We start from the raw sequence: 226,410 nt of genomic DNA, 5'->3' as shown, positions 1-226,410 counted from the left end.
TCACCGGCCAGAATCGCATCCCGTATCTCACCGAAAAGCGCGTCGATATGCTGGTCAGCGTCGGCTTCAGCAAGGAACGCGCTGAAGTGATCGATTTCGCCGCAGCCTATGCGCCGTACTATATTGCGGTGATCGGCCCAGCCGCCATGGAAGTGAAGGGTAAGGAAGACCTTGCCGGCAAGAGCATCGCCGTTAATCGCGGCACGCTGGAAGACACCTCGCTGACGGAAGCAGCCCCCAAGGATGCCGACATCAAGCGTTTCGACAACTATAACTCGGTGATCCAGGCGTTCATCTCCGGCCAGACCGAACTGATGGTTGTCGGCAACGATGTCGGTGCCCAGGTTCTCGCCCGTCAGGAAGCCTTGAAGCCGGAACAGAAGTTCCAGCTCCTGACCTCGCCGTCGCATCTGGCGCTCAACAAGGGCGAAGACCGCCTGAAGACGGCGATCAACGATGCCGTTGCCAAGATGCTGGCCGATGGCAAGCTGAATGCAAGCTCGGAAGCGTGGCTGAAGGTGCCGCTCAATCCTGAAAACCTGAAGGATTGATCCTTTGGGCTATGTGCTCGATTTCGGCTGGCTGAGCGACGCGGTCTCGCTGATCGCCAGCGGTGCAGCCATGACGGTATTCCTGATCGCGGTGTCGGCTGTTGCCGGCATCGTGCTCAGCGTTTTGGGCGCCGCCGGGCGGCGTAGCCGCCATGCGTGGCTGCGCCGTGCCATCGCCGGCTATGTCGAGCTCATCCGCAACACGCCGTTTCTGGTGCAGTTGTTCTTCATCTATTTCGGATTGCCAAGCCTTGGCATCCGTCTCGACCCGGTCGTCGCCGCCATCCTGGCAATGACCCTGAACATGACCGCCTATACGACGGAAATCGTCGGTGCCGGTCTCGATGCAGTGCCGAAGGGACAGAAGGAAGCAGCCCTTGCGCTTGGGTTGAGACCTCGCCAGGTGTTCATCAAGATCGTGCTGCCGCAGGCGTTGAAGGTGATTTTCCCGGCGCTGACCAGCCAGATCGTCATCATGATGCTGGAATCGGCCGTCGTCTCGCAGATCGCCGTGCGCGAACTGACCTATGAGGCCGATCTTCTGCAGGCCCGGACATTCCGCGCCTTCGAGACTTATTTCATCGTGACGCTGGTCTATCTCGCCTTGAGCATCGGCCTGCGCCGCCTGCTCGTCGCCAGCGGCAACCGCTTCCTCTCCGGAGGCGTGTTGTGATCGAATTCACCCTCTGGGACATCATCCGCAATCTGCTTCTGGCCGCGCGCTGGACCATCCTGCTGTCTGCCGTCGCGTTTGTTGGCGGCACCATTGTCGGCTTGCTCATCCTGTTCATGCGCATTTCGAAACGGCGCTGGGTGCAGCGGTTTGCCGAATATTACATCGGCCTGTTTCAGGGCACGCCGCTTCTGATGCAGCTGTTCCTTTTGTTCTTCGGCCTGCCGCTGCTTGGCCTGCGCATCGAACCCTGGACGGCTGCGGTGCTGGGCTTGACGCTGTGCGCCAGCGCGTTTCTGGCGGAAATCTGGCGCGGTGGTGTGCAGGCCGTGCCGGTTGGGCAATGGGATGCCGGTAGCAGTCTGGGGCTTCATTATCTCAAGCAGTTGCGGTTGATCATCCTGCCGCAGGCCTTTGCGATGACACGGGCGCCGACGGTCGGTTTTCTGGTGCAGCTGATCAAAAGCACAGCCTTGACATCGATCATCGGATTTGAGGAACTGGTGCGGACCTCGAATGCGATCAACAATGCAACCTTCGAACCGTTCAAGGTCTATGGCTTCGTTGCGCTGATCTATTTCGCCTTGTGTTTTCCGCTGACGCGATACGCAAAAATGCTGGAGCTTCGGGCTCTAAAACACTGATCAAACCGGGATCCGGGCTTGCCAGCCGGGTCAAAAATTGGGAACAGACCGGAAGCTAAAAAGCGGCCGGCATAAAACAGGAGAACCACGATGACAGATTTTCTCAAACAGACGATCGGCCGCCGCGCCGTGCTCGGCGCTGGCCTTGCCGGCGTATCGATGCTGGCCATGCCGTCGATCCTGCGTGCGCAGGAAAAGTCGCTGAAGGTCGGCGTCTATGGCGGTTACTTCAAGGATTCGTTCGACAAGAACATCTTTCCTGATTTCACCAAGGCGACCGGTATCGCTGTTGAAGCGATTGCCGAGCCGACTGGCGAAGCCTGGCTGGTTCAGCTCGATCAGGCCGCCAAGGCAGGCCAGGCTCCGGCCGATGTCTCGATGATGTCGCAGGTGGCGATGCTGAAGGGCCAGGCGACCGATCTCTGGGCGCCGCTCGACATGTCCAAGATCCCCAATGGTTCGAACCTCATCGACCGTTTCGTCAATAAGTATCCGGACGGCCGCGTTGCCGGTATCGGTGCCGTTTCCTGGTACATCACGCTGGTCACCAACACCGACGTCTATAAGGAAGCCCCGACCTCCTGGCAGGCATTCTGGGATCCGGCAAATGCCGACAAGCTCGGTCTGCTGGCGCTGGTCTCCAACTCCTTCCTGCTCGAAGTGACGGCAAAGACCTTCTTTGGCGGCACCAATGCGCTGGATACGGAAGAAGGCGTCCAGAAGGCGTTCGACAAGCTGGCCGAGGTCAAGCCGAACGTGCGCCTGTGGTATCGCGACGAAGCCCAGTTCGAGCAGTCGCTGAAGTCGGGCGAAATCCCGATGGGCCAGTACTACCACGACGTCACCGGCCTTGCCGCTGCCGACGGCAATCCCGTCCGCTCAACCTTCCCGAAGGAAGGCGGCATTCAGGATAGCGGTTGCTGGGCGCTGTCGCGTGCTTCGACCAAGGTCGATGAAGCCCATCAGTTCATCAATTACATGAGCCAGCCGTCGATCCAGGCGATCCTGTCGCGCAAGGTCGGCACCTCGCCGACGGTCAAGCGCGAGCTGACCGACCTGACGGATGCGGAATTCGCGGCCGTTTCGTCGGACATCGAGCCGATCATTCCGCGCTACGATCTCTATCAGACGAAGTCGGATCGGCTGAACCAGAAATGGACCGAACTGATCGTCGGTTGATTTTCACCCTCCCCTTGAGGGGGAGGGGCGGCACGTAGTGCCGGGGTGGGGTGACTTTTGCGCCAAACAATGGATCACCCCCACCCGCAACTGCGCTGCGACCTCCCCACTCAAGGGGGAGGTAAAGGCCGCCAGGACCGTCTTGTGTCCGGCTGGTAACTGAAGACGCGATTTCCGCATGATGCGAAAAGACAGGAACAACATGTCAGGCCTGGCCCTCAACAATGTCACGAAGGAATTCGGGACTTTCACCGCGGTTAACAATGTCGAGCTGACGGTGCCGCATGGTACGTTCGTCTGCATGCTCGGACCGTCCGGGTGCGGCAAGACCACGCTTTTACGGATGATCGCCGGCCTCGATCTGCCGACCGGTGGCACGATCCAGCTTGACGGTGAAGACATTACCCATGTTCCGACCCACAAGCGTAATCTCGGCATGGTGTTCCAGTCATTGGCGCTGTTCCCGCATCTGACCGTCGGCGAGAATATCGCCTATCCCTTGCGCATTCGTGGCGCGCCGAAGGAAGACCAGAAGAAGCGCGTCGACGAATTGCTGTCGATGATCCATCTTGGCGGTTATGCCGATCGGCCGGTGTCAAAACTCTCCGGCGGCCAGCGCCAGCGCGTGGCGATTGCCCGGGCATTGGCGATCTCGCCAAAGCTGTTCCTGCTCGACGAGCCGCTATCGGCGCTCGACGCCAAGCTGCGCGAAGCGATGCAAGTGGAGCTGCGCCAGCTGCAGCAGCAGCTCGGCATCACCACCATCGTCGTCACCCATGACCAGCGCGAGGCGATGACCATGGCCGATACCGTCGTGGTCATGAAGGGCGGCGAAATCCGCCAGGCAGCGTCACCGATCGAGATTTACCGCCGCCCGGCCGATACGTTCGTTGCCGACTTCATCGGTTCGACCAATCTGCTCGAAGCCGAAGCCGACAGCACCGGTGGCGTTGCAGTGCTTGGCCAGCCCGTGTCCGGTGTTTCTCTCGGGGCAGGCATCCGCAAGGCAACGCTGTCGATCCGGCCGGAAGACGTGCATCTGACGGCACCCGGCAATGGCGCGCTGTCCGGCACGGTCACTTTCGTGCGCGATCTCGGCGGCACGATTGAAACCTTCGTCGATATCGCCGGCCGCCAGATCGTTGCGGTCTCGACGCCGCGCGCCCGGCCGGACGTCACTGTCGGCCAGCCGGTCGGCGTTGTGCTTTTGCCAGACGTTTGCGTGGTGCTGGCCAAATGAGACGCGAAGCCCCGCAAAAATTGAGCGATTACGGCCCGCTGTTCTTCCCGGCGATGATGCTGATCGTCTTCTTTGTCGTGCCGTTTGCGACGATGATTGCCGTCTCGTTCTTCCAGCGCCAGCAAGGCGGCTTTTATGTGCCCGCGTTCGAATTCGCCAACTATGAGCGGTTCCTCAGTCTGTTCTTCGCCAATGTGCTCGGCTTTTCGCTGATGCTCGCGGTCACGGTTGCGATCTGCTGCATCGTGCTCGCTGTTCCCTTCACCTATCTGCTGACGCGGATGAAGCGGAAAGTGCAGATCGTCTGGCTGGTGGCGCTGCTGTCGGTTCTGTCGCTGTCGGAAGTGATCATCGGATTTGCCTGGTCGACACTGTTTTCACGCACCGCCGGGATTACCAACCTGCTGGTGATGGCGGGCATCATGAGCGAAGCCAAGGCCCTGTTGCCCAGTTTCGGCGCGGTGCTGACCGGCATGGTCTACCAGGCCTTCCCCTATACGGTTCTGGTGCTGTATCCCGCGTTGGTCCGGCTTGACCCGACGCTGACGGAGGCGGCCCGCACGCTTGGTGCATCGCCGATCAAGGCGTTCTTTACGGTCGTCATTCCCGCGCTTCGCAACACCATCACCGCAACGCTGATCATGGTCTTCATCTTCGCGCTCGGTTCCTATCTGCTACCGCAACTGCTCGGGCGGCCGCAGCACTGGACGCTGTCGGTGCTGATCACCGACCAGGCGATTTACCAGTCGAACATGCCGTTCGCGGCAGCGATGGCGGTGTTCCTGGTGCTGGTGACGCTCGGGCTGGTGGCGTTGACCGTTCTTGCCGGACGCAAGGGAGAGGCGGCATGACCAGTACGCTCAGCAAAGTCTATTTCTTCCTGATAGGCCTGTTCCTGGCCGCACCGATGATTGTCGTTGCCGGCGTGTCGGTGAATGCCAAGCAGACGCTGGCCTTTCCGCCGAAGGGGTTTTCGCTCGCCTGGTACGGCGAAATCTTCCTCAATCCGGAATGGCGCAACGCGCTGTTTGCCTCGCTGACGCTGGCCATCCTGTCGGCCGCACTGGCCGTTGCCATCGCCTTGCCGCTCGCCTGGTTCCTCTGGCGGCGGATTGCGCCTTGGGCCAATATCTTCCAGCTTCTCGGCATCGCGCCGTTCACGCTTCCGCCGGTGATCACAGCCCTTGGTTTGCTGACCTTCTGGGCCACGACCGGTTTCTACGGCCAGCCCTGGACCGCCGTCGTCAGCCACGCGATCTTCTTCGTGACGCTGCCGCTGGTGACCCTATCGCTCGGCTTTACCGCGATCGACCGTTCGCTGGTCGAGGCGGCGGCAACGATGGGCGCTGATGACCGGACGATCTTCCACACTGTCGTCCTGCCGCTGATCCTGCCCTATATCGTCTCGGGTTATGCGTTTGCCTTCGTCCTGTCGCTCAACGAATATATCGTGGCCTATATGACCGTCGGCTTCACCGTGGAAACGTTGCCGATCAAGATCTTCAACGCATTGCGCTACGGTTACACACCGACCATGGCCTCCGTGACGATCCTGTTCGTCGCTACCGCGGCCATCATCTTCTCCCTTGTCGCGCGGTTCGGCGATTTGCCGAAACTGCTCGGCGCCATGTCATCGGACGACACATGATCAAGCTCGCCGCCCTGCAGATGAAATCGGAAAGCGGCGATACCGCCGCCAATCTCGCCCGCATCGAACAGGCGGCGCGGGAAGCGGCGGCCAAGGGCGCAAGCCTTTTGATCACGCCGGAACTCGGGCTGACCGGCTATGGTGCCGGTGATATCATCCGCGAACTGGCGGAACCTGCGGATGGTCCGCTGGTCAAGCAGCTGCAGCGTATTTCAACCGAGGCCGGCGTTGCGATCATTGCTGGTTTTGCCGAAAAGGCTAATGGCGCGATCTTTAATAGCGCGGTCTATGTCGATGGCGCGGCTGTCCCAGTCATCTATCGCAAATCTAATCTCTATGGCGATTACGAGCGGGGGCTGTTTTCGGCTCCCGAACCGGCCACCGTTTTGTTTGACCATCGCGGTGTCAAATGCGGCGTGCTGATCTGCTACGATGTCGAGTTCCCGGAAAATGTACGGCGGCTTGCGCTTGCCGGTGCGGATGCTGTTCTGGTGCCGACGGCATTGCCGGCCGGCTATTCCGGGACGTTCATTGCCGATCACATGATCCAGACCCGCGCCTTCGAAAACCAGGTTTTCGTAGCCTATATCAATCATTGCGGCGCAGACGAGCGGTTTACCTTTGCCGGGTCGTCGCGCATTGCCGCGCCTGACGGCAGTCTTCTGGCCAATGCGCCTCCCCATGGCGAAACATTGATGGTCGTTACCATCGATCCGATCGACTTCAAGGTTTCCAGAAGCGAGAACACCTATCTCACGGACATGCACGTTCCGGCGTAAGCGCCATCACAATACGGTGAACCCTTTGCTTTGATGCTGGCTGAAGAAACCATCCGGCCTGCCAAACCGTATCTCTCCAAACACAAGGAGAGAATGATGAAACGGTTTCTGGCAGCGCTTGTTGTTCCGGTTGCCCTGCTTTCGGCCCTGCCGGCATTCGGGCAGGATACGATGATGGAGCGGTTCTTTCGCGGCAAGACCACGGCGACGGGATCGTTTTCCGCTGTTAACGGTGTCAAGCGGCAGTTCGACGTGGTGCTGACCGGCCGGGTGCGCGGCGACAGGCTGACGGTACGCGAGGATTTCGTCTATTCCGACGGCGAGCGCGACCGCAAGACCTGGCGTTTCGTGCGCACCGGTCCTGCCACATATTCGGGAACGCGCGAAGATGTCGTCGGCACGACGACGCTGCGGGTCGACGGCAATACGGCGCGCTTCACTTATCTGGTTGATCTCGATGCCGGCCCAGGTACGAATATCGTCCGTTTCTATGACAAGATGGTCTTGGCGGCAGATGGGCGTAGTATCACCAATACGGCGACCGTCTGGAAATACATCTTTCCGGTGGCGCGCGTGACGGTCGATTTCAAACGCTAAACCCCGTCAGGATCATCGTTCACATATTGTGAACAATCTGTCCGTGCCGGGCATCTTTCTAAAACGCGCCACGCAGCCGATATTCGCTTCATATCTTCACGAATGGAGGCAGCCATGAGCTTGCAACTGACAGGAATTCACCACCTCACTGCGATTACTGCCAATGCCAAGGAAAACCTGCGCTTCTACACCCAGATCCTCGGCATGCGGCTGGTCAAGAAGACCGTGAACCAGGACGATACCACTGCCTATCACCTGTTCTATGCCGACGGCGAGGCAACGCCGGGCACCGACCTGACGTTTTTCGACTGGCCGGTCAACCGCGAAACCCGTGGTACCCATAGTGTTTCGCGGACCGGCCTTCGCGTCGGTAGCCCGGAAAGCATCGAATGGTGGAAGGCCCGGTTTGGCGAATTGAGCATCGTGTCCGGCGATGTCATCGAGATCGACGGCCGAATGTCGCTTGATTTCGAGGACGGCGAAGGCCAACGGTTCCGGCTGATCGACGATGGCGGGCTTGCGCCGTCGCATACGTGGGATCGCAGCCCGGTTCCAGCCGAACACCAGATCAAGGGTCTCGGGGCCATCACCATGAGCGTCCCGGATATCACCAATACGCAACTGGTGCTGGAGCAGGTGATGAACATGACGAAGCAGCGGCAGTACCCATCGCCGGATAGCAATGGCGAGGTGCATGTGTTCTCGATGGGTGCAGGTGGTCCGGCGGCAGAACTGCATGTCGTCGTTCAGCCCGGCCTGCCCACTGCCCGGCAGGGTGCAGGTGCTGTCCATCACGTCGCGTTCCGCGCACCGGACGAGGCTGCGCTGCACGTATGGACCGAACGGCTGGAGGAATTCCGCCTGCCATCGAGCGGCGAGGTCGAGCGGTTCTATTTCCGCTCGCTCTATTTCCGCGAGCCGAACGGCATCCTGTTCGAGATCGCCACCGACGGTCCCGGCTTTGCCGTGGACGAGCCGATGGAAACCTTGGGCGAAGGCCTGTCGCTGCCGCCGTTCCTGGAGCATAAGCGGGTCCAGATCGAGGCCCGGCTGAAGCCGCTGGTCTAAACGCCAAAACCAAGCCGGGAGCACAACTCCCGGCTTTTTTGTCTGTACTTTTCCACATTTCGCCGCATGCTTCCGGCAACGCAAAAGGGACACTTACGCATGACAAATTTGATCGGCATATCCGGAAGCCTGCGAAAGGCATCGTTCAACACGGCTCTTTTGAAGACGGCGATGACGCTTGCGCCGGATGGCGTGACCTTCACCTCCGGCACCATCGAGGGCATTCCGCTCTACAACGCGGATGTCGAGCGCGAAGGCGTGCCGGAAGCGGTGCAGGTGCTGAAGGACCAGATCGCCGCCGCCGATGGCGTCATCCTGTTTACGCCGGAATACAACAATTCAATTCCGGGTGTGTTCAAGAACGCCATCGACTGGGTGAGCTCGTCGATGACCGGTGCGCCGAACGTGTTTGCCGGACGCGCCTGCGCCCTTGCCGGGACGTCGCCTGGCCCATTCGGGACGCTGCTCAGCCAGAACGCGTGGCTGTCCGTGCTGCGTACGCTCGGTGCTGATCTCTGGTCCGGCAAGCGGTTGATGCTGCCGAAAGCGGGATCGCTGTTCGACAAGGAAGGGCGGTTGATCGACGAAGAGGCCAAGGCGCGGCTGAAGAGCTTTGTCGAGAGTTTTGCCGGCTATGTTGCCGGAAAAACGGCTTAGGGCTTTACGGGGAGGTCAGTCCCCGCTTCGAGGGCCGACCAAATTTGAGTTGTCCGCTTTGGCAGAATGACGACCTCACATTCCGTCATCCTCGCCCTTGTGGCGGGGATCCAGCCAGTTCAAGTCCTTGAACTGAAGTGGTCTTTTGACCCGACGGACGTCGGGTCGCTGGATCCCCGCCACAGGGGCGAGGATGACGGAGAGTAGGGTTGCGCTCTCGTCAGATAAACGTTTCAGGTGATCGACACCGGTGCTTACGGGGACATCAATCACCGATCGTTTTCAACCAATCGCGAACTGCATCTGCGTCCATCGGGCCGATCTCGTGGCCGGCATTCAGGGTGACGGTTGCGAGTGTCGCGCCGGCCTTGCGCAACACTCCTTCCAGCGGTGTGGCATAGCGGGAATAGCCGTCCGTCTTTCCCGTCACCAACAGGATTTCGGTGCCGGAAAGATCCGCGTCCGGTATTGTGTCCAACGGGTTCATCATGCGTAACAGCGCTGCCTTGCGGATCACTCCGGGGTGCAGCAGCATGGTGGCGATTAGCATGTTGGCACCGTTGGAGTAGCCGACGAAAACCATCTTGTCGCGGTCAAGGCCATAGGCCGAAACAGCCCCGTCGATCATCGCGACAAAGGCTTCCGCTTCCGAGGCAATGTCCTTCTGGTCGAAGGTGAAGGGCGTAAGCCTGCGGAAGAACCGCGGGTGACCTTCCTCGGTGCTGCGGCCTCTGAGGCTGAGCAGCAGCGCGTTCGGGGCGATCTGGCGGCCGAGCGGCAAGAGGCTGGTTTCGTTGGCGCCGCTGCCGTGCAGCAGCACCAGCGTGGTGCCGTCGGGATTATCCGCTTGGTGCAGGCGGTGGATGAACGGCAGGTCGCGCTCGGTGAAGCGTTCCTCGCCGGGCAGTCCGAATTGCGGCAGCATGACGAGATTGTCCTGCAGGTTGCCGCCGAAATGCTCGGGCACGAACAGTTTTGTTCCGAGCGTCTCCAGGCTCTCGTCCACAGTCATGCCGGGCGCATCGGTGGCGAATTCGAACAGGGTTCCACCCGGCTCGCGGACATAGAGCGAATAGAAGTATTTGCGGTCATGAGCGTTGATCTCGCCTGCATCTTCCGCCTCAAGCTGCGTGCGCAGATCCTTGACCGCTGCCTCGCTCACCGCGCGAAAGGCGATATGATCGATGGTGCCGGTGCCGGGCGCCGCCGTCCAGAAACCACCGGCATCGCGGACGTCGATGATATCACCGGAATCGGAGACAAGCCGCCGGATGGCATCCGTCTTGTCTGCCTCGGTATAGCCGAAATGCCGGGTGACGAAAGCGGCGGTGCCATCGGGTGTGGCAGTCAGGATCGTGGCACCACGCAGCCGCCGGATTGCGTCACTTGGCGGAATGTCAGCAGTGGCATGCAGGGCAGGGCTGGTTGCAGCGTCGCTGCCGACAAGCTTGACGATGACGCCGTCCGGATCCTTCAGCCGGATGACAGGCTCACCGAATTCGTGCGTCGGGCCGGTCGCCGTCACATTGTACCGAAGCGCCCGGGTGAGCCAGAAGCCAAGACTTTCCGGCGCGATGGCGAAGGCGATCTCGCTCGGCTGGCCGTGGCCGACGCGGCCGGGGGCGCCGTCCTCCCAGACGAGAAATGTGACCAGCGATCCCGGCGATCCGGCCTCGTCGCCGTAGAGCAGATGCAACTGTGCCGCATCCTCGAAGCCGGCCGTGCGCTTGACAAGGCGAAGGCCGAGGAAGCCCGCGTAAAAATCGACGTTCGGCTGTACTTTACGGGTGATCAGAGTAATGTGGTGGATGCCGCTTGTCATGTCTTCAAATCCGTTGCTTTGACTGCACAAAAGCAGCAAAAAGAGCGCCGCGCCAGCGCTTCTGCGTGAACACATTGTCCACCGTATAACCGCCCAAACGGACACCCGTCGCAGCCGTGCTTAGCGGATTCCCGGTCGATCCTTTGCCAGGAATGCCTTGAAGGCATCGGCGTAGTCCGGATGCCAGCGCGACAATGGCGGGCGGTTTTCGATGATGTCGCCGGCGGCCCAGAGGATGCGTTTTTCGTCAGTAGTACGCGCGACGTCATTGTCCGGGCAGAGAATGTAGAAATCGCCGCCTTCAAGGCTCTGCATCATGAAATCGACAGTCTCCTGGGAAGTCCAGGCAGCGTCCGGCTTTTCGGTGCGGCCGTTTGCGGTCAGGCCGGTATAGACGAAGCCGGGGATCAGCAGATGGGCGGTGATGTTGCCGTCGGGTGTGTTGCGCAGATCGTGCTGGAGTGCTTCGGTGAAGGCTTTGACGCCGGCTTTGGCGATATTGTAGGCGGGATCGCCGGGCGGGGTGGTGATGCCCTGCTTGGAGCCGGTGTTGATGATCAGGCCCGTCTGACCATGGGCGATCATGGCAGGCGCAAAAACGCGCGAACCGTTGATGACGCCCCAGAGATTGACGGCAAGCACCTTTTCCCACGCATCCTGCGCGCCAAAAATCGCGCTGCCGGGTTGGATGCCAGCATTGTTCATCAGCACGTGCACCCGGCCGAAGCGCGCGATTGCCCCGGCTTGCAGAGCCTCGAGAGAACCGATGCTTGAGACGTCCGTCGCGACCGCAATGACGCTATCGGGGCCATGCGGGGAGATGGCTGCCGTATCCCGGGCAGCCTTGTCCAGCCGCTCGCCGGGCAGGTCGGCGAGGACGACGTTCATGCCCAGTCCGGCAAAGCGTCTGGCGGCGGCAAGTCCGATCCCGGATGCTGCTCCGGTCACGACGGCGACGTGGTTGCTGGCAAAGGCTGGATGATTCATGGCTTCTGTCTCATTTTCGAGGGCATGGTCTTGGACGGAAAACTAGGCAAGCCGGGTGGATAAGTCCACCATTGCCGCCGACAGTCCCCTTGCCGGACTGACAACCGGCTCTAATTTCAAGACAATTCAAGCTCCTGCTTTCCAATCCAGACATTGCCGCAAGGGAACCCAATGGCCGCGCCTAAAACCCGGAACAACAGACAGACCCCATGCGAACAATGTCCCCTGCGTGCCCTCCCGCATTTCCGCGAATTCAAGCCGGATGAACTGGAGTTCGTTTCCAACTTCAAGACCGGCGAACTGGCCGTCGATGCCGGGACCACGATCTTGGTGGAGGGATCACACAGCGCCCATCTGTTCACGGTGCTCTCCGGCTGGGGCTTTCGCTACAAGATGCTCGATGATGGCCGCCGGCAGATACTGAACTACATGATGCCGGGGGATTTGATCGGCCTGCAGGGCAGCCTGATGGGCGAGATGCAGCATTCGGTCGAGGCGCTTTCACCGGTGACACTCTGCGTTTTCGAGCGAGACAAGCTCGGGACGCTCTATCGTAATTATCCCGACCTTGCCTATGACCTCACCTGGATTGCCGCGCAGGAAGAACGTATCCTGGACGAAAATCTGCTCAGCATCGGGCGGCGATCGGCACTTGAGCGCGCGGCCTATCTGCTGGCCTTCCTCTATCAGCGCGCCAAGGCAAGCAATCTGTTCGTCGGCGAACGTGTCTCCATTCCGATCACCCAGCAGCATGTCGCCGATACGCTCGGGCTGTCCATCGTTCACACCAACAAGACGCTGAAAAAGCTCGGCGAACGCAAGCTGATCCGTTGGGCCGATCGCGGTTGTGACATTCTGGACGATGTCGGGCTGATGAAAATATCGGGCTGGGACGGATATCGCGAAACGCTCCGGCCGTTCATCTGAGGTGCCGGAGGTGCAGATTAAATCGCGCCAGGACGTGTCTTATTTAAATGCCGTTCTCCCCGTCTTGTCATAGGTGTCGGTTTCAATATCCGCTCTCAAACGGAGCAGGCTGATTCTCAGACGGGATCCATCGGTGACGCTCACGGAAATTCCAGTGTCGATCAAGCGCGTGCTGGTGTTGGAAGACAATTTCATCATCGCCATGGAAGCCGAGGATATTCTGAAGTCGATCGGCATCGGCCATGTCGAGATTGCCGGCAATGTTGCCGAGGCGCAGGCTTTGATTGAGGAGCACGCCTTCGATTTTGCCCTTCTCGATGTCAATTTGGGTGCATACACGAGCTTCGATTTCGCCGGTCTGCTGATCGAGCGCGGCATAGCCTTCGGTTTTGTCAGCGGTTATGGCGACGATTTCGACTTTCCTCCCGCGCTGCGCGACATATCCCGCATCAGTAAGCCTTTCAACGAAAGCTCTGTGGCTGGCCTTCTGGGTGCGGCATTGGTTAGCCGGCCTTAGCCCTCATTCTGCTCCATCGCCTCAGGCATTCCGGCTCCGCGTAAGCTGGCGCTGCGCAACCAGCGGTTTTTGCTATGCTTCTGGAAAAAATCCGCATAGCTTCCTTTTACCGTCAACGCGGTGAGGGGCACGGTTGCTCATCTTGTAACGAATGATTTCCGTCAATCCTACCCGCTTGTCATGGGTGTGGGGCGCGTATATTGAGGGGCCACAATAAATGGTTCAGCTTGAATATCGGAAAGAGCGGGCGCAGATGAGTGAAAAACCGAAACTCGGTCAATCCGGATGGTGGTTGGCATCGTTGGCGGTCTTGGCCCTGACATCCTGCGAGGGCGAAACGAAGCCTGCGGAAACGGCAAAAACGCCTGTCCGGACGCAGATTGCCGAATTTGTCGATCATCGGCAGACCGTAACGCTGACCGGCGAGGTCGTCGCCCATGTCCAGACCAATCTCTCCTTTCGCGTCAGCGGTCAGATAACGGAATGGCTGGCGGACGTCGGTTCGCATGTCATGGCCGGCGAGGTTCTGGCACGGATCGATCCCAGCGAACAGAAGGCCGATGTCGAGGCTGCCGAAGCTGCGGTGCGGGCGGCAGAAGCGCAGGTCACCCAGGCTTCCGCCTCATTCGAGCGGCAGAAATCGCTGCTGGCGAAGAATTCCACGACGCAGGAAACCTTCGACCAGGCGCAGACGGCTCTGCAAACGGCCCAGGGATCTCTGGATGCGTCAAAGGCCATGCTCGGCACCGCCCGCGATGCGCTGTCCTATACGGAACTGAAGGCCGATGCCGATGGTATTGTTACTGTGCGTAACGCCGAAACGGGCCAGGTGGTTCAGGCTGCGCAAACCATGTTTTCCGTCGCGCGGGATGGTCCCCGCGACGTGATCTTCGACGTTTACGAATCGCTGTTGTTCGAAAAGCCCTCCGAGCCGAAAATCCAGCTGGCGCTCGTCAGCGATCCATCGGTCAAGACAGAGGGAACGATCAGCGAAATCTCACCGACGATCGATACGGCAACGGGAACCGTGCGCGTCAAGATCGCCATGGATACGACGCCCGATCGTATGACGCTTGGCGCGCCGGTCACCGGTTTTGCCAGTTCGACGCCGGCAAAGATGATCATTCTGCCTTGGACGTCGCTCTCTTCCCTCGACGGGCAGCCCGCGGTCTGGGTGGTGGACGGCAAGGACAGCATGGTCACTCGAAAGCCGGTAAAGGTGGCGTCCTACGAGACGGGCCGGGTGCTTATTTCCGAAGGGATTGCGAAGGGCGAGACCGTGGTGGTCGAGGGTGCAAAGATGTTGCGCTCCGGCCAGTCGGTCGATGTCATCAAGGAGCTGGCGCAATGAACCGGATCTTGCTGGGACTGCTTGTTGCGCCAATCCTGCTGTTGATCCTGACTGGCTGCCAGAAAGAGGAAAAAAAGGGCGAGCCGGTGATCCGCCCGGTGCTGTCGCAAATCGTGGTTTCCCAGCAACTGCCCGCTCCCAGTTTCGCCGGCACGGTGCAGCCGAAGGTTCAGACCAATTTTGGGCCTCGGGTGACGGGACTGCTGGTGGCGCGCGATGTCGATACCGGCGATACGGTGACGCAGGGCCAGCTGTTGGCGGCACTTGATCCGACAGCGCTGGAACTGGCCGTCGGATCGGCACGGGCTGATCTGGCCAATGCGGAAGCGACACTCGCCAATACCGTCTCGGTCGAACGGCGCACGAAGGCGCTGCTCAGGATCGGCACGGAAACGCAGGCGTCGGTGGAAAGTGCCGAACAGGCGAGCGCTGCGGCAGAGGCATCAGTCGTCCAGTCGCGTGCGGCTTTGTCGAAGGCCGAAGAACAGCTTTCGTATGCGCAGGTCAAGGCCGCCTTTGATGGTGTGGTCACCCAGACCGGAGCGGAGGTGGGCCAAGTGGTCGCCGCCGGTGCCGCTGTCGTTACCGTCGCCCGTCCGGATGCCCGCGATGCCGTGGTGGACGTTCCGGATGGCACTGCGCTTTTGCCGCTCGGTACGCCATTTCTGATTTCCCTGCAGATCGATCCGGCGATCACGGTCGGCGGTGTTGTCCGTGAAGTCGCACCGGCCGCAGATCCGGCAACGCGAACGCGCCGCGTCAAGATCGCGCTGGAAAATCCACCGGCAGCCTTCCGGCTCGGTACCACGATCACCGCCACGCTCAAGGAAGCCATAGTCGAGCAGCTGGTGCTGCCAGCGACCGCAATCCTTATGCGTGACGGCAAGTCCTATGTCTGGGTGGTCGATGAGGACGGCAAGACGGTCAAGACCCGGGAAGTGGTGACCGGTCCGCAGGTTGGCAACGGGATTGTCATCACGTCGGGCATTGATGCCGGCATGCGTGTCGTGACGGCCGGTGTCCATAGCCTTGAGGATGGTCAGAAGATCAAGATTGAAGACGAGGCGCAGTCATGAAGAAATTCAATCTGTCCGACTGGGCGCTCGATCACGCATCGATGGTCTGGTATTTCATGATCGTCTTCGGCCTGCTCGGTTTCTTTTCCTATCTGAGCCTTGGCCGCGAAGAAGATCCGTCCTTTACCATCAAGACCATGACGATCTCCGCTCAATGGCCGGGCGCCTCTGTCGAGGAAACCACCCGCCAGGTGACGGAACGGATCGAGCGCAAGATGGAGGAGCTGGAATCGCTCGACTTCACGCGCAGCATCACCACGCCGGGCCAGACACTCGTCTTCGTCAACCTGAAGGATACGACGAAGGCGCGGGACGTCGCCTCGATCTGGGTGACCGTGCGCAACATGATCGGCGATATTCAGGGCCAGTTTCCGTCCGGTGTCGTCGGGCCATCCTTCAACGATCGCTTTGGTGATGTGTTCGGCAATATCTATGCGTTTACCTCGGATGGACTGACCCAGCGGCAATTGCGCGACTATGTCGAGACTGCGCGCCGCGAAATCCTGACAGTTCCGAATATCGGCAAGGTCGATATCGTCGGGGCGCAGGACGAGGTGATCTATCTCGAATTCTCGACACGCCAGCTGGCGGCTCTCGGCATCAACCAGAACGACGTGATTGCCACGCTGCAGGCCCAGAACGCGATTGCGCCTTCGGGCGTCGTGCAGGCGCAGGGCGAGCGTGTCAGCATACGGGTCAACGGCCAGTTCTCGTCCGAAGACAGTTTGCGGGCCGTCAATCTGCAGGTCAACAATCGGTTCTTCCGCCTCACCGACATTGCCACCATCACCCGTGGTTATACCGATCCGCCGACAGCGTTGTTTCGCTACAATGGTCAGTCGGCGATTGGTCTTGCCATCGGCATGAAGCAGGGCGCCAATCTTCTGGAATTTGGCGACCATGTCGAGGCCAAGATCAGCCAGGTAGAAGCAGAGCTGCCGGTTGGCGTTGGCGTCCATCTGGTCTCCGATCAGCCGCTGATCGTCGAGGAAGCCGTGTCCGGCTTTACCCGTGGGCTGGCAGAGGCCGTCATCATCGTTCTTCTCGTCAGTTTCGTCAGTCTGGGTGTTCGGGCGGGCCTTGTGGTTGCCCTGTCGATCCCGCTGACGCTGGCCATCACCTTCGTCGTCATGTCTTATTTCGGCATATCGCTGCAGCGGATTTCACTCGGCGCGCTGATCATTGCACTCGGGCTGCTCGTCGATGACGCGATGATCGCGGTGGAAATGATGGTGGCGCGGCTGGAGGCGGGCGATTCGCTGCGCAAGGCGGCGACCTATGTCTATACGTCCACGGCGTTTCCGATGCTGACGGGCACGCTGGTCACCGTCGCCAGCTTCATTCCCGTCGGCCTCAACAACAGCGCCGCCGGCGAGTTTACCTTCACGCTCTTTGTCGTCATCGCCGTTTCGCTGGTGGTGTCCTGGATCGTCGCGGTGGTGTTTGCGCCATTGCTCGGCGTCACCATCCTGCCCAAGACCATGAAGCAGCACCATGACCAGAAAGGCGGGGTCGCGCGTGTGTTTTCCCGTGTGCTCGGCTGGTGCATGCGCTGGAAATGGACGACGATCGCTTTGACTGTGGTGGTCTTTGCCATCTCGCTGTTTGGCATGACCCGCGTCCAGCAGCAGTTCTTCCCGTCGTCGGACCGCTTGGAGCTGATCGTCGACTGGTCGTTGCCGCAGAACGCGTCGATCACCGATACCGACGCGCAGATGGCGAAGTTTGAGCAGGACAAGCTTGTCGGCAATCCCGATGTCGAGCGCTGGTCGACCTATGTCGGACAGGGGGCCGTGCGCTTCGTTCTCTCCTTCGACGTCCAGCCGCCGGATACCTCGTTCGGCCAGACGATCATCGTCACCAAGAGCCTCGAGGTCCGCGACAGACTGCGGGCCGACCTGCAAAAGTATCTGAAGGAAACCTTCGTCGGCACCGATGCCTATGTGAAGCTGCTCGATATCGGTCCGCCGGTCGGACGGCCGGTGCAGTACCGCGTGAGCGGACCGGATATCGGCAAGGTGCGCGAGCATGCGCTTGAGTTCGGCAGCGTTCTCGGCCGCAATCCGCTACTGGGCGATGTCGTCTACGACTGGAACGAACCGGCCCGCGTCATCAAGGTGGACGTCTTGCAGGACAAGGCCCGCCAACTGGGCGTCACCTCGCAGGATATCGCCTCGGCGCTGAACGGCATCGTCGGTGGAACGACCGTGACCCAGGTTCGCGATGACATCTACCTGATCAACGTCGTTGCCCGCGCCAAGGCGTCAGAGCGGCAGTCGATTGAGCTGTTGCGGGACTTACAGCTGCCGGGGACGAACGGCAATTCCGTGCCGCTGGCAGCCGTCGCAAGCTTCCGCTACGAGATGGAACAGCCGGTCGTCTGGCGCCGGTCGCGCTTGCCGACACTGACCGTCAAGGCCGGCATTCGCGATGCGACACAGCCGGCGACGATCGTTACGCAACTGTCCAAGGACGTGAACGCCTTTGCGGAAAAACTGCCGCCCGGATACAAGATCGAGGTGGGCGGCAGCGTCGAGGAAAGCGGCAAGAGCCAGGCGCCGATCGCCGCCGTCGTACCACTGATGCTGTTTGTGATGGCAACGATCCTGATGATCCAGCTGCAGAGTTTCTCGCGGTTGTTCCTGGTCTTTGCCGTGGCGCCGCTGGCGTTGATCGGGGTGGTGGCAGCGTTGCTGTTCAGCAATTCGCCAATGGGCTTCGTTGCCATTCTCGGCATTCTGGCGCTGATCGGTATCCTCATTCGAAACTCGGTCATCCTTGTGGTTCAGATCGAACATCTGCGCACCGAGGGTATAGCGCCGTGGCAGGCGGTGCAGGAGGCGACCGAGCACCGGATGCGGCCGATCATGCTGACGGCTGCGGCCGCCAGCCTGGCGCTGATCCCGATCGCCCGGGAAATCTTCTGGGGACCGATGGCCTATGCGATGATGGGCGGCATCATTGTCGGTACGGTGCTGACGCTGCTTTTCCTGCCGGCGCTCTACCTTGCCTGGTTCCGCATCAAGCCGCCGGAAAAGACCGAGGAGGTCACGCTCGAAGGATCGGCAGTCGCGACCACGGATGACGCCGTGCCGGTCTGACACGGCGTTTCGGCGTCCCCTACAGCATCACCACCGTCAATTCCGTCTTGTCATAGGCGAAATCGAGCGGCGTGGTTCCGGTGTGTTCGAGCACCAGCCAGTCATTGGCGTTGAGGATCGCCATGCCGATGGCGCAATTGCCGTAGGAGGCGGAGGCAGCATCGTTGTCGTTGATGCTGGCAACGACCGTCGTGCCGTTGACCTTGACGGTGACGGAGAAGGCGCCTGCCGGATTGGCCTCGACGCCAAGGCAGATCAGATAGGGGCCTGCGACTGGCACGATCAGGCGGCTGCCACCGCCCGCGACCGCAACGCCCAGCGTAAAGCCACCCTGGTTGACGCTCAAGGTGGAAAAGCCGGTCTGCGAGCCGGAAACGGGTGTCAGCACGCCGCCGCCGCGCGTGGCGCGCACCAATGGCCGCTGAGGCATACGAACCTGTCCCTGTCCGGTGATGCTCAGCGCCGATTTCCACGTGGTACCATCGGCACTGACCTTGACGGCAAATTCGTTTGAGCCGGTCAGTCCAATTTCTGCGCGGCCGGACCAGCCTGTCTGGAACAGGAGGCTTGCCGTATCGGTTGCTGCTGCCTTGTTGACCTTGATCTGATGGCCGTTGCCATTATGGGTCAGCAGCGTGGTGGCGGCGGCGACAGCGAGCCGGTTGGTGCTGTCGGCCGTGGTGTTGATGCCGAGAAACGCCGGCGTGCCGATCGCGTCGAAATCTGTCCAATCGGTGCCGTTGTGGACTTTCAGCCGGTCTTCGGCCGCAAACCAGCCGCGCCAACCGTTCTTGGGCGTGATGAAGACCCAGTCGCCGTCCTGGCGGAAGGCAAGCTTGCCGCTCTTTCCCACCCAGGCTGCGGCGGGGGACGCCGTGACATGGAAACACGTTCCCTCCTGCGGGTCGGATGGCGGGGTCGAGAGCGAAGCTGTGATCGTCAACTGGGTGAGGGCATCGAGGCGCTGCAGAGCTTCATTGTGCGTCACGTGTTTCTGCGCCTGCGACGGCAGGATATAGGGCAGTTCCAGGTTGACGGTTGTTTCGCTCATCGGGTTCGTTCTCCTTTGCGGGTGAGGAGAAGGGTAGCCGCTGATGGAGCAGAGGGGACGGCGGGTTCGCTCTGCCGTTGTTTTTCAAGGGCGATTGACGCTGCTCTTGCCCGTCAATCCCCGGCTGCCATCGAAATTTTCATCCGCAGCGGCCGCTGATCACCGTCAGTCCTTGCCGCGCGAGACGAAAAAGGGATTGGCGAAATCGACGTCGGATGTCTGGTTACGCTTGCCGTAGATCAGCGGATTGCCGTCCATCGTCAGGGTCTCGCCGCCGGCTGCGCGCAAGACGGCATCGCCGGCTGCAGTATCCCATTCCATCGTGCGGCTCAGGCGCGGATAGATATCGGCCAGCCCTTCGGCGAGAAGACAGAATTTCAGCGACGAGCCGATCGATTCGTAATCGGTGATGCCGTGCTCGGCGAGATAGGTCATGGTTTCCCGGCTGTTGTGCGAGCGGCTTGCCAGCGCCACCAGCCTGTCGCCGCGGCTGCGGCAGCCGATGATGGTCGGTGGGCCGATATCGCGCTGGCCGGAAACGACGGATTTCTTCGCCTTGTTACGGGTGGCGGCATAGAGAATGCCGATTGCCGGTGCGTAGACGACGCCGACGATCGGCTCGCCCTTTTCGATCAAAGCGATATTGACGGTGAAATCGTCATTGCGGCCGACAAATTCCTTGGTGCCATCGAGCGGGTCGACAAGGAAGAACGACTTGCCCTCGATATCGGGGATATGGCCGGCGGCGACGGCTTCTTCAGCAACCACGGGGATATCGGGAAATGCGGAGGCCAGAATGTCGAGGATGATCTTTTCGGCGTTCTCGTCGGCATCGGTAACGGGGGAGCAGTCGGCCTTGTAGCTGACTTCCGGTCCGGCATGGTAGACATCGAGGATTGCTTTCCCCGCAGCCACCGCCGCTGCTTCCAGAATGTCGAGCATCTGTGCTTCCTGTGCCTTCCTGCCGTCCACGGCCATAATCTCCAATATCCCGCAGACGTTGAATTCCAACATCCGGAACGCGCATTATACATCCGCATTCCTTACCGGTCTTTTCAAGATTCGCGCGTGAAATTTTCCCGACTGTGCTGCATTTGGCACTGCGTCCTGTGTCCTGTTCGGATAGAGGTGCGACAGCGCGGCGCAGCGTATCTGGCCGGTCTTTGCCGGGCTAGCCTTTGCGCTCGCTCCGGCATATGCAAATGTGCGTTGCAACATGGTTAGGATGAGTTGGGACTGGCATGCGCTATTCGGCATTTTCCATTGTTAAAAACGCACTGACGGGCAACGTCAACTGGAAGCCGGCCTGGCGTCAGCCGGAACCGAAACCGTTTTACGATATCATTATCGTCGGTGGCGGCGGACATGGGCTGGCGACGGCCTATTATCTTGCCAAGGAATTCGGCCTGAAGAACATTGCGGTGCTGGAAAAGGGTTATCTTGGCTCCGGCAATGTCGGCCGCAACACCACCATCGTCCGCTCCAATTACATGCTGCCCGGCAATGAGCCATTCTACGAGTTTTCGATGAAGCTCTGGGAAGGCATGGAGCGGGAGCTCAACTACAACGCCATGCTGTCCCAGCGCGGCCTCATCAGCCTGTTCCACAATGACGGCCAGCGCGATGCCTATATCCGCCGCGGCAATGCCATGTGGATGGAAGGTGTTCCAGCCGAACTGCTCGACCGCGCCGCCTTGATGAAGATGCTGCCTTTCCTCAATTTCGACCACGCCCGGTTTCCGATTATCGGCGGCCTTTTGCAGAAACGCGCGGGCACGGCACGTCACGATGCCGTCGCATGGGGCTATGCCCGTGCTGCGGACCGCTTTGGTGTCGATCTCATCCAGAACTGCGAAGTCACCGGCATTCGCCGCGAAAACGGCGTGGTGACCGGCGTCGAGACATCCAGAGGCTTTATCGGCTGCGGCAAGCTCGGGCTGGCGGCGGCAGGCAATACGTCGCGCGTCGGGCAGATGGCCGACCTGAAACTGCCGATCGAAAGCCATGTGCTTCAGGCCTTCGTTACCGAGGGACTGAAGCCCGCCATCGATCATGTCATCACCTATGGCGCCGGGCATTTCTATATTTCCCAGTCGGACAAGGGCGGGCTGGTTTTCGGTGCCGAGATCGACGGTTACAACTCCTACGCTCAGCGCGGCAATTTGGCGACGGTCGAGCATGTCATGGAAGAGGGCGTCACGATGATCCCCGGCCTGTCGCGTGTCCGCGTGCTGCGCTCCTGGGGTGGCGTCATGGACATGAGCATGGACGGCTCGCCGATCATCAGCCACACACCGATCGACAATCTCTACCTGAACTGCGGCTGGTGCTACGGCGGCTTCAAGGCAACGCCCGCATCCGGCTTTTGTTTTGCGCATCTGATCGCCAAGAACGAAACCCACCCGGTCGCCCGTTTCCTGCGTCTCGATCGTTTTGAGCGCGGCTATCCCATCGATGAACAAGGCGCTGGCCCCCAGCCCAACCTGCATTGAGACCTTAAAAGAATGGCAAGCCTCATTCACTGCCCGCATTGCGGCATCCGGCCGAAGGAAGAGTTTTCGATCCGGGGCGACGCGTCGCTGGTCCGTCCCGATCCGGAAGCGTCGGACGAAGCCTGGAACGGCTATGTTCATATCCGCAGCAACCCGCGCGGGCGCTACCGCGAACACTGGCAGCACGTTGCCGGTTGCCGCCGCTGGCTGGTGGTCGAGCGTGATACGTTCACCCACGAGGTGTTTTCCGTCACGGATGCGGCGTCTGTCGCGCGGGAGGATGGCCGATGACAGCCTATCGCCTTGCCTCCGGCGGTCTGGTCGATCGCAACGCGCCGCTTGATTTCCGGTTCGATGGCCGCAATCTGGCGGGGTTCTCTGGTGATACGCTCGCCTCTGCGGTGCTCGCCAGTGATCAGCTTCTGGTCGGCCGTAGCTTCAAATATCACCGGCCGCGCGGCATTGTCACGGCCGGGCCTTCAGAGCCGAATGCCCTGGTCACCATCGGCAAGGGCGCCGATAGCGACCCTAACACCAAGGCGACGGTCGCCGAACTTTATTCCGGCCTCGACGCTCGCAGCCAGAACCGTTTTCCATCGCTGAAATATGATTTTGGCGCGGTAAACGGCCTGCTATCGCCGTTCCTCGGTGCCGGTTTCTACTACAAGACGTTCATGTGGCCGGCGGCGTTCTGGGAGAAGGTTTACGAGCCGATCATCCGCAAGGCGGCCGGGCTTGGACGCGCGGTTCTGGAGCGTGATCCGCAATCCTATGAAAAATGCTGGGCGCATTGCGATCTGCTGGTTGTCGGCTCCGGACCGACGGGACTGATGGCGGCATTGACGGGCGGCCGTGCAGGCTTGCGGGTTATACTTGCGGACGAGGATTTCAGGCTGGGCGGCTCGCTGCTGGCTGAAACGGCGCGTATCGATGATGTCGCCGCACCGGATTTCCCCGAAACGGCGCTTGCGGAACTGCGATCCCTGCCGAACGTGACGATGATGGCGCGCACCACCATTTTCGGCTGGTACGACGACAACGTGTTTGGGGCGGTCGAGCGGGTACAGAAGCATGTGGCCTTGCCGCAGGCGAAACTGCCGGTCGAGCGGCTCTGGCGCATCGTCGCCAAGCGGGCGCTGCTGGCGACCGGTGCCGAGGAACGGCCGCTGGTTTTTGGTGGCAATGACAAGCCGGGCGTGATGATGGCGGGTGCCATGCGCACCTATGCCAATCGTTTCGGCGTAGCCGCCGGCAAATCGGTGGCGATCTTCACCAATGGCAGCGCCGGTTACCGGACGGCCGCCGATCTCATTGCGCATGGTGTGGACATTGCTGCCATCATCGACAGCCGCGCGGATGTGTCCGATGTTGCGCCGGATGGGGTTCGCGTCATTCAATCGGCCTGCGTGATCGATACAAAGGGACGCCAGCGGGTCTCCGGTGTCGTTGTTGAGCGTTCGGGCTTCGAGCAGACGATTGCCTGCGATGCGATCGGCATGTCCGGTGGCTGGAACCCCGTTATTCATCTTGCCTGCCAGCGCGGTGCCAAGGCTGTCTGGTCCGAGGACTTGAAGACCTTTCTTGCGCCGGATGTGGGCAACGGGCTTGTTGTCGCTGGTGCAGCTGCCGGACGCTACAGCCTGGCCGGCTGTCTGCAGGACGGCGCGGATAAGGCGGCCATGATCGTTGCCGATCTCGGGTTCGCGGCTTCCGCCCACACGGCCCCTGTCGTGGATGGAGAGATCGATCCCTCGTTCACGGCGCTATGGTATTCGCCGGGCGCCAAGGCCAAGGCCTTTGTCGATTTCCAGAACGACGTGCATGTCAAGGATATCGGGCTAGCGCTCCGCGAGGGCTTTGGCCATGTCGAACATGCCAAGCGCTATACGACGAACGGCATGGCGACTGATCAGGGCAAACTTTCCGGCATCAATGCCACGGGTCTTCTGGCTGCCATGCAGGGCATCAGTCCGGCCGATGTCGGCACCACGACCTTCCGGCCGTTCTATACGCCGGTTGCCTTCGGTGCGATGGCGGGAACATCCCGCGACGAACACGCCGCGCCGGTGCGCAAGTCGCCGCTGCACGAATGGGCGCGAAAGAACGGCGCTGTTTTCGTCGATTCTGGCCTCTGGCATCGCCCGGCTTATTTTACCCAGCGGGGAGAAAAGACCTGGCGTGAAAGCGCAGACCGGGAGGTTCTCAACATTCGTGAGAATGTCGGACTTTGCGATGTTTCGACGCTTGGCAAGATCGAGATTTTCGGGCCGGACGCTGCCGAGTTCCTCAATCGTCTCTATTGCAATCCGTTCCTCAAGCTGCCGGTCGGCAAGGCGCGTTACGGGCTGATGCTGCGCGAGGACGGCGTGGTCTATGACGATGGCACCACCAGCCGTTTGTCGCTTGAGCATTTCGTCATGACCACCACCACGGCACTCGCCGGTGGGGTGATGTCCCATATGGAATATTGTGCTCAGTTGCATTGGCCTGATCTCAAGGTCCGCTTCTGCTCATCGACCGATCAATGGGCGCAGATGGCGATTGCCGGACCCAAAGCGCGGTTGGTGATGCAGGCGCTGGTCGAGGACGATATCTCCGATGCGGCCTTCCCGTTTCTTGCTGCCGGGATCGTCACGCTGAAAGGTGGCATTAAGGCGCGGCTGTTCCGGATCTCGTTTTCCGGCGAACTGGCCTATGAGCTGGCCGTGCCTGCGGGCCTTGGTGATGCCGTTGCCGATGCCATCATGGAAGAGGGCAGGGCGCATGGCATTTGTGCCTATGGGCTGGAAGCGCTGAATGTGATGCGTATCGAAAAGGGCCATGTCACCCATGCCGAATTCGACGGGCGTGTAACGCCTGACGACGCAGGCTTCGGCCGCATGGTCTCGGCGCAAAAACCGGACTTCATCGGCAAGCGGCTGTCGACCCGCTACGGGTTGACCGCCGCCGATCGCATGCAGATGGTCGGACTGAAACCGGTGGAAGCCGATCAGCATATCCGCGCCGGTGCACATTTGCTGCGCGAGGGTGCAAAACCCTCGACCTTGAACGATCAGGGCTATGTCAGTTCCGCCTGCTTTTCGCCGACGCTCGGACAAGCTATCGCGCTGGCCTTCCTGAAGTCGGGCCGCGAGCGTTATGGCGAGCGTATCGTCGTCTGGGACAAGCTGGCAGGGGCTGAGGTTGTGGCGGAGGTCTGCAATCCTGTGTTCGTCGATCCCGGCAATGCCAAGCTGAACTCCTGATGTGGATGCGGACATGACCAGAACCTACATTTCTCACCATCCGCTGGACGGCCTGCTGCCGCTGGAACCAAGCATCCGTGCGGTCGATCATGTGGATGTTCCGCGTGCCTTTGCAATTGCCTCTGTCATGGCGATGGACGGAGAAGAGGCGTCGGTGACGGCCGGATTGGCCGCACCCGGCGAGGTATCCGTCCGGTTTGCCGGGCCGGGCGAATGGCTGGTCCTGTCGCAATTGGAAACGCCGGAGGGCTTGCACCGCAAATTGGCACTGCTGCTGGCCGAGACGGCCTACGTCTTCGACCAGAGCGACGGCCGCGTCGTTTTCAGGCTGTCCGGCCCCAATGTCCGGCGCATTCTTGCCAAGGGTGTTGCCACGGATCTGCACCCTAATGCGTTTGAGATCGGTACATCATCCAATGCTCTTTGCGGCCATATCGGTGTCAATCTGGCCCGCACTGGCGAAAATGAATTCGAATTGATCGTCATGCGCAGCTTTGCCGTGGCACTTTTTGACGATCTGCGCGTGATGGGGCGGGAGTTCGATCTGTCCGCCGGTTTCTCCTCGCTAGGATAAATGCGGCATTGCGTGACGTTTTTACGGCGCGGTTGAAGTAGCCGATGGCGGTAATGGGCAAGACCTGTTCGCAGGGATATCTTTAACCGGCGCCACTTTGCCGGTACGGTTTCGTAAGCCAGAAGTCGCTTCATTGAACGGGACGTTTTTTGTAAGCCGTCCCGAAACCGGAGAATATTCATGAAAAGCCATGCCAGGGTCGTCGTTATCGGCGGCGGCGTCGTCGGTTGTTCGATCCTTTATCACCTGACGAAATTCGGCTGGACCGATGTGGTTCTTCTGGAACGTTCGGAGCTGACCTCCGGCTCGACCTGGCACGCGGCCGGCGGCATGCACACCATCAATGGCGATCCGAACGTTGCCAAGCTGCAGAAATATACGGTCGAACTCTACAAGGAAATCCAGGAGTATTCGGGCCTGGATATCGGCCTGCACATGACCTCCGGCATGATGCTGGCGGCGACCAAGGAACGGTTCGACTGGATGAAGTCGATCCTCGCCAAGGGCCGCTACATGGGCCTGGATGCCGAGCTTCTGTCGCCGAAGGAAGCGCACGAGCTGATGCCGCTGTTGGATCCGACCCAGTTCGTCGGTGCCGTGTTCGATCCGGTCGAAGGTCATCTTGACCCCTACGGCACTACCCATGCCTATGCCAAATCCGCCAAGAAGAACGGCGCAGATATCTATCTGCACACCAAGGTGGAAGACCTCGTCCAGCGGGAAGACGGCACTTGGCGGGTCATCACCAACAAGGGTGAGATTATTGCCGAGCATGTCGTCAATGCCGCCGGTCTCTGGGCGCGCGAAGTTGGCCGGATGACCGGGCTTGAGCTCCCGGTGCTCGCCATGGAGCACATGTATCTGATCACCGAGGATATGCCGGAAGTCATCGAATTCAACCAGACGCGCGGAAAGGAGCTGATGCACTGCGTCGATTTCGACGGCGAAATCTATCTGCGCCAGGAACGCAACGGCATGCTGATGGGCACCTATGAAAAGGCCTGCCGCCCGTGGTCGCCGATCACCACGCCCTGGGATTTCGGCCATGAGCTTTTGGCCGAGGATATCGAGCGCATCACGCCCGAACTCGAAGTCGGCTTCCGCCATTTTCCGGCCTTCAACAATGCCGGCATCAAGAAGATCATCAATGGTCCCTTCACCTTCTCGCCGGATGGTAATCCGCTGGTCGGACCGGTGCGTGGCCTGACCAACTACTGGTCCGCCTGCGCCGTCATGGCCGGCTTCAGCCAGGGGGGCGGTGTTGGATTGGCGCTGGCCAACTGGATCATCTATGGCGATCCGGGCTTCGACGTCTTTGCCATGGACGTGTCGCGTTACGGCGATTTCGCCACGCTCGGCTTCACCAATGCCAAGGTACGCGAAAACTATTCCCGCCGCTTCTCGATCCGTTATCCGAACGAGGAACTGCCGGGCGCCCGTCCGTTCCTGACCACGCCGATCTATGACAAGCTGAAGGACGCCGGTGCCGTGTTCGGCGCCTCCTATGGGCTGGAAGCACCGCTGTGGTTTGCGCCGAAGGGCGAGGAAGACAAATTCTCCTGGCGCCGTTCCAACGATTTCGATGTTGTCGGTGCCGAAGCCCGGGCCGTGCGCGACAGTGTCGGTGTGATGGAAACATCCGGCTTTGCCAAATACACGATCACCGGCAGTGGTGCCGAAGCTTGGCTCGACCGGATGCTGACCTGCCGCATGCCAGTCAAGGGCCGCATGTCGCTGGCGCCGATGCTGAAGGATGATGGCAAGCTGATCGGCGATTTCACGCTCGCCAAGCTCGGTGAGGGGGATTTCCTGCTCATCGGCTCAGGCATTGCCGAAGACTATCACATGCGCTGGTTCGAAAGCCATTTGCCAAAGGATGGCTCGGTGACGCTGAAGGCGCTGAACCTGCAACTGGTCGGCCTGTCGATCGCCGGCCCCAACTCGCGTGCGCTGATCTCCAAGCTGACGCATCTCGAGATGTCCGACGAAGCGTTCGCGTTCATGGATATCCGCCGCATGGACCTTGGCATGGCGCCGGCGATCGTCGGTCGTGTCAGTTATACCGGCGATCTCGGTTATGAAATCTGGATGAAGCCGGAATATCAGCGCTACCTCTATGACCTGATCATGGAGGCCGGTGCCGAATTTTCCATCAAGCCGTTCGGCCTGCGCGCGCTCAACGCGCTGCGCGTCGAAAAATCGTTCGGCAGCTGGTCGCGCGAATATCGTCCGCTCTATGGTCCGTTTGAGGCAGGGCTCGGGCGATTCGTTGCGCTGAAGAAGGATGCTGACTTCATCGGTAAGCAGGCGGCTGCGAAGGAAAAGGCCGAAGGCGGCACCTTGCGGCTGCGAACCTTCATCATCGAAGCCAAGGATGCCGACGTTATCGGTGACGAACCGATCTCACTGAACGGCACGGTCTGTGGCTGGGTGACATCAGGCGGTTATGCCCATGCGTCCGGCGTTTCGGTGGCCATCGGCTATGTGCCGAAGGAGGTTGCGGATCAAGCGGAGGGATGGCAAGTTGAATTGCTGGGCGAAATGCTGCCCGCCCGCCTGCAGGCGCAGCCGCTTTTCGACGCCAACGGCGCGCGTATGCGCTCCTGACGAGTAAGGTGCAGATTACCAGGCTGGCCGGCGTTATCTGCGCCGGCTCGCGTGTTTGTACTGATGACCGTAGGATTCACGGTTTGATGCTTAAAAATATGCTTCCAACTGCACTATTTTTGATTTTTCGACTGTTTAAGCGTCAATATCACTGAAATGGGAAAGAAAATCAGGAAAGCATCATTTTACGCTTCACTTTTGGTCTGAAAGCATTATGGAATCTCCCATCGAAAAGGCTCAAAAAGAGCCACGAAAAGAAGAGGTCTGACCTACTAGGATCAGACCCGGGGGATATTGATGGAGTATTTCGTCCAGCAGCTCGTCAATGGGCTGACTCTTGGCTCTATTTACGGTTTGATTGCCATTGGTTATACAATGGTTTACGGCATTATCGGCATGGTCAACTTCGCCCATGGCGATATTTTCATGCTCGGCGGTTTCGCAGCGCTGATTGTCTACCTTGTTCTTGTGGGGTTGTTCGGCGGTATTCCGATCGCACTTGCCCTCTTCATCATGATCATTGTGGCGATGGTGATGACCGGGTTGTGGAACTGGGTCATCGAAAAGATGGCTTATCGCCCTTTGCGCGGTTCGTTTCGCCTCGCGCCGCTGATCACCGCGATCGGCATGTCCATCGCGCTGTCAAATTTCATTCAAGTAACGCAAGGCCCGCGTAACAAGCCGATCCCGTCGATGGTATCGTCGGTTTACGATGTGTTCGGCATCTCGATATCGCTGAAGCAGATCATCATTGTGGTCGTAACGGCGGTTCTGCTGACGATCTTCTGGTATATCGTCAATCATACGCCGCTTGGCCGCGCCCAGCGGGCAACCGAGCAGGACCGCAAGATGGCGGCATTGCTGGGTGTTGACGTCGACAAGACCATTTCGATCACCTTCATCATGGGCGCTGCACTGGCTGCAGTCGCCGGTACCATGTACCTGATGTATTATGGCGTCATCGTCTTTACCGACGGCTTCACGCCGGGGGTCAAAGCCTTCACGGCTGCGGTTCTCGGAGGCATCGGCTCTCTGCCAGGTGCTGTGCTGGGCGGCCTGATGATCGGTCTCATCGAGTCTCTCTGGTCCGCGTATTTCACCATCGACTACAAGGATGTTGCGACATTCTCGATCCTCGCCATCGTGCTGATTTTCAAGCCGTCTGGTATTCTGGGTCGGCCGGAAGTCGAGAAGGTATAATTCCATGGCAAACATTACCAACACACCTGAGAGCGCCGGCAGCAATCTGATGGCGCGGGCTCTGCGCGAGGGCTTTTATGCTGGCCTCGTGGCACTCGGTCTCTTCGTACTCTTCGTCGGGTTGAAGACTGACCAGAATATTTTGAACGAGCTGATCCTCGTGCAGCGCTGGGGATTACTCGCAATCTTCGTCGTCATTGCCGCAGTCGGCCGTTTCCTGTCGGTTGCCTTCATCCGTCCCTATCTTGCCGAGCGCAAGGCTGAAAAAGCCGCTGCACCCGTCAAGGATGCCAACTTCTTCGTGCGCAATTTCAGCATGATCGCGATCGCGGTTCTGATCGTCTATCCGCCGGTTATGGTGGGGCTGTTTGGCTTCCAGGGCTCGTTGAAATGGGTCGATAATTTTGGTGTCCAGATCCTCATCTATGTGATGCTGGCCTGGGGCTTGAATATTGTTGTCGGTCTCGCCGGCCTTCTCGACCTTGGCTACGTCGCCTTCTATGCGGTCGGTGCCTATTCCTACGCATTGCTGTCGTCTTACTTCGGCCTGTCGTTCTGGATTCTATTGCCGATGGCCGGTATCTTCGCCGCCCTCTGGGGCATTATTCTGGGTTTCCCGGTCCTGCGCCTCAAGGGCGACTACCTGGCGATCGTGACGCTTGCCTTCGGGGAAATCATCCGGCTGGTGCTGATCAACTGGACCGCAGTGACCAAGGGTACCTTTGGTATATCCGGCATCGCCAAGGCATCCGTCTTCGGCATCTGGTCGTTCGATGTCAGTGCGCCGAACAATTTTGCCAAGGTCTTCGGACTGCCGATGTCGTCGGCCTATTACAAGATCTTCCTGTTCTATCTGATCCTGGCGCTTTGCCTGCTGACGGCCTTCGTCACCATCCGTCTGCGCCGCATGCCGATCGGCCGGGCGTGGGAAGCGCTGCGCGAAGATGAGATTGCCTGCCGTTCGCTCGGCATCAATACGGTGACGACCAAGCTCACGGCATTTGCCACGGGCGCCATGTTCGGTGGCTTTGCCGGCTCCTTCTTCGCCGTCCGCCAGGGTTTCGTCTCGCCGGAATCCTTCGTCTTCCTGGAATCGGCAATTATCCTTGCCATTGTGGTTCTCGGTGGCATGGGTTCGCTCGTCGGTATCGCTGTTGCGGCGACGTTGATGATCGGTGGCACCGAATTGCTACGTGAAATGGAGTTCCTAAAGCACATCTTCGGTCCCGACTTTACCCCGGAACTGTACCGCATGCTGATCTTCGGTCTGGCCATGATCATTGTCATGGTGTGGAAACCACGCGGCTTTGTCGGCTCGCGCGAACCCACGGCATTCCTGCGCGAACGCAAGAGTGTCTCCGGCAGCTTTACCAAGGAAGGTCACGGTTGATCATGGCCGGAACGAATACGATGACGAAAGATCCAATTCTCAAAGTCGACCATCTATCGATGCGCTTCGGCGGCCTGATGGCCATCAACGACCTGTCGTTCGAAGCTTATCGCGGCGACATCACTGCACTGATCGGCCCGAACGGGGCCGGCAAGACCACGGTGTTCAACTGCATCACCGGCTTCTACAAGCCGACGATGGGCATGATCACGATGCGGCAGAAGGCGGGCAAGGAATATCTGCTCGAACGTATGTCGGACTTCGAGGTCAATCGCGACGCCAAGGTTGCCCGTACCTTCCAGAACATCCGGCTTTTTTCGGGCCTGACGGTGCTGGAAAACCTTCTGGTCGCGCAGCACAACAAGTTGATGCTAGCCTCGGGTTACACCATTCTCGGCCTTCTGGGTTTCCCGGCCTATAAGAAGGCTGCGGCGCAGTCGATCGAGCAGGCCAAATACTGGCTCGACAAGGCAAATCTGACCGACCGTGCCGACGATCCGGCCGGCGATCTGCCCTACGGCGCCCAGCGCCGTCTGGAAATCGCCCGCGCCATGTGCACCGGGCCGGAGTTTCTCTGCCTCGACGAACCGGCGGCCGGTCTCAATCCGCGCGAATCGCTGGTGCTCAACGAATTGTTGCGCAGCATTCGCAAGGACACCGGGACCTCGATCCTTTTGATCGAGCACGACATGTCGGTGGTCATGGAAATCTCCGACCATGTCGTGGTGCTGGAATACGGCCAGAAGATTTCGGATGGCAATCCGGACCATGTGAAGAACGATCCGAAGGTTATTGCGGCCTATCTCGGTGTTGAAGATGATGAGGTCGAAGAGGTGTTCGAACAGATCGAGGAAATCGCCGTCGCTGCGCCGGGAGAAACGCCCAAATGAGCGATAACCTTCTGCACGTCAAAGACGTCGAGACATACTACGGCAATATCCGGGCGCTTGGCGGCGTCGAAGTTGAAGTCAAGCGCGGCGAAATCGTCTGCATGATCGGTGCCAATGGCGCCGGAAAATCGACGCTGATGATGACGATCTGCGGTAGCCCGCAGGCAAGGACAGGTTCGGTAACCTTCGAGGGGCAGGATATCACCCGCATGCCGACGCACGAGATCGCCCGTTTGCGGATCGCGCAGTCGCCGGAAGGCCGCCGGATCTTTCCGCGCATGACGGTCTATGAAAATCTTCAGATGGGCGCGAGCCTCGATAATCTGAAATATTTCAACGAGGACGTCGAAAAGATCTTCACGCTGTTCCCGCGTCTCAAGGAGCGTCAGTCGCAGCGCGGCGGAACGCTTTCGGGCGGCGAGCAGCAGATGCTGTCGATCGGCCGTGCGCTGATGGCGCGTCCGAAGCTTTTGCTTCTCGACGAGCCGTCGCTCGGTCTGGCACCGCTGATCGTCAAGGGCATCTTTGCGGCGATCAAGAAGCTCAATGAAGAGGAAGGGCTTACGGTTTTCCTCGTCGAGCAGAACGCTTTTGCGGCCCTGAAGCTGTCTCACCGTGGTTACGTCATGGTCAACGGCAAGGTGACGATGAGCGGCAGCGGCAGGGAATTGCTGGCTAATCCGGAAGTGCGCGCTGCCTATCTCGAAGGCGGTCATCATTGATGGCATTCCGGCTCATGTCAGAGGTTTCCTTCGACGCGGGCCGGCTTGCACATCCGATATATTGGGGCGTTCGCAGGCGGTCTGAAAACCGCCCGGCGCTTTGAAGGGGAGAAACGGGATGCAAGGCATTCTCTACGAAGAACCGTCGGTTCTGTACTTTCTGCTGATCACGGTGGTGATGGGCGGATGGACGGCGTGGCGCACAGGCAAGAGTGCAGCAGAAGGCTGGAGCAGCTACGGCGCTTTGGTGTTCTATACGCTACTTCTAGGTGTGGCCATCCGGTTCATTCATCATGCACTTTTCAACGGCAGCATGTTGACTTTACAGTACTATGCCGTGGACACGATCATTCTTTTGCTGTTTGCTACAGCCGGTTACCGTTACTACCGTACGCAGCAGATGACCAACAATTACTACTGGCTTTATGAGAAGGTGTCGCCCTTTTCGTGGAAGTCAAAATAACAGAGGGAACCCCGCGTCAGAGCCTTTGATGCTGACACGGAGATAAGAATACCGGCGCGATTATGGTGGGTATCGTGACTGGTTTAAAAAGGCACCCGCTCAATTTTTTTGGGAGTAACAAGATGAAAAAGTCACTTTTGTCAGCTGTTGCGCTGACTGCAATGGTCGCTTTCAGCGGCAATGCATGGGCTGATCTGCTGGTTGGTGTTGCTGGCCCGTTGACCGGTCCGAATGCAGCTTTCGGCGCCCAGCTCCAGAAGGGTGCTGAGCAGGCCGCAGCTGACATCAATGCTGCTGGCGGTATCAATGGCGAACAGATCAAGATCGTGCTCGGCGACGACGTTTCCGATCCGAAGCAGGGCGTTTCCGTTGCCAACAAGTTCGTTGCTGACGGCGTCAAGTTCGTTATCGGCCACTTCAACTCCGGTGTTTCGATCCCGGCTTCGGAAGTTTATGCTGAAAACGGCATCTTGCAGATCACTCCTGCGTCCACCAACCCGGTATTCACCGAACGCGGCCTGTGGAACACCTTCCGCACCTGCGGCCGTGATGACCAGCAGGGCGCCGTTGCCGGTGCCTACATCGCTGCAAACTTCAAGGACGCCAAGGTTGCCGTCGTTCACGACAAGACACCTTACGGCCAGGGCCTCGCTGACCTGACCAAGGCTGCCATGAACGAAGCCGGCGTCAAGGAAGCCGTCTACGAAGGTATCACTGCTGGTGACAAGGACTTCTCGGCTCTGATCGCCAAGATGAAGGAAGCCGGCGTATCGCTGGTTTACTACGGCGGCCTGCACACTGAAGCCGGCCTCATCATGCGCCAGATGGCTGACCAGGGCCTGAAGGCTACCCTGATGTCCGGCGACGGTATCGTCTCGAACGAACTTGCTTCGATCGCTGGCGACGCTGTGAACGGCACTCTGATGACCTTCGCTCCGGATCCACGCAAGAACCCGGCTGCAAAGGAACTGGTCGAAAAGTTCCGTGCAAACGGCTTTGAGCCGGAAGCCTACACGCTCTACTCCTACTCCGCTCTGCAGGTCATCGCTGAAGCTGCCAAGACAACCGGCGGCAACGACCCGCAGGCTGTTGCCGAGAACATCAAGGGCAAGGGTCCGTTCAAGACCGTTATCGGCGATTTCGGCTATGACGAAAAGGGTGACATCACACGCCCTGACTACGTCATGTACACCTGGAAGAAGGGTGACGACGGCAAGTTCAGCTACTTCGAGAACGACAAGTAATCGTTTTTGATTGAGCACTGCTTGATCCTTCTGGATCGCGAAAGGCCCGGCATTGCCGGGCCTTTTTGCGGTTTGTCCGCCGTCTGTGATGATGTTCAGTTTCGGCAAGGCTGTTTCAACACACTGGCTGCTGGATTGCCGCCATTCCTGTGTTAGTTGTCAGCGCAATTCCCCTTTGTCCGGAGGCAGACGATGACCGAAAAACCACGCATTCTTGTCACCCGCCGCTGGCCCGATGCTGTCGAGCGCGTACTTGCCGAGCGGTTCGATGCGTCCTTCAACACATCGGATATCGCCATGGATGCCAACGCACTTTTCGAGGCGCTGCGGTCGTTCGATGCCGTTTTGCCAACCGTATCCGACCGTCTGCCGGCGTCGCTTTTCGAAGACGGCGATCTGCGCACACGGATCCTTGGGAATTTTGGCGTCGGCTACAATCACATCGATATCGCTGCCGCCGAACATTACGGCATTACCGTCACCAACACGCCGGGCGTGTTGACGGATTGCACGGCCGATATTGCAATGTCGCTGCTGCTTTCGGTAGCGCGCCGGGCAGGCGAGGGCGAGCGCGAGGTTCGTGCCGGACAATGGACGGGCTGGCGGCCGACGCACATGATCGGCACCAAGGTGACCGGCAAGACGCTGGGGATCATCGGCTTTGGCCGGATCGGCAAGGCGATGGCGAAACGCTGCCATTTCGGCTTCGACATGGATGTTGTCTTCTACAGCAGGTCGAAGATCGCCCCCGCAGAAGCTGCCCGCTATGGCGCACGGCAACTGGAGACCGTCGAGGACGTGCTGGCCGCCGCCGATTTCGTTTCGCTACACTGCCCGGGCGGCGGCGAAAACCGGCACCTGATCAATGCACAGCGGCTGGCGGCGATGAAGCCGGGATCATACCTGATCAATACGGCGCGCGGCGATGTCGTGGATGAAACGGCGCTGATCGAGGCGTTGGAAACCGGCACTCTCCGGGGGGCGGGCCTGGACGTGTTCGAGGCGGAACCCGATGTTCCGGAACGGTTGCGTGCGCTCGAAAATGTCGTGCTCCTGCCGCATCTCGGCAGCGCGACCGAGGAAACGCGCACGGCCATGGGCATGAAAGTGGTAGAGAATATCACTGCCTTCTTCGAAGGCCGCGAGCCGCCAGACAGGGTTGCGTGACTATTCCGGGCGCAACGCGTTCGCCGCCTTGACGGCCGCCGACGCACGGTTTTCGACGCCGAGTTTCACATAGATCTGTTCCAGGTGCTTGTTGACGGTGCGGGCGCTGAGGCCGAGGATTTCGCCGATATCGCGGTTGGATTTGCCCTTGGCGATCCAGAGCAGAACCTGACTTTCGCGTACTGTCAGGGCAAAGCTTTGGCGGAGAACCTCGTCGTCGCTGGTCTGGCTGACGCCAGTCAACCGGAACAGGAATTCGTCACCGCCGATTGCGCCGAGATAGGCAAGCTGGAGCAACGGCTGGCCGTTCTGATGGATCATCAGCGGGCCATCCTTGGATACTCCGTGCTTTTCGCGTTCCTGCAGCCAGCCGCGGATATGCACCGCGAGCGTATCCAGCCCATCGTCGCGGCCTGTTGCGGCATTGACCAACCGGGTTGCCTGCGGTGTGGACCACTGGATGGTGCCATTGCTGCGCACGGCAAGCAGATGCCGTCCTGCGGCATCCAGCGCCACGCGGGCGCTTTGCGCCGAGCGGGCATTGGCAAGGTGTACGCGGATACGGGCGCGCAGCTCGTCGATATTGATCGGCTTGGACAGATAATCGACGCCGCCGGATTCCAGTGCGTGGACGATATGCTCGGTCTCGGTCAGGCCGGTCATGAAGATCACCGGCACCTGCGCCACGGCCGGATTGGTCTTCAGCGTCCGGCAGGTGTCAAAGCCATTCATGCCGGGCATGACGGCGTCCATCAGGATAACGTCGGGCGTAATGCGATCGACGACATTGATGGCGGCATTGCCGGAGGTGGCGATCAGCACGGAAAAGCCGGATTGCTCGAGCGCGTCGGTGAGAAACCCCAGCGTTTCCGGGGAATCGTCGACGATGAGCACGATGTCGCGCGGATGCACGGTTTCATTCACCGGCCGGTCTCCCCTGTTTGTTGATGTTCTGCAGGAAGTCGGCATAGCCGGCAAGGTCGAAAGCCTGGACATAGGTCTTGACCGCGTCGGTAAACGGCTGGTTTTCCTCAAGGCGGGCGAGATCGGCGAGCTTGGCCTCGATACCGCGGACATAGCCGATTTCGCCGAGCCGGATCAGTTCCTCGACATGGGCAGCGCCGGGGTTTGTGACTGCGCGCTTGGGCTTGGCTTTCCGCTTTGCCTGTACCGCGTCGCTATAGATCCATTCGAGTGCCAGATGCACCGCGATCTTGTCCTGCAGTTGTCGGATATCGAAGGGTTTGGCGAGGGTGTCATTGTGACCCGTGTGGCTATCGGCCGCCGTGCCGTCGCCGATATTGGCCGACAGCATTATGATTGGCGCCGTCTGGCCATGGTCGCGCAGGCGCGTCACCAGCTGCCAGCCGTTCATGCCGGGCATCGAGATATCGATGAGGAAGAGGTCTGGCTTGATGCCCTCGATCAGGGTCAGGCACTCCATACCGCCCGCAGCGGTCAACACGACGAAATCGAGCGGCATCAGCACTTCGCGCATCAGGTCGCGATGATCCTCATTGTCGTCGACGACGACGATGGTCCGGCGCGGACCGGCGTAACCGGCGATCTTGCGGATCGAGGGCAGGGAGGCGGTCGGCCGGCTGATCGCCGACAGCATCAACCGTACCCGGAAGGTGGAGCCCTTGTCGCGCTCGCTCTCGACGACGATCTCACCGCCGAGCGTCTGGGTCAAAAGCTGGGTGATGGTCAGGCCTAAGCCAAGGCCGGGCATCGGCCGGATGTGTTCGGCCTCGCCGCGCTGGAAGGGTTCGAAGATCCGAGGCAGGTCGGCCTGCGAAATGCCGCGGCCTGTGTCTGACACGGTGAAGGTCGCGACCTGGCTGCGATAGGTGACATCGAAGCGGACGGTGCCAGTATCGGTGAACTTGATGGCATTGGAGAGCAGATTGACGAGGATCTGGCGCAGGCGCTTTTCATCGGTACGGACATATTGCGGCAGGGCGCTTGCCCGGTCATGCTCGAAAATAAGGCCCTTGGCCTGGGCCTGCGGGCGGAACATGTCGGCGATCTGGTCGAGGAAATCCTGGATGTTGATCTCGTTGGAATAGACCTGCAGGCGGCCGGCCTCGATTTTGGAAATGTCGAGCAGTCCGTCGATCAGGCCGGAGAGATGATCGGCGCTGCGCTTGATGACCTTGATCGCCGATTGACGCGGCGCCGGAATGGTCTCGTCGCGCTCGAGGATCTGGGCATAGCCGAGCACGGCGTTGAGCGGGGTGCGCAGTTCGTGGCTGAGGCCGACGACATAACGGCTCTTTGCCCGGTTGGCGGCCTCGGCGGTTTCCTTGGCATATTGCAGGGCGGCGTCGGTTTTCTTGTGCGCGGCGATTTCCTTCAAGAGCAGGGTGTTCTGGCGCGAGGATTCTTCCTCCGCCACAAGCCGGCTGTCGTGGGCTAGCACATAGAACCAGCAGACAACGCCAGTCACGACAGCGAAGACGAAAAACACCACGCCGACCGTCCGGTTGATCACGGATGCGGTTTCGGGTGAGGCGGTTCCGGTCTGGTGGGCGATCATCGCCAGGATAATGCCGATGCAGGCGACGGATAAAACCACGGCGATGCCATAGCGGCCGAGACGGGTAGACAGCGTTTCCATCACCTTTTGCGGCAGCAAGGCCTTGGCCACCACCGCTGTCTGGGCGTTGAAGCTCGCATGCGGCTTGCACATGTCATGGCAGCGGCTGTCGAGCGAGCAGCACAGCGAACAGATCGGTGCGGAATAGGCCGGGCACCAGGCCATGTCCTCGGGCTCGAACGGGTGTTCGCAGATCGAGCAGGTGACCGTCGAGAGTGTCTTCCAGCTCTGGCGCGGCTTGCGGGCGAGGTAATATTTGCCCTTCGTCGCCCAGGCGACGGCCGGGGAGACGATGAAGGCGGTCAGCAGGGCGATGTAGGGTGCCAGCGACGCGGCCATGGCACCCATCACCCCGAAATGGGCCGTCAGCGCGATCAGCGCCGATGCCGTCATGGCGCCAACGCCGACCGGGTTGATATCGTAGAGATGGGCGCGCTTGAACTCTATATTGGGCGGCGCCAGCCCCAGCGGCTTGTTGATGAACAGATCGGCCGAGATCGTGCAGAGCCAGGACATGGCGATGATCGAGAAGATGCCAAGCGTTTCTTCCAAGAGCTTGTAGATGCCAAGTTCCATCAGCAGAAGCGCGATCGCCACGTTGAACATCAGCCAGACGACGCGGCCGGGATGGCTGTGGGTGAGGCGCGAGAAGAAATTCGACCAGGCGAGCGAGCCTGCATAGGCATTCATGACGTTGATCTTCAACTGCGACACGACGACGAATGCCGCCATCAGCAGAAGGGCTGCGTTGTGCCAGGGGATCATGTAGCCGAAGGCCGTCAGATACATATGCGCCGGATCAGCGGCATGCTCGACGGGCACGCCCGCGCTGAGACACAGGACGACGAGGAACGAGCCTGCCAGAAGTTTTGGCGCCCCAACGATCACCCAGCCGGCGCCGGCGAGAAACACGGCAACCCGGTGATGCAGCTTGCGCTGCCCCTCTGGCGGCAGGAAGCGCAGGAAATCTACCTGCTCACCGATCTGCGCCATCAAAGCGAGGATGACGGCGGAGGCTGCGCCGAATTCGAGGAGCGAGAATGGCGCAAAGGAGCCAGGCTCGGCCATCGGCTTGTGCGTGCCGGGAAAGGCAAGCCAGAGGTCGAATTTGCTCCAGTCGGCCAGCGCAATGAAGATGAAGGGCAGAATGTTGAGGATGATCCAGAACGGCTGGGTCAAAAGCTGGAACTTGCTGATCAGCCGCACGCCGTGGGTGACCAGCGGAATGACCATGACCGCGCTGATGATATAGCCGATCCAGACGGGGATGCCGAGCGCCAGCTCCAGCGCTGCCGACATAATGGATGCCTCGATCGCAAACAGCATGAAAGTGAACGAGGCATAGATCAGCGAGGTGACGGTGGAGCCGATATAGCCGAAGCTTGCGCCGCGTGTGAGAAGGTCGATGTCGACGCCGTGGCGGATGGCATAGCGGCTGATCGGCAGGCCGACCCCGAGCATCACCAGGCTGGCGGCGAGAATGGCGATGATGGCGTTGGTTGTGCCATAGGAGAGCGTGATGGCGCCGCCGATCGCTTCCAGCGCCAGGAAGGAGATCGCCCCGATCGCGGTCTGCGAGATACGCTGCGAGGAGAATTGGCGCGCACTTTTAGCGGTAAAACGCAGCGCGTAGTCTTCCAGTGTCTGGTTGGCGACCCAGCGATTGTATTCGCGCCGGACCGGAATGATGCGCTGGCGTGCCGTCATGCCTAATTTATATTCCCATTTTTGATATGATTAATGTTTGGGCAATGTCCTCCGGTCCACGATCTTTTGCAAGTGCGAGATGTGGATTCATTGAGGATCGGCAGAATTGTTTTTCGTAAAGGCGCTTTTGGCCCCGTATGCCTACAGGCAAAGGCTTCGCATCTTGGAAAAATGGCGCAGATGAGTGCTGCAGTGCACACTTCGCCCCGGTCACTACGTCAATTGACGTATACAGAATCCAGTCCCCTCAACGGATAGTTGCTGCACGAACGGCACTCCCAAGAGCCGTCGTCAAAAGAACGAGAGGGGTTCACATAATGAAATTCAAATCCCAGATTCTGGGCGCGTTCCTGGCCGGCGCGCTCGCCACGACAGCATTTTCCAGCGTTCAGGCTGCCGAAGACACGATCAAGGTCGGTGTGCTGCATTCGCTGTCCGGCACCATGGCGATCTCCGAGACGACGCTCAAGGATGCCATGCTGATGCTCATCGAAGAGCAGAACAAGAAGGGCGGCCTTCTCGGCAAGAAGCTCGAGGCCGTCGTTGTCGATCCGGCCTCCGACTGGCCGCTGTTTGCCGAAAAGGCTCGCGAGCTGATCTCCGTCGACAAGGTCGCGGCCGTGTTTGGTTGCTGGACCTCGTCGTCGCGCAAGTCGGTCCTGCCGGTTTTCGAAGAGCTGAATTCGATCCTGTTCTACCCGGTGCAGTACGAGGGTGAAGAATCCTCGCGCAATATCTTCTACACCGGTGCTGCTCCAAACCAGCAGGCCATCCCGGCCGTCGACTATCTGATGAACACCGAAGGCGTCGAGCGTTTCGTGCTTGAAGGCACCGACTATGTCTATCCGCGCACGACCAACAAGATCCTCGAAGCCTATCTGATTGCCAAGGGCATTCCGAAGGAAGACATCCTGATCAACTACACGCCGTTCGGTTTCTCCGACTGGCAGACGGAAGTGGCCAAGATCAAGGAATTCGGTTCGGCCGGCAAGAAGACCGCCGTCGTCTCGACGATCAACGGTGATGCCAACGTGCCGTTCTACAAGGAACTCGGCAACAAGGGCATCAAGGCAACCGATATTCCGGTCGTCGCCTTTTCTGTCGGCGAAGAAGAGCTTGCTGGCCTCGACACCAGGCCGCTGGTCGGCCATCTTGCCGCCTGGAACTATTTCCAGTCCATCGATGCACCGGCAAATGCCGAATTCATCAAGCAGTGGCATGCCTTCACCAAGAACGACAAGCGCGTCACCAATGACCCGATGGAAGCCGCCTATATCGGCTTCAATGCCTGGGTAAAGGCCGTCGAGGCTGCCGGCACGACCGACACGGATGCCGTTCTCGACACGATTATCGGCACCAGCGTTCCGAACCTTTCGGGCGGCTACTCCACCGTCATGCCGAACCACCACATCACCAAGCCGGTGCTGATCGGCGAAATCCAGGCAGACGGTCAGTTTGAAATCGTCCAGCAGACCCCGCAGGTCGTCGGTGACGAATGGTCGGACTTCCTGCCGGACTCGAAGGATCTGATCTCCGATTGGCGCAAGCCGATGTCCTGCGGCAACTTCAACGTTGCAACAGGCAAGTGCGGCGGCAAGGGTTCCTGATTTTGACGAATACCCGCTGTTTTCATCAAGCTCAGCATATTCGGGCAACGGCTTGATCGCCGCTTCCTAAAAACCATTCTCATAACGTCCTGATTGAAATGCCAATAACCTCCGTCCAGACCCCGTCCGGGCGGAGGGACCTTTATCTCCCTACATCTGGCATGGTTTCTGCATGGGGCAGCTTGGGGACGCGGTTCCGGGACCGGTCCTGTTCGATGTGATCGTCGGGCGAGCGGAGTGCGGAAAACTTAAGCAACAGCGCCGGCATGAAGCGTTTCTCGTCAATGCGCGGCTGCCCAAGCCAACAGAACAAGAAGAGCTCATGTATCGCGCCATCCAGACCTTCCTCGTTGCCCTCTGCCTGCTGGTCAGTTGCCTTGCAACGGGCCTGCGTGCGCAGGAAGATATCCGGCCGCTGGTCGATGCGCTGGGTGCAACGGCCTTCCCGCAGAAGATAGAGGCCGTCAAAGCACTGGCCGCGTCGGGCAATCCAAAGGTCGGCGACATCCTGCAAAATCTTAGCGACGGCAAACTCTATGCACCCAAGACCGGCGGCACGGTTTTTCTCGAAGGCCCGTCTGATGGTGCCTATCTCGACGTATTGACCGGGGCTGCGGCCACTGTGGTTCCCGGAAACCTCGCCAAGATCCGGCTGAACAATGGTCTGCGTGGCGCGATCGGTACGGCACTCAGCCAGTTGACCCTTTTGAGCCCCGACCGCTCCGCGCGTCTCGCAGCGTCGCAGGATCTGCTCAAGGGCGCCAATCCGGATAATCTCGATCTGTTGAATTCAGCGCTGGCGCAGGAGAAGGACCCCGAGGTCAAGGCGACGATGGAAGCGGCGCGTGCCGTCATCCTGTTGAAGACCGATGCCAGTGCCGAAGACAAGAAAGCCGCCATCGACACCATTGCTGTGCGCGGCAATCGCGATGCATTGACGATCCTCACGGCAGCCCTGGACAACGCGCCGGATGACTTGAAACCCGCAATCCAGACGCATATCAATACGATCAACCGCAGCCTCGCCGTCTGGGATGTCGCCCAAAATATCTGGTACGGCCTGTCGCTCGGATCGGTGCTGCTGCTTGCCGCCATCGGCCTTGCCATCACCTTCGGCGTCATGGGCATCATCAACATGGCGCATGGCGAAATGGTCATGCTCGGCGCCTACACGACCTATGTGGTGCAGCAGACGGTCGCTGCCGTGGCCCCCGGCATAACCGATTATTCGCTGGCCTTTGCGGTTCCTGCGGCTTTCCTGTTTACGGGTCTCGTCGGTGTCGGCATCGAGCGCAGCGTCATCCGCTGGCTCTATGGCCGTCCGCTCGAAACGCTGCTTGCCACCTGGGGTATCTCGCTGATCCTGCAGCAAGCGATCCGCACCATTTTCGGCCCCACCAACCGCCAGGTCGATAACCCCAGCTGGATGTCCGGCGTCTTCGAGGTTGGCGGCCTTGCTATCACCTATAACCGCATGTGGATCATCGTCTTTTCGCTCAGTGTCTTCGTCGCGCTGCTCTTGCTGCTGAAACGCTCCAAGTTTGGCCTGCAGATGCGCGCCGTCACGCAGAACCGGCGCATGGCTTCCTCGATGGGCATTCGCACGCCCTGGGTCGATGCGCTGACCTTCGGGCTTGGTTCCGGCATTGCCGGCATGGCGGGCGTGGCGCTCAGCCAGATCGACAATGTATCGCCCAATCTCGGCCAGAACTACATCATCGACAGTTTCATGGTCGTGGTGTTCGGGGGCGTCGGCAATCTCTGGGGAACACTTGTTGGCGCGCTGACGCTCGGCATCGCCAACAAGTTCCTTGAGCCCTATGCCGGCGCGGTGCTCGGCAAGATCCTCATCCTCATCTTCATCATTCTCTTCATCCAGCGGCGGCCGCGCGGCCTGTTCGCGCTCAAGGGAAGGGCGGTCGAACAATGATCACGCAAATGCTTTTCATGAGGCACGAGAAGAAAACGCTCTGGGCCGTGTTCCTGATCCTGCTCGCCGCAGCCTTCGTGCCGCTCGCCAATCTTTTGATCCCCGAAGGCAGTGTCTTGCATGTACCCGGCTATCTGGTGCCACTGCTTGGCAAGTATCTCTGCTATGCGCTTCTGGCCTTGGCTCTTGATCTCGTCTGGGGCTATTGCGGCATTCTCTCGCTCGGTCATGGCGCGTTCTTCGCGCTTGGCGGCTATGCGATGGGCATGTATCTCATGCGCCAGATCGGCGACCGCGGCGTTTATGCCAATCCGCTCCTGCCGGATTTCATGGTCTTTCTCAATTGGCAGGAATTGCCCTGGTACTGGTATGGCTTCAACCATTTTGCCTTTGCAGCGCTGATGGTGCTTCTGGTGCCGGGGTTGCTTGCCTTCGTCTTCGGCTGGTTCGCTTTCCGCTCGCGCGTTACCGGGGTCTATCTGTCGATCATCACCCAGGCGATGACCTACGCCCTGTTGCTTGCCTTCTTCCGCAACGAGATGGGTTTTGGCGGCAATAACGGCCTCACCGACTTTAAGGAAATCCTCGGCTTCAACGTCCAGGCGGGGGGAACGCGGGCCGCATTGTTTGCCGCAACCGCCGTCGCCTTGGCGCTGGCCCTGGTTATCAGCTCCGCCATCGTCCGCTCGAAATACGGCAAGGTGTTGGTTGGCGTGCGTGATGCCGAGAGCCGGACCCGGTTTCTGGGCTACCGCGTCGAGAACATGAAGCTGTTCATCTTCACCATCTCGGCAATGATGGCCGGTGTTGCCGGCGCGCTCTATGTGCCGCAGGTCGGCATCATCAATCCCGGCGAATTCGCCCCGGCAAACTCGATCGAAGTGGTGATCTGGACGGCGGTCGGCGGGCGCGGCACGCTGATCGGCCCGATCATCGGCGCCATTCTGGTCAATTTCGGCAAGAGCATCTTTACCGCCGCCTTTCCGGAGTTTTGGCTGTTTGCGCTCGGTGCCCTGTTCGTCGCAACGACCTTGTTTCTGCCCAAGGGTGTGGTCGGCACCATTCAGCAGTTCCTCGCCCGGCGCAAGGAACAGAAAAAGGCTGATGCCGTCGAACAGGCCTATCAGGACAAGGCCACTGCTAAAGCGGAAAGCCAGATGACGACACTCGAACCCCAGGCTGCGGAGTAAGATCGATGGACGAAAAGACCTCCCGTAGCCTTCTCTATCTCGATGGCGTCTCAGTCTCTTTCGATGGCTTCAAGGCACTGAACTCGTTGTCCTTCGTTGTCGAACCCGGCGAACTCAGGGCCATTATCGGTCCAAACGGCGCCGGCAAGACGACGATGATGGATATCATCACCGGCAAGACCCGGCCGGACAGCGGCCAGGTCTTCTTCAATGGCGATATCGACCTGACCAAAAGGGATGAGGCGGATATCGCCCAGCTTGGCATCGGCCGCAAGTTTCAGAAGCCGACGGTGTTCGAAAGCCATACGGTCTGGGACAATATCGAACTGGCGCTCAACCGGAAACGTGGCGTGTTCTCGACGCTGTTCTATCGCCTGACGCCTGTGGACAAGGCACGCATAGAAGAAATCCTCGAAACGGTGCGGATGACCGCGCGCAAGGATGATCTTGCGGCCAATCTCTCGCATGGGCAAAAGCAGTGGCTGGAAATTGGTATGCTTCTGGCGCAGGAACCGAAGTTGCTTCTGGTCGATGAACCCGTGGCCGGCATGACCGATGCGGAAACAGCCGAGACCGCTATCCTGCTCAAGGAAATCGCCAAGACCCGCTCGGTCGTCGTCGTCGAACACGACATGGGCTTCATCCGCGACCTCGGCGTCAAGGTGACGTGTCTCGCCGAGGGATCGGTCTTGGCCGAAGGTTCGATCGATTTCGTCAGCAACGATCCCAAGGTGATCGAGAATTATTTGGGGCGGTGAGGATGCGATCTGTTTTTCTGTCTTTGATAATGATGCCCGTGGCTTCACCCCCCTCTGTCGCTTCGCGACATCTCCCCCTCAAGGGGGGAGATCATTTATTTCCCACAGGCGCTCATAAGCTTGCGGCAATCTCCCCCCTTGCGGGGGAGATGTCGGCATCGCCGACAGAGGGGGGTGTACCCTCCGCGAATAGGAAAGGTGCCGTATGCTAACGGTCGACAACATCAATTTGCACTACGGCGCGGCCCAGGCCCTTCGCGGCGTTTCCATCACCGCGCCGATGGGCAAGATCACCTGCGTGCTCGGCCGCAACGGCGTCGGCAAGACCAGCCTGTTGCGTGCGATCACCGGCCAGCATGGGCCAAGCGCCGGAACGATTACCTTTAACGACACCGTGCTGAATGGTATGGCGCCCTATAATCGGGCGAAGCACGGGATCGGTTTCGTGCCGCAGGGGAGGGAGGTCTTTCCTCTGCTGACGGTCAAGGAAAATCTGGAATCGGGCTATGCGCCGGTCGCCCGCAAGGATCGCTTCATACCGGAGGATATTTTCAACCTGTTTCCGATCCTGCGCTCGATGCTTGGCCGCCGCGGCGGCGATTTGTCGGGCGGGCAGCAGCAGCAGCTGGCGATTGGCCGTGCTCTGGTGACGCGGCCGAAAATCCTCGTTCTGGATGAGCCGACCGAGGGCATCCAGCCGTCGATCATCAAAGATATCGGCCGGGCGATCCAGTATCTGCGGGATTCCACCGGGATGGCAATTCTGCTTGTGGAACAATATCTTGACTTCTGCCGGGAGCTTGCAGACCATGTCTACATCATGGACCGGGGCGAGATCGTGCACGAAGGCCCAGCCGAAACGCTGGACACGCCGGAAGCACGCCGCCACCTGACAGTGTGATGGCGAATGGGAATGGCTGAGGCAGCATTAATCGCTCCGCAAAGGGCATGGGGTAAAGGGCGGCTGGTGGCAAAGCCGTTTGCGGGGCGTACCCGGCTGGCCGAATTCTACCAGGAAGGCTGCGCCAAGATCCGGCTGCCGGAGACGTTCAATGCGACGATGGAAGCCGTTCTGATCAACAGCTCCGGCGGCCTGACCGGCGGCGATCATATGGAATGGTCGTTTGTGGTTGGCGAGGGTACCCATCTCACCCTGACCACCCAGGCCTGTGAAAAAATCTACAAGGCCAGCGCCGGAACGGCTGATGTGACGGCGCAGATTTCGGTTGGGGCAGGAGCAACAGTGCATTGGCTGCCGCAGGAAACCATCCTGTTCGATCGCGCCTCGCTGTCGCGAAAGCTGGAGGTCGATCTTGCCGAAGGGGCGGAGTTTATGGCGGTCGAAGCAGTGCTTCTCGGCCGCAAGGCGATGGGTGAGGCGATGCGCGAAGGCCTGTTTCAGGATCGCTGGCGCATTCGCAAGAACGGAGTTCTGTTGCATGCTGAAAACCTCCGGCTCTCCGGCGATATCGCCGGTTTGACGCAGGAATTGGCGGTACTCGGCGGACAGGTGGCGTTCGCGACTGTCTTTTATGCCGGTACCGATTGCGAGCGGCAGGTTGATGCACTGCGCAGCCTGATCGGTGGCATTGGCGGCGGGGTGAGCCATTATCAGGTGGGGGGCGAGGACAAGCTGATTGCCCGCCTTGTTGCACCTGATGGTTTCGCCTTGAGAAAAATCCTCATCCCGGTCATTTCGCACTTGCGCAAGGGCGCCTCTGTGCCGAAAGTCTGGAACCTCTAATTGACACGCAATCCTGGTGACCACGCATGAACCTGACACCCCGTGAAAAAGACAAACTGCTGATTTCGATGGCGGCCATAGTCGCCCGCCGGCGGCTGGAGCGCGGCGTCAAGCTCAATCATCCTGAAGCGATCGCGCTGATCACTGATTTTGTCGTCGAGGGCGCCCGCGACGGCCGCTCGGTGCCCGACCTGATGGAGGCCGGCGCTCATGTGATTACCCGTGCCCAGGTGATGGAGGGCATCCCCGAGATGATCCACGACATCCAGGTCGAGGCGACCTTTCCGGATGGGACCAAGCTCGTCACCGTCCACGAACCCATTCGCTGAGGAAAGACCATGCTGCAACTGAGACCCAATTGCGAATGCTGCAACAAGGACCTGCCGCCCGGCAGCCGCGAAGCAATGATCTGCAGCTTCGAATGCACATTCTGCACGCAATGTGTTTCCGAGGTTCTCGACGGACAATGCCCGAACTGCAGCGGTGAACTCGTCCGGCGCCCGGTTCGTCCGGCTGCCAAGCTCGGCAAGTTTCCAGCATCCACCGAGCGGGTCTTGAAGGCCGATGGCTGTGCGCCGATCAAGGCTGCCTGAACAGGAGAGACGATACGATGATCCCCGGTGAAATCATTGCGGCAAAAGGCGACATCGAGCTGAATGCCGGCCTCGAAACAGTGTCGCTCGACGTCTCCAATAGCGGCGACCGGCCGGTGCAGGTCGGCAGCCATTATCATTTTGCCGAAACCAATGCGGCCCTGTTGTTCGACCGGGCTTTGGCGCATGGCAAGCGCCTCGACATTCCGGCCGGAACCGCCGTGCGTTTCGAGCCCGGGCAGACCCGCAGCGTCAAGCTCATTCCGTTTGCCGGCAAGCGCGAGGTCTATGGGTTTCGCCAGAAGGTCATGGGCAAGCTATGAGGCGGCAGCTTCCCGCGAGGTGGACTTTCTCCGGTTTGAAACTGAGGTGCCCGTGACCATGAGCCGGACGATCATGATCGTTGGCAATGGCCCGGTGCCAGACGGTGCTGCTGCGATCATCAATGCCGCCGATCTGGTTATCCGCTTTAACGATTGCCGCTCCTGCGGTGCGGGGGGGAGGAAGACGGATATCGTCGCCGTTTGCAACACCGGGCGTCCCGCACTGGCGATGCTGGGTGGCGGGGCGTGGAAGGCGAATGCGGCGGTGCGGCAGGCGAGCCAGATCTGGTGTGTTCGCGATGCCGGGAGGTTCGAGACGCTGCGGCCGCAACTGGCCGTGACGCATCCGGATCTTGATGATCTTTGCGACGACTATACCGATGGTTTTCGCGCCTTTGCCAAGGCGACAGGCCGCACCTTCTATACGGTTCCGGCATCCACGCACGAAGGTGTCGATGCGGCACTAAGACAGTTTGGTGCGGGCGCCTATGTTGTGCCGAGCAGCGGCCTGATTGCGATTGCCGAGGTGTTGGAACATTGGCAGCGGCCGGGCGATCGCGTGGTGCTTGCTGGGTTTGACCATGCCGGCTGGGAATGGCACCCGTTCGCGACTGAGCGCCGCTACGTCGATGACCTGATTTCCAAGGGGCGGCTCTTGCGCCTCGACCAGACGAATTTATCCGCCTTTGCTCAGGGAGCCTGATCACCATGTCCTATAAAATGTCGCGCGCGGCCTATGCCAGCATGTTCGGCCCCACCACTGGCGACAAGGTTCGGCTGGCGGATACCGAACTGTTCATCGAAGTCGAGAAGGATTTCACCACCTATGGCGACGAGGTGAAATTCGGCGGCGGCAAGGTGATCCGCGACGGCATGGGCCAGAGCCAGGCGACGCGCGCCCAAGGGGCTGTCGATACTGTCATCACCAATGCGCTGATCGTTGATCACACAGGCATCGTCAAGGCCGATATCGGTCTGAAGAACGGCCGGATCGCTGCGATCGGCAAGGCCGGCAATCCGGATACCCAGCCGGGCGTGACCATCATTGTTGGTCCCTCCACCGAGGTCATTGCCGGCGAAGGCAAGATCGTCACGGCGGGTGGCATGGACGCACATATCCATTTCATCTGCCCGCAACAGATCGAGGAAGCGCTGATGTCGGGGATCACCACCATGCTCGGCGGCGGCTCCGGCCCGGCGCATGGCACGCTGGCGACAACCTGCACTGGTGCCTGGCATATCGAGCGGATGATTGAGAGCTTTGACGGCTTTTCGATGAACCTGGCGCTGGCCGGCAAGGGCAATGCCTCGCTGCCGGCGCCGCTTGAGGAAATGATCCTAGCCGGTGCGTCCAGCCTGAAGCTGCACGAGGACTGGGGCACGACGCCGGCTGCCATCGACAATTGCCTGTCGGTCGCCGATGCCTTTGACGTGCAGGTGATGATCCATACCGACACGCTCAATGAAAGCGGTTTTGTCGAGGACACCATCGATGCCATCAAGGGGCGTACGATCCATGCCTTTCATACCGAAGGAGCGGGCGGCGGCCATGCGCCTGACATCATCAAAATCTGCGGCCAGTCGAATGTTATCCCGTCCTCGACCAACCCGACCCGGCCTTACACGATCAACACATTGGCTGAGCATCTCGACATGCTGATGGTCTGCCATCACCTGTCGCCGTCCATCCCGGAAGATATAGCCTTTGCCGAAAGCCGCATCCGCAAGGAGACAATTGCGGCAGAAGACATTCTCCACGATATCGGCGCCTTCTCGATTATTTCCTCCGATAGCCAGGCAATGGGACGCGTCGGCGAGGTGGCAATCCGCACCTGGCAGACAGCCGACAAGATGAAGCGGCAGCGTGGCCGGTTAGCGCAGGAGACAGGTGAGAACGACAATTTCCGCGTCCGGCGCTATATTGCCAAATACACCATCAATCCGGCGATCGCGCAGGGGCTTTCCCATGAGATCGGTTCGATCGAACCCGGCAAGCGTGCCGATCTGGTGATCTGGAATCCGGCGTTCTTTGGCGTAAAGCCCGACATGGTCATTCTCGGCGGCATGATCGCGGCCGCCCCGATGGGCGATCCCAATGCCTCGATCCCGACGCCGCAGCCGGTGCATTACCGGCAGATGTTCGGCGCCTTTGGCAAGGCAAGGACGAATTCGTCCGTCACCTTCGTGTCGCAGGCGTCGCTCGATGGCGGATTGCAGGCGCGCCTTGGCGTTGCCAAGCAGTTGATCGCGGTGAAAAATACCCGTGGCGGCATCAGCAAGGCCTCGATGATCCACAACAGCCTGACGCCGCACATCGAGGTCGATCCGGAAACCTACGAGGTGCGGGCAGATGGCGAGCTTTTGACATGCGAACCCGCCACCGTCTTGCCGATGGCGCAGCGCTACTTCATGTTCTAGCGCGGTTTGCAGATCGAGAGAGAATCCTGATGCCCTGGAGACGGCCCTTGCGTTGGCTGGCTGCCGTCGTTTTCACGGCCGCCTTTGCCGTGGTTGCCGGGACATTCGTGCCACGGCCCTTATGGCCCGTGGCGAAGGCCGAGACGGCAACGGGCGAGAGACATCGCATCCTTGTGCTCGCCAATCCCATCCACACGGATATCGCCATTCCCATCGATGCAGAAACGCTGGCCCGCTTTCCGTTCCTCGCCGAAAGCGGCATGCCGGTCACGCATCCGGATGCGCGCTGGCTGGTTTTCGGCTGGGGCGGCCGGGCGTTTTATATCGAAACTCCGGCTTGGTCGGAGCTGAAGCCGTTGCCGTTGTTCAAGGGGCTGACGCTCGATCGTTCGGTCATCCATGCGGATGTGGCCGGCGATGTTATCGAGCCTGCGGATCATGTTGCGGGCTTCGAGATCGGGCCGGATGAATACGAACGGCTGCTATCTTTCATTGGGGCAAGCTTTATCCGCACTGATGGTCAGGTCCAGCTGATCCCGGATGCAGCCTATGGACCGAACGACCGTTTTTTCGAAGCCAATGGCTGGTTCAGTGCTGTAGTCGGCTGCAATACGTGGACGGCCAAGGCGCTTCGCGAGGCAGGGTTGCGGACCGGATGGTGGAACCCGTTGCCTGTTTCTCTGTCGACGTCGCTGGCGCTCTATAATTGAAATGATTGACTTTTTGTCGCAGGGACAGGCATGCGCGCTGCGCAGGTCTGCCATGCAGACGGCGTTTTTAGGCGAGTTTATGCTGCATGGCAGCACGAGATGTTGTAAAAAGAACCTCACCTCATGTGCCGGGCTTCTCCCAAGACCTGCCGCGCAGGGCGTTCGTCTTTCAAGGAGTTTCCATCATGATCATTGGCAGAAAAGTGCCGTCCGTTACCTTCCGTACGCGCGTTCGCGACGAAGCTGTTGGCGGTGCCAATCCATTCCGTTGGCAGGATGTTTCGTCCGCTGACTATTTCGCCGGCAAGCGCGTCGTCCTGTTTTCGTTGCCGGGCGCATTCACGCCGACCTGCTCGACGTTCCAGCTGCCTGATTTCGAAAAGCTGACGGCCGATTTCCGCGCCGAGGGCATCGATGACATCTACTGCATCTCCGTCAACGACGCGTTCGTCATGAATGCCTGGGGCAAGTCGCAGAACCTCGAAAACGTCAAGCTCATTCCGGATGGCTCCGGCGAGTTCACTCGCAAGATGGGCATGCTCGTTTCCAAGGACAATCTCGGCTTCGGCATGCGCTCCTGGCGTTACGCCGCCGTTATCAATGACGGCGTCGTCGAGCAGTGGTTCGAGGAAGAAGGCTATTGCGACAATGCCGACAGCGACCCGTACGGCGTCTCGTCGCCGCAGAACATTCTCGGCGCGCTGCAGTCGGAAAAGATCGCTGCCTGATTTCAGGTGCGTGTGATTTTCATGAAATCCGGCGCCGGTCCTGTTTGGTCTGGCGCCGGATTTTTTTATTGTTACAGTCGGATATGAATGAATTTGAAAGCGCTCTGAATGCCCTATCGCTCAACTGAGATCCTGTCGCCCGGCCCGGCAGACAAGACACCGCTTCACACCATTGCACTGGCCCATGACCAGCGGCATCTGCGCCGCAAATTGCTGCATCTCGACAATGACGACGTGGTGATGCTCGATCTCAAGGAAGCCGTCATGCTGGCCGATGGCGATCTTCTGGTGCTCGACACCGGCGACCATGTTCGTATCGCTGCCGTCGCCGAACCGCTCTACGACATTCGCCCGCGTGATCCTCTCCACCTGATCGAACTCGCCTGGCATTTGGGCAACCGGCATCTCGCCGCCGAAATCCGGCTGGACCGGATCCTGATCCTGCGCGATCCGGTGATCAAGGCGATGCTGGAGGGCCTGGGTGCTACGCTCAGCGAGGTGACAGAAGCATTCCAGCCGATGCGCGGCGCCTATCATGGCTCAAGCGGACATTCGCATGGACATGGCAGCCACCATCACGCCCATGACTGACCGGGCCGGCACGCAGGCATTGCTTCGGCTGGTGACATGGATGTCGCCAGCTTTTCCGGTCGGCGCATTCTCCTATTCCGGCGGGCTCGAACAGGCGGTTCATGATGGTCTGGTCACCGGCGCGCCGGGGCTTGCCCGATGGCTGCAGGCGCTGATCGAGCATGGGTCGAGCTGGAATGATGCCGTGCTTTTGGCTGAGAGTTATTCTGCCTGTGGTGATGCGCCAAGACTTGCAGCGGTGCGGGAACTGGCGGAAGCGCAGGCCGGGTCACGCGAGCGGCATATGGAAACCATGTTGCAGGGGGAGGCGTTCCTGACAGCGGCTGCCCATTGGCCGCATCCGGTACTGGAAACCTTGAGCGGTGCCGTTGCCTATCCTGTTGCGATCGGTGCGGTTGCGGGCGCGCATCGCACCGGGCTGGAACCGGCGCTGGCAGCTTACCTACATTCGACCGCGTCCAATCTCGTCTCTGTGGCGATCCGCTGCGGCGTTACCGGACAGACACATGGCGTCGGTGTGCTGGCGGAACTGGAGCCGGTCATTGCCGAGACGGCCGCCAGAGCATCGGCGAGCACGCTGGACGATCTCGGCTCGGCAACCATCACGGCCGATATTTCGGCGCTGCGCCATGAGACTTTGCATTCGCGGCTCTTCCGGTCCTGACGGTTTCGAGCCCGCTTTCTTGAAAGGAATGTTTCGATGAAATCTGCCAATGGTCCCCTTCGCGTCGGCATCGGCGGTCCGGTCGGCTCCGGCAAGACGGCGCTGACCGACAAGCTCTGCAAGGCGATGCGCGAGAAATATTCGATCGCCGTCGTCACCAACGATATCTACACCAAGGAAGACGCCGAGGCGCTGGTACGGATGCAGGCGCTGCCATCGGACAGGATTGTCGGCGTTGAGACCGGTGGGTGCCCGCACACAGCAATCCGCGAGGATGCGACGATCAACCTGCAGGCCATCGCCGATCTCAACCGTAGCATTCCCGATCTTGACGTCATCTTCATCGAATCCGGCGGAGACAATCTTGCAGCGACCTTTTCGCCCGATCTCGCCGATATCACCATCTATGTCATTTCCGTCTGCCAGGGCGAGGAAATCCCGCGCAAGGGCGGCCCGGCGATCACCCGTTCGGACCTTTTGGTGATCAACAAGAAGGATCTGGCGCCCTATGTCGGCGCCGATCTTGACGTGATGGAGCGCGACGCCAGCCGAATGCGCGCCGATCGGCCGTTCGTGTTTTCCGACATGAAGCGCGGCGAGGGCGTCGAGACGATCGTCGATTTCCTAAGGGTCGAAGGCGGGCTGTAAAGGTCGCAATATTCCAGGACGTAAAAGCCCGGCCGCATTCTTGATGGGGCCGGGCTTTTTTATGTGAATTGCTGGAGCAATTATTCGGCTGCGAGCGCCGGATGGTTGATGACGTTGCCGCCGCGTTTGGGGCCTTCCAGCTTGTTCAGACGCTCCTGCAGTTCGTTGATCGTCTTGCTCTGATCGGTGACGATATCTGTCAGTGCTGCGTTTTCCAGCACTTCTGTTTCTTCATCCTTCTTGCCGACGAAGCGGCCGAAGATCTTGCCGAGCAGACGCGACAGGTCGTCCATGATCAGGAAGAAGGCCGGCACGACGAGGAGCGAGATCACCGTCGAAACGATAATGCCGCCGATCACCGCGATTGCCATCGGCGCACGGAATGAGCCACCTTCGCCAACGCCAAGCGCCGAGGGCAACATGCCCGCCGACATGGCGATCGAGGTCATGATGATCGGGCGTGCGCGCTTGCGTCCGGCCTCGATCATCGCTTCCGTCCGCTCCATACCGCGATGCATCATCTCGATGGCGAAATCCACCAGTAGAATGGCGTTTTTCGTGACGATACCCATCAGCATCAGAATGCCGATCAGGACCGGCATCGACATGGCGTTCTGTGTCACGATCAAGCCGATCGCTACGCCGCCGATAGCGAGCGGCAGGGAGAACAGGATCGTGAAAGGCTGGATGATGTTCTTGAACAGAAGGATCAGCACCACCAGCACCAGCATCAGGCCGAGCAACATGGCATTGCCGAAGCCCGCCTCCATTTCCGCCTGGACTTCGGCATCACCGCTTTCGAGGAACTCGACGCCCGCCGGCAGCTTGGTTTCCCGGGCAATCTCCTTGAAGCGATCCGAGGCCGTGTTGAGGGCGACGCCGATCGGCAGGTCCGCCCCCATGGTGACGACGCGGTTGCGATCGTAACGCTTGATCGAACTTGGGCCTTCCGAATAGTTGATATCGGCCACGGTCGAGATCGGCACAAGCGCACCGGCCGCCGTCTGAACCTTCAGATTGCGGATGGCGGCGAGATCGGTACGGAAATTCGTATCCACCTGGACGCGGATCGGGATCTGCCGGTCGTCGAGCGAGATTTTCGTCAGCGCCGCATCGATATCGCCGATCGTGGCGACGCGAACGACGTCGGCGATCTGCGAGGTCATGATGCCAAGACGCGACATCTGGTCGGCACGCGGACGGATCTGCAGTTCAGGCCGCGGCAAGGCGCCGTCCGGGCTGACATTGGCGAGCAGCGGCTCGTTGCGCAGTTTGGCTTCCAGCATGGCAACGGCCGTGTTGAGGGCGGCGTCGCTCTTCGAGAGAAGATTGAACGACAGGTCCCGTTCGCCACGGTCGTTGAGCTTCAGGATGCGGACGTCCGGAATGGAGCGAACGGCGGCATAAACCTGCTTTTCGATTTCAGCCTGCGGGATGATGCGGCCGGCCGGCGGCAATTTCGGCAGATACTGACCGATCACCGGTATCCGGCCGAAAACGTCGTTGACCACCTTGTTGAGAAGCGAGTGGTCGAGCTTTTCCAGCATGACGGTAATCGTCGCGCGGCGCAGTTCGAGGTCACCCTTCGGCGAGGCGCCGCCAAGAACGAAGATGCCTGCCACGCCGTTGAGATCCTTGATCCGGGCGTAGATTTCTTCTGTCGTCTTGTCGGTGTCTTCCAGTCGTGCATCCGGCGGCAATTCGACGGACAGGACAATACGCGATGCATCTTCTGTCGGCAGGAAGCTGCCTGGGACGGTCATCAAGAGCATGACCGATCCAATGACGAAACCGATGGCCGCCAGCATGGTTGCATAACGCATGTACCAGCGCCGGGTCGTCGTGCTGACCAGCCAGGTGTAGCCGCGCATCAGCCGGCCGTCGCTGTCATCGTGATGACCGTCACCGTCGCTGGATTTCATCAGATAGGCAGCCATCAGCGGCGTGATCAGCCGCGCGACCATCAGCGAGAAGAACACCGAGACCGCGACCGTCAGGCCGAACTGGATGAAGTATTGTCCGGGAATGCCGGGCATGAAGGAGACCGGCACGAACACCGCGATAATCGTGAACGTCGTCGCGATCACGGCAAGGCCGATTTCGTCGGCCGCTTCGATCGCGGCCCTATAGGGCGATTTGCCCATCTTGATGTGCCGGGCGATATTCTCGATCTCGACGATGGCGTCATCGACGAGAATGCCGGTCGCCAGCGTCAATGCGAGGAAGCTGACCAGGTTCAGCGAGAAGCCGAGCATGTCCATGACCCAGAAGGTCGGAACGGCCGACAGCGGCAGTGCCATGGCTGAGATCAGCGTTGCGCGCCAATTGCGCAGGAACAGCATGACCACGGCAACGGCGAGCAGAGCGCCTTCGAGCAGCGTATGGATCGCAGCTTCGTAGTTGCCATAGGTGTAATAGACGGAATCGTCGACCAGCTCGATCGATACGTCCGGGTTTTTCGCCCGCAGTTCTGTCAGTGTCTTTCCAACGGTTTCGGCGACCGAGACTTCGCTGGCTCCCTTGGCGCGGAAGACGGCGAAGGTCACGACCGGCGTGCTGTTGAAGCGCGAGAACGATTTTGGTTCTTCGTAGGTGTCTGTCACCTTGCCGAGTTCGGAAAGGCGCACGAACCTGCCGTTCGGCATGGCGATCATGGTGTTCGCCAGGCCTTCGACTGAGCGTGCGTCGCCGAGCGTGCGGATCGCCTGCTCGCTGCCGCCGACCTGACCACGGCCGGAGCCGAGGTCAGTGTTCATCTTGCGCAGCTGGTTGTTCACGTCCGAGGCGGTGATGCCATAGGAATTCAGGCGGGCATCGTTGAGCTCGACACGGACTTCGCGGTCCGCCCCGCCGTAACGGTCGATCCGGCCAATGCCGGACTTGCCCTGAAGCGCGCGCTTGACCGTATCGTCGACGAACCAGGAGATTTCCTCAAGCGTCATGCCTGGCGAGGAGACGGCAAAGGTCTGGATCGCCTGACCTTCGACATCGACCTTAGAGACGATCGGCTCTTCCACCGAGGCGGGCAGGTCGCCGCGGATGCGGTCGATCGCGTCCTTGGTGTCCTGAACGGCCTGGTTGGTCGGCACGTCCATCATGAACATCACGGCGGTGTTGGAAACCCCGTCGCTGATAGTCGAAGTAACGTGATCGACGCCGGAAATGCCGGCCACCGCATCCTCGATTTCTTTGGTAACCTGCGATTCAAGCTCTGCCGGTGCCGCCCCGCTCTGGGCGACGCTGATCGAGACGATCGGGACGTCGATGTTGGGGAAGCGCGTGATCGGCAGCGTGTTGAAGGATGAATATCCAAGATACATCAACAACACGAAGGCGAGGATCGGCGCAATCGGATTGCGAATTGCCCAAGCTGAAAAGTTCATGCCGCTCTTCCCGTCAATTGGTCGCCGTGGCGGCGGATGTCACCGGATTGATCTTGTCGCCGTCGCGCACATAAGCGCCGGCCTTGGCAACCACCTTGTCACCGGGCTTCAGACCCGTGGTGATCTCGATGAATTCACCGTCCTGAATACCTGTCGTCACTTTTGTCAGGTGAACAACGCCGTCATCGACCCGGCGCACGATCGTTTCTTTGCTGCCAACGGTAACGGCCGTCAGCGGCAGGACGATGGCCTGCTTTTCCTCAACGATGATCTGGGCATCGGCATACATGCCGACCCGGGCTTTTTCCGGCTCATTCAGCGAAATGTAGACAGCGCCCAAGCGGGTCTGGGCATCGATCATCGGCGAAATCAGCCGGACCTTGCCGTCGATCCTGGTCTTGCCATCGGCGAGTGTCACCACGGCCTTCTGGTCAATCGCCAACTTGATGAGGTCGGCCTCGTTGATATCGGCCCGCATTTCCAACTCGCCATCGCGAATGATCGTGAACAGCGGTTCGCCGGTGCCATTGGCAATGGCGCCGACCTTCGCGGTCTTTGCCGATATGATGCCGCTGACCGGGGACTTGACCTCGGTGCGGGCGAGCCGCAGGTCCAGATCCGAGATCTGCGCTTCGACAACCTTGATATCGGCCTTGGCGACCGCGATGAACTGTTCCGCCGAATTCACCCGGGCAAGCGCTGCGGTTGCTGCCGCTTTTTCCTGATCCCGCTGTGCGGTGGAGATGGATCCGGCTTCCGCGAGTTTCCGCGAGCGTTCGCTGACCCGTACGGCTTCCTCGGCATTAGCCTGCGCTTCGGCAAGCTGGGCCTGGTATTGCGCAAGCGAGGCGTAGGCCTTGGCAAGGCTTGCCGCGTACTGGCTCTTTTGCAGGATCAGCATGTCTTCGTTGAGGACGACCAGCGTGCTGTCAGCTTCCACCCGGTCGCCGACATCGGCGTTCAGCGTGCGGATCGACAATCCATCGACCTGCGGCGAGACGTAGGTCTCTTCCACGGCCTTGATGGCGCCGGTGGCGACGACACGGTCGACCACCGGTTTGTTCTCGACCTGGGTTACGACGATGGACGGCAATGTCTGCGTGGCTTTTGGCGCATCGGCCTCCTGCGCGAATGCTGTGCCGGACAGCAACGTCAGCATCAGGGCAGTGGAAATTCCAAACGCAAACGTCTTGTTAAGGGCCATCGGCTCACTTTCCTCGAATTCCGGATAAATTCAGTTCGCTGACGCCGAAAACCTTGCGGTAAGGGCTTTTCGCCGTCATGTGCAGGAAGGGAAGGAAATAGCGCGTCGATTGCAATGACGTTGCGCGTCAATTTTCCCCCGCATCCTCCTCAGAATGCCTCGGGCTCTATTTAGTTAGGCCCTTTCGGCTATGCAAGATCATAGAAATAAAGAATGGTGCCTCATTATTTTATTTGTTGAGTGCCATCAATGCAACTTCTGTTTTATGTCATTTTGTTGCGCATAAGTGTTTTTTAAGTGTCGTAAACGAGAAACGCGCGGAACCAGCCCGCGCGTTTCTTTGTCAAAAAGTATTATAAAAACGGCTACTTGAGAGCAGCGTCGGTAATCTCGTGCGTGAAGGCACCGACCGGTTCCTTGCTGATGACGGGATCGGAACCACCCTTCAGCAGCGAAGCAACAGTGCGTTTGTAGTCGGCATCATCCAGTGCACCATTCGAGCCCGCCGTCAGTTTGGCTACTTCGCTCATCATGCGCTTCTGGTGTTCTTCCGTCTGAGCACCCGTCGCATCGTTTTCAAGAACGATGCCGGCTGCTTCGTCCGTATGCTCTTCGGCATATTTCCAGCCCTTCATCGAAGCGCGGACGAATTTGACCATCTTTTCCTTGAAGGCCGGGTCCTTGAGCTTGTCTTCCAGCGCATAGAGGCCGTCTTCCAGCGTCGCGACGCCCTGATCCTGATACTTGAAGACGACGAGGTCTTCCGGCTTGATACCGGCGTCAATGACCTGCCAATATTCGTTATAGGTCATTGTGGAGATGCAGGCCGCCTGCTTCTGGATCAGCGGATCGACGTTGAAGCCCTGCTTCAGGACGGTGACGCCATCCGGGCCGCCATCGGTCTTGAGACCGAGCTGGCTCATCCAGGAGAGGAACGGATATTCATTGCCGAAGAACCAGACGCCGAGTGTCTTGCCCTTGAAATCGGCAGGGGAAGCGACGCCAGATTCCTTCAGGCAGGTCAGCATCATGCCGGAGGACTTGAACGGCTGGGCGATGTTGACGAGCGCCACGCCCTTTTCGCGGGTTGCAAGCGCGGATGGCATCCAGTCGACGACCACGTCGGCGCCGCCGCCGGCGATGACCTGCGGAGGAGCAATGTCCGGGCCGCCCGGCTTGATCTCGACATCCAGGCCTTCGGCTTCATAAAAGCCCTTGTCCTTGGCGACGTAATAGCCGGCGAACTGGGCCTGCGTGACCCATTTCAGCTGCAATACCACCTTGTCGGCGGCCATGGCATGGAATGCGGACAGCGAAAAAGCGCTTGCCAGCAGCAATGATGCAAGTCTCGTCTTCATGTCAGTTCCCTTTTTGTTATGCCGGCCCGACGCGAGCCGGCGGCTTTTTTGTTGTGCCCGCCCACCACGGACAGGCATTTCTTAAGCCGTCCGTGAATTTCGCACGGACGGATGCCAGAACGTGACAGCCCGCTCGATGAGCGCGACTATCCCGTAAAACGCGGAGCCAGCCACCGCCGCAACGGCGATTTCGGCCCAAACCATATCGACATTCATGCGTCCCACCTCGGTGGAAATCCTGAACCCCATGCCGACGATCGGGGTGCCGAAGAATTCAGCAACGATGGCACCGATCAGCGCCAAAGTGGAGTTGATCTTGAGTGCATTGAAAATGAAAGGCCATGCCGCCGGCAGACGCAATTTGACAAGTGTCTGAAACCAGCTGGCGGCATAGGTGTGCATCAGGTCGCGTTCCATCGAGCTTGCTGCAGCCAGTCCCGACACCGTGTTCACCAGCATCGGGAAGAAGGTCATGATGACCACGACTGCGACCTTCGACTGCCAGTCGAAGCCGAACCACATGACCATGATCGGCGCGACGCCGATGACGGGCAGGGCGGAGACGAAATTACCGAGTGGCAAAAGCCCCTTCTGCAGGAAAGGCGAGCGGTCAATGGCGATGGCGACGAGAAAGCCGAGGCTGCAACCCAGCGCATAGCCAATGATCACGGCCTTAAGGAAGGTCTGCTGAAAATCGGCCCAGAGTGTCGGCACCGAGTTGATCAGCCGTGTCCAGATCATCGAGGGCGGCGGCAAAAGGACCGAGGGGACATTGAAGCCTCGCACAACCCCTTCCCACAGGACCAGGATGCTGATGCCGAACAGCAGTGGCACGGCAAGGCGAACGGCCCGATTGGCGGGCACGTTCCTGAATTTCCGGCGCACCAGCCATTCATTGGTTGCCCAGGCGGCGAGCCAGAAGGCAATGGCGCCGAACAGAACAGCGTAATTCATGGCTTCATCCCCATGCGCTTGAGGACGGCGGTGTGGGCAAAGCCGACGATAACCACCAGGGTTGCGGCAAGGGCGGCTGCCATGAACAGAGCTGACCAGATCTGCACCGTCTGGCCATAATAGGAGCCGGCAAGCAGCCGGGCACCGAGGCCGGACACCGCTCCAGTCGGCAACTCTCCGACGATGGCACCGACCAGAGAAATAGCGATGGCAACCTTCAGCGAGGCGAAGAGATAGGGCATGGACGACGGCCAGCGCAGTTTCCAGAAGGTCTGCGCCGGGCTGGCATAATAGGTGTGCATCAGGTCGAGCTGGATCTGCTCAGGCGCGCGCAGCCCCTTCACCATGCCGACGACGATCGGGAAGAAGCTGAGATAGGTGGAGATCAGCGCCTTGGGGAGCAGGCCGGATATGCCGATGGCATTGAGCACGACGATGATCATCGGCGCGATGGCAAGGATGGGGATGGTCTGGCTGGCGATGACCCAGGGCATCAGCGAGCGGTCCATGGCGCGATTGTGAACGATGCCGACGGCGAGGACGATGCCGAGCACGGTGCCGATGCCAAAGCCGAGCAGGGTGGCGGATAGCGTGATCCAGGCATGATAGACGAGGCTGCGCTTGGAGGTGATCGGCATCAAGAATGTCGTATTCCAGATTTCGGCGATCACCTGATGCGGGGCCGGCAGCACCGGCCGTTGCTGGAACATGGTTTTCGGAAGGATTTCCGAGAAGGTGATTGTCGTTCCGGCGCGCGCGGCGGTGTCACGCTCGAACGGCGCATTGAGGAAAATGACGGCGACATACCAGATGACCAGCAGGGCAAGGAGGATGACCCCCACCGGCATGATCCTGTCGCGAAAGAAGCCCGTTTTTTCCATTCTCAAGCCTTTCCGTCGGCGGGTAACATCATCAACCCCATCGATACGATGCCAAGCGCCACGCCGGCCAGTTGCGGCAGGGTCATCCGCTCGCCGAAAAAGGCGAAGGCGATGACGTTGATCAAGACGAGCTGGACGATCGCCGAAGCCGAGATCGCCAGGGCCAAGCCCCCCTCACGCATCAGCCGCACCATCATCAGGTTGCCGACGCAATACAGGCCAAGCGAGAAGATGAGGATCAGGATGTTGTTGGTGGAGACATAATAGCGCGATGCGGTCGCGGCGCTGAGGAAGATGGCCATGGAGGCTGCGAGCCAGAGGATGAATTGGAGGTTCATTGGGTTGGCTCGATCTGTAGAAATGGCGAAATGGCTTGTTCTATGGCAAGAAAAACATAGTCCGGGCCGTCAATCACCTGTGCGTTGTCGAAACGTAGGACGAGAAAACCTTGATTCTGAAGGAACCGATCACGTTGGCTATCGTGCTGTCTTCCGATTGACGTTTCATGGCTATCGCCGTCCACTTCAATCACAATGCGAGCCGATAGCCAGGCAAAATCAGCGATGTAGGGGCCGATTGGAGTTTCGCGGCGGAAACGGGCGCCGCGCGCGCGAAAGTCTCGCAGGATATTCCACATTCTGGCTTCGGCTTTGGTCAATTCGGTGCGAAGCTTCTTGGCCCTTGTTCTGGTTTTCGGGTCGATATTGGAGTGCGGCAAGAAAGACCCCTCCCGGTTCGCTTCGCTCACCACCCTCCCCACAAGGGGGAGGGCAGGACCCGCGGCACCTGCTTCGCCAAATTGAAGACGATCAAGACTCAAGTTTGCCTTCGGGCTGTAATTTTGAAAATCAAGGGCTGGCCCGGTCAAGTCCCTCCCCCTTGTGGGGAGGGGTTGGGGAGGGGCCTTTGCCTCAAGCACCGAACAGCTACTCATCATAGCTATGCCCCGCTCTCAAACCTTCGCGCACCCGGCTGGCGATTTCCAGAAACTCGGGGCTTTCGCGGATATCGAGCGGGCGCTCCCTGGGCAATGTCGATTCGATGATATCCGTCACGCGGCCGGGACGGGGGCTCATGACGACGATCTTGGTGGAGAGATAGACAGCTTCCGGGATCGAGTGGGTGACGAAGCAGATGGTCTTGTTTGTCCGGTCCCAAAGCTTCAGGAGCTGTTCGTTCAGATGATCGCGGACGATTTCGTCCAGTGCGCCGAAGGGTTCGTCCATCAGCAGCAGGTCGGCATCGAAGGCGAGCGCGCGGGCGATCGAGGCGCGCTGCTGCATGCCGCCGGAGAGCTGCCACGGGAATTTCTTGCCGAAGCCGGTGAGGTTGACCAGATCCAGCGTGCGGTCGATGCGGGCTTTCTGGTCGGCAGCGCTGTAGCCCATGATTTCCAGCGGTAGGGCGATGTTCTTCTCGATCGTGCGCCAGGGATAAAGGGCCGCGGCCTGAAAGACATAGCCGTAGGAGCGGTTCTTGCGGGCATCTTCCGGCGTGGTGCCGTTCACGGTGATCGAGCCGGAAGTGGGTTTTTCCAGATCGGCGATAACCCGCAGGAAGGTGGTCTTGCCACAGCCGGAGGGGCCAATGAAGGAAACAAAATCGCCCTTGTTGACGTCGAGATTGACGCCTGTCAGGGCGTTGACCGGGCCGTCATTGGTCTCGAAGGTCAGGCCAAGATCGCGGGCCGAAACGACGGATGCTGGTGTTGTTGTCATTGTGTCCGGTGCGCTCCGCCCTGAATGCCATTGGCTGGAAGTTTGGTGTGAGGTCATTCGGCTCTCTGTCTTCGATAGTCGTACTTCATATTTTTTGAATGAGGTATGCCGCCCGCGATGATGTTGCCGGGGAGATGGGAAAATGTCTGCTGGACCAGCCCTGTTCGGCGGTGATCGCCCGCACCGATCCGAACAAACAGGAAAGCGTCATCCCGCTGCCCGAACGGGAGGTTTAATCTCGGAGTTGCGTAGGTTGGCCCGTGATGGCGCCTCTTGCCCGCCGGCTGGCGACAGAGTGATTGGGTTGATGGAGGGCGGCTCATTTGCATTTCTTCAAAGGCCCCCAGCGTGTCCCGTCCTTGAAGGCGATGGTGTAGTCCTTGCCCGTGCGCAGGATTTCGACGCTCTCGTCAGCCTCGCCGCTTTCCCCTTCTTTGCTGCAGGAGACTGTTGCGGTAAAGGATGTCCCGTTCTTCATCACAGGGGCTTTGAAGCTGCAATAGGATGCTGCCGTGGTGATGCCTTCGTTGGTCAACAGGAAGAAATTGTCCGAACCGGTGGATTCGCCGGTCTTGGCATAGGCGCAGCCATCTTTGTTGCCATAGGAGCCGTCAAGAAAGGCTTGCTGCGCATCGGCCGCTCCAGTCATGGCGAGGCCGGTCACAACGAACAAAGAAATGCGCTGTGCCGCTCTCACCATCACACCCCGCTTGCCGGAATGCCGGTGCGCTGGACCTTGCGCGGGGCGGTGATATCTTTCCAGGCCGACAGCGCCCTGTTGACGGCGGTGAAGGGTTCTCGGCTGACGAACTTGCCCTGGCCTTCGCGGGTCTTGATCGTCGATTCCTCGATGGCGACCACGCCGCCTGTCAAGGTGTAGCGCGGCAGGCCGGTAACCTGCTTGCCTTCGAAGACGTTGTAGTCGATCGCCGACTGCTGGCTTGCAGCCGAGATCGTTTTCGAGCGCTTCGGATCCCAGACGACGAGATCGGCATCGGCGCCGACAAGGATCGCGCCCTTCTTCGGGTACATGTTGAGGATCTTGGCAATGTTGGTCGAGGTGACGGCGACGAACTCGTTCATGGTGATGCGGCCGGTGGCGACGCCATGGGTCCAGAGCATCGGCATACGGTCTTCAAGCCCGCCGGTGCCGTTGGGGATCTTGGTGAAATCGCCGACGCCGAAACGCTTTTGCGCCGTCGTGAAAGCGCAATGGTCGGTTGCCACCACCTGCAGGGAACCGGCGGCAAGGCCTGCCCAAAGTGAGTCCTGATGCTGCTTGTTGCGGAACGGCGGCGACATGACGCGGCGGGCGGCGTGATCCCAGTCGGGATTGGCATATTCGCTTTCGTCCAGCGTCAGGTGCTGGATCAGCGGTTCGCCGTAGACGCGCATGCCGTTCTGACGGGCACGGCGGATCGCCTCATGTGCCTGTTCGCAGGAGGTATGCACGACGTAGAGCGGGCTGCCCGCCATGTCGGCGATGATGATCGCGCGGTTGGTGGCTTCGCCCTCGACGGCGGCGGGGCGGGAATAGGCGTGGGCTTCCGGGCCGTTGTTGCCATCTGCGAGCAGCTTTGCTTGCATCTGCGCGACGATATCGCCGTTTTCGGCATGCACCATGGGCAGGGCGCCAAGCTCGGCGCAGCGCTGGAAGGAGTGGAACATCTCGTCGTCATCCACCATCAGGGCGCCCTTGTAGGCCATGAAGTGCTTGAACGAGTTGATGCCCTTGTCCTGAACGATCGTCTGCATCTCGTTGAAGACCTGCTCGCTCCACCAGGTAATCGCCATGTGGAAGGAGAAGTCGCAATTGGCTCGTGAGGTCTTGTTGTCCCACATGGTGAGTGCTTCCAAGAGCGACTGGCCGGGGGCGGGCAGGGCGAAGTCGACGACCATCGTCGTGCCGCCGGAGAGCGCTGCCCGCGTGCCGCTCTCGAAATCGTCAGAAGAATAGGTGCCCATGAACGGCATTTCGAGATGGGTGTGCGGATCAATGCCGCCGGGCATGACATAACAACCGGTCGCATCCAGCGTCTCATCGCCTAGGAGGTTCGGCCCGATCTCGACAATCCTGCCGCCGTCCACCTTGACGTCGGCTTTGTAGGTGAGGTCGGCGGTGACGATGGTTCCGTTTTTGATGACTGTGGTCATGGTTTATCTCCGATCCTCAAACTTTATAGCTCTCTCACCATGGTCGGCAAACCAGATCGAAAGTGCTCGATAGCCTTCTCAATGAAATTGTAGGCCTGATCTTCAGAAATGCCCCCGGCTTCCGGCCAAGTGCCGTAATTTTCTTGGTAAAACCACTCCGGCGTACGGATTACATCCGCGTCCCCAATTTGCATCTGCCAACTGTCACCGCGAGAGCGAAAATAGAACTCTTTGCCGTCAACGAGACCATAAGCTTGTACTGGTGCTATGCCCCCGGCTATTCCCACCAACGCGCCTGGAATCTCCCGCCCAAGATATACGCGCCAGGCAATCAGTTGCCCTTCGCCGTGATGTATTGTCAGTGAACCAATCCGGGGCGGCTGATAACGCCAGAAGCTTGGTATGGCCTCAAGCGTTACGTGGTCGCCGCGGAGGGTGACACCAACATATGCGACGCGGATGGCGGGCACGTTCTCCCACGGTCCCTCGGTCACGATAGCACCGACGGATTCCGCAAACGCGATATCCGCGGCATCCTCGGCAGCGCGGGTCGCCCAAATGCGCTTCAAGGTTTCTTTGAGTTGGATGTCTTGAACCGCCTCAGAGACCGAGGGCCCGTCCGATGCGTCTGAACAATTCACCCCACAATCCCCGCCGTCTCCACCACCGCATGGAACAGCACATCGCATCCTGCCGAAGCCCATTCCTTGGATATTTCCTCCGCCTCGTTGTGGCTCAAACCACCGACGCAGGGGCACATGACCATGGTGGCGGGGGCGACTTTGGAGGCCCAGCAGGCGTCGTGGCCGGCGCCGGAAATCAGGTTCATGTGGCTGTAGCCGAGCTTTTCGGCGGCGGTTCGCACGGCGGTGACCAGCGTTGGATCGAAGGTCACAGGCTCGAAATGGCCGATGGCTTCGATGGAGCAGCCGACACCGAGCGCATCGGTGATCTTCGGGGCTTCTGCCTCGATCTTGGCGCGCATGCGGTCGAGCTTGTCCTTGTCGGGCGAGCGGATATCGACGGTGAAGACGACCTTGCCCGGTAGGACGTTGCGGGAATTCGGCGAGAAGAACACCTGGCCGACGCCGCCAACGGCGCCGGGCTGGTTTTCCATGGCAACGCCCTGGACCATCTCGATGATCCGCGCCATGGCAAGGCCGGCATTGACGCGCAGGTTCATCGGCGTCGAGCCGGTATGAGCTTCGCGGCCGGTGAGCGTGAATTCCAGCCACCACAGACCCTGACAGTGCGTCACCACGCCGATGGTCTTTTCCTCTGCCTCGAGGATCGGACCCTGTTCGATGTGATACTCGAAATAGGCGTGCATTTTTCGCACGCCGACCTCTTCGCCGCCCTGCCAGCCGATGCGCTTCAGCTCGTCGCCATAGGTCTTGCCCTCGGGATCCTTGCGGCCATAGGCGTAGTCCAGTTCGTGGATACCGGCAAAGACGCCGGAGGCAAGCATGGCGGGCGCAAAGCGTGCACCTTCCTCGTTTGCCCAGTTGGTGACGACGATTGGGTGTTTTGTCCTGATGCCGAGATCGTTCATGGTGCGCACGACTTCCAGCGCGCCGAGCACGCCGAGAACGCCGTCATATTTGCCGCCGGTCGGCTGGGTGTCGAGATGGCTGCCAACGTAGACGGGCAGGGCGTCGGGATCGGTGCCGGGCCGTGTAGCAAACATCGTGCCCATCTTGTCGACGCCCATGCTCATGCCGGCGTCTTCGCACCATTTCTGAAACAGGTGGCGGCCTTCGCCGTCTTCGTCGGTCAATGTCTGGCGATTGTTGCCGCCGGCAATGCCGGGACCGATCTTGGCCATATCCATCAGTGAATCCCACAGACGGTCGGCGTTGACGCGCATGTTCTCGCCCGGTGCATGAGCCATGACGGTTCTCCTCATTCTTTTTAAGGGAGGCAGATTTGGCTGCGCATCCCGTCGTTCCCGTGGTCAAATCGGGGCATCTGGTTTTTTCGATTGCCCTGCGATCAGCCGTTGCGTTTGCGTTTGAACTGACTGATAATTTGACCGGTTGGTAAAACATTACAACTTCCGTTGCCGCACTCAAGGTGGAAAAACAGAAAAAACGTCAGCGCCGTCCGAATTTTTGGATCCTGCGGTTTTCAAACGTTTTCAGGGCGCACGCCGGCGGCGATTGACGAGAAGACTGGGGGAAAGATGGTACTTCCGAGGGCAGCCCGAACACAACGGCGAACCCGCATCCAGGAGGAGAAGGAAGAACTGATTCTGGAGGCGGCACTCGACGTGTTCGCAACCCACGGCTTTCGCGGCACGACCATCGACCAGATTGCCGATGTGGCGGGCATGTCCAAACCGAACCTGCTCTATTATTTCCGCACCAAGGAGGCGATGCACCGGGCGCTGATCGACCGGGTGCTCGACAATTGGCTCGATCCGTTGCGCGAATTCGACGCGGAGGGAAATCCGGTTTCGGAGATTCGCAGCTACATTCGGCGCAAGCTGGAGATGGCGCGGGATTTTCCCCGTGAAAGCCGGCTGTTTGCCAATGAAATCCTACAGGGCGCGCCGCATATCGAGGATGAGCTGAAGGGACCTTTGAAATCGCTTGTCGATGAGAAGGCTGAGGTCATCCGCAGTTGGGCCAAGGCCGGCAAGATTGCCAAATGCGATCCGTATCACTTGATCTTCGCCATCTGGTCGACAACGCAGCACTATGCCGATTTCGACGTTCAGGTGCGCGGGGTACTCGGAGAGGAGCGCTCCGGCGAGGGGCGGTTTGAAGACGCTGCACGGTTTCTCGAGCAACTGTTCGTCAGTGGCCTGGAAATCCGCGATGGCGGCGCCTGACCGGCAAGGAACACACCCAGCGGTTCAGACGGCCGGGCTCGCCGGGTGGTTTCCGGCTGCAAACATGGCTTCCACCTCTGCTGCGTCCTGCATGATCAGCGTTTCCAGCGTGCCCGCGCGGCCGCGAATGGAGATGTTGTAGCTTTCCCGGTCGTTGACCGTGAGCCCGGCATACCTGACCAGATCGGCGGATACGGCAAGCTGTGCATCATATTCCTTGGCAAAGCCTTCCAGCCGGCTTGCCGCATTGATGGTGTCGCCGACAGCAGTCAGCGAAGAGGCCTTGCCATAGCCGATCTGGCCGATGATCGCCGGGCCGGCATGCATGCCCATGGCGATGCGCAAGGGTTTATCGAGTTCGCTCATGAAATTGCGGTTGAGCACATCAATGCCCTTGGCGATACGGGCGGTCGCCGTCAGCGCCTGGGCGCAGGCTTCCTCGATGCTGTTGTTCAGCCCGAACAGTGCCAACGCGCCATCGCCGATGAACTTGTCGATCACGCCGCCCGACTCTTCCACCGCTTCCCCGATGGTCTCGAAGTATCGGTTGAGCAGGAAGACCGTATCGAACGGAAGCTGTTTCTGGGCAAGCAGGGTGAAGTCGCGCAGATCGCAAAATAGCACGGCGATATGGCGCTCGCGGCCGGCAGCCTGTTGTTCCGTGGGCTGGGGTTTCAGGCCAACATTGTCGCCGCCGAGAATGGGCGAGATAGACAGATTGTGGTTTGGCCGCAGTTGGCAGGCGAGGCGCACATTGTCGGGCGCGCCAATCCGCGTCAGCGTCGCCCGTTCAGCATCGCTGGCCGGTGGCTGCCGTTCCAAACCTTCCGTCACCCGGACGCGGCAGGTTGAACAGCGTCCACGTCCGCCGCAGATCGACAGATGCGGGATACCGGCGGCACGGCTTGCCTCGAGCACGCTGAAGCCTTTTGCCACCGAGATGGCCCGGTCTGGATAGGTGATGCGGATTTTTCCGCGTACGGGAATTATCCGCAGGATCAGGGTTGCGGCGATCATCGCGAGCAGACCGATGACGATGGATGTGGTGATTTGACCCATGTTTTCGGGTGGGGTGCGCACTGGCATGAACCAGGCTGTCGATGGCAGCCCCTCCAGCGACCGGGCACCGGCGGCAAAACCCAGCAGCGCCAGCAGTGGAACGAGGACGGCGAACGAATAGAAAAACAGGAAATAGCGTGGATACCAGCTGCGCCCGCGCATCCAGAACCATGCACCGAGACAGCCGTGCGACCAGGCGAGGATCAGCGCCAGCGATTGCCGTGTGGCGGTAATGGAATCCCCCCAGAGCAGCGGCAACACCCGGTAGTACCCGTCACCCTGACCTGTCAGCATCCACTCGACCCGCGTGCTGACCACATGCCCGACAATGAGGAAAGGGAAGGTGAGGCCGAAGATGATTTTCAAGGCTTCGCGCATCGGCATGCGCAACGTCTGGCGGCGATAGAGGCTTTCAAGGGCAAGTACGAAGTGAACAAGCAGCGATCCATAGAGCAGCACCGTTCCCGGCCAGCTGCGCCAGAGAAAATTGAAGATCCGGCGCGCGGCTTCCATGGTCTCGACGGAGATAAGCCCGAGCGCGTGGTTTGAAAAATGCGTGAGCAGGAACAGGCCGAGACAAGCGCCTGTCAGGAGATGCAGCCTTTTGCGGGTTCGGGAGGAGGCGATCTTCAAGCAGGCATCCGGTGTTGGCGGCAGGGCCGCGTCTCGTCATCCCCTCTTATTGACGAGTTCGCGGTGAGGGGCAACGCACGTTTTTGTGGACGCATTGTCGCGATTTAATACCCACTCCGCTGCCTGCCATCGCTTCCGCAAAATGCCGGCGCATTTCGCAGCGCTGAACGACAATCAGCCGCCCCGCGTTTTCGGCGAAGCGGCTAATGTGTCTTGCATGGGAGGATTACTCGGCGGCCTGGCGGGCCATCGGGTTGTTCGGGTGGGTCGTCCAGTTGGCATAGTTCGGATCGACGGTCTTGCCGGTGCGTTCATCGAGCATTCCCGGCTCAAGGCCGACCATGGTGATGCAGTCCTGCACGGGACAGACGTTGACGCAGAGGTTGCAGCCGACGCATTCGTCTTCCATCACCTCGAAATGCCTGACGCCGTCGACAAACTGGGTGATCGCCTGATGCGAGGTGTCCTCGCAGGCGATATGACAGCGGCCGCACTTGATGCAGGAATCCTGGTCGATCTTCGCCTTGGCGATATAGTTGAGGTTGAGATACTGCCAGTCGGAGACGTTGGGCACGGCGCGGCCACAGATATCGTCGAGATCGCGATGTCCTTTTGCGTCCATCCAGTCCGAAAGCCCCGTGATCATCTCCTGGACGATCTTGAAGCCGTAGGTCATGGCTGCAGTGCACACCTGCACGTTGCCTGCACCAAGGACGAGAAATTCGGCCGCGTCCCGCCAGGTGGTGATGCCGCCGATGCCGGAGATCGGCAGGCCGTAGGTTTCGGGGTCTCGGGCGATCTCGGCCACCATGTTGAGCGCGATCGGCTTGACCGCCGGGCCGCAATAGCCGCCGTGACTGCCCTTGCCGTTGATCGATGGTTCCGGCGAGAAGGTATCGAGATTGACCGAGGTGATCGAGTTGATCGTGTTGATCAGCGAGACGGCGTCGGTGCCGCCGGATTTGGCAGCGCGCGCGGGCTTGCGGATGTCGGCAATATTCGGGGTCAGCTTGGTGATAACAGGCATGCGGGTGTATTGCTTGCACCAGCGCACGACCATTTCGATATATTCCGGCACCTGTCCGACCGCAGCACCCATGCCGCGTTCCGACATGCCGTGCGGACAGCCGAAATTCAGTTCGATGCCGTCGGCGCCGGTTTCTTCCACCAGCGGCAGGATCGATTTCCAGGCGTTTTCCTCACAGGGCACCATGATCGAGGCAATCAGGGCGCGGTCCGGCCAGTTCATCTTCACCTGCTTCATTTCACGCAGGTTGGTATAAAGGTCGCGGTCGGTGATGAGCTCGATATTGTTCAAGCCCAGCAGACGTCGGTCGGCACCCCAGATCGCGCCGTAGCGCGGGCCGTTGACGTTGACGACTGGCGGGCCTTCCTCGCCCAAAGTCTTCCAGACGACGCCGCCCCAGCCTGCCTTGAAGGCGCGCTCGACATTGTAGGCCTTGTCGGTTGGCGGTGCCGAAGCCAGCCAGAAGGGGTTCGGAGACTTGATGCCGACGAAGTTATTGCGCAGATCAGCCATTGTTCATTCTCCCCTTCAAGCGACGGCAACAGCCGGCTGCGATGCAGCGGCGAGCACGTGGTTGATCGATTCAGCGGCGTCGCGGCCTTGTGCCACGGCAGATACCGTCAGGTCTTCGCCGCCAAGCACACAGTCGCCGCCCGCCCAGACCCGGTCGAGCGAGGTGCGGCCTTCGTCATCGACAACGATACGGCCGGACTGCAGGGTGATGATGCCGAGACCATCGCCCTCGAACGTCTGGCCAATCGCCTTGAGCACATGATCGGCGGTGATGACGCCGGTTTCGCCCGTGGTGGTCAGGCGGCCGTCGGCAATCGTCGTATAGTCGAGTTCGATGCCGGCCACCTTGCCGTCGCGGGCAATGATGCGCTTGGGCTGCAGCCAGTGGCGGATGGTAACGCCCTTGGCGGCGGCGAGATCCTGTTCAAACACGGAGGCGTTCATATGCTCCTTGCCGCGGCGATAACAGATGGTCACTTCCTCAGCGCCGAGCAGCTTGGCCTGCACTGCGGCATCGACTGCCGTCATGCCGCCGCCGAGCACCACGACACGGCGGCCGATGGCGATGTCGGCCCTGGTTTGCGATTGCCGCAGCGCCGCGATGAAATCGACAGCATCTTCGACGCCCTCGGCGGTTTCGCCTTCGGCCCTGAGCGCATTGACGCCGGCAAGGCCGAGACCAAGAAAGACTGCGTCATGCTTTGTCAGCATATCGCTCAGCGAGAAATCGCGCCCGAGCATCATGCGGTTGCGGATTTCGATGCCGCCGATGGCCAGCACGTAATCGACCTCGGCCTGGGCGAAATCATCGACGGCCTTATAGGTGGCGATGCCGTATTCGTTGAGACCGCCAGCCTTTTCGCGGGCATCGTAAATGACGACGTCATGGCCCTTGACGGCGAGGCGATGGGCGCAGGCGAGGCCGGCGGGGCCGGCACCGATAACGGCGATGGATTTTCCGGTCGGTTCGGCACGCTGATAGAACTGCCGGTTTTCGCGCATGGCAATATCGGTCGCATAGCGCTGCAGCCGTCCGATCTCGACGGGCCGATGTTCGGCCTCGTTGCGCACGCACGCCTGCTCGCACAGTGTTTCGGTGGGACAGACGCGGGCGCACATGCCGCCGAGAATGTTCTGGTCGAAGATGGTGTTTGCCGACCCGATCGGGTTTCCAGTCGATATCTGCCGGATGAACAGCGGGATATCGATGGAGGTGGGACAGGCCGTCATGCAAGGCGCGTCGTAGCAGAAATAGCAGCGGTCGGATGCGACCAATGCCTCATGCTCGTCCAGCGGCGGGTGCAGATCGGAAAAATTCTTCTCGTATTCGACGGGTGACAGGCGCCCGCTCAGTATTCCAGCTTCAGTCGTTCCCATTTTTTGCTCCCAAATGTCGCGCCTCAGGATGTCGAAACGGTAACACGCTTTATTTTTTTATCAAACGGTAAAATTTTAAAATGAAAACCGCAGGAATCCCAGCGCCGTAGGGGTTTCAAAGGTTGAGTGAGGGGAGGCGTCACGGTCCGTGTTTGACAGATGCCGGGAAAAAGTGTCAGCACATCGTTCAGGGAGTACGGACAATGGCGCGCAGACCGGACGGCAATAACAGGCTCGATGACGCCGCGCGTGCGGGATGGCTCTATTATGTCGCCGGGCGCACCCAGGATGAAATCGCCTCCATCATGGGTATCTCCCGCCAGTCGGCGCAGCGGCTGGTTTCGCTGGCCATGGCCGAGCGCCTGATCAAGGTCCGCCTCGATCACCCGATCGCCGCCTGTCTCGAACTCGGGCTTCGCCTCAAGGAGAAATTCGACCTTCGTCAGGTGGATATCGTGCCGAGCGATCCAGGGTCTTCATCGACGACCGTCGGCATTGCCGAGGCGGGGGCGGCCGAGATCGAGCGCTGGCTGAAATCGGCCGATCCGATCATCCTGGCGATCGGCACGGGGCGAACGCTGAAGGCGGCGATCGACCAGCTACCGGCGATGGAATGTCCGCAGCACCGCATCGTCTCTCTGACAGGCAATATCGGTCTCGACGGATCGGCCGCCTATTATAACGTCATCTTCTCGATGGCGGATGCCGTCAAGGCGCGGCATTTTCCGATGCCGCTGCCGGTTCTGGTGTCTTCGCCGGAAGAGCGGGCACTGCTGCACAATCAGGCGCTGGTAAAATCCGCCCTGCAGCTTGGTTCCGAAGCCAATGTCGCCTTTGTCGGCGTCGGTGAACTCGGTCAGGACGCACCCTTGTGCGAGGACGGCTTTCTGGCGCGCGATGAGATGATGCAATTGATGGACGAGGGGGCTGCGGGCGAGATCTGCGGCTGGATGTTTGACCGAGACGGGCAGATGCTGTCCGGCAGCATCAACAAGCGCGTTGCCAGCGTGCCCTTGCCGTCGCGCGATTCGGCAACCGTGATCGGCATCGCCAAAGGCCAGCGCAAACAGGTCGCTTTGCGGGCCGCCCTGACGGGACGGGTGATCAACGGTTTGATCACGGACGAGGCGACAGCCAAGTTTTTGCTCGCCAACTGAGCCGCCAGACAGAAATTTTCACAAGCAAAATCAAATAAGCCGCCGGACGTTTCTGCACTGCAGCAACGAATGCCGATTGACATTTTTTGCGGATATGTGAGTAATTGCCCACGAGCAAGGCAAATGCTCATAACTCTTCTGGGAGGAAGATATATGAACTTGAAAACTTTCCTGCTGGGCACATGCTCGGCAATCGTCATCGCGGGTTTCGCCCAGGCAGAAACCCTCACCATTGCCACGGTGAACAATGGCGACATGGTCCGCATGCAGACGCTGACGGACGATTTCACCAAGGCCAATCCTGACATTCAGCTCGAATGGGTCACCCTCGAAGAGAACGTGCTGCGCGAGCGCGTCACCACGGATATCGCCACCAAGGGCGGCCAATACGACGTCCTGACCATCGGTACCTATGAAGTTCCGATCTGGGCCAAGCAGGGCTGGCTCCTGCCGCTCGACAATCTCGGCGCCGATTATGACGTCGATGATCTGCTTCCGGCCATCCGTTCAGGCCTGACGGCAGACGGCAAGCTCTATGCAGCACCGTTCTACGGCGAAAGCTCGATGGTCATGTACCGCAAGGACCTGATCGAAAAGGCCGGCCTGAAAATGCCTGATGCCCCGACCTGGGAGTTCATCGGCGAGGCAGCCCGCAAGATGACCGACCGTGCGGCCGGCATCAACGGTATCTGCCTTCGCGGCAAGGCCGGCTGGGGCGAGAACATGGCGTTTCTGACCGCCACGTCCAATGCTTTTGGCGCCCGCTGGTTCGATGAAAACTGGAAGCCCCAGTTCGACCAGCCGGAGTGGAAGGCAACACTCGACATGTATGTCAAGCTGATGAACGATGCCGGCCCGCAGGGCGCTTCGTCCAACGGCTTCAATGAAAACCTGGCGCTGTTCCAGCAGGGCAAGTGCGGCATGTGGATCGATGCCACGGTGGCTGCTTCGTTCGTGACCAACCCGAAGGATTCGACCGTTGCCGACAAGGTCGGTTTCGCTCTGGCTCCCGACACGGGTCTCGGTAAGCGTGGCAACTGGCTGTGGGCCTGGAACCTTGCCATCCCGGCAGGCACCCAGAAGGCGGAAGCGGCCGAGAAGTTCGTGTCCTGGGCAACCAGCAAGCACTATCTCGATATCGTCGCTGCCAAGGAAGGCTGGGCCAACGTTCCTCCGGGCACGCGCACCTCGCTCTACCAGAATGCCGAGTATCTGAAAGCGGCTCCGTTCGCCAAGATGACGCTCGACAGCATCAATGCCGCCGACCCGAAGAACCCGTCCGTCAAGCCAGTTCCTTACGTCGGTGTTCAGTTTGTCGCTATCCCGGAATTCCAGGGTCTCGGTACGACGGTCGGACAGCTGTTCTCGGCGGCTCTCGCCGGTCAGATGACGGTTGACGATGCGCTGGCGCAGGCACAGCAGGTAACCACCCGCGAAATGACCCGCGGCGGCTACATCAAGTAGGTTCCTTCCCAAGGACAGGCAGCCCGGACTACCATCCGGGTTGCCACTTTAACCTGACGTCATCCGCCGTGCAGTCTATTGTCGCTGCGTCTGACGTCAGGATTTTCCAAAAAGAATACCAAGGCGGCCGGTTTGCTGCCCTCCCGGCGGGGCGGGTGTCCGTACCGGCATCAGAGGGAGGGTGTTGAAATGGCTACGCAGAATACGCGGGTGCTTGCGCGCTGGATGATGGCCCCATCGGTTGGGCTTCTCCTGATCTGGATGATCGTACCCTTGGCGATGACGCTGTGGTTCTCGTTCCAGAACTACAATCTGCTCAATCCCGGCAATGTCAGTTTCGCTGGCCTGTTCAACTACCAGTATTTCTATTCGGATCCGGCTTTTTTCCAGTCCATCTGGAACACGCTGCTCATCGTGTGCGGCGTGCTTTTTATCACGGTCATCGGCGGCATAGCCATCGCGCTGATGCTCGATCAGCCGATGTGGGGGCAGGGGCTGGTGCGCATCCTGGTGATCTCGCCGTTCTTCGTCATGCCGCCGGTTGCGGCACTGGTCTGGAAGAACATGATCATGCACCCGCAATACGGCGTGTTTGCCGATATCAGCCGCTTTTTCGGGCTGCAGCCGGTCGACTGGTTCGGGCAGTATCCGCTGTTTTCGATCATCATCATCGTCGCTTGGCAGTGGCTGCCGTTTGCAACGCTGATTCTTCTCACCGCCCTGCAATCGCTTGATGGCGAGCAGAAGGAAGCAGCCGAAATGGATGGCGCAGGCTTCGTCAACCGCTTCATCTACCTGACGGTGCCGCATCTGGCCCGCTCGATCACGGTTGTCATCCTGATCCAGACGATCTTCCTTCTGGGCGTCTATGCCGAAATCCTCGTTACCACCAACGGCGGCCCGGGCTACGCATCGACCAACCTGCCGTTCCTGATCTACCGCACAGCCCTGCTCGGCTACGATGTCGGCGGCGCTTCGGCAGGCGGCATCATCGCAGTCATCCTCGCCAATATCGTCGCCTTCTTCCTGATGCGCGCCGTTGGCAAGAACCTCGACAAATAAGGGAGGCAAAGACCATGGCCCGTGCAGTTTCGACCAGAAGAACCGTCTTCTTCACCATCGTCGCCTGGATCATCGCACTCGTGATCTTCTTCCCGATCCTTTACACGATCATCACATCGTTCAAGTCCGAGACCGAGGCGATCCAGGGGTTTAACCTCATCCCGTCGGGTACGGTTGAAAGCTACCAAGCGGTTCAGGCGCAGAGCAATTACTTCAAGTTCTTCCTGAACTCGGTGATCATCTCGGTCGGCTCGACGCTGCTTGCTCTGCTGATCTCGGTACCGGCCGCGTGGTCGATGGCGTTCTCGCCGACCAACAAGACCAAGGACATCCTGATGTGGATGCTTTCCACCAAGATGATGCCGGCCGCTGCCGTCATGGTGCCGATCTATCTCCTGTTCCGCGACCTCGGACTGCTCGACAGCCGTTTCGGCCTGACCGTGATGCTGACGATGATCAACCTGCCGATCGTTGTCTGGATGCTCTACACTTACTTCCGCGAAATCCCGGGCGAGATCCTGGAAGCCTCGCGGATGGACGGAGCATCGCTGTGGGGCGAGATCTGGTACGTGCTGACGCCGATGGCAGTGCCCGGCATTGCCTCGACCATGCTGCTCAACATCATCCTCGCCTGGAACGAAGCCTTCTGGACGATCCGGTTGACCACCACCAATGCAGCACCGCTGACGGCCTTCATCGCCTCGTTCTCCAGCCCGCAAGGTCTGTTCTGGGCAAAGCTGTCGGCAGCTTCCACCCTTGCCATCGCACCGATCCTCATCATGGGCTGGTTCTCACAGAAACAACTTGTCCGCGGCCTGACTTTTGGCGCCGTGAAGTAACGCACAGAAAAGACTTGGGAGGCACGCATGGGCAATATTCAGCTGAAAAAGGTCAACAAGAGCTTTGGCGCGACGCAGGTCATTCCCGGTATCGACCTGACGATCAATGAGGGCGAGTTCGTCGTCTTCGTCGGTCCTTCGGGCTGCGGGAAATCAACACTTCTGCGTTTGATCGCCGGCCTGGAGGATACGACCTCCGGCACGATCGAGATCGACGGACGTGATGTGACGGGGGCGGCGCCAGCCAAACGTGGACTGGCCATGGTGTTTCAGTCCTACGCGCTCTATCCGCACATGACGGTGCGCAACAATATCGCCTTTCCGTTGAAGATGGCGAAGATGGATCAGGCCGGCATCGACAAGAAGGTGACGGAGGCGGCGCGCGTGCTCAACCTCACCAACTATCTCGACCGGCGCCCCGGCCAGCTTTCCGGCGGTCAGCGCCAGCGCGTCGCCATCGGCCGTGCCATCGTGCGCGAACCCTCGGCCTTCCTGTTCGACGAGCCGCTGTCCAACCTCGATGCAGCCTTGCGCGGCACGATGCGGCTGGAAATCAGCGAGCTTCACCATCAACTGAAGACGACGATGATCTACGTCACCCACGACCAGGTCGAAGCGATGACCATGGCCGACAAGATCGTGGTGCTCAACGCCGGCAATATCGAGCAGGTCGGTTCGCCGCTCGATCTCTACCACCGGCCGGACAACATCTTCGTCGCCGGCTTCATCGGCTCGCCGCGGATGAACTTTGCGACCGGCGAATTCTCCAAGCCGCATAACGCGCATACGATCGGTGTGCGTCCGGAGCATCTCAAACTCTCGACCGAATCCGGCGCCTGGCGTGGCACCGTCGGTGTCGCCGAACATCTGGGATCGGATACCTTCCTGCATATTCATGTCGACGGCATCGGGCTGGTGACGGCCCGGGTTGGCGGCGATTTTGCAATCAAGCATGGCGACAAGGTCTTCCTCACCCCGGAAGAGGGCCGCGTGCACAAATTCACGGACAAGGGACTGGCAATTCGATGACACGGCTTCAGGGTAAAAGCGCGCTGATCACGGGATCGGCGCGCGGGATCGGACGCGCTTTCGCGGAGGCTTTTATCCGCGAGGGGGCAACCGTTGCGATTGCCGATATCAACCTCGAGCGCGCCACCATAACGGCCGGCGAGCTTGGACCTTCGGCCTATGCGGTCCAGATGGACGTGACCAGCCAGGCGTCGATCGATGCGGCGATTGCGGCGGTGGTCGCAAAAGCCGGTGGCCTCGATATCCTGGTCAATAACGCAGCCCTGTTCGATCTTGCCCCAATCGTCGAGATCACCCGGGAAAGCTATGACCGGCTCTTTACGATCAATGTCTCCGGCACGCTGTTCACCCTGCAAGCCGCTGCAAAGCAGATGATTGCGCAGGGACGCGGCGGCAAGATCATCAATATGGCAAGCCAAGCGGGGCGGCGGGGCGAAGCTCTTGTCGGCGTCTACTGCGCCACCAAGGCAGCGGTCATCAGCCTGACCCAATCGGCAGGGCTGGACCTCATCAAGCACGATATCAACGTCAATGCGATTGCACCCGGCGTTGTCGATGGCGAGCATTGGGATGGGGTCGACGCGATGTTTGCCAAGTATGAAAATCGCCCGCTCGGCGAGAAGAAGAGGCTTGTCGGCGCCGAAGTTCCATTCGGGCGCATGGGCACAGCCGAAGACCTGACGGGCATGGCGGTCTTCCTCGCCTCCGCAGACAGCAACTATGTCGTTTCGCAGACCTACAATGTCGATGGCGGCAACTGGATGAGCTGAGTTCACAGCTCGTCGAAAGGAATGAACATGACGACCAAACTTTCGCTCGCCAATCTCGACGCCATCAAGGCGACCGCCGCGATCCCGGCCTATGACCGATCCTCTTTGAAGGCTGGTATCGTCCACTTTGGCGTCGGCAACTTTCACCGCGCCCATCAGGCGATCTATCTCGATGATCTGTTCAACACCGGTAGCGATCACGACTGGGCAATTGTCGGGGCAGGGGTTTTGCCATCGGATGAGGCGATGCGGGCAAAGCTTGAAGCGCAGGATTTCCTGACGACAGTGGTCGAGCAGGACAACAACAAGAGCGCTGCGCGCGTCACCGCGCCGATGATCGACTATCTGCGGCCAGGCAATGCTGCAGCGACGATCGCCTTGCTTGCCGATCCGGCGATCCGCATCGTGTCGCTGACGATCACCGAGGGTGGTTACTTCATCGATCCGGCATCCGGCGTGTTCAATCCCAGACATCCGGCCATCGTCGCAGACAGCCAGAACCCGAATGATCCGAAAACCGTGTTCGGCCTGATCATTGCCGGTTTGAAAGCCCGCAAGGACAAGGGCATCGTGCCGTTCACGGTGATGTCCTGCGACAATATCCCAGGCAACGGCGAAGTCACACATGCGGCCGTGTCGGGCCTTGCGAACTTGTCCGACCCGGCATTTGCCGAATGGATCGAAGCCAATGTCGCCTTTCCAAGCGGCATGGTCGATCGCATCACGCCGGCAACCAGCCCGCGTGAAGTCGGCATTGTTGCCGATGATTACGGTATCGACGATAACTGGCCGGTCTTCTGTGAAGAGTTCAAGCAGTGGGTGCTTGAAGATCATTTCCCCGCTGGCCGCCCGGCGCTTGAAAAGGTCGGTGTCCAGTTCGTGCCGGATGTCGGCCCTTACGAGCACATGAAGATCCGCATCCTAAACGGCGGCCATGCGGCGATCGCCTATCCCGCAGCGCTTCTCGATATCCATTTTGTCCATGAGGCGATGGAGGACAAGACGGTCTGCGCCTTTCTGGCCAAGCTCGAACAGGACGAAATCATCCCGGTCATCCCGCCGGTTCCGAACACCGATCTGAATGCCTATTTCAAGAAGGTCGAGTCGCGGCTGTTCAATCCGAAGATTGCCGACACCATCCCGCGCCTAGCGCAGGACGGCTCCAACCGGCAGCCGAAATTCATTCTGCCGACGACGGCAGACCGGCTGCGGCGCGGCGAGGATGTTGTCGGCCTTGCGCTGGTGTCGGCGCTCTGGTGCCGCTATTTTGCAGGAACCTCCGATAGCGGCAAGCCGATCGCCTTCAACGATGCCAGCGCCGACCGGCTTCATGCGGCGGCGATAAAAGCCAAGGATGATCCACAGGCCTTTCTTGCGCTTTCGGACATCTTCGGCGATGTTGCGCAATCAACGCTGTTCCAGAAACGGTTCGCACAGGCGCTGCGCACGCTTTGGGACAAGGGCACGCGGGCAACGCTGCAGCTCTATCTCGACGGAAAACTTGGAGAATGATTTCATGACGCTTCAGCCCCAGGGTAACGTCGTGGCCGCAGCATGCGGCCACTGTGGTGGGCAAGCGGTGGTCTGACGCCTATGAATACGCATCCGCCAAAGCTGGTGATTTTTGACTGTGACGGGGTTCTGGTCGATAGCGAGCCCTTGTCGCTTGATGTGCTGGTGCGTGTGTTGCGCAATGCCGGTGTCGACATGGATGCGGAAGAGGCGACCGAGCGGTTTCTCGGCAAAAGCCTGAAGACCATGTCGGATATCCTGCATGAGGATTACGGACTGGCGGTAGACGGTCATTTTCTGGAAGAGATGCGCCTCGACCTCTACCAGCGGTTCCGTCAGGAATTGCAGCCGGTGACAGGGATTTCCACGGCGCTTGATCAGCTCGGTCTGCCGCGCTGCGTTGCCTCATCGAGCCAGATGGAGCGCATCCGGCTTTCGCTGACCATCACTGGGCTGATCGACAAGCTCGAGCCCTATCTGTTCAGCTCGAGCATGGTCAAGCATGGCAAACCGGCGCCGGATTTGTTTCTGCATGCCGCAGCCGAAATGAGCACGCCGCCGGAAAATTGCATTGTTGTCGAAGACAGCCCTGCCGGGATCGAGGCGGCCAAGGCCGCAGGCATGCGGGTTTTCGCCTTTGCCGGCGCTTCGCATGCAAAGTCCGAGCGGCATCTGGAATCATTGCGGCGGCTTTCGCCTGACGTGCTGTTTGACGACATGCGGGAATTGATCCATTTTGTCCGTAAAGAACAAAGGGATGGGAACGCAGGGCTCTGATGGCTGATTTGATCGTTGCTGTCGATGTCGGAACCGGCAGCGCTCGCGCTGGTATTTTCGATCGGCATGGCAAACAGCTGGCCCGCGCGGATTATCCGATCGCGATGAACCGGCCTGAGGAAAATCACGCCGAGCACGATTCCGAGAATATCTGGTCTGCCGTCTGCATTGCCGTCAAGACAGCCCGTGCCAAGGCAGGCGTGCCTGCCGAATCCATCGCCGCAATCGGCTTTGATGCGACATGCTCGCTGGTGGTGCGGGACAAGGACGGTGCGCCGCTGTCGGTCAACCGCAAGGGCGATCCACGCTGGGACACGATCGTCTGGCTCGATCACCGGGCATTGAAGCAGGCCGATTTCTGTACCGCGACTGAACATCCGGTGCTCAACCATTCCGGCCGTGTGATGTCTCCGGAAATGGAAATGCCGAAATTGATGTGGCTGAAGCAGAACCTGCCGCAGCAATGGGAAAAGACGGGATACTTTTTTGATCTCGCCGACTTCATGTCCTGGCGGGCCACCGGCAACACCGCCCGGTCGCGCTGCACGCTGACGGCCAAGTGGAACTACCTGTCGCACAAGGAAAATGGCTGGCAGGACGAGTTTCTCGAGAAAATCGGACTTGAAGACCTGCGCGAGCGTGGCGGCTTGCCGGAAAAAACGCTTCCGGTCGGGCAATCGGTCGGACATCTGACGGCGGCGGCTGCGGCCGAACTCGGCCTGCACGAGGAGTGCGCGGTGGCGACGGGGCTGATCGACGCCTATGCCGGCGCCATCGGTGTGCTTGGCGCGTTTGCCGGCGAGCCGGACAGGTTGGAGCGGCAACTCGCCTTGATCGCCGGCACATCCAGCTGCATTGTCGCCTTTTCCAAGGAGATGAAGCCTGGCTTTGGCATGTGGGGGCCTTATTTCGAGGCGGCGTTCCCAGACAGCTGGCTGATCGAGGGGGGGCAATCGGCAACTGGTGCGCTGCTTGATCATGTGGTGCGCAGCCACAGCGCCGGTGGCGAGCCGGATGCCGAGGTCCATGCCAGAATCGTTCTGCGTATTCAGGAACTGCGCGCCGCCTACGGCAGCGAGTTTGCGGCACGCCTGCATGTTCTGCCGGATTTTCACGGCAATCGTTCGCCGCTTGCCGATCCGCATGCGCTTGGCGTCATCAGCGGCTTGACGCTGGATAGCTCGTTCGATGCGCTCTGCCGGCTGTATTGGCGCACCTGCGTGGCGATTGCGCTCGGTATCCGCCATATTCTCGCAATGATGAAAGAGGCAGGTTACGATCTCGACACGCTGCATGTGACGGGCGGCCATGTCCGCAATGTGCTGCTAATGGAGCTTTATTCCGACGTGACCGGCTGCACGGTCGTCGTTCCGGAAACCAACGATGCCGTTCTGCTCGGCACGGCCATGGTCGCCTCTGTCGCTGGCGGCCTCTATCCGGATCTGCGCGCTGCCGGTCCGGCCATGTCTCCCGGAGGCCATGCGCAATATCCGAATGTGGAAATGCGGGAAACCTATGACCGCGATTACCGCAAGTTCCTTAGCCTCTACAGGCACCGCGCCGAGCTTGAAACGTTGTAAAAACAGCGGGATCTACAAGCTTCAAAAAAAATGAAAGCGGCGCGGAACTTTTTGTTTGCCGGCCCGTTTCTCTGATGTCTGGATAGCGGTTCGCATCGCCCCCAATGGGAACCCCAATATATATATATCCAGCATTCAGCTCACACGCCCCCTCGGTGAGTTGTCAATATCAGCCAGTGCCTCCCCCGGCGCTGGCTGTTTTTTTGCCATTTTTCTGAAGTCGCAATTGAGCCAAAGGGGTTTCCTAACTTTACCGCATCACATCTCGTCGATGATTTCGTATTCCCGGGATGGAATGGTCAGGCGGTACTCGATGCGATCGGGTGCTGTCAGATACATCGCCTTGCCGCCTATCGCCACCGGTACAACACGCTCCAGCACCGTGCGCGCAAATGTATGCTCGTCCGCCTCCCGCTCTGTTGCCGCAGGCGGCAAAAGCTCGACCCAGGCCAGCTCAATGCCTGTCATTCCGTCAAGCAACGTTTCGAAACAGGTGATCGTCAGGGAGTTTACGCCCGCGGAGATCGCGCCATAGGATGCCGAATTGACAATGAGTTCGTGCAGTGCAAGGCCAATATGCAGTGTCGCGTTGGGAGAGAGATGCGCATTGATGCCGGTGATCGCGATCGGTGTTTGGGAATCCGGCCAGTAGGCGCTGAACTGCCTCTCGGTCAATGCAAACAGATAGGCGCCGCGCCAGCTGGAATCGGTGACGAGGTCCTGGGAATAGGACAGCGACTGGATACGTCCGCGAAATTTGGTGAGGAAATAGTCGAGCGACAGGGCCTGGCGGGCTGTCTGGGTTGCAATCCCCTGAATGATGGCGAGCAGATTCTTGGAGCGATGGCTGAGTTCGCGCAGCAGTGTTTTCAGGATGCGCTCGCGGTGCCGGCTCTCCGAGATATCGGTGATCACCGAGAGAATTCCGGTCATGTCGGATGTGTCGACACGTTCGATATCGATCCGGTATGTCAGCACGCCCGTAGCGGCCGGTACATCGATTTCTGTTGAAGCGGGCGTGTTGCTGCCAGCGACGCTGCGTTTCAGGGCAATCAGGCGAGCGCCGTCATCAGCGCCAAACACGGTTTCCTCTGCTTGGGGTGCAGTCGCCAGCAGTTGCAACCCTTCAGGCAGGTTTCCGGAAAAAACCGTGTCGAGATTGTCCGATTGGTAGACAAAGCCAGAGCCTGATTTCTTTAAAACCAGCTCCATCAAGACCCCGCTTACCGTGGCGCCGGTCTTGATCGGGGCTGAATTGGCTGCATTGCCCACGCGAAGCGCCTTCCATTTTCTGATCGGTTCTCCACATCATTCCCGTACCCAGGAACCACGGGCAGATCCAATCGGCATTCTGACCGGAAATAGGGCCGGCTCTCATGCCTATATGTTTACACGGGGCGTCGGGTTTACACCCCGTGTCCTTGTTTCAACGAGACTGTTCAATCGCCGTTTCGGGCGGAACCGATCTCAGGCAGCGGCAGCCTTGGTGGATTCATTGAAGAACAATGCCTGGCTGATCAGTGCTTTGACCATGTCCGGGTTGAACGGCTTGGTGACCAAGAAGGTGGGTTCCGGCCGTTCGCCGGTCAACAGGCGTTCTGGAAATGCCGTGATGAAAATCACCGGTATGGCAGTGTTCTTCAGGATATCGTTGACTGCGTCGATACCGGAGCTGCCATCGGCCAGCTGGATGTCGGCCAGTACCATGCTCGGCCGCGTCGCATTGAACAACGCGACAGCCTCGTCACGCGTACGGGCAATGCCGGTGACCGTGTGTCCCAAGCTTTCGACCATCTGCTCGATGTCGATCGCAATCAGCGGCTCGTCTTCGATGATCATGATATCGGTTGCAACCTGGCGCGAAATCTCTTCGGACGCGCGTTCGAGAAGCTGGTTCATGCCACTCTCTGTCGTGTCAAGAACTTCGGCCGCTTCGCTTGTGCGAAAGCCTTCGACGGACACCAGAAGAAAAGCCTGGCGGGCGAGCGGCGACACCGAAGCGAGATTGATCGAAGCGCGCTTTTCCCAGGCAAAGGGGGAAACGGGTTCCGGGATCAGCACGGACGAGGAGCCAAAAAGCTTGGTGTACAGTTGAAACAGGGCAACCCTGTCATTGCTGGATTCCGGGAAAATACTGACATCTGCAATCAGCGCTTCCAGAACGGCTGCGACATACGCGTCGCCCGATGTCTGCGATCCCGTCAATGCGCGGGAATATCGGCGCAGATAGGGCAGGAACGGAGCGATCCGGGTGGAAAGTGACATATAAAACTCCCTCAATCTGGCCGATGTGGTGGCCATGACAGCGGGGAAACGCGATTTGAAAAAAAAGGTTCCTCTCAGCGGAACATTTTTTTTCGTCGCGCATTATGCTGCCAGATGAATATTGAAGGTACTTGGCATTGATGACGGACGACCATGGGGCAAGGCACGGGATCGCAAGATCTGCGCGCACCGATAATCCAAACGCGCAGATTGCAACGAAGCTTCGTGCGCTTTATCTTTCTGTTCAGGAAGAAGCTATTCCGGACCGCTTCCTCGACCTGCTTGAAAAGCTCGATGCGGTCGAGCGCCAGTCGATGCCGGATATCGCAGAATGAGCGCCGGCATGACGTCTGAGGAGCCCAGTTTCAAGCGTGAAATGCTGGCAGCCTTGCCAAGCCTGCGTGCTTTTGCCATGTCGCTGATCGGTAGGCATGACCGCGCCGACGATCTGGTGCAGGATACCATCATGAAGGCGTGGGCCAAGCAGGACCATTTCGAGATGGGCACCAATATGAAGGCGTGGCTTTTCACCATCCTTCGCAATGAGCTCTATAGCCAGATGCGCAAGCGCGGCCGGGAAGTTCAGGACAGCGACGGTTATTTCACCGAGTCGCTCGCCCAGCACCCGGCACAGTATGGCTCCCTTGACCTGCAGGATTTCAAGCGGGCATTGGAAACGCTGCCGCCGGATCAGCGCGAGGCGATCATTCTTGTGGGAGCATCCGGGTTTTCCTATGAGGAAGCGGCGGAAATCTGCGGCTGCGCACTTGGCACGATCAAGAGCCGCGTCAATCGTGCGCGCCAGCGATTGCAGGATATTCTGCAGGTGACCGGTGAGAACGAATACGGCCCGGATGCCACATCGGCGCCCATTACATCGCGTGCTTTCATCTCCTGAACACCGCATTGGCATCCACCCGATCGTCCCGTGAGGTTTGGTGGATGCAGGCTATGCGAAGTGTTGTTCGGCACGATTGCGTCTCAGGGTGCAATCGTGCAGAAACTGTAGCAGGCGCATCGCAGCGCTAAAGGCTGTGCGGATTGTGGTGCTGCCTGGTCTGGGTATGGAATTCATGATTGAAAAGATGAGTGATTTGCAGCCCGCGGTGGCGGCTGCTTTGACGTCAGCGCAAAGGCTCGCTGTGCTGCACGCGGTCGTCCCGGATATGGCCGAACCAGACCCCGATTTCCGCGATCTTGCCGATATAGCCGCCAGTCTTTTCGACGCGCCGGTTGCGCTGGTCACCCTTGTCGATGCCAGGGATCAATGGTTCAAGGCGGCAAGCGGCATCAACGAGACGCAGGCGCCTTCGGTTGATTCCTTTTGCGTCCACACGATTGCCGGGGCGTCGGATGGCGCATTGGTGGTTGCCGATGCCAGTGCAGACCCTCGTTTTTCCAATCAGCCGCGCGTTGTTGGCGAACCCTTTCTGCGATTTTATGCTGGCGTTCCACTGGTCATCGACGATCAGCCGGTGGGGACCATTTGTGTTTTCGATGTCAAGCCGCGCGCCGATCTGGCCCCCCAGCTTGTTGGTCAGCTGCAACGGCTGTCCCGTATCGCATCCTCTCTCTTCACCCTGAAACACGAGGCCCGGCAGCGCGCGTTGAAGGAGGCCGCGTTGTCGCGCGAGGAGCAGCGGCATGCAATGGCGCTGGATGCGGCCAATGTTGGCAGCTGGCTGTGGGATATCCGCTCGGGGCATGTGTCCTGCAACGAGTCGATGCTGCGCATGTTCGGTATGAAGCCCACCAAAAGTGTCCAGGCCCGCGATATTTTTGGCTCCATTCATCCCAAAGATCGCATGGCGACACTCTCGAAATTACGGTCCGCGATGACGCAGGACCGGGAATATGACGGAACATTCCGCGTGGCATCGACAGGACGCTGGCTGCTTGGCCGGGGGCGTGTTCACGAGCGCGACGCCAAGGGGAAGCCGACCGTTTTTCTCGGGATCAATGTCGATGTGACCGAGGAGCAGGGGGCGACCCAGCGGACCCGGCTTTTGTTGCGCGAACTCAATCACCGCGTCAAGAATACGCTCGCCATGCTGCAGTCACTGGCGCGCCAGACATTGCGGCAGACAAGCGATCCGCAGGAATTCATGACCGCTTTTGCCGGGCGGCTGCAGGCAATTTCCGAAGCGCATGGGCTGCTCTCTGACCATGAATGGGGCGAAATCCGCTTATCCGCATTGCTGGCGAAACAGCTGGCACCGCATGTTCGCGACTATGAAAAGCAGATCGAGATCCACAAGGACGAGATTCTGCTCGGACCGGATCAGGCTGTCGGGCTAGGCTTGGTTCTGCACGAACTCGCAACCAATGCCGCAAAATACGGATCGCTGTCAGTGTATGGTGGCCGGGTGGTTTTGACCGCCCGCAGTGTCGATGAGGATGGCCGCAAGATCTTGCACATGACCTGGACAGAGGTCGATGGGCCACCGGTCGAGGAGCCGACGCGCCGTGGTTTCGGTTCTATCCTGATCGAGCGCAGCCTGGACAAGGTGATGGGCAGTTCGGTGAAGGTCGAATATCTGCCGGCAGGCTTGACTGCGATTGTCCGCCTGCCGCTTTAACCGTCTCTTCCCATTATGCCCTACGGCCGGTCGCTGCCAACCGATTTTCGCATCAGTCCCAGAACCGTGCCAACGCCGACCGCAAGGCCAGCGGCCAGAAGCGGCTGCCGGCGAAACAGCGTCAGTGCCGTGGCAATGGCAAACGTCGTCTGCGCCTGCGAGCGGCGGCGCTTTTCGGCGGCGAGACGCTTGTCGCGGGCATTCAGCGCATACATGACGCCGATAATGACAAGTCCGATGGCGATGGAAACACCGGCAAGGATGAGGGTGGCTTTCAAGGGCGTATAGAGCGCGCTCAAATAGATGGCGCCTGCCACGAGTGCGAAGATGTAGGCGGTCAGGAAAAATAGCGCTGCGACAGCCCACATCGCGCCATTGCGCTTGTAGCGCGACACGGTAACGCCGACATCCGTCACGACAAGAGCCGAAAGCATTGCGGCCAGAGGACCCATTTTTTTCTCCAGGAGGCGGATGGCACAAAGGCCGGCTGACAACCGAGTTGCTTCGCCAGCCTTTGACAGGAATGCAGACGGCCGCCTCGATGGACTGCCGCCTGCCTGGATCGGTGTGTTTAACGGCGGATCAGCGCTGCAACCAGCAGACCGAGCGCAGCAGCGGCGCCCAATGTGGCAACGGGGTGCTGGCGGACAGTCTGTCGGACCTGCTTTTCGGTAACCGAATAGCGGCTACGCAGTTCGGCAAACAATGCCTCGCCATTTTCCAAAAGGTCCTGAAGGCCGGCTTCGGCACTATCACGTGCATCATGGGCACGCTCACGAACGTCCTTGGAGGCCTCGGATGCCCTTGCGCGCACATCCTTCGAGGCGTCGGCACCGCGTTGCGACAGAAGCTTGGCCAGTGATGCGATCTCGTCACGGATTTCGCTGATCTGATCTTCGATCGGGGCATCGAGAAGGCTGCCATTGCGCTTCTTTGCGCCGGAAAAGAGACCTGTGGCCATGAAGAAACTCCTTCGTGCTTCGGGACTGTTGGTTCATGTTTGTCCCGGTGTGCGGTAGTGCCGACACATGACATCATCACCGTGTCAGCGGTTCGCCACATCAACGCATGGAACGCTGTTTGGTTCCATCGTGTCCGGCCGACGGCATCTCCCGCGATGCAGCGTGTTTGGGGACGGTAGAGCTTGGTAGTGCCGCCTACAGGCCCGCCGCACAGACCGTCATTCTGCGTGGAAAAATGCCTTGACTTAGAGTGCACTCTAACTTGTATCTGTTGATGCGTCGTGACGGGTACAGGTGCTCATGAAGATTGGTGAACTTGCGAAACGTTAAGGATTGTCGGCCTATACCATCCGTTACTATGAGCGGATCGGGCTGCTTCCCCATGCTGACCGGGACCAATCGAGCCAACGGGACTACGACGCATCCATCCTGATCTGGATCGAATTCCTCGGGCGTCTGCGGACGATCGGGATGCCGATCCGGGACATGCTGCGATATGCGGCTTTGCGGGAGCGCGGCGTCGGCACGGAGATGGAGCGGCGCGAAATGCTGGAACAGCATCGCGATCGCGTCCGCATCCATGCAGCCGAACTTCAAGCTTGTCTTCTCGTCCTCGACACCAAGATCGCCGGTTATGCCGGTCAGGAACAGAGGATGAAGAACTATGACACACCACCACCAGATCGCCGGGGAAAGCCGGCTGGAACGCGGTCGGCGCGCGCTCGCGGACATTGACGGTCATGCCGGGGAGAAAGTTATCGCATCGCTGGCGGATATCGCGCCGGACTTTGCAACCTACATCATCGAGTTTCCGTTCGGCGACATCTATAGTCGTCCCGGTCTCGACCTGCGCGCCCGCGAGATCGCGACCATCGCCGCGCTGACTGCGTTGGGCAATGCGGCCCCGCAATTGAAAGTGCATATCGAAGCGGGCCTGAATGTCGGGCTGTCCCGCGACGAAATCACCGAGGTGATCATGCAGATGGCCGTCTATGCCGGCTTTCCTGCCGCGCTCAACGGACTGTTCGCCGCCAAAGAGGTGTTCGCTGATAGCACTGCTCAGAAAGAGGAGGGCTGGGCATGCGGGAAAGAAATCTGAAGGATCGCGCCGCGCTTCAGACTGCCGTATGGGGCAGGACGAACGGGACATTGCCGACTGGTGTTGCGTTGACCCGCATGGCGCAACCGAACACTGCTTCCATCACCGCGTTGGTCATCACCTCATTTGGATGCCCGGTTGCATGGACGCGTCCGGCCTTCATCATGATCATCCGGTCGGCGAACATCGCGGTCAGATTGAGGTCGTGCATGATGGCGATGACGCCGCCACCGCGCTCGCAGAAGTTCTTGGCCAGCCGCATGATGGTCAGCTGATGGCGGATGTCGAGGCTCGATACCGGCTCGTCCAGCAAAAGGAAGGCGGGCTCGCCGTGCTGGACCGGCTCCCAGATCTGGCACAGAGCACGTGCGAGCTGGACGCGCTGCTGTTCACCACCGGAAAGTTCCTGGTAGAACCGGCCGGCAAATCCGGACAGATCGACGGCTTCCAGCGCATCCCGGGCAATCCTGTCGGTATCGGCCGCATCCGCCTTGGCACCGACCGACAGGCCCATGCGAACTATTTCACGTACGGTGAAGGGAAAGGAAATGACGGTCGATTGCGGCAGCACGGCGCGTTTCAACGCCAGTTCCCAGGGCTTGAGTCTGGAGATGTTGTGCCCGTTGATGCTGACGGTGCCGTCATAGGGCAATTCACCGGCAATCGCCTTGAGGCTGGTGGTCTTGCCGGAACCGTTGGGACCGACGATTGCCGTCAGCTGTCCGGCCACAGCCTCGATGCTGACGCTGTGCAGCACTTGTGTACCGGAAAGCCGGACGGAAAGATTACTGGCCTTGATCATGGTCTAAAGCCCCATATGGGAGCGGCCGCGCAGCAGGATCCACAGGAAGAACGGCGCGCCGGCAAAAGCGGTGATGATGCCGATCGGCAATTCGGCCGGCGGGACGATGGTGCGGGCGATCATATCGGCAAAGATCAGCAACGTGCCGCCGAGCAGCGCCGACGCAGGCAGCAGATAGCGGTGATCGGGGCCGATCAGCATCCGCAGAACATGCGGAACGACGATACCGACAAAGCCGATGCCGCCGCTGACGGCAACCGAGGCGCCGGTGGAGGCCGCGACGCTGACGATGGCGATGTTCTTCAGCCTCTGGACCGGAATGCCCATGTGGAAAGCCGCAGCTTCTCCAAGCGTCAGGGCGTTGAGGCCACGGGCGAGGAAGGGAACAACTGCAAGCGAAACGAGGATGATCGGACCGGCCGACAGGATTTTCATCCAGTTGGCTCCGGCAAGTGAGCCGAGACCCCAGAAAGTCAGGTCGCGCAATTGTTTGTCGTCGGCCATGAAAATCAGCACGCCGGTGACAGCTCCGGCCAAGGCTCCAAGCGCGATGCCGGCCAACAGCATGGTGGCGACCGATGTCTGGCCGCTGCGGGTGGCGATCTTGTAGAGCAGCAACGTGGTGATGAGGCCGCCGACGAAGGCTGCAACCGGCAGGGCATAGAACCCGAAGATCGCAAACAGCGGGCCGAAAAACGAACTGCCGAGCACGATCAGCAGCACGGCACCAAGGCTGGCGCCGGAGGAAACACCGACTAGGCCGGGATCGGCCAGCGGATTGCGGAACAGGCCCTGCATCACGGCGCCCGAGACAGCCAGCGAGGCGCCGACCATCAGGCCGAGCACGGCGCGCGGCAGGCGAATATCGAGGATGATGATCCGGTCACGCACACTCAACGCCTGTTCGGCACCGTCCATGCCCACGAGCCAACGCAGGACATTACCGAGCGAGGCATCGGCGGCACCGGTCATGATCGAGGCCGAAAACATCGCGGCTGCGACGACGATAAGCACGAGAATGAGCAACTGGGCGAGCCGCGAACGGTCGCCCATATGCCAATCGGATTTCAAGCGTGCCGCAAAAGACTGCGACCGGCCGTCACACGCGACCATTTCACTGCGAGGCATTCGGCTTTTTTCCGTAAATGGCGGCGTTGAGTTCACGAACCGTGATTGCGGTGCGTGGTCCGAAGCCCAGCATATGCAGGCCGTCCATGCGGATGATCGCGCGGGTCTTTGCCGCCGGGGTCAAGCTCAGGGCCGGATGGCTAAACAGTTCATCGTCGCTGGCAGCATGGCCGCCGCTGCGGGTCATCATCAGGACGACATCGGGTTTGGCTTCGATGATCGCTTCGTCGGTCAGTGGCTTGTAGCCTTGGAATGTGCCGGTGGCATTGACGGCGCCGGAAAGCGCGATAATGCCGTCAGCGGCCGTGCCGGTTCCGGACGCCATGATCTTGCCGCCCTGCGTGCTGAGGATGAAAATTACACGCTTGCGCTCGTTTGCCGGCCGCTTGGCCGCATCTGTCACGGCCGCGTCGAGATCGGCCTTGACCTTACCGGAAAGGACGGCTGCCTTGTCGGGCACGCCGAGGAAATCGCCGACAGCGCGGATCTTCGACAGGATGCCATCACGATCATAGCTTTCCGGAACGGTCTGGAAGGGGATATTGGCATCTTTTAGAACCGCGAGTGTCTCGGCCGGGCCGCTGCCTTCGACGGCGATGATGGCGCTCGGATTGATGGCGACCACACCTTCCGGCGACAATTGCCGCATATAGCCGACGTCGAGAAGCTTGGTTGCCGCCTCCGGATAAAGGCTGGTCGAGTCGCGGCCGACGAGCTTTCCTTCTTCACCGAGCGCGTAGATGATCTCGGTGATGGCGCCGCCAACGGAAACCAGCCGGGAGGTATCGGCCTTCTGCATTTCCTGTGCAACGGCTGTGCGAACAAAGGATGCGCCATCCGGCAAGGCGGCTGGCAGCACGAAGGGGGTAGAGACCGCGAAGATTGCCAAGGCCAGTTCCCAGGAACGCAGCCGGCGGAAATCATAGGGAGCTTTCATGAGCGTTCCTTCACGCCGCTTCGGTGATATCAAGCCGGGCGAGATTTTCCATGACGGTGCGCCATTCCTCGCGTTCGGCAAAGCCTTCCTTACGCTTGCCGAAGAACTGGATGACCATGTCGCCCTTGGCGTCGAGTGCTTCGAGCGAGGTCACATGGCCGTCGGCTGTCGGCTTGCGCACTGCCCAGATTTCAGCGAGGTGATCGCTGCGCAGGTGCAGATGCAATGTCGGGTCCATGATGTTGAGCCAGGGACCCATCGTCTGGATATTGGCAACCGGACCGGAATGAATCTGAATGACACCGTGATTGCCGACGAAGCACATGATCGGCACTTCGATCTTGGCCGATTGGCGCAGCATCGCTTCGACGGCTTCGGGCTGCAGTTTCCAGGCGTAGTCTTCACCAACCGACTGCAGCGCTTCGCGGCGGCCGAGCTTCAATTTACGCAGAAGTCCATGGAACTGATGCGTATCGGTCATCTTGCTCCACTCGTCGCGCAGCGTCGCCACATCGACCGGTGCGGCTTCGCCGTCGGCGATGCTGTCGACCTTGCTTTCCGGAATAAAGTCCTGTGACTGATCCTCAAGCCGGAACGCGTCGACAATGCTGTGATAGGCATCGAGATTGGAAGCTGGACGCAGGTGCACCTTGTGAACGGCGGTTCCCTGCTTGTCGAAGAACTGCAGGCTGCGGCGCACATCGTCGCCATCGGTCTTGGTCACGGCAAAGCCATGTGCCCAGGCGCCCGGGAAAATGCGCAGGTCGATATTCTCACCCAGCACGATCGAGGCATGTTTGCTGGGAGTTATATTCTCGAACACGCCGATCTTCTCGTGAACAGCACTTTCGTTGCGGGTCAGGGCCATCACTTCCCCAAGTTCCGCTGCCCGTTCGAGAAAACGGTTGGCGCCGCCGTCGATCCGAATGCTGGTCAGTCCGCATTCGGCGGCCACAAGGGCTGCTTCTGAAATGCCGAGCTGAGCGGCGATATCGCGCTCGCGCATCTTCGGATTGGCGGCCCGGTAGGCGCGGATGTCGGACGGGGTCGGGCGGGATGTCTGGGTCATTTGTCTGGCCTATTTGTTCAGAATAAGTTTGCCCTGGCGGGTGATCTTCATGCGGTAGATCGCGCCTTCATGTGCAATGAGGATTTCGTTTCCGCCCCGGAAAAGCTCGCGGCTTTCAACGATGCGCTGCGTCTGGCCTGCCGGCACGGCGACCGGCACGGCATCTGGTTCATTCGGTGTCACCGGCTTCCGGTCCTGGTCGTGGCGGCTGAAAACAAGGGATTTTTCCCCTGATTTGGCCGGGTCATTGCGATTAGTATCTTGACTTCATTACTCATCTTTTATTATGGACGCAATACAGGATTTTTGCGCTCAAGTTTAATTCCTGAGCTGAAATGCGCTGTGTGAGACGAGCTCGGGGGTGGTCATGCGCAGCCCGGCCACCAATCTGTGAGAATGGATAGACCATAATGAAAATTGTTCGTCTGCTGCCTCTGGCTCTTTTGGCTGTCTCATTGTTTGGCACGACCGCAATGGCGCAGGATGCCGGGACGCCCGGTGCGCTGTCGATAGAGATGAATGATCTGGCCCCGTCTGAAAAAGGCTGCAAGCTGACCTTCGTTGCCGGAAACGGCCTGCCGCAATCGCTGTCCAAGGTTTCCTTCGAGTTTGTGCTTTTCGATGCAAAGGGACTGGTCGAGCGAATGGCCGTTCTCGATTTTCGAGATCTGCCGGCTGGAAAGACAAAGGTCCGGCAGTTCGATCTGCCAGGAACGAAATGCGAGGCGGTCAAAAGCCTGCTGATCAACGATGCTCCTGTTTGCGCTGGCGATGGTGTTGCCAAGGATGCCTGCATGAAGGCGCTGAAGACGGGTTCAAAATCGCCTGTCGAACTGAAGGGCTGATGCGGATTTCGTATCGGTATCTGCCATGAACACTCTTATCAAATGGACAGGCGCGATCCTCTTTTCGCTTTTGGCGCATGCGGGTGCGACGCAACTGTTCGAGCCAAATGAAAAGCCGCCGGAGCAGGAACTGGTGGCGGGCGGCGAAGCCATGGAAGTGGCCGTTCTCGGCAACGCTTTCGAAGAGACCTTGCTGGCGGGCGATCCCACCGAAGCGATCGAGCCGGAGAAAGTCGAGCCCGAGGAGGTCGTGCCGGAGCCGATGGAAGTGGCGGAGATACCGCCCGTTCAAGCCGAAGTGACGGCTGAGACGCCGACGGACATCGTTCCCACCGAGGCCGATGTCATTCTCCCGGCCGAGGAAATTGTACCGGCCACCGCCGAACAGCCCGAGATTACGGCAACTGTTGCGCCGGTGGAAACGGTCGTCCCGGAGGAAAAGCCGGAAATAAAGCCCGAGCCTGAAAAGAAGCCGGAGCCGAAGAAGGAGCCGGACAAGGAAAAGCCGAAGAAAAAGCCTGTCAAAAAACGGGCTGGAGACGCCGGCAAGCAGCAGGAGTCAGTTATTAAAGGGCAGGAGGATGGTGTCGCAAATGCCGCCGCCTCGAGTGCTCAGGGCAAGAAGGGAGCATTTTCCCAGCAATCCGGCAATGCGAGTTTATCGAACTACAGCGGAAAGGTGCGCGCAAAATTGTCTCGCGCCAAGCGCTATCCCCCCTCTGCACGCCGCGAAAAAGCTCAAGGCATAGTCACGGTCCGGTTTATTGTATCGAGCAATGGTAGTGCAAGCGGCGTCTCGATTGTGCGAGGTTCGGGCTCCTCCCTACTGGACGATGCAGCTATCGAGGCTGTCCATCGAGCAGCTCCTTTTCCGGATACACCGGATGGAGCCTCCAAGCAGTTCGTAATCCCGATCGAATACAATTTGCGATGACTGATGAGAGCAGGGTATTTCCGCAATTCCGCTTCACGGAAATGAACTCTGCTTTCCTCTAAAATATGAGAAAAAAACTCATGTTTATACTTTACTATTTTTATCAAGTTAAATAGGGTTCCCGCACGATCAGCCGAACGGCCGATTCCGAAACACGCGGAGACTGACATGGGTGACAAACGGCAGCAGCTCAAGCCGAAGCAGAAGCAGAGCCGGGAGGCCGAGACACGCAATGTGCCGGTTTCCGCCAAGCCGCAGGAAACTCGGCTTGAGGGCCGCAGCTTCCTCTATGTCGGCGGCCGCGATTGCCAGGTGGCGCATCTGCGCCAGATCGCCAGCTCCCATGGCGCCGAACTCATCCACCATGATGGCGGGCTGCGCGAGGCGGTGTCCCGCATCGACAATATCCTGCCCTCGGTCGACTGCGTCTTCTGCCCGATCGACTGTATCAGCCATGATGCGTGTCTGCGGGTAAAGACCGGCTGCAAGAAGTGGGGCAAGGCCTTCGTGCCCTTGCGCAACGGCAGCAAGTCGAGCCTGGAGCGCGCTTTCCTCGACCTGAAGGCAACTAGCCGCAGTACCGCCAGCTGACCTGCCGTTCGGGGCGATATCCGGGTGCATGGTCTGCGGCCCGATTCTCTGGAGATTAAGACATGAGCAATGAGCGTCCCGATCAGTTCACGATGATCGGACTGCACAAGCTGGCCTCGCAATTGGGCGACGGGCTGGTGCCGGAACTGTACGAGCTGCTGTCTCACCGTGCGCGTATGATGGAGGACAATCCGAACGTCACGGAATTTCCGGTCTGGCAGGCACGTCCGCCGGCGCGCTCCGTTTTGGGGTTTGCGCCTGCGCCGCGAGATAATATCCTGCCGTTCCCGTCCGGTGCTGTCGATACAGTGCAGACCAAAGATCAAGCCTGAGGATACTTGCATGTTTTTTGCCATGAACCGGTTCAAGATCGCTATCGGCCACGAGACGGCGTTCGAAGATGTCTGGAAGAACCGTGATTCCAGCCTTGCGGAAAATGCCGGCTTTAAGGAATTCAAGCTGTTGCGCGGCGAGACCGTTGCCGGCGAAGGCTACACGCTGTTCGTGTCGAGCTCCATCTGGGAAAGCCGCGATGCCTTTGCTGCCTGGACGAAATCGGAAAATTTCCGCGCAGCCCATAAAAGTGCGGGCGATAACCGGGCGATGTATCTCGGTCCGCCGAAGTTTGAAGGTTTCTCGGTGGTCGAGGGCGCTTAACCCTCTTTCCGCATGAAGAATGCGCCGGCGGCGACAGACAGCCAGCCGAGTATCATCAGCACGCCGCCTGCCGGTGCCGACATTGGAAACAGTCCCTGGCCGGAGAAATGGCGTGCGGTGAGATCGGCGGCGAACAAGGCCGTTCCGGTTGACAGCAGCAAGGCTGCAATCGCCGCAGCGCGCATGACGGGCCAGGCGGCGTAAAGGGCGATGAGGGCAGGGGCATGCGCCAGGCACATCGCCGAGGCGCCACCGAGCAGACGCGGATCAGCGCCATGTGACGCAGCTGCAGCGCTGATGACGCCGAATAGGCCCATCAGGCCGGCAATAAAAAGGGTAACTGATCGGAACTGCCCGCTCTGCATCTCTATTCGTCCTTATTCTGCATGTGATGGGCAAGCCGTGTCACCGGCTCCAGAATGATTGACCGCAATTGTGGATGCGACACCGTCTCTTCCAGCGCCTGATTGAAACAGAGCAGCCACTCGTCACGCTCCTCAGCGCCGATCGCTGCGCCGAAATGGCGGCTTCTCAGGCGGGGATGGCCGCGTTTGTCGGTGTAGAGTGGCGGTCCGCCAAGCCAGCCGGTCAGATACTCGTAGAATTTCTCTTCGCTGCCGGAGAGGTCGGCCGGATGGATCGCCCGGCAGCGCGCGGCTTGCGGCAATGTATCCATCAATTCGTAGAAACGGTGGGTGAGCGCCCGCACGGTCTTGTCGCCACCAATGGCGTTGTAAAGTGTGTCCGTCTGGCCGTCCGTCATCATCGCTTCCCTTGTTGATGGCCGTTCTAGCGTGTCGCGCTTTGCCGTTCCAATCGTTTTTCACAGAGCTCTCAAGGTTGCGTCGATTGAGCGCGTCGGTTCCACGGGAACATGAATTACCTTGACAAACCGTCCAGACGGTATCTTATGTCCTGATGTCTATCGCTCACCACCGCCGCAAGCAACCGGAATTGGTCCGCCAGCAACTGCTGGAGGTGGCTGCACGCCTGTCGCTGGAGCAGGGGGCTGCGGGTGTAACGCTCGACGCCGTTTCTCAAGCTGCAGGCGTCAGCAAGGGCGGGTTGCTGCATCATTTCCCCAACAAGATGGCACTTTTGAATGGCCTCTTCGACGATCTGACCGGGAAACTCGACCGGGCGATCGAGGAAGAAATGCGCAACGATCCGGTTGCCCATGGCCGCTTCACCCGCGCCTATCTGTCCATCGTCTTTGCGCTGGAGGACGAGGCGGATGCGCAGGGTTGGCAGGTGCTGACCGTTGCGCTTTTGTCGGAGCCGCAGTTGCGTGAGCGATGGCGAGTATGGGTGGCGGATCACGCCGATGAATTTGTCGGCACTGACTCCTCATCCGGGTGTTTGCTGGCCCGGTTTGCGGCTGATGGTCTGTGGCTGGCGGATATCCTCAAGAGCCACGACGTCGATCAGCTCATGCGTCGGGCCATGCGGGCGCAACTGGTCGCACTTTCCTTACAATAACTGGCCTTGCTATAACCGGCTATCGGAGCCCTACATGAACCCCACAATGCTCTATGCCGTGCTCGTGATTGCCATTGTTTTCGAAGTGCTTGGCACATCGGCCATGCAGGCTGCCCAGCATTTTACCAAGCTGGTGCCGACGCTGATCATGGTGGTCTGCTATGCCATCGCCTTCTATTTCCTGTCCTATACGTTGCGCGTCATTCCCGTCGGGATTGCCTATGCGATCTGGAGTGGTCTCGGCATCGTGCTCATTTCGCTGGTCGGCTATTTCGTCTTCGGGCAGAAGCTGGATCTTGCCGCCATTCTCGGGCTCGGATTGATCATTGCTGGCGTCGTCGTGCTCAACGTCTTCTCCAAATCCACCTTCCACTAAACCCGTCCGGTCACCAGATTTTCACTTGCAAAACCGGCGCGCGGATTCTATCGCTGGAAATTGAAAGCGGTTTCAATTTCATCAAGCGCTGATGAATGCAGCGTCGGAAGAAGGATTGGTCATGACCATCAAGGCAGTTGTCTGGGGCGAAAATATCCACGAGCAGACCAACGAGGTCGTCAGAAGCATCTATCCGAATGGCATGCACAACACGATTGCCGCAGCGCTGAACACGGATCCCTCGATCGAAGCCACGACGGCGACATTGCAGGAGCCGGAGCATGGCCTGAGTGTCGAGCGCCTGGCAAAGACCGACGTTCTGCTCTGGTGGGGCCACAAGGATCATGGCGCCGTATCCGACGAAGTCGTCGAACGTGTTGCCAAGCGGGTCTGGGAAGGCATGGGGCTGATCGTTTTGCATTCCGGCCATTTCTCCAAGCCGTTCAAGCGGCTGATGGGCACGCCCTGCGCGCTGAAATGGCGCGAGGCGGGTGAGCGCGAGCGGCTGTGGGTGATCAATCCGCGCCATCCGATCGCCGAAGGCCTGGATGAGAATTTCGTGCTGGAAAACGAGGAAATGTACGGCGAGCAGTTCTCCGTGCCGGAACCGCTCGAAACCGTGTTCATCTCCTGGTTTGCCGGCGGTGAAGTGTTCCGTTCGGGTCTCACCTGGCGCCGTGGTGCCGGCAATATTTTCTATTTCCGTCCCGGCCACGAAACCTATCCGACCTATCACGACGCCAACGTCCACAAGGTTCTGCGCAACTCGGTCAAGTGGGCCTACAATCCACAGGGCACCTACACCGCCATCCACGATGCGCCGAATGTGCCGGTCGAGAAGGCACTGGAGCCGATCGTCGAACGTGGTCCAAAACTGCATCAGGCTGGCGAGGAGGGGTATAAGTGATGAAGCCTATCCGTCTTCTCGTTCTTGGCACCGGCGGCATGGCCAATACCCATGCGATGAACTTTGCCACGATGAGTGGCGTCGAACTCGTCGCTGCCGTCGATGTCGATCAGGTCCGGGTGCAAGCCTTTGCCTTGCGTCATGCGATCGCCAAGACATTTACTTCGCTTGATGAGGCGGTTGCCTGGGGCGAATTCGATGCGGTCACCAACGTGACGCCGGACAAGATCCACTATCCGACAACGCTCAAGCTTCTGGCTGCCGGCAAGCATGTGCTGTGCGAAAAGCCGCTGGCCGAGGACTATGCCAAGGCCGACGAGATGGCGACGGCTGCGGAAAAATCCGGTCTGGTGACGATGGTCAACCTCACCTACCGCAATGTCGCCGAGGTGCAGAAAGCCCGGCAGATGGTTCTCGCCGGCGAGATCGGCAGGGTCCGGCATATCGAGGCATCCTACCTGCAGAGCTGGCTGGTGTCCAAGGCCTGGGGCGACTGGGCAACGGAATCGCAATGGCTCTGGCGGTTGTCGACCAAGCATGGCTCGAATGGCGTGCTCGGCGATGTCGGCATCCATATCCTCGACTTCGCCGGTTTTGGCGCGGCAACCGATGTGGAGCACATCTTCGCCCGGCTGAAAACCTTCGACAAGGCGCCCGGCAACAGGATCGGCGAATACGATCTCGATGCCAATGACAGCTTCACCATGACGGCCGAATTTGCCAATGGCGCCATGGGTGTCGTTCATGCCAGCCGCTGGGCCGTCGGCCATCTCAATGAGCTGCGTCTGCGCATGCACGGCGACAAGGGCGCCATCGAGGTGATCCACACGCCCGATGGTTCAACGCTCAAGGCCTGCCTGGGCGACGACGTCGAAAAGGGTATCTGGAAGGACATCGATGCGGGAACCGTGTTGACCAACTACGAACGCTTCATCGGCGCGGTCCGGGCCGGCAAGACAGTCGAGCCGGGCTTCCGCCATGCTGCCGATCTGCAGAAGGTTCTCGATCTGGCCATGGTCACCGAGAAGGAACGCCGCGAACTTAAGGTTTAAGACCTTTTTGCCGCCGCCGTTGAATTGCGGATGACCAGTTCCACCGGCCAGACCTCACGCAGGTTTTCGGCCGGTGTTCCCTGCAGCATCTCCAGTACCATTTCGCCGATCCGCGCACCTGCCGCGCGGATCGATGACCGCGTCGTCGACAGTGTCGGCGAGAGATGGTCTGGGCTGATATACGGAAAGACGTCGTCATGGGCGATCAGCGAGATATCCTCGCCGACGGTCAGACCGGCAATGCGGATCGCCCGCATGGCACCCAGCGCCGACATCATCGAGCCGGCGATCACGGCGGTTGGCCGGTTCTCAAGCTTCAGAAAACCCTGCATCAGACGGAAGCCCATCTCGTCTGTAAATTCGCCATGCCCGCACAGTGCCGGATCGATCGTAACCCCACGGTCGCTCAGCGCCGTCTGATAGCCGTCCTGCCGGTGTTCGGCAAAAATCCGGCCGCGATAACCGTTGAGCAAGGCGATGCGGCGATGGCCGAGATCGAGCAGGTGGCTGGTCGATTGCCGGACTGCGCCGAAATTGTCGATGTCCAGCCAACCGAAATTGCCGTCTGAATTGGTGCGGCCATGCACGATGAAGGGCAGCCGCAGCGAGTTGAGCAGTGCAATGCGGGGATCGTCGATAAACGGCGAATGCAGGATAACGGCATCGACGCGCTTGCTGGCGGCAAGGCGCCTGTAGGTGGCAAGCTCGGCCTCGGGCGAATCCACCGTCGAAACGAGAATGTCGATCTCTTCCTGCTGCAAGCGCCCGCCAAGCCCACCCATGAACTCGCTGGTATGTGGCCCGAACTCGCCGCCGCCCTTCAGCACGATGCCGATGGCGCCGACCCTTCCAGTGGCAAGTCCCAGCGCGCTGGTGTTTGGCCGGTAGCCATATTCGAGCGCTGCCTTCAGCACCCGCTCACGGGTTGCCTGCTTCACCTCGGGATAACCGCTCAAGGCGCGACTGACCGTCGTCTGCGACAGTTCGAGCCGGTTTGCGAACTCCTTGAGGTTCATGGGGAATTTCCTGTTGTCTGTCGTCTCAGTGTAGGCGGCTTTACGGTTGCGTCAAAGGAACTATGCCGGGCACGCCCTCGCGAATCCGGCGGGAGAAATCCGGTGCAATGGCTGAGGCCTGCGCCCGCGCACTGATGGCGCCGCCGCTCTGCAACTGCTCCAGCGTAAAGCCGGGTGTGAAGCCGTTCACGCCGATGATATAGGAGGGCAGGTAACCTGAAAGGATCAGCCGGTAATCCAGTGGCAGAGCGCCGGAGACGATATGGTTGATCATGGCGAAAACGATCGTCGTGCAGTTGGCCGTGACCGTATTATAATATTGCGGTATCTCGTTGAGACCGTTGGCCGTATCGACATAGGACAGGAAAAGCGAGCGCATCGCCGGTTTTGGAATGTTGAGGCGGTAGAGATAGACGTTTTCCTTGCGGATATTGGTGCGTAGCCCGACGATATCGCGTTCGTCGGCGGCAATGACGCTCATCTCGAATTCCTTGAAGAACCCGCCGATCTCCGAAAAGCTCTCATTGCGCTCCTTGCGTATTTCCACCGAAAACGTGACGAACTGGCCATCCTCGAAACCGAAGGACACCAGCGTATGGGCAATCGCCGGGCTTGACCAATAGGAGAGCAGCAGGTCGACAGAGGCGAGTTTGTTGAGGTCGTAGGTGCGGTTTTCCCAGCGCACCGTGTAGTTAGTTGCTGACCGCCAGTCGAAATTGCGGACATTGGCAAGTGTGACTTCCGGGCCGTTGACGACGCCGGAGACAATATGTGCGACCTCGTCTGCCCAATCCCGATTGTTGCTCGCCGGTACGGCGTTCCACCAGAACAAAAGACCGGCGATCATCAACGGATAGAGCAGAGCCGCAACACGGGAGTGCCAGCGGACATAGGCATAGAGCGCGACAAGCGAGAGGATGGCCCAGAGTGCCGCGAGCAATATCTTGACGGCGGCTGGGCCGGGCGCCTGGTAGAATAGCGCCATGGCTCCCCAGAACGCAAAGCCCAGAATGGCAAGCGTCGAAATCACCCTTATGATGATGCCAAGGACATGAAAGCGGCGACGTTCAACAGGCTCGCTCATCGTTCAGCGACCATCATGGAAGCTTGGGTTGCAAGCTCTTGGCGCGGTTCCATGCCCATGCAGTCCTCCTTGGTTTCACCTGCCTGCAATGCCAGATTTCCGGGCAGGAAGACATTCGATTTTTCGGTTTCCGGCATTTTTTCAAAGAGAAAACTCTTTATGCTCATCAGGTTTTACAGGTCCGCACCCTAAGCTGGACGATCAAGTAAGCCGTTATACCATCATTGTTTTTCGGTTGTTGAAATTTGCAGAAGCCGCATTGTTATTTGTCATATGATTGACTAGCATCCCGTTCTTGACCAACCGGACAAAAAATTGGCTGACGCCAACAGACGTATCAGGCAGGACGGGATTTTTTCAATGCATGCGGTTTTCGACGGCCACAATGATGTGTTGCTGAGACTGTGGAGCAATGCCAAAAAAGGCGCTGACCCGGTCATCGAGTTTTCTGAGGGAACAACGGAAGGTCATATCGATGGCCCCCGTGCCAGGAAGGGCGGTCTCATCGGAGGACTGTCGGCGATCTACATCCCATCCGACCATCTCGTCCTGAAGACGCCCGACGAGAACGGCCATTACGCGACAGAACTGTCCGAGCCGTTGGAGCGGCAGCCATCTCTGGATGTGGCGCTGGAATTTGCCGCCATCGCCCTTCGGCTCGATCGTGCCGGTGCCTGGAAGCTTTGCCGTTCCACTGCCGACATTCGTGCTGCGATGGACGCCGGCATCTTTGCCTCGGTGCTGCACATGGAGGGCTGCGAGGCGATCGGCGCTGATCTGACCGCGCTTGAAACATTCTACGCCGCCGGATTGCGTTCGCTTGGCCCCGTCTGGAGCCGTAACAACGTTTTTGCCCACGGCGTGCCGTTTGCCTTCCCGATGGGCCCGGACACCGGGCCGGGCTTGACCGAAGCCGGTTTCGATCTGGTGCGCGCCTGCAATCGTCTCGGCATTCTCATCGATCTCGCTCATATTACCGAAAAGGGTTTTTGGGACGTGGCGAAGACCAGCGACCAACCGCTGATCGCCAGTCATTCGAACGCACATTCCCTCACCACCGTTGCCCGCAACCTGACGGACCGCCAGCTGGACGCCATCCGCGACAGCAAGGGGCTGGCCGGACTGAACTACGCAACAACGATGCTGCGGCCTGACGGTCTGGAAAATGCCGATACACAGTTGTCCGATATGGTCCGTCATGTCGATTATATGGTCGAACGCATGGGTATCGATTGCGTCGCGCTTGGTTCCGATTTCGACGGCGCAACCATTCCGGAAGGCATAACCGACGTGGCTGGCAACCAGAACCTGATTGCTGCCCTGCGGGACGCCGGATATGGTGACGCCGAACTGACAAAAATATGCCGGGAAAACTGGCTGAGGGTTTTGGGACAGGCCTGGCACGAAGCCGCCTGAACCGAAAATAGAAGGCCCATCGCGGGTTAAAAAAGGGAACAGAGAGATGATGCATTCACTGAACAGGCATGTCCGTATGTTGACGGCTGGCGCCGCCATGTCGCTGATTTTGATGGCGGGTGCGCCCGCATTCGCCGAAACGCCGGCCGACACACTGGTCGAAGGCTGGGCGATCGACGACATCATCACCATGGATCCGGGCGAAGCCTTCGAGCTTTCGACCGCCGAAGTCACCGCCAATACCTATAGCTATCTCGTCCGCCTCGATATCAATGACACCTCCAAGGTCGTCGGCGATCTCGCCGAAAGCTGGACCGTTTCCGATGATGGCCTGACCTACACGTTCAAGCTGAAGCCCGACACGAAATTTGCCTCTGGCAACCCCGTGACGGCCGAAGATGTGGCTTATTCCATTGAGCGCGTCGTCAAGCTCGACAAGAGCCCGGCCTTCATTCTCACGCAGTTTGGTCTGACCGGCGACAACGTCACGGAAAAGGCCAAGGCTACGGATGCCGGTACGTTCACGTTCACCGTCGACAAGGCCTATGCGCCGAGCTTCGTGCTGAACTGCCTGACCGCAACCGTCGGTGCCGTCGTTGACAAGAAGCTGGTGCTGGAACACGTGGCTGCCGTGACGCCGTCGGCCGAATACAAGTACGACAACGATTTCGGCAATGAATGGCTCAAGACCGGTTATGCCGGCTCGGGCGCCTTCAAGCTGCGCGAATGGCGCGCCAACGAAGTCGTCGTCATGGAGCGCAACGACAATTATTACGGCGAAAAGACACCGCTCGCCCGCGTTATCTACCGTCACATGAAGGAAAGCTCCGGTCAGCGCCTGGCGCTGGAAGCCGGTGACATCGACGTGGCGCGCAATCTCGAGCCGGGCGATTTCGACGCCGTTTCGAAGAACGCCGAGCTTGCCACCACCAATGCCCCGAAAGGCACGGTCTATTACTTCAGCCTCAACCAGAAGAACGCCAATCTGGCCAAGCCCGAAGTGGCCGAAGCCTTCAAGTATCTGGTCGACTACGATGCCATCGGCTCGACCCTGATCAAGGGTATCGGCGAAATCCATCAGACCTTCCTGCCAAAGGGCGTTCTCGGCGAACTGCCGGAAAATCCCTACAAGCTCGACGTTGCCAAGGCCAAGGAACTGCTGGCCAAGGCCGGCCTTGCCGATGGTTTTACGGTGACCATGGACGTGCGCAACACCCAGCCGATCACGGGTATTGCTGAATCGATCCAGCAGACGCTGGCCCAGGCCAACATCAAGATGGAAATCGTTCCCGGCGATGGTAAGCAGACGCTGACCAAGTACCGCAACCGCACGCATGACATCTATATCGGCCAGTGGGGCCAGGATTACTTCGATCCGAACTCGAACGCCGAAACATTCACCGTCAACCCGGACAATTCCGACGAAGGCAAGAACAAGACGCTCGCCTGGCGCAACACCTGGGACGTTCCGAAGGAATGGACGGAAGAAAGCAAGGCTGCACTGCTCGAGAAGGATGCAACCAAGCGCGCCGACATGTACAAGGACCTGCAGAAGAAGGTGCTTGAAAAGAGCCCGTTCGTGGTCATCTTCCAGCAGACGGAAGTTGCAGGCACCCGCGCCAACGTGAAGGGTTTCAAGCTCGGTCCGAGCTTCGATACCAACTACGTCTTCACGGTCTCCAAGGATTGAGCCGGAGATAGCCGGTGAGCATTCCCGAAACAGTACCAACGGCCGGGCGCTCACGCGCCCGTGCCAACGGCTGGGCAAAGAGCATCCTGCGCTTCCTGGTCATCATCGTCACGACCTATCTCGGTCTTCTGGCCGTGACATTCTTCATTGGCCGCGTCATCCCGATCGACCCTGTGCTCGCCGTTCTCGGCGACCGGGCGCCGGCGCATGTCGTCGAGCGAACCCGCGAGCTGATGGGCTTCAACAAGCCGCTCTATGAACAGTTCTATATCTATGTGCGTGATGCGCTGACCGGCAATTTCGGCACCTCGGTGCTAACAACCAATCCAGTCATGGCCGATATCCGCCGCGTCTTCCCCGCCACGCTGGAGCTTGCAACGCTCGGCACCATTATCGGTAGCCTGATCGGCGTTCCGCTCGGCGTGCTCGCCGCCGTCAAGCGCGGCTCGATCGCCGACCAGATCGTCCGCGTCGTCGGGCTTGTCGGTTATTCCGTGCCGATCTTCTGGCTGGCTCTGCTGTCGCTGTTGTTCTTCTATGCCAAGCTGCGCTGGGTCGCCTATCCGGGCCGCATCGATATCGTCTACGAATACAGTTTCACCCCGATCACCGGCCTTTATCTGTTGGATTCGCTTTGGCAGGGGCAGTGGGATGTTTTTCGCGACGTTTTCCGCCATATCATTCTTCCGGCGAGCCTGCTCGGCTATTTCTCTTTGGCTTATATCAGCCGCATGACGCGCAGCTTCATGCTCAACGAGCTTGGCCAGGAATACATCGTTGCGGCGCGCGCCAAGGGTCTGTCCGAAACCCGCATCATCTGGGGGCATGCCTTGCGCAACGCTGCGGTGCCGCTGGTGACCGTGATTGCGCTCTCCTATGCCGGTCTTCTCGAAGGCTCGGTGCTGACGGAGACGGTGTTTGCGTGGCCGGGGCTTGGGCTCTACATCACCAATTCGCTGCAGAACGCCGACATGAACGCGGTTCTGGGCGGCACCATCGTTATCGGTTCCGTCTTCATCGCCATCAATATCCTGTCCGATCTTCTCTACCGGACACTTGACCCGAGGACGCGCGCGCGATGAGCCAGTCCACCCTTCAAACCACTCCCATGACCCGCCGCCAGTGGCTGATGACCGACAGGCCGCAATCGCGCCTCCAGGCGCGTCTTGGCCGCGCCTACATGACCTGGCAGCGGTTTTCCGCCAACAAGCTGGCCGTTGCCGGCCTCTGCATCATCCTGCTGCTGATCCTGATTGCGATCTTTGCCGATGTCTTGGCACCGCATTCGCCTGTCATCGGCAATCTCGGTGGTGCGCGGCTGTTGCCACCGGGCAGCCCGGGCTATCTGCTCGGCACCGACGATCAGGGCCGGGACATTCTTTCGCGCCTGCTGCACGGATCGCGGCTGACGCTGCTGGTCATCGTTCTTGTGGCGATCATCGCAGCTCCGATCGGCCTTCTGGTCGGCGCCATCTCCGGCTATGCCGGCGGCTGGGTCGATGCGGTGCTGATGCGGATTACCGACATTTTTCTCGCCTTTCCGAAGCTGGTGCTGGCGCTCGCCTTCGTCGCCGCCATGGGGCCGGGCATCCAGAACGCCATCATCGCCATCGCCATCACCTCCTGGCCGCCCTATGCGCGTATCGCCCGTGCCGAAACGCTGAGCGTACGCAATTCCGATTATATTGCTGCCGTGCGGCTTATGGGGGCTTCGCCTTTCCGCATCGTGCTGCGGCATATCATGCCGATGTGCACGTCGTCGCTGATCGTGCGTGTGACGCTGGATATGGCAGGGATTATTCTGACGGCCGCCGGTCTCGGCTTTCTCGGCCTCGGTGCACAACCGCCGCTGCCGGAATGGGGTGCAATGATTGCGTCCGGCCGCCGCTTCATTCTTGATCAATGGTGGGTTGCCACCATGCCCGGCATTGCCATCCTGATCGTCAGCCTCGGCTTCAACTTGCTTGGCGACGGCCTGCGCGATGCGCTCGATCCACGGGAGAGCGGCCAATGAGCACCATGCTGACGGTCGATGACCTGCGGGTCTCGTTTCCCACACGGTCCGGCCTGATCGAAGCGGTGCGTGGCGTCTCCTTCACGCTTGGCCGCGAACGGCTCGGCATTGTCGGCGAAAGCGGTTCTGGAAAATCGCAGACGGGCAGGGCGATCATGGGCCTGACGCCGGCACATGCGAAGATTGCGGCGAAGACGTTGAATTTCGACGGCATCGACCTTTTGACGGCTCCGGCCAAGGTCAGGCGAAACCTGCGCGGCAGCCGTATTGCGATGATCCTGCAGGACCCGAAATATTCGCTCAACCCGGTGATGAGCATCGGCCGCCAGATCGTCGAGACCCTGCGCACGCATGAAAAAGTCAGCAAGCGTGAGGCGCGCGACCGTGCCATTGCCATGCTCGAGGCGGTGCAGATCCGCGATGCCGGCCGTGTCTTCGATCTTCATCCGCACGAGGTCTCCGGCGGCATGGGGCAGCGGGCGATGATTGCCATGATGCTGATCGCCGGCCCCGAACTGCTGGTTGCCGATGAGCCGACATCGGCGCTCGATGTCACGGTGCAACTCGAGGTGCTCGGCATTCTCGACAAGCTCGTTGCCGATCGCGGCATGGGCCTGATCTTCATCTCGCATGACCTGCGGCTGGTCTCGTCCTTCTGTGACCGTGTCATCGTCATGTATGCCGGCAAGATCGTCGAGGAACTGGCAGCGTCCGATCTCGGCAATGCCAAACATCCCTATACCCAAGGCCTGCTCAACTGCATGCCGACGCTCGGCACCAACCGGCATCCGCTGCCCGTGCTCGACCGCCAGCCGGAGTGGGCGCTATGACCGCAATTGTCTCTGCTGAAAATCTCACCGTCGCCTATGACGATTTCCTGGCGCTGGATAATGTCAGCATCGATGTCGCGCCGGGCGAATCCTTCGGTCTTGTCGGTGAGTCCGGATCTGGAAAATCAACGCTTTTACGCGCCATAGCCGGCCTCTCGCCCGTCAGCCGGGGCCGGATCGTGCTTGATGGCAAGCCTCTGGATGTCAAACTCCGCGACAAGGCGTTCTATCGCCAGGTGCAGATGGTGTTTCAGGATCCCTATGGCTCGCTGCATCCGCGCCAGACCGTCGACCGGCTGCTGCAGGAGCCGCTCGCCGTTCATGGTGTGCAGGATGCCGAACGGCGCATTCTGCGGGCACTCGACGAAGTCGGCCTCGGCTCATCCTTCCGCTTCCGCTATTCGCACCAGCTCTCCGGCGGCCAGCGCCAGCGCATCGCTATTGCAAGGGCGTTGATCATCGAGCCGCAGATCATGCTGCTCGATGAGCCGACGTCGGCGCTTGATGCCTCGGTTCAGGCCGAAGTCCTCAACCTCCTGGAACAGGTCCGGCGCGACCGCAAGCTCACCTATATCATGGTCAGCCACGACCTCGGCGTCGTCACGCATATGTGCGAACGGCTGGCGGTGATGAAGAACGGCAAGGTCGTCGAGCGGCTATCATCCGCCGATCTGGTCGCGGGCCGTCTCAAGGAGGATTATACCAAGAACCTGATGGTGGCGAGCAAGGGGTTCGTGCGGGATGCGGCCTTGGCGCCGTAGCGCCGCCAAGGCCAATGGCGCTGCTTAGCCCCACTTCATTTCGCCCTTTGCAACTTTGGCGCCTAACTCCAGCGACGAGGTGTCAGCAAGGTTCGGGTAGAGCTTTGTCATGGCCGTGATCAGTGCTGCGCTGTCCTTTGCTCTGGCTGCTTCTCTATCGAAGGCAATGAGATAGTCGCGCGTGAACGTGATCGCATCAACGCCCTGCGCCGCGCCTTCGATCTGGTGGCCGGGAATGACGATCTTCGGTTTGCGCGCGATCAGGTCATCAAGAGCCTTGATCCAGGCGGCGCGTTTCTCAAGTGTACCCTCGTCGGCAACCCATACATGAATGCCGGAATAAACGAGAACGCCACCGAAGACCGCTTCGAGGGACGGAACCCAGAGATAGCGGCGGTCGTGCATTGTCGGAATTTCAACGATCGCGATCGTATTGCCTTCGAGATCGAGCGATGCCGCATCCGACGCTTCCGGGATCACCACGTCTGCCAGTGTCTGCGGGCCGTTGTCCTTGAGCTGCGGCCCCCAGACGCCCAGCTTGGCTTCAACGTTGGCCTTGATCGCCTCGACAGTGACCGGTTTTGCAATGACTTTTGCATCCGGAAACGCATCGGCAATTGGACGCAGGCCGAAATAGTAATCGGGGTCGTTGCAGCTCACGTAAATCGTTGTCAGGCGCTTGCCGGTGGCTTTGATGGCATCAGCGACGGCTTTGCCATCGGAAAGAGTAAAGCCGCCGTCGATGAGGATCGCATCTTTTTCACCGGTCAAAAGTACCGGCGTGCGGCGAAAGCCGGCTTCACTCGCCTGAAAGAACGTCCAGGCAAGAGGGCTGCCAGCGGCGCGCGCGAAGTTTAGCTGCAGGGTGGCCGCTAGGCCAGCGGTGGCAGCAAGTTTGAAGGTTTCGCGGCGCGTGATCATCGTGTGTCTCCTGACGTGGAAGTGCTGAATTCCTTATCTCAAATCTTGTATGTGCAATAAATATCGGTCAATCGTACAGACTGTATGATCAGATGAGACAAACATGAGCGATCTTCTTAATCTCAACCGGTTGGTCTTTTTTACGTCTGTCGTTGAGGCTGGCTCTTTTACGGCCGCTGCTGACCGTCTCGGAGTTGCCAAGGCGGTCGTCAGTCACCAGATCGCCCGGCTGGAAGAGGAACTCGGTGTAACGCTGTTGATGCGCACGACGCGCCGCGTTCATGCGACGGAAGACGGCAATGTATTCTACGATCGCTGCGTCCTCATTTTGCGGCAGGCGGAATCCGCCTATGGCGAAATATCGCTCCGCAACGCAGAACCCTCTGGAACGCTGACACTGACGGCTCCGCTCGACTATGGGGCCGCAGTCGTGGCGCCCGCGATCGCTGCCTATATGTCGGTTCATAGGCAGATGCGCGTCGATGTGGTCTTCGACGACACCGTCAGCGACATGATTGCCGACCGGATCGATCTGGCCATCCGGGTTGGCTGGCTGGTAGATTCCAGTCATCAGGCACGCCGGCTGGCCACGTTTGAGCAGATTGTCGTCGCAGCGCCATCGGTTGCCGCCCTTGTTCCCGCAGGGGCTGTTCCGGCCACATCGGCCGATCTGCCATGGATCGCAAATGGAGCCCTGAAGAACCCGCTCCGCTGGACATTTGCCAGCGACGCGGGAGAAACGGTTACCGTCGAAACAAGACCGGTGATGACCACGGATAAGACGCCGACGGCTTACGCCTGCATGCTGGCAGGCGTCGGGGTTTCCATCTTTCCCGATTACCTGGTCGATGCCGACATCCGGTCTGGAAAGATCGTTAGGCTTTTCCCCGAATGGAGCCTGCCGCAAGGCGGGATTTATGCGGTGTTGCCACCCGCCCGGTTTCGTCCGGCCAAGGTCAGGACGTTCCTCGACCTGCTGGTTTCGGCCGAGCGCAAGCGGAAGCGGCAAATTGCTATCCCTCCGGGGACGTGACCCGACAGAATCGCAAACCAGACGGGTCGTGAACACCGGTTGCTTCCCGCTGCAATGGCAAAAAATTGGTGCCCGGCTGGATGAGAATCAACGACCCCTGCCTTCGGAGGGCCCCACTCCATCCAACTGAATTACGGGTGCATCCGGCGCCTATTCCGGTCCGACAAGCGGCGGCATGATGCGCGCAGTCGGACCGCGCCTTGCGCCGTTCATTAGAAAAGAGCAAAATACGAAGACTGGGGGCATTCACCGTGGAGGGGTGCATCATGAACGATATGAGCCTCATGAATCTGCAAGCCGGAAAGACGACCGTAAGCGCGGCGGCCATTGAGGCTTTCGTGTGGCAGCAGCGCGGAGATGTGCTGGATGCCGGCGACGCATCCTATGACGAAGTGCGTGCCGTCTGGAATGGCATGATCGACCGAAAGCCGGCGTTGATCGTGCGATGTGCCGGTGCTGCCGACGTTCTTAGAGCCGTGCGCTTTGCCCGCGACAACCGGTTGCTTGTCGCGGTGCGTGGCGGTGGCCACAACATTGCCGGCAATGCAGTCTGTGACAGTGGCCTGATGATCGACCTGTCGCCGATGACCTCCGTGCGTGTCGATGCTGCGTCAATGCGTGTCTGGGTTGAGCCTGGAGCAACGCTGGCTGATGTCGATAGCGAAACCCAGTCCTTCGGACTTGCGGTGCCGACCGGGATCAATTCCACGACGGGCATTGCCGGACTGACGCTGGGTGGTGGTTTCGGCTGGATCACGCGCAAGTTCGGCCTGACCATCGACAGTCTCGTCTCCGCCGATGTGGTGACTGCGGACGGCAATCTGGTGCGTGCAAGTGCGACGGAAAACAGCGATCTGTTCTGGGCGCTACGGGGCGGTGGCGGCAATTTCGGTATCGTCACGACGTTCGAATTCAAGCTCCACCAACTTGGCCCGCAGGTGACGGCCGGGCTCGTCGTCCATCCATTCGCCGATGCGAAAACCGTGCTTGAACAATACCGGCAAGCGCTTGAAACGGCGCCGGACGAACTGACCTGCTGGGCTGTGATGCGGCAGGCACCACCGCTGCCATTTCTGCCGCAGGAGTGGCACGGCAAGGAGGTGCTGGTTCTCGCCATGTGTTACTGCGGCGACGCGGCCGCGGCCGAAGCGGCCACCGCCCCGCTGCGCTCAATCGGCAAGCCGATCGCCGACGTTGTCGGCCCCAGTCCATTTGTCGGCTGGCAGCAGGCATTCGATCCGCTACTGACACCGGGTGCACGTAATTACTGGAAGAGTCATGATTTCATAGAGCTTTCCGATGCGGCGATCGCAATTCTGCTCGATGCCGTCCGCAAGCTGCCGGGGCCGGAATGTGAGATCTTCATTGCCCATGTCGGCGGCGCTGCCGGCCGGATCGCAACTGATGCCACCGCATTTCCGCAGCGGAATTCACATTTCGTCATGAATGTGCACGCCCGCTGGCGCGAACCGGCGATGGACGCGGCCTGCATCGGCTGGGCGCGCCAACTCTTCGCCGCCGCAAAACCCTACTCTGTCGGAACCGCCTATATCAATTTCATGCCCGAAGACGAGGGCGACCGCGTCGCAGCCGCCTATGGCGGCAACTATCAGCGGCTCGGCGAGATCAAACGGCGATATGATCCCGACAATCTGTTCCGCATGAACCAGAATGTAAAACCGGGAGAATAGCCTGCTTAGGCCCGTTGAGGAATTTAGCCGCTAAACGGCAAATGGTGCACCCGACTGGATTCGAACCAGTGACCCCTGCCTTCGGAGGGCAGTACTCTATCCAGCTGAGCTACGGGTGCATCCGCGACGGCAAGGCGTCGAAGCAGGCTGTGCCCGGTTCATAGCCCAGGAAAGACGGCGCATCAATGGCCAATGCGCATCGCCCGCCGAATTTTGCGAAGATGCGTCCGGTATCGATCCGCCCCGTCCTTGCGTGCGTAAAGAGCCTTGTATCTGCAGCGATACGCAGGGACGACGGACGGCAAGGAAGACGGAATGGATTCTCTGGGCAGGGCCTACAAGGCAACCATTATCGGTGCCAGCGGCGGTATTGGCGGTGCGCTTGCAGATACGCTGGAAACGGATCCGAATTGTGCCGTGCTCGTGCGGCTATCACGCAAGGAGACCGGTTTCGATCTTGGCGACGAAGTGACGATCCAGCGCGCAGCGGCAGCCATCAGAGATGCGCACGGCGATATGGATCTGGTGTTCGATGCCACGGGCGCGCTGGAGATCGACGGTATCGGTCCGGAGAAAAGCCTTAGGGCGATTGACCCTGCGGTGATGGCACGGCAGTTCGCGGTCAACGCGATCGGGCCGGCGCTGATCCTCAAGCATTTTACGGCGCTGATGCCGCGTGGCCGTCGCGCCATTCTTGCAACGCTGTCTGCACGCGTCGGTTCGATCGGCGACAACAGGCTTGGCGGATGGATATCCTACAGGGCTGCCAAGGCAGCACTCAATCAGATCGTCAAAACGGCTTCGATCGAGATCGCCCGGACCCATCCGCAGGCAATTGTCGTCGCTCTTCATCCGGGCACCGTTGCAACGTCGCTCACCGTGCCCTTCCGGCATGGCGAGGCCACGCCGCCGGAAGAAGCAGCAAGACAATTGATCTGCGTCCTCGATAGCCTGCAGGTTCCCTCGACCGGCGGATTTTTTGCCTATGATGGTCAGGCCATAGAATGGTGAAGGTTCGGCATCTGGTTTTCATTCTTGGCGATCAGCTTTCTTCAGCCATCAGTAGTCTTGACGGTACCGATCCGGAACTCGACGTCGTGCTGATGTGCGAGGTGATGGAAGAGGCGACCTATGTGCGCCATCACCCGAAAAAGATTGCCTTCATCTTCTCGGCAATGCGCCATTTTGCCGATGAGCTGCGTCAGCGCGGATTCACTGTTGACTATTCCATGCTGGATGCACCGGATAACGCCGGTTCCTTCAGCGGTGAACTTGAGCGTGCGATCAAGCGTTTCGACCCGGAGGCGGTACGGATTACCGAGCCGGGGGAATGGCGGGTTCTTCAGATGATGGAGGCCTGGGCGGAGACGTTGCACTGTCCGGTGGACATCCTGCCAGACAAGCGGTTTGTCTGTTCGCGCAGCGAATTTGCGGCGTGGGCAAAAAATCGCGCGCAGTTGCGAATGGAGTATTTCTACCGTGACATGCGGCGCAAGACCGGCCTGTTGATGCGAGGAGATGAGCCCGAAGGTGGGCGCTGGAATTTCGATGCGGAGAACCGCAAGCCTGCATCGCCGGACCTGTTTGCGCTCAAGCGGCAGGGCGTGGCACCGGATGCCGTCACTCAAGAGGTGCTTGATCTCGTCGGCCGCCGCTTCAAGGCGCATTTTGGTTCGCTGGAAAATTTCGATTTCGCGGTGACTGCGGCCGGCGCGCAAGTCCTGCTGGACAGTTTTGTCGCCGATCAGCTGCCGACCTTCGGTGAACAGCAGGATGCGATGCTGTCATCCGATCCATTCCTCAGCCATTCGCTGTTGTCCTTCTATATCAATGCCGGATTGCTTGATCCGCTCGATGTCTGCAGGCGCGTCGAGGTCGCCTATCTTGCCGGCGATGTTCCGCTCAATTCGGCCGAAGGGTTCATTCGCCAGATCATCGGATGGCGCGAATATATTCGTGGCGTCTACTGGTTGAAGATGCCGGACTATCGCGCGGTCAATTTTCTCGAGGCCGACCGGCCGTTGCCGGACTTCTACTGGACGGGCGAGACGGACATCAATTGTGTGCGCACCGTCGTGTCAGAGACCCGCGATCATGCCTATGCCCATCATATCCAGCGGCTGATGATCACCGGAAATTTCGCACTTCTTGCCGGCATCCGCCCGCAGGCCGTGCATGAATGGTATCTCGAAGTTTATGCCGATGCCTACGAATGGGTTGAGCTACCCAACGTCATTGGTATGAGCCAGTTTGCCGATGGTGGGTTTCTGGGCTCCAAGCCCTATGCCGCAGGCGGCAATTACATTCATCGGATGTCGGATTATTGCGGCACCTGCCGTTACGATGTGAAAAAGAAAACCGGCGAAAGCGCATGTCCGTTCAATGCGCTCTATTGGGATTTTCTCGATCGCAACGCGGAAAAGCTGAAGCGCAACCAGCGGCTGGGCCCTGTCTATGCCACCTGGGGCAAGATGACCGAGGCACAAAGGGGCGATTACCGGCAAAGTGCTGCCGCGTTTCTGGCAAAGCTGGATGGTGCTGTCCGCACGTATTGAGCGGCTGGTGTTCGGGGAGGAGGATGTCCTCCCCGAAACGGGACGGTTTGGCGTTACGCCGTCTGCATGGCGCCGGGGCCGGGGACGGCCTTGGGCGGGACTTTGCCGAGGATGATCATGCCCAGCACTTCGTCCTTGGTGACGTCTTCGGTGCGGGCATGGCCGACCACCTGGCCGTTCTTCATCACCGAGACGCGGTCGGCGAGGTCGAAGACGTCGTGGATGTCATGGCTGATCAGGAAGATGCCGATGCCTTCGCGCTTCAGCTGCTTGATCAGTTCGCCGACCTGCGCCGTTTCCTGTGGGCCGAGCGCTGCCGTCGGCTCGTCCATGATCAGGATGCGGGCGTCGAACAGGATGGCACGGGCGATGGCCACCGACTGGCGCTGACCGCCCGAAAGCGCTTTCACCGGCTCCTTGAAGCGGCGGAAGTTTGGGTTGAGCCGCCCCATGACTTCGCGGGCCTTGGCTTCCATCGCCACGTCGTCGAGCGTGCCCCAGGGGGTGCGCAGCTCGCGGCCGAGATAGAGGTTGGCGGCGGCATCGACATTGTCGGCGACGGCGAGCGTCTGGTAGATCGTCTCGATGCCGTAACCCTTGGCGTCGCGCGGGTTGTTGATCTGCACCGGTTCGCCATTGATCAGGATTTCGCCGGCATCGCGCTTGTAGGCGCCGGACAGGATCTTGATCAGCGTCGATTTGCCGGCGCCGTTATGGCCAAGCAGAGCCACGACTTCGCCCGGATAGAGATCGATCGAGGCATTGTCGACAGCGTGGATGCCGCCGAAGGAGATGGAAATGTTCTTCATTTCCACCAGCGGAGTGCGTTGTTCCGTCATTGTCGTACTCCTCTTACTTGGCTCGGCCGCGATAAACGGTATCCAGCCAGACGGCCATGACCAGCACGATGCCGATGACGATGCTTTGCAGCGGCGTGTCGATGCGCAACAGCACCATGCCGGACTGCAGCGACTGCATGACGATCGCGCCGAGGACTGCACCTGAGATCGTGCCCATGCCGCCGGCAAGCGAGGTGCCGCCGATGACTGCAGCAGCGATCGTGTACAGTTCGTCGAGCGTGCCCTGCGCGTTTGTGGCGGCGTTCAGGCGCGCCGTCGAGATGGCTGCGGCGATGGCGCAGAGTGCCCCCATCAGCGCGAAGATGCGCACCGTCACCCAGCGGGTCTTGATGCCGGCGAGTTCGGCTGCTTCCGGGTTGCCACCGATCGCAAAGACGTAGCGGCCGAAGCGGGTACGGGTGGTGAGGAAGCTCATGGCGATGGCGATGCCGACGGCCATCAGCACCGGGATGGCGATGCCGAGCGGGATCTGTAGTCCGCCTTCGGGCCAAGGGATATTGTTGGCCTCGGCATATTTCTTGGCGAGGTTGACCGGCATATAATAGCTGTTGAGCACCCAGACGGCGATCATCACCGTGACGCAGCCAACCAGCGAGAGGAAATATTCAGCCCACATCGGCCGCAGCGGAAAGCCGAAGCGCTTGCGCTGCTTGCGCGAGTTGATGATCGAGGCGACGATGATCAGGCAGGCAATAATGCCGACAACCCAGCTCGCCGTGGCGCCGATCGATCCCTCAGCGCCGCCGCCCATGAGACGGAATGTCGTATCCATCGGGGCGACGGTTGCGCCGCTGATGACCAGGAAGGCCGCAGCCCGCCAGATCAACAGGCCGCCGAGTGTGACGATGAAGGCAGGAACATTGAGAAAGGCGATGATGACGCCCTGAAATGCGCCGATGGCGGTTCCAAGCACAATACCGACCGTCAGGGCGATGATCCAGGTGGCCGGATTGTCGAAGCCGATCAAAGGCGGCAGGATTTTCGCCTGCGTGATCGCCATGATCATGCCGACGAAGCCGAGGATCGAGCCGACCGAAAGGTCGATGTTGCGGGTGACGATGACGAGCACCATGCCCGTTGCCATGACCGAGACCGAGGCAGCCTGGACCGTGAGGTTCCACAGGTTGCGTGGCGTCAGGAAAAGCCCGCCGGTAAAATATTGAAAGCCGAGCCAGATACACAGCAGGGCTGCGATCATCCCGAGAAGCCGGGTATCGATCTCGGTCGCCTGCAGGAAACGCTGCAAGGCGGTTCCCTGTGTCTGGCGCACGCTGCTGGAAGGCGTGGCAATGGTGGTGTTTGCCATTTCCGGATTACTCCCCCTTTATTCTTGTCTTTACAGCGCCGCGCGTCATGAATGACGCGCAAAGGTCGCTGTAACGCTTTAAATTGCTGCATAATTTTCCTTAAATCGATCCCGATTTAAGGAATTATGCAGTAAAGTACCGCACATCGGAGAAGCGCCGCAACGTGGTCGCTGCGGCGCTCGGACGGGACTTTATCTGCCCATGTTCAGGATCGGATCAGTTGCAGACTGCAACGGTTCCGGCCTTCACGCCCTGGCAGGTTTCTTCCTTGGAAATCCAGCCGGCATCGATGACGACGTTCAGATTGTCCTTGGTGATCGGCTGCGGTGCGATGAAGAACGACTGCATTTCGACGCCCTTCGGGCCGCCGGCAAACTTGACCGTGCCGGGGATCGCATCCATGGCAGTGCCGCTGGCAAGCGCTACGGCGATTTCGCCGGCCTTCTTACCGAGTTCGCGGCTATCTTTCCAGACGGATACGGTCTGTGTGCCAAGCGCAACGCGGTTCAAGGCAGCCTTGTCGCCGTCCTGGCCCGAGACCGGAACCGAGCCTGCGAGGCCCTGGGCTTCGAGGGCTGCGACAACGCCGCCGGCCATGCCGTCGTTCGAGGAGACGACGCCGTCAACCTTGTTGTCGTTGGCGGTCAGGAACTGCTCCATGTTCTTCTGGGCAACTTCCGGCTTCCAGCCGTCGGTGTAGGCTTCGCCGACATTCTTGATCTTGCCTGCGTCCATGGCAGCTTTGAGCACTTCCAGCTGGCCGGAGAACAGGAAGTCCGCATTCGGGTCCGTCGATGCGCCCTTGATGAAGACGTAGTTGCCTTCCGGCTTGACCTTGAACACTTCGGCAGCCTGCATGCGGCCGACTTCCTTGTTGTCGAAGGTGATGTAGTAAGCGGCCGGATTCTCGATCAGACGGTCGTAACCGACGACCGGAATACCTTCAGCGGCGGCCTTCTCGATGGCCGGGCCGATTGCTTCCGAATCCTGCGCCAGAACGATGATGGCGTTGGCGCCCTGCGCGATCAGCGATTCGATGTCGGTCAACTGCTTTGCAGCGGATGCCTGGGCGTCAGCGGAGATGTACTTGTCGCCGGATGCTTCGAGTGCTGCCTTGATGGCGGCTTCGTCGGTCTTCCAGCGCTCTTCCTGGAAGTTCGACCAGGAAACGCCGACGACCAGATCCTTGGCCATGGCTGCAGTGTGCAGAGATACGATGATGGCAGCGCCTGCCATCAGTGTCAAAACTGATTTCATGAAGTCCTCCCAAGTGACCGCTGGCCGTCCGCGCGAACCTCCCGCACGGCCCCCGGCCAGCAAATTTGCCTGTCGCCAACTCCGAAAGAGTTTTTTCTCGACAGTCGAGAAAATAGATGTCAGAGTTTTTCGGGGCTGTCAACAATGCTTTGGGCAAGGTCGTTTGACATCGGGCAGATGCTTTGGGAGGAGCATGTGTTTGTGGAATTCGTGAATCACAGGGATGCGCAATGCTGAGCAAATCGAGCACCGAACTGGTGCGTCAGCAAAACAGCGCACTCGTGCTTGCGACCTTGCGGCGCCTTGGGCCGCTCTCTCATACCGACATATCCGAACATACCGGGTTGGCGTCTGCGACGGTTTCGGCGATTACCGCCGAACTGGAACGGGCAGGGGTGATCGAGAAGGCGGAACAGCAGGCGCCTTCAGGACGCGGACGGCCGCGCGTGCTGTTTGCGCAGCGCCGCGACAGCGGCTTTCTGATCGCCGTGCGGATTTCCTCGGATGTGGTGCAATATTCGCTGGTCGATTATTCCGGCCGGCTGATCGACCGTTTCGAGGAGCCGCGCAATCACAAGGTTGTGGGCACGCAGCTGTTTGCCGAAGGCTTCCTCGATGCGCTTTCCCGCCTCATTCACCGCTCGCAGCTCGACAAGGCGCAGATCTTGGCTATCTCCATCTCCAGCAAGGGCACCGTCGATGCCGATGGCAAGCGGCTGTTGTGGTCGCCGGTGTTTGGTGGAGAACAGATCGACTTCGTATCGCTGCTGCAGCCGGAATGGCGTGCCAAGGTCACGCTGAATAACGAGACGCTGCTGGTGGCGCAGGCCCTGGGGATGAAGGCGGATGCAAGCGAGGCCGGTTCTTTCCGCGGACTTGCCGCCTTGTCGCTTGGCCACAGCATCGGGCTTGGTGTTGCCCGCAAGGACCGGTTCGGCGAGTTGGAGGTGACGGCTCCCAATTTCGGCCACATGCTGCATGCGGCCAATGGTTGCCTCTGCCGTTGCGGCTCCTTCGGCTGCATCGAGGCTTCGGCGGGGTTCTATGGAATTTTGCGCACGGCGTTTGAAGTGCCGCCCGATACGATCCCCGCCAAGTTCGTGCCGCTGGCCGAAATGGACAAGATCGCCGCAAGTGCACGCCAGGGAAACCGCATGGCGGGTTATGCCTTCAGGCAAGCCGGTATTGCGCTCGGAAATGGCCTGTCCCGGCTACTCAGTCTTTACGATCGAATGCCGATCTTTATCACCGGACCCGGAACGCGTTACTTCGATCTTTTGCAGCGTGGCATCGATGAGGGGTTGGAGCAATCACATGAGGTGCGTCTGCAGGGTAAGCCGGAGATTTCGGTGATCTTCGATGAGCAGCGTCTAGTGTTTGACGGTCACCTAGATCGCGCCTTGACCGACATGGACCATGACATCGCCGCCTTTAGGCCACTTCCATCCGGTGGAAGCGACGGCTGAAAAGGTGCGTAATCTCTAAGGTCGCCCATCTTCGATTCGAATGTAAAATCCGGCATCGACTGAGACAATGCCGGGCACTGAGTCTGGCTTTCGCTGCCAGGTTTTGCGATATCGTGCTCAACCGAACCGGCTATCCGTCATCGTAATCTTTGTTGCAAGGTGCCCCATGCAGAGTGTTGAAAATGCCGAAACTGTACTGCCGGTCCAGAGGCAGCTCGAAGCCTACAATGCGCGCGATATTGACGGCTTCATGACGTGGTGGGCGGATGATTGCCAATATTATGCTTTCCCCTCCACGCTCTTGGCGAATGGTGCTGCGGAAATTCGCGAGCGGCACATCGAGCGCTTCAAGGAACCGGCCCTTCACGGAACCCTGCTGACACGGATCGCCGTCGGCAACGTCGTCGTTGATAGCGAGACGGTTCAGCGCAATTTTCCGGACGGACCGGGCGAAGTCGACGTGATCTGCATCTATGAAGTTGAAGGTGGTAAGATTGCCAAGGCGTGGTTCAAGCTCGGCGAGCGGCGGCTGCACAATGCGGCCTCGTAAAGCGGTCCGTTGGGCGAGAGCCGTGCGTTGGCAAAGTAACCTGCACAAATAAAGGCGCCCGCGATAGTCTACCGCGAGCGCCCTCAATATCGCTCCTTGAGCGGTTAAGCGTCAGACGCGGATCTGACGCTTTTCAGTGACCGACTTCACGGCGGCATCGGCCAGGGCCAGTGCTGCAAGGCCATCGGCGCCTGAAGGGGTGATCGTCGTGCCCTTTTCGATCGCGGAAATGAAGCCGGCGATTTCGTTGGCATAGGCTTCGGTGTAGCGGGTCATGAAGAAATCATGCAGCGGCGGGCGGGTATAGCCGTCGCCATTGGCGATCTCGATTGAGACGGCGCGCTGATTCTCGGCGGAGACGACGCCCTTCGAGCCGTGCACTTCGATGCGCTGGTCGTAGCCATAGGTGGCGCGGCGGGAGTTGGAGATGATCGCCTGCTTGCCGGATGCGGTTTCCAGAATGACCGAGACGCTGTCATAGTCGCCAGCCTTGCCGATTTCCGGATCGACGAGAACAGCCGCATGAGCCGTGACGGCGACCGGCTCTTCGCCGAGCAGGAAGCGGGCCATGTCGAAATCATGGATGGTCATGTCGCGGAAGATGCCGCCGGAACGCTTGATGTAGTCGACTGGTGGCGCGCCCGGATCGCGCGAAATGATCGTGACCATTTCGACATCGCCGATCTTGCCGTCGTCGATCGCCTTGCGGACCGCCATGAAATGCGGATCGAAGCGGCGGTTGAAGCCGACCATCAGCTTGCCCTTGGTTTCTTCGACGACCTTCATGCATTCGCGTACGCGGCCGACGTCGAGATCGATCGGCTTTTCGCAGAAGATAGCCTTGCCGGCGCGGGCGAAACGCTCGATCAGGTCGGCATGGGTGTCCGTCGGTGTGCAGATGACAACGGCATCGATATCCGCTGCCTTCTCGATCTCTTCGATCGTGCGGACCGCGCAGCCATACTGCTTGGCGATCGTGTTGGCTGCCTCGGGGAAGGCATCGGCAACGGCCACGAGGATGGCATCGGGGTTGGCGCTGACTGCTTTTGCGTGGACCTTGCCGATACGGCCGGCACCAAGAAGACCAAATCTGACGGTCATGTTCATCTCTTTTTGACGAGCGGCAAAGCGCCGCGAAGGGACGGGGTGATGACGCTCACTCCGGACAGGCGTTGCGGAAGACAGGTCCGCGCAGATGCACTCAAGATTGGTTTCAGGCGTCTGCCGGTCGCGCGTTGCGGGCAGGCGCAATCTCTCTCCCTGTTTCTGCCTTATGCCGATCAGCGTGCCGTCTATCTCCTCCGGCACATTCGAAAATCGGAATAAAAACGTAACAACTTTAATTTTCAGAATATTTATTCCATTTGAGGCGGTGCCGTCAAGCTGTTAAAGGCTGCGGCCCCTTGCGGCAAATGTCCTTTTGGACATAAAGCTGTGGCCTTTGATGCGAGGCCCTCTATGGCCGGGCAAATCCCCAAGGACAGTTTGCATGATAAAGCTCATCGATCCGGATCATCCGTTCTACAGGCCGCTTTGGGTTCGGCTTCTGATCGTGGCGCTGTGTTCTGCGTGGACTGCCGTTGAATTCTGGAATGGCGCAGAGACCTGGGGGATGATCTTCCTTGCTGTGTCCGCCTATACGGCCTGCGTCTTGATCATCTTCTTCAAGCCGAAGGCCGAGGTAGCCGAGGAGGCAAAGACCGACGACCCGGCTTAATCTGCCGGAAAGATATGATTGTCACCGCCGCTGCAACAGGCGCACCCGCCGTTGTGCTTCGTCGATCAGCATGTTGGCGATCTTCATCCGGGTGGTGGCGTTGGTGCGAAATTCCGGGTGATGCAGGTCCGGATGGTTATCGGCCGCAAAGCGCCTGCGCTTGTCAGCCAGCCCCTGTGACGTCTCGGTGTCCGTCAACCCGAGGTCGGCGGCGATCTGCTCGGGGCGGATGCGGGCGAGGTGCTCCGGCATGACAGGTTTGGGTATAGGTTTGGCGGGCGCCAGCATCTCGTCGCTGGCCGTGTCGAAATAGGCGCGCTGAACCGCGCCGCTGTCAGCAATACCGGATGCCGCAAGATTGCCGACGAAGCCGCCGTTGAGGCCACGGATATTTGCATGGGCCGACTGCTCGTCCTCAGCAGCGCCTTCCTCGTCTTCTTCCGCCTTCAGCCGCTCCAGAACCGACTGGAACACCGACATTCCGAACATGTGTTTCGCCCCGTTTCGCGGGCTTTAGAGCATGGCAAGGTTTTGCGGGCCTGATCAGGCGGTGCTCTGCTTCAGGATCAGATCGTAGAGCAGCTTGGCGCTCGGCGGCAGGGCTCGGCCGCGTGCGGTGATCAGGCTGTAAGGCCGGATCTTGATGTCGAAGTCGGTTGGAAGAACGCGGATTTCGCCCGCCTGGCTGCCGCTTCCGGCAATTAATGTGGCCACGTCGCGGGCAACGGGCGCGACGGCGTTGGTGTGGCGGACGATGGAAACCGTGAGGATCGTCGACGAGGTGTTGATGATGGTAGCGGGCAGGGGCGTACCGGCCGACAGGAAGCTGTCCTCGACCGCGCGCCGCAGCAGCGTTCCGGATGGCTGGAAGACCCAGTCATAGCCGGGCAGGTCGGCTGAGCTGACGATGTCCTTGTCGAGCAGCGGATGGCCTGCCCGGACGATCAGGCAGACATCTTCCTCTCCAAGCTCGATCAGATTGAACTGCCGCGGATCCATGTCGTCGGGTATCCGGCCGATGACGAAGTCGTGACGCGCTGCCAGCAGTTCGCGCACCAGCACGTTGCTGTTTTCGATCTGGATGTTGATTTCGATGCCGGGATAGGCGGTCGAAACCTGCCTTATAGCGGGAACGGCAAGATTGAGAGCCGGGCCTGTGACGGAACCGAGTGAAACCGAGCCGCCGCTTCCTGTCTTCAGTTCGTTGATCTCGCGCGTCGTCTCCCGCAGTTCCAGGAAAATGGTGCGGGCGCGCCGTGCCAGTGCCCGGCCATATTGCGTCAACTCGACGCCACGGGCGACGCGGGCGCAGAGTGGGGCCTTTAGAATGGTCTCGATCTCACCCAGCATACGTGACGCGGCTGGCTGTGAAATACTCAGAGAATCGGCTGCCGCACTGATCTGACCATGCTCTTCGATGGCCAAAATCAGCTGAAGATGACTCATTTTTAAGCCTAAGCGAAAAATTCCGCGCTCCGAATAATCCACAGCTGTGGATGGGACCGGCAAAGAATCGTCCATATTTAACCCACCTTCCGAGAAAAATACCTTCGCATCTGCGAAAAATCACACTGTTACGGCTTACTATACCGATATTGTTATAATTATACACCTATATTGTATTTGACAGTTATGATGTTTGATTCCAGTTTGCAACCATGTGCGCCAACGTGCTCGGGAGCGTGTAAGGCCTGGGAGGGCTTTCTTTCACCCCTTAAACCTCCGCCAAGAGATTTTCTGATCTCTTGGCTACGCGACGCGCTGCACATATCGAGGCCGGCTGATCGCCGCTTGGATCAACACTCAGGGAGAGATACATGAGATTAGTTACTTCGCTTCTCGCCGCCGCAGCGCTCAGCGTGGCGTCGTTCGTCGTTCCGGCTATTGCCCAGGACAAGGGCACTGTCGGTATCTCGATGCCGACCAAGACCTCGACCCGCTGGATTTCCGACGGCGAGACCATGGAAAAGCTGTTTAAGGAAGCCGGCTACACGGCGGACCTGCAGTTTGCTGACGACGACATTCCGAACCAGCTTGCCCAGATCGAGAACATGGTCACCAAGGGTGCCAAGGTTCTGATCATCGGCGCCATCGACGGCACGACGCTCTCCGACATCCTGGCAAAGGCTCACGAGGCTGGCGTCAAGGTCATCGCTTACGACCGTCTGATCCGCGATTCCGGCAATGTCGACTACTACGCAACGTTCGACAACTTCCAGGTCGGCGTTCTGCAGGCAACGACGCTCGTACAGGGCCTCAAGCTCGACGGCGCGACCGAGCCGAAGAATGTTGAACTGTTCGGCGGTTCGCCGGACGATAACAACGCCTTCTTCTTCTACGATGGCGCAATGTCGGTTCTGCAGCCGCTGATCGACGCCAAGAAGATCGTCGTCAAATCCGGCCAGACAGGCATGGAAAAGGTCGGCACGCTGCGTTGGGACGGTGCTGTTGCACAGGCCCGCATGGAAAACCTGCTTTCCTCGACCTACACCGATGCCAAGGTTGACGGCGTTCTGTCGCCTTACGATGGTCTCTCCATCGGCATCATCTCGGCTCTGAAGGGTGTTGGCTACGGTTCCGGCGACATGCCGATGCCGATCGTTACCGGCCAGGATGCCGAGCTGCCGTCGGTCAAGTCGATCCTCGCTGGCGAACAGTATTCCTCGATCTTCAAGGATACCCGCGAGCTTGCCAAGGTTGCCGTCTCGATGACGGACGCCATCATTGGCGGCAAGGAGCCGGAAATCAACGACACCAAGACCTACGACAACGGCGTCAAGGTTATCCCGTCCTACCTCCTGAAGCCGGTCGCTGTTGATAAGTCGAACGTCAAGGAAGTGCTGGTCGGCGCCGGTTACTACACGGAAGACCAGATCAACAACTGATCCCGTCTTTTCCATCCGGGGCCCGCGATCACTTGCGGGCCCTTTTATCTTGATGAGAGACTTGTATTGTCGCTGTGTCTGGCCTCATCATCCACGGACTGCCGCAGGAATACCTGAACATGGACAACATCATTCTCGAAATGCGGGGCATTACCAAGACGTTTCCGGGCGTAAAGGCCCTGGACAATGTCAACCTCAAGGTCCGCGAAGGTGAAATTCACGCACTGGTCGGCGAAAACGGCGCCGGAAAATCAACCCTGATGAAGGTTTTGAGCGGTGTTTATCCCGCCGGAACCTATGACGGCGAGATTCACTACGACAATGAAGTTCGCAATTTTTCGACGATTTCCGACAGCGAACATCTCGGCATCATCATCATTCACCAGGAGCTGGCGCTTGTCCCGCTGCTGTCGATTGCCGAAAACATCTTTCTTGGTAACGAGCTCGCCACCAACGGCGTCATCGACTGGAAGCAGACGTTTTCGCGCACCCAGGAACTGCTCGACAAGGTTGGCCTGCGGGAACCGCCGACGGCGCGCATCACCGATATCGGCATCGGCAAGCAGCAACTGGTGGAAATTGCCAAGGCGCTGTCGAAGAAGGTCCGGTTGCTGATCCTCGACGAGCCGACCGCATCGCTCAACGAAACCGATTCCGACGCGCTGTTGAAGCTCCTGATGGAGTTCCGCAAGCAGGGCATGACCTCGATCATCATTTCGCACAAGCTGAACGAGATCAAGAAGGTCGCCGACAAGATCACCATCATCCGCGACGGCGGAACAGTCGAAACGCTCGACTGTCATAACGAAGATATCAGCGAAGACCGGATCATCAAGGGCATGGTCGGCCGCGATATGGAAGACCGCTACCCGGCGCGCGAGCCCAAGATCGGCGAGACGCTGCTGGAAGTGAAAAACTGGAACGTCTTTCACCAGCACCATCGTGACCGCCAGTTCCTGCACGATATCAATTTCACCGTTCGTGCCGGTGAAGTCGTCGGTATTGCCGGCTTGATGGGTGCAGGCCGTACCGAAACGGCGATGAGCATTTTTGGCAGGTCCTGGGGCCACAAGATCACCGGCGACGTCCTAATGCACGGCAAGCCGGTCGATGTCAGCACCATTCCGCGCGCCATCGATGCCGGTCTTGCCTATGTGACCGAGGACCGCAAGCATCTTGGCCTGGTGCTCAACAACAACATCATGCACAACACGACGCTGGCCAACCTCAATGCCGTGGCCAGTGGGGGTGTCATCGATGGGCACCGGGAAGCCAAGGTCGCCACCGATTACCGCACCAAGCTGCGCATCCGTTCCCATTCGATCTATCAGGAGGCCGTCAATCTTTCCGGCGGCAACCAGCAGAAGGTCGTGCTGTCGAAATGGCTGTTCACCAATCCCGAGGTTCTGATCCTCGACGAACCGACTCGCGGTATCGATGTCGGTGCGAAATATGAAATCTACTCCATCATCAACCAGCTTGCGGCCGAAGGGAAAGGCATTCTGATGATCTCGTCGGAAATGCCCGAACTGCTCGGAACCTGCGACCGCGTCTACGTCATGAACGAGGGACGCATCGTCGCCGAGCTTTCGAAAGCGGAAGCAAGTCAAGAATCCATCATGCGCGCCATCATGCGCTCCGGGGAGAAACACTAATGGCCGCCGACAAAAGCGCTCAGAAAACCACACCATCCCTTGGCGATTACTTCAAAAGCAATATCCGCGAATACGGCCTGCTCATCGCCCTCGTTGTCATCATGCTGTTCTTCCAGTTCATGACCGGCGGCGTTCTGTTCCGTCCCGTCAACATCACCAACCTGATCCTGCAGAACTCTTTCATCGTCATCATGGCGCTGGGTATGCTTCTGATCATCGTCGCTGGTCATATCGATCTGTCGGTTGGATCGATCGTTGCCTTCACCGGCGGCCTGTCAGCGATCATGCTGGTCAAGTGGGGTATTCATTACTCCATCGTGGTCCCGGTTTGCCTCATCCTCGGCGGTCTCGTCGGCGCGGCGCAAGGGTATTGGGTCGCTTACCAGAAGATCCCGGCCTTCATCGTGACGCTGGCTGGCATGCTGGTCTTCCGCGGCCTGACCTACCTCATCCTGCAGAACCGGCCGATCGGCCCATTCCCGAAGGATTTCCAGTCGCTGTCGACCGGTTTCGTCCCTGACTTCCTGTATTTCCTCAATCCGCTGCCAGGCACGATCACCAACTTCTTCTCGCTGGTTGTCATCGTGGCTCTGGTTGCGCTCGCCATCTATTACGGTGTGCGCGATCGCCGGAACAACGAGAAACACGGCACGGAAAACGAACCCTTTGCCTTCTTTGCCGGTCAGATGGCGATCATTGCCGGCGTGGCAATTTTCCTCGGCTTCCAGCTTTCGACCTACAAGGGCTTTCCCAACGTCCTGATCGTGATGGGGCTGCTGATTGCGCTCTACACCTTCGTCACCACGCGCTCGACGATCGGCCGCCGCATTTATGCGATGGGCGGCAACGAGAAGGCGGCAAAGCTCTCCGGTATCAACACCGAGCGGCTGACCTTCTACACCTTCGTCAACATGGGTGTACTTGCGGCTCTCGCCGGCATGATCATCGCGGCCCGCCTGAACTCGGCAACCCCGAAGGCCGGCGTCGGCTTCGAACTCGACGTCATCGCGGCCTGCTTCATTGGCGGTGCTTCGGCATCCGGCGGCGTTGGCAAGATCACCGGCGCTGTCATCGGGGCTCTGATCATGGGCGTCATGAACAACGGCATGTCGATCATGGGCCTGGGCATCGATTACCAGCAGCTGGTTAAGGGCCTCGTGCTTCTCGCTGCCGTGTTCTTCGACGTCTACAACAAGAACAAGGGCTGACCGGTTCCGGTCTGCCCTCCGCGCCGGGCGATGTCCGGGTCCGGCTGTGTAAACGGGTGCCGGAGCGTGTCTGGCGCTGTCATTTGGCGCGATGCTCCGGCCCACGCATCATAACGAGAACGGCGGCCTTGCCGCCACCAACGGGAGCATGTGCCCATGTCTCCCAACGGGGTGTTGTTGCCGAAAGCCCGCCGCTTGACGCCGAAAACAGCCCGGATTGAGAAAAGGATAGTGCTGTGCTGATTTCCCAGGTGAAGAACAATGACGGCTCGATCACGGTCGCCGTCCGCGAAACGGGGCAAGCCGCACGGGCGGTGAAGAACGCGCCAAGCGTCTACGCATTGGCAATGGAGGCGGCCAATTCGGGAAAAAGCCTGAAGGCTATCGTCGAGACACATGGGCTGGGCGAAGAAGTCGATCTTCAGGACGTTCACGCTAGGGGCAACTTTCTGCCGCCGATCACCCATCCGGACAACGCCCATCTGCATCTGACCGGCACGGGCCTGACGCATCTGGGCTCGGCATCGACGCGCGACGCGATGCACGCGGCCGTTTCCAAGGTGGAAGAGGGCGCCACCGACACGATGAAGATGTTCAAGATGGGTCTTGAAGGCGGCAAGCCGAAGCCGGGCGAAAAGGGCGTGCAGCCGGAATGGTTCTACAAGGGCAACGGCAGCCAGACGGTCGCCCCCGGCGGCGACCTGGTCTCGCCGTCGTTTGCGCAGGATGGTGGCGAAGAGCCGGAAATGGCCGGGATCTACGTGATCTCCGACACGGGTACGCCGTTCCGCGTCGGCTTTGCGGTCGCCAACGAGTTTTCCGATCATGTGACCGAGCGTGTCAACTATCTCTACCTCGCCCATTCCAAGCTGCGGCCGGCAAGCTTCGGTCCGGAAATCCGGGTCGGCGAAGCCCCCAGCGACATCCGCGGTACGTCGCGCATCATCCGCAACGGCGCCGTCTTCTGGGAAAAGCCATTCCTGTCGGGCGAAGCCAACATGTCCCATACTTTTGCCAATCTGGAATATCACCACTTCAAATATGGAATTTTCCGTGCGCCAGGCGACGTGCATGTCCATATGTTCGGGACAGCGACGCTGTCCTTCGGTGACGGCATCAAGACCGAAGCGGGTGACATCTTCGAAATCGAGGCGTCCGAATTCGGTCTGCCGCTGCGCAACACGCTGGCTATCGTCGGCGAAGACGAGATCACGATCGGCCAGCTCTGATCTGCTCACATATTTGACTGCGGGTGCCGCTCTCAGGGCGCTCGCTGAAACCAAGGAGGCTTTAAGCCCATGACACTCCATCACAACCTGATCGCCGGCGAATGGGTCGGCAGCAACGGCGTTGAAAACATCAATCCGTCGAACACCAAGGAAATCGTCGGCCTTTATGCCAGCGCCAGCGCTGACGATGCCAAGACTGCGATCGCTGCTGCAAAGGCCGCGTTTCCGGCCTGGTCGCGCTCCGGCATTCTCGAGCGTCACGCGATCCTGAAGAAGACCGCCGACGAAATTCTCGCCCGCAAGGATGAACTCGGCAACCTGCTTGCCCGCGAAGAAGGCAAGACCCTGCCGGAAGCCATCGGCGAAACCATCCGTGCCGCCCAGATCTTTGATTTCTTCGCTGGTGAAGCCCTGCGTCTAGCTGGCGAAGTGCTGCCGTCCGTTCGCCCGAACATCGGCGTCGAGATCACCCGAGAGCCGATCGGCGTCATCGGCATCATCACGCCGTGGAATTTCCCGATCGCTATCCCGGCCTGGAAGATTGCGCCGGCACTCTGCTACGGCAATACCATCGTCTTCAAGCCGGCCGAACTGGTGCCAGGCTGCTCGTGGGCGATCGCCGATATCCTGCACCGCGCCGGCCTGCCGAAGGGCGTCTTGAACCTCGTCATGGGCAAGGGCTCGGTCGTCGGCCAGGCCATGCTCGACAGCCCGGATATTGCAGGTATCACGTTTACCGGCTCGACCGGCACAGGCAAGCGCGTCGCTGCGGCCTCGATCGAGCATAACCGCAAGTTCCAGCTGGAAATGGGCGGCAAGAACCCGATGGTCGTGCTCGATGACGCCGACCTGACCGTCGCCGTCGAAGCGGCTGCAAACTCCGGCTTCTTCTCGACCGGCCAGCGCTGCACGGCATCGTCACGCCTGATCGTCACTGAAGGCATCCACGACAAGTTCGTCGCGGCACTGACCGAAAAGCTGAAGACGCTGGTGGTCGATGATGCGCTGAAGGCTGGTACGCACATTGGGCCGGTTGTCGACGAGCGCCAGCTTGCTACCGATACCGATTACATCGCCATCGGCAAGCAGGAAGGCGCCAAGCTCGCTTTCGGCGGCGAGACCATCACCCGCGACAATCCCGGCTTCTACCTGCAGCCGACGCTGTTTACCGAAGCCACCAACCAGATGCGCATCAGCCGCGAAGAAATCTTTGGCCCCGTCGCCTCGGTTATCCGGGTCAAGGATTACGAGGAAGCACTCAGCGTTGCCAACGACACGCCGTTCGGCCTGTCGGCCGGTATCGCCACGACCAGCCTCAAGCACGCGACGCATTTCAAGCGCAATTCGGAAGCCGGCATGGTGATGGTCAACCTGCCGACCGCCGGTGTCGATTTCCACGTACCGTTCGGTGGCCGCAAGGCTTCGTCCTTCGGTTCGCGCGAACAGGGCAAGTATGCGGCCGAGTTCTTCACTGTGGTGAAGACCGCTTACACGCTGGCGTAACGAAGTTTCCGGACTGGGCATGGCTCGGTCCGGTCCCTCTTAAAGGACAAGGACTATGACGAAGAAAGCGGAATGGCCGCGCAAGCTGCGGTCCCAGGAATGGTACGGCGGCACGAGCCGCGACGTGATCTACCATCGCGGCTGGATGAAGAACCAGGGATATCCGCACGACCTGTTCGACGGGCGCCCGGTGATCGGCATCCTCAACACTTGGTCGGATATGACGCCGTGCAACGGCCATCTGCGCGAGCTTGCCGAAAAGGTGAAAGCCGGCGTCTGGGAGGCCGGCGGCTTCCCGATGGAAGTGCCGGTATTCTCGGCTTCTGAAAATACTTTCCGTCCGACGGCGATGATGTACCGCAACCTCGCGGCTCTCGCGATCGAAGAGACGATCCGCGGCCAGCCGATGGACGGCTGCGTGCTTCTGGTCGGTTGCGACAAGACCACGCCGTCGCTGATCATGGCTGCTGCGTCCGTCGATCTGCCGTCGATCGTCGTTACCGGCGGGCCGATGCTGAACGGCTATTTCCGCGGCGAACGCGTCGGCTCCGGCACGCATCTGTGGAAGTTTTCCGAGATGGTCAAGGCGGGCGAGATGACGCAGGACGAGTTCCTGGAGGCGGAAGCCTCGATGAGCCGTTCATCGGGCACCTGCAACACCATGGGCACCGCCTCCACCATGGCCTCCATGGCCGAAGCGCTCGGCATGGCGCTGTCGGGCAATGCCGCGATCCCGGGCGTCGATAGCCGCCGCAAGGTGATGGCGCAACTGACCGGCCGCCGGATCGTGCAGATGGTCAAGGATGACCTGAAGCCGTCCGACATCATGACGAAACAAGCTTTCGAGAACGCCATCCGCACCAACGCTGCCATCGGCGGATCGACCAACGCCGTCATTCACCTGCTCGCAATGGCTGGCCGCGTCGGCATCGATCTGACGCTGGACGACTGGGACCGCTGTGGCCGCGACGTGCCGACCATCGTCAACCTGATGCCGTCGGGCAAATATCTGATGGAAGAGTTCTTCTATGCCGGCGGCCTGCCGGTGGTCATCAAGCGCCTTGGCGAGGCAGGCTTGCTGCACAAGGATGCGCTGACGGTGTCCGGCGAAACCATGTGGGACGAGGTCAAGGACGTCGTCAACTGGAACGAAGATGTCATCCTGCCCACCGACAAGGCGCTGACGCAATCGGGCGGCATCGTCGTGGTGCGCGGCAATCTGGCGCCGAAGGGGGCGGTGCTGAAGCCGTCTGCCGCATCGCCGCATCTGTTGACGCATCGGGGCCGGGCTGTCGTGTTCGAGGACATCGACGACTACAAGGCGAAGATCAACGATGACAATCTCGACATTGACGAGACCTGCATCATGGTCATGAAGAACTGTGGGCCGAAGGGCTATCCGGGCATGGCCGAGGTCGGCAACATGGGCCTTCCACCAAAGGTGCTGAAGAAGGGTATCACCGACATGGTACGCATCTCCGATGCCCGCATGTCCGGGACAGCCTATGGTACTGTCGTGCTGCACACGTCGCCCGAAGCCGCCGTCGGTGGCCCGCTCGCCGTCGTCAAGAACGGCGACTTTATCGAGCTCGACGTGCCGAACCGCCGTCTGCATCTCGATATTTCCGACGCGGAACTGGCGCTGCGGCTTGCCGAATGGCAGCCGAACCACAACCTGCCGACATCGGGCTATGCCTTCCTGCATCAGCAGCATGTCGAAGGGGCCGATACCGGCGCCGACCTCGACTTTCTCAAAGGGTGTCGTGGAAGCGCGGTTGGCAAGGACAGCCACTGATCTGCACAGCATTTGAAATCGAGAAAAGGCGGGGCATTTGCTCCGCCTTTTCTGAATCAGGCCGCCATTGCGGGAGTGGCCAGTATGGACTATATTGCTGTACACATGTACAGGAGAAGTGGTCATGTCTGGTAAGGCAGTCGGTGCAGCCGAATTCAAGGCAAAGTGCCTCAATCTTATTGATCAGATGAGCGACGATGGTGAACCCATCACCATTACCAAGCGCGGTAAACCCGTCGCGGTGCTCTCGCCGGTTCCAGAAGCTGTGGCTAATACCAGCATCATCGGCGCGATGAAGGGCAGCGTTTTAAGCTATAATGATCCGTTTTCACCGGCGATTGAGGCGGTGGAATGGGATGCATACCGGTGATCGTCATTGATACGCATGTGCTGATCTGGGCCGTGCAGGACGATCCGCGACTTGGCACCAAGGCACGGCAGGTCATTGATCACACGACTGCGCATAGCCGCATTCTGGTTTCCGCGATCACACCTTGGGAAATTGCGATGCTGGCGGAAAAGGGGCGCATTGCGCTTGGCGATGATGTCGGCCGTTGGATTGACCGGGCTCTGGCGTTGCCCGGCGTGCAACTTGCCCCTTTGGATGCTGCCATCGCTGTTGGCAGCGTTCGGCTTCCGGGAGATTTTCACGCCGATCCTGCCGACAGGATGATCGTTGCCACAGCCCGGTTTCATCAGGTGCCATTGATGACGGCAGACCAGGCGATCCTCGGCTATGGGACAAAGGGCCATGTCGGCACTCTTGCCGCCTCGTCGTGACCGCACGTTAGCTCACTGACTCTGCGTCTGGCTCTGACCCTGCTGCTCGACCGTCACCGAAACCTTCAGTGCCTCGCTCGACGATCCGTGGATCAGGCCGGAAATCGGCGCTGCGTCGCGATAGTCCAGCCCGCAGGCAATGCGGACATAGCGGTCGTCAGGGCACATCTTGTTGGCGGCGTCGAAGCCAACCCAGCCGAGGCCGGTAAGGTGCACCTCGGCCCAGGCGTGGCTGGCCGTCTGTTCCGGATGATCTTCCATCATCAAGTATCCCGACACATAGCGGGCCGGCAGGCCGAGCGTGCGCGCGGCGGCGATCATGATATGGGCGTGGTCCTGGCAGACGCCGCTCTTTTGAAGGAGGGCCTGTTCCGCCGTTGTCTCCGTTCCGGTCTCGCCCTGCCGGTATTCGACGGTTTCGGCGATCTCGCCCATCAAGGCATGCATCTTCGCCAAGTCCGTATCGCCAGCCATCGCCTTGGCGAGGTTGCGGATCGGCTTGGCCATCTTGGTCAGAGGCGTTTCGCGCAGATAGAGCCAGAGCGGCGCATAAGCCTGATGCGCGCCATAAACGCCGGCTTTGTCCTCGGTTTCCACTTCGCCTGATGCGACAATGCGGATGAAGGTCTGGTCGCCGTTGACGCTGACAAGATTGACGCGGTTGCCGAAATGATCGTCATAGCCGACCTCCATCTTGGCGCCCTCGACCGAGGTTTCCCAGCTGATAACGGTCTGGCCGGTCTGCGTCAGCGGTGTCAGGCGCAGGCGTTGCAGCGAATATTGCACCGGTTCGGCATAGGTATATTCGGTGGTGTGGCTGATCTTCAGACGCATTGCTCTCTCCCCATCCGAATCTCAGTTGAACCGGTAACCGTCGGAGATTTCCTGCCCCAGACGGTTGTTGTGGTTGATGAAATTCTCGATGTACTCGTGCAGGCCCTGGTCCATGACATCCTTGATCGAATGATTGCGCAAGGAAGACAGGGTCCCTTCCGCCGTGGAATGCGCCGCGTGGCCTTCGCCATATTCCCGGGCGAGATAGCCGAGATTGCTGACGATCTTGTCGTAGCAATAGGCAAGCGAGCGGGGCATGCGGCCATTGAGGATCAGGAAGTCGGCGATGTTCGACGGCTTGTATTCCGCCTCGTAGACCCAGCCGTAGGACCGATGCGCCGACACCGAGCGCAGGATCGATTCCCATTGCACATTGTCGATCGAGGAGCCGACCTGCGACACCGCCGGCAGCAGCACGTAATATTTCACGTCGAGAATGCGCGCCGTGTTGTCGGCCCGCTCGATGAAGGTGCCGATGCGCGAGAAGTTGAAAATCTCGTTGCGCAGCATCGTTCCGTGGAAGGCACCGCGGATCAGCGCGGTCTTCCGCTTGATCGCGTCGATCGCTTCCGGCAGGTCCGCCGGCTTGACGCGCCGGGCCAGCATCGTCTTCAGGTCGAGCCAGCATTCGTTGGTGGCTTCCCAGGTTTCGCGGGTCAGGGCAGTGCGCACCATGCGGGCGTTGTTGCGGCCCGAATCGATACAGGACATCACGCTGGACGGATTGGACTTGTCGCGCAGCAGGAAATCGATGGCGTCTGCGCTGGTGAGTGCCGGATAGAGGTCGTCGTAGATGTCGCGGACACCTGAGCTTTGCAGCACGCCGTCCCAATCGTCTTCAGTCGCCTCCGAGCGGGTCAGCGACATGCGCAGGCCAGCGTCGATCAACCGGGCGCTGTTTTCGGCCCGCTCGATATAGCGGAACATCCAGTAGAGGCCGTTTGCAGTTCTTCCAAGCATGTGCATCAGTCCTCCAGAACCCAAGTATCCTTGGTACCGCCGCCCTGGCTGGAATTCACCACCAGCGAGCCGGCCTTCAACGCCACGCGGGTCAACCCGCCCGGAATGATCTGCACCTTGTCGGAAACGAGGACATAAGGGCGAAGGTCCACATGGCGTGGCGCGATGCCCTTGTTGACGAGGATCGGCACTGTCGACAGCGAAAGTGTCGGTTGGGCGATATAGTTGGAAGGGCGCGCTTTCAGCTTTTCGGCAAACAGCGAACGTTCCTTCTTGGACGCGGTCGGGCCGACCAGCATGCCGTAGCCGCCGGAGCCATGCACTTCCTTGACGACCAGATCGGCGAGATTTTCCAGCACGTATTTCAGGCTATCGGCCTCCGAACAGCGCCAGGTCGGCACGTTTTCGAGCAGCGCCTTGCGGCCGGTGTAGAATTCGACGATCTCCGGCATGTAGGAATAGATCGCCTTGTCGTCGCAGATGCCGGTGCCGGGTGCGTTGGCGATGGTGATATTGCCGGCGCGGTAGACATCCATGATGCCGGGAACGCCGAGTGCCGATTCGGGCTTGAAGGTCAGCGGATCAAGATAATCGTCATCGACGCGGCGGTAGAGCACGTCGATCGCCTCATAGCCGCGCGTGGTGCGCATCTTCACCTTGCCGTCGATGACGCGCAGGTCCGAGCCTTCGACAAGCTCGACGCCCATCATGTCGGCGAGGAAGGCATGTTCGTAATAGGCCGAGTTGTAGATGCCGGGGGTGAGGACCGCAACGCGCGGCTTGCCCTCGCAGCCGGGAGGGGCAAGCGATGCGAGCGAGTGGCGCAGCAGATAGGGATAGTTCTCGACCGGGCGGACGCGGTTCTGATGAAAGAGTTCCGGGAACATCTGCATCATCGTCTCGCGGTTTTCCAGCATGTAGCTGACACCGGACGGCGTGCGGGCATTGTCTTCCAAAACGTAGAACTGGTCTTCGCCGGTGCGCACGATGTCGGTGCCGACGATATGGGTATAGACGCCGCCTGGCGGGCGAAAGCCGATCATTTGCGGCAGGAAGGCTACGTTGCGCTCGATCAACTCGCGCGGAACGCGGCCTGCCTTGATGATTTCCTGCTTGTGGTAGATGTCATCAAGAAAGGCATTGAGTGCGATGACCCGTTGTTCGATGCCTTGGGCGAGCTTGCGCCATTCACGGCCGGAAATGATGCGCGGTATCAGGTCGAAGGGGATGAGCTTTTCGGAGCTGTCTGCGTGTCCATAGACCGCGAAGGTGATGCCGGTCTTGCGGAAGATGTTTTCCGCCTCCCGCGATTTGGCGATCAGGCGGGCCTTGTCCTGGGCTGCGTACCAATCATTGTAAGTCGAGTAAGGCTGGCGCGGGCTGTTGTCCGCATTCATCATTTCGTCAAATGCCAACGGTGTGATCCCCTTTTTTGTCATTTGAGACCAACAGCAAGAGCAATGCAAGAAGCATGCTCAATCGAAGACAAAAGAAATTTCGCCGCTTTTTTGGGCCTTTCACCGGGCTTTTCGCCGGATCATGGCGCTGTTTTCATCATGGAATCGTGCCGCTTGCAGAGTTGGCCCGACTGTTGGGGCAAGTCGCCGGTCTTAGAAAGCCGATAACGCCCAAAATTTATGCAGCCATCGCTGACGGTTGTCGCCGCGATTGACGATAAACATCAGGAATTTTGCTTTGACCATCATTCGATGCGGCCCTATCGCATGCGGTGACGCTTATATTGCACTAGGACACATCCATGACCCTCGACCGCCTGGCCCCGGCCATTTTCGTTATGCTCTGGTCGACGGGTTGGGTGATGGCGAAATATGCCGATATTTATGCCGATCCGCTGACATTCCTGGTGATGCGCTATCTTCTCGCCACGCTGCTGTTCGTCGGCTTCTGTCTGGCGACGGGTGCTGCCTGGCCAAAGACATGGACTGGCGCCGGCCATGCGGTGATCTCAGGTATCTTCCTGCACGGACTGTATCTCGGTGCCGTCTGGTGGGCGATCGGGCAGGGGGTGCCGGCGGCAATCTCCGGCATTATCGCCGGCCTGCAGCCGCTGATGACGGCAGTTGCCGCCCCGGCCCTGATCGGTGAAAACCTCTCAGGCCAACAGAAGATCGGGCTGACGCTGGGCTTTCTCGGCATCGCGCTGGCCGTCATCCCAAAGGTTCTGGCGATCGATACCGGCATGACGCCGATCCATCTGTTTCCCGTGGTCATCAACGTTCTGGGAATGGCGGCCGTGACCTACGGCACCATCTACCAGAAGCGGCACCTGCAGGATGGCGACATCCGCTCGACCGCGACCCTGCAATATGTCGGTGCCCTGATCGTCACCATCCCTGCGGCGTTTCTGCTGGAGGACATGCGGGTGATCTGGAGCGTGCAGCTGTTTGCGGCCCTGGCCTGGGCCGTGCTCGGCCTGTCGATGGGCGCGATTGCCCTGCTGCTCTATCTCATCCGGCGCGGGCAGGTCTCGAAGGCCGCGTCGCTGATCTATCTGGTGCCGCCGCTCGCGGCTTTCCAAGCATGGCTGCTGTTCGATGAACCTCTGACGCTGCCGATGATTGTCGGCACGGTTATTGCGGTGGCCGGGGTCTATCTCACCAATCGCAAACCTGCCGCCGTTCCGGCATAAAAAAACGGCGGGTCCAGCCCGCCGTTCTTCAATTCACTATCGCGAAAGGCTTATGCCTCGTCGCGGCGGGGTGCCGTGGTGGCGCGCTTGCGCTGGCCCTGGGCACCGGCGCCGCCTTCGCGGCTCTGGCCACCAGCGGCATTGCCGCCGCCGTGGTTGCGGTTGCGCCATTCGCCCTGCTTCTGGCCGGGGCGTCCGTTGCGGTTGCCGCCGGGGCGCTTGGCAATTGCGGTTTCGTGGGCTGCCTGTGCGGCCGGGCCCTGACCCTTGCGGTGCTGCTTCTTCGGTTCGCCGGTTGCCAAGAGATCGTCACCGGCAAACGGGCTCGGAGCCGACCGTTCAGCACGGTGGACGTTGTCGCTGCCACCCTGCGGACGCGGACGGCGCTCGGCATGGCCGTTACCGGCCGGGCGTCCGGCGTTACGGGCACCATTGCCGCCACGGCCACCCTTCGGGCGGGCACGGTCGGCTGGAACTTCGCCGCTGGCAACAGCGATATCGATGTTCATCAGACGCTCTATGTCACGCAGCAGGCGGATTTCGTCCGGTGCGCAGAAAGCGATGGCGATACCGTCGCGGCCGGCGCGGGCCGTACGGCCGATGCGGTGAACGTAGGCATCCGCCACTTCCGGCAGATCGTAGTTGTAGACATGTGTAACGCCGGGAACGTCGATGCCGCGAGCGGCAACGTCGGTAGCGACGAGAACGCGGGTCTGGCCGTCACGGAAGTTCTTCAAGGCACGCTCGCGCTGGCCCTGGCTCTTGTTGCCGTGGATCGAGGCGACGGAGAAGCCGGTGTGTTCGAGATGCTTCATCAGCTTTTCGGCGCCATGCTTGGTGCGCGAGAAGACGAGCGCCAGGCCCTGCGGGTTCTCGGTCAGCGACTTCTTCAGCAGCTCGGTCTTCTGGCTGGCACCCTGCACGAAGTGCACATACTGCTCGACCTTGTCGGCAGCCTTGCCCGGAGGCGTAACTTCGACGCGCTTGGGGTTGCTCAAGTATTCGCTGGAAAGATCGGCAATCGCCTTCGGCATGGTGGCCGAAAACAGCAGCGTCTGGCGGTTCTTCGGAACCAGCTTGGAGATCTTGCGCAGGTCGTGGATGAAGCCGAGGTCGAGCATCTGGTCGGCTTCGTCAAGCACAAGATAACGGGCCTGCGTCAGGGTGACTGCACGGCGTGCGACGAGATCGAGAAGACGGCCCGGGGTGGCGACGAGGATATCGACGCCGCGAGCCAGCTGTTCAGACTGCTTGTTGATCGATGCGCCGCCGACGACGAGGCCGATCTTAAGTGGGGTCTTCTTGACGAAGTCCTTCAGGTTGGCAGCGATCTGGTTCACCAGTTCGCGGGTCGGCGCCAAAACGAGCGCACGGATGTTGCGTGGATCGGGACGCTTGTCGTCCTTCAGCATCTTTTCGATCATCGGCAGGCCGAAAGCGGCGGTCTTGCCGGTGCCGGTCTGGGCGAGACCGATGAGGTCATGGCCTTCCATCACGAGCGGGATGGCTTCGGCCTGGATCGGCGTCGGCGTATCGAACCCAAGGGCTGTGAGGGTCGAAAGCACGTGCTCGGAGAGACCAAGGTCTTTGAAAGTGATCAATGTAGTACCTTTTCGGGGGCGCAAAACGAACAACGCCGGAACTGCACCATGCGGTTCCGGTTTCGCTTCGCGTCAAGAACCCCGCGTGATTTGGGAACTTGTGGGTTGATTAATCTCGTCTAGCGCATGCATTTTGCCACGTTTGGCAAAACATTCTGTGTTGCGCTTATCCTTCGTTACGGATCGGTTGGATCCCGCAGGGCTCGCTCACGCGGCGGCCGGAAGGTGACGCTGGGCCTCATGTCGTTGTTTTGCGGTCAAAAGTCAAGGGATAGTTTTTTGCAGGTGCGAAGAGACCGGTGGATTACGCCATCACGAGCTGGAAATCTCCATCTGCCAGAACGGTCCCGTTGACGACAATTTCCAGCCGGTGGCCGCCCGGATAGTATTGCCTCGTGGTGATCGCGCGCATCGCATGCTGGCGGGCCATCGTGACGGTTTCGCCGGGAGCAAGCACGAGGCTTTTCCATTTGAAGACTTTTGCGGCAAGGCTGCCATTGGCTTTGCGATGATGGACCGCATAGTCGATCATCACCTGCTGCGGGGCGGAACCTTCGTTGACGATGGCAAGGGTGAAGGCGAGGGCATTACCGAAATCCACCTGCGGGGTCTGTATCTTCACAGTCGCTCGGATACCGGAAAGCGCGGCGAAGCCGAAATTCGACAGCGCGGCCGTGTGTCCCTTCTTTAACAGCGTGCGTGAGGCATGCCGCAAAAGCTGCCGCCGCTCGGGGGAGGCCGCTGCAATATGTTCGCCGACGAAGGCTGCGACCAGATCCGGGTGATCCTTGGCGATATCGTTCAGGCTGTTGGCGACGGAGCGGCGGACGTAATCTTCAGGGTCATCCAAAAGTGCGGTGAGGATCGGCAGAATCGGTTGCGGATCGCGCATCAGCGCTGGCAGTCGGATGGCCCAGGGCAGGCGCGGGCGGGTGCCTTCGCTTGCCAGCCGGCGGACATGGTGGTTGCCGTCGGTGGTCCATGTGCCGATCGTTGCCAGCGCACGGTCCTGTTCGGCGAGAATGAACGGCCGGATGCCGAACTCGGCAGTGAAATGCGGAGTCAGTTGTTTCAATAATGCCAAGGACAGATCGAAATGGCCAAGGCCCTTCTGCGCCACGAACTGGCTGACGGGTAAGAGTGTCCAGCCGGTAAGGCCGGGGCGGCCGGATTGCGGTAGGCTTGCCGCGAGAACGGTTGCTGCGTGTTCGAAATCGCCCGGTAAGGTCTCGACAAGCGCGTCACGAATCTGGATGGCGCGCTGCATCAGTTCCAGCCGCGGCATGTCGTGGGTGGCGACATCGACGAACCGTGCCGTGTCGAACCCTGCAGAATGGGCGGCAATATGATCTGCCATTGTCTTGACGAGTGCCGGATGCAAAAGGTTTTTTAGCGGTTCGGCCATGGCATCCATCCAGCGTTTGATTCCCGTGGACCATAGCTGCAGTTCTGCGGGGCCTATAGATCAGGTTTCCGCCGTCGGCGTCATCCGACGGATTTTCCCATGTTTATTTCGGAACCTTCTTTTTTGCCGCCGCGTTGAATCTTCGACGCGCCTTGGTTGAACACGGCGTGTTTTGACGCCCAGTCATCCTGCCGCCGGTGTGGTGACATATGGCCGTCGAGATGAACATTGCTCGAGGAGTGAAGTATGACCACGACATGGATTCTTGCCGCTGACGGAAACCAGGCCCGCCTTTTGAAGGGCGTGAATTTCCTCAAAGATGGACCCCAGAGCCCCGAGCAGGAGATTTTTCAGCTGGATACCAAGCGTGTCCAGGACATTATGGCCGACAAGCCCGGTCGCAGCCATTCCTCCGTCGGACACGGCCGATCTGCGATGGAATATTCCAGCGACCCGGTACGCGAGGAACAACAGAAGTTTACCGCCGATGTTGCCAGAACGATCGATAGCTATGAGCAGGAGGGGGCATTCGACCGTCTGGTCGTGTGCGCCGCACCTCAGACGCTGGGTGATCTTCGCTCGATGCTTTCAACGGCAACGCGGGCCAAGACCACTGCCGAGATCAGCAAGGACTACAGCAACCTTCCGACCGACAAGTTGATTTCATCGGTTCGGGCTGCGATGTCGAACTAATCTGGAGCAGAGGGGCAGGTCTGTGCCTGCCCCTTCCGTTGGACGACGTCAGTTGCACACACGGGTTCTGTACTGATCGCCCCAACGATCCTGGCGCCAGACAATGTGGCAACGGGGATAATAGCCGCCGCCCACATAATATGGACGATAGGCGGGGGCATAGTAAGATGGAGGGGCGTAGTAGCGGGGTTGGCTTAATGCGCCGCCGACGATGGCTCCGCCGACAAGGCCTGTGGCCAGGCCGGGCCAGAAGCGGTCATGGGCGTTGGCCTCAGAGGCGGTGGCAATTGTGGTACCCGCAATTGTCAAGGCAATCAGACCGGTGGAAATTGCTGTTCTCAACGAAAACATGGTCTTGTTCCCTATGTCCGGGCGATGGCCGCCTTCCGGTCATGTCTTGCTCGAACAATGATATTAATGCGCTGAAATGTGGCTTTGTTGCCTTAGATTCTCATTAAATTTTCGTTAGAAATCAGTCGCAACGCCGCCTTCGGCCTTGCGTCGGGCAACGAAGGCGTCAAGCTCTTCCTCAATAGCCGGATCAAGCGGGGGCTTCTCGTATTCGTTGAGCTTTTCCTTGAAGACGCGGTTGGCGTGATCGTAGGTCGTCGGCCGCCCGGCCTCGGTCCAGGTTTCGAAATTGCGCCAGTCCGACAGGATCGGCGAGTAGAATGCCGTCTCATAGCGGGCCAGCGTATGGGCGGTGCCAAAGTAGTGGCCGCCGGGGCCTACATCGCGGACGGCATCGAGGCCAAGCGCGTCCTCGCTGACATCCAGGGGAGTGAGGAATTCTGCCACCATCTGCAGCATATCGACATCGAGGATGAATTTCTCGAAGGACGCCGTTAGTCCACCCTCGCTCCAGCCGGCCGAATGCATGATGAAATTGCCGCCGCCTTGCGTCAGCGCCCAGAGCGACAGCGCCGATTCGTAGGCCGCCTGCGCATCGAGCGTGTTGGAGGCGTTGGTGTTGGACGTACGGTAGGGCACCTTGTAGCGGCGGGCGAGCTGTCCGCCGGCAATGACGGCCTTCATATATTCCGGCGTGCCGAAGGCCGGCGCTCCGGTTTTCATATCCACATTCGAGGTGAAGCCGCCATACATCACTGGCGACCCGCGCCGGACCATTTGGGTAAAGGCAATGCCGGCCAATGCCTCGGCATTCTGCTGCACGACCGCACCGGCGATCGTCACCGGTGCCATGGCGCCCGCCAGCGTAAACGGGGTGACGACGACGACCTGATTGCGCGACGACATTTCAATGATGCCCTGCAGCATCGGCCCGTCGAGGCGCAGCGGCGAGGACGTATTGATGATGGTGAACAGCGACGGCTCGGTTTCCATCTGCTCGGCGGAAATACCACGGCCGATGCGGGCGATCTCAAGCGCGTCGATATTGCGCTGCTGGCCGAGCGAATAGCAGTGGAACACCTTGTCGGTCAGCTTCACCATGTCGGAGAGGCAATCGAGATGGCGCACCGATGCATGGATATCGATCGGCTCGACCGGATAGCCGCCTGTCGTATGGATAATGTCATAGGATTGAGCCAGCTTGACCAGCTTACGGAAATCCTCCTGGTTACCCGCGCGCCGTCCGCCCTCGCGGTCAGCAACAAACGGCGCCGAGGCGATCTGGGCGAACACCAGATTGTTGCCGCCGATCTGCACATTGCGCGCCGGATTGCGTGCATGCATGGTGAAGCCGGATGGCACGGACGCCATCATCTCCATGATCAGGCCGCGATCGAAACGCACGCGGTCGGTGCCGGGTGTCACGTCAGCGCCTGCCGCTTTCATCCGGTCGCGGGCTTCCGGCAGGATCACGTCCATGCCGATCTCTTCCAGGATGGTCAGCGAGGCGTCGTGAACGGCCTGAAGTGCCTCTTCCGAGAGCACGGAAGATTTCGCCATCGTGTTGACGAGATTGAGATATTTCGAACTGCTTACGCCCTTGCGCGAACGATCCGCGCCACGGCCGCCGGCTCGGCGGCGGCGTTCCACCGGCGCTTCGGCGTCGCTTTGGGTGGTCTGCGGAAATTCGTGCTCGCTCATGACTTTTCCATCGGTTTGGACAGAGGGGCATGTTGCAGATTCGATACGCCAAAGGCGCCACCATTTGCGACAGCAAATTTCCCTGAAAGAGAAGGGTGCTTTGAGGGCTGGTTATTCCGCGACGCCGGATGTCGATTTTACGCCGCCGAGCATTTCGCGTTTGCTGCCAAAACCGGGCCTGCGTTCGACTGTAAAACCGGCGGCCTGCAGGTTGCGACGGACGAAACCGGCGGCGGCGTAGGTGGCAAACGTGCCGCCCTCGACGGTGTTTTCATAGGCAAGCCGCATCAGGTCTTCAGACCACATATCCGGATTGCGCTTGGGCGAGAAGCCATCGAGATACCAGGCATCGAATTTTTCCGTAAAACCGCTGATCCCTTCGAAAGCGGTGCCGCAGACCACGGTGAGGCGCAATCCGCCTGCGAAATCGATGTCGATACGGCCCTCCGGATTGTCTGGCCACTGGGCACAGAGCGCCAGCCGTTCTGCCTCGATCTCCGGCCAGCGCGATAGCGCCCGGTCGATTTCGGGCGCACGCATCGGAAACCGTTCGAACGAGACGAAATGCAGGTTTGCTCCCTCGAATGGGGCTGCTTTCCATTGCCGCCATGTCTCGCAGAAATTCAGTCCGGTACCGAAGCCGAGCTCCCCTATCCTGAATGTGCCGGGTCTGCGCCAACGCTCGGGCAGACCGTTGCCTGCGAGAAAGACATGGCCGCATTCCAGCCGACCGTCTTCGCGGCAATAAAAATGGTCGCCAAATTCCTGCGAATAGGGCATATCGCCTTCGTGCCATTCAAGCGTTTGCCGGTCCGGGCTTTGCCCGTCCGGCGTGGGCGTTATGTCCAATTGATCGTGGGTCATGGCGAACCGATAATCTCCACGTTCAAGAAGGTCAATCGATGGTGGATCTGCTGATTGCCGGCGGCGGCATCATGGGCCTCTGGGCGGCCGTCATGGCCGATCGGGCCGGGCTGAAAACCGTTCTCGTCGAGCGCGAGAGGATCGGCGCCGGTGCCAGCGGCGGCGTGCTCGGCGCTTTGATGCCCTATATGCCGGATCGTTGGGACAATAAAAAGCAGTTCCAGTTCGATGCCTTGCTCTCGCTTGAGCAGGAAATTTTGGGCCTGGAAGCGCAAACCGGACTATCCGCCGGTTACCGCCGTTCCGGCCGCCTGATGCCGCTGCCGAAGCCGCATCTGCGCACCATTGCGCTGCGCCACGAGCAGGACGCGCTTATCAATTGGAAGCAGGGCGACCGGCGGTTTTTCTGGCATGTGCAGGATATCCCGGCGGCGGCCGGCTGGCCGGAAAACGAGGCGATGGCCAGCGGCGTTGTATTCGATACCTTGGCTGCCCGCGTTGATCCGCGTCGGTTGCTTGCCCTGTTGGCTACAGCACTTGGCCGGTCACGGCATGTGCGGATCGAGGAAGGCCGCGCGCTTGTGGGGCTTGACCCGGCTGCCGGCAAGGCGACGTTTTCGGACGGGCATTCCGTCTCTTTCGGCGCTTGCATTCTCGCCAACGGCGTCGATACCTTCCGGCATCTGGATGCGCTTGAAGAGAAACCAGCGATGGTGTCCAGCGGCGGTGCGGTCAAAGGGCAGGCGGCCGTGCTGAAGGCCGATCTCGACCCTGCTTTGCCGGTCATCTTCATGGATGGACTCTATGTCGTGCCACATGACAACGGCCTGGTGGCAGTCGGCAGCACCAGTGAAAATAGTTTTGCCGATCCTTCGTCGAACGATCACCTGCTTGACGATCTGCTGGCGCGGGCACGCGCGGTGGTGCCCTTGCTTGCAGAAGCGCCTGTGGTCGAGCGCTGGGCGGGCTTGCGGCCAAAGGCTATCGGCCGCGATCCGATGATCGGCCGTCACCCTGATCATCCCCATCTCTATACCCTGACCGGCGGCTTCAAGATCAGCTTCGGACTGGCGCATCGCTTGGCAACCAGCGTCATCGGCGAAATGGCAGGACAGCGGGACGACGCATTGCCGGACTCGTTTCGCTGCGCCAGCCATTTTTCTCTGCTGCGCACTGAGTGACGCTCTAGTTGCCTGAGATAGTCTGCCGTTCACGCAAAAAAGCCCTGCTCAAATGAACAGGGCTTTTCGCCAACGATTCAGGATGGATTACATCCAGTACGGAGGCACGCCGTAGTAATCATAGACGCGGCGGCCGTTTTCCTTGTTCCAGTCGTATTCGTCGTCGCCATGATATTTTGGCGCACTTTCCACCTGTTCGCGGGTAATGTCAGTGCGATAGCCACCAAGGCTTTCGTCATAGCTAAGCTTTTGCCACGGCAGCGGATAGTGATCTTCGCCGATACCGAGGAAGCCGCCGAAACCGAGCACGGCATAGGAGACACGGCCGCTCCGCTTTTCCAGAATCACACGTTCGATCGAGCCGATGTGTTTTCCGTCCTGGCCATAAACGCGGGTGCCGACCACCTTGTCGCTGGCGATCAGGTCGTGCGTTTCCTTGATACTGGCATCCTGGATAGTGCTGTCCTGGAAGGTCATGTTTCGTCTCCGATTTTTAATGTTACCGCAGACAAAACGAAGCAAAAGCAGGTTGGTTCCGTTCAAAAACCGGCATTTGAGTGCAGGATTCCGTTTTGATCGAGCAGACGGTGAGGCAAGCACGATCCATCGCCGCATTCGTCATTGTGTCATGCAAATCACTTAACCCGGCTTCAGAACGAGTTTCAACGGAGCGGGGCCGATGCGGTACGCTATCTATTTTACACCGTCGATCTACGACCCCCTGTCGGTTGCTGCGGCAAGCTGGCTTGGGCGCAACGTCTATTCCGGCGAAGCCCCGGAGGCGCCCTCCATCACCGGCTTCAGCCGCCAGGAACTGGCTTTTCACACGGCTGTGCCACGCCGTTACGGATTTCATGGAACGATCAAGGCGCCGTTTCGCCTGCATGACGAAACCAATGAGCCGGCGCTGCTGAAGGCGCTGATGCATTTCGCCAGCACGATGACCCCGTTCGAAATTCCGCGGATGGAAATCGGGCGGCTCGGCGAGTTCTTCGGCCTTGCACCTTCGGTTCCCTGCGAGCAGATGAACCATCTTGCGGCTTCCGTCGTTCAGGCGTTTGATGAATTCCGGGCGTCGTTGAGCGATGCCGAGATCGAGCGCCGGGATCCGGACCGGCTGACGGCGCCGCAGTTTTCCAATCTTCACCGCTGGGGCTACCCCTATGTTATGGAGGAATTCCGTTTCCACATGATGTTGACGGGTCCGGTGAACGCCAATCTTAACGCACGGTTCGAGACCGCCTTGCGCGATTTCTTCGAGCCGGTGATCGCCGATCCGCTGAAGATTTCCAGCCTTGCCTTGTTCATCGAGCCCGAGCCAGGCGCGCCGTTGCGCGTGCATTCGCAGCACCCGCTTGGCAAGCTCTCGGCGCACCGGCCAGTCGCTGCTGGCGCAAAGGCCAGCGTCTCTGCGTTGATCACTGTGCCGCGCATCTGCGAATCGAAAGCGGCTGTCGCAGCCCGTCTGCTGCAGGCGAACTGCTGAGCGGCGGATGCCGTTTTGACTGTTGACGGTTAGCGCTGTTCAAGCTTTGGACAGAGCATCGCCGATCACCATTTTGACTTCGATTTTCCGCCCCCGGATGCTACCGTCCCGGCAAATTCGAAGGGTGATTTCATGACAGACCAATCCTATCCACGCGATCTCATCGGCTATGGCCGCAATCCGCCGCAGGTCCGCTGGCCGGGCGATGCGCGTATCGCCGTGCAATTCGTGGTCAACTACGAAGAGGGTGGCGAGAACTGCATTCTCGACAGCGACAAGGCATCCGAATCGCTGCTGTCGGAAATTGTCGGCGCTCAGCCCTGGGCCGGGCAGCGCAATCTCAACATGGAATCGATTTACGAATATGGATCGCGTGCCGGTTTCTGGCGGCTATGGCGGATGTTTACCAGCCGCAATGTCGATGTCACCGTCTATGGCGTGACGCTGGCCATGGCGCGCAATCCGGAAGCGGTCGCCGCTATGAAGGAAGCCGGCTGGGAAATCGCCAGCCACGGTTATCGCTGGCTGGAATACAAGGATTTTTCCGAAGAAGAAGAGCGCAAGCATATCCGCGATGCCGTGCGTCTGCACACCGAACTGACGGGCTCGCATCCGCTTGGCATGTACCAAGGCAAGCCTTCGGACAACACGCTGAAGTTGGTGATCGAGGAGGGCGGCTTTGTCTATTCCTCCGACAGCTATGCCGACGAACTGCCCTATTGGGTGCCGGGTTTGACCAAGGACAAGCCGCACCTGATCATCCCCTACACACTCGATGCCAACGATATGCGCTTTGCAACGCCGCAAGGGTTCAATTCCGGCGACCAGTTCTTTGCCTATCTGAAAGACACGTTCGACGTGCTCTATGCCGAAGGCAAGGACGGTAGCCCGAAGATGATGAATGTCGGCCTGCATTGCCGCCTCGTCGGCCGCCCCGGCCGGGCTGCGGCGCTCGCCCGTTTCCTTGATTATGTTCTCAGCCACGAAAAGGTCTGGACGCCGAAGCGCATCGATATCGCCCGGCACTGGCAGGAACACCACAAGCTGGAGGGGGCTCTGTGATGCTGGCGCGGGATGAGTTTGTCGCGCGGTTTGGCGGGATCTTCGAGCATTCGCCCTGGGTGGCGGAGCGGGCTTTTGACGCGACCCCGGATATTTCGCTGACGTCTGATGGTGTGCATGAGGCGCTTGTTGCGCCTTTCCGTGCAGCCTCGCATGCTGAACGCCTGGCTGTCCTCCGGGCTCATCCGGATCTTGCCGGTAAACTGGCGATTGCCGGTGGACTGACGGAGGATTCCAAGGCGGAGCAGGCAGGCGCCGGGCTCGACCGCCTGAGTGCTACCGAACATGCACGGTTCACGGGGCTGAATACCGCCTATACGGACAAGTTCGGTTTTCCGTTTATCATCGCGGTCAAGGGGCTAGACAAGGACGATATTCTCTCCGCCTTCGAAAGGCGGATTGACAATAGCCTGGAAGAGGAATTTGAAACGGCTTCTGCGCAGGTCGAAAAGATTGCGCTGTTGCGTTTGCGTTCACTGCTTCCGGGAGAAGACAATGCCTGAGACGACACCGCCATGCCATTTCACGGCGGGACTGACGATCTGATGCCACAGTTCCTGACGATCGAGCCGCTGACGCAAGCGGCATTCGCGCCTTTCGGCACTGTTATTGAAGCTGATCCGGAAACCATGCGGTTGATCAACGGTGGCTCCACCGAGCGGTTTCATGCACTCGGCCGAGCCGATGTGAGCGGTGAAGACGCCCGCGTCATCATCAACATCTTTCGCGGCCAGCCGCGCAGCTTTCCCTACAACGTGACAATGATGGAACGCCATCCGCTGGGCTCGCAGAGCTTTTCGCCGCTCGGTGGCGGTTCCTGGCTTGCCGTCGTTGCCTCCGATGAAGACGGAAAGCCGGGATTACCGCGCGTGTTTCTGGCGACTGGCGCACAGGGCGTCAACTATGGCCGCAATGTCTGGCACCATCCGTTGATGGCGGTCGGTGCGGTCAGCGATTTCCTGGTTGTCGATCGCGACGGTCCGGGCAACAATCTGGAAGAGGTTTTCTACGACGAGCCCTTCGTCATCGCCAATCCCTTCTGACGCACGAGGTTTCCATGAACACGTCCGGCCGCCTGACCACCCATGTCCTTGATACCGCGCTGGGCAAGCCCGCCAAGGGCTTGAGGATCGACCTGTTTTTGATCGAGGGTGAGGGGCGCCACCTGCTGCGCACGGTCGAAACCAACAGTGACGGCCGCGTCGATGGGCCGATGCTGGAAGGCGAAGTCTTTGCCGTCGGCACTTACGAACTGCTTTTCCACGCGGGTGATTATCTGAGGGGAACCGGCGCTGCCCTGGCGGAGCCGGCTTTCCTCGATCTCATCCCCTTGCGCTTCGGCATCGCCGACGCGGGCAGCCACTACCATGTGCCGCTGCTGCTCTCGCCGTTCAGCTACTCGACCTATCGGGGCAGCTGACCGTTATTCGGCAATCACATCCCGGTTGATATCGCGAATATCCCGTTTGCCGCACAGCGCCATGGTGATGTCGAGTTCCTTGCGGATGATGTCGAGCGTGGTGGTCACACCAGCCTTGCCAGCGGCGCCGAGGCCGTAGAGGAACGGGCGGCCGATATAGGTGCCCTGGGCGCCGAGTGCCACAGCCTTGAGCACGTCCTGGCCGGAGCGGATGCCGCCATCGACATGGACCTCGATCTGGTGGCCGACGGCATCGACGATTTTCGGCAGCATGCTGATCGACGAGGGTGCGCCGTCAAGCTGGCGACCGCCGTGATTGGAAACGATGATCGCATCAGCGCCGGTGCGCGCCGCCATCTTGGCGTCCTCGACATCGAGAATGCCCTTCAGGATCAGCGGGCCGCCCCACATCTTCTTGATCTCCTCGACATTTTCCCACGACAGTTGCGGATCGAACTGTTCGGCTGTCCACGACGACAGAGAGGAGAGATCGGAAACGTTCTTGGCATGGCCGACAATGTTGCCGAAGCTGCGGCGCTTGGTCCCCAGCATCTGCATGCACCACAGCGGCCGGGTCGCCATCTGCCAGATATGCTTTGGCGTGAATTTTGGCGGGGCAGACAGGCCGTTGCGCAGGTCCTTGTGGCGCTGGCCGAGGATCTGGAGGTCGAGCGTCAACACCAGTGCCGAGCACTTGGCTGCCTTGGCGCGGTCAATCAGGTTTTTGACGAATTCCCGGTCGCGCATGACATAGAGCTGGAACCAGAACGGCTTGCTCGTCACCGAGGCAACGTCCTCGATCGAGCAGATGCTCATGGTCGAGAGCGTGAAGGGAACGCCGAATTCCTCGGCCGCCTTTGCCGCCAGCATCTCGCCATCGGCGTGCTGCATGCCGGTCAGGCCGGTCGGAGACAGCGCCACCGGCATCGAGACCTTCTGACCGATCATCGTGCTTTCCAGCGAGCGGTTGGTCATATCGACCAAAACCCGCTGGCGCAGCTTCACCTTGCGAAAATCCTCTTCGTTGGCGCGGTAGGTACCTTCGGTCCAGGCGCCGCTATCGGCATAATCGAAGAACATTTTTGGCACGCGGCGCTTGGCGAGGGCCTTCAGGTCGCTGATTTCGAGGATTTTGGACATGGCGCAGGGTTCCAACTCAAGAGATGGCCCGGCAATACCATGTTTCCAGAACCGTTGTTAAGAGTGGAATCGGAAAGAGGTAAAATATTTTTACCTCTTTCGAGCGCGGCGATCGATGTCGTTTACTGTCGGCTTCTCCCGAAATATGGTCTGCTCAAAGAGGAAACTGTATTCTGCGGAATGGGATTTCGGATGAGAGCCAGCTTGAGACAGAAAATCATCGAGGTCTGTGATCGCAAGATCGCGGAAAAAGGCCCTGGTGTCGGGTTATCCTTCTACGCGTTCTTCGCCAACAGGAATGATGATCCGGAGTTGCTGATGGAGGCGGCCGAATGGTGGATCCGGACGCACAGGCTCGATCACTTCGAAAAAGCAATCAAGATCAAGGCCATGGTGGAGGAGATGGCTTAGACGGCCAACCCCGCCTTTGCGGCTATACCCGCCACATAGGTCTCGACGATTGCCCGGTCATCGCCCATGGTCTGCAGCAGGAATAGCTCGTCGGTGAGTGAGGTCACGACCTCTGCCTTCAATGACATGGCCGGGGTTGCCGCCATGTTCAGAACGATGAAGTCGGCGTCGCTGCCAGTGTCAAGCGTGCCGATCCTGTCTTCGAGGGATAGCGCCCGCGCGTTGCCGAGCGTCATGAAATAATAGCTTTCCAGAGGGTTCAGCCGCTCGCCCAGCAATTGCTGGATCTTGTAGGCCTCGTCCATGGTGCGCAGCATCGAATAGCTGGTGCCGCCGCCGATATCAGTGGCGAAGGAGACGCGCACGGGCTTTTCTCTGGTCATCAACCGCCGGAGCGGAAACAGGCCGGAGCCGAGGAAAAGGTTGGAAGTCGGGCAGTGAACGGCGATCGCGCCGGTCTCGCTCATCGCGTCCATCTCACGATCGGACAGATGGATCGCGTGGCCGAACAGGGTCTTTGGCCCGAGCAGGCCGTAGCGGGCATAGACATCGGTATAGTCGATGGCGTCCGGGTAGAGTGCACAGGTGAAATCGATCTCGTCGCGGTTTTCCGAGAGATGGGTCTGCACATGCAGGTCGGGAAATTCACGTACCAGAGCTTCCGCAGCCGACATCTGTTCCGGTGTCGAGGTGATGGCAAAGCGCGGGGTGATGGCAACGTGATTGCGGCCCTTGCCGTGCCATTGTTCGATGACGGCGCGGGTCTCGTCATAGCCCATTTCAGGCGTATCGAGCAGGCCCTGCGGTGCGTTGCGGTCCATCATCACCTTGCCGGCAATCATGCGCATGTTGCGGTTCAGCGCTTCGGCGAAAAAGGCGTCGGCGGAGGCCTTGTGTACCGTGCAATAGGCAACCGCCGTCGTCGTGCCGTGGCGGACCATTTCATCAAAGAATTTTCCGGCAATGCGCTTCGCATGCGCCGTTTCCACGAAGCGGCATTCCTCCGGGAACGTATAGGTGTTCAACCATTCCAAAAGGTTGGCGGCATAGGAGCCGATCACCTGCATCTGCGGGAAATGCAGGTGCGTATCGATGAAGCCAGGCAGGATCAGATGCGGGCGATGGTCAATTTCGACGACGTCGTCTGCTGCCTGTGCCTTGACGGCATCATAGCTGCCGCTGGCAAGGATCAGACCGTCGTCGACCAGCAGGGCACCGTCGGCCTCGTAGCTATAGGCGCCGGTGTCATCGAGGCTCAAGGGGGCGCGGTTGAAACTCAGGGTGCGTCCGCGAATGAGGGTAGCGGTCATTCTGTCTTGCCTTCCGAAACCGCGCTTTCGAACCATGCGGTCAAAAGCTTGCGTTCGTCGTTTGTCATGTCGGTAATGTTGCCGGGCGGCATCGCATGGCTGCGGCCAGCCTGGATATAGATTTCGCGGGCGTGGGAAGCAATCTCCGCATCGTTTTCCAGCACCACGTCCTTCGGCGGCCGGTTGATGCCTTCATAGACCGGCTCGGCGGAATGGCACATTGAGCAGCGCGTCGAAATCGCGTCTTTCACAGCCGGAAAATGCGCGTTGGCGGCAAATTGCTGGAAAGCCGGCGCGACTTCGGCCTTGTCCTCGCCGGTCAGCACCTTCGGCACGGTTGAAAGCCACATGATGACGATGAAAATGATCAGGGTGACGATCCAGGTCCAGGTCGGACGTCCTTTTCTGGCATGGGTGGTGTTGAACCAGTGCCGGATGGTGACGCCCATCAGGAAGACCAGTGCTGCGATCACCCAGTTATAGGCGGTAGCGAAGGCAAGCGGATAATGGTTCGACAGCATGAAGAAGATGACGGGCAGGGTCAGGTAGTTGTTGTGCAGCGAGCGCTGTTTGGCGATGACGCCGTATTTCGGATCCGGCGTGCGTCCGGCAATCAGGTCGGCAACGACGACGCGCTGGTTCGGCATGATGATGAAGAACACGTTGGCCGACATGATCGTCGCGGTAAACGCGCCGAGATGCAGGAAGGCGGCGCGGCCGGTAAAGACCTGCGTATAGCCCCAGGCCATCACCACCAATGCGACATAGAGAATGCCCATCAGCGTCCAGGTGTTCTTGCCGAGCGGCGATTTGCACAGAAGGTCATAGAAGATCCAGCCGATCGCAAGCGAGCCGATCGAGATCGCAATCGCCGTGGTCGAGGAGATATCCAGCACATGCCGGTCGATCAGGAAGAGATCGGCGCCGCCATAATAGACCAGACAGAGCATTGCAAAGCCGGAGAGCCAGGTCGCGTAGCTCTCCCATTTGAACCAGGTCAGGTGCTCCGGCATGGTCGCCGGTGCGACCAGGTATTTCTGGATATGATAGAAGCCGCCGCCATGCACCTGCCACTCCTCGCCATAGGCGCCGACCGGCAGATGGTCACGCTTTACAAGGCCGAGATCGAGCGCGATGAAATAGAAGGACGAGCCGATCCAGGCGATCGCCGTGATCACATGCAGCCAGCGAACGGCAAAAGCCAGCCATTCCCAGGCGATAGCGAATTCATACATACAGGTCCCTTCCATGCTTCTTGCTTTGCTACTGTGCGAAAAAACGGCGGTAGGGGAAAGGGGCAAACGTGATGTCTTTATCGTCCTGCGAGGATTGCGATGATTTCCTTCGTCTTCACACCCTGCCGGGTTTTCTCGAAGGTGGAATGAGACAAGCGCCCATTTGCAAGGGCGGCGGTCAGGCGCTGACAACCGACGTCAAGCGCCTTTGAGCGCGAGGTGTGCGTGTAGGTTGCCATCTCCGCAATATTGGCAGGATTTCCAAGTTTTTTGCGGCAAATTTGCATGACGTCTTCCCGCAAGGAGGCATCCTTTTTCAATTCTTTCTGCATTGCCCTATAGGTCTTGGCGTCCGTCGGTTTCGACTTTGCAGTTGGAGTGATTGTCAGGACATAGTCGCGGTAGGGTTTGGGGTTGGGCACAAGCGTGTTGAACTGACGCCGCGCTTCGTTGGCCAGGGCGCGGTCACGCTTGTGGTCTCCCGACGATGTACCGAGCAAAACGTCCGCCAGCTTGCCGGTAGGCCCCGTTTGAAGATGGACGACGGTTCCTCCGTTGCATGAGGAAAGCGCAAGCATCGTGAAAAGGCAGACAATAAAAATTTTCAGCATGAACGGTTCCCCCTCGAATGCGCGCACCTTTGAGCGAAGCGTGGCAAAAAAGAAAGTACTCCCTATGCGTGTTTTACGCATTTCGAGCGGAATCTTTCTGAAATGATTAATTCACGGTTTGGTCAACTGTACCGGGGCTGGCGGCTCTTCCGGCGGGCGCGAACGCATTGAGTATCCAGTCGCGGAAGGCACGGATTTTGGGGGTGTTGCGGCGCGTGTGCGGATAGGCCAGCCAATAGTCACGGCCATCGCTGCAGCGCAGGTCGAAGGGTTGGTAAAGTCTGCCGAGTGCGACGTCATCGGGATAGAAGTCAGGCGTCAGGATGGCGACGCCCTGGCCTGCGACTGCCGCGCGCGCTTCAAAACTTTGAGCTCCGAGCCGGCTGGTCGGCCGGCCCTCGAGATCCGGGTCGTTGATGCCGGCCGCTGCAAACCAAAGCCGCCACCAAGGATCAGCGGCATCGATGATTCTCAGTTTTAGCAAATCGCGCGGCTCGTGGATGCCGCCGATCGCCTCGGCGAGCGCCGGGCTCAGCATCGGCGTGAACTCGCTGCGCATCAACGGGTGGCTGTCGAGGCCGGGCCAGTCCCCGACACCGGCACGGATGGCGATATCGGTGGACTCAGCGATGAGATCGATCACCTTTTCGGTGGTGGTGAGCCGCACTGCGATGTTCGGATGGGCGAGCTGAAAGCTACCGATATTGCGGGCAAGCCATTGTGACGCGAAGGTCGGTGTCGAGTTGATCTGGAGGGCGGTGTTGATGTCGCCGCGCGCCGACAAAACTGCTTCCTGCAGCATTTCGAAAGCTTCGCTAACGCGTGGGGCGAGCTGTTGGCCTACGTCGGTCAGCACGATCTGGCGTGGCCGCCGCAGGAACAGCGGTTCGCCGACATTCTCCTCGATCAGCTTGATCTGATAGCTGACCGCCGTTTGCGTCATGCCGAGTTCGGTGCCCGCCTTGGTGAAGCTGCCCAGCCGGGCTGCCGCTTCAAACACGCGAAGTGCATTCAATGGAAACTGTTTCGACATTTTCATGGATAAGTTCTCTTGATGCATGCAGACGGTTGTTCAATTGGAATTGGAGCACGTTTGCGCGCATGCTGCAATCACATTCAGGAAAACAACAGGTGTCGTCATGGATTGCCAAGCAATTGAAAGATATCAACCAATACCGCAGACCCGCAAGGCCGGGTGGCGCTTTTGGCTGGCTGGACTGCTGCGTGGGCTGGAACCGAAATATCCGCCGCTCGATCTCGAAGTCATGTCCGAATACATGAAGAGGGACCTGGGCTTCCTCGACGGGCGCGACCCGCGCGAGGATTCGAATCTGACGCGGTAGAAGCCACTCGCCGCCGGAACATATCAGATGTTCTGGCGGTATAATTTTTAGTGGGACGCGTCCAGCACTCCGCGTTCCAATTGTTCCAGATAGATGAATTCCGGTGCCTTGACGCCGGCCTGGGCGCGGATTTCTATCAGCCGGTCGGACTCGAAGAAGGCTCTTGCCGCATCGAGCGAGCGCCATAGCGAGTAGTGGACGATCCGGTTGGGATCGGTGTCGTACTTCAGTACCTGATAGGCGAGTTCTCCGGCATCGCGGCGAATACCAGCGGCGCCGTCGAAGATGGCTTTCCAGGCAGGATAGTCGGCGACTTCGTGGATGATCAGAACATAGGGCATTGTTTCTCTCGAAGAGTTGGAAGGGCCTTGTGCCGGCTTGTCCGCGTCACATCATGCCCTTCGAGGGAATATAACAACGGGTGGTGAAAGAGGTGTCCTTGCTGGTCTCAACCTCTTTGCCGAACGGTTTTCCGGGCCATGGATTGATTCCGTCGCGTAGCCAGAGCAGGCTATCCAGCCAGAAACCGGCGGCATGGCGTGTGTGGAAGAGGCTGAAATGGCCGATGCGATCCAGCCTAAGATCGGCGGGGGACAAGGCGACTTCGACGGGATTGGCATTTTCGTAATATGTTAGCGCCCGGCGAATGGCTTTTTGGGTTCCGATCTCGTCATCCGTGACGCCGATGGCAAGAATATCGGCTGTGATTGCGGCAAAGCGCCGCAAAATGTCGGCCCGGTCCTTACTGGGATGGCTGCGTTCCATTCGTGACCGGCGAAAGCTCCAATCTCTTGCCACTCCCGCCGGAAGGTCTTCCAGCCAGCCGAGCGTCTTGCCGGGAAAATATCCGCATAGTGCTGTCAGGAGCGGCATGACTATGTGCCATTTCAACAGAAGGCGCCGGCGCCGGGCAGGCGCGTAATCCCTCCAATAAGCATATTGGGCGCCGATCGTGAGCATGCGGTCGATCAGCGGTGCATTGCGGGCAAAGCCGGGCAGGAAGCCACCGATGCTGTGGCCGACCACCAGCCTTGGACCATCCAGTGCATGGGTATTGAGAAAGCCAAGGGCTGCGGTAAAATCCTGTTCGCCCCAATCCGCCCAGCGATAGTTGCAGCCGCGCAGCGTGACGGGCCGCGACTGACCGATGCCGCGATAGTCATAAGTCAGCACGGTGAAGCCGTGACCGGCAAGAAACCGCGCATAGGGGTGATAGTAGCGCCCCAAAACGCCGGTTGCCGGGTTGATGACGATGGCGCCGCAACCGCTGTTGCCTCCGGGCGTCCAGAGATGGCCGCCAAGCCGCACACCGTCGCGGCAGACAATCCCGATGGGTTCCCCCTCCATCTCCAGCATGAACTTTCTCCGGCGGTTTCGATGGCGATACCGTAGGCGAGGGCATCGCTTGTGTATATTCACTGGTCGGTATACATTGAAGTATGCCAACACCCGCTCTTTCCACCCGCGACCGCATTGTTTCTGCCGCGTCAAAGCTGTTCTACAGCGAGGGCATCCGCGCCGTCAGCGTCGATGCGGTGGCGGAAAAGGCAGGCATCACCAAGCGCACGCTCTACTACCATTTCGACAGCAAGGACGATCTGATCGCCGCCTATCTCGATATGCGTGACCAGCCCAACCTGGCTTTGTTCCAACGCTGGTTTTCGGAAACCGAAGGCGATATCGCCGACAAGGTGCGGGGTATCTTTTTCAATCTGGCGGTCTCGGCACGGCATCCGCGCTGGAAGGGTTGCGGGTTTCTGAGAACGTCTGCCGAACTCGCCAACATGCCCGGTCATCCGGCGATGAAGATTGGCGCGGCCCATAAGCGGCGGGTCGAGGACTGGTTGGACAGTGTCTTCGAGGCAGCGGAGCTGGGCGCGCAGGCCAGAATGCTCGCCCGGCGGACGATCCTGTTGCTGGATGGTTCCTTCGCCGTCGTTCTTCTGCATCGCGACCCGTCCTATATGGAAACGGCGGGCGAGGCTGCGCATGCGCTGATCCGGGCTTGTACTCAGCGCCCGTAACGCTACTGCGCGTTCAGCGCGACAAGAATCTCAGCCGAGGTCATGGCGGCGATCACCGAGGGGCGTTTGTCGCTGACTGTCTTACCGCCGATTGGCAAAACCAGCCTGCCGATCGCATTGTCGCCCAGGCCTTCCTTCTTCGCCCAGCTAGCAAATGTCGCGCGCTTGGTCTTCGAGCCGATCATGCCGACATAGGCCAGATCGTTGCGGGCAAGTGCTTCCCTGGCAATCAGGAAATCGAGCGCATGGTCATGCGTCAGGATAACGACGGCAGAGCCCGGGGCGATATCCTTGACGATCGCCTCCGGCATCGCCACCAGACGGTGGCTCGCGCCGGCCGACATCAGGTCGAGTTCGCTCTTTCGCGTTTCCACCGCATAGGTGTTGAGCGGCAGCAGCAGGAGCGCATCGGCCAGCGCCCGGCCGACATGGCCAGCGCCAAACAGCCAGACTTCCGGCAGGGCTTTCAGCCTTTCCCTAAGTTTCAGATTGAGCGCTGCGCGCGTTGCGTCATCGCCGATGCGGAAAGCCAGGACCATGCGGCCGCCGCAGCATTGGCCGATATCGGGGCCAAGGGGAATATCCATTTCGAATTGGTCGCTGACACCGGCCAGAAGCGCCCGGGCATTGTCGATCGCCATATGCTCCATCTGACCGCCGCCGATCGTGCCATGCGTATCTGTCGGCGACACCAGCATGAAGGCACCGGCTTCGCGTGGCGTCGATCCGAAAGTCTCTCTGATCTCGACGATGACCAGTTTGTATTCGCGTTCAAGGAACGCTTCGAGGCTGTCGACTGCAAAGTTCATTTCAATGGCTCTTTATGCTTGTTCTGTCCGCAGGCGCTCGACGGCCATCAGGACACGTTCGGGCGTTGCCGGCGCGTCGAGCCGTGGGCACTCGCGATAATCGGCGACGCTGGCAACCGCCATAGACAGCGCCTCCAGCACCGAGATCGGCAGCATGAACGGCGGCTCGCCGACCGCTTTCGAACGGCCAATGGTCATCTCTGCGTTCTCGGCCCATTCCGCCAGCTTGACGTTGAAGATCTTCGGGCGGTCGGAGGCGAGCGGGATCTTGTAGGTCGACGGCGCATGGGTGCGCAGCCGTCCCTTGGCATCCCACCACAATTCCTCGGTCGTCAGCCAGCCCATGCCCTGCACGAAAGCGCCCTCGACCTGGCCGATATCGATCGCCGGATTGAGCGACTTGCCGACATCATGCAGCACATCGACCCGATCGACCATGTATTCGCCAGTCAGCGTATCGATGGAAACCTCGGAGACGGAGGCGCCATAGGCGAAATAATAGAACGGCGTGCCGCGGCCGGTATTGCGGTCCCAATGGATTTTCGGCGTCTTGTAGAAGCCGGCGGCCGACAGTTGCACGCGGGCGAAATAGGCCTGCTTGATAAAGGCCGGGAAGGGCACCAGTTCGTCGCCGATCTTCACATGGTTCGGAACGAAAGCGATGTTACTCGCATCGGTCTGCCAGCGTTCGGCGGCGAAAGCGACCAGGCGTTCCTTGATCTGGCGTGCTGCGTCATGAGCCGCCATGCCGTTGAGATCGGAGCCGGATGAGGCGGCGGTTGCCGAGGTGTTCGGCACCTTGCCGGTCGTCGTTGCGGTGATCTTGACGTTGGTAATATCGACCTGGAAACTGTCGGCCAGAACCTGCGCCACCTTGGTGTAGAGCCCCTGGCCCATTTCGGTGCCGCCATGGTTCAGGTGGATCGACCCGTCCTGATAGATATGCACCAAGGCACCCGCCTGGTTAAAGGCGGTCATGGTGAAGGAGATGCCGAATTTCACCGGCGTCAGCGCGATGCCCTTGCGGATGATGCGGCTCGACTTGTTGAAGTCGATGACGGCCTTGCGCCGGGCCTGATAATTGGCGCTCTCTTCCAGTTCGGCAACGATGCGCTGGATGATGTTGTCTTCCACCTGCTGGTGATAGGGCGTCAGATCACGGCCGGAACCTTTCTCGCCGTAGAAATTCAACTTGCGGATTTCGAGCGGGTCCTTGCCCAGCGCGTAGGCGATCTCCTCGATGATCCGCTCGCCGCCGACCATGCCCTGCGGGCCGCCAAAGCCGCGATAGGCGGTGTTGGAGACAGTGTGCGTCTTCAAGGGCTGCGAGGTCAGTTTCACATGCGGATAGAAATAGGAGCTGTCGGCATGGAACAGCGCACGGTCGGTGACCGGGCCGGACAGGTCAGAAGAATATCCACAGCGCGCCGCATAATTGGCCTTCACCGCATGGATGCGGCCGTCTTCATCGAAGCCGACATCGTAATCGACGAGGAAATCATGACGCTTGCCGGTCGCGGTCATGTCTTCATCACGGTCGGGTCGGAATTTTACGGCGCGGTTGAGTTTCTTGGCGGCAACAGCGGCGAGGGCTGCAAACTGGTTACCCTGCGTCTCCTTGCCACCAAAACCGCCGCCCATGCGCCGAACCTGCACAGTCACGGCATTTGAGGGAACGCCGAGCACATGGCCGACCATGTGCTGCACTTCACTTGGATGCTGGGTGGAGGACCAGACGGTGATGTCGTCATCCTCGCCCGGAATGGCCATGGCGATATGGCTTTCGAGATAAAAATGTTCCTGTCCGCCGATCCGCATCTGGCCGGTGAGGCGGCGCGGGGAGAGTTCCAGTTCGGCCTCGGCATCGCCGCGCGACAAGGTCAGCGGCTTGGTAACGACCTCGGCACCGTTTTCCAGCGCGTCGAGAATATCCGTGTGGTGCGGCAGATCGCGATAGGTGATCTTTGCCTTGCGGGCGGCGCGCCGGGCAATGTCACGGGTCTCGGCAATGACGGCAAATGTGGGCTGCCCGTGGAACTGCACCAGGCCCTCGGCCAGCACCGGCTCGTCATCGAGATGGCTGGGGCTGATATCGTTGGAATGCGGCATGTCTTTTGCGGTCAGCACGCAGACGACGCCGGGATAGCTTTCGACCTCGGACAGATCCATGGAAACGATCTCGGCATGGGCGCGGTCGGTCATGCCAAGCGCGCCGTGCAGCGTACCCGCCGGTTCCGGGATGTCATCGATATAGTCGGCGGTGCCGGATACATGCTTGTGGGCGCTGTCATGGCGCAGGTTCGAATGCATGGAACCGGCGATGGTCTTGCGTTCCTCGAAAGTGGAGTTGTCCATCAGCAGGGTCCTTCGCTTCTTTCTCTTCTCCCCAGCGGGGAGAAGGTGGCCCGAAGGGCCGGATGAGGGGGAGCCACGCCAACCAGAGTTTGCTGCAAGACCCCTTCATCGCCTCGTTTCACTCGGCACTTCTCCCCGTTGGGGAGAAGAGGAAACCCGTCCCCGTCGCTCATGCCGTCACCTCAAACCGGACCAGTTCCACCTTTTGCCCCGAAGTCTCCAACAAAAATCGCAACAGCAGGTTCTTCGCCGTCAGGATGCGATAAGCGGCCGTGGCGCGCCAGTCGGTCAGGGGCTGGTAATCCAGATTGAATGCCGCCTGCGCCGCCTTGACTGTTTCCTCGGTCCATGGTTTGCCGATCAGTGCCGCCTCGACATGTGACGCTCGCTTCGGTGTTCCGGCCATGCCGCCGAATGCTACAATGGCTGACCTCACGGTGTTGTCGCTATCGAGTGCAATGCGGAAGGCGCCGCAGAGTGCGGAGATGTCCTCGTCGCGGCGTTTGGAAATCTTGTAGACGGCGAAATGATCGTCCTTAGGCAGGTTCGGCACGAAAATGCTTTCGACGAACTCACCAGGTTTGCGATCCTGACGGCCGTACTCGATGAAATAGGCCTCGATCGGCACGGTGCGTTGTCCGGCTTTCGAGCGCAGATTGACGCTCGCGCCAAGCGCGATCAGCGGCGGTGGGGTATCGCCGATCGGCGAGCCGTTGGCGACATTGCCGCCGATCGTGCCCATGTTGCGCACCTGCTCGCCGCCGAGACGATCAAGCATTCGCCCAAAGGCGGGATAACGGGCGGAAATGGCGACAAAAGCCGTCGAATAGCTGACACCGGCACCGATCAGGATGCCGTCTTCCGTCTCGCGGATGAACTGCAGATCTTCCAGCCCGTTGATGAAGATGACCGGGTTTAAGGCGCGCATCTGCTTGGTGACCCAGAGCCCGACATCGGTGGAGCCGGCAACGATGGTCGCCTGCGGATGATCGGCCAGCGCGTCGGCAAGATCGGCCGCCGTGCCGGGCACCATGAGGGTGGCGTCATCGCTGTCAATACGGATCGTCTGCGTTGAGCGGACTGCGGTCAGCTTGGCGATGATTTCTTTGCGGACTTTGACGATCGGATCGAACACCGCATCGGGTCTTGCCGTTGCCACGGCTTCAGCCGCCTTGACGATCGGCTCGTAGCCCGTGCATCGACAGAGATTGCCTTGCAGGGCCTTTTCGATATCGGCGCGGCCGGGATTGTCGTTCGACAGCCATAGGCCATAGAGCGACATGACGAAGCCGGGGGTGCAGAAACCGCATTGCGAGCCGTGATAATCGACCATCGCCTGCTGAACCGGGTGCAGCATTCCGTCCTTTGCCGCCAGATGCTCGACGGTGACCACATGGGTGGCGTTCAGCGAGCCGGTGAACCGGATGCAGGCATTGACGCTTTCATAGACGAGTTGCCCGCCCGAAAGCCTACCGACGAGAACGGTGCAGGCGCCGCAATCTCCTTCGGCGCAACCTTCCTTGGTGCCAGTCAGCCGTTTTTCGAGGCGCAGAAAATCGAGCAGCGTTGCGGTCGGGGACAAAGACGTCAGCGCAATCTCCCGATCGTTCAGGATGAAACGGATGCTGCCGGCGGACTGTGTCATGCTGTCTCTTCTTTTCATTTCGACTCTTGAAACTATGCCCAAAACCGGCACCGTGACAATTGTGTTTCTACCATCACCGTCCGGCTTTTTCGCCCGTTAAAAAGGCTTGTTCGCTTGCGTTTTGTTTTCGTTTGACATTCGTTTTTGTATCGTATTGAAGTTTTTGAAATGGCTTGCGGTCTTGAGGAGAGTGCGGGCAAAAGAAAAGCTGGGAGGGGCAAGATGAGCGGATATGTTCTCGCAATCGATCAGGGCACGACATCGAGCCGCGCGATCGTCTTCGACAAGGACCAGAAAATTGCCGGGTCCGGGCAGAAGGAATTCAAGCAGCATTTCCCCAAATCCGGCTGGGTCGAGCACGACCCCGAAGAAATCTGGGACACTGTCGTCTGGGCGATCAAGGAAGCCATCAGCAAGGCCGGTATCAAGGCCAGTGACCTCTCGGCGATCGGCATCACCAACCAGCGCGAGACAGTCGTCGTGTGGGAGCGCGACAGCGGCAAGGTCATTCACAATGCCATCGTCTGGCAGGACCGGCGCACCGCTTCCTATTGCGACAAGCTGAAACGCCAGGGGCTGGAAAAGACCTTTACCAAGAAGACTGGCCTGCTGCTCGACCCCTATTTTTCCGGCACCAAACTTTCCTGGATGCTCGCCAATGTCAAAGGTGCGCGGGCGCGTGGCGCGAAGGGTGACCTCTGCTTCGGGACTGTCGATACGTTCCTGATCTGGCGGCTGACCGGCGGCAAATCCTTCGTCACCGATGCGACCAATGCCTCGCGCACGCTGATGTTCAATATCACCACCAATGACTGGGATGGCGAACTGCTGGACATCCTGCGCGTGCCGGAGGCAATGCTGCCACAGGTGCTCGACTGCGCCGCAGATTTCGGCGTCACCGATGCGTCGGTCTTCGGCGCAGAAACCCCGATCCTCGGCGTTGCCGGCGACCAGCAGGCGGCCACCATCGGCCAGGCCTGCTTCCAGCCGGGCATGATGAAATCCACCTATGGCACCGGCTGCTTTGCGCTTTTGAACACCGGCAAGGACATTGTCCGCTCGAAGAACCGGCTGCTGACCACCATTGCATACCGTCTCGACGGCGAAACCACCTATGCGCTGGAAGGCTCGATCTTCGTCGCCGGTGCCGCCGTGCAATGGCTGCGGGACGGCCTGAAGGTGATCAAGGCGGCATCCGACACGGGTACGCTGGCCGCAAGCGCCGATCCGTCGCAGGAAGTCTATCTCGTCCCTGCTTTCACCGGCCTTGGTGCGCCGCATTGGGATCCGGATGCGCGCGGCGCCATTTTTGGCATGACGCGCAACACGGGCCCGGCCGAGTTTGCCCGCGCAGCGCTTGAGGCCGTCTGCTACCAGACGCGCGATCTGCTCGACGCCATGCACAAGGACTGGAAGAGCGACGGCAAGGAAACCGTGCTGCGCGTCGATGGCGGCATGGTCGCCTCCGACTGGACGATGCAGCGCCTGTCCGATCTGCTCGACGCGCCAGTCGACCGGCCGACCATTCTGGAAACCACGGCGCTCGGTGTCGCATGGCTTGCCGGCAGCCGGGCAGGGGTCTGGCCGAACCAGAAGGATTTCGCCAAATCCTGGGCGCGCGACCAGCGCTTCGAGCCGACGATGGACGAAAAGACCCGCGCCGGAAAGCTGAAGGGCTGGCGCAATGCGGTGAAGAGGACACTGAGCGACGGGTAGAAATATTGAAACCGGACATTAAATGTAGTAACGTTGCTACAAATGAATGGAGGCGCCGATGAGCACCACATTGTCCAGCCGGGAATTCAATCAGGACACCGGGCGTGCCAAGAAAGCTGCGGCAGATGGACCGGTGTTTATTACTGACAGGGGGCGCCCTGCCCACGTGCTTTTGTCGATAGAAGAATACCGCAAGTTGACCGCTTCCAAGCCTGTGGAAATGCCAAAAAGAAAAAGCATCGCGGAATTACTGTCGATGCCTTCGGACGACGATATCGATTTTGAATTGCCAGATCGAAGCGCCGATTGGGAATTTAAGGTCCCTGATTTTTCCTGATGTATCTTCTCGATACCAATGTTCTTTCGGAGCTGCGTAAGGTTCATAAAGGACAATGCGATCCGGCCGTCCTGGCCTGGTCGCAGACTATGACACCCTCCGAGTTGTTTGTTTCTGTCATCACCATCTTCGAGCTTGAAGTGGGAATTTTGTTGCTAGAACGGAGGGACCCAGCTCAGGCTGCCAGGATGCGTGTCTGGCTGGCCGAGCAAATATTTCCGACTTTCGAGGACCGTATTCTAAATGTTGAATTGTCGACGGCGCTTATTTGCGCGACGTTGCACGTCCCTAACAAACGTCCCGAGCGTGACGGGTTCGTTGCTGCCACAGCGCTTCAACATGACTTTGTTATGGTAACCCGCAATACGCGTGATTTCGACGGGACGGGTGTGCGACTTCTCAATCCCTGGGGCGATTGATCTTCCTGGAGAAACACACCGTTTCCCCTTTTGTGCTGTGTGGCATTTGCACGGATGATTATGTTTGAGGTCAAACACCATCCTCGCCCCTCTGGGCTTCTTAAATAGGCAGGAATCGCATGGAACTCGGTCTTTACACTTTTGGTGACGTTCATCCTCAGGCACCGCAAGGGCGTGGGCGGGAGGGTGAGGAGCGGGTGCGCCATCTGATCGAGGAAATCGAGTTGGCCGATCAGGTCGGGCTCGACGTTTTTGGTCTGGGCGAGCATCACCGGCCGGATTATGTCGCGTCTGCGCCGGCGATGATCCTGGCTGCTGCGGCTTCGCGCACGAAAAACATCAAGCTGACCAGTGCGGTTACGGTGTTGAGCTCGGATGATCCCGTCCGGGTGTTTCAGCAGTTTGCGACGCTCGATCTGATCTCGAATGGGCGCGCCGAAATCATGGCGGGGCGGGGCTCCTTCATCGAGTCCTTCCCGCTGTTTGGCTATGATCTCGAAGATTACGATCAGCTGTTTTCAGAAAAGCTGGACCTGCTTCTGGCAATCCGCGATGGCGAGGTTGTCACCTGGTCGGGCGAGAAGCGCGCGCCGATCAATGGCCGTGGTGTCTATCCGCGCCCGGTCAACGATCCGCTGCCTGTCTGGATCGCGGTTGGCGGCACGCCGCAATCGGTGGCGCGGGCCGGAGCGCTTGGCCTGCCGGTGGCGCTGGCGATCATCGGCGGCGAACCGGCGCGTTATGCGCCGCTGTTCGATCTCTACCGCGAGGCCGCGCGCCGGGCGGGACAGGACGCATCGAAGCTGAAGACCAGCATCAACGTTCATGGCTTCATTGCTGACACCAATGAAAAGGCTGGCGACCAGTTCTATGGTCCGCAGGCCGAGGTGATGAACCGCATCGGCGGCGAGCGCGGCTGGGGACCGACCAACCGGGCGCATTTCAACCAGTCGATCGGACCGAACGGCAATCTCTTTCTCGGCGATCCGGATACGGTGGCGGAAAAGATCGTCCGGCACCAGAAGATCTTCAAGAACGATCGCTTTCTGCTGCAGATGGCGATCGGCCTGATGCCGCATGACCAGATCTTGCGCGGCATCGAACTCTACGGCACGAAAGTGGCGCCGCTGGTCCGCGCCGCACTGGCGGACGAGAAAAAACAAACGGAAACTGCCTGACTTCGATGATTTTCCCATAATTGGCGTCTGGATCGACCGCTTTCGGCGCGTTACATAAGCAGTCGAAAGCGAGAGACGATGACACTCAACAATGATGAAGATCTGGAGCGGCTGAAGGAAATCGGCCGTATTTGCGCCAACACGATCCAGATCATGGCGGCGGCGCTTGAGCCGGGCATGACCACGTTGGAACTTGACGCCATCGGCCGCAAGGTTCTGGAGGATACCGGTGCCCGTTCGGCACCGGAGCTGACCTATAATTTCCCCGGCGCCACCTGTATCAGCGTCAACGAGGAAGTCGCCCACGGTATTCCCGGTGCCCGCATTATTCAGGCCGGCGATCTAGTCAACATCGATGTGTCGGCCGAGAAGAACGGGCTGTTTGCCGATACCGGCGCGTCCTTTGCCGTGCCGCCGGTCAAGCCGCAGATCGAGCGCCTCTGCCGCGACGGCAAGCGCGCCATGTGGGTGGGGCTGAATGAGGTGAAATCCGGCAAGCCGCTGGCAGCGATCGGCAACGCCATCGGCAGCTTTGCCAAAAAGAACCGCTATACGCTGATCACCAATCTCGCCAGCCACGGCGTCGGCCGTTCGCTGCACGAGGAACCGACAGAGATCGCCACCTGGCCTGACAAGCATGAAAAGCGGCGGATGAGCGAAGGCATGGTCTTCACCGTCGAACCGTTTCTGTCGCTGGGTGCGCAATGGGCCGAAGGCGGCGATGACGAGTGGACGCTCTATAGCGAGCCTAGGGCGCTGACCGTTCAATACGAGCATACCGTGATTGTTACCCGTAACGGGCCGCTGGTCGTTACCCTGCCGGGCTGACGGCTGTTGCATTCACGCCGTTGAACGGCACCATCAAATTTTGTCGTTTGTCGCCGCCATGCTGCACTGCGATAGGTAGTGCATGACCCTGCCGGACCGCTCGTTGAACCAAAGCCTCGTCCCGACCGCGCTTGCCGGTGCCATTGCGATGGCGGTTGCGATGGGGTTTGGACGGTTTTCCTATACGCCGATCCTGCCCGGCATGATGACCGGGCTCGGACTTTCCCCTGCCGATGCCGGGCTGATCGCGTCGGCCAATTTCATCGGTTATCTCGTCGGTGCGGTCGCTGCCGGTTATGGCTGGGCGGCCGGGCGCGAGCGAGCGATCAGTCTCTCGGCACTTGCAGCAACCGCAGTGCTGCTGCTGGCCATGGGGCTGACATCGTCAATCGTGCTGTTTTCCATCATCCGGTTCCTGGCCGGTGTCGCCAGCGCCTTCACGATGATCTTCACGTCGGCGATCGTGCTGAGCAGAGGGCTCGCCACCGGAAATCCGCATGTGCAATCCGTCCATTTCGGTGGCGTCGGCATCGGTATCGCTGTGTCCTCGCTGATGGTTTTTTTGCTGCCCGCCCAAGGTTTCAGCGCATTTGCAAACTGGCAGGCCGCGTGGTTCGGCGGCGCGGTCATTGCCTGCGTCGGCACGATTCTCGTGGCAACCTTGCTGCCGTCAGGTCCCGCCTCCGGTAAAAACACTGAGCGGGAAAAACCGCTGGTCTGGACCCGGCCACTATTCGTGGTCACCCTGACCTACGGCCTGTTCGGTTTTGGCTATGTCATCACCGCGACGTTCCTCGTTGCGATGGCGCGGCAAGGAGCGAGCGATCACACGGTCGAATTCCTCGCCTGGCTGATCACCGGCCTGTCGGCTGCGATCTCCGTTCACCTGTGGCGCCGCGCTGTGCCACTCCTCGGGATTGTCGGTGTCTATCTGGCGGGCCTCTTGGTCGAAGCCGCCGGCCTCATCCTCGTTGTCGCCCTGCCATCCCCGTATGCGCCGCTGATCGGTGGGCTCCTGCTCGGGCTGACCTTCATCATGGTCACAGCCTATGGCCTGCAAATCGGCCGGGCGCTGGCGCCACAAAGCCCGCGCAAGGCACTCGCCTTCATGACGGCAGCCTTCGGCGTCGGCCAGATTGCCGGGCCTCTGGTGGCGGGGTGGCTGGCTGAAGGCAGCGGCAGTTTCACCGTGCCGACCTTACTTGCGGCCGGAGTGCTGCTTTTCTGCGCCGCCCTGATCGGACTGGAAATGCGCCGGATCGTTGCCGCTACGGGAGCCTGATCAGCCCCGCGATTAAATAACGGTAACATTAGCTTGACGTGATTGGCAGGTGAGGGCTTTTGCCCTAGGTTCTGCACATCGAAGCAGGGTGTTTGCGCCCTCAAAAAACGCGAGTGCCCCTTGTTTCATTCATTTTTTCCTCAGCCCAAGCTGCTCTTCCCCTCCCTTGCCGTCTGGTCGGTGATTGCAATCCTTGTCTGGTACTTTGTTGGTGCCGACTTGGGGATATCGCTCGGTTTCACGCATCCGCCAGAGGGGCAAGAACCGATTGACCTGAGCTTCTTTCTGTTGCCGAGCAACCTTTGGTTTTATGGCTATTTCTTTCTCTGCACCGTTATTTTTTGCGGTTTCTGGCAGGTGAAAGCGAAGAACCACCCTTGGGCTCTTTGGTCTCTCTGGGGATCGGCGCTGATTGTGTTTGTTACATATTTTAGCGTCCAGATTTCGGTAGTGATCAATAATTTTCGGCGCCCGATGGGTGATCTTCTGCAAAACGCTCTTTCGAAGCAGCCCGGCATTACCGTATGGGATTTTTACGATCTTCAGATCATCTTTGTGCAGATCGCTTTTCTCAGCATGTTTGTGTCGATCCTGACGGACTTTTTTACCAGCCACTATATTTTCCGTTGGCGTACGGCGATGAACGATTTCTATATGTCGAAGTGGGAGAAGCTGCGCCATATCGAAGGCGCTTCGCAGCGTGTCCAAGAAGATACGATGCGTTTCGCCAATATTCTCGAAGGCTTGGGGATCAGTCTGATCAATGCGGTCATGACGCTGGTGGTCTTCCTGCCAATCCTGCTTGCTCTATCAAGCTACGTTACCGAACTGCCGATCATCGGCGAGATTCCACACACGCTATTCTGGCTGGCATTGTTCTGGTCAGCCTTTGGCACAGGGCTGCTTGCGGTCGCGGGTATCAAACTGCCGGGACTGAATTTCCGCAACCAGCGCGTTGAAGCGGCTTACCGCAAGGAACTGGTCTACGGTGAAGATCACGCGGATCGGGCCCAGCCGCTAACCGTTACCGAGCTCTTCAACAATGTACGGCGTAATTACTTCCGCATGTACTTCCACTATCTCTATTTCAATGTCGCCCGCTATTTCTACCTACAGGCCGATGCCTTGTTCGTGCTGTTCATGCTGGTTCCGACCATCGTCGCAGGCAAAATCACCTATGGTATTTTCCAGCAAATTTCGACCGCCTTCGGCCAGGTGAGCAACTCATTCCAATATCTGGTGAATTCCTGGACGACGATCATCGAGCTTTTGTCGATCCACAAACGCTTGAAGGCCTTCGAAGCCGCCATTGATGACGAGCCACTGCCTGCCATCGACCAGCGTTATCTCGAGCGCGAAGAACATGATGGGGAAATTGCAGCCGGCAAGCCGTGAGGCATGGCGCTGTCGTCGAAAACACTCAAAAGGCGGAGCGATCCGCCTTTTTCTGTTTGGCGATCATCGGTAGCGCCTCAGCATAGCTGACGCAGGCGACATCCGGTTTGCTGCAGGTTTCGGTCAGAAAGCGGTCGAGGGCCTGCCAATAGGCGCCGCCGTTCATTTCGACGAAATGGAAACCCAGCTGCAGGGGAATGCGGTTGCCGTCGTATTCCTTCTGAAAAGCCTTGCGGTAGGCGTCAAGCGTGCGCTCCTCAAAAAGCGCGCTGTCCTTGCGGTTTTCGATGCCCATGGAATGGCGGACGAACAGATTATAATCCATGCCGATCACCCGGCGCTGCTGCGGGCCTTCGGGAATGAGCGGCAGGCCGAAGCGCGGCAATCCATCGGCGTCGGACGGCCAGCCCGGCCCCTTGGTGACGAGGCTGGCGTCATAGGTGAAACCATCCTGCTTCAAAGCGGGCAGCAGGCCGTCGCTCAGCGATAGATAGGGCGCGCGAAACCCCTTGATGTCGTTGGCGGCGAAATGCGCCCAACCCTCCGGCTCTTCACCGGCAATGCCACCAGCCTTCCAGGCGTTGGCAAGGGCCGAATTGAACGCGGAGAATTCCTGCTTCCAGTCGGCAGTACTCCAGCCCTTGCCGTCGAAATGGCCGCAGGCATGGCTGCCGATATCATGACCGGCTTGGCGGGCCTGCCAGATATGGCGCACACGGGTCTGAATTTCCTCGCGGCTCTGGGCAAAGCCGACATTGGAGCGTCCGGCCTTGTGACCGGGTGCTTGATACGCCTTGCCGCCCTCTGCCCTGGTCATCAGGAATGTGCAGGAGAGGAAGTAAGTGAAATGCGCGCCGGTGCGCCTGCCCATCTCAAGACTTTTCTCCCAGAGCTTGTTGTCGTGCGCACCATCGAAAGAAATGATGACGAGCTGCTTGCGGTCTTCGGGCACCGGTGGTGCGACAGCGTGGGCGAGGGTGGGAACCAGTGCCATTGCGAAAGCGAGACAGGGCGCTGCGGAAAATCTGGACATGCGAAAACCTTGGACGGCGAATGCGGAACTGCGACCCTTGAGCCGGAAATGCGGCAATCCTTTGATCGGGCTGGAAAACGCGCCGCGTTACCGCTATGCGGTAGTTCGGAATTCATAACAGTTGCGGGTGTTCTTCATGGCTTTTCTCATTCTCGGTATCGTCATCTTCCTCGGCGTCCATCTTGTCAAAAGTTTTGCGCCCGGCCTTCGCGCTGCCATCGTCGAGCAGGGCGGTACCGGTTTGTGGCATGCCATTCACGGTTTCTGCGCTCTCTTGGGCCTCTGTCTGATCGCCTATGGCTTCGACGTCTCGCGGGCAACCACCGGCATGCTGTATACGCCGCCGAAATTTCTCACCCATATCGCGCTGACGTTGATGCTGATCGCATTCATCTGTCTGGCGGCCGCCTTCCTGCCTGCCGGCAAGATCAAGGCAGCAACGAAGCACCCGGCCATTCTCGCCATCAAGATCTGGGCACTGGCGCATCTGATGGCCAATGGCGAGGTCAATTCGGTGCTGCTGTTCGGTACGTTTCTGATCTGGGGCGTCATCCTGCGCATCTCGATGAAGCGCCGCTGGCGCGCAGGCGAAGTCACGCATCCGGTGTTCGTATCCTACAAATACGATGTCATCGCCGTGCTTGTGGCCGTCGTCGTCTACGTGCTGTTTGTCTGGAAGTTGCATGAACTGCTGATCGGTGTTGCGCCGATTGTGATGGGCTAAACGGCTCTAAATCGCGCTGCCCCCTTACAACAGCCTCAAAATACGGTAGAAGCGCGGAAATCTTTACATTCATCTTTGCAGGGAAGGCCGGGAAACCGGAACTTAGGAATGGCGAACCAGGACGAAAGCTTTATCCGCGAAGTCAACGAAGAACTGCGTTCCGAACAGGTGAAAGCCGTCTGGACGCGGTTTGGCAGTGTGATCATCGGGCTCGCAATTCTCATCGTGCTCGGCACGATCGGCAAGGTCGGCTATGAATATTGGCATGAGACATCGGCTTCGCAGTCCGGCGACGAATTCCTGGCGGCCTTGACCCTTTCCCGCGAGAACAAGACGGATGAGGCTATTGCAGCGCTGAACACGCTGGAAAAGGATGGCTACGGTGCCTATCCGGTTCTTGCCAAGATGCGGGCTGCAACCCTGCAGGCGCAGAAGGGTGATACCGCTGCGGCCGTCAAGGTCTTTTCCGATATCTCCAAGGATGCAAGCCTGCCACAGGCGATGCGCGATGCAGCCCGTATGCGCGCCGCCTATCTGCTGGTCGATACCGGCACCTATGAGCAGGTTTCGGCCGAGGCCGAACAGCTTGCCGTTCCAGCCAATGGCATGCGCCATTCGGCCCGCGAGGCGCTCGGTCTTGCAGCCTACAAGGCTGGCGATATGGCCAAGGCCAAGACCTGGTTCCAGCAGATCGCTGATGATGCCGAAACACCACGCAATCTGGCAAACCGCGCCCAGATGCTGCTCGATCTGATTACTGCCAGCGGCAAGGTGTCCTGAACGGACGCCCAAGAAAAACAACATTGGAGCATGACCGGTTTGCGGATGCTCTGAGGACAGGATTATTCGATGAACTTCACCGTCGCCATCGTTGGGCGCCCCAATGTCGGAAAGTCGACGCTTTTCAACCGTCTGGTTGGCAAGAAGCTGGCGCTTGTCGACGATACGCCGGGTGTGACCCGCGACCGCCGTCCGGGCGACGCCAAGCTCGTCGATCTGCGCTTCACCATCATCGATACCGCCGGCCTCGAGCAATCGGGACCGGAGACCTTGCAAGGCCGCATGTGGCTGCAGACGGAAGCAGCCATCGAAGAGGCCGACCTGACGCTGTTTGTCGTTGATGCCAAATACGGCCTGACACCCGCCGACGAGACGCTGGGCAAGATGCTGCGCCGCCGCGGCAAGCCTGTGGTGCTGGTTGCCAACAAGTCGGAAGCCAAGGGCTCCGATGGCGGCTATTACGACGCCTTTACGCTCGGCCTCGGCGAGCCCGTTGCCATTTCTGCCGAACACGGTCAGGGCATGATCGACCTGCGCGACGCCATCGTCGCAGCACTCGGCGAAGACCGCGCCTTTCCGCCTGAGATCGACGAGCCGGCGACCAATGTCGATCTGCGCGGCGAAGAGGACCTGGAAGACGACGATTACGAGCCGGAATACGATGATACCAAGCCGCTGCGCGTGGCGATCATCGGTCGTCCGAATGCCGGCAAATCGACGCTGATCAACCGCTTCCTCGGCGAAGACCGTCTTTTGACCGGCCCGGAGGCCGGCATCACCCGCGACAGTATTTCGGTCGAATGGGACTGGCGTGGCCGTACCATCAAGATGTTCGACACCGCCGGCATGCGCAAGAAGGCGCGCGTGCAGGAGAAGCTCGAAAAGCTCTCGGTTGCCGACAGCCTGCGCTCGATCCGCTTTGCCGAATCCGTCGTCATCGTCTTTGATGCGACCATTCCTTTCGAAAAGCAGGACCTGCAGCTGGTCGATCTCGTTGCCCGCGAAGGCCGCGCTGCGATCCTCGCTTTCAACAAGTGGGATCTGGTCGAGGACACCCAGGCGCTATTGGCCGATCTGCGCGAAAAGACCGAACGCCTGCTGCCGCAGGTGCGCGGCATCCGCGCCGTGCCGATCTCCGGCCAGACCGGCTACGGCCTCGACAAGCTGATGCAGTCGATCATCGACACGGACAAGACCTGGAACCGCCGCATCTCCACCGCTAAGCTCAACAAGTGGCTGGAATCGCAGCAGATCCAGCATCCGCCGCCGGCTGTTTCCGGCCGCCGCCTGAAGCTGAAATATATGACCCAGGTCAAGGCCCGCCCACCGGGTTTCATGATTTCCTGCACGCGGCCAGAATCCGTTCCGGAAAGCTATATTCGCTATTTGACAAACGGCCTGCGCGCCGATTTCGAAATGCCGGGCGTGCCGATCCGTATTCATTTGAGGGCATCTGAAAACCCGTTCGAGAACCGCAAGAAGAAGCGGTAAGGCTGGGCAGGGGGCTTAGGCCCTACCAGGTGATGAAGGTTGGGCTATAGGCAGCGACATTACGGTCCCGCGTGACGAGCGTCAGCGGTTCCGTGATAGCCTGAGCAATCAGCAGACGGTCGAATGGGTCGGCGTGAGGGGTATTCAGGTGCCCGACGGCGGCGGTATGAGCGACCGAGATATCCAGGAAATCATATCCGACACTGGTGAAATGCCGGATCGCCTCTTTGGCATCGAAGGGAGGGCTATCCTTTCTGCCGAGCCGGAATTTGATCGCGATTTCCCAGATGGTGGCAGCCGAGACGAGGACGTCATTGCTTCGGCGCGCGAGAATTTGACGTATGTCTGATGGTAGCCGGTGTATCGCCGTCAGAATCCATATGGCCACATGGGTATCGAGCAGAAGCCTCATTCCGGCTTGACGCCGAAGAGTTCGGCAATCTCGTCATCCAACGCATTGAAGTCTTCAAGAGATATGCCCGGAAATTGTCTCTGAAGAAGCCCCAACTGTCTCGGCAGCTTTTCATTGGCGGCGATTGGCACCAGCCTTGCTGCCGGCTTGCCGTCGCGCGCAATGATGATCTCGTCTTCCGCGCCGCTTTCAACGGCACTGACGAGCTGAGACAGCCGCGTCTTGGCTTCGAGCATGTTGACGATGGTCATCAAAATTTCCCTTGGCTAAGGTTGACCAAGGGTAAGGCCGATGCCGCTAGATTACAATATTTCGATGTCCAAGCTGCGCTCGAGCTTATCCTTCGAGACAAGCGCGCCGTGATGCTGGATCACCGCCGCCGCCGTTTCCGCTGCGAACTGTGCGGCTTTACCGGCATCGCCATCGGTGGCGTAGCGGGCGAGGAAAGCGCCGTTGAAACTGTCGCCGGCGCTCGTCGTATCGACGATCTCGTCGACCTTGGCCGAGGGGACGAAATGGAGCGGCGCATCGCCGAAGCTCAGTGTCACGCCGTTCGGTCCGTCCTTCACGACGATATTTTCGACGCCAAGTCCACGGTACCGCGCAATGGTTGCGGCGATATCGGTATCGCCGAAATGCACCGCTTCGTCGTCGAAGCTCGGCATGACGAGACTGGCTGCGCGGGCGCCGGCCGAGATTGTTTCAAGCATATAGGCCTTGTCGTCCCACAGCCGCGCCCGGATGTTGGGGTCGAAGACGACACCCTTGCCTGCCGCCTTGGCGCGGCGCAGTTCGGACAGTAGTGTTTCGACGGCGGATGGTGCCAGGATAGCGAGGGTGATGCCGGTAAAGACGACGATATCGGAGGCTTCAATGGCGGAGCGCAGATGGGCGGCGTCATCGGCCAGGGTCTTGGCGGCGGATACCGAGCGCCAGTAGGAAAAGCTGCGCTCGCCATCCTTCAAATGGATCATGTAAAGCCCGGGTGAACGGCCCTCGACGCGGCGAATAGAGCCGGTACCGACGCCGGTCTTTTCGATGAAGGCCAGCATCTCATCGGAAACCGTATCGGTACCGACAGCGGTCAGATAATCGACGGACCAGTCGTCCGGAAGGAACAGCCGGGCATAATAGGCGGTGTTGAACGTATCGCCGGCATAGCCCTTGCGCAGCAGGTCGCCCTCGGCCTGCATCAGTTCCACCATGCATTCGCCGATCGAAAGCAACCTGCCCGCCATGAAATTCTCCCCGTTATTCATGCTTTGCGAAGGCGGAGATACGTCTTACCAGCGCGGAAGGCAAGCGGATGCCGTCCCGGCGGGCCTGCATCAAGGAAGCGTATTTCGCTGCGCCGGGAATATGAATCCCGTAGCCGGTGGAAAGCCGCGTCAATTGTGCATCAAGCCTGTCTTCAAAGCCCTCGCCCAGAAGAGATGGGGCAACGGCAATGACTGTCAGGCCGCTGCCGGGCGATGCGCTGCCACCGGCAAAATCGGGTACATCGAGTGACCACTTGGCACCACCGAGACCTGCGGCCAGCACCTCCACCATGAGTGCGATATTGGCGCCGCGTGATCCGCCGAAAGCGAGCATCGCGCCCCTGATTGCTGCCGCCGCGTCGGTTGTCGGCTGTCCCGTTGCGTCGATGGCCCAACCCTGTGGAATCGGTTCGCCACGCTCCGCTGCTTTTCGCATATTGACGAATGCGGTGGTGCTGGAGGACTGATCGATCAGCAGCGGTGCTCCGTTGCTGCGAGGTGCGGCAAAGGCTAGCGGATTGGTGCAATAGACTGGTTTGGAACCGCCCGATCCGGCAACCAGCGCCGGGCCGTTGGCGGCGGCGATAGCGAGGAGGCCGTGTTGCGCCAACCGCAAGACATAGTCACCAAGTTCGCCCGATGTATAGCTGTTGAACTGGGCTAGAAGCGCAATGCCGAAGGATTTGGTCTTGCCGACCAGATCGTCCAGGGCGCGGTCAAAGCCGAGTTGCGCGATGCCGCCATCGGCATCAATGCGGATCAGGGCAGGGGCGGGGTCAGTTCTTTTCGGTTCTGCGCTGCCATTGATGCGCCCGGCGTGAAGGCTTTCGAGATAATCGACCAGATGGGCAAAGCCGACGGCGGAGGAGCCGCGTGCGTCGGCATCCACCGTGGCGCGGGCAAGCGAAGCCGCCATGGCAGCACTTGCGCCGGCGCCGGTGAGCGCGGCGACCGCGAGGTCGTATGCGTCCGAAAGGCTGACTGTCACCATGTCTTCGGTCATTCCGTCTCCAAATTCTGGCGGGGAGAACTGATTCACTGCCATCATCATTTTTGCATCGGTGCCAGTCAATCACCGCAAACGGCCGGCAAGGCCGTTTACTCGCTCCTGCAGCAACGCTACATCTTTCAGCATATCCTTGTGATCGCGGAGTTTTTTGATGGCATCTCCCTTGAAGTCCAATCCCGATTGGTGGCGCGGCGCGGTGATCTATCAGGTCTATCCCCGCTCTTTCCAGGACACGACCGGGGATGGTCTGGGCGACCTCAAGGGTGTGACGCAACGGTTGCCGCATATTGCCAGCCTCGGCGTCGATGCCATCTGGCTGTCGCCGTTCTTCACGTCGCCGATGGCCGATATGGGCTATGACGTTTCGGATTATTGCGATGTCGATCCGATGTTCGGGACGCTTGCCGACTTCGATGCCCTGCTGAAGGCGGCGCACCAGCTTGGTATCCGGGTCGTCATCGACCAGGTGATCTCGCACACGTCCGACCAGCACCCGTGGTTCAAGGAAAGCCGCTCGGATCGCACCAACCCGAAAGCCGACTGGTACGTCTGGGCCGACCCGAAGCCGGATGGCACGGCCCCCAACAACTGGATGTCGATCTTCGGCGGGCCGGGCTGGGAATGGGACGGCGTGCGCAAGCAGTATTACATGCACAATTTTTTGGGCTCGCAGCCCGATCTTAATTTTCACAATCCGGATGTGCAGGAGGCGCTGCTGGAGACCGTACGCTTCTGGCTGAAGCGCGGTGTCGATGGTTTCCGGCTCGACACGGTCAATTTCTATTTCCACGACAAGGAACTGCGCGATAACCCGCCGCTGGTCTACGATCCCGATGCCATCGGTCTGGATGCACCCGACGTCAATCCCTACGGCATGCAGAATCATCTCTACGACAAGACGCAACCGGAAAACATCGGCTTCCTGCAGCGGTTTCGCGCCCTGCTCGACGAATTCGACGATCGTGCATCGGTCGGCGAGGTCGGCGATGGCGCTCGCTCGCTGAAGACCGTGGCCGCCTATACCGGCGGCGGCGACAAACTGCATATGTGCTACACGTTCGACCTGTTGGGGCCGGATTTTACCGCTACCCATATCCGCCGCTGCGTCCAGGCGTTTCAGGATGCCGTCACCGACGGCTGGGTCTGCTGGGCTTTCTCCAACCACGACGTCACCCGCCATATCAGCCGGTTTATGCAGACGGCGGACGAGCGCGAGCGGGTCGCCAAGCTGGCGATCTCGGTGCTTTCAGCGCTGCGTGGCTCGATCTGCCTTTATCAGGGCGAGGAACTGGCCCTGCCGGAAGCCGAACTGCAGCTTGAAGATCTGCGCGATCCCTACGGCATCCGTTTCTGGCCGGCCTTCAAGGGCCGCGACGGATGCCGTACGCCGATGGTCTGGGAGAAGGCGGCTGAGCATGCGGGGTTCTCCAGTGCCAAGCCATGGCTGCCGGTGCCTGCCGAACATCGGCCGCTTGCCGCTGATCAGCAGGAAAAGGCTGGCTCCGTTCTCGATCACTACCGGCAGACGCTTGCCTTCAGGAAAACGCATGCACCACTTTTCGATGGCAGCATGACCTTCCTCGAAACCAACCAGGACATCCTGGCCTTCACCCGCGAAAAGGGCGGCGAGAAACTGCTGTTCATCTTCAACCTGCACCGCGGCCCGCAAACGGTTGATCTGCCGAAAGGCGTGGTGATTGCCGAAGTTCTGCCGATGCCGGGCTTTGAGCCGCAGAGCATCGACGGCCGGATTGTACTGGAGGCCATGGACGTGTTTTGCGGGCGGCTGGGATAAGCATGGCTCTTTGAGAGCAGTACCCGTCGCAACGCCTGTTCATGCCGGGAGAGTGTTGTCCAGCGGCCGCATCTCCGGGAAAAAGCCTGCTGCGAAATTGCGGGCTGCGTTGAGTTCGCTGTCGAGGTTGCGGATAAAGGCTTCCGGATGCGCCTCTGTCGCGACAAGAAGGACGGTGCTGGAGCGGTGAAGCCCGGCCAGTTCCCTGAGATCGCCTCTGCATGCCACATGCAGCAATCCTGCCAGACCGGCGCTGCCGGAGGGTGTGGTGTGGATATCGGTTTCATGATGCATGATCCCGGCTGCCTCAAGAAGTCCGCTTTCGCTGACAAGGACCGGTAGAGGATCATGCCGCTGGAGGATCGCCAGTGCAGGTGCCGATGCTTCGCCGCAGGCGAGCATCTCCGCGCATGTATGCAGCGAGCCTTCGATGCGGACCACGTGGCCGGCGGCCAGAGCGGGCGCCACGCAGGCTGCCTGTTCCGGCTCGACAATTGCAAGCTTCGCCACTGGCAATCCTTGCGCCATGGCGGCGGCAAGGCCGCCCACACCTGCCTGAATGAACTGATGGGAGACGATCATGCCGTTGGTGGCGAGTTGCGTGTTGATCTCGGCGGTCAGCGTTGCGTAACCCGACAGCACATCCCGGAGAATCGGATCGTTCACATCTGAACTGGTGTCCGGCACGAGGACGCCATCGACACGGGCGGCCTCGGCGGCCGCATCCACCGCATGATCATAGGTTCCGGCGATCCAGTAGACCGATGCGCCAAGTGCCAGGATGCGGTCTGCCCGCGACCGGGGAACGCCATGGTGCAGATAGATCGTTGCGGGTGCCCCGGCAATATGGGCAGCGGCCGCGACCGCAAGCCCATGGTTTCCATCGCTGGCGCAGATCAGTCGTGGCAGGTCGTGGCGCATCCGCAATTGCGCGACGGGCGTTCCGGTGATGCGGGCCAAAGCGCTGAGCGCCGCCGTCATGCCTCCGAGAATCTTGAAGTTTCCAAAGGGGCGTCCGCTCTCGACCTTGACGAGGACGCGACCGACACCGGCGCGGCGGGCGAGAGCCGGGCAATCTGAGAGCGCCGTTGCGGTGGCGTGAACCGGAGGATGAAGATGTGTCATGCGCAGAATATGACGGCGTCCAATGCGGGAAAACCGCGTTGATACCCGCGTGGGCGTAGAAAGGCCGCGATTTTCACGGCTAGTCGTCGTCCAGAGCAACGGGAATGACCAGTCCGCGTTTGATGACGCCAAGCGCAACATTGGTGGTGAAGCGGCGGATATTGGCGTTTTCGGCGATCAGCCGGGACATCAGCGCATCATAGGCATCAACATCGGGTGCCGTGACGATCAGCACGAAATCCGATCCGCCGGTGATATAGAAGGCCTGCTGGATCATCGGCTCGTTCGCCAGCCAGCGGCGCAACTGAGCAAGAAGCTCCGGCCGCTCCCGCTCGACATCCAGTGCGACGATGAAGAATGTCGGCCGGCCCACCTGTTTGGGGTCCACCACCGCGATATCCCGCTGGATGATGCCTGTCTCGCGCAGCCGCTTCAATCGACGCTGGATCGCCGAAATGGAGAGCGGTACCACCGCAGCAAGCTGTTCGGCGGTCTGGGATGCATCTTGCTGCACCAGATTGAGCAAATGGCGGTCGAAGCGGTCGAGGTTCATGGAGGCATGTTACAGGCATCGAACGCGGATAAAAAGCGATCTGGTATTATCCATCGCGGCAGAACGACACTGCAATGCCTTAAAACCTATATGAACGGACCAGAGCATACTGGTCCACCTTGGGATTGCTGCCAATGAAGCTTTTGTACCAGACCCACTCGCCCTTCGCCCGCAAGACGCTGGTCTTCGCACATGAGGTGGGCATTGCCGACCAGTTGGTTGTCGAGCACCACGAAACCAGTCCGACAAACGCCAATGCCACGGTGTTCAGTAGCAATCCGCTCGGAAAAGTGCCGGTCCTGCTGCGTGACGGCCTGTCGCCGCTGTTCGACAGCGACGTCATCTGCGCCTATTTCGATACGCTGCGCGCAGGCCCGTCGCTTTTCCCCGAAGACGCCGAGCGCCGATGGGCGGCGTTACGCTTGCAGGCGTTGGCGCAGGACATGGCCTATGCCGGCATCGGCATTCGCTGGGAAACAGCGCGGCGTCCCGAGCATCTGCGCTATCCGGAACTGCAAGCTGGCTATGAGCGAAAACTCGCTGAAAGCTATCGCTGGCTGGACCGGGAGATCCAGAGCGGCGAGCCCTTGCATATCGGCCATATCGCTATTGCAACGACACTGGACTGGCTCGCCTTCCGCCACCTGCCATCCTTTCGCGCCCACGCCAATCTCACAGGATGGTTCGATGCGTTTACGCAGCGGCCATCGATGCTGAAGACGCCGCTTTCGGGCGAGACCCAGGATTAGAGAATTATCGGCCTCTCACCCGATCAGCATGAACTTGTCGACATCCACCAGGCCCATGTCCGAAATCTTCAGGTGCGGGATAACGGGCAGGGGCAGGAACGCCAGCTGCAGGAACGGCTCCTGCAACGTGGCGCCGAGCGCAAAGGCGGCCTGGCGCAGATGATGCAGCGTGTCGCGCACGCTCTCATAGGGCTCGAGGCTCATCAGGCCGGCGACCGGCAGCGAGATTTCACCGGTGACCTTGCCGTCCTCGACGACGACGAAGCCGCCCTTGATCTGGCCGAGCCGGTTGGCGGCCAGCGCCATGTCGTCCTCGTTGACGCCGACGACGCAGATATTGTGGCTGTCATGGCCGACGGTCGAGGCAATGGCGCCCGTCTTAAGCCCAAAACCCTGAACGAAGCCATTGGCATGGTTGCCGTTGATGCCGTGGCGCTCGATGACGGCGACCTTGATGATGTCGCGGCCAAGATCAACGCCGGCCTGATTGCCGGATGCTGGTAGTTTGTAGCGGCGGTGTTCGGTGATGATCTTGCCGGGCAGCACGCCGATGACGGACGTCTCTCCCTCGGCATAGGGCAGGCCGAAATCGGCGGCATTGATGTGGCCTGCCTTGACGCTGTCGAGACCAACGGGCGCGACCGGACGGCGGGTGGCAAACAGCGCGTCATCGACGAGACGGCCACCGGCAAACACCATTCCGGCTTTGCAGTTTTCGAGGCTATCGACGACCACGAGATCGGCACGCCAGCCTGGTGCGACCAGGCCACGGTCGCGAAGACCAAAGGCGCGGGCGGCTGAGATCGAGGCGGCGCGATAGACGGCGAGCGGTTCGACGCCTTGGGCGATCGCTTCGCGGATCATATAGTCGAGATGGCCTTCCTCAGCGATATCGAGCGGATTGCGGTCATCGGTACAGAGCGCCAGGAACGGCGACAGGCGTTCGGTGAGGATCGGCATCAGCGCGTGCAAGTCCTTGGAGACAGAGCCCTCGCGCACCAAGACGTGCATGCCCTTGCGGATCTTTTCCAGCGCCTCAGTCGCGGTGGTGCATTCGTGATCGGTGCGGATTCCAGCGGAAAGATAGCCGTTGAGATCAAGGCCGCTCAAGAGGGGAGCGTGGCCATCGATGTGGCCACCCTGGAAGGCGTCGAGCTTGGCAAGGCAGACCGGGTCCTTGTGGATGACGCCGGGAAAATTCATGAATTCCGCCAGGCCAATGACCTTCTCGTGGTCGCGGAAGGGCAAAAGCTTCTCGATCGGCAGATTGGCGCCGGAGGTTTCCAGATGGGTGGCTGGCACGCAGCTCGAGAGTTGCACACGGATGTCCATGATGGTTTCGCGCGCCGAATCGAGGAAATACTGGATGCCTTCGGTGCCGAGCACATTGGCGATCTCGTGCGGATCGCAGATTACGGTGGTCACGCCATAGGGCAGGACGCAGCGGTCGAATTCATGCGGGGTGACCAGTGAGGATTCGATGTGCAGATGCGTGTCGATGAAGCCCGGCACGACGATCTTGCCGGTAATGTCGATTTCCGTTGTGCCGGTATAATTGCCGTAGGTGCCGACGATGCGGTCGCCGCAAATGGCAATATCGGAAGCGACGAGATCGCCGGTGACCAGATCGAAGAAACGGCCGCCCTTGAGAACGATATCGGCCGGAATGCGGCCGGTGCCCTGATCGATCAGCTGTTCAAGTTTTTCGCTCACGAGGGCCTGCCTTTTGGATGCTTTGTCTAAAAAGTGTGGTTCGCCCCGAGCATAGAGGCTGATCGCCGTCCTTGCATACCCGGGATGCGGAAAATCGATGATCGCCATTGTGGACGGCAGGCCTGCACCTGAAACAGCCACCACAAACGAAATCGGGCGCCGAAGCGCCCGATCCGTCATTGGTTCATCTGCTTACTCGGCAGAGACGATCTTGCCGTTTTCCCACTTGTAGAGCGAGAAGCTCTGCGAGGTAAGGTCGCCGGTTTCGCCATAGGTGACGTCGCCGATGGCGGTCTTGATCGGTTCACCGGATTTCAGAGCAGCGGTAACGGCTGCTGCGTCTTCGGCGCTGCCAGCCTTCTCGATGCCGGCCTTGATCACTTCAACGGCTGCATAGGCGTTGAGCGTAAAAGCTTCCGGCGGGATGTTGGCGGCCTGAAGGGCTGCAACGGCGGCCTTCGAGGCATCGTTCTTCAAAGCGTCGGCCGCATTGGTGAAGACCGTGCCGGCACCGGCATCTGCGCCGATGGCCCAGAATTCGGTGTTGGACAGGCCGTCGCCACCGATGATCTGAATCGGCGCGCCGATATCACGCAGCTGGCGCACCAAAAGACCAGCTTCCGGGTGATAGCCGCCGAAATAGAGGACGTCGACCTTTTCAGCCTTGAGGCGGGTGGTGAGCGCGCTCAGGTCCTTGTCGCCCGGTGTCAGGGAATCGTTGAAGACTTCGGTGACGCCACCGGCATTCAGTGTTGCCTTGAAGGAATCGGCGAGACCCTTGCCGTAGGCGCCCTTATCGTTGAGGATGCCGATGCGCTTGTCCTTGAACTGCTTCAGGACATAGGCTCCGGCGACTTCGGCCTGCTGGTCGTCACGGCCGCAGGTGCGCAGGATGGTGGCAAGGCCACGCTTGGTCAGGTCCGGCGTCGTTGCCGTCGGCGTGACCATCAGGATGCCGTTTTCAGCCAAAACGTCGGAGGCCGGCATGGCTACGCCTGACGTGACCGGGCCGACGACAAAGCGGATGCCTTCGCCGACGATCTGGTTTGCTGCCGAAACACCCTGCTTGGGTTCGCCGGCATCGTCGGCCAGCTTCAGCACGACCTGTTCGCCGAGGATGCCGCCGTTCTTGTTGATCTGATCAACGGCAACCTGGGCGCCGTTCTTGACCTGGTCGCCGTAGGCGGCAACGGGCCCGGTCAGCGGCGCGATCAGGCCGATCACGATCTCGGCATGCGCCAGCGGCGCAAAGGCCAGCGAGGCTGCGAAGGTGGCGCCCGTCAATGTCTTGAAGTTCATCTTGCTTCTCCTTTGGTGGGTTGGTTCCCCGCAGTGCCAGCGCTTCGGTTGCTGGGCCGGGAGGGTGAAACCTGCCAGTCGAAAAGCAACTCCAGTTCCGTTGAGTTGTCCGTCTTCTGTGAACGGATCGATCCCATGCTTCTCGTCTATGAAGCTCCTCACGATTCCGCAAGGCGATTTTTTAGGCAATGTGCAAAATAATTGTTCAGATATGACGCCAAACGGGGCTGGGACATGTGTCCCGGCCCCGTTTGGGCATTGTTCACGATCGAATATATTCGATCAGGCGTTGGCGATCAGCACCTTGCGGATGCCGTCGACCAGTTCATCGATCTCAGCCTTCGAGATGATCAGCGGCGGTGAAAGGGCGATGATGTCGCCGGTGGTGCGGATCAGGTAGCCACTTTCATAGGCCTTGAGGAAAGCCGAGAAAGCGCGTTTTGTCGGCTCTCCGGTGATTGGCGCCAGCTCGATTGCGCCGATCAGGCCGATGTTGCGGATGTCGATCACATGCGGGCAATCGCGTAGCGAATGCAGCGCATCGCCCCAGTACGATGCCAGCTCGGCGCCACGGGTGAGCAGGCCTTCGTCGCGGTAGGTGTCGAGCGTGCCGAGCGCTGCGGCACAGGCGATCGGGTTGCCGGAATAGGTGTAGCCGTGGAAGAACTCGATCATGTGCTCCGGGCCGGTCATGAAGGCATCGTGGATTTCTGCGGTGACGAACACGGCACCCATCGGGATGACGCCGTTGGTCAGGCCCTTGGCGGTGACGATCATGTCCGGTTTGACATCGAAATACTGGGCGGCAAACGGTGTGCCGAGGCGGCCATAACCGGTGATGACTTCGTCGAAGATCAACAGGATGCCGTGTTTGGTGCAGATCTCGCGCAGCTTCTGCAGATAGCCCTTCGGCGGGATGAGCACGCCGGTGGAGCCAGCGACCGGCTCGACGATGACGGCAGCGATGGTCGAGGCATCATGCAGCGTGACGATGCGTTCCAGTTCGGTTGCAAGATCAGCGCCGTGTTCCGGCTCGCCCTTGGTGAAGGCGTTCTTTTCCGGCAGGTGGGTATGCGGCATATGGTCGACTCCAGACAGGAGCGTGCCGAACATCTTGCGGTTGGAAACGATGCCACCGACGGAGATACCGCCGAAATTGACGCCGTGATAGCCACGTTCGCGGCCGATCAGGCGGGTGCGTGAACCCTGGCCCTTCACCTTGTGATAGGCGAGCGCCACCTTCAGCGCCGTCTCCACGGATTCAGAGCCGGAATTGGTGTAGAGCACGTGTTCCATGCCGTCGGGCGCAATGTCGATCAGGCGGTTTGCCAGCTCAAACGCCTTGGGGTGGCCGAGCTGGAAGGCCGGGGCGTAATCGAGTTCACCGGCCTGCTCGCGGATCGCTTCGGTGATCAGCGGTCGGCAATGTCCGGCATTGACGCACCAGAGGCCTGCCGTGCCGTCGAGCACCTGGCGGCCGTCATGGGTCGTGTAGTGCATGTCCTTCGCCTTGACGAACATGCGCGGTTCTTTCTTGTACTGCCGGTTGGCTGTAAACGGCATCCAGAAGGCGCTGAGGTCATTGGGTGTGGCATTGAGGCGGTTCGACATCATATTCTCCGTGGCGCGTATTGTCTGGCGGCCAAGTCCAGTGGGTTTCGATGAATCTTTACCTGATGGTCAAACTATCAGGGCGCTTTTCGCGGTCAAGCCTTGGCCTGAGACGGCCAAATGAAGTTGCGCGGTGGAAAAAGGCGGAATTTCGCCGCATGGAAACATCTGGAAACAGGGCTTGCCTCCCGTCTTTTCCGAAGGTTAACCTGTTTGCAGCAGAGTGGCGCCGCGTTCCCAAATACGCGCTCAGGCCCGAAACACGCGCTCAGGATAGAGATCTTGCCAAAATTTGCAGCCAGCCTGGTGCTCGCGCTTTTCGTCAGTCTTCCAGTGCAGGCAGGTGCTGCCGACATGATTGCCGACGGCGCCTTTGAGAAGGGGCAGGATGGCTTTTGGGCAGCGGGCGGTGTGGCTCTATTGCGCGAAGGCGGCAAGCTCTGTGTCGATGTCGAGGTCGGCGGTACCCCTTGGGACCGGTTGCTCGGTCTCAATGACCTGCAGTTTGATCCGGGCACATCCTATCAATTGACAATGCTGCTCGAGGCCGAGGGTGTGCATACATTCCCGGTCACGATTCAGCGCAATGCCGAACCGTGGACGCCACAGGCAGCCCTCACTGCGGAGACCAAGGACGGAACGGTCGAATTTTCGGCCGTCTTCACGGCAACCGAGAATGATCCGGCCCAGATCATCTTCCAGTTGGGCGGGTCTGAAAAGCCGTGGCGCGTTTGTCTGGATGATGTGGCGATACGCGAAACAAAGCCCGACAAGATCGCGGTGGCCGCACAAAAAACGCTGTATGGGCTACCGGCGCTGGTCAATCAGACCGGATATTTCCTCGACGGGCCGAAGCGGGCGACAATTCTGTCGGAGACACAAGGCCCGTTGCCGTTCAAGCTGGAAGATGGGGCCGGTGTCGCAATTGGCGAGGGAATGACAGCGCCTGCCGGGTTTGACCCGACTGTCCGGGCGAATACCCAGATCGCGGATTTTTCGGCCTTTGCGACGGCCGGAGAGGGCTACAGGCTGGTCATCGGCGAGAAGAAAAGCTTGCCGTTTTCCGTCGGCCACGACGTCTATGGCAAACTGCGTGTCGATGCTTTGTCTTGGTTTTATCCGCAGCGCAGCGGAATTGAGATCAAGGGCGATATCGCCGGAGAAGCCTATGCGCGGCCGCCCGGACATGTGCAGGAAAGCCCCAACCAGGGCGATACCAAGGTGACCTGCCTGACCGGTAAGGTCGCTGCCAAACTCTATGGCAAGGACTGGACCTGCGATTACACGCTGGACGTCTCCGGCGGCTGGTACGATGCTGGCGACCAGGGAAAGTACGTGGTCAATGGCGGCATCGCCGTATCGCAACTGTTGAGCACGTTCGAACGCGGCCTAATCTACGGCGACGGCGCATCGCCGGTCTTGAGCGACAGCCTGTCGCGCATCCCTGAAAACGGCAATGGCATTCCCGATATTCTGGACGAGGCGCGCTGGGAACTCGAATTTCTGATGAAGATGATGGTGCCAGACGGTCAGCCCTTGGCCGGCATGGTGCACCACAAGGTTCACGATATCAAATGGACCGGGGTGCCGATGCTGCCGCATCTTGATCCGCAATTGCGGGCGCTGCACCGTCCATCGACAGCCGCGACGCTCAACCTTGCTGCTGTGGCCGCACAGGGCGCCCGGCTGTTTGCGCCCTATGACAGAGAGTTTGCGCAGCGCCTGCTTGCGGCCGGCCAGAAAGCCTGGCTGGCCGCCGCCGCCAATCCGGTGCTCTTCGCGCCGGGTTCGGATGGTCTGCAGGGTGGCGGCGATTATGGCGACGACGATATTTCCGATGAAACCTATTGGGCTGCGGCCGAGCTTTTCATCACCACAGGAGAAGCCCGTTATCTCACCGCGCTGAAATCCTCTCGCTATTGGGTAGGGGCCGTCTTTCCCGCTACAGGCGCCTTCGATTGGCGTAGTGTCGCCGGGCTCGGCCGTCTGGACCTGGCGCTTTATGGCGACAATCTTGCGGCTGATGACAAGGCGATGATGATGGCATCGGTAGTATCCGTTGCCCGGAATTTCATTGGCCTGCAGGCGAAGGAGCCGTTCGGGCAGATCTACAAACCGGCGAACAACCGCTACGATTGGGGATCGAACCAGCTCATTTTGCAAAATATGATCGTCGTTTCCGCTGCCTATGACCTGACAGGCGAAGTACCGTTTCTCAATGGTGTGCGGGAAGGTATCGACTACATTCTTGGGCGCAACGCGATGAACATGTCCTATGTCACCGGATATGGCAGCGTTTTTTCCAAGAACCAACATAGCCGCTGGTATGCCCATCAGGTCGATAGCATGTTGCCCAATCCGCCGGTTGGTACGTTGGCCGGTGGGCCGAATTCGACGCTGGTCGACGATGTCGCGCGGGCGCGGCTCAAGGGGTGCGCGCCGCAGACCTGCTATATCGACGACATCATGGCCTGGGGCACCAACGAAATGACGATCAACTGGAATGCGCCGCTGGTCTATATCGCGTCTTTCCTGGCGGATGCGCGATGAGCGACCGCACGGGCATCGCTTTCATCGGCACGGGGTTCGTTGCCGATTATTACATGACGACATTGGCCAACCACCCGCAATTGCGGCTGGCGGGTGTCTGGGACGTCGACCCCGATCGCTTAAAGCAGTTTTGCAACTACTGGAACGTTCGCTCGTATGCCTCTGAAGCGGAATCGCTTTCCGATCCTGCCGTCACCATCATCGTCAACCTGACGACGCCGGAAAGCCACTATGCCGTCAACAGGGCGGCGTTATCGGCCGGCAAGCATGTCTATTGCGAGAAACCTCTGGCCATGACGGTAGACGAGGCGCGGGAGCTGGTATCGCTTGCCGCGGAGCGAGGCCTTGTCCTTGCCGGCGCGCCAGCCAATGCGCTCAGCGATGCCTGTGGTCACTGCGCCGGCATCCTCAGTTCCGGCGTCATCGGCACACCGCGCCTGGCCTATGCCGAGATGGAGGATGGACCGGTCTTTCGCGATAAATGGCAGGAATGGCGCAGCCGCTCGGGCGCCAAATGGCCGGCTGTCCACGAGTTCGAAATCGGCTGCACGCTGGAGCACGCCGGGTATGCCACCAGTTGGCTGGTGTCGCTGTTCGGACCGGTGTCCAATGTCGCCGCCTTTTCCGCGCTGACGTTTCCCAACAAAGGACCGGGAACCGAAAATCTCGCCCTGGGACCGGATTTTTCCGTCGGCTGTCTGACCTTCAAGTCGGGACTTGTCGCGCGTCTGACCAGCGGGCTGGCGGCGCCCCGGGACCGGTCGCTGACGGTCGTCGGCGACAAGGGCACGATCGTCGTGCGCGATCTCTGGGACAATCGCTCTCCGATCCATGTCGAGCTGGCTGGCAGCAAGCGGCCGCTCTCGCATCGGCTGATCGAACGCCTGGAATGGCAGTTTCAGCGGAAATTCCCGTTTCGCCTCACAGCCGGTAAGCCGGTGGCCTACCCGCAGGCCGCGCAGAAGAACAGCCTGCCGGCCTATCCGTCGCAAATCGATTTTGTGCGCGGGATTGCAGCGCAGGCGGATGCGGTCAGGGCTGGCACCCGGCCGCTGTTTTCCGGCGAGACGGCATTGCATCTGACCGACATCGTGCTGGCCCTCAACGCCGGCAAGCGCGACCACACACCAACGGCGCTATGACGGCGGTAGTGACCGGATGGTCTCGATGATGCCGAGTGCCTCGACGCTGGCGCTGAGTGGCATCTGCGATTGCTGATGTTGTCCTTCGAGAATGGCCCGGCTTGCCGCCGCGATCTCGAATTGGAGGCCATCTCCGGGAAAGCCATGCCGATAAACTGTGAGGCCGGGCAGGGGCAGCCGGCCGACAATCTTTCCGGTGGCGCGTGACAGGCGGCCGGTGCCGGACGGTACGGCAAGATGGTGGACGATGCGGTTTCTCGTCAGGATAATTTTGCTTGCCTTGAGAAACGGAGCATCGATCACCAGACTGCCGGTTTCGCCGTCGATGATGAAGCGATTGTTCCCGGTGCGATCAAAGCCGACGGACAGCCTTGCCTGGAAACGATCATAGCCGAGCGTGACATCCGCCGACATATCGACACCCGTCGGCGCGGCAGACCAGCGCCCTGTGACCGTCTGCGGCGAGCCGAACAAAGCCAGCGTCAGTGCGATCGGGTAAACGCCCAGATCAAGCAGCGCACCGCCGCCAAGTGCCGCCGAAAAAAAGCGGCTGTCGCCGTCGAATGTCTTGATATAGGCGAGTTCGGCGCGGATTCCGGTGATGGCGCCGATCGTCTTGTCGGCCAAAAGCTGCCGTACGTGGTCGATGGCGGGCAGGAAGACGGTCCAGAGACCCTCCATCGCAAAGGTCTGTTTTTCTGCAGCCAAGTCGGCGAGTGCGTTTGCCTCCGACGCGGTTGTGACAAGCGGTTTTTCGATCAACACAGGTTTTCCAGCACGGAGCAGCGTCCGGGCCTGATCGAAATGGGCGGTATTGGGTGTCGCGAGATAGACGGCATCAATCAGCGGATCGGCGGCCAAGGCATCGATATCCGGGAGGATGCGCAGCCCGCCGAAGCGTCCTGAAAAAAGGGTGGCGGCCTCAAGCGTGCGTGAGAAAACGGCAACGAGTGCTGCGTTATCCGTCAACTGGATGTCTTCGGCGAATGTGGTTGCGATGGAGCCCGTGCCAAGCACAGCCCATTTGATGCGTGTTGTGGAAGGCCGATTTTTGGGTGTCATGTTCATGGCGGCGATACTGCAACGCCAAGTCTCAAAGGCGCGTAAACGTCAAAGGCAGTTGCCGATACTGCTGCCTTTCCGAAGATGGCGCAGGGCCAGAAACAGGCCGGGGCCGCAAGCGGCCCCGATCCGTATCAGGCGGTACGGCGCTGCGGGATCTTTTCGATCGCGCTGGATTCGTCGCCGTAGATTTCCTTCAGTGTTTTCAGAACTTTCAGTACTGCATCCGACGAGCTTGAATAATAGATCGTCTGGGCATCCCTACGGGTGGTCACGAGATTTTGGGCACGCAGCTTCGAGAGATGTTGCGACAGGGCAGACTGGCTGAGGCCGACCTGGTTTGCCAAGGCGCCGACTGCCATTTCCTCGTTCACCAGTGAACTGAGGATCAGCAGACGCTTTGGATTGGCCATAGCCGATAGAAACTCCGCAGCTATTTCAGCCTTGCCGTGTTTCTGAGGAGAGATCGTTTGCATTCCATACTCCATGCGAAGTTCACATCACGCTTGGTTATGAATGTGAATAAGGGATAATTAGCCGTGATGAATAAAAGGACAACTGGCTACTGCAAGAAATCGGGGTAAAAGGGCCCGTATTTAACGGTAAAGTTTTACCAGTGTGGTCCGTAATTCCCCTTTTGATTGCAGTGGCGCATCATATTCCAGTCGTTTTAGTTGATCTCCGGATGCAAGATCGATCCCGCCGGCATCAAGACCGCAGATTCTCCAGCCGGTTCCCTTTGCCTTGCAATAGCGCTCTACATACTTAGTGGCCGCATCGGAATGGTCGGAATTCATGTGGTCGATCGCGCCGGGTTCCATATCGGCAAGATCCTCGATCGCCGGAGAACGGATCATCAGATCCTCGCCAATCAGCACATAGGCCCGGCCAAAGCCGCCATTCATGCTGGCCTTTATTGGTGTGAGCCGGAAAAACGCGAAATCGGGAAAATCGACGTAGAGCTGCGCCTTCGGATGGCGACGGATGAAACGTTCGCGGATACGCGAATTGGCGGTGCTGTCGCGTTCGACTTTTTCTGCTTCGCATTGAACTGTCAGGCGCGCATGGGCGAGTGGATCGCCCTTGCCGATCTCGCCCGTCAGCAGCGAGCAGCGCTGGTCTGCAGACAGGGCCTGCGTGTGGGCCGACAGGGCGGAAACCAGAATGACCGGTGTACCATCGGTATCGATGCCGATGAGCACGCGGCTGACAAAAGGGAAGCCGTCGCTGTCCGGCTCGATCACCGCAATGGCGGCACTGCGCGCGGAGCGCAGGATGATGCGGGCAAGCTTGCGCGCCTCATCATCGGTTTCGCGCAGAACGGAGGGTTTGTCGGCCATCGAATCGCCTCTTGTCTTGAATGCCAAACGCCCGGACTCTGATCGTCCGGGCGCCCTTTATAACGACATCTTGACCGCAATCGTCAACTTTTGTTGCGATGCCTTGTCAGGCCTTCCACGACGTTCTGCGCATTGATCGTGCCGATGATGGCGCCGTTATCGACAACACCGATGCTGCCGGGCTGACGCGACATCGCATCGAGGATATCGATCAGCGGGGTTGTCGGCTTGGCCGTTGCCGAGACGCCGGTAGCCGGAGTTGTGCGGCTGACACCCTGGCTCATCACGTCCATCGCCGTCAGCATGGTGATGGGGTTCATGTGCTGGACGAAGTCGGCGACATACTGGTTGGCCGGGTTCTTGACGATGTCCTGCGGCGTGCCGCACTGGATGATGCGGCCGCCTTCCATGATGGCGATGCGGTTGCCGATGCGGAAGGCTTCGTCGAGATCGTGGCTGACGAACAGGATGGTCTTCTTGAGCCGCCGCTGGAATTCCAGCAGTTCGTCCTGCAGACGGGTGCGGATCAACGGATCGAGCGCCGAGAACGGCTCGTCCATCAACAGGATCGGCGCACCGGTGGCAAAGGCGCGGGCAAGGCCGACACGCTGCTGCATGCCGCCGGAAAGTTCCTTGACCTGGCGGCCCGCCCATTTTGTCAGGTTGACCAGTTCCAGCTGTTCGGCAACGCGGTCCTTGCGCTCCTTGTCCGGTACCCCGGCAAGCTCCAGCCCGAAGCCGACATTGTCTTCCACGGTGCGCCACGGCAGCAGCGCGAACTGCTGGAACACCATGGAGACATCGTGCATGCGGAAGTCGCGCAGCGATTTGGCTGATGTCTTGTAGGGATTGATATTGCCGTGGCGGGTCTTGAGCTGAACCTCGCCGCGTACCACCGGCGCGAGGCCATTGACGGCGCGCAGAAGGGTCGATTTTCCCGAGCCCGACAATCCCATCAGCACGAGGATTTCACCCTCGGTAATGGTCAGCGACGCATCGGCGACGCCGAGCACCAGCCCTGTCGCAGCCCCAATCTCGTCGCGGGTCTTGCCCTGATCGACCATGGCGATGGCGGTTTCCGGCCGGTTGCCGAAGATGATGTCGACATTCTTGAAAATAACGGCATCGGTCATGCGCCTTCTCCTTCATCGGACGAACGGAACAGGCGGTCGAGAATGATCGCGAGGATGACGATACAGAGGCCGGATTCAAAGCCCATGGCGATATTGACGGTATTCAACGCCCGCACGACCGGAACGCCGAGACCGGCAGCACCGACCAGCGCCGAGATGACCACCATCGACAGCGACAGCATGATGGTCTGGGTGAGGCCGGCCATGATTTGCGGCATGGCAAACGGCAGCTCGATCTTGCGCAGCACCTGCGACGGCGTCGCGCCGAAGGAAACTGCCGCTTCGACCAGCGACGGCGGGGTGGAGATAATGCCGAGCCGGGTGAGCCGGATCGGTGCCGGAATGGCAAAGATCACGGTTGCGATCAGACCCGGAACCATGCCGAGGCCGAACAGCACGAGGGCCGGGATCAGATAGACGAAGGTCGGGATGGTCTGCATCAGGTCAAGGATCGGCCGCATGACAGCGTAGACCCAGGCGCGCCGGGCAGCGGCGATCCCCAAGGGAATGCCGACCGCCATGCTGACGGCACTGGCCGCCAGAACCAGCGCCAGCGTCTCGGTCGTCGCCTTCCAGTAGCCAAGATTGATGATCAGCAGCAGGCCGAACAGCGTGAACAGGGTCACACCGATCGAACGGCGGAACCAGTAGGAAAGCGCGGTGACGATGGCCACGACGATCAGCGGGTGCGGCGTCTGCAGGACCCAGAGGATCGCATTCACTACGCCCGACAGGATCGCCGATACCTGATCGAAAAATCCGGTGAAGTTGGTGGTCAGCCAGGTGAAGAAACTCTTCGCCCAGCCGCCGATGGGGATGCGTCGATCAGGGTTGGTTAGCCATTCCACGGGAAAATCGCCTGGTTCTTGGAGCCAATGATAGGAGCGGAAGCGCGTCAAATGCGCTTAAAAAAGGCGGGGACTAAGCCCCGCCTTCAACTGCCGGTCAGAGACCGAGCGCGGTCTTTACGGCAGGCAATCCTTCAGCGCCATCCTTGGTGGTGACACCAGCAAGCCAGGGGTCGATCGCCGTCGGATTGGCCTTCAGCCACTCGTTGGCCGCGACTTCCGGATCCTTGCTGTCGTTGAGGATCTTGCCCATGATCTCGTTTTCCATCGGAAGCGAGAATTTGAGATTGGTGATCAGCTTCCCGACATTCGGGCACTCAGTGGTGTAGCCGGCGCGAACATTGGTGAAGATGGTGGCGCCGCCGAGGTTGGGTCCGAAGATGTCGTCGCCGCCGGTGAGGTATGTCAGCTTGAAGTTGGAATTCATCGGGTGGGGTTCCCAGCCGAGGAAGATGACCGGAGTACCATCCTTTTCTGCGCGGGCGACCTGCGCCAGCATGCCCTGCTCGGAGGATTCGACGACTTCGAAGCCCTTCAGGCCGAACGTGTCCTTGTCGGTCATGTCGATAATCAGGCGGTTGCCGTCATTGCCCGGCTCGATGCCGTAGATCTTGCCGTCAAGATCGGCCTTGTGGGCGGCGATGTCCTTGAAGTCCTTGATGCCGAGTTCGGCACCCTTGGCATTCGTCGCCAGCGTGTACTTGGCGCCCTCGAGGTTCGGGCCGAACGATTCGACCGACTTGTCGTTCAGGAAGGGGCGAACGTCGGCTTCCTGCGTCGGCATCCAGTTGCCGAGGAAGACGTCGATGTCCTTGTTTTTCAGTGATTGGTAGGTAACCGGAACGGACAGAACTTTGATGTCGGTCTGATAGCCGAGGCCCTTGAGGATCGAGGAGACCGTCGCTGTGGTGGCGGTGATGTCCGTCCAGCCGACATCGGCGAAGCGGACGGTGCCACAGCTTTCAGGCTCGGCAGCATAGGCGGATGTCAGTGCGCTCAGCGATACGGCTGCTGTCAGCATGAATTTCAATGTCAGTCTGGTCATCGTGATTATTCCCCTGCCTTTTGATTTTAGCCAATCACCAAATGTCCGCCAATTCAAGCGCCCTGGTGTTGTCTTGAGTGTATTGGGACATTTGCCGGACACGCCCGCCTAAAGCGACGTGATATGTCGCATTGCTCATGTTCTGGCGCCTGCCGTCGATTTTCTGTGACTTTCGCGCCTGCGCTCTGGCCTTCCCCGCTTTGTCTGTTCATGAACAACCAACAGCATACAGAAGAGGACGCCATGGCAAAACTGTATTTCAGCTACGCCACGATGAACGCAGGCAAATCGACCATGCTCTTGCAGGCGTCGTACAACTATCGCGAACGTGGCATGCGCACGGTCATCCTGATTGCGGCGTTCGATGACCGTGCGGGTCAGGGCCGGGTGTCCTCGCGGATCGGATTGAGTGAAGACGGTATCGCCTTTACGCATGCGGACGATCTTTATTCTCTGGTCGAACGCCTGCATGGCGAAGAGAAGATCGCCTGCGTTTTTGTCGATGAAGCCCAGTTTCTCGGCGAAGATCAGGTCTGGCAACTGGCCCGCGTCGCCGACCGGATCGGCATTCCGGTGATGGCCTACGGCTTGCGCACGGATTTCCAGGGCAAGCTGTTTCCTGGCTCGATGGCGCTGCTCGCTCTTGCCGACGAGATGCGCGAGGTCCGCACGATCTGCCATTGCGGCCGGAAGGCGACCATGGTGGCGCGGATGGATGTGGCCGGCAATATCGTGCGCGAAGGCGCGCAAGTGGAAGTGGGCGGCAACGAGAAATATGTCGTCTATTGCCGCCGTCACTGGGAAGACAAGATGAACGAAGCGTGAGGCAGGCTATCACTGGGTGGGCGGGCCGTGCCATGATGGTATCCTTGCGAATGCGTTCCGGGAAATCGTCTATGTCTCTGCCTTTGTCTCTTCGTCTTGTTTCACTCGGCCTTTTCCTCTGTCTTGGGACAGGTCTTGCTCATGCAGCCGGCAGTGCCGATGCCGGTGCGCAGGTCTTCAAAAAATGCGGTGCCTGTCACACCGCGACCGAGCCGATGAACCGTGTCGGCCCCAGTCTGATGGGCATCATCGGTCGCCCGGTCGCAACGTTTGCGGGGTACAACTATTCAAGCGCCATGACGGCGTTCGGTGAAGATGGCAAAATCTGGGACGAGGAGCGGTTGTCGGAATATTTGATGGCCCCCAAGGCGATGGTTCCTGGCACCAAGATGTCCTTTCCGGGCCTGAAAAAGCCGCAGGAGATTGAAGATATCGTTGCCTATCTGAAGACGGCGGTAGGGCAATAGGCGCGCAATCGCAGCCGATGCAGTCCGCCAAAGCGATATACGGTTTAAAATCCGCAGATTGCGCACTTGTTGTTCAAATTACCGCTCCCATTATATAAGCTGATGTCATGACTGAATAATTTGGCTGCGCGGCGCGTCTGCACCGGAGCAACAGAGGGAAACCCGATGGCGACACTTCAGAATTTTGAGAGCGAAATCGAGAAAACACGCGGCATCGTCGAGCAGATGCGCGGCAAGATGAACCAGTCGGCCGTCGTGCTTGATCAGTTTGCCAAATCCGACACGAAACTGGGCGATGCCAATTTCGACATCGAGAATGCCCGTATCCAGGATGTCATCAACCAGCAGAAGGTTATGGAAGGCAATATTGCCGACCTGATCATTGGCCTGGAAGATGCAACCAACGCCTTCGGCTCGGAATTCGAGAGCATGAAGAGCTATACCGGCTACGAAAAGTTCATCGGCATCTTTTCCAAGCAGAGCGCTCAGCGCATGCGCACCGACCGTGTCCGCAACATGTCGCTTGCCGGCAATCTGCAGGAGCTGCTGTCCAAGTCCGACACCATCGTCGGCATCCTGAAGGAACAGAAGGGCGTGCTCGACCAGCGCTACAAGACCTCCGAGGCAAGCCTGCTTCAGGTGATCGAGCGGCGTAAGGCGACGATTGCTAACCTCCAGGAAACCCAGAAGCGCATCGAGGAACTCAACCCGATGCTGATGGATATCGAAAACAGGATTGCTGCCTCGACAGACCAGATTTCCCGCACCCAGCTTGAAGGAGAGCGTTCGGTTCTGGCGACGGAATATAATGAGAAGCAGGCCAAAGAGCAGGAACTCCTGGCGGAAAGTCAGACATACGAGCGTTACACCTCGATGTTCCAGACCTTCGTCGACTCACTCAACAACCAGATCGCGGCGCAGAACACGCTGATCAACAAGCTGACTATCGATACCGAACAGCGCATCGTGCTGTACAAGGCGCTCGAGGATTCCTTGAAGACGGCGGCCCAGCAGGATGTTGCCCACAAGATCAACACGCTTGGCAGCCAGGTCGATACGGCGGCCGAAGAAACCATGGCCGGCATCGGTTCGGCTTCGCAGCGCCATATCGGCGATCTGCTGGAGATGCACGAGAAGAACATGCTCTCGACGCAGGACATCCAGCGCCGCAAGAAGCTTGCCGACGATGCGTTTGCACGGCGGTTCAAGGATGTCATGGATAAGCATAATACGGCGAATTACGTGAAGCAGTGATGCTGCAGATGCCATCGTGCACCAAAATGGTTGATATGCTTGGCTATCATAGCCGTCGGGCGGTCTATACCTCCCCCTTGAGGGGGGAGGTCGCGCGGAACGCGCGGGTGGGGGTGATTGTCAGGGGCGCCCCAAGGTCACCCCACCCCGGAGCTTTGCTCCGACCCTCCCCCTCAAGGGGAGGGTGGAAACCATGAACGCCGCATCCGAAGGGGCCGTCGGTCAGTATTTCGCCTCGATCCGGGCAGCGCTCGGGGGCTTGGAAATTTTCCTGGGTGATCGCAACTCGCCGCTCTACCGCGATACGGTGGTGGGCGAGGTCGTCATTCCCTACCTGTCACGGTTGAAGGCGTCGTTTTCCTGCTGGGAAAACCGCATCGGCTTTATCGAGCAGTTCCGCATCTCGCGGGCGGAAAGCGGCTTTCCGGTGTTCCAGAACGTGCTGGAGCTGGAAAACGACCGGCAATCGGCGGAAAAGCGGCTGGCGGGAATTCCGGTTGCCGATGCGCTGCGTCAGGAAATGGCCGACTTCATCCTGCGCCAAAAGACATTTCCAGCTGAATTGCAGTCGCGTATGGCCGAACGGCTCTATCTCGAGCAGATCGGCAAGGGCGATATTTTTTCACCCTTCATCATGCCCGAGACCATTCGCGTTGGTGTGAACCCTAAGACCCAGCGGCCCTATTACGTCGTCTGCTGGGGTGCCTTCGACGGCACAAGCACTTTGCCGATGGTCTATATGTCTGTCGTCGAGGATTCGTCAGAAAAGATCGTCAAGCTTTTGGTGACGCCGGACGGCAAGCTCAATCCCGACACGGATATACCGCTGCCGATCGGCGGGCTGCTCAATCCCGATCTCGCCAGCCGTTTCGACGATTTCGCCTTGAAGAACAGCGCCTATTCGCTGACGCCGGTGACCATCGCCACCAATCTCGACAAGGATTTCGAAGAACTGCACCCCAAGCAGTTGCGACGCATCGTGCTCGGGCCGTTCTATTCGGCCGGGATTACCGAGAACAATGCCAAGATCAACGATATTCTGTCGAAGGTTCGCAAGACGGAGAATGCCTGGCTGCTCACCTGGACTGTGCAGGAGGTGTTCTCCAAGGCGGAGCGGCCGGCCCAGCGCGGCTTCTTCTCATCGACGCCGGCATCGGAAGAATTCCATATCGACACCGACAATCTCGAGGCGACCCGCATGGGTGTGAGCTCCTACGAGAAACATGCGCTGGTGCCGCACGACGCCTATCAGGCGCTCTATGCCACTGGCGACGCAGCAACAATCTTCGGCGATTACAAGGTCCATGTGATTTCCGGAAACCAGGTTATCAGCGAGGTCTAGACAATGTCACTGAACGCGGGTTTGACGACGCTGCATGAAGACGACATCGCCAAGCATCAGGCGGTAGCACAGGGTCTTGTCACCCGGCTGATCCTACTGGAGGCTGACGATCCGGCGGCCGGAACGGCACTGGCCGGAACCGGTCGCCGTTTTGTTTCCACGGTTTCGACCGGCGGACAGCGTCGCACCCGTGAAGTAGAGTTGACGAAGACCATTCAGTCGATTCGCGCTGCAGATCCTCTGTTTTCGCCAGCCCAGCATGCTCTGCTCTACCGTTCCCGGCGGGGCATTCAGGTGGCGCTGGCTGTTGCGGATGTCTTTGCCCGCCAGACCAATCTGGAAGGCCTGCAATCGCGCAATGCCACGGCGCCGCTGTCGGGCGATGATGCCAGCCAGTTCAAGGCGCTTCTGTCGGCGTCGGCTTATATTTCCGCCTTCACTTTCGCCGCCTATCTCGGCGCAGCGCTTGCAGGCGAAGGTGAGCCGGTCGAGGATGGGACCGAGCCTGACTTCCTGTTCGACACACCTCAGGATGCGCTGAAGGGCATGATCTCGGCGCTAGACAAGACCATTGCCGGTGCGCCTGACGATGCAGCCTTGACCAGCAGGGCCCGCGCCTTTGCGCGGCTTGCCATCGAGGGGTTGATCGGCCGCAAGGCACGCTTCACCGGGCTTGCAAGTTTCGAGAATGTGCATATCCGCATCGATCAGGACGATTTTACGCTGAACGGTTTCGACGTGGCGCCCGGCGCCAAGCGCAAGCCGTTGGTGATGACCTTCAAGAAACCCGAAGAGATCATCGGCAATCATATCGCCAAGTATCAGGCGTTGAAGTTGGCGAAGATGCTGATGGCCTATGATTTCGACCGGCAGATGAACCCGTTCGTCGAGCTGGGCGGTTTTCTCTTCACCTTCATCGGCGACGGCATGCCCGGCACCGGCAAGACCATCCTCATCCAGATGCTGGCCGGTCTGCTCAACGATTACTGCGAGATCGCCGGCTACGCCTTCCACTACGAGAATTTCGGCGTCGACCAGATTTCCTCCTATCAGGGCAAATCCGGCCAGAACTGCAAGGCTTTCGTCAATAACGTCATCAATCCGCGCGCCATTGGTTTTGGTACGATCGACGATGTCGATCAGGTCGCTGCCAAGCGCTCCGATGACCGCGCGTCCGCCGGTCAGCACGAGGTGACGGCGGTGTTGATGGAGAGCTTTGCCGGAGCCTCCACGGTGATCCGCGGAAACTGCACGTTCGGCATGTTCTCCAACTATCCGGAAAATGTCGACGATGCCCTGCGCCAGCGCGCCGGCGCCCGTTGGCTGGTCGATGGGCCGCAGTCGGAAGGGGATTATATCGATATCTTTGCCATGCTGGTCGGCAAGAATCACAAGATCCCGCTTGGAGAACACCAGCTGTTTGCCGGCCAGGAGATCAAGAAAGCCGTCTCGCAATCCTATGCCGAGCATGCCCGGCCGAAGGAGGAGGGGTTGCTGGCCGTCTGGGAGCGCCACGAGAAGGAAGAGGGCAAGATCGAGACGCTGGCCGATGTCGGCTCCTACCTGCACATGATCAAGGAGGCGGAGCCCCGCTTTACCGGCCGTGCCATCAAGAACATCACCGATGCGGTCAAGATGCGGGCGATGGACGTCGATTTGCCTGACGACTGGTTTGCGACGCCGGAAGCCTTCATGCACAAGGCTTATGACGAGAAGAAAGCCATGATCGAAACCCTGCGCGGGCCGATCACGCTCGACATGGTGATGCAGGAAATCAACCGCTACGCCGATAGCGAGTTCCGCTACACAGACAAGTCCGACGATGCGGCCGTCACCGACATCATCCGCCGCGAACGCCAGCGGGAAAAGGCAATCCGCGAGATCGAGGCGATGAAGGGGGACGGGCGGTGGTAATATTACATCCGGCCATAGTCAGTCAAAATCTATAATGCTAAGATGGGATACGCGTATCCCATTGAGGTTGAAAAATGACACGTCAGACAGCAATTCGGCTCCCCGACGAAACTTACGAACGGCTTCAGACTCTTGCTGAACGTACAGGTCGCACCGCGACTTACTATATTCGTGAGGCGATCGAGCAGCATCTTGAGGATCTCGAGGATATCTATCTTGCGGAGCAGGCTCTTGGAAAATTAAAGCGGGGCGAGATGGGTACTCAAACGCTTGAGGAGGTGGAGCGTAAACTTGGGCTGGGCGATTGAATTAACCGATGATGCTGTCCGGCAACTTGAGAAACTGGGGCGACCCGAGGCAAAGCGGATACGCGCATACTTGCGTGGCAAAGTCGCCTCTCTCGACAGCCCTCGTCTCATTGGTCGTGGTTTGACGGGAAGTGCATTTGGCCATCTGTGGCGATACCGCGTAGGCGACTACCGTATTCTTTGTGAATTGCGCGATAAACAACTTGTTGTTCTGGTGGTCGAGGTCGGACATCGAAGCAGGGTTTACAAGTGACCTACCAATGATAAGCGGAACCGCATGAAACTCCTCCTCGAAGCCGAACTGATCTATGGACGCCTGCTTGAGATTTCCGAGCCGCATCTGATTGCGCGTTACAACAAGGCGTTGCAGGGGTTTGGCTTGCGCCCGACGGCGCTGCCGTCGTTTCAGATCGACATGACCGGGTTTTCGCCGGAGATTGCCGATGAGCTTGGCGATCGCGATTATCTCGATCCCAACCGCGTCAACCGCCGTTTCATCATCATGACCCCGGATCAGGAAGAACTGCCGGTCGTTCATACGAGTTTTTCCAACACCGCCGCGCTGATGCACGAATTTTTCGGCGCCAACAGGCGGGCGATCAATGCGGTGACGATCAAGGATGCGCTCTACGGCGAGATCGAGGATTCCGTATCGGTCGTCAATGATATCGACGATCTGCTGTCAATCAATGAGGTGCGGTTTCGCGTCCTGTCGGCCGAGGACATGCTTGGCAAGGCGGCGGAGTTGCGCGCGCTTGTCGACCGGTTGAAGACGGTACCGACAGCCTGGGCCGACGATGCGCTGCTCAACCGGATGGTCGAACTTGCGAAAGTCACCGGCGATATCCGCGAAAATGCGCTGGTGCCGGATAAGCTGGTGTTCCGCCATGATGCCTTCTGGGCCAATCATTTCGGCGGCGTCTATGTCTTTCTGGATGAAAAGACCACGACCGTGATCTGCGATCCGTCGGTGCCGGGCTTCAGGCGCTCGAGACCCTGGCAGGTCGGCTATATCGGTCTGTCCGATCATCAGCGCATCTACGAGTTCCTTGCCTCGACCAACCGGCTGCAATTGCCGCAGGCGTCCTGGGTGCAGGACAGTGGCCTTTATCAGCATCGCGCCGACATGGCTCTGCGGAGCCTGGTCAATCAGGCTGACCCAACGACGGATATCAATGCGATTGATGCGATCTGGCTGCAGACCTGGATACACCGCAATTCGGCACTGGTGTCCTCGGATGGCACCTATCCGTTCCTGCAGACGATGTTGCGTACAGTTTTGGCGTCGGGCAGCATCAAGATGCAGGATGTTGCTCCTGAAAACCGCTTTCTGCTGGTGCGGGCCGCACCGAATCATCCAGACCAATGGCTGACAAACCGGCTGATCTCGCAACTTTGCCCAAGCGATTTCGTCTCCCGCTTCGTCTTTGACAAGCAGGGGTTTTATGCGGCCTATGAAAAATACAGCGAAAAGTTCAGGGAATATGTTGTGGCGACACTGACCAGCACATATCTCAGGGACAAGGTGGCGTTCCGCAAACGCCTTTATGGCCTCAAGGAGGATAATACGAATGCTTGATCCGATCGTTGCGTTTTTCCAGCGTGTGTTTGCAGCGATTGGCCGGGGCATTGGCCTGGCGGTGTCCTGGATACTTTCTCCGTTCGTAGCCGTTGCCAACTGGTACGGAGGGCGCGCCTGGATCATCAAGGGGCCGATCGGTCTTGGTCTCCTGCTGCTCATCGCACTTTATGGCTATTTCATCTGGCAGACGCAGGCCTGGACCAATTTCGATCCAGACTATCCCAACCGGTACAATCTTGCTGAACGCAAGAATGATGCGGGCCTTCCAGTCAAGGTCGCTGCTGGCCAGACGGCGCCGGCCAATGCCTGCGAACGTTCCGCCATCGTTGATGTCACCGCAGATTTGATTGACTACAACGTCAACCAGAACTCCTGGATCTCGTCGATGGTCCTCTACAAGGCCGGCCTGTTCGGGATGGATTGGGACCGCACGCCATGGCTCGACAACAAGGCGTCGTTCCAGCGTGGCGTCAACGAAGCGGTGCGCCGCACGACGGTCGAGCTGGTCGATTCTCTGGTGCGCATGCGCGGCACGTCCGGCATCAATCCGCAGCTGCAGAGCGTGCGCAGCAAGATGCAGTATGAGGAAACCAACTGGTATTTCGGCCTGTCGCCCTTCGGCTTCCTGACGCCGACGCCGACGCAATATCGCGCCGCCATGGTCGATCTTCGCTCGTTCAACGATCAGCTCGCAACCTGTGCTGCCACTTTCGATGCCCGCGCCGACAATTTCCTGGAATTCATGGATCGTGTTTCCAGCTCGATCGGCAGCACGTCTGCGATGTTGCGCGAGCGTTCCGAAAATTATAACGGTGGCTGGTTCGACACACGTGCGGATGACCGGTTCTGGTTCGCCTACGGCCAGCTCTACGGCTACTATGGTATCCTGTCGGCAACCGGCGCGGACTTCGACGGTGTCATCAATCAGCGCGGCCTGGCGCCGATCTGGAACGAAAGCATCAAGCAGATGCGCGCTGCCCTGCGCATCCAGCCGCTGATCATTTCCAACGGCCAGGAAGATGGCTGGATCATGCCGACGCATCTGGCAACGCTCGGCTTTTATGTTCTCAGGGTGCGCTCGAACCTCGTCGAGATGCGCGACATCCTAGCCCGCTAAGTCTTTCCGCCATCTTGGAGACGGGAGAACGTTGTTCTTCCGTCTTTTTCTTTGGTTTTTCAGAAAATCATCGAATTTCTAAGTTCCCCGGCATCATTTCCCAACAAAATGATGGAAAGCGCCTTCGGTTCACGCTCATATGCTCTCAGACCAAGAAAAAGGTGGAACGGGAGAGACACCATATGGCCGACGTGAAGTCCGATATCGAAATTGCCCGCGCAGCGACGAAAAAACCGATCCTCGAGGTCGGCGCCAAGCTTGGAATTCCACCCGAACATCTGCTTCCCTACGGTCATGACAAGGCAAAGATCAGCGCCGAATTCATCGCCCAGCAAAGAGGCCGGCCAGACGGGCGGCTGATCCTGGTGACGGCGATCAATCCGACACCGGCCGGCGAAGGCAAGACGACCACCACGGTCGGCCTTGGCGACGGGCTCAATCGCATCGGCAAGAAGGCAGTGGTCTGCATCCGCGAGGCGTCGCTCGGCCCCTGTTTCGGCGTCAAGGGCGGTGCAGCCGGCGGTGGTTATGCGCAGGTGGTGCCGATGGAGGATATCAACCTTCATTTCACCGGCGATTTCCACGCTATCACCTCGGCCCACAATCTTCTGTCGGCGTTGATCGACAATCACATCTACTGGGGCAACGAGCAAAATATCGACATCCGCCGTATCGCCTGGCGCCGGGTGATGGACATGAACGACCGTGGCCTTCGCCATATCGTCGGTTCGCTCGGCGGCGTTGCCAACGGCTTTCCGCGCGAGACCGGGTTCGACATTACCGTCGCCTCGGAAGTGATGGCGATCCTGTGTCTTGCAACCGATCTCAAGGATCTGGAAAAACGCCTCGGCGACATCATCATCGCCTACCGGCGCGACAAGACGCCTGTCTTTGCCCGCGACATCAAGGCGGACGGTGCAATGACCGTGCTGCTCAAGGATGCGATGCAGCCGAATATCGTCCAGACGCTGGAAAACAACCCGGCCTTCGTGCATGGCGGTCCTTTCGCCAACATCGCCCATGGCTGCAACTCGGTGGTGGCGACGACGACGGCGCTCAAGCTTGCCGATTACGTCGTCACCGAAGCCGGTTTCGGCGCCGATCTCGGGGCTGAAAAGTTCTTCGACATCAAATGCCGCAAGGCGGGCTTGAAGCCCGATGCGGCGGTGCTGGTGGCGACAGCCCGGGCGATGAAAATGAACGGCGGCATCAAGAAGGAGGATCTTGGGCAGGAGAATGTCGAGGCCGTCAAGAAAGGCTGCGCCAATCTCGGCCGCCATATCCAGAACGTCAAAAAATTCGGCGTGCCGGTAGTGGTGGCAATCAATCATTTCACCCTGGATACGGAAGCCGAAATCAAGGCGATCAAGGACTACGTTGCCACGCTCGGCGCCGAGGCGATCCTGTGCAAGCATTGGGCGGAAGGCTCCGCCGGCATCGAGGATCTCGCCCGTAAGGTCGTGGCGCTGGCCGAAAGCGGCCACTCGCAGTTCTCGCCGCTGTATCCCGACGATATGCCGCTGTTCAAGAAGATCGAGACGATCGCCAAGGACATCTACCACGCCGATGCCGTTATCGCCGACAAGTCGGTGCGCGAGCAGTTGCACACATGGGAAAATCAGGGTTACGGCCATTTGCCGATCTGCATGGCGAAGACCCAATACTCGTTTTCGACCGACCCCAACCTGCGCGGGGCGCCGACCGGCCACACCGTTCCGGTTCGAGAGGTTCGGCTATCAGCCGGTGCGGGCTTCATCGTCGTCATCACCGGCGAGATCATGACGATGCCGGGCCTGCCAAGGGTGCCGTCGTCGGAAAAGATATTCCTGAATGCAGACGGGTTTATCGAAGGGCTTTTCTAGCGGGGTATCCGGAGGATCGTGGCAGCTGCCGCGATCCTCCGGGCGTTCTGCTTCTCAGCCATAGGGACCGAGAAAATCGATCTTGCCAACGGCGACGCCCTGGTTGCGCAGGATATCGTGAGCCGTTGTGACGTGGAAGAAGAAATTTGGCAGGGCGAATTTCAGCACATAGTCATCGCCGGCAAAGGTGAAGCTGAGCTTGCCGAAGGTAACCGAGACCTCCCTGGTATCGCTTCCATCCAGATCGGACGGTTTGACGGTTTCCAGGTAGGCGATCGTCTTGGCGATGCGTTCGCGCAATTCGGCAAATGTCTTTTCCTCATCGGGGAAGCTCGGTGCCGCGACGCCGGTGAGCCGTCCTATGGTATTTTTCGATGTGTCACTGACCCGCTGGATCTGGCCGAAAAGCGGCAGCATGTCCGGGGCCAGGCGGGCGTTGAACAGGCTCTCGAGAGGGATCTTTTTCTGCGCGGCGTGAGACTCGGCCTTGTCGAGAAGACCGGCCAAGACGTTGAGCCCGCGGATAAAGACGGGAACCGACAATTTGAACATGGAGACGGACATGGAAAATCCTTTGAACGGAAGCCGTGGGTGGTCCTGTGGTCATGAGCAGATGGGACGTGTTTGAGCCCTGGGCAAGATGCAGCGATGCTTTTCTCCAGGGAAGGCTGAAGAAGCGCGTTTACCGGCAGTAGCGGTATCCACCCTTGCGCTCTATCACGTCGAAATGCAGATGGTTTTCGTGGGCTTCGTCGCTGCCAGGATCGAGCACGGTTTCGAAATAGAGGCACCCGGTCGCCGTCACGGCACGCTGGAAAGCACCGGCCAGCGTCGAATCCTCGTCACGCGGCTGGATCTCGATCGATTTTCCGTTCTTGAAGGTAAACGAGGCGATGTCGATGGCATTGCCGCGCGCGTGTTCGGAGATTTTTCCGGTCGCCGCATTGTTGCGCAAGCGGCAGATATAGCTCGATGCCTGGTTGATGGTGGTGAGCTCCCCCTCGCTTTCGAGCGCAACCTTAGCCGCAGGCAGAACCGCATCCTTGGTCCATCGGGCCAGCTCCAGCGCGGTTTCGCAGCGCATCTTGCCTTCCGGCTTCAGCGCGATCCCAGGTAGTACGGTCGACAGCGTCAACGGTTTGTCGATACCGCAGCCCTTGCCGTCATCGATTCGCGTCTCCTCCTTGAAAACCGCGCCGATGGCTTTCAGGTCCGCAAGGCAAGCGGCATGTTCCTTCTCGTCCTCGGGTTTGATGGTCAGCACGGGTTCCGGCGCCGGTTGAACCGTCGCGGGCTTTACGTCCACAGGGTTTTCAGGTTTTTCCTCGCTTGCGGGCGCCTTCTCGTCGTCCTTTGCTTGAGGTTTTTCCTCCGGTTTGACCTCTGGCGTACCCTCGGGGTTTACTTCGGGTTTTTCCTGCGGCGTCGCAACCTTCTCGCCTTGTTCCGTTTCAGCCACCGCTGGCTTTTTCTCCGGGACGGGACCGTTTTCCGGAAGGCCGGCGCCTGCCAGGAGCAAGATAGAAAGGAAGGGGGCGAGGAATCGAAGAGGCATGAAAAGTCTCCGGTTCTGCCAGAGGCGGCAGGGGTTCGAATTCACAACGCATTCGGGCAGGAAAGGGTTGCATGATAGCCGCAGGATGCCGGATCGTTGCCAAATCGAAACATTTATCCAAGGTGTGGCGAAATCTGACAAAAGTAAGACAATTATTTGTTGACAATAAGTGTCATGTTTTCTAACCGATGGACACAAGCAGTTCTTCGCAGCTGCTCCCAGAATGCTTCATCGCCCATGCCCAGCCAGCCCCTTGAGCAGATTGCCTCAGCAGCCAGCCCGGTGAATTCATCAAAGGATTGATCCATGATTACCCGGCATCACTGCGCGGCGCTTTTGGCGTGCGCGGCGTTTTTGACACTTTCCCCAGCAGGCCACGTCTTTGCGCAGACTCCGGAGGAGTTGGCTGCACTGAAGAAGAAGGCCGAAGAAACAGCACCGGCCGGTGAAGCGACCTATCTGAAGACCATTACGGTGAAGGGTGGCAAAACGGGCCGTGATCCCTACTCGACACCAGCGGCCACAAGCACGATTACCGCTGATGAGGTCGAGCAGTTCGGCAACAAGAATATCGACGATGCCCTGCGCGCATCTCCAGGAACATTTACCCGCGACAACCCGCAGAACCCGGGTCTTGCCGTCAATATTCGTGGCCTCGAAGGATCCGGTCGCGTCAACATGATGATCGACGGCGTACGACAGAATTTCCGGTTCACGGGTCACGAGGCCCAGGGTTTTGCCTATATCGATCCGGCGTTCATCAGCGGCATCGACATTTCGCGTGGTGCAGTCTCCGGGGTTGGCGGGGCAGGGGCGCTGGCGGGCGCTGCCAATCTGCGCACCTATAACATCGACGACCTTTTGACGGACGGCAAGAACTACGGCGGCTTTGCCACGGCGTCCTTCGGCAGCAATAAATCCGGCTGGTCGGAATCGGCACTTGGCGCCTATCGGGTCAATGACAGCATCGCCTTCCTCGGCGGTATCAGCAAGAAAGACCCCGGCAACTACAAGAACGGCAATGGCGAAGTTGTTCCCTACACCGAATCCGACCTGATCTCCGGCATTTTCAAAACCGAGATCACGCCGAACGACGAGCATTCGCTGAAGCTCAGCGGCATTCTCTACAACAACGATTTCATTGCGAATTCCTACGATCAGTCGATTACCGCGCAGACCTACAGCGCCAATTATGCCTATACACCCGGCAATAACCTGATCGATTTCCGCGCCAACGTTTATTACAACGACATCAAGATGAAATATGACCAAAGCCCGATCATCCCCGGTGGTGGTTCGGCTGCTGGCCGTGTCATCGACGACAAGGGTTTTGGCTTCGATGTCTCCAACACATCCAGCTTCGATCTCGGTGCGGTCGCTGTCACCTCGAATTACGGTGTCGAGTATTTCTCCGACGACTACGATGTGGTGAACAGCACGCGGGCGCTCAATTCCGGTGTCAACGGTAGTGGTAAGAGCTCGACGACGAGTGTCTTCAACTCGACGCAGTTGACCTATGGCATCGCCGATCTGACCCTTGGCCTGCGCTACGATCGCTTCGATCTCAAAGGCAATGGCCAGGTTGCCGCTGGCAACCCGCTGGGCATGCCGGCTGGTCCCTATTCGGTTGATAGTTCCGAAGGCAGGCTCAATCCCAGCGTGACGTTCGCGCTCAACCCGGTGGATTGGCTGCAGCCTTATGTGAAATACGCCGAAACCTCGCGCGGCCCGACCGTCAATGAGACGTTTGTCGGCGGAACGCATCCGGGCGGTGGCGCACCGCAGTTCTTCTTCCCCAATCCGTTCCTTGAGCCGGAAATCTCCAAGGGTTGGGAAATCGGTGCCAACATCAAGGTCGATGATCTGCTGACAGCAGGCGACAGCTTCCGCTTCAGGGCCGATTACTTCAACAACGATGTCGATAACTACATCACGGCAAACTTCATCGGCGGTACCCATTTCGCCAATGTTCGGGGCACGACGAAGGTGCAGGGTATCGAAGTGGAAGGTGCCTATGATGCAGGTTTCGCCTTCGCTAACGTTTCCTATACGCATACGGACTCCGATCTGCCGTCCCAGACCAATGGCTTTGGCGCGCAGAGCTACCTGCCGGACAACATCTTCACGGCGACGCTTGGCGCCCGCTTCCTTGAAGATCACCGCCTGACGGCCGGCGGCCGGCTTTATGCTGTCAGCAAAAGCTATATTGGTGAAGTCAATGTCGCGCCTGGCCAGTCGCCCTACCAGGACGGCTACGAACTGGTCGATATTTTCACTAACTACAAGTTCAAGAACGGCTTCGAGCTGACGGCCAGCGTCCTCAACGTCTTCGACAAGGAATACACCCCGGCGCTCAGCACATCGCCGAGCATCACGGTCGACACCGGCCGTGGGCGGACGTTCCTGGTGACGGCAAAGGCAACGTTCTAATCATTGGATCAGAAGGCGGCTCGCAAGGGCCGCCTTCTTTTTGATTGACAAAGTGCATATGCACTTATATCTTCTTCCCATGAACCCACAATCCTCTATCACCACCTGCAACTGCTTTGCCATTCGCCAGGCTGCGCGTTTCGTATCGCAGCTTTACGAGCGGCATTACGCGCGGGCAGGGATCACGGCGGCGCAGTTTTCGTTACTGGTCTATATCGCCGAAGTGGGAAAAGCCGGCATGGCGGAGATGGCCGAGGCGATGGTGATGGATCGTACCACCCTGGTGCGTGCCCTGAAGCCGTTGCAGCGCGACGGCTATGTGGTCAGCGAACCGGAAGGCAAGGGGTCGCGCAAGCTGCTGTTGGCGCTCTCGGTGATTGGGCAGCAGAAGCTCTCGGAAGCAGTCGAATGCTGGCACACAGCACAAGCGGAGTATGTGGAACTTGTCGGAGCCGAGTGTGCCGACGAGTTGCGCCAGATGCTTCTAACTATCCCGGCCAGTAAGGCCGCCTGAAAAGGAAAGGCCGGATTTGTATTCGGCTTTTTTAACGATCGATATAGTGCATATACACATATAGAAGGAAGAAAACGATGTCCCAGAAAATTGAAAATGCCGTTGCTCTCGTCACCGGTGCCAATCGTGGTATCGGCCGCGAATTCGTCACTGAACTGTTGCGCCGTGGCGCGAAGAAAATCTATCTCGGCGCTCGGGATACGGCCTCGCTTGCCGATCTTGTCGCGCTTGATCCCGCTCGCCTCGTACCGTTGAAGCTGGATGTGACCAATGCGGCCGATGTCGCCAACGCCGCCAAGGTGGCAACCGACGTCACGCTGCTGATCAACAATGCCGGTTTTGCCGGCGGGCAGGGGGTTGTCTCGGCGCCGGATCTGTCGATCGCCCGGCAGGAAATGGACGTGAACTATTTTGGCGTGCTGGCGCTGTCGAAGGCGTTCGCGCCGGTTCTCGCCAAGGCTTCCCAGAGCAGTATCGTCAACGTCCTGTCCTTCCTGTCGCTGGTGACATTGCCATCGGCCGGCACCTATTCGGCGTCTAAGGCCGCTGGTCTTGCCGCCAGCCGCTCGATCCGGGCGGAACTACTTGGTCAGGGTACACAGGTTGTCGTCACAATGCCGGTGCAGGTCGAGACCGACATGGGCCGCAGCCTGCCGGAACCGCGCCTGCAGCCGCTTGAGGTTGTGAGTGAAACGCTCGATGCGGTCGAGGCCGGCATCGAGGAGGTTTTCCCGGGCGAACTGACCCGCACTGTCGCCACGGCATTCGCTGCTGATCCGAAGGGCGTGCAGGCGCATATGTCCACCCGGCTTCCGGCATAATGTGCCAAAGGGCGCGGCGGAAATCGTGGCTCCATTTTTCCGCGCCCGCCCGCTTGCACAATCTTCTCTCCCACGCTAACAATTCCGCCATGACACAGTCACGCAACATTGCAATCTGGTGGTGGGCTCGCTAAAGCGGCCTTGACCAGTCATGCGTGATTGAGACGATAAGCCGCCCGGAAGTTTCGAGGCGGCTTTTTTGTATTCGGGCCGCAGGAAATGATGGGCCTGAACGGAGCGACAGATGGCGACGACAATTCTTGCAGACGGTGCGGAAGCCTACACCACCAAGGGCGGCATTTCCGTCACCCGGCGGCGGCGCGAGGCCCCTTATGGCGAAGCGATCTCCAGCTATGTCGACAGGCTCGACGAGCGCCGGGGTGCGGTCTTTTCCTCGAACTACGAATATCCAGGCCGCTACACGCGCTGGGACACGGCGATTATCGATCCGCCGCTGGCCATCTCCTCTTTTGGCCGTGCCCTGTGGATCGAAGCCTATAACGAGCGCGGCGAAGCGTTGTTGGAAATGGTCGCGGCGCATTTGGCCGATGTTGCCGATATCACGCTCGGCACTGCGACGGCGCGCCGTCTTGATCTGACCATCAACATGCCGGACCGGGTGTTCACTGAAGAAGAGCGCTCGAAGATACCGACGGTGTTTACCGTTCTGCGCGCCGTTACCAACCTGTTCTATTCGCAGGAAGATGCCAATCTCGGGCTCTACGGTGCCTTTGGTTACGATCTCGCCTTTCAGTTCGATGCGATCGAACTGAAGCTGAAGCGCCCCGACGACCAGCGCGACATGGTGCTGTTCCTGCCCGATGAAATCCTTGTCGTCGATCACTATGCCGCCAAGGCCTGGATCGATCGCTATGATTTTGCCAAGGACGGCAAGGCCACGGACGGCAAGGCGGGTGACATCGCTTCGGAACCGTTCCGCACCGTCGACAGCATCCCGCCGCATGGCGACCATCGTCCCGGCGAATATGCCGAGCTGGTCACAAAGGCGAAGGAAAGTTTTCGCCGCGGCGATCTCTTTGAGGTAGTTCCGGGCCAAAAGTTCTTCGAGCGCTGCGAAAGTAAGCCGTCCGAAATTTCCAACCGGCTGAAGGCGATCAATCCGTCGCCCTATTCGTTCTTCATCAATCTCGGCAATCAGGAATATCTGGTTGGTGCTTCGCCGGAAATGTTCGTGCGGGTCTCCGGCCGCCGTATCGAGACCTGCCCGATTTCCGGCACGATCAAGCGCGGTGAAGATCCGATCGCCGATAGCGAACAGATTCTCAAACTGTTGAACTCCAAGAAGGACGAATCCGAACTCACCATGTGCTCGGACGTCGATCGCAACGACAAGTCCAGAGTTTGCGTGCCGGGTTCCGTCAAGGTCATCGGCCGCCGCCAGATCGAGATGTATTCGCGCCTGATCCACACAGTCGATCACATCGAGGGGCGGCTGCGCGACGATATGGATGCCTTCGATGGCTTCCTGTCGCATGCCTGGGCCGTCACCGTCACCGGTGCGCCAAAGCTGTGGGCGATGCGCTTCATCGAAAGCCATGAAAAGAGCCCCCGGCTCTGGTATGGTGGTGCCATCGGCATGGTTGGCTTCAACGGTGACATGAACACGGGGCTGACGCTGCGCACCATCCGCATCAAGGATGGCATTGCCGAGGTGCGGGCCGGCGCGACGCTGCTTAACGACAGCAATCCGGAAGAAGAAGAAGCCGAAACCGAACTGAAGGCATCCGCCATGATCGCAGCGATCCGCGACGCAAAGTCAGCCAACAGCCGTGGTAACGGTCGCGATGTCGCCCCAGTCGGTACCGGCGTCAAGATCCTGCTGGTCGATCACGAAGACAGCTTTGTCCATACGCTGGCCAACTACTTCCGCCAGACAGGCGCGACCGTCACGACGGTCCGCTCGCCGGTCTCCGACGAGGTTTTCGATCGTGTGAAACCCGATCTTGTCGTCCTGTCGCCCGGTCCCGGCAAACCGAAGGATTTCGATTGCAAGGCGACGATCAAGAAGGCGCGCGCCCATGATCTGCCGATCTTCGGCGTCTGCCTCGGGCTGCAGGCGCTGGCCGAAGCCTATGGCGGAGAGTTGCGGCAGCTCGCAGTGCCGATGCACGGCAAGCCTTCGCGCATCCGCGTGCTTGAGCCCGGTATCGTGTTTTCCGGCCTTGGCAAGGAAGTCACGGTTGGCCGCTATCACTCGATCTTTGCCGACCCTTCGACCCTACCGCGCGATTTCATGATCACGGCTGAAAGCGATGACGGCACGATCATGGGGATCGAGCATACCAAGGAGCCGATCGCAGCCGTGCAGTTTCACCCAGAATCGATCATGACGCTGGGCGGCGATGCCGGCATGCGGATGATCGAGAATGTCGTGGCGCATCTGGCCAAACGGGCAAAGATCAAGGCTGCCTGAGCAAGCATGGACGCAGGTTGAAAGCCGCCGCGCCCGAAATGGTGCGGCGGTTCTTTTTATGGGACGAAGGAATGAGCGATGGCGAGTGAAATTCAGGGAAACAAGGCGCAGCGGCTGGCGTTCTGGGGCATCCCGCTGGCGATGGCCGTGCTGGGTCTGAAGATGCTCGCCTGGTGGGTGACAGGCTCGGTGGCGCTGCTGTCGGACGGTCTGGAATCGATCGTCAACGTTATTGCCGCCATCGTCGCCTTTGTTGTCATCGGTTATGCCGCAAAGCCGGCAGACGCCGGACACCCGTTCGGCCACTATAAGGCGGAGTATTTTTCCGCCGTCGTCGAAGGCGTGCTGATTGTCGTCGCGGCTCTTTTGATCGTTGCCGAAGCGATCCCTGCGATCCTGGCGCCAAAGCTGCCGGAAACGCCAGCACTTGGTCTGGCAATCAATCTTGTGGCCGGTATCATCAACGCAATCTGGGCCTATACCCTGATCCGCGCCGGTGCTGCCTTGCGCTCCCCTGCATTGACCGCCGACGGACATCATATCTTTTCCGATGTCATCACGTCGATCGGCGTCCTCATCGGGTTGGTGCTTGCCATTCTCACCGGTTATGCCGTGCTCGATCCGCTGCTTGCGGTGATCGTTGCCTGCAACATTCTCTACCAGGGCTGGAAGGTCATTGCCCGTTCGGTCGACGGCTTGATGGATAAAGCCGTTCCGGCCGACGAGGAGGAAGCGATCAAGACGGCGATTGCAGCCAATGCGGCAGGGTCTCTCGGCGTGCATGACCTGAAGACCCGCGAGGCGGGTGCGGCGATCTTTGTCGATTTCCATATGGTCGTTCCGGCGGCCATGCCGGTGGGCGAGGCGCATGATATCTGCGACCGCCTTGAAGATGCCATCCGCGAGGTCCACGCCGGAGCCAAGATTGCCATTCACGTCGAGCCGGAGGGCGAAAAGGCCCATGGCATTCGCGTCAAAGTCATCGAAGGATTGAGATCATGACAACCACAGACGTCTCCGGCCTGTCGCAGCTGGGACAGAATGTAACGGCACCGCAGAACCCAGAAGAGGCCGTGCTCGAGCGTGTTCCGACCAGCCATGCCGGAACGGATTTCGTCGTCCGCTTCACGGCACCGGAATTCACCTCCCTTTGCCCGATGACCGGACAGCCGGATTTCGCCCATATCGTCATCGATTATGTTCCGGATGGCTGGCTGGTGGAATCCAAGTCGTTGAAACTCTACCTGCATTCATTCCGCAATCATGGTGCGTTCCACGAGGATTGCACGCTCGATATTGCCAAGCGGCTGGTCGATCTGCTCGCCCCGAAATGGCTGCGGATCGGCGCCTACTGGTATCCGCGCGGTGGCATCCCGATCGATGTCTTCTGGCAGACGGGCACTCCGCCGGAGGGTTTGTGGCTGCCGGACCAGGGCGTCCAGCCTTATCGCGGACGCGGTTGAAACGAAAAACGGCAGGCTTTTGGCCTGCCGTTTTTCTTTGATGGTGGCGATCAGTTGAAGATCAGCGCCAGTCCGGCGAATGCGGTGAGGCCGCCGAGAACGCGCGAGATGACCCGGCCGGACGATAGTTGGCTGATGCCGAGGCCAAGGCCGATACCGGCGATGTGCAACAAGGCTGTCGCCATCACGAAGCCGGTGCTGAAGGGCAGGGCGCCGGCGGCACCCAGCTCGCCGCCATGGGCATAGCCGTGGAACAGCGCAAAGACGCCGACGACTGCGGCGCAGGCAACGATTTCAAAGCGGACGGCCATGGCGACCAGCAGGCCAAGCGCGACAACGGAGGCGAGGATCGCTGGCTCGACGAAAGGCAGGGAAATACTGGCCATTGCCACCATAAAACCGAAAGCCATGGTGCCGACGAAGGCTAAGGGTACCACCCACAGGGCGCGCCCTCCGATCTGCGCTGCCCAAAGGCCGACGGCGATCATCACGAGGATATGGTCGAGACCCGACAAGGGATGGGTAAAGCCCGCGAGCAGCGATCCGTGTTCGGCGGGATCGAGATGGGCAAAGGCGGGTGCGGTCGAAGCGGCAAAGCTTGCTGCGGCGAGAAGAAGGCGTCTTTTCATTATGGTCCCCATGGGTGGGCGGGGCATGTGGGAGCACCCCCGCCGGATGTGAAATCATGACGACCGCATCTTATTTGGCAGTGAATTTCCGTCCATACGGCAATTGCCTTAGTTGGCATCTTTACCATAGCGGCAGGGTGTTGCGGATTGCGCTTTCATCGGTAACCGCTTTTGTTGCATTGTTTTCGCAGTCGAGTCGCCTTATCTGACAGCGGCAGGACATTTGAATTTATTTCGCGGGAGAGTTCGCATGATGAACGACGAAGACGACGACAAGACAAAGGAATTGTCATTGGGCAAAGAGACTGAGGCGAACCTTTTCAAGTCGCGCTCGATTTTCATCTATGGCCCGATCAATCAGGAACTGGCGCAGAAGGTCTGCTCGCAGCTCGTGGCGCTTGCCGCCGCCAGTGATGACGACATCCGCATCTTCGTCAGCTCGCCGGGTGGACACGTCGAATCCGGTGACTCGATCCACGACATGATCAAGTTCATCAAGCCGAAGGTCTGGATGATCGGAACCGGTTGGGTCGCTTCCGCCGGCGCGCTGATTTATGTGTCGGCTCCGAAGGAACGGCGCATTTGCCTGCCGAACACCCGCTTCCTGCTTCATCAACCCTCCGGTGGCACGCGCGGCATGGCGTCCGACATCGAGATCCAGGCGCGCGAAATCATCAAGATGAACGAGCGCCTGAACAGGATCTTTGCTGAAGCTACCGGCCAGTCGGTCGAAAAGATCGCCAAGGACACGGACCGCGACTACTGGCTCTCCGCTGAGGAAGCCAAGGCCTACGGCCTCGTATCGCGCATCGTCACATCGGCTGCCGATATCTAAGGGTTTAAAATACTCGAAAATCTCAACCCCGCTGGTTCGCCCGGCGGGGTTTTCTTTTGCTCGTCGCGTTCCCTATGCGTGGGGGATACATTGGTCGCTGCGTTGACACGATCCGCGCTTGCCCTTCGTTTCCTCTGCAGCTATACAAGCCTCATGTTGAAGACAGGCGCCATCATTGTCGAACAGGTTTCCCGCGGGCACGTTGCCATCGCGGAACGTTCGCGCGCCTTCACATCGCTTCTTCTTCTCGGCCTTACACGCGGTTGCCGGGTTCTTTGAAGGAGCGCCCGGTGGCCCAAAGCCCACCGGCCCCAGCTCCTTGTCTTTACTGAAATCCAGCATCGAAAAGAACCCGAGAGCCAGCATTTTGCCGTCGCAATGCGACCGTCGATCGGTTATTGCATGCGGGATATGCGCCTCACAGAGTGAAGAGAAGCCGCAATGATCATGAAGTCCCACACCGTCAAGCAAGGCATGCCTGAAGCCGCGGTCAAATATCAGCCTTATCCGCAGATCAACATTCCTGACCGCACCTGGCCGGGCAACACCATTACCAAGGCGCCGATCTGGTGCTCGGTCGATCTGCGTGACGGCAACCAGTCGCTGGTCGACCCGATGGGTCACGACCGCAAGGCCCGGATGTTCCAGCTGCTGCTCGACATGGGCTTCAAGGAAATCGAAATCGGCTTCCCGTCGGCCTCGCAGACTGACTTCGACTTCGCCCGCTGGTGTGTGGAGGAGGGCAACGTTCCGGCCGACGTCTCCCTGCAGGTGCTGGTTCAGTGCCGCCCCGAGCTGATCACCCGCACATTCGAATCCTTGCAGGGCGCCACCAGGCCGATCGTGCATTTCTACAACTCCACCAGCGAGTTGCAGCGCCGCGTGGTATTTGCCAAGGACGTCAAGGGCATCAAGCAGATCGCCACTGATGCTGCCAAGATGATTGCCGACATGGCAGCCAAGGCCGGCGGTGGCTTCCGGTTCGAATATTCGCCAGAGAGCTTTACCGGTACCGAGTTGGAAGTGGCGCTGGAAATCTGCAACTCGGTTGCCGAGATCATCCAGCCCACGGCCGACAACAAGCTGATCCTCAACCTGCCTTCGACCGTCGAGATGGCGACGCCAAACGTCTATGCCGACCAGATCGAATGGATGTGCCGCAATCTCGACAATCGAGAAAACCTGATCATTTCCTTGCATCCGCACAATGACCGGGGCACGGGCATTGCCGCCACCGAACTGGCGCTGATGGCTGGTGCCGACCGTGTCGAAGGCACGTTGTTCGGCAATGGCGAGCGCACCGGCAATGTCGATGTGGTGACCTTGGCGCTGAACATGTTCACCCAAGGGATCGATCCTGAGCTGGATTGCTCCGATATCGAGCGGATCAAGGAAGTCTACGAATATTCCAACCAGATGATCATTCCCGAGCGCCATCCTTATGTTGGCGAACTGGTCTATACGGCCTTTTCCGGCTCGCACCAGGACGCCATCAACAAGGGCATGAAGGCGATCAAGGTTGCCAACAAGCCGCAGTGGGAAGTGCCCTATCTGCCGATCGATCCGCAGGATGTCGGCCGTTCCTACGAGGCGATCATCCGCATCAATTCGCAGTCCGGCAAGGGCGGCATCGCCTATATCCTGCAGCAGGATTACGGCATCAACCTGCCGCGCAACCTGCAGGTCGAGTTCCGCGAGGATATCCAGCGCATCACCGACGAATTCGGCAAGGAACTGCCATCGAAGGCGATCCACGGACGTTTCATCGAGCGTTACGTCGATCAGCCGGATGCCCGCATCCGGTTCGTCGATCACCACACCTATCCGGTCGGCGAGCATAAGGGCGTGCGGGTCGTTGCGGCCGAGATCACCGACAATGGTGAAACCAAACGGATCGAAGGCAAGGGCACCGGCCCGATCGATGGCTTCATCAATGCACTGTCGATCTATCTCGGCGTCGATATATCGGTTGCCGACTATTCCGAGCATTCGCTGCAGCATGGCTCGAATGCGGCAGCTATCGCCTATGTCGAAGTCGAATATCCCGGCGGCAAACTGTTCGGCGTCGGTATCAATACCAACATCGTTGCCGCCTCCCTTGAAGCCATTGTTTCGGCCGCCAACCGCGTGTTGGAACTGAAGGCTCAATAAACCAACTGCTTACGCGGCTCTGTGAAGGAGTTGATTCAAACGAAAAGGGCCGCTTCCTCCGGGGATGCGGCCCTTTTCGTTGATAAAGCAGAACTTCAGATCGCGGTCGAGACGGCTGTGGCGAGTTCATGAAGGTCGGCATCGGAAGAGGGGCCGACCACGACGTAGGATGCGCCGGCCTTCTGCCAGGAAATCATCGCGATATCGTCGCGCATGCTTTCGGTCATCTTGCCGTCCGTGTCACCCGGCGTGCTCTTTAGAAAACAGATCGCAAAGACATCGCCGTCCTGGTCCTTATACATCAACTGCGCCACCGGCTTGCCGGAGGCGACCAGCAGGCGGGCACCTTCGAAGGTCAGGCCCTTGCCGCTCAGGTCCGGTAACGAGAAGTTCACGCCGACGTTCGAAGCCAGCCAGCCTTCGATCTTGCCTCCTGCGGAGGCGGGAACCTCCACCAGATGTTCTGCCGTCTGGCGCGCATAAACGCGGTGATAGTCGGCGATATCGTCGAGCCAGGTGCGGGCAGCGGCGATTTTGACGGACTGGGCTTCGTCATTGCTGGTCTTGCCGAGGATGAAACCGGTCGAACCGCCGATGAGCAGCAGGCTGACGGAGGCGGCGAGTGCGCGCGGCCAAAGGCGCTGTTTTGCCTTGCGGGGCGTAGTGGTGACAAGGTGCTCGGTCTTGGCGCTGACACCGGGTCCCTGCTTGATCCTGCGGACCAGCGCCAGAGGTACCGGATCGTGAAGAAGTTCCTCGAAGGCCTTGTTGCCAAAGGAGCTTCCTGCCTGCAGCGTCTCGAGCATCCGCCTTGCCTCGTCGTCGCGTGCGATCAGCTGCTCCAGCTCCTTGCGTTCGGTTTCATTGACTTCGCCATCGATATAGGCCGACAAACGAACGTCGAGCGGGAGGCCTTTGGTATTTTGCAACATTCAGGCTCTCCTTTCCGTCGTCTTTGTAATCATCGAAGCCAGTCGCAGGCGTGCGGTTGAAAGCCTGCTCATCACCGTGCCGATCGGTATCTTCAGGATGTCGGCGGCTTCCCGGTAACTATGCCCTTCGATGTTCACCAGTAGGAAAACACTCGCCAGCCCTTCCGGCATGGAGAGGATCATTTTCTGCAACTGGTTGGCGTAGACAGCCTTTTCTCCGGATGCCTCGATTGAGAGCTCGTCCTGCTCGGAGGCGTCGACCGTGCCGCTGCCGGTGCGCACCCGGCGCTTTCTGATCTCGTCGATCCAAAGGTTGCGTGTCATTGCGTATATCCAGCTCTCAAGCCGCCCTTCGCCGTTCCACAGGTGGTAACGGGTGATCGCACGCTCGCAAACCTCCTGAACCAGATCATCGGCATCGGCTGCATTGCGCGTCAGCGTCATTGCGAAACGGCGCAGCTTGGGCAGCACGCTGACCAAGTCCCGCCGGAATTCGTTCGATTCTGCCGCTGGACGCATTGCTCTTCCAAGGAAACGTTCCGGATCTGGGTTTTATTCGTCCGGTCGAAATATACGCCGGTTGATATGAAACATTTGACCCATGGTCTGCAAGTCGGCAGCCTGGCAGAAGCGCATATTTTGCAGCTTCGGGACGTTTCTCAACGTCTAAAGTCGGGCCGGGCAACGCGTTAACGTGGCCCGGCCCGATTGTTATCAATAGTGCCGCACACCGCCGAGCGATTCGAGCAAGGCGCGATAGGCCCAGCTGTTTTCGCCGCCGCGGTCGCGGATCTCGATCAGCTGCGCCTTGGCTTCCTCGACCTTGCCCTGTTCGAGAAGTGCCTGGCCCATGTAGGACCGCGCGAGGATGTAGTTTTCGTCCGCCTGCAGCGCGCGCTTGTAGAAGCTCATACCGAGTTCCATGCGTCCGGCCTTGCGGTTGGAATAGCCGCGATAGTTGAGGATGCGGGCGCTGTTCTGGTCCTTGACGGCGTCGAGGACCTTGAGCGAATTTTCATACTGGCCGTCATAGGCCAGTTCGCGAGCAGCCTTGAACAGGATATCGTCGTCAAGGCCGCTCTTCTTGGCATTGACGCATTCCTTCTTGTCCTTGTCCCAGATCTTGCCGTCCTTGCATTCGGTGGAGGTCTTGGTCTTTTCCGGCGGCGCGGTCGTATCCTCGCCCGCAGCAAAGGCCGTCTGGCCTAGCGCGAAGAATGAGGTGGCTGAGAACAAGGCGATTATGGCAGTCTTGCTGTGGATCATGGTCATCTCCTGGCTGAACTGATACCGGCAAGCCGGATATTGCCTGACATTTGCCGATGTCAGCACTTCCATCTTACGGTCAGTCCCGTTGGACGGATGACCGGAGCCAATTATTTCACGAGAATAGCCTTTTTTCATTGCTTGGCGAGTAACGATGGGACGATCAGAGCCGTGTGGTTTCAACCAGCGTGACAGAGCGGCTGTCCATCGTCAGTTCGAACCGCTCGCGGATCACGTTCCACTGCCCAGGGCTGCCGGAGATTGAAAACAGGTTGAACCCGGCCGGTGGTTTTCTGCCGCCTTGGCCTTGCGATGCCGATGCGATGCCGACAACAGGCACAGGTTTGACCTGGCCCTTGAGCGAATAAACCGTGTTCAGGTGCGTATGCCCGTGCAACACCAGTTCGGCGCCGCCGGCGGTGATCGTGGCTGCAAAGCGGCGGATGCCGAGCATGCGCTTGTGCAGCGATGTGGCGCCACGGATCGGCGGATGATGGATCATAACCACGCGGAACAGTCCGGCTTCGCCTGCGGCACGTAAGAGATTGACGGTCTCGCGCGCCTGGCGGCTGCCGAAATAGCCGCTGGCGGCAAAAGGCGGGGTAGCGACGGCGGTCGAGCAGCCGATCAGCGCCACGGGGCCGCGAACGCGCAGATATGGATAGCAGTGAAAATCCTCGTTCCACTCCGCCGGTCCGCGCTCGCCGCGCATATAGGGATACCAGGCCTTTGTGGTCTTCTCGTAGGCACCCGGCACATAGGCATCGTGATTGCCGGGCACGATCGAGATGTTTTCCGGCTTGCCAGCTTCGTGCAGCCACTCCGTCACGACCTCGATTTCGCGCGACGAGGCGAGGTTGACGAGATCGCCGGTGATCGCCAGATGATCCGGATCGATCCGCTCGATTTCGTCCATCAAGAGGTTGAGCGTATTGCCGACCAGATGATTGCGCCGGTTGCGGTGCCAGTTGACGAAGCCGGTAATACGTTTCGATGCGAGTTCGCGGAAGGAAAGATCTGGCAGGGGGCCGAGATGGATGTCGGAAATATGGGCGAGTTTGAACATCCTTCGTACCTAGCGCATATTCCCGAAAAGGGGAATCATTCCAGGTGTTTTATCCTGGCAGTTAAAGAATGAAGGGAACCGGATCGGTATGAGCGAGACACCGCCGGAAATGCGCAGCTGGAAATCCAGGCTGATCACCCGCGTGGTGCACAGCTATTTCGCGTTCGCGCGCGGCATGACCATGGGAGTTCGTGCCGCCTGTTTCGATGCCGAGGGCCGGGTTTTCCTGGTCCGGCATTCCTATGTTCCGGGCTGGCATATGCCGGGCGGCGGACTGGAGCGGGGTGAGACAGCGTTACAGGCGCTCGTCAAGGAATTGCGCGAGGAAGGCAATCTCGAGATGAGCGGACCGCCGGAGCTTTTTCATGTCTATTACAACCGGCAAACCAGCAAGCGCGACCATGTGATCTTCTATCGCTGCCTTAATGTCCGCCAGGTTTCGCCGAAGAAGCCGGATATGGAAATCGTCGAAAGCGGTTTCTTTGCGCTGGATGACCTGCCAGCGGCAACGACACCTGCGACGCGCCGGCGTCTGGCGGAACTCTCGGGAAGCGCTCCGCCAGCCGACGTCTGGTGATCAGGCAGCCAGTTTTTCGCGGCCATGTGGTGCGTCGAGATTGAGGACCGGCCCAACAGGCACGACGCCGGTCGGGTTGATCATCGTATGGCTGCGGTAATAATGCTCCTTGATGTGGCGCATGTTGACTGTCTCGGCGACGCCAGCCACCTGATAGAGATCCTGCAGATAGGCCTGCAGGTTGGGGTAATCGGCGATGCGGCGGATGTTGCACTTGAAATGCCCAACATAGACCGGGTCGAAGCGCACCAGCGTGGTGAACAGCCGCCAGTCGGCCTCGGTGATCCGCTCGCCGCTCAGATAACGCCGCGTCGACAGGCGTTCTTCCAGCTCGTCCAGCACCTCGAACACCGTCGTGACGTTTTCCGCGTAGGCATCCTGCGACGTGGCAAAGCCAGCCTTGTAGACGCCGTTGTTGACGGCGCCATAGATGCGCTCGTTCAGGCCGTCGATTTCGCCGCGCAAAGCCTGCGGATAGAAATCCTCGTTCGAACCGGTCAAACCGTCGAACGCCGAGTTGAACATGCGGATGATTTCGGCGGATTCGTTCGATACCATCCTGTTCTGTTGCTTGTCCCAGAGCACCGGCACGGTGACCCGGCCGGAATAACGCGGATCGGCCTTCACATAGACCTGCCAGAGCGCGTCCGAGCCGAACAGGTGATCGACGGTGCCGCCGATCTCGTTCTTGAACTCCCAGCCCTTCGACAGCATCAGCGGATCGACGATCGAGACGGTAATCAGGTCTTCCAGCTTCTTCAGCTTGCGGAAGATCAGCGTGCGGTGTGCCCAGGGGCAGGCAAGCGATACGTAGAGGTGGTAGCGCCCAGCCTCGGCCTTGAAGCCGCCTTCGCCTGTCGGGCCGGCTGAGCCGTCGGCGGTGATCCAGTTACGAAACTGCGATGCAGCCCGCTTGAAATGTCCCTTGGTTTCCTTGGTATCGTACCAGACGTCCTGCCAGACGCCATCAACCAGCATGCCCATCGTCAATCTCCTGCGGCTGGAGCGCCGCTTGTCTGTGAATTCGTGATCCATAGATAGCGCATCAATTTCGCGCATATAGTCCGCAAAAGCTGAACAGTGCGTTTTAGGCTTTGACGCGGCGCTTTTTTCTGCTATCCGGCCAAGCAGAATTTTTCTGAACACGGATCAAAGCTGATGTTTTTCCCGGGAAGCCCACGACGACGCTGATGCTGCAAACGCCCTGGAGGGCGAAGCCATCATATTTTTGTCTCGTATGCCCGGTTTCCCGATGTTCATGAAAAAGCACGACCTCGTCTATCTCACCGAAGACGCTTCCCACGACGCAGCCATCGACATCATCAATGAAGAAGCATTCGGCCCCGGCCGTTTTGCCCGCGCCGCCGCCCGCATCCGCGAGCAGGGGCCACATGATCTGGCGCTGTCCTTCGTCTGCGCCGACGATGGCGAGACAATTGCTTCTGTGCGGATGACCCCGGTAATGGCGGGCTCGATCAAGGGCCATCTGCTCGGTCCGCTCGCCGTTCGCCCCTCGCACAAGAACCGGGGCATCGGCCGCGAGCTCGTGCGCATTGCAGTTGAAGCGGCGCGGCGCAAGGGTTCGGAATGCGTCATCCTCGTCGGCGATCCGCCCTATTATCAGCCGCTCGGTTTCGAGAAAGTCGCCTATGGTGAGCTGACGTTTCCGGGGCCGGTTGATCCCAATCGGGTTCTGGTCGTGCCGATGATTGAGGACGTTCACGCCGGCCTGAAGGGCGAGATCCACTGGCGGGCGTGATTTTCCGCCGGGGACTATAGGTGGATAACGCCGCCGCCTTCCCAATTCCGCCACAGTGACTGCGAATATCCCGGCCATCGCAACCGGGATATTTTTAATGCGTCTGCTGCCCGCCGTTTTCGCCTCGCTTCTCCTCGCCACCTCGGCGTCTTCAGCCGATCTCATCCAGTTCTGGGACAAGCCGCAGCATGGCGGCAACAGTTTTAACCGGTTGCCGCCGGACCAGACCTATTTCGACGCTCTGAAAGGCTACGGCGCTACCTGGGTGCGGCTGTCCTATGACAAGTGGAAACCGGCCAAACGCGACTTCCTGATCGGCGATGCCGATAAGTATGACGGCATTCCGGCAAGTGATCTGGCAATGCTGAAGGCCACGCTCGACCGCGCCGATAAGGCAGGGCTGAAGGTGGTGATCACGCCACTGTCGCTGCCCGGCATGCGCTGGGCGCAGAACAACGGCGATAAGTTTGACGGCCGGATCTGGCAGGACAAGGCCTGGTGGGGGCAGGCCGCAGCCTTCTGGAAGGACCTTGCCACAGCCCTCAAGGATCACCCGGGTGTCGCCGCGTACAACATCATCAATGAACCGGCGCCGGAAAAGAACAATGGTGTGGCCGAGCATGGCGGCACCGATGCAATGAAGGAATGGTACGCGAAGCAGACCGACAGCGCGCGTGACCTGCCGGCCTTTTACGACACCGTGATCAAGGCCATCCGCGAGGCCGACCCGTCAACCCCGGTCATGGCGGACGCCGGCTGGTATGCGGCGGCCGATGCCTTCAGCTATTGGCCCAAACCGCTTACCGACGACAAGGTGCTCTACAGCTTCCATATGTACGAGCCCTATGCTGCCACCAGCGCGCCGAACATGAAGCGGGACACACCCTATGCCTATCCGGGTAAGGTCCCATTTGGCGAGACGGAAGAAACCTGGAACCGTGAACGGGTCGCTGCCTATCTGCAGCAGCCGGTCGACTGGGCCGACAGCCACCACGTGCCGCGCAACCGCATGGTCGCCGGCGAATTCGGCTGCATGCGCCGCTGGGAGGGCTGCAAGACCTATCTCGAGGATGTGTTGACGTCGCTCGATGACAGCAAGTTGCACTGGGCTTTCTACAGTTTTCGCGAGGACAGCTGGGACGGTATGGACTACGAACTGGGCTCGCAGAAGGTCAACTGGAAGTACTGGGAGGCTATTGACGAGGGCAAGCCCGATCCGGTGAAGCGCAAACCGGGACCGGAATTCGATCCGATCCGGAAGAGGCTTTAAGGGGCGTCGCCTTCCGCTCAAAGTCAGTGTGAATGACGGCTTGTGAAACTCTCCTCCGTCATTCCTGTGACAAGCACAGGAATGACGGAGGCGTTGAGGCCTTCGATGCCGTGAGCCGAGGCGAACCCCAAACTCAATTCCTATCGTCCCTCACGGTGCCACGTCGCCGAAAGCACGAACAGCAGCGCCGCCAATCCGAGGAAGCCGGCGAACAGCGATAGCGAATTGATGCCCTTCAGCACGGTCTCGTCGGTCATGCGCAGCGACATGCGCTGGTCGTCGGCGACGCGGACGGTGCCGCGCACTGGCAGGATCGGCGGCACGTCGACCGGGCCATCGGCATTGGCAAGACGCTGCACCAACCCCTTGGTTTTTTCCGCCCAGGGCTTAAGCGTCTCGGTGGTCGAGATCGTCGCCTTGAACTCCGGCGCATCGACGCTGCCGACATGCACCAGCGTGTTGAGTTCACCATTGGTGACTTCGAACAGGCCGGTCTCGGCGGTGCGCACATTGGCCTTGTAGAGGCCGGGTTCGCCTTCGTTGAGCGTGATTTCCTCGGTCTTGCCCGACGGATAGGTCAGCGTGGCGGCGCCCGGATCGCCAGCGATGGTCTGTCGGGCGATTTCCAGTGTGCGGCCGCTCGCATGCGCCGTTAAGGCCTCTTCCTCCAGCGCCGGTTCCTGCATCAGCCAGTGAGCGGTGCGGCGATAGAGCGAAACGCTGGGCCCACCGCCTTCGAAGCCGCGTGCCCAAAGCCAACCCTGATCGGAGAGCAGCATGGCGACGCGGCCCTTGCCGACGCGGTTCAACACCAGCAGCGGCTTGCCGTCGGCTGCCTGCATGACGGTCTGGCCAAG

Annotated in this window: 220 protein-coding genes, 1 tRNA gene and 1 pseudogene (1 of these 222 only partly in view); 135 read left to right on the top strand and 87 right to left on the bottom strand. The window is 59.6% G+C overall.

The features are described 5' to 3' along the window. The 11 genes from ACQY8Q_RS06775 to ACQY8Q_RS06725 all read left to right on the top strand — a co-directional run. A protein-coding gene (locus ACQY8Q_RS06775; RefSeq protein ID WP_428425915.1) for a transporter substrate-binding domain-containing protein crosses the window boundary here: on the top strand, window positions 1-551 show its 3' portion. It extends 256 nt beyond the left edge of the window; the window shows 551 of its 807 coding nt (coding positions 257-807); the start codon falls outside the window, past its left edge; the stop codon is at window positions 549-551. A gap of 4 nt (window positions 552-555) precedes the next feature. Then, window positions 556-1,224, top strand: coding sequence for an amino acid ABC transporter permease (locus tag ACQY8Q_RS06770; protein WP_428425914.1), 669 nt, complete (start codon window positions 556-558; stop codon window positions 1,222-1,224). After that, entirely contained in the window at window positions 1,221-1,868 is a 648-nt protein-coding gene (locus ACQY8Q_RS06765; protein ID WP_428425913.1) for an amino acid ABC transporter permease, read from the top strand. Before ACQY8Q_RS06770 ends, ACQY8Q_RS06765 begins: the two co-directional genes overlap by 4 nt. Before the next feature lie 90 nt (window positions 1,869-1,958). Continuing rightward, window positions 1,959-3,047, top strand: a complete 1,089-nt coding sequence (locus tag ACQY8Q_RS06760) for an ABC transporter substrate-binding protein (RefSeq protein ID WP_428425912.1) — start codon at window positions 1,959-1,961, stop codon at window positions 3,045-3,047. A 202-nt stretch (window positions 3,048-3,249) separates the two neighbouring features. After that, window positions 3,250-4,287, top strand: coding sequence for an ABC transporter ATP-binding protein (locus tag ACQY8Q_RS06755; protein ID WP_428425911.1), 1,038 nt, complete (start codon window positions 3,250-3,252; stop codon window positions 4,285-4,287). After that, entirely contained in the window at window positions 4,284-5,138 is an 855-nt protein-coding gene (locus ACQY8Q_RS06750; protein ID WP_113245108.1) for an ABC transporter permease, read from the top strand. The genes ACQY8Q_RS06755 and ACQY8Q_RS06750 overlap by 4 nt, the downstream gene beginning before the upstream one ends. Beyond that, complete coding sequence (locus ACQY8Q_RS06745) at window positions 5,135-5,935, top strand: ABC transporter permease (RefSeq protein ID WP_428425910.1); 801 nt, start codon at window positions 5,135-5,137, stop codon at window positions 5,933-5,935. The genes ACQY8Q_RS06750 and ACQY8Q_RS06745 overlap by 4 nt, the downstream gene beginning before the upstream one ends. Further along, window positions 5,932-6,714: a carbon-nitrogen hydrolase family protein gene (locus tag ACQY8Q_RS06740; RefSeq protein ID WP_428425909.1), complete on the top strand. Its 783-nt coding sequence runs from the start codon at window positions 5,932-5,934 to the stop codon at window positions 6,712-6,714. Before ACQY8Q_RS06745 ends, ACQY8Q_RS06740 begins: the two co-directional genes overlap by 4 nt. Before the next feature lie 96 nt (window positions 6,715-6,810). Further along, a complete protein-coding gene (locus tag ACQY8Q_RS06735) occupies window positions 6,811-7,311 on the top strand; it encodes a DUF3833 family protein (RefSeq protein WP_428425908.1) in 501 nt (166 codons plus the stop codon). A gap of 114 nt (window positions 7,312-7,425) precedes the next feature. After that, entirely contained in the window at window positions 7,426-8,379 is a 954-nt protein-coding gene (locus tag ACQY8Q_RS06730; protein WP_428425907.1) for a ring-cleaving dioxygenase, read from the top strand. Between the two features lie 99 nt (window positions 8,380-8,478). Continuing rightward, a complete protein-coding gene (locus tag ACQY8Q_RS06725) occupies window positions 8,479-9,036 on the top strand; it encodes an NADPH-dependent FMN reductase (RefSeq protein WP_428425906.1) in 558 nt (185 codons plus the stop codon). A gap of 265 nt (window positions 9,037-9,301) precedes the next feature. Here ACQY8Q_RS06725 and ACQY8Q_RS06720 read toward each other — a convergent pair whose 3' ends face one another. Further along, window positions 9,302-10,858, bottom strand: a complete 1,557-nt coding sequence (locus ACQY8Q_RS06720) for a VOC family protein (protein ID WP_428425905.1) — start codon at window positions 10,856-10,858, stop codon at window positions 9,302-9,304. Between the two features lie 120 nt (window positions 10,859-10,978). Then, complete coding sequence (locus ACQY8Q_RS06715; RefSeq protein WP_428425904.1) at window positions 10,979-11,845, bottom strand: SDR family NAD(P)-dependent oxidoreductase; 867 nt, start codon at window positions 11,843-11,845, stop codon at window positions 10,979-10,981. A 171-nt stretch (window positions 11,846-12,016) separates the two neighbouring features. On the opposite strand from ACQY8Q_RS06715, the gene ACQY8Q_RS06710 reads away from it, so the two are divergent. The 5 genes from ACQY8Q_RS06710 to ACQY8Q_RS06690 all read left to right on the top strand — a co-directional run bounded on the left by ACQY8Q_RS06710 (window position 12,017) and on the right by ACQY8Q_RS06690 (window position 18,817). Then, complete coding sequence (locus ACQY8Q_RS06710; protein ID WP_428425903.1) at window positions 12,017-12,772, top strand: Crp/Fnr family transcriptional regulator; 756 nt, start codon at window positions 12,017-12,019, stop codon at window positions 12,770-12,772. A 133-nt stretch (window positions 12,773-12,905) separates the two neighbouring features. After that, a complete protein-coding gene (locus ACQY8Q_RS06705; RefSeq protein ID WP_428425902.1) occupies window positions 12,906-13,289 on the top strand; it encodes a response regulator in 384 nt (127 codons plus the stop codon). Window positions 13,290-13,542: 253 nt separating this feature from the next. Continuing rightward, window positions 13,543-14,640, top strand: coding sequence for an efflux RND transporter periplasmic adaptor subunit (locus ACQY8Q_RS06700; RefSeq protein WP_428425901.1), 1,098 nt, complete (start codon window positions 13,543-13,545; stop codon window positions 14,638-14,640). Then, window positions 14,637-15,716 (top strand): efflux RND transporter periplasmic adaptor subunit, encoded by a 1,080-nt coding sequence (locus tag ACQY8Q_RS06695; RefSeq protein WP_428425900.1) that lies wholly within the window; start codon window positions 14,637-14,639, stop codon window positions 15,714-15,716. The genes ACQY8Q_RS06700 and ACQY8Q_RS06695 overlap by 4 nt, the downstream gene beginning before the upstream one ends. Next, window positions 15,713-18,817 carry an efflux RND transporter permease subunit gene (locus ACQY8Q_RS06690; protein ID WP_428425899.1) on the top strand — a complete coding sequence of 1,035 codons (3,105 nt, stop codon included), beginning with the start codon at window positions 15,713-15,715 and terminating at the stop codon, window positions 18,815-18,817. The genes ACQY8Q_RS06695 and ACQY8Q_RS06690 overlap by 4 nt, the downstream gene beginning before the upstream one ends. A 19-nt stretch (window positions 18,818-18,836) precedes the next feature. Here the strand turns inward: ACQY8Q_RS06690 and ACQY8Q_RS06685 are convergent, their stop codons facing one another. Together ACQY8Q_RS06685 and cysQ are read right to left on the bottom strand one after the other, a co-directional pair. Beyond that, entirely contained in the window at window positions 18,837-19,868 is a 1,032-nt protein-coding gene (locus ACQY8Q_RS06685; protein ID WP_428425898.1) for a DUF2793 domain-containing protein, read from the bottom strand. 165 nt (window positions 19,869-20,033) lie between these two features. After that, window positions 20,034-20,810 carry a 3'(2'),5'-bisphosphate nucleotidase CysQ gene (cysQ, locus tag ACQY8Q_RS06680; protein ID WP_428429689.1) on the bottom strand — a complete coding sequence of 259 codons (777 nt, stop codon included), beginning with the start codon at window positions 20,808-20,810 and terminating at the stop codon, window positions 20,034-20,036. A 299-nt stretch (window positions 20,811-21,109) separates the two neighbouring features. Between cysQ and ACQY8Q_RS06675 the strand changes: the two genes are divergently transcribed. The 12 genes from ACQY8Q_RS06675 to ACQY8Q_RS06620 all read left to right on the top strand — a co-directional run bounded on the left by ACQY8Q_RS06675 (window position 21,110) and on the right by ACQY8Q_RS06620 (window position 35,862). Further along, a complete protein-coding gene (locus tag ACQY8Q_RS06675; RefSeq protein WP_428425897.1) occupies window positions 21,110-22,360 on the top strand; it encodes a sarcosine oxidase subunit beta family protein in 1,251 nt (416 codons plus the stop codon). Between the two features lie 12 nt (window positions 22,361-22,372). After that, window positions 22,373-22,651 (top strand): sarcosine oxidase subunit delta, encoded by a 279-nt coding sequence (locus ACQY8Q_RS06670; protein ID WP_428425896.1) that lies wholly within the window; start codon window positions 22,373-22,375, stop codon window positions 22,649-22,651. Further along, a complete protein-coding gene (locus ACQY8Q_RS06665) occupies window positions 22,648-25,605 on the top strand; it encodes a sarcosine oxidase subunit alpha family protein (RefSeq protein ID WP_428425895.1) in 2,958 nt (985 codons plus the stop codon). The genes ACQY8Q_RS06670 and ACQY8Q_RS06665 overlap by 4 nt, the downstream gene beginning before the upstream one ends. 13 nt (window positions 25,606-25,618) lie before the next feature. Next, window positions 25,619-26,179, top strand: coding sequence for a sarcosine oxidase subunit gamma (locus tag ACQY8Q_RS06660; protein WP_428425894.1), 561 nt, complete (start codon window positions 25,619-25,621; stop codon window positions 26,177-26,179). A gap of 180 nt (window positions 26,180-26,359) precedes the next feature. Continuing rightward, on the top strand, window positions 26,360-28,786 hold the full coding sequence (locus ACQY8Q_RS06655) for a GcvT family protein (RefSeq protein WP_428425893.1): 2,427 nt from the start codon (window positions 26,360-26,362) through the stop codon (window positions 28,784-28,786). Between the two features lie 297 nt (window positions 28,787-29,083). Further along, entirely contained in the window at window positions 29,084-29,986 is a 903-nt protein-coding gene (locus ACQY8Q_RS06650) for a branched-chain amino acid ABC transporter permease (protein ID WP_428425892.1), read from the top strand. Between the two features lie 4 nt (window positions 29,987-29,990). Next, entirely contained in the window at window positions 29,991-31,376 is a 1,386-nt protein-coding gene (gene livM / locus ACQY8Q_RS06645) for a high-affinity branched-chain amino acid ABC transporter permease LivM (protein ID WP_428425891.1), read from the top strand. Window positions 31,377-31,378: 2 nt separating this feature from the next. After that, the gene (locus ACQY8Q_RS06640; RefSeq protein WP_428425890.1) at window positions 31,379-32,266 is read left to right on the top strand and encodes an ABC transporter ATP-binding protein; all 888 of its coding nucleotides are present in this window, start codon (window positions 31,379-31,381) and stop codon (window positions 32,264-32,266) included. Further along, the gene (locus tag ACQY8Q_RS06635) at window positions 32,263-32,988 is read left to right on the top strand and encodes an ABC transporter ATP-binding protein (protein WP_113245129.1); all 726 of its coding nucleotides are present in this window, start codon (window positions 32,263-32,265) and stop codon (window positions 32,986-32,988) included. Before ACQY8Q_RS06640 ends, ACQY8Q_RS06635 begins: the two co-directional genes overlap by 4 nt. A 118-nt stretch (window positions 32,989-33,106) precedes the next feature. Continuing rightward, a complete protein-coding gene (locus tag ACQY8Q_RS06630; protein WP_113245130.1) occupies window positions 33,107-33,451 on the top strand; it encodes a DUF6867 family protein in 345 nt (114 codons plus the stop codon). Between the two features lie 122 nt (window positions 33,452-33,573). Then, entirely contained in the window at window positions 33,574-34,695 is a 1,122-nt protein-coding gene (locus tag ACQY8Q_RS06625; protein ID WP_428425889.1) for a branched-chain amino acid ABC transporter substrate-binding protein, read from the top strand. 192 nt (window positions 34,696-34,887) lie between these two features. Next, on the top strand, window positions 34,888-35,862 hold the full coding sequence (locus ACQY8Q_RS06620) for a 2-hydroxyacid dehydrogenase (RefSeq protein ID WP_428425888.1): 975 nt from the start codon (window positions 34,888-34,890) through the stop codon (window positions 35,860-35,862). On the opposite strand, the gene ACQY8Q_RS06615 is transcribed toward ACQY8Q_RS06620, so the two are convergent. Both ACQY8Q_RS06615 and ACQY8Q_RS06610 read right to left on the bottom strand, forming a co-directional pair. Then, window positions 35,863-36,831 (bottom strand): response regulator, encoded by a 969-nt coding sequence (locus ACQY8Q_RS06615; RefSeq protein WP_428425887.1) that lies wholly within the window; start codon window positions 36,829-36,831, stop codon window positions 35,863-35,865. It lies immediately after the preceding gene. Beyond that, a complete protein-coding gene (locus tag ACQY8Q_RS06610; RefSeq protein ID WP_428425886.1) occupies window positions 36,779-40,168 on the bottom strand; it encodes a hybrid sensor histidine kinase/response regulator in 3,390 nt (1,129 codons plus the stop codon). Before ACQY8Q_RS06610 ends, ACQY8Q_RS06615 begins: the two co-directional genes overlap by 53 nt. 317 nt (window positions 40,169-40,485) lie before the next feature. Between ACQY8Q_RS06610 and urtA the strand changes: the two genes are divergently transcribed. From urtA to ureG, 16 genes are all read left to right on the top strand, one after another. Beyond that, entirely contained in the window at window positions 40,486-41,775 is a 1,290-nt protein-coding gene (urtA, locus tag ACQY8Q_RS06605; protein ID WP_428425885.1) for an urea ABC transporter substrate-binding protein, read from the top strand. A gap of 322 nt (window positions 41,776-42,097) precedes the next feature. Further along, window positions 42,098-43,705 (top strand): urea ABC transporter permease subunit UrtB, encoded by a 1,608-nt coding sequence (gene urtB, locus ACQY8Q_RS06600; RefSeq protein WP_428425884.1) that lies wholly within the window; start codon window positions 42,098-42,100, stop codon window positions 43,703-43,705. Then, entirely contained in the window at window positions 43,702-44,895 is a 1,194-nt protein-coding gene (gene urtC, locus ACQY8Q_RS06595) for an urea ABC transporter permease subunit UrtC (protein ID WP_428425883.1), read from the top strand. The genes urtB and urtC overlap by 4 nt, the downstream gene beginning before the upstream one ends. A gap of 5 nt (window positions 44,896-44,900) precedes the next feature. Beyond that, the gene (gene urtD / locus ACQY8Q_RS06590) at window positions 44,901-45,653 is read left to right on the top strand and encodes an urea ABC transporter ATP-binding protein UrtD (RefSeq protein ID WP_428425882.1); all 753 of its coding nucleotides are present in this window, start codon (window positions 44,901-44,903) and stop codon (window positions 45,651-45,653) included. 205 nt (window positions 45,654-45,858) lie between these two features. Further along, window positions 45,859-46,554, top strand: coding sequence for an urea ABC transporter ATP-binding subunit UrtE (urtE, locus tag ACQY8Q_RS06585; protein ID WP_060505911.1), 696 nt, complete (start codon window positions 45,859-45,861; stop codon window positions 46,552-46,554). A 12-nt stretch (window positions 46,555-46,566) separates the two neighbouring features. Next, entirely contained in the window at window positions 46,567-47,397 is an 831-nt protein-coding gene (locus ACQY8Q_RS06580) for an urease accessory protein UreD (protein WP_428425881.1), read from the top strand. A 26-nt stretch (window positions 47,398-47,423) separates the two neighbouring features. Continuing rightward, complete coding sequence (locus ACQY8Q_RS06575) at window positions 47,424-47,726, top strand: urease subunit gamma (RefSeq protein WP_428425880.1); 303 nt, start codon at window positions 47,424-47,426, stop codon at window positions 47,724-47,726. A gap of 9 nt (window positions 47,727-47,735) precedes the next feature. Further along, window positions 47,736-47,990 (top strand): DUF1272 domain-containing protein, encoded by a 255-nt coding sequence (locus ACQY8Q_RS06570; protein WP_428425879.1) that lies wholly within the window; start codon window positions 47,736-47,738, stop codon window positions 47,988-47,990. 17 nt (window positions 47,991-48,007) lie between these two features. Further along, the gene (locus ACQY8Q_RS06565) at window positions 48,008-48,313 is read left to right on the top strand and encodes an urease subunit beta (protein WP_428425878.1); all 306 of its coding nucleotides are present in this window, start codon (window positions 48,008-48,010) and stop codon (window positions 48,311-48,313) included. Between the two features lie 52 nt (window positions 48,314-48,365). Next, on the top strand, window positions 48,366-49,016 hold the full coding sequence (locus ACQY8Q_RS06560) for a Urease operon accessory protein (RefSeq protein ID WP_428425877.1): 651 nt from the start codon (window positions 48,366-48,368) through the stop codon (window positions 49,014-49,016). A gap of 5 nt (window positions 49,017-49,021) precedes the next feature. Continuing rightward, window positions 49,022-50,731: an urease subunit alpha gene (gene ureC, locus ACQY8Q_RS06555; protein WP_428425876.1), complete on the top strand. Its 1,710-nt coding sequence runs from the start codon at window positions 49,022-49,024 to the stop codon at window positions 50,729-50,731. A 29-nt stretch (window positions 50,732-50,760) separates the two neighbouring features. Beyond that, window positions 50,761-51,441 carry a TIGR02117 family protein gene (locus ACQY8Q_RS06550; RefSeq protein WP_428425875.1) on the top strand — a complete coding sequence of 227 codons (681 nt, stop codon included), beginning with the start codon at window positions 50,761-50,763 and terminating at the stop codon, window positions 51,439-51,441. Between the two features lie 188 nt (window positions 51,442-51,629). Further along, the gene (locus ACQY8Q_RS06545) at window positions 51,630-52,169 is read left to right on the top strand and encodes a peroxiredoxin (protein WP_428429688.1); all 540 of its coding nucleotides are present in this window, start codon (window positions 51,630-51,632) and stop codon (window positions 52,167-52,169) included. A gap of 108 nt (window positions 52,170-52,277) precedes the next feature. Beyond that, window positions 52,278-52,760: an urease accessory protein UreE gene (gene ureE / locus ACQY8Q_RS06540; protein ID WP_428425874.1), complete on the top strand. Its 483-nt coding sequence runs from the start codon at window positions 52,278-52,280 to the stop codon at window positions 52,758-52,760. Beyond that, a complete protein-coding gene (locus ACQY8Q_RS06535; protein WP_428429686.1) occupies window positions 52,753-53,424 on the top strand; it encodes an urease accessory protein UreF in 672 nt (223 codons plus the stop codon). The genes ureE and ACQY8Q_RS06535 overlap by 8 nt, the downstream gene beginning before the upstream one ends. Window positions 53,425-53,460: 36 nt before the next feature. Continuing rightward, a complete protein-coding gene (gene ureG, locus ACQY8Q_RS06530) occupies window positions 53,461-54,072 on the top strand; it encodes an urease accessory protein UreG (RefSeq protein WP_428425873.1) in 612 nt (203 codons plus the stop codon). 80 nt (window positions 54,073-54,152) lie between these two features. Here the strand turns inward: ureG and ACQY8Q_RS06525 are convergent, their stop codons facing one another. From ACQY8Q_RS06525 to ACQY8Q_RS06470, 12 genes are all read right to left on the bottom strand, one after another. Next, window positions 54,153-57,455, bottom strand: coding sequence for an efflux RND transporter permease subunit (locus ACQY8Q_RS06525; protein WP_428425872.1), 3,303 nt, complete (start codon window positions 57,453-57,455; stop codon window positions 54,153-54,155). 13 nt (window positions 57,456-57,468) lie between these two features. Beyond that, window positions 57,469-58,659 (bottom strand): efflux RND transporter periplasmic adaptor subunit, encoded by a 1,191-nt coding sequence (locus ACQY8Q_RS06520; RefSeq protein WP_428425871.1) that lies wholly within the window; start codon window positions 58,657-58,659, stop codon window positions 57,469-57,471. Between the two features lie 365 nt (window positions 58,660-59,024). Beyond that, window positions 59,025-60,017, bottom strand: a complete 993-nt coding sequence (locus ACQY8Q_RS06515; RefSeq protein WP_428425870.1) for an ABC transporter substrate-binding protein — start codon at window positions 60,015-60,017, stop codon at window positions 59,025-59,027. Between the two features lie 81 nt (window positions 60,018-60,098). Continuing rightward, complete coding sequence (locus ACQY8Q_RS06510; RefSeq protein WP_428425869.1) at window positions 60,099-60,971, bottom strand: ABC transporter permease; 873 nt, start codon at window positions 60,969-60,971, stop codon at window positions 60,099-60,101. Next, window positions 60,968-61,852 carry an ABC transporter permease gene (locus ACQY8Q_RS06505; protein ID WP_428425868.1) on the bottom strand — a complete coding sequence of 295 codons (885 nt, stop codon included), beginning with the start codon at window positions 61,850-61,852 and terminating at the stop codon, window positions 60,968-60,970. The genes ACQY8Q_RS06510 and ACQY8Q_RS06505 overlap by 4 nt, the downstream gene beginning before the upstream one ends. Window positions 61,853-61,854: 2 nt before the next feature. Next, window positions 61,855-62,190: a hypothetical protein gene (locus ACQY8Q_RS06500; RefSeq protein WP_428425867.1), complete on the bottom strand. Its 336-nt coding sequence runs from the start codon at window positions 62,188-62,190 to the stop codon at window positions 61,855-61,857. After that, window positions 62,187-62,720 carry an endonuclease domain-containing protein gene (locus ACQY8Q_RS06495; protein WP_428425866.1) on the bottom strand — a complete coding sequence of 178 codons (534 nt, stop codon included), beginning with the start codon at window positions 62,718-62,720 and terminating at the stop codon, window positions 62,187-62,189. The genes ACQY8Q_RS06500 and ACQY8Q_RS06495 overlap by 4 nt, the downstream gene beginning before the upstream one ends. Window positions 62,721-62,778: 58 nt before the next feature. After that, window positions 62,779-63,570, bottom strand: coding sequence for an ABC transporter ATP-binding protein (locus ACQY8Q_RS06490; protein ID WP_428425865.1), 792 nt, complete (start codon window positions 63,568-63,570; stop codon window positions 62,779-62,781). Window positions 63,571-63,889: 319 nt separating this feature from the next. Continuing rightward, on the bottom strand, window positions 63,890-64,270 hold the full coding sequence (locus ACQY8Q_RS06485; RefSeq protein ID WP_428425864.1) for a hypothetical protein: 381 nt from the start codon (window positions 64,268-64,270) through the stop codon (window positions 63,890-63,892). Next, on the bottom strand, window positions 64,270-65,724 hold the full coding sequence (hydA, locus tag ACQY8Q_RS06480; protein WP_428425863.1) for a dihydropyrimidinase: 1,455 nt from the start codon (window positions 65,722-65,724) through the stop codon (window positions 64,270-64,272). The genes ACQY8Q_RS06485 and hydA overlap by 1 nt, the downstream gene beginning before the upstream one ends. A 23-nt stretch (window positions 65,725-65,747) precedes the next feature. Continuing rightward, window positions 65,748-66,365, bottom strand: coding sequence for a hypothetical protein (locus ACQY8Q_RS06475; protein WP_428425862.1), 618 nt, complete (start codon window positions 66,363-66,365; stop codon window positions 65,748-65,750). After that, entirely contained in the window at window positions 66,362-67,615 is a 1,254-nt protein-coding gene (locus ACQY8Q_RS06470; protein ID WP_428425861.1) for a Zn-dependent hydrolase, read from the bottom strand. The genes ACQY8Q_RS06475 and ACQY8Q_RS06470 overlap by 4 nt, the downstream gene beginning before the upstream one ends. 291 nt (window positions 67,616-67,906) lie before the next feature. Here ACQY8Q_RS06470 and ACQY8Q_RS06465 point away from each other — a divergent pair, with 291 nt between their 5' ends. Further along, window positions 67,907-68,557, top strand: a complete 651-nt coding sequence (locus tag ACQY8Q_RS06465; protein WP_113245208.1) for a TetR/AcrR family transcriptional regulator — start codon at window positions 67,907-67,909, stop codon at window positions 68,555-68,557. Between the two features lie 24 nt (window positions 68,558-68,581). On the opposite strand, the gene ACQY8Q_RS06460 is transcribed toward ACQY8Q_RS06465, so the two are convergent. From ACQY8Q_RS06460 to ACQY8Q_RS06450, 3 genes are all read right to left on the bottom strand, one after another. Further along, window positions 68,582-70,249, bottom strand: coding sequence for an adenylate/guanylate cyclase domain-containing protein (locus ACQY8Q_RS06460; RefSeq protein ID WP_428425860.1), 1,668 nt, complete (start codon window positions 70,247-70,249; stop codon window positions 68,582-68,584). A gap of 226 nt (window positions 70,250-70,475) precedes the next feature. Further along, on the bottom strand, window positions 70,476-71,789 hold the full coding sequence (preA, locus tag ACQY8Q_RS06455; protein ID WP_428425859.1) for an NAD-dependent dihydropyrimidine dehydrogenase subunit PreA: 1,314 nt from the start codon (window positions 71,787-71,789) through the stop codon (window positions 70,476-70,478). A 15-nt stretch (window positions 71,790-71,804) separates the two neighbouring features. Further along, window positions 71,805-73,166: an NAD(P)-dependent oxidoreductase gene (locus tag ACQY8Q_RS06450; RefSeq protein ID WP_428425858.1), complete on the bottom strand. Its 1,362-nt coding sequence runs from the start codon at window positions 73,164-73,166 to the stop codon at window positions 71,805-71,807. Window positions 73,167-73,369: 203 nt separating this feature from the next. Between ACQY8Q_RS06450 and ACQY8Q_RS06445 the strand changes: the two genes are divergently transcribed. From ACQY8Q_RS06445 to ACQY8Q_RS06405, 9 genes are all read left to right on the top strand, one after another. Further along, the gene (locus tag ACQY8Q_RS06445) at window positions 73,370-74,323 is read left to right on the top strand and encodes a sugar-binding transcriptional regulator (RefSeq protein WP_428425857.1); all 954 of its coding nucleotides are present in this window, start codon (window positions 73,370-73,372) and stop codon (window positions 74,321-74,323) included. A gap of 153 nt (window positions 74,324-74,476) precedes the next feature. Then, complete coding sequence (locus tag ACQY8Q_RS06440; protein ID WP_428425856.1) at window positions 74,477-75,787, top strand: ABC transporter substrate-binding protein; 1,311 nt, start codon at window positions 74,477-74,479, stop codon at window positions 75,785-75,787. A 189-nt stretch (window positions 75,788-75,976) separates the two neighbouring features. Next, complete coding sequence (locus ACQY8Q_RS06435) at window positions 75,977-76,849, top strand: carbohydrate ABC transporter permease (RefSeq protein WP_113530416.1); 873 nt, start codon at window positions 75,977-75,979, stop codon at window positions 76,847-76,849. A 14-nt stretch (window positions 76,850-76,863) separates the two neighbouring features. Then, window positions 76,864-77,688 (top strand): carbohydrate ABC transporter permease, encoded by an 825-nt coding sequence (locus ACQY8Q_RS06430; RefSeq protein ID WP_428425855.1) that lies wholly within the window; start codon window positions 76,864-76,866, stop codon window positions 77,686-77,688. Window positions 77,689-77,715: 27 nt separating this feature from the next. Then, window positions 77,716-78,717 (top strand): ABC transporter ATP-binding protein, encoded by a 1,002-nt coding sequence (locus tag ACQY8Q_RS06425; protein ID WP_428425854.1) that lies wholly within the window; start codon window positions 77,716-77,718, stop codon window positions 78,715-78,717. Continuing rightward, window positions 78,714-79,487, top strand: coding sequence for an L-iditol 2-dehydrogenase (locus tag ACQY8Q_RS06420; protein WP_428425853.1), 774 nt, complete (start codon window positions 78,714-78,716; stop codon window positions 79,485-79,487). Before ACQY8Q_RS06425 ends, ACQY8Q_RS06420 begins: the two co-directional genes overlap by 4 nt. 27 nt (window positions 79,488-79,514) lie before the next feature. Further along, complete coding sequence (locus tag ACQY8Q_RS06415; protein ID WP_428425852.1) at window positions 79,515-80,999, top strand: mannitol dehydrogenase family protein; 1,485 nt, start codon at window positions 79,515-79,517, stop codon at window positions 80,997-80,999. Between the two features lie 81 nt (window positions 81,000-81,080). Then, window positions 81,081-81,776 carry an HAD family hydrolase gene (locus tag ACQY8Q_RS06410; protein ID WP_428425851.1) on the top strand — a complete coding sequence of 232 codons (696 nt, stop codon included), beginning with the start codon at window positions 81,081-81,083 and terminating at the stop codon, window positions 81,774-81,776. Continuing rightward, window positions 81,776-83,356 carry an FGGY-family carbohydrate kinase gene (locus ACQY8Q_RS06405; RefSeq protein ID WP_428425849.1) on the top strand — a complete coding sequence of 527 codons (1,581 nt, stop codon included), beginning with the start codon at window positions 81,776-81,778 and terminating at the stop codon, window positions 83,354-83,356. The genes ACQY8Q_RS06410 and ACQY8Q_RS06405 overlap by 1 nt, the downstream gene beginning before the upstream one ends. A 258-nt stretch (window positions 83,357-83,614) precedes the next feature. Here ACQY8Q_RS06405 and ACQY8Q_RS06400 read toward each other — a convergent pair whose 3' ends face one another. Continuing rightward, complete coding sequence (locus ACQY8Q_RS06400; RefSeq protein WP_428425847.1) at window positions 83,615-84,628, bottom strand: HWE histidine kinase domain-containing protein; 1,014 nt, start codon at window positions 84,626-84,628, stop codon at window positions 83,615-83,617. Between the two features lie 195 nt (window positions 84,629-84,823). Continuing rightward, on the bottom strand, window positions 84,824-85,621 hold the full coding sequence (locus ACQY8Q_RS06395) for a response regulator (RefSeq protein WP_428425845.1): 798 nt from the start codon (window positions 85,619-85,621) through the stop codon (window positions 84,824-84,826). A 140-nt stretch (window positions 85,622-85,761) separates the two neighbouring features. Here ACQY8Q_RS06395 and ACQY8Q_RS06390 point away from each other — a divergent pair, with 140 nt between their 5' ends. The 3 genes from ACQY8Q_RS06390 to ACQY8Q_RS06380 all read left to right on the top strand — a co-directional run bounded on the left by ACQY8Q_RS06390 (window position 85,762) and on the right by ACQY8Q_RS06380 (window position 88,200). Beyond that, a complete protein-coding gene (locus ACQY8Q_RS06390) occupies window positions 85,762-85,956 on the top strand; it encodes a NepR family anti-sigma factor (RefSeq protein WP_428425843.1) in 195 nt (64 codons plus the stop codon). 8 nt (window positions 85,957-85,964) lie between these two features. Continuing rightward, on the top strand, window positions 85,965-86,519 hold the full coding sequence (locus ACQY8Q_RS06385; RefSeq protein ID WP_426228472.1) for an RNA polymerase sigma factor: 555 nt from the start codon (window positions 85,965-85,967) through the stop codon (window positions 86,517-86,519). A 175-nt stretch (window positions 86,520-86,694) separates the two neighbouring features. Beyond that, window positions 86,695-88,200, top strand: a complete 1,506-nt coding sequence (locus tag ACQY8Q_RS06380; RefSeq protein ID WP_428425841.1) for a sensor histidine kinase — start codon at window positions 86,695-86,697, stop codon at window positions 88,198-88,200. A 20-nt stretch (window positions 88,201-88,220) separates the two neighbouring features. On the opposite strand, the gene ACQY8Q_RS06375 is transcribed toward ACQY8Q_RS06380, so the two are convergent. Beyond that, window positions 88,221-88,652: a hypothetical protein gene (locus ACQY8Q_RS06375; RefSeq protein WP_428425839.1), complete on the bottom strand. Its 432-nt coding sequence runs from the start codon at window positions 88,650-88,652 to the stop codon at window positions 88,221-88,223. A gap of 119 nt (window positions 88,653-88,771) precedes the next feature. Next, window positions 88,772-89,161 (bottom strand): hypothetical protein, encoded by a 390-nt coding sequence (locus ACQY8Q_RS06370; protein WP_428425837.1) that lies wholly within the window; start codon window positions 89,159-89,161, stop codon window positions 88,772-88,774. 334 nt (window positions 89,162-89,495) lie between these two features. On the opposite strand from ACQY8Q_RS06370, the gene ACQY8Q_RS06365 reads away from it, so the two are divergent. After that, window positions 89,496-89,897: a MerR family transcriptional regulator gene (locus ACQY8Q_RS06365; RefSeq protein ID WP_428425835.1), complete on the top strand. Its 402-nt coding sequence runs from the start codon at window positions 89,496-89,498 to the stop codon at window positions 89,895-89,897. Next, on the top strand, window positions 89,827-90,261 hold the full coding sequence (locus ACQY8Q_RS06360) for a carboxymuconolactone decarboxylase family protein (protein WP_428425833.1): 435 nt from the start codon (window positions 89,827-89,829) through the stop codon (window positions 90,259-90,261). Before ACQY8Q_RS06365 ends, ACQY8Q_RS06360 begins: the two co-directional genes overlap by 71 nt. Window positions 90,262-90,277: 16 nt before the next feature. Here the strand turns inward: ACQY8Q_RS06360 and ACQY8Q_RS06355 are convergent, their stop codons facing one another. Genes ACQY8Q_RS06355 through hemP form a run of 5 tightly spaced genes read right to left on the bottom strand, consistent with a single transcriptional unit; the run spans window position 90,278 to window position 94,344 of the window. Next, window positions 90,278-91,063 (bottom strand): heme ABC transporter ATP-binding protein, encoded by a 786-nt coding sequence (locus ACQY8Q_RS06355; RefSeq protein WP_428425831.1) that lies wholly within the window; start codon window positions 91,061-91,063, stop codon window positions 90,278-90,280. 3 nt (window positions 91,064-91,066) lie between these two features. Continuing rightward, window positions 91,067-92,191, bottom strand: a complete 1,125-nt coding sequence (locus tag ACQY8Q_RS06350) for a FecCD family ABC transporter permease (RefSeq protein ID WP_428425829.1) — start codon at window positions 92,189-92,191, stop codon at window positions 91,067-91,069. Continuing rightward, a complete protein-coding gene (locus ACQY8Q_RS06345) occupies window positions 92,178-93,128 on the bottom strand; it encodes a heme/hemin ABC transporter substrate-binding protein (protein WP_428425827.1) in 951 nt (316 codons plus the stop codon). The genes ACQY8Q_RS06350 and ACQY8Q_RS06345 overlap by 14 nt, the downstream gene beginning before the upstream one ends. 10 nt (window positions 93,129-93,138) lie before the next feature. After that, window positions 93,139-94,197 (bottom strand): hemin-degrading factor, encoded by a 1,059-nt coding sequence (locus tag ACQY8Q_RS06340; RefSeq protein ID WP_428425825.1) that lies wholly within the window; start codon window positions 94,195-94,197, stop codon window positions 93,139-93,141. A 9-nt stretch (window positions 94,198-94,206) separates the two neighbouring features. Continuing rightward, on the bottom strand, window positions 94,207-94,344 hold the full coding sequence (gene hemP / locus ACQY8Q_RS06335; RefSeq protein ID WP_412178318.1) for a hemin uptake protein HemP: 138 nt from the start codon (window positions 94,342-94,344) through the stop codon (window positions 94,207-94,209). Window positions 94,345-94,607: 263 nt separating this feature from the next. Between hemP and ACQY8Q_RS06330 the strand changes: the two genes are divergently transcribed. From ACQY8Q_RS06330 to ACQY8Q_RS06310, 5 genes are all read left to right on the top strand, one after another. Beyond that, window positions 94,608-95,042: a hypothetical protein gene (locus ACQY8Q_RS06330; RefSeq protein WP_428425823.1), complete on the top strand. Its 435-nt coding sequence runs from the start codon at window positions 94,608-94,610 to the stop codon at window positions 95,040-95,042. 25 nt (window positions 95,043-95,067) lie between these two features. Beyond that, a complete protein-coding gene (locus tag ACQY8Q_RS06325; protein WP_428425821.1) occupies window positions 95,068-95,976 on the top strand; it encodes an energy transducer TonB in 909 nt (302 codons plus the stop codon). Between the two features lie 168 nt (window positions 95,977-96,144). Beyond that, window positions 96,145-96,567, top strand: coding sequence for a DUF2325 domain-containing protein (locus tag ACQY8Q_RS06320; RefSeq protein ID WP_428425819.1), 423 nt, complete (start codon window positions 96,145-96,147; stop codon window positions 96,565-96,567). Window positions 96,568-96,629: 62 nt separating this feature from the next. Further along, entirely contained in the window at window positions 96,630-96,899 is a 270-nt protein-coding gene (locus ACQY8Q_RS06315) for a hypothetical protein (protein ID WP_428425817.1), read from the top strand. 10 nt (window positions 96,900-96,909) lie between these two features. Then, a complete protein-coding gene (locus ACQY8Q_RS06310) occupies window positions 96,910-97,224 on the top strand; it encodes an antibiotic biosynthesis monooxygenase family protein (protein WP_428425815.1) in 315 nt (104 codons plus the stop codon). On the opposite strand, the gene ACQY8Q_RS06305 is transcribed toward ACQY8Q_RS06310, so the two are convergent. Together ACQY8Q_RS06305 and ACQY8Q_RS06300 are read right to left on the bottom strand one after the other, a co-directional pair. Beyond that, window positions 97,221-97,589 carry a DUF423 domain-containing protein gene (locus ACQY8Q_RS06305; RefSeq protein WP_428425813.1) on the bottom strand — a complete coding sequence of 123 codons (369 nt, stop codon included), beginning with the start codon at window positions 97,587-97,589 and terminating at the stop codon, window positions 97,221-97,223. The two genes, ACQY8Q_RS06310 and ACQY8Q_RS06305, sit on opposite strands and share 4 nt — an antisense overlap. A 2-nt stretch (window positions 97,590-97,591) precedes the next feature. After that, window positions 97,592-97,987, bottom strand: a complete 396-nt coding sequence (locus tag ACQY8Q_RS06300; RefSeq protein ID WP_428425811.1) for a group II truncated hemoglobin — start codon at window positions 97,985-97,987, stop codon at window positions 97,592-97,594. 155 nt (window positions 97,988-98,142) lie between these two features. Between ACQY8Q_RS06300 and ACQY8Q_RS06295 the strand changes: the two genes are divergently transcribed. The 4 genes from ACQY8Q_RS06295 to ACQY8Q_RS06280 all read left to right on the top strand — a co-directional run bounded on the left by ACQY8Q_RS06295 (window position 98,143) and on the right by ACQY8Q_RS06280 (window position 101,038). Beyond that, complete coding sequence (locus ACQY8Q_RS06295; RefSeq protein ID WP_428425809.1) at window positions 98,143-98,703, top strand: TetR/AcrR family transcriptional regulator; 561 nt, start codon at window positions 98,143-98,145, stop codon at window positions 98,701-98,703. Between the two features lie 34 nt (window positions 98,704-98,737). Continuing rightward, entirely contained in the window at window positions 98,738-99,079 is a 342-nt protein-coding gene (locus ACQY8Q_RS06290) for a DMT family transporter (protein WP_428425807.1), read from the top strand. Window positions 99,080-99,200: 121 nt separating this feature from the next. Beyond that, window positions 99,201-99,986 (top strand): ThuA domain-containing protein, encoded by a 786-nt coding sequence (locus tag ACQY8Q_RS06285; protein ID WP_428425805.1) that lies wholly within the window; start codon window positions 99,201-99,203, stop codon window positions 99,984-99,986. Between the two features lie 8 nt (window positions 99,987-99,994). Beyond that, complete coding sequence (locus tag ACQY8Q_RS06280; RefSeq protein ID WP_428429684.1) at window positions 99,995-101,038, top strand: Gfo/Idh/MocA family protein; 1,044 nt, start codon at window positions 99,995-99,997, stop codon at window positions 101,036-101,038. Here ACQY8Q_RS06280 and ACQY8Q_RS06275 read toward each other — a convergent pair. Genes ACQY8Q_RS06275 through ACQY8Q_RS06265 form a run of 3 tightly spaced genes read right to left on the bottom strand, consistent with a single transcriptional unit; the run spans window position 101,035 to window position 103,305 of the window. Then, window positions 101,035-102,054: a substrate-binding domain-containing protein gene (locus ACQY8Q_RS06275; protein WP_428425803.1), complete on the bottom strand. Its 1,020-nt coding sequence runs from the start codon at window positions 102,052-102,054 to the stop codon at window positions 101,035-101,037. The two genes, ACQY8Q_RS06280 and ACQY8Q_RS06275, sit on opposite strands and share 4 nt — an antisense overlap. A 40-nt stretch (window positions 102,055-102,094) precedes the next feature. Then, a complete protein-coding gene (locus ACQY8Q_RS06270) occupies window positions 102,095-103,138 on the bottom strand; it encodes a DUF4105 domain-containing protein (protein WP_428425801.1) in 1,044 nt (347 codons plus the stop codon). After that, a complete protein-coding gene (locus ACQY8Q_RS06265; protein WP_428425799.1) occupies window positions 103,135-103,305 on the bottom strand; it encodes a hypothetical protein in 171 nt (56 codons plus the stop codon). The genes ACQY8Q_RS06270 and ACQY8Q_RS06265 overlap by 4 nt, the downstream gene beginning before the upstream one ends. Window positions 103,306-103,498: 193 nt before the next feature. Here ACQY8Q_RS06265 and ACQY8Q_RS06260 point away from each other — a divergent pair, with 193 nt between their 5' ends. The 6 genes from ACQY8Q_RS06260 to ACQY8Q_RS06235 are packed head-to-tail and all read left to right on the top strand — an operon-like array spanning window position 103,499 to window position 109,849. After that, entirely contained in the window at window positions 103,499-104,554 is a 1,056-nt protein-coding gene (locus ACQY8Q_RS06260; RefSeq protein WP_428425797.1) for a dipeptidase, read from the top strand. A gap of 46 nt (window positions 104,555-104,600) precedes the next feature. Beyond that, entirely contained in the window at window positions 104,601-106,244 is a 1,644-nt protein-coding gene (locus ACQY8Q_RS06255; RefSeq protein ID WP_428425795.1) for an ABC transporter substrate-binding protein, read from the top strand. Window positions 106,245-106,258: 14 nt separating this feature from the next. Next, window positions 106,259-107,326 (top strand): ABC transporter permease, encoded by a 1,068-nt coding sequence (locus tag ACQY8Q_RS06250; RefSeq protein ID WP_428425793.1) that lies wholly within the window; start codon window positions 106,259-106,261, stop codon window positions 107,324-107,326. Then, window positions 107,323-108,258, top strand: a complete 936-nt coding sequence (locus tag ACQY8Q_RS06245; RefSeq protein ID WP_428425791.1) for an ABC transporter permease — start codon at window positions 107,323-107,325, stop codon at window positions 108,256-108,258. The genes ACQY8Q_RS06250 and ACQY8Q_RS06245 overlap by 4 nt, the downstream gene beginning before the upstream one ends. Then, window positions 108,255-109,088 (top strand): ABC transporter ATP-binding protein, encoded by an 834-nt coding sequence (locus tag ACQY8Q_RS06240; protein ID WP_428425789.1) that lies wholly within the window; start codon window positions 108,255-108,257, stop codon window positions 109,086-109,088. Before ACQY8Q_RS06245 ends, ACQY8Q_RS06240 begins: the two co-directional genes overlap by 4 nt. Beyond that, window positions 109,085-109,849: an ABC transporter ATP-binding protein gene (locus ACQY8Q_RS06235; protein ID WP_428425787.1), complete on the top strand. Its 765-nt coding sequence runs from the start codon at window positions 109,085-109,087 to the stop codon at window positions 109,847-109,849. Before ACQY8Q_RS06240 ends, ACQY8Q_RS06235 begins: the two co-directional genes overlap by 4 nt. Before the next feature lie 24 nt (window positions 109,850-109,873). Here ACQY8Q_RS06235 and ACQY8Q_RS06230 read toward each other — a convergent pair whose 3' ends face one another. Further along, complete coding sequence (locus ACQY8Q_RS06230; protein WP_428425785.1) at window positions 109,874-110,770, bottom strand: MBL fold metallo-hydrolase; 897 nt, start codon at window positions 110,768-110,770, stop codon at window positions 109,874-109,876. Between the two features lie 103 nt (window positions 110,771-110,873). Here ACQY8Q_RS06230 and ACQY8Q_RS06225 point away from each other — a divergent pair, with 103 nt between their 5' ends. Further along, entirely contained in the window at window positions 110,874-111,803 is a 930-nt protein-coding gene (locus ACQY8Q_RS06225; protein ID WP_428425783.1) for a LysR family transcriptional regulator, read from the top strand. Between the two features lie 266 nt (window positions 111,804-112,069). Next, window positions 112,070-113,494 (top strand): FAD-binding oxidoreductase, encoded by a 1,425-nt coding sequence (locus ACQY8Q_RS06220; RefSeq protein ID WP_428425781.1) that lies wholly within the window; start codon window positions 112,070-112,072, stop codon window positions 113,492-113,494. A 42-nt stretch (window positions 113,495-113,536) separates the two neighbouring features. Here ACQY8Q_RS06220 and ACQY8Q_RS06215 read toward each other — a convergent pair. Next, a tRNA-Arg gene (locus tag ACQY8Q_RS06215) sits at window positions 113,537-113,613 on the bottom strand. A gap of 196 nt (window positions 113,614-113,809) precedes the next feature. On the opposite strand from ACQY8Q_RS06215, the gene ACQY8Q_RS06210 reads away from it, so the two are divergent. After that, window positions 113,810-114,505 carry an SDR family NAD(P)-dependent oxidoreductase gene (locus tag ACQY8Q_RS06210; protein WP_428425779.1) on the top strand — a complete coding sequence of 232 codons (696 nt, stop codon included), beginning with the start codon at window positions 113,810-113,812 and terminating at the stop codon, window positions 114,503-114,505. Beyond that, the gene (locus tag ACQY8Q_RS06205) at window positions 114,499-116,049 is read left to right on the top strand and encodes a cryptochrome/photolyase family protein (protein WP_428425777.1); all 1,551 of its coding nucleotides are present in this window, start codon (window positions 114,499-114,501) and stop codon (window positions 116,047-116,049) included. The genes ACQY8Q_RS06210 and ACQY8Q_RS06205 overlap by 7 nt, the downstream gene beginning before the upstream one ends. 53 nt (window positions 116,050-116,102) lie before the next feature. On the opposite strand, the gene ACQY8Q_RS06200 is transcribed toward ACQY8Q_RS06205, so the two are convergent. The 3 genes from ACQY8Q_RS06200 to xylF all read right to left on the bottom strand — a co-directional run bounded on the left by ACQY8Q_RS06200 (window position 116,103) and on the right by xylF (window position 119,473). Then, the gene (locus ACQY8Q_RS06200) at window positions 116,103-116,888 is read right to left on the bottom strand and encodes an ATP-binding cassette domain-containing protein (RefSeq protein WP_428425775.1); all 786 of its coding nucleotides are present in this window, start codon (window positions 116,886-116,888) and stop codon (window positions 116,103-116,105) included. Window positions 116,889-116,901: 13 nt separating this feature from the next. Next, window positions 116,902-118,215: a sugar ABC transporter permease gene (locus ACQY8Q_RS06195; protein WP_428425772.1), complete on the bottom strand. Its 1,314-nt coding sequence runs from the start codon at window positions 118,213-118,215 to the stop codon at window positions 116,902-116,904. 217 nt (window positions 118,216-118,432) lie between these two features. Then, entirely contained in the window at window positions 118,433-119,473 is a 1,041-nt protein-coding gene (gene xylF / locus ACQY8Q_RS06190) for a D-xylose ABC transporter substrate-binding protein (RefSeq protein WP_060505842.1), read from the bottom strand. Window positions 119,474-119,703: 230 nt separating this feature from the next. On the opposite strand from xylF, the gene ACQY8Q_RS06185 reads away from it, so the two are divergent. Both ACQY8Q_RS06185 and ACQY8Q_RS06180 read left to right on the top strand, forming a co-directional pair. Beyond that, complete coding sequence (locus tag ACQY8Q_RS06185) at window positions 119,704-120,939, top strand: ROK family protein (RefSeq protein WP_428425770.1); 1,236 nt, start codon at window positions 119,704-119,706, stop codon at window positions 120,937-120,939. Window positions 120,940-121,105: 166 nt separating this feature from the next. Beyond that, window positions 121,106-121,489, top strand: a complete 384-nt coding sequence (locus ACQY8Q_RS06180) for a nuclear transport factor 2 family protein (RefSeq protein WP_428425768.1) — start codon at window positions 121,106-121,108, stop codon at window positions 121,487-121,489. Between the two features lie 111 nt (window positions 121,490-121,600). Here ACQY8Q_RS06180 and iolG read toward each other — a convergent pair whose 3' ends face one another. Continuing rightward, window positions 121,601-122,590 (bottom strand): inositol 2-dehydrogenase, encoded by a 990-nt coding sequence (gene iolG, locus ACQY8Q_RS06175; protein ID WP_428425766.1) that lies wholly within the window; start codon window positions 122,588-122,590, stop codon window positions 121,601-121,603. 388 nt (window positions 122,591-122,978) lie between these two features. Here iolG and ACQY8Q_RS06170 point away from each other — a divergent pair, with 388 nt between their 5' ends. Next, complete coding sequence (locus ACQY8Q_RS06170) at window positions 122,979-123,206, top strand: hypothetical protein (RefSeq protein WP_428425764.1); 228 nt, start codon at window positions 122,979-122,981, stop codon at window positions 123,204-123,206. Window positions 123,207-123,227: 21 nt separating this feature from the next. Here the strand turns inward: ACQY8Q_RS06170 and ACQY8Q_RS06165 are convergent, their stop codons facing one another. Together ACQY8Q_RS06165 and ACQY8Q_RS06160 are read right to left on the bottom strand one after the other, a co-directional pair. Further along, the gene (locus ACQY8Q_RS06165) at window positions 123,228-123,695 is read right to left on the bottom strand and encodes a hypothetical protein (RefSeq protein WP_428425762.1); all 468 of its coding nucleotides are present in this window, start codon (window positions 123,693-123,695) and stop codon (window positions 123,228-123,230) included. A 54-nt stretch (window positions 123,696-123,749) separates the two neighbouring features. Beyond that, a complete protein-coding gene (locus ACQY8Q_RS06160; RefSeq protein WP_428425760.1) occupies window positions 123,750-124,727 on the bottom strand; it encodes a LysR family transcriptional regulator in 978 nt (325 codons plus the stop codon). 296 nt (window positions 124,728-125,023) lie between these two features. Here ACQY8Q_RS06160 and chvE point away from each other — a divergent pair, with 296 nt between their 5' ends. From chvE to ACQY8Q_RS06120, 8 genes are all read left to right on the top strand, one after another. Further along, complete coding sequence (gene chvE, locus ACQY8Q_RS06155; protein ID WP_113530382.1) at window positions 125,024-126,091, top strand: multiple monosaccharide ABC transporter substrate-binding protein; 1,068 nt, start codon at window positions 125,024-125,026, stop codon at window positions 126,089-126,091. A 119-nt stretch (window positions 126,092-126,210) separates the two neighbouring features. Continuing rightward, a complete protein-coding gene (gene mmsA / locus ACQY8Q_RS06150; RefSeq protein ID WP_113247927.1) occupies window positions 126,211-127,746 on the top strand; it encodes a multiple monosaccharide ABC transporter ATP-binding protein in 1,536 nt (511 codons plus the stop codon). Continuing rightward, window positions 127,746-128,954: a multiple monosaccharide ABC transporter permease gene (gene mmsB, locus ACQY8Q_RS06145; protein WP_428425757.1), complete on the top strand. Its 1,209-nt coding sequence runs from the start codon at window positions 127,746-127,748 to the stop codon at window positions 128,952-128,954. Before mmsA ends, mmsB begins: the two co-directional genes overlap by 1 nt. A 236-nt stretch (window positions 128,955-129,190) precedes the next feature. Next, window positions 129,191-130,183, top strand: coding sequence for an AraD1 family protein (araD1, locus tag ACQY8Q_RS06140; protein WP_428425755.1), 993 nt, complete (start codon window positions 129,191-129,193; stop codon window positions 130,181-130,183). 69 nt (window positions 130,184-130,252) lie between these two features. Then, the gene (locus ACQY8Q_RS06135) at window positions 130,253-131,686 is read left to right on the top strand and encodes an aldehyde dehydrogenase family protein (RefSeq protein WP_428423525.1); all 1,434 of its coding nucleotides are present in this window, start codon (window positions 130,253-130,255) and stop codon (window positions 131,684-131,686) included. Window positions 131,687-131,741: 55 nt separating this feature from the next. Further along, complete coding sequence (araD, locus tag ACQY8Q_RS06130; protein WP_428425753.1) at window positions 131,742-133,481, top strand: L-arabinonate dehydratase; 1,740 nt, start codon at window positions 131,742-131,744, stop codon at window positions 133,479-133,481. Between the two features lie 124 nt (window positions 133,482-133,605). Then, entirely contained in the window at window positions 133,606-133,851 is a 246-nt protein-coding gene (locus tag ACQY8Q_RS06125; protein ID WP_428425751.1) for a type II toxin-antitoxin system Phd/YefM family antitoxin, read from the top strand. After that, window positions 133,848-134,261, top strand: a complete 414-nt coding sequence (locus ACQY8Q_RS06120) for a type II toxin-antitoxin system VapC family toxin (protein ID WP_428425749.1) — start codon at window positions 133,848-133,850, stop codon at window positions 134,259-134,261. The genes ACQY8Q_RS06125 and ACQY8Q_RS06120 overlap by 4 nt, the downstream gene beginning before the upstream one ends. 12 nt (window positions 134,262-134,273) lie before the next feature. On the opposite strand, the gene ACQY8Q_RS06115 is transcribed toward ACQY8Q_RS06120, so the two are convergent. From ACQY8Q_RS06115 to ACQY8Q_RS06105, 3 genes are read right to left on the bottom strand one after another with little or no spacing between them, the layout of a single operon-like run. Beyond that, on the bottom strand, window positions 134,274-135,095 hold the full coding sequence (locus tag ACQY8Q_RS06115; RefSeq protein WP_113244907.1) for a transglutaminase-like domain-containing protein: 822 nt from the start codon (window positions 135,093-135,095) through the stop codon (window positions 134,274-134,276). A gap of 21 nt (window positions 135,096-135,116) precedes the next feature. Next, entirely contained in the window at window positions 135,117-136,055 is a 939-nt protein-coding gene (locus ACQY8Q_RS06110; RefSeq protein ID WP_428425747.1) for an alpha-E domain-containing protein, read from the bottom strand. A gap of 5 nt (window positions 136,056-136,060) precedes the next feature. Further along, on the bottom strand, window positions 136,061-137,455 hold the full coding sequence (locus ACQY8Q_RS06105; protein ID WP_426123002.1) for a circularly permuted type 2 ATP-grasp protein: 1,395 nt from the start codon (window positions 137,453-137,455) through the stop codon (window positions 136,061-136,063). Between the two features lie 359 nt (window positions 137,456-137,814). Here ACQY8Q_RS06105 and ACQY8Q_RS06100 point away from each other — a divergent pair, with 359 nt between their 5' ends. Beyond that, entirely contained in the window at window positions 137,815-138,705 is an 891-nt protein-coding gene (locus ACQY8Q_RS06100) for a DMT family transporter (protein ID WP_428425745.1), read from the top strand. A gap of 50 nt (window positions 138,706-138,755) precedes the next feature. On the opposite strand, the gene ACQY8Q_RS06095 is transcribed toward ACQY8Q_RS06100, so the two are convergent. Then, a complete protein-coding gene (locus tag ACQY8Q_RS06095) occupies window positions 138,756-140,306 on the bottom strand; it encodes a DEAD/DEAH box helicase (RefSeq protein ID WP_428425743.1) in 1,551 nt (516 codons plus the stop codon). Between the two features lie 304 nt (window positions 140,307-140,610). After that, entirely contained in the window at window positions 140,611-141,711 is a 1,101-nt protein-coding gene (locus ACQY8Q_RS06090) for a DNA alkylation repair protein (RefSeq protein ID WP_428425741.1), read from the bottom strand. 246 nt (window positions 141,712-141,957) lie between these two features. Here ACQY8Q_RS06090 and ACQY8Q_RS06085 point away from each other — a divergent pair, with 246 nt between their 5' ends. Beyond that, window positions 141,958-142,404: a host attachment protein gene (locus tag ACQY8Q_RS06085; RefSeq protein WP_428425739.1), complete on the top strand. Its 447-nt coding sequence runs from the start codon at window positions 141,958-141,960 to the stop codon at window positions 142,402-142,404. Between the two features lie 48 nt (window positions 142,405-142,452). On the opposite strand, the gene ACQY8Q_RS06080 is transcribed toward ACQY8Q_RS06085, so the two are convergent. From ACQY8Q_RS06080 to mnmD, 3 genes are all read right to left on the bottom strand, one after another. Further along, window positions 142,453-142,755, bottom strand: coding sequence for a hypothetical protein (locus ACQY8Q_RS06080; RefSeq protein ID WP_428425737.1), 303 nt, complete (start codon window positions 142,753-142,755; stop codon window positions 142,453-142,455). 114 nt (window positions 142,756-142,869) lie between these two features. Beyond that, on the bottom strand, window positions 142,870-144,456 hold the full coding sequence (locus ACQY8Q_RS06075; protein ID WP_428425735.1) for a trimethylamine methyltransferase family protein: 1,587 nt from the start codon (window positions 144,454-144,456) through the stop codon (window positions 142,870-142,872). 111 nt (window positions 144,457-144,567) lie between these two features. Beyond that, on the bottom strand, window positions 144,568-145,299 hold the full coding sequence (mnmD, locus tag ACQY8Q_RS06070; protein ID WP_428429683.1) for a tRNA (5-methylaminomethyl-2-thiouridine)(34)-methyltransferase MnmD: 732 nt from the start codon (window positions 145,297-145,299) through the stop codon (window positions 144,568-144,570). A gap of 59 nt (window positions 145,300-145,358) precedes the next feature. On the opposite strand from mnmD, the gene ACQY8Q_RS06065 reads away from it, so the two are divergent. Further along, window positions 145,359-146,501, top strand: coding sequence for an NAD(P)/FAD-dependent oxidoreductase (locus tag ACQY8Q_RS06065; RefSeq protein ID WP_428425733.1), 1,143 nt, complete (start codon window positions 145,359-145,361; stop codon window positions 146,499-146,501). An 87-nt stretch (window positions 146,502-146,588) separates the two neighbouring features. On the opposite strand, the gene ACQY8Q_RS06060 is transcribed toward ACQY8Q_RS06065, so the two are convergent. Then, the gene (locus tag ACQY8Q_RS06060; protein ID WP_428425731.1) at window positions 146,589-146,978 is read right to left on the bottom strand and encodes a PRC-barrel domain-containing protein; all 390 of its coding nucleotides are present in this window, start codon (window positions 146,976-146,978) and stop codon (window positions 146,589-146,591) included. Between the two features lie 202 nt (window positions 146,979-147,180). On the opposite strand from ACQY8Q_RS06060, the gene ACQY8Q_RS06055 reads away from it, so the two are divergent. The 5 genes from ACQY8Q_RS06055 to uraH all read left to right on the top strand — a co-directional run bounded on the left by ACQY8Q_RS06055 (window position 147,181) and on the right by uraH (window position 150,469). Then, window positions 147,181-147,987, top strand: a complete 807-nt coding sequence (locus ACQY8Q_RS06055; protein WP_428425729.1) for a DUF1045 domain-containing protein — start codon at window positions 147,181-147,183, stop codon at window positions 147,985-147,987. A 132-nt stretch (window positions 147,988-148,119) separates the two neighbouring features. Continuing rightward, window positions 148,120-149,049, top strand: coding sequence for an allantoinase PuuE (puuE, locus tag ACQY8Q_RS06050; protein WP_428425727.1), 930 nt, complete (start codon window positions 148,120-148,122; stop codon window positions 149,047-149,049). After that, on the top strand, window positions 149,049-149,552 hold the full coding sequence (gene uraD / locus ACQY8Q_RS06045) for a 2-oxo-4-hydroxy-4-carboxy-5-ureidoimidazoline decarboxylase (RefSeq protein WP_428425725.1): 504 nt from the start codon (window positions 149,049-149,051) through the stop codon (window positions 149,550-149,552). The genes puuE and uraD overlap by 1 nt, the downstream gene beginning before the upstream one ends. Before the next feature lie 42 nt (window positions 149,553-149,594). After that, a complete protein-coding gene (locus tag ACQY8Q_RS06040; protein ID WP_428429682.1) occupies window positions 149,595-150,092 on the top strand; it encodes an ureidoglycolate lyase in 498 nt (165 codons plus the stop codon). 14 nt (window positions 150,093-150,106) lie between these two features. After that, window positions 150,107-150,469 carry a hydroxyisourate hydrolase gene (gene uraH / locus ACQY8Q_RS06035; RefSeq protein ID WP_428425723.1) on the top strand — a complete coding sequence of 121 codons (363 nt, stop codon included), beginning with the start codon at window positions 150,107-150,109 and terminating at the stop codon, window positions 150,467-150,469. 3 nt (window positions 150,470-150,472) lie between these two features. On the opposite strand, the gene ACQY8Q_RS06030 is transcribed toward uraH, so the two are convergent. After that, window positions 150,473-151,609 (bottom strand): alpha-hydroxy acid oxidase, encoded by a 1,137-nt coding sequence (locus ACQY8Q_RS06030; protein ID WP_428425721.1) that lies wholly within the window; start codon window positions 151,607-151,609, stop codon window positions 150,473-150,475. Between the two features lie 192 nt (window positions 151,610-151,801). Here ACQY8Q_RS06030 and ACQY8Q_RS06025 point away from each other — a divergent pair, with 192 nt between their 5' ends. Continuing rightward, entirely contained in the window at window positions 151,802-152,020 is a 219-nt protein-coding gene (locus ACQY8Q_RS06025) for a DUF6500 family protein (RefSeq protein WP_428429681.1), read from the top strand. Here the strand turns inward: ACQY8Q_RS06025 and guaD are convergent. The 4 genes from guaD to ACQY8Q_RS06005 form a co-directional block, all read right to left on the bottom strand. Next, on the bottom strand, window positions 152,017-153,330 hold the full coding sequence (gene guaD, locus ACQY8Q_RS06020) for a guanine deaminase (RefSeq protein ID WP_428425719.1): 1,314 nt from the start codon (window positions 153,328-153,330) through the stop codon (window positions 152,017-152,019). The genes ACQY8Q_RS06025 and guaD overlap by 4 nt on opposite strands. Continuing rightward, window positions 153,327-154,565 carry a urate hydroxylase PuuD gene (gene puuD / locus ACQY8Q_RS06015; protein WP_428425717.1) on the bottom strand — a complete coding sequence of 413 codons (1,239 nt, stop codon included), beginning with the start codon at window positions 154,563-154,565 and terminating at the stop codon, window positions 153,327-153,329. Before puuD ends, guaD begins: the two co-directional genes overlap by 4 nt. Before the next feature lie 77 nt (window positions 154,566-154,642). Further along, the gene (locus ACQY8Q_RS06010; protein ID WP_428425715.1) at window positions 154,643-155,176 is read right to left on the bottom strand and encodes a hypothetical protein; all 534 of its coding nucleotides are present in this window, start codon (window positions 155,174-155,176) and stop codon (window positions 154,643-154,645) included. Between the two features lie 106 nt (window positions 155,177-155,282). Next, window positions 155,283-156,215 carry a LysR substrate-binding domain-containing protein gene (locus ACQY8Q_RS06005; RefSeq protein WP_428425713.1) on the bottom strand — a complete coding sequence of 311 codons (933 nt, stop codon included), beginning with the start codon at window positions 156,213-156,215 and terminating at the stop codon, window positions 155,283-155,285. A 19-nt stretch (window positions 156,216-156,234) separates the two neighbouring features. Between ACQY8Q_RS06005 and ACQY8Q_RS06000 the strand changes: the two genes are divergently transcribed. Then, window positions 156,235-156,519 carry a hypothetical protein gene (locus ACQY8Q_RS06000; RefSeq protein WP_428425711.1) on the top strand — a complete coding sequence of 95 codons (285 nt, stop codon included), beginning with the start codon at window positions 156,235-156,237 and terminating at the stop codon, window positions 156,517-156,519. Window positions 156,520-156,566: 47 nt separating this feature from the next. Here the strand turns inward: ACQY8Q_RS06000 and ACQY8Q_RS05995 are convergent, their stop codons facing one another. Both ACQY8Q_RS05995 and ACQY8Q_RS05990 read right to left on the bottom strand, forming a co-directional pair. After that, the gene (locus ACQY8Q_RS05995; RefSeq protein WP_428425709.1) at window positions 156,567-156,860 is read right to left on the bottom strand and encodes a putative quinol monooxygenase; all 294 of its coding nucleotides are present in this window, start codon (window positions 156,858-156,860) and stop codon (window positions 156,567-156,569) included. A gap of 46 nt (window positions 156,861-156,906) precedes the next feature. Beyond that, window positions 156,907-157,875, bottom strand: a complete 969-nt coding sequence (locus tag ACQY8Q_RS05990) for an alpha/beta hydrolase family protein (RefSeq protein WP_428425707.1) — start codon at window positions 157,873-157,875, stop codon at window positions 156,907-156,909. Between the two features lie 83 nt (window positions 157,876-157,958). Between ACQY8Q_RS05990 and ACQY8Q_RS05985 the strand changes: the two genes are divergently transcribed. Continuing rightward, window positions 157,959-158,543, top strand: coding sequence for a TetR/AcrR family transcriptional regulator (locus tag ACQY8Q_RS05985; RefSeq protein WP_428425705.1), 585 nt, complete (start codon window positions 157,959-157,961; stop codon window positions 158,541-158,543). Window positions 158,544-158,545: 2 nt separating this feature from the next. Here ACQY8Q_RS05985 and xdhC read toward each other — a convergent pair whose 3' ends face one another. The 3 genes from xdhC to xdhA all read right to left on the bottom strand — a co-directional run bounded on the left by xdhC (window position 158,546) and on the right by xdhA (window position 163,352). Beyond that, window positions 158,546-159,352, bottom strand: coding sequence for a xanthine dehydrogenase accessory protein XdhC (gene xdhC, locus ACQY8Q_RS05980; RefSeq protein WP_428425703.1), 807 nt, complete (start codon window positions 159,350-159,352; stop codon window positions 158,546-158,548). A gap of 12 nt (window positions 159,353-159,364) precedes the next feature. After that, complete coding sequence (gene xdhB / locus ACQY8Q_RS05975) at window positions 159,365-161,707, bottom strand: xanthine dehydrogenase molybdopterin binding subunit (RefSeq protein WP_428425701.1); 2,343 nt, start codon at window positions 161,705-161,707, stop codon at window positions 159,365-159,367. A 169-nt stretch (window positions 161,708-161,876) separates the two neighbouring features. Beyond that, window positions 161,877-163,352, bottom strand: coding sequence for a xanthine dehydrogenase small subunit (gene xdhA, locus ACQY8Q_RS05970; protein ID WP_428425699.1), 1,476 nt, complete (start codon window positions 163,350-163,352; stop codon window positions 161,877-161,879). 222 nt (window positions 163,353-163,574) lie between these two features. Here xdhA and glpK point away from each other — a divergent pair, with 222 nt between their 5' ends. The 7 genes from glpK to sbmA all read left to right on the top strand — a co-directional run bounded on the left by glpK (window position 163,575) and on the right by sbmA (window position 170,507). Further along, window positions 163,575-165,068, top strand: coding sequence for a glycerol kinase GlpK (gene glpK, locus ACQY8Q_RS05965; RefSeq protein ID WP_428425697.1), 1,494 nt, complete (start codon window positions 163,575-163,577; stop codon window positions 165,066-165,068). A 58-nt stretch (window positions 165,069-165,126) separates the two neighbouring features. After that, window positions 165,127-165,405, top strand: coding sequence for a type II toxin-antitoxin system Phd/YefM family antitoxin (locus ACQY8Q_RS05960; RefSeq protein ID WP_428425695.1), 279 nt, complete (start codon window positions 165,127-165,129; stop codon window positions 165,403-165,405). Next, window positions 165,405-165,824, top strand: a complete 420-nt coding sequence (locus ACQY8Q_RS05955) for a type II toxin-antitoxin system VapC family toxin (RefSeq protein ID WP_428425693.1) — start codon at window positions 165,405-165,407, stop codon at window positions 165,822-165,824. Before ACQY8Q_RS05960 ends, ACQY8Q_RS05955 begins: the two co-directional genes overlap by 1 nt. Before the next feature lie 119 nt (window positions 165,825-165,943). Next, window positions 165,944-167,002: an LLM class flavin-dependent oxidoreductase gene (locus tag ACQY8Q_RS05950; protein WP_428425691.1), complete on the top strand. Its 1,059-nt coding sequence runs from the start codon at window positions 165,944-165,946 to the stop codon at window positions 167,000-167,002. Between the two features lie 78 nt (window positions 167,003-167,080). Further along, a complete protein-coding gene (map, locus tag ACQY8Q_RS05945; protein WP_428425689.1) occupies window positions 167,081-167,830 on the top strand; it encodes a type I methionyl aminopeptidase in 750 nt (249 codons plus the stop codon). Window positions 167,831-167,912: 82 nt separating this feature from the next. Then, the gene (locus ACQY8Q_RS05940; RefSeq protein ID WP_428425687.1) at window positions 167,913-169,112 is read left to right on the top strand and encodes a YbfB/YjiJ family MFS transporter; all 1,200 of its coding nucleotides are present in this window, start codon (window positions 167,913-167,915) and stop codon (window positions 169,110-169,112) included. A 120-nt stretch (window positions 169,113-169,232) separates the two neighbouring features. Beyond that, on the top strand, window positions 169,233-170,507 hold the full coding sequence (sbmA, locus tag ACQY8Q_RS05935; protein ID WP_428429680.1) for a peptide antibiotic transporter SbmA: 1,275 nt from the start codon (window positions 169,233-169,235) through the stop codon (window positions 170,505-170,507). Between the two features lie 25 nt (window positions 170,508-170,532). Here sbmA and ACQY8Q_RS05930 read toward each other — a convergent pair whose 3' ends face one another. After that, window positions 170,533-171,540: a polysaccharide deacetylase family protein gene (locus ACQY8Q_RS05930; RefSeq protein ID WP_428425685.1), complete on the bottom strand. Its 1,008-nt coding sequence runs from the start codon at window positions 171,538-171,540 to the stop codon at window positions 170,533-170,535. 136 nt (window positions 171,541-171,676) lie between these two features. On the opposite strand from ACQY8Q_RS05930, the gene ACQY8Q_RS05925 reads away from it, so the two are divergent. The 3 genes from ACQY8Q_RS05925 (at window position 171,677) to der (ending at window position 174,535) form a co-directional block, all read left to right on the top strand. Continuing rightward, window positions 171,677-172,264: an NnrU family protein gene (locus ACQY8Q_RS05925; RefSeq protein ID WP_428425683.1), complete on the top strand. Its 588-nt coding sequence runs from the start codon at window positions 171,677-171,679 to the stop codon at window positions 172,262-172,264. Window positions 172,265-172,372: 108 nt separating this feature from the next. Beyond that, on the top strand, window positions 172,373-173,044 hold the full coding sequence (locus ACQY8Q_RS05920) for a tetratricopeptide repeat protein (protein ID WP_428425681.1): 672 nt from the start codon (window positions 172,373-172,375) through the stop codon (window positions 173,042-173,044). Window positions 173,045-173,113: 69 nt separating this feature from the next. Then, window positions 173,114-174,535 (top strand): ribosome biogenesis GTPase Der, encoded by a 1,422-nt coding sequence (gene der / locus ACQY8Q_RS05915; RefSeq protein ID WP_113312766.1) that lies wholly within the window; start codon window positions 173,114-173,116, stop codon window positions 174,533-174,535. A 22-nt stretch (window positions 174,536-174,557) separates the two neighbouring features. On the opposite strand, the gene ACQY8Q_RS05910 is transcribed toward der, so the two are convergent. Genes ACQY8Q_RS05910 through ACQY8Q_RS05895 form a run of 4 tightly spaced genes read right to left on the bottom strand, consistent with a single transcriptional unit; the run spans window position 174,558 to window position 177,209 of the window. After that, window positions 174,558-174,947 carry a type II toxin-antitoxin system VapC family toxin gene (locus ACQY8Q_RS05910; protein ID WP_428425679.1) on the bottom strand — a complete coding sequence of 130 codons (390 nt, stop codon included), beginning with the start codon at window positions 174,945-174,947 and terminating at the stop codon, window positions 174,558-174,560. Continuing rightward, complete coding sequence (locus ACQY8Q_RS05905; RefSeq protein ID WP_428425677.1) at window positions 174,944-175,198, bottom strand: type II toxin-antitoxin system Phd/YefM family antitoxin; 255 nt, start codon at window positions 175,196-175,198, stop codon at window positions 174,944-174,946. Before ACQY8Q_RS05905 ends, ACQY8Q_RS05910 begins: the two co-directional genes overlap by 4 nt. Before the next feature lie 51 nt (window positions 175,199-175,249). Continuing rightward, window positions 175,250-176,185 carry a sugar kinase gene (locus tag ACQY8Q_RS05900; RefSeq protein WP_428425675.1) on the bottom strand — a complete coding sequence of 312 codons (936 nt, stop codon included), beginning with the start codon at window positions 176,183-176,185 and terminating at the stop codon, window positions 175,250-175,252. A gap of 13 nt (window positions 176,186-176,198) precedes the next feature. Next, complete coding sequence (locus ACQY8Q_RS05895; RefSeq protein ID WP_428425673.1) at window positions 176,199-177,209, bottom strand: Ldh family oxidoreductase; 1,011 nt, start codon at window positions 177,207-177,209, stop codon at window positions 176,199-176,201. A 157-nt stretch (window positions 177,210-177,366) separates the two neighbouring features. Between ACQY8Q_RS05895 and ACQY8Q_RS05890 the strand changes: the two genes are divergently transcribed. Further along, window positions 177,367-179,010 carry an alpha-glucosidase family protein gene (locus ACQY8Q_RS05890; RefSeq protein WP_428425671.1) on the top strand — a complete coding sequence of 548 codons (1,644 nt, stop codon included), beginning with the start codon at window positions 177,367-177,369 and terminating at the stop codon, window positions 179,008-179,010. A 39-nt stretch (window positions 179,011-179,049) separates the two neighbouring features. Here ACQY8Q_RS05890 and ACQY8Q_RS05885 read toward each other — a convergent pair whose 3' ends face one another. Together ACQY8Q_RS05885 and ACQY8Q_RS05880 are read right to left on the bottom strand one after the other, a co-directional pair. Further along, entirely contained in the window at window positions 179,050-180,135 is a 1,086-nt protein-coding gene (locus ACQY8Q_RS05885) for a pyridoxal-phosphate dependent enzyme (RefSeq protein WP_428425669.1), read from the bottom strand. Window positions 180,136-180,214: 79 nt separating this feature from the next. Beyond that, window positions 180,215-180,688, bottom strand: coding sequence for an Lrp/AsnC family transcriptional regulator (locus ACQY8Q_RS05880; protein WP_428425667.1), 474 nt, complete (start codon window positions 180,686-180,688; stop codon window positions 180,215-180,217). Window positions 180,689-180,822: 134 nt separating this feature from the next. On the opposite strand from ACQY8Q_RS05880, the gene ACQY8Q_RS05875 reads away from it, so the two are divergent. Then, window positions 180,823-181,437 (top strand): glutathione S-transferase family protein, encoded by a 615-nt coding sequence (locus ACQY8Q_RS05875; RefSeq protein ID WP_428425665.1) that lies wholly within the window; start codon window positions 180,823-180,825, stop codon window positions 181,435-181,437. 15 nt (window positions 181,438-181,452) lie between these two features. Here the strand turns inward: ACQY8Q_RS05875 and ade are convergent, their stop codons facing one another. The 3 genes from ade to ACQY8Q_RS05860 form a co-directional block, all read right to left on the bottom strand. Further along, the gene (gene ade, locus ACQY8Q_RS05870; RefSeq protein WP_428425663.1) at window positions 181,453-183,150 is read right to left on the bottom strand and encodes an adenine deaminase; all 1,698 of its coding nucleotides are present in this window, start codon (window positions 183,148-183,150) and stop codon (window positions 181,453-181,455) included. A 192-nt stretch (window positions 183,151-183,342) separates the two neighbouring features. Next, window positions 183,343-184,449 carry a branched-chain amino acid ABC transporter substrate-binding protein gene (locus ACQY8Q_RS05865; RefSeq protein ID WP_428425661.1) on the bottom strand — a complete coding sequence of 369 codons (1,107 nt, stop codon included), beginning with the start codon at window positions 184,447-184,449 and terminating at the stop codon, window positions 183,343-183,345. 282 nt (window positions 184,450-184,731) lie between these two features. After that, complete coding sequence (locus tag ACQY8Q_RS05860) at window positions 184,732-186,060, bottom strand: aspartate aminotransferase family protein (RefSeq protein WP_428425659.1); 1,329 nt, start codon at window positions 186,058-186,060, stop codon at window positions 184,732-184,734. Between the two features lie 282 nt (window positions 186,061-186,342). On the opposite strand from ACQY8Q_RS05860, the gene ACQY8Q_RS05855 reads away from it, so the two are divergent. Together ACQY8Q_RS05855 and ACQY8Q_RS05850 are read left to right on the top strand one after the other, a co-directional pair. Beyond that, window positions 186,343-188,610, top strand: a complete 2,268-nt coding sequence (locus tag ACQY8Q_RS05855) for a glycoside hydrolase family 9 protein (protein ID WP_428425657.1) — start codon at window positions 186,343-186,345, stop codon at window positions 188,608-188,610. Further along, window positions 188,607-189,752, top strand: coding sequence for a Gfo/Idh/MocA family protein (locus ACQY8Q_RS05850; RefSeq protein WP_428425655.1), 1,146 nt, complete (start codon window positions 188,607-188,609; stop codon window positions 189,750-189,752). The genes ACQY8Q_RS05855 and ACQY8Q_RS05850 overlap by 4 nt, the downstream gene beginning before the upstream one ends. Here the strand turns inward: ACQY8Q_RS05850 and ACQY8Q_RS05845 are convergent. The 6 genes from ACQY8Q_RS05845 to ACQY8Q_RS05820 all read right to left on the bottom strand — a co-directional run bounded on the left by ACQY8Q_RS05845 (window position 189,747) and on the right by ACQY8Q_RS05820 (window position 195,180). Next, window positions 189,747-190,820, bottom strand: a complete 1,074-nt coding sequence (locus ACQY8Q_RS05845; RefSeq protein WP_428425653.1) for a Gfo/Idh/MocA family protein — start codon at window positions 190,818-190,820, stop codon at window positions 189,747-189,749. The two genes, ACQY8Q_RS05850 and ACQY8Q_RS05845, sit on opposite strands and share 6 nt — an antisense overlap. A gap of 128 nt (window positions 190,821-190,948) precedes the next feature. Continuing rightward, window positions 190,949-191,290 (bottom strand): ArsR/SmtB family transcription factor, encoded by a 342-nt coding sequence (locus ACQY8Q_RS05840; RefSeq protein WP_428425651.1) that lies wholly within the window; start codon window positions 191,288-191,290, stop codon window positions 190,949-190,951. A gap of 120 nt (window positions 191,291-191,410) precedes the next feature. Next, on the bottom strand, window positions 191,411-192,154 hold the full coding sequence (locus ACQY8Q_RS05835) for a HugZ family protein (protein WP_428425649.1): 744 nt from the start codon (window positions 192,152-192,154) through the stop codon (window positions 191,411-191,413). Between the two features lie 83 nt (window positions 192,155-192,237). Then, a complete protein-coding gene (choV, locus tag ACQY8Q_RS05830) occupies window positions 192,238-193,287 on the bottom strand; it encodes a choline ABC transporter ATP-binding protein (protein WP_428425647.1) in 1,050 nt (349 codons plus the stop codon). Next, window positions 193,284-194,135: a choline ABC transporter permease subunit gene (gene choW / locus ACQY8Q_RS05825; RefSeq protein WP_428425645.1), complete on the bottom strand. Its 852-nt coding sequence runs from the start codon at window positions 194,133-194,135 to the stop codon at window positions 193,284-193,286. Before choW ends, choV begins: the two co-directional genes overlap by 4 nt. A gap of 97 nt (window positions 194,136-194,232) precedes the next feature. Beyond that, the gene (locus ACQY8Q_RS05820) at window positions 194,233-195,180 is read right to left on the bottom strand and encodes a choline ABC transporter substrate-binding protein (protein ID WP_428425643.1); all 948 of its coding nucleotides are present in this window, start codon (window positions 195,178-195,180) and stop codon (window positions 194,233-194,235) included. 243 nt (window positions 195,181-195,423) lie between these two features. Here ACQY8Q_RS05820 and ACQY8Q_RS05815 point away from each other — a divergent pair, with 243 nt between their 5' ends. The 10 genes from ACQY8Q_RS05815 (at window position 195,424) to ACQY8Q_RS05770 (ending at window position 205,851) form a co-directional block, all read left to right on the top strand. Then, a complete protein-coding gene (locus tag ACQY8Q_RS05815) occupies window positions 195,424-196,005 on the top strand; it encodes a thymidine kinase (protein ID WP_428425641.1) in 582 nt (193 codons plus the stop codon). 71 nt (window positions 196,006-196,076) lie between these two features. Continuing rightward, entirely contained in the window at window positions 196,077-196,472 is a 396-nt protein-coding gene (locus tag ACQY8Q_RS05810) for a c-type cytochrome (protein WP_428425639.1), read from the top strand. Between the two features lie 165 nt (window positions 196,473-196,637). Further along, window positions 196,638-197,726 (top strand): hypothetical protein, encoded by a 1,089-nt coding sequence (locus ACQY8Q_RS05805; protein WP_428425637.1) that lies wholly within the window; start codon window positions 196,638-196,640, stop codon window positions 197,724-197,726. 193 nt (window positions 197,727-197,919) lie between these two features. Continuing rightward, window positions 197,920-199,068 (top strand): hypothetical protein, encoded by a 1,149-nt coding sequence (locus tag ACQY8Q_RS05800; protein ID WP_428425635.1) that lies wholly within the window; start codon window positions 197,920-197,922, stop codon window positions 199,066-199,068. Between the two features lie 3 nt (window positions 199,069-199,071). After that, complete coding sequence (locus ACQY8Q_RS05795) at window positions 199,072-200,982, top strand: AAA family ATPase (protein WP_428425633.1); 1,911 nt, start codon at window positions 199,072-199,074, stop codon at window positions 200,980-200,982. A 74-nt stretch (window positions 200,983-201,056) separates the two neighbouring features. Continuing rightward, window positions 201,057-201,290 carry a type II toxin-antitoxin system RelB family antitoxin gene (gene relB, locus ACQY8Q_RS05790; protein ID WP_428425631.1) on the top strand — a complete coding sequence of 78 codons (234 nt, stop codon included), beginning with the start codon at window positions 201,057-201,059 and terminating at the stop codon, window positions 201,288-201,290. Next, window positions 201,253-201,543 (top strand): type II toxin-antitoxin system RelE family toxin, encoded by a 291-nt coding sequence (locus ACQY8Q_RS05785; protein ID WP_428425629.1) that lies wholly within the window; start codon window positions 201,253-201,255, stop codon window positions 201,541-201,543. The genes relB and ACQY8Q_RS05785 overlap by 38 nt, the downstream gene beginning before the upstream one ends. A 24-nt stretch (window positions 201,544-201,567) precedes the next feature. Continuing rightward, window positions 201,568-202,869 carry a DUF6638 family protein gene (locus tag ACQY8Q_RS05780; protein WP_428425627.1) on the top strand — a complete coding sequence of 434 codons (1,302 nt, stop codon included), beginning with the start codon at window positions 201,568-201,570 and terminating at the stop codon, window positions 202,867-202,869. Beyond that, window positions 202,862-203,989 carry a DUF2333 family protein gene (locus ACQY8Q_RS05775; protein ID WP_428425625.1) on the top strand — a complete coding sequence of 376 codons (1,128 nt, stop codon included), beginning with the start codon at window positions 202,862-202,864 and terminating at the stop codon, window positions 203,987-203,989. The genes ACQY8Q_RS05780 and ACQY8Q_RS05775 overlap by 8 nt, the downstream gene beginning before the upstream one ends. A gap of 182 nt (window positions 203,990-204,171) precedes the next feature. After that, window positions 204,172-205,851, top strand: a complete 1,680-nt coding sequence (locus ACQY8Q_RS05770; protein ID WP_428425623.1) for a formate--tetrahydrofolate ligase — start codon at window positions 204,172-204,174, stop codon at window positions 205,849-205,851. Between the two features lie 54 nt (window positions 205,852-205,905). Here ACQY8Q_RS05770 and ACQY8Q_RS05765 read toward each other — a convergent pair whose 3' ends face one another. Next, window positions 205,906-206,415 carry a DUF1993 domain-containing protein gene (locus tag ACQY8Q_RS05765; RefSeq protein WP_428425621.1) on the bottom strand — a complete coding sequence of 170 codons (510 nt, stop codon included), beginning with the start codon at window positions 206,413-206,415 and terminating at the stop codon, window positions 205,906-205,908. 118 nt (window positions 206,416-206,533) lie between these two features. Continuing rightward, on the bottom strand, window positions 206,534-207,406 hold the full coding sequence (locus tag ACQY8Q_RS05760) for an extensin family protein (RefSeq protein WP_428425619.1): 873 nt from the start codon (window positions 207,404-207,406) through the stop codon (window positions 206,534-206,536). 402 nt (window positions 207,407-207,808) lie between these two features. Between ACQY8Q_RS05760 and ACQY8Q_RS05755 the strand changes: the two genes are divergently transcribed. From ACQY8Q_RS05755 to queF, 6 genes are all read left to right on the top strand, one after another. Beyond that, the gene (locus ACQY8Q_RS05755) at window positions 207,809-209,836 is read left to right on the top strand and encodes a TonB-dependent receptor domain-containing protein (protein WP_428425617.1); all 2,028 of its coding nucleotides are present in this window, start codon (window positions 207,809-207,811) and stop codon (window positions 209,834-209,836) included. A 40-nt stretch (window positions 209,837-209,876) separates the two neighbouring features. Further along, on the top strand, window positions 209,877-210,350 hold the full coding sequence (locus ACQY8Q_RS05750; RefSeq protein WP_428425615.1) for a MarR family winged helix-turn-helix transcriptional regulator: 474 nt from the start codon (window positions 209,877-209,879) through the stop codon (window positions 210,348-210,350). 77 nt (window positions 210,351-210,427) lie between these two features. Then, on the top strand, window positions 210,428-211,171 hold the full coding sequence (locus ACQY8Q_RS05745) for an SDR family NAD(P)-dependent oxidoreductase (protein WP_428425613.1): 744 nt from the start codon (window positions 210,428-210,430) through the stop codon (window positions 211,169-211,171). A gap of 244 nt (window positions 211,172-211,415) precedes the next feature. Beyond that, window positions 211,416-213,605, top strand: coding sequence for an anthranilate synthase (locus ACQY8Q_RS05740; protein WP_428425611.1), 2,190 nt, complete (start codon window positions 211,416-211,418; stop codon window positions 213,603-213,605). Window positions 213,606-213,683: 78 nt separating this feature from the next. Beyond that, on the top strand, window positions 213,684-214,607 hold the full coding sequence (locus ACQY8Q_RS05735; RefSeq protein ID WP_428425609.1) for a cation diffusion facilitator family transporter: 924 nt from the start codon (window positions 213,684-213,686) through the stop codon (window positions 214,605-214,607). Then, complete coding sequence (queF, locus tag ACQY8Q_RS05730; RefSeq protein ID WP_428425607.1) at window positions 214,604-215,068, top strand: preQ(1) synthase; 465 nt, start codon at window positions 214,604-214,606, stop codon at window positions 215,066-215,068. The genes ACQY8Q_RS05735 and queF overlap by 4 nt, the downstream gene beginning before the upstream one ends. 50 nt (window positions 215,069-215,118) lie before the next feature. Here queF and ACQY8Q_RS05725 read toward each other — a convergent pair whose 3' ends face one another. Beyond that, window positions 215,119-215,697, bottom strand: a complete 579-nt coding sequence (locus tag ACQY8Q_RS05725; RefSeq protein ID WP_428425605.1) for a HupE/UreJ family protein — start codon at window positions 215,695-215,697, stop codon at window positions 215,119-215,121. A gap of 253 nt (window positions 215,698-215,950) precedes the next feature. Here ACQY8Q_RS05725 and ACQY8Q_RS05720 point away from each other — a divergent pair, with 253 nt between their 5' ends. Then, a complete protein-coding gene (locus ACQY8Q_RS05720) occupies window positions 215,951-216,532 on the top strand; it encodes an ATP-dependent Clp protease proteolytic subunit (RefSeq protein ID WP_428429679.1) in 582 nt (193 codons plus the stop codon). Window positions 216,533-216,973: 441 nt separating this feature from the next. After that, a complete protein-coding gene (gene leuA, locus ACQY8Q_RS05715) occupies window positions 216,974-218,683 on the top strand; it encodes a 2-isopropylmalate synthase (RefSeq protein WP_428425603.1) in 1,710 nt (569 codons plus the stop codon). 95 nt (window positions 218,684-218,778) lie between these two features. Here leuA and ACQY8Q_RS05710 read toward each other — a convergent pair whose 3' ends face one another. The 4 genes from ACQY8Q_RS05710 to ACQY8Q_RS05695 form a co-directional block, all read right to left on the bottom strand. Then, entirely contained in the window at window positions 218,779-219,615 is an 837-nt protein-coding gene (locus tag ACQY8Q_RS05710; RefSeq protein WP_428425601.1) for an anti-sigma factor family protein, read from the bottom strand. After that, window positions 219,616-220,134, bottom strand: coding sequence for an RNA polymerase sigma factor (locus ACQY8Q_RS05705; RefSeq protein ID WP_428425599.1), 519 nt, complete (start codon window positions 220,132-220,134; stop codon window positions 219,616-219,618). Between the two features lie 195 nt (window positions 220,135-220,329). Next, on the bottom strand, window positions 220,330-220,881 hold the full coding sequence (locus ACQY8Q_RS05700; RefSeq protein ID WP_428425597.1) for a tetratricopeptide repeat protein: 552 nt from the start codon (window positions 220,879-220,881) through the stop codon (window positions 220,330-220,332). A gap of 163 nt (window positions 220,882-221,044) precedes the next feature. Then, window positions 221,045-221,947 carry a metallophosphoesterase family protein gene (locus ACQY8Q_RS05695; protein WP_428425595.1) on the bottom strand — a complete coding sequence of 301 codons (903 nt, stop codon included), beginning with the start codon at window positions 221,945-221,947 and terminating at the stop codon, window positions 221,045-221,047. An 88-nt stretch (window positions 221,948-222,035) separates the two neighbouring features. On the opposite strand from ACQY8Q_RS05695, the gene ACQY8Q_RS05690 reads away from it, so the two are divergent. After that, window positions 222,036-222,524, top strand: coding sequence for an NUDIX domain-containing protein (locus ACQY8Q_RS05690; protein ID WP_428425593.1), 489 nt, complete (start codon window positions 222,036-222,038; stop codon window positions 222,522-222,524). On the opposite strand, the gene ACQY8Q_RS05685 is transcribed toward ACQY8Q_RS05690, so the two are convergent. Beyond that, window positions 222,525-223,508 (bottom strand): glutathione S-transferase family protein, encoded by a 984-nt coding sequence (locus tag ACQY8Q_RS05685; RefSeq protein WP_428425591.1) that lies wholly within the window; start codon window positions 223,506-223,508, stop codon window positions 222,525-222,527. A 274-nt stretch (window positions 223,509-223,782) separates the two neighbouring features. Here ACQY8Q_RS05685 and ACQY8Q_RS05680 point away from each other — a divergent pair, with 274 nt between their 5' ends. Both ACQY8Q_RS05680 and ACQY8Q_RS05675 read left to right on the top strand, forming a co-directional pair. Next, on the top strand, window positions 223,783-224,283 hold the full coding sequence (locus ACQY8Q_RS05680; RefSeq protein ID WP_428425589.1) for a GNAT family N-acetyltransferase: 501 nt from the start codon (window positions 223,783-223,785) through the stop codon (window positions 224,281-224,283). Between the two features lie 97 nt (window positions 224,284-224,380). Continuing rightward, the gene (locus ACQY8Q_RS05675) at window positions 224,381-225,553 is read left to right on the top strand and encodes a glycoside hydrolase family 5 protein (RefSeq protein WP_428425587.1); all 1,173 of its coding nucleotides are present in this window, start codon (window positions 224,381-224,383) and stop codon (window positions 225,551-225,553) included. Between the two features lie 140 nt (window positions 225,554-225,693). Here ACQY8Q_RS05675 and ACQY8Q_RS05670 read toward each other — a convergent pair. Then, window positions 225,694-226,410: pseudogene (locus ACQY8Q_RS05670) on the bottom strand (hypothetical protein); the annotation flags it as partial.

The organism is Pararhizobium sp. (genome assembly GCF_965279435.1).
Classification (GTDB): Bacteria; Pseudomonadota; Alphaproteobacteria; order Rhizobiales; family Rhizobiaceae; genus Pararhizobium.
This window is presented reverse-complemented; position numbering and strand designations above follow the sequence as displayed.

Coding starts and splice junctions, on each gene's coding strand:
- ACQY8Q_RS05805 (WP_428425637.1), top strand. CDS start 196,638: ATGGCGACACTTCAGAATTTTGAGAGCGAAATCGAGAAAACACGCGGC.
- ACQY8Q_RS06310 (WP_428425815.1), top strand. CDS start 96,910: ATGTTTTTTGCCATGAACCGGTTCAAGATCGCTATCGGCCACGAGACG.
- ACQY8Q_RS06210 (WP_428425779.1), top strand. CDS start 113,810: ATGGATTCTCTGGGCAGGGCCTACAAGGCAACCATTATCGGTGCCAGC.
- ACQY8Q_RS05810 (WP_428425639.1), top strand. CDS start 196,077: ATGTCTCTGCCTTTGTCTCTTCGTCTTGTTTCACTCGGCCTTTTCCTC.
- ACQY8Q_RS06030 (WP_428425721.1), bottom strand. CDS start 151,609: ATGTCCAAAATCCTCGAAATCAGCGACCTGAAGGCCCTCGCCAAGCGC.
- ACQY8Q_RS05930 (WP_428425685.1), bottom strand. CDS start 171,540: ATGTCCAGATTTTCCGCAGCGCCCTGTCTCGCTTTCGCAATGGCACTG.
- ACQY8Q_RS06295 (WP_428425809.1), top strand. CDS start 98,143: ATGTCTATCGCTCACCACCGCCGCAAGCAACCGGAATTGGTCCGCCAG.
- ACQY8Q_RS05675 (WP_428425587.1), top strand. CDS start 224,381: ATGCGTCTGCTGCCCGCCGTTTTCGCCTCGCTTCTCCTCGCCACCTCG.
- ACQY8Q_RS06225 (WP_428425783.1), top strand. CDS start 110,874: ATGAGCGATCTTCTTAATCTCAACCGGTTGGTCTTTTTTACGTCTGTC.
- ACQY8Q_RS06260 (WP_428425797.1), top strand. CDS start 103,499: ATGCATGCGGTTTTCGACGGCCACAATGATGTGTTGCTGAGACTGTGG.
- ACQY8Q_RS06060 (WP_428425731.1), bottom strand. CDS start 146,978: ATGACCTTCCAGGACAGCACTATCCAGGATGCCAGTATCAAGGAAACG.
- ACQY8Q_RS06755 (WP_428425911.1), top strand. CDS start 3,250: ATGTCAGGCCTGGCCCTCAACAATGTCACGAAGGAATTCGGGACTTTC.
- ACQY8Q_RS05815 (WP_428425641.1), top strand. CDS start 195,424: ATGGCAAAACTGTATTTCAGCTACGCCACGATGAACGCAGGCAAATCG.
- ACQY8Q_RS06395 (WP_428425845.1), bottom strand. CDS start 85,621: ATGTCACTTTCCACCCGGATCGCTCCGTTCCTGCCCTATCTGCGCCGA.
- ACQY8Q_RS06690 (WP_428425899.1), top strand. CDS start 15,713: ATGAAGAAATTCAATCTGTCCGACTGGGCGCTCGATCACGCATCGATG.
- guaD (WP_428425719.1), bottom strand. CDS start 153,330: ATGACCGCTACCCTCATTCGCGGACGCACCCTGAGTTTCAACCGCGCC.
- ACQY8Q_RS06270 (WP_428425801.1), bottom strand. CDS start 103,138: ATGAGCGAGCCTGTTGAACGTCGCCGCTTTCATGTCCTTGGCATCATC.
- ACQY8Q_RS06710 (WP_428425903.1), top strand. CDS start 12,017: ATGGCCGCGCCTAAAACCCGGAACAACAGACAGACCCCATGCGAACAA.
- ureE (WP_428425874.1), top strand. CDS start 52,278: ATGCCCTATCGCTCAACTGAGATCCTGTCGCCCGGCCCGGCAGACAAG.
- ACQY8Q_RS06330 (WP_428425823.1), top strand. CDS start 94,608: ATGAAAATTGTTCGTCTGCTGCCTCTGGCTCTTTTGGCTGTCTCATTG.
- ACQY8Q_RS05925 (WP_428425683.1), top strand. CDS start 171,677: ATGGCTTTTCTCATTCTCGGTATCGTCATCTTCCTCGGCGTCCATCTT.
- ACQY8Q_RS06410 (WP_428425851.1), top strand. CDS start 81,081: ATGAATACGCATCCGCCAAAGCTGGTGATTTTTGACTGTGACGGGGTT.
- ACQY8Q_RS05845 (WP_428425653.1), bottom strand. CDS start 190,820: ATGAACATGACACCCAAAAATCGGCCTTCCACAACACGCATCAAATGG.
- ACQY8Q_RS06565 (WP_428425878.1), top strand. CDS start 48,008: ATGATCCCCGGTGAAATCATTGCGGCAAAAGGCGACATCGAGCTGAAT.
- cysQ (WP_428429689.1), bottom strand. CDS start 20,810: ATGCTCGACATTCTGGAAGCAGCGGCGGTGGCTGCGGGGAAAGCAATC.
- ACQY8Q_RS06435 (WP_113530416.1), top strand. CDS start 75,977: ATGGCTACGCAGAATACGCGGGTGCTTGCGCGCTGGATGATGGCCCCA.
- ACQY8Q_RS05710 (WP_428425601.1), bottom strand. CDS start 219,615: ATGTTGCAAAATACCAAAGGCCTCCCGCTCGACGTTCGTTTGTCGGCC.
- mmsB (WP_428425757.1), top strand. CDS start 127,746: ATGGCCGCCGACAAAAGCGCTCAGAAAACCACACCATCCCTTGGCGAT.
- ACQY8Q_RS06700 (WP_428425901.1), top strand. CDS start 13,543: ATGAGTGAAAAACCGAAACTCGGTCAATCCGGATGGTGGTTGGCATCG.
- ACQY8Q_RS05875 (WP_428425665.1), top strand. CDS start 180,823: ATGAAGCTTTTGTACCAGACCCACTCGCCCTTCGCCCGCAAGACGCTG.
- ACQY8Q_RS06570 (WP_428425879.1), top strand. CDS start 47,736: ATGCTGCAACTGAGACCCAATTGCGAATGCTGCAACAAGGACCTGCCG.
- ACQY8Q_RS06355 (WP_428425831.1), bottom strand. CDS start 91,063: ATGATCAAGGCCAGTAATCTTTCCGTCCGGCTTTCCGGTACACAAGTG.
- iolG (WP_428425766.1), bottom strand. CDS start 122,590: ATGACCGTCAGATTTGGTCTTCTTGGTGCCGGCCGTATCGGCAAGGTC.
- ACQY8Q_RS06745 (WP_428425910.1), top strand. CDS start 5,135: ATGACCAGTACGCTCAGCAAAGTCTATTTCTTCCTGATAGGCCTGTTC.
- ACQY8Q_RS06000 (WP_428425711.1), top strand. CDS start 156,235: ATGCAGACGGTTGTTCAATTGGAATTGGAGCACGTTTGCGCGCATGCT.
- uraD (WP_428425725.1), top strand. CDS start 149,049: ATGCTGGCGCGGGATGAGTTTGTCGCGCGGTTTGGCGGGATCTTCGAG.
- ACQY8Q_RS06345 (WP_428425827.1), bottom strand. CDS start 93,128: ATGAAAGCTCCCTATGATTTCCGCCGGCTGCGTTCCTGGGAACTGGCC.
- ACQY8Q_RS06675 (WP_428425897.1), top strand. CDS start 21,110: ATGCGCTATTCGGCATTTTCCATTGTTAAAAACGCACTGACGGGCAAC.
- ACQY8Q_RS06370 (WP_428425837.1), bottom strand. CDS start 89,161: ATGGCCACAGGTCTCTTTTCCGGCGCAAAGAAGCGCAATGGCAGCCTT.
- ACQY8Q_RS06180 (WP_428425768.1), top strand. CDS start 121,106: ATGCAGAGTGTTGAAAATGCCGAAACTGTACTGCCGGTCCAGAGGCAG.
- urtB (WP_428425884.1), top strand. CDS start 42,098: ATGTATCGCGCCATCCAGACCTTCCTCGTTGCCCTCTGCCTGCTGGTC.
- ACQY8Q_RS05695 (WP_428425595.1), bottom strand. CDS start 221,947: ATGTTCAAACTCGCCCATATTTCCGACATCCATCTCGGCCCCCTGCCA.
- ACQY8Q_RS06040 (WP_428429682.1), top strand. CDS start 149,595: ATGCCACAGTTCCTGACGATCGAGCCGCTGACGCAAGCGGCATTCGCG.
- ACQY8Q_RS05720 (WP_428429679.1), top strand. CDS start 215,951: ATGAACGACGAAGACGACGACAAGACAAAGGAATTGTCATTGGGCAAA.
- xdhA (WP_428425699.1), bottom strand. CDS start 163,352: ATGACACAGTCCGCCGGCAGCATCCGTTTCATCCTGAACGATCGGGAG.
- ACQY8Q_RS06425 (WP_428425854.1), top strand. CDS start 77,716: ATGGGCAATATTCAGCTGAAAAAGGTCAACAAGAGCTTTGGCGCGACG.
- hydA (WP_428425863.1), bottom strand. CDS start 65,724: ATGACCACAGTCATCAAAAACGGAACCATCGTCACCGCCGACCTCACC.
- ACQY8Q_RS06165 (WP_428425762.1), bottom strand. CDS start 123,695: ATGTTCGGAATGTCGGTGTTCCAGTCGGTTCTGGAGCGGCTGAAGGCG.
- ACQY8Q_RS06695 (WP_428425900.1), top strand. CDS start 14,637: ATGAACCGGATCTTGCTGGGACTGCTTGTTGCGCCAATCCTGCTGTTG.
- ACQY8Q_RS06450 (WP_428425858.1), bottom strand. CDS start 73,166: ATGGGAACGACTGAAGCTGGAATACTGAGCGGGCGCCTGTCACCCGTC.
- ACQY8Q_RS06340 (WP_428425825.1), bottom strand. CDS start 94,197: ATGACCCAGACATCCCGCCCGACCCCGTCCGACATCCGCGCCTACCGG.
- glpK (WP_428425697.1), top strand. CDS start 163,575: ATGAGCGGATATGTTCTCGCAATCGATCAGGGCACGACATCGAGCCGC.
- ACQY8Q_RS06080 (WP_428425737.1), bottom strand. CDS start 142,755: ATGTTTTCGTTGAGAACAGCAATTTCCACCGGTCTGATTGCCTTGACA.
- ACQY8Q_RS06630 (WP_113245130.1), top strand. CDS start 33,107: ATGCAAGGCATTCTCTACGAAGAACCGTCGGTTCTGTACTTTCTGCTG.
- ACQY8Q_RS06325 (WP_428425821.1), top strand. CDS start 95,068: ATGAACACTCTTATCAAATGGACAGGCGCGATCCTCTTTTCGCTTTTG.
- ACQY8Q_RS06465 (WP_113245208.1), top strand. CDS start 67,907: ATGGTACTTCCGAGGGCAGCCCGAACACAACGGCGAACCCGCATCCAG.
- ACQY8Q_RS06375 (WP_428425839.1), bottom strand. CDS start 88,652: ATGGGTCCTCTGGCCGCAATGCTTTCGGCTCTTGTCGTGACGGATGTC.
- relB (WP_428425631.1), top strand. CDS start 201,057: ATGACACGTCAGACAGCAATTCGGCTCCCCGACGAAACTTACGAACGG.
- ACQY8Q_RS06405 (WP_428425849.1), top strand. CDS start 81,776: ATGGCTGATTTGATCGTTGCTGTCGATGTCGGAACCGGCAGCGCTCGC.
- ACQY8Q_RS05820 (WP_428425643.1), bottom strand. CDS start 195,180: ATGACCAGACTGACATTGAAATTCATGCTGACAGCAGCCGTATCGCTG.
- ACQY8Q_RS06720 (WP_428425905.1), bottom strand. CDS start 10,858: ATGACAAGCGGCATCCACCACATTACTCTGATCACCCGTAAAGTACAG.
- ACQY8Q_RS06615 (WP_428425887.1), bottom strand. CDS start 36,831: ATGCCGACTTCCTGCAGAACATCAACAAACAGGGGAGACCGGCCGGTG.
- xdhB (WP_428425701.1), bottom strand. CDS start 161,707: ATGGACAACTCCACTTTCGAGGAACGCAAGACCATCGCCGGTTCCATG.
- ACQY8Q_RS05860 (WP_428425659.1), bottom strand. CDS start 186,060: ATGTCGAACCGCCTCAATGCCACACCCAATGACCTCAGCGCCTTCTGG.
- ACQY8Q_RS06660 (WP_428425894.1), top strand. CDS start 25,619: ATGACCAGAACCTACATTTCTCACCATCCGCTGGACGGCCTGCTGCCG.
- ACQY8Q_RS06230 (WP_428425785.1), bottom strand. CDS start 110,770: ATGATCACGCGCCGCGAAACCTTCAAACTTGCTGCCACCGCTGGCCTA.
- ACQY8Q_RS05735 (WP_428425609.1), top strand. CDS start 213,684: ATGGCGAGTGAAATTCAGGGAAACAAGGCGCAGCGGCTGGCGTTCTGG.
- ACQY8Q_RS06185 (WP_428425770.1), top strand. CDS start 119,704: ATGCTGAGCAAATCGAGCACCGAACTGGTGCGTCAGCAAAACAGCGCA.
- ACQY8Q_RS06580 (WP_428425881.1), top strand. CDS start 46,567: ATGGCTGAGGCAGCATTAATCGCTCCGCAAAGGGCATGGGGTAAAGGG.
- ACQY8Q_RS05780 (WP_428425627.1), top strand. CDS start 201,568: ATGAAACTCCTCCTCGAAGCCGAACTGATCTATGGACGCCTGCTTGAG.
- map (WP_428425689.1), top strand. CDS start 167,081: ATGACACTCAACAATGATGAAGATCTGGAGCGGCTGAAGGAAATCGGC.
- ACQY8Q_RS06105 (WP_426123002.1), bottom strand. CDS start 137,455: ATGATGAATGCGGACAACAGCCCGCGCCAGCCTTACTCGACTTACAAT.
- ACQY8Q_RS06485 (WP_428425864.1), bottom strand. CDS start 64,270: ATGGTGAGAGCGGCACAGCGCATTTCTTTGTTCGTTGTGACCGGCCTC.
- ACQY8Q_RS06305 (WP_428425813.1), bottom strand. CDS start 97,589: ATGCAGAGCGGGCAGTTCCGATCAGTTACCCTTTTTATTGCCGGCCTG.
- ACQY8Q_RS06350 (WP_428425829.1), bottom strand. CDS start 92,191: ATGCCTCGCAGTGAAATGGTCGCGTGTGACGGCCGGTCGCAGTCTTTT.
- livM (WP_428425891.1), top strand. CDS start 29,991: ATGGCAAACATTACCAACACACCTGAGAGCGCCGGCAGCAATCTGATG.
- ACQY8Q_RS06115 (WP_113244907.1), bottom strand. CDS start 135,095: ATGCGTCTGAAGATCAGCCACACCACCGAATATACCTATGCCGAACCG.
- ACQY8Q_RS06200 (WP_428425775.1), bottom strand. CDS start 116,888: ATGACGGAACAACGCACTCCGCTGGTGGAAATGAAGAACATTTCCATC.
- uraH (WP_428425723.1), top strand. CDS start 150,107: ATGAACACGTCCGGCCGCCTGACCACCCATGTCCTTGATACCGCGCTG.
- ACQY8Q_RS05685 (WP_428425591.1), bottom strand. CDS start 223,508: ATGGGCATGCTGGTTGATGGCGTCTGGCAGGACGTCTGGTACGATACC.
- ACQY8Q_RS06220 (WP_428425781.1), top strand. CDS start 112,070: ATGAACGATATGAGCCTCATGAATCTGCAAGCCGGAAAGACGACCGTA.
- ACQY8Q_RS06315 (WP_428425817.1), top strand. CDS start 96,630: ATGAGCAATGAGCGTCCCGATCAGTTCACGATGATCGGACTGCACAAG.
- ACQY8Q_RS05690 (WP_428425593.1), top strand. CDS start 222,036: ATGAGCGAGACACCGCCGGAAATGCGCAGCTGGAAATCCAGGCTGATC.
- ACQY8Q_RS06125 (WP_428425751.1), top strand. CDS start 133,606: ATGTCTGGTAAGGCAGTCGGTGCAGCCGAATTCAAGGCAAAGTGCCTC.
- choV (WP_428425647.1), bottom strand. CDS start 193,287: ATGACCGATGCCGTTATTTTCAAGAATGTCGACATCATCTTCGGCAAC.
- ACQY8Q_RS05840 (WP_428425651.1), bottom strand. CDS start 191,290: ATGCAAACGATCTCTCCTCAGAAACACGGCAAGGCTGAAATAGCTGCG.
- ACQY8Q_RS05990 (WP_428425707.1), bottom strand. CDS start 157,875: ATGCTGGAGATGGAGGGGGAACCCATCGGGATTGTCTGCCGCGACGGT.
- ACQY8Q_RS06640 (WP_428425890.1), top strand. CDS start 31,379: ATGGCCGGAACGAATACGATGACGAAAGATCCAATTCTCAAAGTCGAC.
- ACQY8Q_RS06085 (WP_428425739.1), top strand. CDS start 141,958: ATGACCACGACATGGATTCTTGCCGCTGACGGAAACCAGGCCCGCCTT.
- ACQY8Q_RS05940 (WP_428425687.1), top strand. CDS start 167,913: ATGACCCTGCCGGACCGCTCGTTGAACCAAAGCCTCGTCCCGACCGCG.
- ACQY8Q_RS05985 (WP_428425705.1), top strand. CDS start 157,959: ATGCCAACACCCGCTCTTTCCACCCGCGACCGCATTGTTTCTGCCGCG.
- ACQY8Q_RS06245 (WP_428425791.1), top strand. CDS start 107,323: ATGAGCCAGTCCACCCTTCAAACCACTCCCATGACCCGCCGCCAGTGG.
- ACQY8Q_RS05895 (WP_428425673.1), bottom strand. CDS start 177,209: ATGACCGAAGACATGGTGACAGTCAGCCTTTCGGACGCATACGACCTC.
- ureC (WP_428425876.1), top strand. CDS start 49,022: ATGTCCTATAAAATGTCGCGCGCGGCCTATGCCAGCATGTTCGGCCCC.
- ACQY8Q_RS06195 (WP_428425772.1), bottom strand. CDS start 118,215: ATGGCAAACACCACCATTGCCACGCCTTCCAGCAGCGTGCGCCAGACA.
- ACQY8Q_RS05900 (WP_428425675.1), bottom strand. CDS start 176,185: ATGGCGGGCAGGTTGCTTTCGATCGGCGAATGCATGGTGGAACTGATG.
- araD (WP_428425753.1), top strand. CDS start 131,742: ATGACGAAGAAAGCGGAATGGCCGCGCAAGCTGCGGTCCCAGGAATGG.
- ACQY8Q_RS06055 (WP_428425729.1), top strand. CDS start 147,181: ATGCGGTACGCTATCTATTTTACACCGTCGATCTACGACCCCCTGTCG.
- ACQY8Q_RS06440 (WP_428425856.1), top strand. CDS start 74,477: ATGAACTTGAAAACTTTCCTGCTGGGCACATGCTCGGCAATCGTCATC.
- ACQY8Q_RS06550 (WP_428425875.1), top strand. CDS start 50,761: ATGCCCTGGAGACGGCCCTTGCGTTGGCTGGCTGCCGTCGTTTTCACG.
- ACQY8Q_RS05775 (WP_428425625.1), top strand. CDS start 202,862: ATGCTTGATCCGATCGTTGCGTTTTTCCAGCGTGTGTTTGCAGCGATT.
- ACQY8Q_RS06430 (WP_428425855.1), top strand. CDS start 76,864: ATGGCCCGTGCAGTTTCGACCAGAAGAACCGTCTTCTTCACCATCGTC.
- ACQY8Q_RS06715 (WP_428425904.1), bottom strand. CDS start 11,845: ATGAATCATCCAGCCTTTGCCAGCAACCACGTCGCCGTCGTGACCGGA.
- puuE (WP_428425727.1), top strand. CDS start 148,120: ATGACAGACCAATCCTATCCACGCGATCTCATCGGCTATGGCCGCAAT.
- ACQY8Q_RS06505 (WP_428425868.1), bottom strand. CDS start 61,852: ATGGAAAAAACGGGCTTCTTTCGCGACAGGATCATGCCGGTGGGGGTC.
- ACQY8Q_RS06235 (WP_428425787.1), top strand. CDS start 109,085: ATGACCGCAATTGTCTCTGCTGAAAATCTCACCGTCGCCTATGACGAT.
- ACQY8Q_RS06665 (WP_428425895.1), top strand. CDS start 22,648: ATGACAGCCTATCGCCTTGCCTCCGGCGGTCTGGTCGATCGCAACGCG.
- ACQY8Q_RS06470 (WP_428425861.1), bottom strand. CDS start 67,615: ATGGCTCATGCACCGGGCGAGAACATGCGCGTCAACGCCGACCGTCTG.
- ACQY8Q_RS06205 (WP_428425777.1), top strand. CDS start 114,499: ATGGTGAAGGTTCGGCATCTGGTTTTCATTCTTGGCGATCAGCTTTCT.
- ACQY8Q_RS06500 (WP_428425867.1), bottom strand. CDS start 62,190: ATGAACCTCCAATTCATCCTCTGGCTCGCAGCCTCCATGGCCATCTTC.
- ACQY8Q_RS05890 (WP_428425671.1), top strand. CDS start 177,367: ATGGCATCTCCCTTGAAGTCCAATCCCGATTGGTGGCGCGGCGCGGTG.
- ACQY8Q_RS06415 (WP_428425852.1), top strand. CDS start 79,515: ATGACGACCAAACTTTCGCTCGCCAATCTCGACGCCATCAAGGCGACC.
- ACQY8Q_RS06010 (WP_428425715.1), bottom strand. CDS start 155,176: ATGCTGAAAATTTTTATTGTCTGCCTTTTCACGATGCTTGCGCTTTCC.
- ACQY8Q_RS06620 (WP_428425888.1), top strand. CDS start 34,888: ATGACCGAAAAACCACGCATTCTTGTCACCCGCCGCTGGCCCGATGCT.
- ACQY8Q_RS06535 (WP_428429686.1), top strand. CDS start 52,753: ATGACTGACCGGGCCGGCACGCAGGCATTGCTTCGGCTGGTGACATGG.
- ACQY8Q_RS06360 (WP_428425833.1), top strand. CDS start 89,827: ATGACACACCACCACCAGATCGCCGGGGAAAGCCGGCTGGAACGCGGT.
- ACQY8Q_RS06510 (WP_428425869.1), bottom strand. CDS start 60,971: ATGAATTACGCTGTTCTGTTCGGCGCCATTGCCTTCTGGCTCGCCGCC.
- ACQY8Q_RS05705 (WP_428425599.1), bottom strand. CDS start 220,134: ATGCGTCCAGCGGCAGAATCGAACGAATTCCGGCGGGACTTGGTCAGC.
- ACQY8Q_RS06110 (WP_428425747.1), bottom strand. CDS start 136,055: ATGCTTGGAAGAACTGCAAACGGCCTCTACTGGATGTTCCGCTATATC.
- ACQY8Q_RS05910 (WP_428425679.1), bottom strand. CDS start 174,947: ATGAGGCTTCTGCTCGATACCCATGTGGCCATATGGATTCTGACGGCG.
- preA (WP_428425859.1), bottom strand. CDS start 71,789: ATGGCTGATCTGCGCAATAACTTCGTCGGCATCAAGTCTCCGAACCCC.
- ACQY8Q_RS05885 (WP_428425669.1), bottom strand. CDS start 180,135: ATGACACATCTTCATCCTCCGGTTCACGCCACCGCAACGGCGCTCTCA.
- ACQY8Q_RS05760 (WP_428425619.1), bottom strand. CDS start 207,406: ATGCCTCTTCGATTCCTCGCCCCCTTCCTTTCTATCTTGCTCCTGGCA.
- xdhC (WP_428425703.1), bottom strand. CDS start 159,352: ATGAACTTTGCAGTCGACAGCCTCGAAGCGTTCCTTGAACGCGAATAC.
- ACQY8Q_RS05835 (WP_428425649.1), bottom strand. CDS start 192,154: ATGGCCGACAAACCCTCCGTTCTGCGCGAAACCGATGATGAGGCGCGC.
- ACQY8Q_RS06760 (WP_428425912.1), top strand. CDS start 1,959: ATGACAGATTTTCTCAAACAGACGATCGGCCGCCGCGCCGTGCTCGGC.
- ACQY8Q_RS05865 (WP_428425661.1), bottom strand. CDS start 184,449: ATGAACTTCAAGACATTGACGGGCGCCACCTTCGCAGCCTCGCTGGCC.
- ACQY8Q_RS05725 (WP_428425605.1), bottom strand. CDS start 215,697: ATGAAAAGACGCCTTCTTCTCGCCGCAGCAAGCTTTGCCGCTTCGACC.
- xylF (WP_060505842.1), bottom strand. CDS start 119,473: ATGAAATCAGTTTTGACACTGATGGCAGGCGCTGCCATCATCGTATCT.
- ACQY8Q_RS06625 (WP_428425889.1), top strand. CDS start 33,574: ATGAAAAAGTCACTTTTGTCAGCTGTTGCGCTGACTGCAATGGTCGCT.
- ACQY8Q_RS06170 (WP_428425764.1), top strand. CDS start 122,979: ATGATAAAGCTCATCGATCCGGATCATCCGTTCTACAGGCCGCTTTGG.
- ACQY8Q_RS06635 (WP_113245129.1), top strand. CDS start 32,263: ATGAGCGATAACCTTCTGCACGTCAAAGACGTCGAGACATACTACGGC.
- ACQY8Q_RS06525 (WP_428425872.1), bottom strand. CDS start 57,455: ATGAACTTTTCAGCTTGGGCAATTCGCAATCCGATTGCGCCGATCCTC.
- ACQY8Q_RS06385 (WP_426228472.1), top strand. CDS start 85,965: ATGACGTCTGAGGAGCCCAGTTTCAAGCGTGAAATGCTGGCAGCCTTG.
- ACQY8Q_RS05680 (WP_428425589.1), top strand. CDS start 223,783: ATGAAAAAGCACGACCTCGTCTATCTCACCGAAGACGCTTCCCACGAC.
- ACQY8Q_RS06655 (WP_428425893.1), top strand. CDS start 26,360: ATGAAAAGCCATGCCAGGGTCGTCGTTATCGGCGGCGGCGTCGTCGGT.
- ACQY8Q_RS05955 (WP_428425693.1), top strand. CDS start 165,405: ATGTATCTTCTCGATACCAATGTTCTTTCGGAGCTGCGTAAGGTTCAT.
- ACQY8Q_RS05795 (WP_428425633.1), top strand. CDS start 199,072: ATGTCACTGAACGCGGGTTTGACGACGCTGCATGAAGACGACATCGCC.
- ACQY8Q_RS05950 (WP_428425691.1), top strand. CDS start 165,944: ATGGAACTCGGTCTTTACACTTTTGGTGACGTTCATCCTCAGGCACCG.
- ACQY8Q_RS06255 (WP_428425795.1), top strand. CDS start 104,601: ATGATGCATTCACTGAACAGGCATGTCCGTATGTTGACGGCTGGCGCC.
- ACQY8Q_RS05700 (WP_428425597.1), bottom strand. CDS start 220,881: ATGATCCACAGCAAGACTGCCATAATCGCCTTGTTCTCAGCCACCTCA.
- chvE (WP_113530382.1), top strand. CDS start 125,024: ATGAGATTAGTTACTTCGCTTCTCGCCGCCGCAGCGCTCAGCGTGGCG.
- ACQY8Q_RS06100 (WP_428425745.1), top strand. CDS start 137,815: ATGACCCTCGACCGCCTGGCCCCGGCCATTTTCGTTATGCTCTGGTCG.
- ACQY8Q_RS06290 (WP_428425807.1), top strand. CDS start 98,738: ATGAACCCCACAATGCTCTATGCCGTGCTCGTGATTGCCATTGTTTTC.
- ACQY8Q_RS06650 (WP_428425892.1), top strand. CDS start 29,084: ATGGAGTATTTCGTCCAGCAGCTCGTCAATGGGCTGACTCTTGGCTCT.
- ACQY8Q_RS06490 (WP_428425865.1), bottom strand. CDS start 63,570: ATGACAACAACACCAGCATCCGTCGTTTCGGCCCGCGATCTTGGCCTG.
- ACQY8Q_RS06275 (WP_428425803.1), bottom strand. CDS start 102,054: ATGAACCTCAAGGAGTTCGCAAACCGGCTCGAACTGTCGCAGACGACG.
- ACQY8Q_RS05995 (WP_428425709.1), bottom strand. CDS start 156,860: ATGCCCTATGTTCTGATCATCCACGAAGTCGCCGACTATCCTGCCTGG.
- ACQY8Q_RS06515 (WP_428425870.1), bottom strand. CDS start 60,017: ATGAAGACGAGACTTGCATCATTGCTGCTGGCAAGCGCTTTTTCGCTG.
- ACQY8Q_RS06065 (WP_428425733.1), top strand. CDS start 145,359: ATGGTGGATCTGCTGATTGCCGGCGGCGGCATCATGGGCCTCTGGGCG.
- ACQY8Q_RS06390 (WP_428425843.1), top strand. CDS start 85,762: ATGACGGACGACCATGGGGCAAGGCACGGGATCGCAAGATCTGCGCGC.
- ACQY8Q_RS06610 (WP_428425886.1), bottom strand. CDS start 40,168: ATGACGGCACGCCAGCGCATCATTCCGGTCCGGCGCGAATACAATCGC.
- ACQY8Q_RS05740 (WP_428425611.1), top strand. CDS start 211,416: ATGGCGACGACAATTCTTGCAGACGGTGCGGAAGCCTACACCACCAAG.
- ACQY8Q_RS05905 (WP_428425677.1), bottom strand. CDS start 175,198: ATGACCATCGTCAACATGCTCGAAGCCAAGACGCGGCTGTCTCAGCTC.
- puuD (WP_428425717.1), bottom strand. CDS start 154,565: ATGTATGAATTCGCTATCGCCTGGGAATGGCTGGCTTTTGCCGTTCGC.
- ACQY8Q_RS06135 (WP_428423525.1), top strand. CDS start 130,253: ATGACACTCCATCACAACCTGATCGCCGGCGAATGGGTCGGCAGCAAC.
- ACQY8Q_RS06735 (WP_428425908.1), top strand. CDS start 6,811: ATGAAACGGTTTCTGGCAGCGCTTGTTGTTCCGGTTGCCCTGCTTTCG.
- ACQY8Q_RS06670 (WP_428425896.1), top strand. CDS start 22,373: ATGGCAAGCCTCATTCACTGCCCGCATTGCGGCATCCGGCCGAAGGAA.
- leuA (WP_428425603.1), top strand. CDS start 216,974: ATGATCATGAAGTCCCACACCGTCAAGCAAGGCATGCCTGAAGCCGCG.
- ACQY8Q_RS06445 (WP_428425857.1), top strand. CDS start 73,370: ATGGCGCGCAGACCGGACGGCAATAACAGGCTCGATGACGCCGCGCGT.
- ACQY8Q_RS06090 (WP_428425741.1), bottom strand. CDS start 141,711: ATGGCCGAACCGCTAAAAAACCTTTTGCATCCGGCACTCGTCAAGACA.
- ACQY8Q_RS06285 (WP_428425805.1), top strand. CDS start 99,201: ATGACCATCAAGGCAGTTGTCTGGGGCGAAAATATCCACGAGCAGACC.
- ACQY8Q_RS06380 (WP_428425841.1), top strand. CDS start 86,695: ATGATTGAAAAGATGAGTGATTTGCAGCCCGCGGTGGCGGCTGCTTTG.
- ACQY8Q_RS05770 (WP_428425623.1), top strand. CDS start 204,172: ATGGCCGACGTGAAGTCCGATATCGAAATTGCCCGCGCAGCGACGAAA.
- ACQY8Q_RS05745 (WP_428425613.1), top strand. CDS start 210,428: ATGTCCCAGAAAATTGAAAATGCCGTTGCTCTCGTCACCGGTGCCAAT.
- ACQY8Q_RS06750 (WP_113245108.1), top strand. CDS start 4,284: ATGAGACGCGAAGCCCCGCAAAAATTGAGCGATTACGGCCCGCTGTTC.
- ureG (WP_428425873.1), top strand. CDS start 53,461: ATGAAATCTGCCAATGGTCCCCTTCGCGTCGGCATCGGCGGTCCGGTC.
- ACQY8Q_RS06025 (WP_428429681.1), top strand. CDS start 151,802: ATGAGAGCCAGCTTGAGACAGAAAATCATCGAGGTCTGTGATCGCAAG.
- ACQY8Q_RS06320 (WP_428425819.1), top strand. CDS start 96,145: ATGGGTGACAAACGGCAGCAGCTCAAGCCGAAGCAGAAGCAGAGCCGG.
- ACQY8Q_RS06725 (WP_428425906.1), top strand. CDS start 8,479: ATGACAAATTTGATCGGCATATCCGGAAGCCTGCGAAAGGCATCGTTC.
- ACQY8Q_RS06265 (WP_428425799.1), bottom strand. CDS start 103,305: ATGAGCATAAAGAGTTTTCTCTTTGAAAAAATGCCGGAAACCGAAAAA.
- ACQY8Q_RS06685 (WP_428425898.1), bottom strand. CDS start 19,868: ATGAGCGAAACAACCGTCAACCTGGAACTGCCCTATATCCTGCCGTCG.
- ACQY8Q_RS05960 (WP_428425695.1), top strand. CDS start 165,127: ATGAGCACCACATTGTCCAGCCGGGAATTCAATCAGGACACCGGGCGT.
- urtA (WP_428425885.1), top strand. CDS start 40,486: ATGAAATTCAAATCCCAGATTCTGGGCGCGTTCCTGGCCGGCGCGCTC.
- ACQY8Q_RS06240 (WP_428425789.1), top strand. CDS start 108,255: ATGAGCACCATGCTGACGGTCGATGACCTGCGGGTCTCGTTTCCCACA.
- ACQY8Q_RS05850 (WP_428425655.1), top strand. CDS start 188,607: ATGAGCGACCGCACGGGCATCGCTTTCATCGGCACGGGGTTCGTTGCC.
- ACQY8Q_RS06730 (WP_428425907.1), top strand. CDS start 7,426: ATGAGCTTGCAACTGACAGGAATTCACCACCTCACTGCGATTACTGCC.
- ACQY8Q_RS06300 (WP_428425811.1), bottom strand. CDS start 97,987: ATGACGGACGGCCAGACGGACACACTTTACAACGCCATTGGTGGCGAC.
- ACQY8Q_RS06160 (WP_428425760.1), bottom strand. CDS start 124,727: ATGGACGATTCTTTGCCGGTCCCATCCACAGCTGTGGATTATTCGGAG.
- ACQY8Q_RS06420 (WP_428425853.1), top strand. CDS start 78,714: ATGACACGGCTTCAGGGTAAAAGCGCGCTGATCACGGGATCGGCGCGC.
- ACQY8Q_RS05800 (WP_428425635.1), top strand. CDS start 197,920: ATGAACGCCGCATCCGAAGGGGCCGTCGGTCAGTATTTCGCCTCGATC.
- der (WP_113312766.1), top strand. CDS start 173,114: ATGAACTTCACCGTCGCCATCGTTGGGCGCCCCAATGTCGGAAAGTCG.
- ACQY8Q_RS05880 (WP_428425667.1), bottom strand. CDS start 180,688: ATGAACCTCGACCGCTTCGACCGCCATTTGCTCAATCTGGTGCAGCAA.
- ACQY8Q_RS06740 (WP_428425909.1), top strand. CDS start 5,932: ATGATCAAGCTCGCCGCCCTGCAGATGAAATCGGAAAGCGGCGATACC.
- queF (WP_428425607.1), top strand. CDS start 214,604: ATGACAACCACAGACGTCTCCGGCCTGTCGCAGCTGGGACAGAATGTA.
- ACQY8Q_RS05765 (WP_428425621.1), bottom strand. CDS start 206,415: ATGTCCGTCTCCATGTTCAAATTGTCGGTTCCCGTCTTTATCCGCGGG.
- ACQY8Q_RS06005 (WP_428425713.1), bottom strand. CDS start 156,215: ATGAAAATGTCGAAACAGTTTCCATTGAATGCACTTCGCGTGTTTGAA.
- ACQY8Q_RS06520 (WP_428425871.1), bottom strand. CDS start 58,659: ATGGCCCTTAACAAGACGTTTGCGTTTGGAATTTCCACTGCCCTGATG.
- urtC (WP_428425883.1), top strand. CDS start 43,702: ATGATCACGCAAATGCTTTTCATGAGGCACGAGAAGAAAACGCTCTGG.
- urtE (WP_060505911.1), top strand. CDS start 45,859: ATGCTAACGGTCGACAACATCAATTTGCACTACGGCGCGGCCCAGGCC.
- ACQY8Q_RS06575 (WP_428425880.1), top strand. CDS start 47,424: ATGAACCTGACACCCCGTGAAAAAGACAAACTGCTGATTTCGATGGCG.
- urtD (WP_428425882.1), top strand. CDS start 44,901: ATGGACGAAAAGACCTCCCGTAGCCTTCTCTATCTCGATGGCGTCTCA.
- ACQY8Q_RS06075 (WP_428425735.1), bottom strand. CDS start 144,456: ATGAGCGAGCACGAATTTCCGCAGACCACCCAAAGCGACGCCGAAGCG.
- mmsA (WP_113247927.1), top strand. CDS start 126,211: ATGGACAACATCATTCTCGAAATGCGGGGCATTACCAAGACGTTTCCG.
- ACQY8Q_RS05920 (WP_428425681.1), top strand. CDS start 172,373: ATGGCGAACCAGGACGAAAGCTTTATCCGCGAAGTCAACGAAGAACTG.